The 230,686-nt window shown below is 40.6% G+C and carries 174 protein-coding genes, 4 tRNA genes and 1 riboswitch (1 of these 179 only partly in view); of the genes, 75 read left to right on the top strand and 103 right to left on the bottom strand.

Annotated features, from left to right (window positions below):
• Positions 1–470, top strand: the 3' end of a protein-coding gene (locus tag ABFX33_RS21700) for a glycine--tRNA ligase (protein WP_346088206.1). The gene continues 1,000 nt to the left of window position 1, outside the view; only the last 470 of its 1,470 coding nucleotides appear in the window; the start codon falls outside the window, past its left edge; the stop codon is at positions 468–470.
• A 145-nt stretch (positions 471–615) separates the two neighbouring features.
• Here the strand turns inward: ABFX33_RS21700 and ABFX33_RS21705 are convergent, their stop codons facing one another.
• The 6 genes from ABFX33_RS21705 to ABFX33_RS21730 form a co-directional block, all read right to left on the bottom strand.
• The gene (locus tag ABFX33_RS21705; protein WP_257087076.1) at positions 616–2,058 is read right to left on the bottom strand and encodes a hypothetical protein; all 1,443 of its coding nucleotides are present in this window, start codon (positions 2,056–2,058) and stop codon (positions 616–618) included.
• A 76-nt stretch (positions 2,059–2,134) separates the two neighbouring features.
• Positions 2,135–3,853 (bottom strand): M64 family metallopeptidase, encoded by a 1,719-nt coding sequence (locus ABFX33_RS21710; RefSeq protein WP_346088208.1) that lies wholly within the window; start codon positions 3,851–3,853, stop codon positions 2,135–2,137.
• Between the two features lie 158 nt (positions 3,854–4,011).
• Positions 4,012–4,872 carry a helix-turn-helix domain-containing protein gene (locus ABFX33_RS21715; protein ID WP_120260239.1) on the bottom strand — a complete coding sequence of 287 codons (861 nt, stop codon included), beginning with the start codon at positions 4,870–4,872 and terminating at the stop codon, positions 4,012–4,014.
• A 65-nt stretch (positions 4,873–4,937) separates the two neighbouring features.
• Positions 4,938–6,044 carry a hypothetical protein gene (locus tag ABFX33_RS21720; RefSeq protein ID WP_346088210.1) on the bottom strand — a complete coding sequence of 369 codons (1,107 nt, stop codon included), beginning with the start codon at positions 6,042–6,044 and terminating at the stop codon, positions 4,938–4,940.
• 79 nt (positions 6,045–6,123) lie between these two features.
• Positions 6,124–8,463, bottom strand: coding sequence for a glycoside hydrolase family 95 protein (locus tag ABFX33_RS21725; RefSeq protein ID WP_346088212.1), 2,340 nt, complete (start codon positions 8,461–8,463; stop codon positions 6,124–6,126).
• A complete protein-coding gene (locus ABFX33_RS21730; RefSeq protein WP_346088214.1) occupies positions 8,453–10,336 on the bottom strand; it encodes an alpha-L-fucosidase in 1,884 nt (627 codons plus the stop codon). Before ABFX33_RS21730 ends, ABFX33_RS21725 begins: the two co-directional genes overlap by 11 nt.
• Before the next feature lie 417 nt (positions 10,337–10,753).
• Between ABFX33_RS21730 and ABFX33_RS21735 the strand changes: the two genes are divergently transcribed.
• On the top strand, positions 10,754–11,242 hold the full coding sequence (locus ABFX33_RS21735; RefSeq protein WP_120260243.1) for an META domain-containing protein: 489 nt from the start codon (positions 10,754–10,756) through the stop codon (positions 11,240–11,242).
• Positions 11,243–11,397: 155 nt separating this feature from the next.
• Here ABFX33_RS21735 and ABFX33_RS21740 read toward each other — a convergent pair whose 3' ends face one another.
• The gene (locus ABFX33_RS21740; protein ID WP_346088215.1) at positions 11,398–12,141 is read right to left on the bottom strand and encodes a hypothetical protein; all 744 of its coding nucleotides are present in this window, start codon (positions 12,139–12,141) and stop codon (positions 11,398–11,400) included.
• Between the two features lie 64 nt (positions 12,142–12,205).
• Here ABFX33_RS21740 and ABFX33_RS21745 point away from each other — a divergent pair, with 64 nt between their 5' ends.
• Positions 12,206–13,378: a trans-sulfuration enzyme family protein gene (locus ABFX33_RS21745; protein ID WP_120260245.1), complete on the top strand. Its 1,173-nt coding sequence runs from the start codon at positions 12,206–12,208 to the stop codon at positions 13,376–13,378.
• Between the two features lie 119 nt (positions 13,379–13,497).
• On the opposite strand, the gene tpx is transcribed toward ABFX33_RS21745, so the two are convergent.
• Complete coding sequence (gene tpx, locus ABFX33_RS21750) at positions 13,498–13,998, bottom strand: thiol peroxidase (RefSeq protein WP_257087056.1); 501 nt, start codon at positions 13,996–13,998, stop codon at positions 13,498–13,500.
• 147 nt (positions 13,999–14,145) lie between these two features.
• Here tpx and ABFX33_RS21755 point away from each other — a divergent pair, with 147 nt between their 5' ends.
• The 3 genes from ABFX33_RS21755 to ABFX33_RS21765 all read left to right on the top strand — a co-directional run bounded on the left by ABFX33_RS21755 (position 14,146) and on the right by ABFX33_RS21765 (position 17,372).
• The gene (locus ABFX33_RS21755; protein ID WP_346088218.1) at positions 14,146–15,366 is read left to right on the top strand and encodes an OmpP1/FadL family transporter; all 1,221 of its coding nucleotides are present in this window, start codon (positions 14,146–14,148) and stop codon (positions 15,364–15,366) included.
• Positions 15,367–15,372: 6 nt separating this feature from the next.
• Positions 15,373–16,731 carry an SGNH/GDSL hydrolase family protein gene (locus ABFX33_RS21760; protein WP_257087052.1) on the top strand — a complete coding sequence of 453 codons (1,359 nt, stop codon included), beginning with the start codon at positions 15,373–15,375 and terminating at the stop codon, positions 16,729–16,731.
• A gap of 224 nt (positions 16,732–16,955) precedes the next feature.
• A complete protein-coding gene (locus ABFX33_RS21765; RefSeq protein ID WP_257087051.1) occupies positions 16,956–17,372 on the top strand; it encodes an OsmC family protein in 417 nt (138 codons plus the stop codon).
• A gap of 78 nt (positions 17,373–17,450) precedes the next feature.
• On the opposite strand, the gene ABFX33_RS21770 is transcribed toward ABFX33_RS21765, so the two are convergent.
• Positions 17,451–19,823, bottom strand: coding sequence for an outer membrane beta-barrel family protein (locus ABFX33_RS21770; protein WP_346088221.1), 2,373 nt, complete (start codon positions 19,821–19,823; stop codon positions 17,451–17,453).
• Between the two features lie 113 nt (positions 19,824–19,936).
• Here ABFX33_RS21770 and ABFX33_RS21775 point away from each other — a divergent pair, with 113 nt between their 5' ends.
• Complete coding sequence (locus ABFX33_RS21775; protein WP_346088222.1) at positions 19,937–21,256, top strand: sensor histidine kinase; 1,320 nt, start codon at positions 19,937–19,939, stop codon at positions 21,254–21,256.
• A 131-nt stretch (positions 21,257–21,387) separates the two neighbouring features.
• Positions 21,388–22,065, top strand: a complete 678-nt coding sequence (locus tag ABFX33_RS21780; RefSeq protein WP_346088224.1) for a response regulator transcription factor — start codon at positions 21,388–21,390, stop codon at positions 22,063–22,065.
• 56 nt (positions 22,066–22,121) lie between these two features.
• Here ABFX33_RS21780 and ABFX33_RS21785 read toward each other — a convergent pair whose 3' ends face one another.
• Entirely contained in the window at positions 22,122–23,177 is a 1,056-nt protein-coding gene (locus ABFX33_RS21785; protein ID WP_346088225.1) for a DUF2157 domain-containing protein, read from the bottom strand.
• Positions 23,178–23,513: 336 nt separating this feature from the next.
• Between ABFX33_RS21785 and uvrA the strand changes: the two genes are divergently transcribed.
• The 5 genes from uvrA (at position 23,514) to ABFX33_RS21810 (ending at position 31,131) form a co-directional block, all read left to right on the top strand.
• Entirely contained in the window at positions 23,514–26,354 is a 2,841-nt protein-coding gene (gene uvrA / locus ABFX33_RS21790; RefSeq protein WP_120260253.1) for an excinuclease ABC subunit UvrA, read from the top strand.
• A 207-nt stretch (positions 26,355–26,561) separates the two neighbouring features.
• Positions 26,562–28,442: a DNA mismatch repair endonuclease MutL gene (mutL, locus tag ABFX33_RS21795; protein ID WP_223581717.1), complete on the top strand. Its 1,881-nt coding sequence runs from the start codon at positions 26,562–26,564 to the stop codon at positions 28,440–28,442.
• Positions 28,443–28,455: 13 nt separating this feature from the next.
• A complete protein-coding gene (locus tag ABFX33_RS21800) occupies positions 28,456–29,133 on the top strand; it encodes a rhomboid family intramembrane serine protease (RefSeq protein ID WP_346088228.1) in 678 nt (225 codons plus the stop codon).
• Between the two features lie 11 nt (positions 29,134–29,144).
• On the top strand, positions 29,145–30,023 hold the full coding sequence (locus tag ABFX33_RS21805; RefSeq protein WP_346088229.1) for a rhomboid family intramembrane serine protease: 879 nt from the start codon (positions 29,145–29,147) through the stop codon (positions 30,021–30,023).
• Entirely contained in the window at positions 29,968–31,131 is a 1,164-nt protein-coding gene (locus ABFX33_RS21810) for an endonuclease/exonuclease/phosphatase family protein (RefSeq protein WP_346088231.1), read from the top strand. The genes ABFX33_RS21805 and ABFX33_RS21810 overlap by 56 nt, the downstream gene beginning before the upstream one ends.
• Here the strand turns inward: ABFX33_RS21810 and ABFX33_RS21815 are convergent.
• Positions 31,121–32,731: a S41 family peptidase gene (locus ABFX33_RS21815; RefSeq protein ID WP_346088232.1), complete on the bottom strand. Its 1,611-nt coding sequence runs from the start codon at positions 32,729–32,731 to the stop codon at positions 31,121–31,123. The two genes, ABFX33_RS21810 and ABFX33_RS21815, sit on opposite strands and share 11 nt — an antisense overlap.
• Before the next feature lie 256 nt (positions 32,732–32,987).
• Here ABFX33_RS21815 and ABFX33_RS21820 point away from each other — a divergent pair, with 256 nt between their 5' ends.
• The 5 genes from ABFX33_RS21820 (at position 32,988) to ABFX33_RS21840 (ending at position 38,174) form a co-directional block, all read left to right on the top strand.
• Positions 32,988–33,557 carry a hypothetical protein gene (locus ABFX33_RS21820; RefSeq protein WP_120260259.1) on the top strand — a complete coding sequence of 190 codons (570 nt, stop codon included), beginning with the start codon at positions 32,988–32,990 and terminating at the stop codon, positions 33,555–33,557.
• A gap of 293 nt (positions 33,558–33,850) precedes the next feature.
• The gene (gene fumC / locus ABFX33_RS21825; protein ID WP_257087032.1) at positions 33,851–35,248 is read left to right on the top strand and encodes a class II fumarate hydratase; all 1,398 of its coding nucleotides are present in this window, start codon (positions 33,851–33,853) and stop codon (positions 35,246–35,248) included.
• A gap of 105 nt (positions 35,249–35,353) precedes the next feature.
• The gene (locus tag ABFX33_RS21830) at positions 35,354–35,782 is read left to right on the top strand and encodes a fumarate hydratase (RefSeq protein ID WP_257087031.1); all 429 of its coding nucleotides are present in this window, start codon (positions 35,354–35,356) and stop codon (positions 35,780–35,782) included.
• 216 nt (positions 35,783–35,998) lie between these two features.
• Positions 35,999–37,150, top strand: coding sequence for an MFS transporter (locus tag ABFX33_RS21835; RefSeq protein WP_257087030.1), 1,152 nt, complete (start codon positions 35,999–36,001; stop codon positions 37,148–37,150).
• A gap of 22 nt (positions 37,151–37,172) precedes the next feature.
• A complete protein-coding gene (locus ABFX33_RS21840; RefSeq protein WP_259179938.1) occupies positions 37,173–38,174 on the top strand; it encodes an acyltransferase in 1,002 nt (333 codons plus the stop codon).
• Positions 38,175–38,192: 18 nt separating this feature from the next.
• On the opposite strand, the gene ABFX33_RS21845 is transcribed toward ABFX33_RS21840, so the two are convergent.
• Together ABFX33_RS21845 and ABFX33_RS21850 are read right to left on the bottom strand one after the other, a co-directional pair.
• A complete protein-coding gene (locus ABFX33_RS21845) occupies positions 38,193–38,657 on the bottom strand; it encodes a copper resistance protein NlpE (RefSeq protein WP_120260263.1) in 465 nt (154 codons plus the stop codon).
• A gap of 291 nt (positions 38,658–38,948) precedes the next feature.
• Complete coding sequence (locus ABFX33_RS21850) at positions 38,949–39,323, bottom strand: DUF3127 domain-containing protein (protein WP_120260264.1); 375 nt, start codon at positions 39,321–39,323, stop codon at positions 38,949–38,951.
• Between the two features lie 77 nt (positions 39,324–39,400).
• On the opposite strand from ABFX33_RS21850, the gene ABFX33_RS21855 reads away from it, so the two are divergent.
• The 7 genes from ABFX33_RS21855 (at position 39,401) to ABFX33_RS21885 (ending at position 46,067) form a co-directional block, all read left to right on the top strand.
• Positions 39,401–40,579, top strand: a complete 1,179-nt coding sequence (locus ABFX33_RS21855; RefSeq protein ID WP_120260544.1) for a THUMP domain-containing class I SAM-dependent RNA methyltransferase — start codon at positions 39,401–39,403, stop codon at positions 40,577–40,579.
• Positions 40,572–41,219, top strand: a complete 648-nt coding sequence (locus ABFX33_RS21860; protein WP_346088235.1) for an HD domain-containing protein — start codon at positions 40,572–40,574, stop codon at positions 41,217–41,219. Before ABFX33_RS21855 ends, ABFX33_RS21860 begins: the two co-directional genes overlap by 8 nt.
• A 110-nt stretch (positions 41,220–41,329) precedes the next feature.
• Entirely contained in the window at positions 41,330–42,097 is a 768-nt protein-coding gene (locus tag ABFX33_RS21865; RefSeq protein ID WP_346088237.1) for a glycerophosphodiester phosphodiesterase, read from the top strand.
• A gap of 49 nt (positions 42,098–42,146) precedes the next feature.
• Positions 42,147–42,983 (top strand): endonuclease/exonuclease/phosphatase family protein, encoded by an 837-nt coding sequence (locus ABFX33_RS21870; protein ID WP_346088239.1) that lies wholly within the window; start codon positions 42,147–42,149, stop codon positions 42,981–42,983.
• A gap of 244 nt (positions 42,984–43,227) precedes the next feature.
• The gene (locus ABFX33_RS21875; protein WP_346088241.1) at positions 43,228–44,052 is read left to right on the top strand and encodes a DUF4197 domain-containing protein; all 825 of its coding nucleotides are present in this window, start codon (positions 43,228–43,230) and stop codon (positions 44,050–44,052) included.
• Positions 44,053–44,213: 161 nt separating this feature from the next.
• Positions 44,214–45,476 (top strand): peptidase T, encoded by a 1,263-nt coding sequence (gene pepT / locus ABFX33_RS21880; protein WP_346088243.1) that lies wholly within the window; start codon positions 44,214–44,216, stop codon positions 45,474–45,476.
• A 27-nt stretch (positions 45,477–45,503) separates the two neighbouring features.
• On the top strand, positions 45,504–46,067 hold the full coding sequence (locus ABFX33_RS21885; protein WP_257087019.1) for a nitroreductase family protein: 564 nt from the start codon (positions 45,504–45,506) through the stop codon (positions 46,065–46,067).
• 58 nt (positions 46,068–46,125) lie between these two features.
• Here the strand turns inward: ABFX33_RS21885 and ABFX33_RS21890 are convergent, their stop codons facing one another.
• The 9 genes from ABFX33_RS21890 to ABFX33_RS21930 all read right to left on the bottom strand — a co-directional run bounded on the left by ABFX33_RS21890 (position 46,126) and on the right by ABFX33_RS21930 (position 58,690).
• Positions 46,126–46,833, bottom strand: coding sequence for an energy transducer TonB (locus tag ABFX33_RS21890; protein ID WP_346088244.1), 708 nt, complete (start codon positions 46,831–46,833; stop codon positions 46,126–46,128).
• Entirely contained in the window at positions 46,823–47,371 is a 549-nt protein-coding gene (locus ABFX33_RS21895) for an RNA polymerase sigma factor (protein WP_346088246.1), read from the bottom strand. Before ABFX33_RS21895 ends, ABFX33_RS21890 begins: the two co-directional genes overlap by 11 nt.
• A 179-nt stretch (positions 47,372–47,550) precedes the next feature.
• Complete coding sequence (locus tag ABFX33_RS21900) at positions 47,551–50,148, bottom strand: TonB-dependent receptor (RefSeq protein ID WP_346088247.1); 2,598 nt, start codon at positions 50,146–50,148, stop codon at positions 47,551–47,553.
• Positions 50,149–50,859: 711 nt separating this feature from the next.
• Positions 50,860–52,116 (bottom strand): YeiH family protein, encoded by a 1,257-nt coding sequence (locus ABFX33_RS21905; protein WP_120260273.1) that lies wholly within the window; start codon positions 52,114–52,116, stop codon positions 50,860–50,862.
• A gap of 121 nt (positions 52,117–52,237) precedes the next feature.
• Positions 52,238–54,019 (bottom strand): acyl-CoA dehydrogenase family protein, encoded by a 1,782-nt coding sequence (locus ABFX33_RS21910; RefSeq protein WP_346088249.1) that lies wholly within the window; start codon positions 54,017–54,019, stop codon positions 52,238–52,240.
• Positions 54,020–54,151: 132 nt separating this feature from the next.
• Positions 54,152–55,327: an acetyl-CoA C-acyltransferase gene (locus ABFX33_RS21915; RefSeq protein ID WP_120260275.1), complete on the bottom strand. Its 1,176-nt coding sequence runs from the start codon at positions 55,325–55,327 to the stop codon at positions 54,152–54,154.
• Between the two features lie 54 nt (positions 55,328–55,381).
• A complete protein-coding gene (locus ABFX33_RS21920) occupies positions 55,382–55,741 on the bottom strand; it encodes a four helix bundle protein (protein ID WP_346088251.1) in 360 nt (119 codons plus the stop codon).
• Positions 55,742–55,779: 38 nt separating this feature from the next.
• Positions 55,780–58,209 carry a 3-hydroxyacyl-CoA dehydrogenase/enoyl-CoA hydratase family protein gene (locus tag ABFX33_RS21925; RefSeq protein WP_346088252.1) on the bottom strand — a complete coding sequence of 810 codons (2,430 nt, stop codon included), beginning with the start codon at positions 58,207–58,209 and terminating at the stop codon, positions 55,780–55,782.
• A 40-nt stretch (positions 58,210–58,249) separates the two neighbouring features.
• Complete coding sequence (locus tag ABFX33_RS21930) at positions 58,250–58,690, bottom strand: MarR family winged helix-turn-helix transcriptional regulator (RefSeq protein WP_120260278.1); 441 nt, start codon at positions 58,688–58,690, stop codon at positions 58,250–58,252.
• A gap of 278 nt (positions 58,691–58,968) precedes the next feature.
• Between ABFX33_RS21930 and ABFX33_RS21935 the strand changes: the two genes are divergently transcribed.
• A complete protein-coding gene (locus tag ABFX33_RS21935; RefSeq protein WP_120260279.1) occupies positions 58,969–59,931 on the top strand; it encodes an isopenicillin N synthase family dioxygenase in 963 nt (320 codons plus the stop codon).
• Positions 59,932–60,010: 79 nt separating this feature from the next.
• Here ABFX33_RS21935 and ABFX33_RS21940 read toward each other — a convergent pair whose 3' ends face one another.
• From ABFX33_RS21940 to ABFX33_RS21950, 3 genes are all read right to left on the bottom strand, one after another.
• On the bottom strand, positions 60,011–60,736 hold the full coding sequence (locus tag ABFX33_RS21940) for a porin family protein (RefSeq protein WP_346088254.1): 726 nt from the start codon (positions 60,734–60,736) through the stop codon (positions 60,011–60,013).
• Between the two features lie 35 nt (positions 60,737–60,771).
• Positions 60,772–61,968 (bottom strand): PCMD domain-containing protein, encoded by a 1,197-nt coding sequence (locus ABFX33_RS21945; protein ID WP_346088256.1) that lies wholly within the window; start codon positions 61,966–61,968, stop codon positions 60,772–60,774.
• Positions 61,969–62,114: 146 nt separating this feature from the next.
• Positions 62,115–62,477: an MmcQ/YjbR family DNA-binding protein gene (locus tag ABFX33_RS21950; RefSeq protein ID WP_346088257.1), complete on the bottom strand. Its 363-nt coding sequence runs from the start codon at positions 62,475–62,477 to the stop codon at positions 62,115–62,117.
• A gap of 253 nt (positions 62,478–62,730) precedes the next feature.
• Here ABFX33_RS21950 and ABFX33_RS21955 point away from each other — a divergent pair, with 253 nt between their 5' ends.
• A complete protein-coding gene (locus tag ABFX33_RS21955; protein ID WP_346088258.1) occupies positions 62,731–63,357 on the top strand; it encodes an ankyrin repeat domain-containing protein in 627 nt (208 codons plus the stop codon).
• 36 nt (positions 63,358–63,393) lie between these two features.
• Here the strand turns inward: ABFX33_RS21955 and ABFX33_RS21960 are convergent, their stop codons facing one another.
• Positions 63,394–63,948, bottom strand: coding sequence for a thioredoxin family protein (locus ABFX33_RS21960; protein ID WP_257087006.1), 555 nt, complete (start codon positions 63,946–63,948; stop codon positions 63,394–63,396).
• A 138-nt stretch (positions 63,949–64,086) separates the two neighbouring features.
• On the opposite strand from ABFX33_RS21960, the gene ABFX33_RS21965 reads away from it, so the two are divergent.
• The 3 genes from ABFX33_RS21965 (at position 64,087) to dnaK (ending at position 69,680) form a co-directional block, all read left to right on the top strand.
• Positions 64,087–66,771, top strand: coding sequence for an outer membrane beta-barrel protein (locus ABFX33_RS21965; protein WP_346088259.1), 2,685 nt, complete (start codon positions 64,087–64,089; stop codon positions 66,769–66,771).
• Positions 66,764–67,642: a GLPGLI family protein gene (locus tag ABFX33_RS21970; RefSeq protein ID WP_346088261.1), complete on the top strand. Its 879-nt coding sequence runs from the start codon at positions 66,764–66,766 to the stop codon at positions 67,640–67,642. Before ABFX33_RS21965 ends, ABFX33_RS21970 begins: the two co-directional genes overlap by 8 nt.
• 133 nt (positions 67,643–67,775) lie before the next feature.
• Positions 67,776–69,680, top strand: coding sequence for a molecular chaperone DnaK (gene dnaK / locus ABFX33_RS21975; RefSeq protein WP_257086999.1), 1,905 nt, complete (start codon positions 67,776–67,778; stop codon positions 69,678–69,680).
• A gap of 133 nt (positions 69,681–69,813) precedes the next feature.
• Here the strand turns inward: dnaK and ABFX33_RS21980 are convergent, their stop codons facing one another.
• The 3 genes from ABFX33_RS21980 to ABFX33_RS21990 all read right to left on the bottom strand — a co-directional run bounded on the left by ABFX33_RS21980 (position 69,814) and on the right by ABFX33_RS21990 (position 73,253).
• Entirely contained in the window at positions 69,814–70,491 is a 678-nt protein-coding gene (locus tag ABFX33_RS21980) for a TIGR02117 family protein (RefSeq protein ID WP_346088262.1), read from the bottom strand.
• A 174-nt stretch (positions 70,492–70,665) separates the two neighbouring features.
• The gene (locus ABFX33_RS21985; protein WP_257086996.1) at positions 70,666–71,577 is read right to left on the bottom strand and encodes a sugar phosphate nucleotidyltransferase; all 912 of its coding nucleotides are present in this window, start codon (positions 71,575–71,577) and stop codon (positions 70,666–70,668) included.
• Between the two features lie 134 nt (positions 71,578–71,711).
• Positions 71,712–73,253: a helicase HerA-like domain-containing protein gene (locus ABFX33_RS21990; protein ID WP_346088263.1), complete on the bottom strand. Its 1,542-nt coding sequence runs from the start codon at positions 73,251–73,253 to the stop codon at positions 71,712–71,714.
• Between the two features lie 170 nt (positions 73,254–73,423).
• Here ABFX33_RS21990 and ABFX33_RS21995 point away from each other — a divergent pair, with 170 nt between their 5' ends.
• From ABFX33_RS21995 to ABFX33_RS22010, 4 genes are all read left to right on the top strand, one after another.
• The gene (locus tag ABFX33_RS21995; RefSeq protein WP_223581658.1) at positions 73,424–73,759 is read left to right on the top strand and encodes a hypothetical protein; all 336 of its coding nucleotides are present in this window, start codon (positions 73,424–73,426) and stop codon (positions 73,757–73,759) included.
• A gap of 181 nt (positions 73,760–73,940) precedes the next feature.
• Complete coding sequence (locus ABFX33_RS22000; protein WP_346088264.1) at positions 73,941–75,476, top strand: SulP family inorganic anion transporter; 1,536 nt, start codon at positions 73,941–73,943, stop codon at positions 75,474–75,476.
• A gap of 87 nt (positions 75,477–75,563) precedes the next feature.
• A complete protein-coding gene (locus ABFX33_RS22005; RefSeq protein ID WP_120260292.1) occupies positions 75,564–76,211 on the top strand; it encodes a carbonic anhydrase in 648 nt (215 codons plus the stop codon).
• Positions 76,212–76,382: 171 nt separating this feature from the next.
• Positions 76,383–78,053 carry a glutamine--tRNA ligase/YqeY domain fusion protein gene (locus ABFX33_RS22010; RefSeq protein ID WP_346088265.1) on the top strand — a complete coding sequence of 557 codons (1,671 nt, stop codon included), beginning with the start codon at positions 76,383–76,385 and terminating at the stop codon, positions 78,051–78,053.
• A gap of 50 nt (positions 78,054–78,103) precedes the next feature.
• Here the strand turns inward: ABFX33_RS22010 and ABFX33_RS22015 are convergent, their stop codons facing one another.
• The 6 genes from ABFX33_RS22015 to ABFX33_RS22040 form a co-directional block, all read right to left on the bottom strand.
• Positions 78,104–81,133 (bottom strand): glycosyltransferase family 117 protein, encoded by a 3,030-nt coding sequence (locus ABFX33_RS22015; RefSeq protein WP_346088266.1) that lies wholly within the window; start codon positions 81,131–81,133, stop codon positions 78,104–78,106.
• Positions 81,134–81,437: 304 nt separating this feature from the next.
• Positions 81,438–82,394, bottom strand: a complete 957-nt coding sequence (locus tag ABFX33_RS22020) for a methylenetetrahydrofolate reductase (RefSeq protein ID WP_346088268.1) — start codon at positions 82,392–82,394, stop codon at positions 81,438–81,440.
• A 71-nt stretch (positions 82,395–82,465) separates the two neighbouring features.
• Positions 82,466–82,568: riboswitch (SAM riboswitch) on the bottom strand.
• Positions 82,569–82,670: 102 nt separating this feature from the next.
• Positions 82,671–83,522, bottom strand: coding sequence for a hypothetical protein (locus ABFX33_RS22025; protein ID WP_346088270.1), 852 nt, complete (start codon positions 83,520–83,522; stop codon positions 82,671–82,673).
• 272 nt (positions 83,523–83,794) lie between these two features.
• Positions 83,795–84,319: a ribosome maturation factor RimM gene (gene rimM / locus ABFX33_RS22030; RefSeq protein ID WP_120260297.1), complete on the bottom strand. Its 525-nt coding sequence runs from the start codon at positions 84,317–84,319 to the stop codon at positions 83,795–83,797.
• A gap of 229 nt (positions 84,320–84,548) precedes the next feature.
• Complete coding sequence (locus ABFX33_RS22035; RefSeq protein WP_108634790.1) at positions 84,549–85,070, bottom strand: 30S ribosomal protein S16; 522 nt, start codon at positions 85,068–85,070, stop codon at positions 84,549–84,551.
• Between the two features lie 77 nt (positions 85,071–85,147).
• The gene (locus ABFX33_RS22040; protein WP_346088272.1) at positions 85,148–86,074 is read right to left on the bottom strand and encodes a hypothetical protein; all 927 of its coding nucleotides are present in this window, start codon (positions 86,072–86,074) and stop codon (positions 85,148–85,150) included.
• A 109-nt stretch (positions 86,075–86,183) separates the two neighbouring features.
• On the opposite strand from ABFX33_RS22040, the gene ABFX33_RS22045 reads away from it, so the two are divergent.
• Positions 86,184–89,534, top strand: coding sequence for a UvrD-helicase domain-containing protein (locus tag ABFX33_RS22045; RefSeq protein WP_346088273.1), 3,351 nt, complete (start codon positions 86,184–86,186; stop codon positions 89,532–89,534).
• Between the two features lie 9 nt (positions 89,535–89,543).
• Positions 89,544–92,429 (top strand): PD-(D/E)XK nuclease family protein, encoded by a 2,886-nt coding sequence (locus ABFX33_RS22050; protein ID WP_346088275.1) that lies wholly within the window; start codon positions 89,544–89,546, stop codon positions 92,427–92,429.
• 78 nt (positions 92,430–92,507) lie between these two features.
• Here the strand turns inward: ABFX33_RS22050 and ABFX33_RS22055 are convergent, their stop codons facing one another.
• The 3 genes from ABFX33_RS22055 to ABFX33_RS22065 form a co-directional block, all read right to left on the bottom strand.
• Positions 92,508–93,377, bottom strand: a complete 870-nt coding sequence (locus tag ABFX33_RS22055) for a cupin-like domain-containing protein (RefSeq protein WP_346088277.1) — start codon at positions 93,375–93,377, stop codon at positions 92,508–92,510.
• 443 nt (positions 93,378–93,820) lie between these two features.
• Positions 93,821–94,591, bottom strand: coding sequence for a uroporphyrinogen-III synthase (locus tag ABFX33_RS22060; RefSeq protein ID WP_077437140.1), 771 nt, complete (start codon positions 94,589–94,591; stop codon positions 93,821–93,823).
• A gap of 11 nt (positions 94,592–94,602) precedes the next feature.
• Positions 94,603–95,574 (bottom strand): DUF4271 domain-containing protein, encoded by a 972-nt coding sequence (locus tag ABFX33_RS22065; RefSeq protein ID WP_346088279.1) that lies wholly within the window; start codon positions 95,572–95,574, stop codon positions 94,603–94,605.
• 120 nt (positions 95,575–95,694) lie between these two features.
• On the opposite strand from ABFX33_RS22065, the gene ABFX33_RS22070 reads away from it, so the two are divergent.
• Positions 95,695–96,261: a DNA-3-methyladenine glycosylase I gene (locus ABFX33_RS22070; protein ID WP_120260303.1), complete on the top strand. Its 567-nt coding sequence runs from the start codon at positions 95,695–95,697 to the stop codon at positions 96,259–96,261.
• Positions 96,262–96,395: 134 nt separating this feature from the next.
• Here ABFX33_RS22070 and ABFX33_RS22075 read toward each other — a convergent pair whose 3' ends face one another.
• Positions 96,396–96,935: a phosphoribosyltransferase gene (locus ABFX33_RS22075; protein WP_121120772.1), complete on the bottom strand. Its 540-nt coding sequence runs from the start codon at positions 96,933–96,935 to the stop codon at positions 96,396–96,398.
• A gap of 152 nt (positions 96,936–97,087) precedes the next feature.
• The gene (locus ABFX33_RS22080; protein WP_346088282.1) at positions 97,088–99,292 is read right to left on the bottom strand and encodes a transglycosylase domain-containing protein; all 2,205 of its coding nucleotides are present in this window, start codon (positions 99,290–99,292) and stop codon (positions 97,088–97,090) included.
• 367 nt (positions 99,293–99,659) lie between these two features.
• Here ABFX33_RS22080 and ABFX33_RS22085 point away from each other — a divergent pair, with 367 nt between their 5' ends.
• Positions 99,660–100,721, top strand: coding sequence for an Mrp/NBP35 family ATP-binding protein (locus tag ABFX33_RS22085; RefSeq protein WP_346088285.1), 1,062 nt, complete (start codon positions 99,660–99,662; stop codon positions 100,719–100,721).
• Between the two features lie 227 nt (positions 100,722–100,948).
• Here ABFX33_RS22085 and ABFX33_RS22090 read toward each other — a convergent pair whose 3' ends face one another.
• The 5 genes from ABFX33_RS22090 to ABFX33_RS22110 form a co-directional block, all read right to left on the bottom strand.
• On the bottom strand, positions 100,949–101,716 hold the full coding sequence (locus ABFX33_RS22090) for an exodeoxyribonuclease III (protein WP_346088287.1): 768 nt from the start codon (positions 101,714–101,716) through the stop codon (positions 100,949–100,951).
• 48 nt (positions 101,717–101,764) lie between these two features.
• On the bottom strand, positions 101,765–102,472 hold the full coding sequence (locus tag ABFX33_RS22095) for a peptidylprolyl isomerase (RefSeq protein WP_346088289.1): 708 nt from the start codon (positions 102,470–102,472) through the stop codon (positions 101,765–101,767).
• A gap of 54 nt (positions 102,473–102,526) precedes the next feature.
• Positions 102,527–102,874 carry a hypothetical protein gene (locus ABFX33_RS22100; RefSeq protein ID WP_120260307.1) on the bottom strand — a complete coding sequence of 116 codons (348 nt, stop codon included), beginning with the start codon at positions 102,872–102,874 and terminating at the stop codon, positions 102,527–102,529.
• 164 nt (positions 102,875–103,038) lie between these two features.
• Positions 103,039–103,482, bottom strand: a complete 444-nt coding sequence (locus tag ABFX33_RS22105; RefSeq protein WP_257086971.1) for a low molecular weight protein-tyrosine-phosphatase — start codon at positions 103,480–103,482, stop codon at positions 103,039–103,041.
• A 567-nt stretch (positions 103,483–104,049) separates the two neighbouring features.
• Entirely contained in the window at positions 104,050–105,612 is a 1,563-nt protein-coding gene (locus ABFX33_RS22110; protein WP_346088291.1) for a Do family serine endopeptidase, read from the bottom strand.
• Positions 105,613–105,842: 230 nt separating this feature from the next.
• Here ABFX33_RS22110 and dapF point away from each other — a divergent pair, with 230 nt between their 5' ends.
• Both dapF and ABFX33_RS22120 read left to right on the top strand, forming a co-directional pair.
• A complete protein-coding gene (dapF, locus tag ABFX33_RS22115) occupies positions 105,843–106,622 on the top strand; it encodes a diaminopimelate epimerase (protein ID WP_346088293.1) in 780 nt (259 codons plus the stop codon).
• Between the two features lie 185 nt (positions 106,623–106,807).
• Positions 106,808–109,693, top strand: a complete 2,886-nt coding sequence (locus ABFX33_RS22120; RefSeq protein WP_346088294.1) for a DEAD/DEAH box helicase — start codon at positions 106,808–106,810, stop codon at positions 109,691–109,693.
• Positions 109,694–109,703: 10 nt separating this feature from the next.
• Here the strand turns inward: ABFX33_RS22120 and ABFX33_RS22125 are convergent, their stop codons facing one another.
• On the bottom strand, positions 109,704–110,513 hold the full coding sequence (locus tag ABFX33_RS22125) for a helix-turn-helix transcriptional regulator (protein WP_257086970.1): 810 nt from the start codon (positions 110,511–110,513) through the stop codon (positions 109,704–109,706).
• A 272-nt stretch (positions 110,514–110,785) separates the two neighbouring features.
• Here ABFX33_RS22125 and ABFX33_RS22130 point away from each other — a divergent pair, with 272 nt between their 5' ends.
• Both ABFX33_RS22130 and ABFX33_RS22135 read left to right on the top strand, forming a co-directional pair.
• A complete protein-coding gene (locus ABFX33_RS22130; RefSeq protein ID WP_257086969.1) occupies positions 110,786–111,835 on the top strand; it encodes an HlyD family secretion protein in 1,050 nt (349 codons plus the stop codon).
• 6 nt (positions 111,836–111,841) lie between these two features.
• A complete protein-coding gene (locus ABFX33_RS22135; protein ID WP_346088296.1) occupies positions 111,842–113,419 on the top strand; it encodes an MFS transporter in 1,578 nt (525 codons plus the stop codon).
• Positions 113,420–113,474: 55 nt separating this feature from the next.
• On the opposite strand, the gene gltX is transcribed toward ABFX33_RS22135, so the two are convergent.
• Entirely contained in the window at positions 113,475–114,995 is a 1,521-nt protein-coding gene (gene gltX, locus ABFX33_RS22140) for a glutamate--tRNA ligase (protein ID WP_346088298.1), read from the bottom strand.
• 121 nt (positions 114,996–115,116) lie between these two features.
• Between gltX and ABFX33_RS22145 the strand changes: the two genes are divergently transcribed.
• The 5 genes from ABFX33_RS22145 (at position 115,117) to ABFX33_RS22165 (ending at position 119,918) form a co-directional block, all read left to right on the top strand.
• Entirely contained in the window at positions 115,117–116,346 is a 1,230-nt protein-coding gene (locus tag ABFX33_RS22145; protein ID WP_346088300.1) for a sensor histidine kinase, read from the top strand.
• Entirely contained in the window at positions 116,327–116,875 is a 549-nt protein-coding gene (locus ABFX33_RS22150; RefSeq protein WP_346088302.1) for a DinB family protein, read from the top strand. Before ABFX33_RS22145 ends, ABFX33_RS22150 begins: the two co-directional genes overlap by 20 nt.
• Positions 116,841–117,266, top strand: a complete 426-nt coding sequence (locus tag ABFX33_RS22155) for a hotdog fold thioesterase (protein WP_346088304.1) — start codon at positions 116,841–116,843, stop codon at positions 117,264–117,266. The genes ABFX33_RS22150 and ABFX33_RS22155 overlap by 35 nt, the downstream gene beginning before the upstream one ends.
• Before the next feature lie 280 nt (positions 117,267–117,546).
• Entirely contained in the window at positions 117,547–118,839 is a 1,293-nt protein-coding gene (gluP, locus tag ABFX33_RS22160; RefSeq protein ID WP_346088305.1) for a glucose/galactose MFS transporter, read from the top strand.
• Positions 118,840–119,072: 233 nt separating this feature from the next.
• Positions 119,073–119,918 (top strand): DUF2911 domain-containing protein, encoded by an 846-nt coding sequence (locus ABFX33_RS22165; RefSeq protein ID WP_346088307.1) that lies wholly within the window; start codon positions 119,073–119,075, stop codon positions 119,916–119,918.
• A 144-nt stretch (positions 119,919–120,062) separates the two neighbouring features.
• On the opposite strand, the gene cdaA is transcribed toward ABFX33_RS22165, so the two are convergent.
• On the bottom strand, positions 120,063–120,857 hold the full coding sequence (gene cdaA / locus ABFX33_RS22170; protein WP_208642578.1) for a diadenylate cyclase CdaA: 795 nt from the start codon (positions 120,855–120,857) through the stop codon (positions 120,063–120,065).
• Between the two features lie 60 nt (positions 120,858–120,917).
• On the opposite strand from cdaA, the gene ABFX33_RS22175 reads away from it, so the two are divergent.
• A complete protein-coding gene (locus tag ABFX33_RS22175; RefSeq protein WP_346088309.1) occupies positions 120,918–121,634 on the top strand; it encodes a pyridoxine 5'-phosphate synthase in 717 nt (238 codons plus the stop codon).
• 132 nt (positions 121,635–121,766) lie between these two features.
• Here the strand turns inward: ABFX33_RS22175 and lepB are convergent, their stop codons facing one another.
• The 5 genes from lepB to ABFX33_RS22200 all read right to left on the bottom strand — a co-directional run bounded on the left by lepB (position 121,767) and on the right by ABFX33_RS22200 (position 126,726).
• Positions 121,767–123,335 (bottom strand): signal peptidase I, encoded by a 1,569-nt coding sequence (gene lepB / locus ABFX33_RS22180; protein WP_346088311.1) that lies wholly within the window; start codon positions 123,333–123,335, stop codon positions 121,767–121,769.
• 16 nt (positions 123,336–123,351) lie between these two features.
• Positions 123,352–124,095 carry a 4-hydroxy-tetrahydrodipicolinate reductase gene (gene dapB, locus ABFX33_RS22185; protein ID WP_120260322.1) on the bottom strand — a complete coding sequence of 248 codons (744 nt, stop codon included), beginning with the start codon at positions 124,093–124,095 and terminating at the stop codon, positions 123,352–123,354.
• Between the two features lie 172 nt (positions 124,096–124,267).
• The gene (locus ABFX33_RS22190) at positions 124,268–124,990 is read right to left on the bottom strand and encodes a DUF5683 domain-containing protein (RefSeq protein ID WP_257086961.1); all 723 of its coding nucleotides are present in this window, start codon (positions 124,988–124,990) and stop codon (positions 124,268–124,270) included.
• Between the two features lies 1 nt (position 124,991).
• On the bottom strand, positions 124,992–125,927 hold the full coding sequence (locus ABFX33_RS22195; protein WP_346088314.1) for a ParB/RepB/Spo0J family partition protein: 936 nt from the start codon (positions 125,925–125,927) through the stop codon (positions 124,992–124,994).
• Between the two features lies 1 nt (position 125,928).
• Positions 125,929–126,726, bottom strand: a complete 798-nt coding sequence (locus tag ABFX33_RS22200) for a ParA family protein (RefSeq protein WP_120260325.1) — start codon at positions 126,724–126,726, stop codon at positions 125,929–125,931.
• 227 nt (positions 126,727–126,953) lie between these two features.
• Here ABFX33_RS22200 and ABFX33_RS22205 point away from each other — a divergent pair, with 227 nt between their 5' ends.
• A complete protein-coding gene (locus ABFX33_RS22205) occupies positions 126,954–127,475 on the top strand; it encodes an NADPH-dependent FMN reductase (RefSeq protein ID WP_120260326.1) in 522 nt (173 codons plus the stop codon).
• 331 nt (positions 127,476–127,806) lie between these two features.
• Here the strand turns inward: ABFX33_RS22205 and ABFX33_RS22210 are convergent, their stop codons facing one another.
• Together ABFX33_RS22210 and ABFX33_RS22215 are read right to left on the bottom strand one after the other, a co-directional pair.
• The gene (locus tag ABFX33_RS22210; protein WP_346088317.1) at positions 127,807–130,752 is read right to left on the bottom strand and encodes a M16 family metallopeptidase; all 2,946 of its coding nucleotides are present in this window, start codon (positions 130,750–130,752) and stop codon (positions 127,807–127,809) included.
• Between the two features lie 26 nt (positions 130,753–130,778).
• The gene (locus tag ABFX33_RS22215; RefSeq protein ID WP_257086955.1) at positions 130,779–130,904 is read right to left on the bottom strand and encodes a hypothetical protein; all 126 of its coding nucleotides are present in this window, start codon (positions 130,902–130,904) and stop codon (positions 130,779–130,781) included.
• A gap of 78 nt (positions 130,905–130,982) precedes the next feature.
• Between ABFX33_RS22215 and ABFX33_RS22220 the strand changes: the two genes are divergently transcribed.
• On the top strand, positions 130,983–132,179 hold the full coding sequence (locus ABFX33_RS22220; RefSeq protein WP_346088319.1) for an acyloxyacyl hydrolase: 1,197 nt from the start codon (positions 130,983–130,985) through the stop codon (positions 132,177–132,179).
• A gap of 104 nt (positions 132,180–132,283) precedes the next feature.
• Here the strand turns inward: ABFX33_RS22220 and ABFX33_RS22225 are convergent.
• The 21 genes from ABFX33_RS22225 to ABFX33_RS22325 all read right to left on the bottom strand — a co-directional run bounded on the left by ABFX33_RS22225 (position 132,284) and on the right by ABFX33_RS22325 (position 161,856).
• Positions 132,284–132,358: transfer RNA gene (locus tag ABFX33_RS22225), tRNA-Val, on the bottom strand.
• 34 nt (positions 132,359–132,392) lie between these two features.
• Positions 132,393–132,467, bottom strand: a tRNA-Val gene (locus ABFX33_RS22230).
• Positions 132,468–132,476: 9 nt separating this feature from the next.
• Positions 132,477–132,554, bottom strand: a tRNA-Val gene (locus tag ABFX33_RS22235).
• Positions 132,555–132,563: 9 nt separating this feature from the next.
• Positions 132,564–132,641, bottom strand: a tRNA-Val gene (locus ABFX33_RS22240).
• 139 nt (positions 132,642–132,780) lie between these two features.
• The gene (locus ABFX33_RS22245) at positions 132,781–134,850 is read right to left on the bottom strand and encodes a putative porin (protein ID WP_346088320.1); all 2,070 of its coding nucleotides are present in this window, start codon (positions 134,848–134,850) and stop codon (positions 132,781–132,783) included.
• A 23-nt stretch (positions 134,851–134,873) separates the two neighbouring features.
• Entirely contained in the window at positions 134,874–135,689 is an 816-nt protein-coding gene (locus ABFX33_RS22250) for a purine-nucleoside phosphorylase (protein WP_257086950.1), read from the bottom strand.
• 69 nt (positions 135,690–135,758) lie between these two features.
• Positions 135,759–137,249 carry a sodium:solute symporter gene (locus ABFX33_RS22255; protein ID WP_120260331.1) on the bottom strand — a complete coding sequence of 497 codons (1,491 nt, stop codon included), beginning with the start codon at positions 137,247–137,249 and terminating at the stop codon, positions 135,759–135,761.
• A 37-nt stretch (positions 137,250–137,286) separates the two neighbouring features.
• A complete protein-coding gene (gene murQ, locus ABFX33_RS22260; RefSeq protein ID WP_120260332.1) occupies positions 137,287–138,099 on the bottom strand; it encodes an N-acetylmuramic acid 6-phosphate etherase in 813 nt (270 codons plus the stop codon).
• 21 nt (positions 138,100–138,120) lie between these two features.
• The gene (locus ABFX33_RS22265; protein WP_346088324.1) at positions 138,121–138,738 is read right to left on the bottom strand and encodes a polysaccharide deacetylase family protein; all 618 of its coding nucleotides are present in this window, start codon (positions 138,736–138,738) and stop codon (positions 138,121–138,123) included.
• Between the two features lie 77 nt (positions 138,739–138,815).
• Positions 138,816–140,642 carry a glycoside hydrolase family 9 protein gene (locus tag ABFX33_RS22270; RefSeq protein WP_346088326.1) on the bottom strand — a complete coding sequence of 609 codons (1,827 nt, stop codon included), beginning with the start codon at positions 140,640–140,642 and terminating at the stop codon, positions 138,816–138,818.
• Positions 140,643–140,684: 42 nt separating this feature from the next.
• On the bottom strand, positions 140,685–142,541 hold the full coding sequence (locus tag ABFX33_RS22275; protein ID WP_346088328.1) for an outer membrane protein assembly factor BamB family protein: 1,857 nt from the start codon (positions 142,539–142,541) through the stop codon (positions 140,685–140,687).
• A 171-nt stretch (positions 142,542–142,712) separates the two neighbouring features.
• Positions 142,713–144,557, bottom strand: coding sequence for a RagB/SusD family nutrient uptake outer membrane protein (locus tag ABFX33_RS22280; protein WP_346088330.1), 1,845 nt, complete (start codon positions 144,555–144,557; stop codon positions 142,713–142,715).
• Positions 144,558–144,568: 11 nt separating this feature from the next.
• Positions 144,569–148,024, bottom strand: coding sequence for a SusC/RagA family TonB-linked outer membrane protein (locus tag ABFX33_RS22285; protein ID WP_346088332.1), 3,456 nt, complete (start codon positions 148,022–148,024; stop codon positions 144,569–144,571).
• A 70-nt stretch (positions 148,025–148,094) separates the two neighbouring features.
• Positions 148,095–149,339 carry an exo-beta-N-acetylmuramidase NamZ family protein gene (locus ABFX33_RS22290; protein WP_346088334.1) on the bottom strand — a complete coding sequence of 415 codons (1,245 nt, stop codon included), beginning with the start codon at positions 149,337–149,339 and terminating at the stop codon, positions 148,095–148,097.
• Between the two features lie 379 nt (positions 149,340–149,718).
• Entirely contained in the window at positions 149,719–150,711 is a 993-nt protein-coding gene (locus ABFX33_RS22295) for a phosphodiester glycosidase family protein (RefSeq protein ID WP_346088336.1), read from the bottom strand.
• 2 nt (positions 150,712–150,713) lie between these two features.
• On the bottom strand, positions 150,714–151,517 hold the full coding sequence (locus tag ABFX33_RS22300) for a DUF4397 domain-containing protein (protein ID WP_346088338.1): 804 nt from the start codon (positions 151,515–151,517) through the stop codon (positions 150,714–150,716).
• Positions 151,518–151,536: 19 nt separating this feature from the next.
• The gene (locus ABFX33_RS22305) at positions 151,537–153,105 is read right to left on the bottom strand and encodes a SusD/RagB family nutrient-binding outer membrane lipoprotein (RefSeq protein WP_346088340.1); all 1,569 of its coding nucleotides are present in this window, start codon (positions 153,103–153,105) and stop codon (positions 151,537–151,539) included.
• Between the two features lie 12 nt (positions 153,106–153,117).
• Positions 153,118–156,201 (bottom strand): SusC/RagA family TonB-linked outer membrane protein, encoded by a 3,084-nt coding sequence (locus ABFX33_RS22310; RefSeq protein WP_346088342.1) that lies wholly within the window; start codon positions 156,199–156,201, stop codon positions 153,118–153,120.
• Positions 156,202–156,461: 260 nt separating this feature from the next.
• Positions 156,462–157,112, bottom strand: a complete 651-nt coding sequence (locus tag ABFX33_RS22315) for an N-acetylmuramoyl-L-alanine amidase (protein ID WP_346088344.1) — start codon at positions 157,110–157,112, stop codon at positions 156,462–156,464.
• A 96-nt stretch (positions 157,113–157,208) separates the two neighbouring features.
• The gene (locus tag ABFX33_RS22320) at positions 157,209–158,768 is read right to left on the bottom strand and encodes a SusD/RagB family nutrient-binding outer membrane lipoprotein (RefSeq protein ID WP_346088346.1); all 1,560 of its coding nucleotides are present in this window, start codon (positions 158,766–158,768) and stop codon (positions 157,209–157,211) included.
• A gap of 4 nt (positions 158,769–158,772) precedes the next feature.
• Complete coding sequence (locus tag ABFX33_RS22325) at positions 158,773–161,856, bottom strand: SusC/RagA family TonB-linked outer membrane protein (RefSeq protein ID WP_346088348.1); 3,084 nt, start codon at positions 161,854–161,856, stop codon at positions 158,773–158,775.
• Between the two features lie 313 nt (positions 161,857–162,169).
• Between ABFX33_RS22325 and ABFX33_RS22330 the strand changes: the two genes are divergently transcribed.
• Together ABFX33_RS22330 and ABFX33_RS22335 are read left to right on the top strand one after the other, a co-directional pair.
• Positions 162,170–165,178 (top strand): SusC/RagA family TonB-linked outer membrane protein, encoded by a 3,009-nt coding sequence (locus tag ABFX33_RS22330; RefSeq protein WP_346088350.1) that lies wholly within the window; start codon positions 162,170–162,172, stop codon positions 165,176–165,178.
• Between the two features lie 98 nt (positions 165,179–165,276).
• The gene (locus tag ABFX33_RS22335) at positions 165,277–166,572 is read left to right on the top strand and encodes a RagB/SusD family nutrient uptake outer membrane protein (RefSeq protein ID WP_346088352.1); all 1,296 of its coding nucleotides are present in this window, start codon (positions 165,277–165,279) and stop codon (positions 166,570–166,572) included.
• A gap of 33 nt (positions 166,573–166,605) precedes the next feature.
• Here the strand turns inward: ABFX33_RS22335 and ABFX33_RS22340 are convergent, their stop codons facing one another.
• Positions 166,606–167,160 carry an acyl-CoA thioesterase gene (locus ABFX33_RS22340; RefSeq protein WP_346088354.1) on the bottom strand — a complete coding sequence of 185 codons (555 nt, stop codon included), beginning with the start codon at positions 167,158–167,160 and terminating at the stop codon, positions 166,606–166,608.
• A 47-nt stretch (positions 167,161–167,207) separates the two neighbouring features.
• Between ABFX33_RS22340 and ABFX33_RS22345 the strand changes: the two genes are divergently transcribed.
• Entirely contained in the window at positions 167,208–167,360 is a 153-nt protein-coding gene (locus ABFX33_RS22345; RefSeq protein ID WP_346088356.1) for a hypothetical protein, read from the top strand.
• A gap of 17 nt (positions 167,361–167,377) precedes the next feature.
• Here the strand turns inward: ABFX33_RS22345 and ABFX33_RS22350 are convergent, their stop codons facing one another.
• Together ABFX33_RS22350 and nagA are read right to left on the bottom strand one after the other, a co-directional pair.
• Positions 167,378–169,009 carry a glycoside hydrolase family 10-like protein gene (locus ABFX33_RS22350; RefSeq protein ID WP_346088358.1) on the bottom strand — a complete coding sequence of 544 codons (1,632 nt, stop codon included), beginning with the start codon at positions 169,007–169,009 and terminating at the stop codon, positions 167,378–167,380.
• A gap of 173 nt (positions 169,010–169,182) precedes the next feature.
• On the bottom strand, positions 169,183–170,343 hold the full coding sequence (nagA, locus tag ABFX33_RS22355; RefSeq protein ID WP_346088360.1) for an N-acetylglucosamine-6-phosphate deacetylase: 1,161 nt from the start codon (positions 170,341–170,343) through the stop codon (positions 169,183–169,185).
• A gap of 231 nt (positions 170,344–170,574) precedes the next feature.
• Here nagA and ABFX33_RS22360 point away from each other — a divergent pair, with 231 nt between their 5' ends.
• The 10 genes from ABFX33_RS22360 to lipB all read left to right on the top strand — a co-directional run bounded on the left by ABFX33_RS22360 (position 170,575) and on the right by lipB (position 183,497).
• Positions 170,575–170,706, top strand: coding sequence for a DUF6728 family protein (locus ABFX33_RS22360; protein ID WP_306429691.1), 132 nt, complete (start codon positions 170,575–170,577; stop codon positions 170,704–170,706).
• A 10-nt stretch (positions 170,707–170,716) separates the two neighbouring features.
• Entirely contained in the window at positions 170,717–171,103 is a 387-nt protein-coding gene (locus ABFX33_RS22365; RefSeq protein WP_346088363.1) for a RidA family protein, read from the top strand.
• A 3-nt stretch (positions 171,104–171,106) separates the two neighbouring features.
• On the top strand, positions 171,107–172,018 hold the full coding sequence (locus ABFX33_RS22370; RefSeq protein ID WP_346088365.1) for an EamA family transporter: 912 nt from the start codon (positions 171,107–171,109) through the stop codon (positions 172,016–172,018).
• Positions 172,019–172,089: 71 nt separating this feature from the next.
• Positions 172,090–172,809 carry a hypothetical protein gene (locus ABFX33_RS22375; RefSeq protein WP_346088367.1) on the top strand — a complete coding sequence of 240 codons (720 nt, stop codon included), beginning with the start codon at positions 172,090–172,092 and terminating at the stop codon, positions 172,807–172,809.
• 523 nt (positions 172,810–173,332) lie between these two features.
• Positions 173,333–176,392: a SusC/RagA family TonB-linked outer membrane protein gene (locus tag ABFX33_RS22380; RefSeq protein WP_346088369.1), complete on the top strand. Its 3,060-nt coding sequence runs from the start codon at positions 173,333–173,335 to the stop codon at positions 176,390–176,392.
• Between the two features lie 10 nt (positions 176,393–176,402).
• Positions 176,403–178,073, top strand: coding sequence for a RagB/SusD family nutrient uptake outer membrane protein (locus ABFX33_RS22385; RefSeq protein ID WP_346088371.1), 1,671 nt, complete (start codon positions 176,403–176,405; stop codon positions 178,071–178,073).
• Between the two features lie 212 nt (positions 178,074–178,285).
• A complete protein-coding gene (locus ABFX33_RS22390; protein WP_346088373.1) occupies positions 178,286–178,696 on the top strand; it encodes a hypothetical protein in 411 nt (136 codons plus the stop codon).
• A gap of 176 nt (positions 178,697–178,872) precedes the next feature.
• The gene (gene recG, locus ABFX33_RS22395; RefSeq protein ID WP_120260350.1) at positions 178,873–180,978 is read left to right on the top strand and encodes an ATP-dependent DNA helicase RecG; all 2,106 of its coding nucleotides are present in this window, start codon (positions 178,873–178,875) and stop codon (positions 180,976–180,978) included.
• A 574-nt stretch (positions 180,979–181,552) separates the two neighbouring features.
• On the top strand, positions 181,553–182,743 hold the full coding sequence (gene hflX, locus ABFX33_RS22400; protein ID WP_257096638.1) for a GTPase HflX: 1,191 nt from the start codon (positions 181,553–181,555) through the stop codon (positions 182,741–182,743).
• A gap of 58 nt (positions 182,744–182,801) precedes the next feature.
• Positions 182,802–183,497 (top strand): lipoyl(octanoyl) transferase LipB, encoded by a 696-nt coding sequence (gene lipB / locus ABFX33_RS22405; RefSeq protein ID WP_346088376.1) that lies wholly within the window; start codon positions 182,802–182,804, stop codon positions 183,495–183,497.
• Positions 183,498–183,619: 122 nt separating this feature from the next.
• Here the strand turns inward: lipB and ABFX33_RS22410 are convergent, their stop codons facing one another.
• The 3 genes from ABFX33_RS22410 to ABFX33_RS22420 all read right to left on the bottom strand — a co-directional run bounded on the left by ABFX33_RS22410 (position 183,620) and on the right by ABFX33_RS22420 (position 186,027).
• A complete protein-coding gene (locus ABFX33_RS22410; RefSeq protein WP_346088378.1) occupies positions 183,620–184,840 on the bottom strand; it encodes an SH3 domain-containing protein in 1,221 nt (406 codons plus the stop codon).
• Positions 184,841–185,039: 199 nt separating this feature from the next.
• On the bottom strand, positions 185,040–185,411 hold the full coding sequence (locus ABFX33_RS22415) for a hypothetical protein (protein ID WP_346088380.1): 372 nt from the start codon (positions 185,409–185,411) through the stop codon (positions 185,040–185,042).
• Between the two features lie 202 nt (positions 185,412–185,613).
• On the bottom strand, positions 185,614–186,027 hold the full coding sequence (locus tag ABFX33_RS22420; protein ID WP_346088382.1) for a hypothetical protein: 414 nt from the start codon (positions 186,025–186,027) through the stop codon (positions 185,614–185,616).
• A 108-nt stretch (positions 186,028–186,135) separates the two neighbouring features.
• Between ABFX33_RS22420 and ABFX33_RS22425 the strand changes: the two genes are divergently transcribed.
• From ABFX33_RS22425 to ABFX33_RS22435, 3 genes are all read left to right on the top strand, one after another.
• Positions 186,136–186,906, top strand: coding sequence for a hypothetical protein (locus tag ABFX33_RS22425; protein WP_346088384.1), 771 nt, complete (start codon positions 186,136–186,138; stop codon positions 186,904–186,906).
• Between the two features lie 709 nt (positions 186,907–187,615).
• Complete coding sequence (locus ABFX33_RS22430) at positions 187,616–189,304, top strand: HEPN domain-containing protein (RefSeq protein ID WP_346088386.1); 1,689 nt, start codon at positions 187,616–187,618, stop codon at positions 189,302–189,304.
• Positions 189,305–189,726: 422 nt separating this feature from the next.
• Complete coding sequence (locus ABFX33_RS22435; RefSeq protein WP_346088388.1) at positions 189,727–190,275, top strand: YcxB family protein; 549 nt, start codon at positions 189,727–189,729, stop codon at positions 190,273–190,275.
• Positions 190,276–190,305: 30 nt separating this feature from the next.
• Here the strand turns inward: ABFX33_RS22435 and ABFX33_RS22440 are convergent, their stop codons facing one another.
• Both ABFX33_RS22440 and ABFX33_RS22445 read right to left on the bottom strand, forming a co-directional pair.
• Positions 190,306–190,944, bottom strand: coding sequence for an NAD-dependent epimerase/dehydratase family protein (locus ABFX33_RS22440; RefSeq protein WP_257096621.1), 639 nt, complete (start codon positions 190,942–190,944; stop codon positions 190,306–190,308).
• Positions 190,945–191,020: 76 nt separating this feature from the next.
• Complete coding sequence (locus ABFX33_RS22445) at positions 191,021–192,601, bottom strand: Na+/H+ antiporter (protein WP_346088390.1); 1,581 nt, start codon at positions 192,599–192,601, stop codon at positions 191,021–191,023.
• Positions 192,602–192,786: 185 nt separating this feature from the next.
• On the opposite strand from ABFX33_RS22445, the gene ABFX33_RS22450 reads away from it, so the two are divergent.
• Complete coding sequence (locus ABFX33_RS22450) at positions 192,787–193,155, top strand: hypothetical protein (protein WP_346088392.1); 369 nt, start codon at positions 192,787–192,789, stop codon at positions 193,153–193,155.
• Between the two features lie 2 nt (positions 193,156–193,157).
• Positions 193,158–194,570: an aminotransferase-like domain-containing protein gene (locus ABFX33_RS22455; RefSeq protein WP_346088394.1), complete on the top strand. Its 1,413-nt coding sequence runs from the start codon at positions 193,158–193,160 to the stop codon at positions 194,568–194,570.
• A gap of 4 nt (positions 194,571–194,574) precedes the next feature.
• Here ABFX33_RS22455 and ABFX33_RS22460 read toward each other — a convergent pair whose 3' ends face one another.
• The 8 genes from ABFX33_RS22460 to ABFX33_RS22495 form a co-directional block, all read right to left on the bottom strand.
• Positions 194,575–195,357: a hypothetical protein gene (locus ABFX33_RS22460; protein WP_346088396.1), complete on the bottom strand. Its 783-nt coding sequence runs from the start codon at positions 195,355–195,357 to the stop codon at positions 194,575–194,577.
• Positions 195,358–196,038: 681 nt separating this feature from the next.
• The gene (locus ABFX33_RS22465; RefSeq protein ID WP_346088398.1) at positions 196,039–197,685 is read right to left on the bottom strand and encodes a PepSY-associated TM helix domain-containing protein; all 1,647 of its coding nucleotides are present in this window, start codon (positions 197,683–197,685) and stop codon (positions 196,039–196,041) included.
• A 6-nt stretch (positions 197,686–197,691) separates the two neighbouring features.
• Entirely contained in the window at positions 197,692–197,970 is a 279-nt protein-coding gene (locus ABFX33_RS22470; RefSeq protein WP_257096602.1) for a hypothetical protein, read from the bottom strand.
• A 10-nt stretch (positions 197,971–197,980) separates the two neighbouring features.
• Entirely contained in the window at positions 197,981–198,313 is a 333-nt protein-coding gene (locus ABFX33_RS22475; protein ID WP_346088400.1) for a hypothetical protein, read from the bottom strand.
• Positions 198,314–198,343: 30 nt separating this feature from the next.
• Entirely contained in the window at positions 198,344–200,755 is a 2,412-nt protein-coding gene (locus ABFX33_RS22480) for a TonB-dependent siderophore receptor (protein ID WP_346088402.1), read from the bottom strand.
• Between the two features lie 91 nt (positions 200,756–200,846).
• Entirely contained in the window at positions 200,847–201,563 is a 717-nt protein-coding gene (locus ABFX33_RS22485; protein WP_346088404.1) for a DUF4198 domain-containing protein, read from the bottom strand.
• A gap of 581 nt (positions 201,564–202,144) precedes the next feature.
• On the bottom strand, positions 202,145–202,951 hold the full coding sequence (locus ABFX33_RS22490; protein ID WP_257096589.1) for an MBL fold metallo-hydrolase: 807 nt from the start codon (positions 202,949–202,951) through the stop codon (positions 202,145–202,147).
• 74 nt (positions 202,952–203,025) lie between these two features.
• On the bottom strand, positions 203,026–204,453 hold the full coding sequence (locus ABFX33_RS22495; RefSeq protein ID WP_346088407.1) for an L-serine ammonia-lyase: 1,428 nt from the start codon (positions 204,451–204,453) through the stop codon (positions 203,026–203,028).
• A gap of 215 nt (positions 204,454–204,668) precedes the next feature.
• On the opposite strand from ABFX33_RS22495, the gene ABFX33_RS22500 reads away from it, so the two are divergent.
• Positions 204,669–206,216, top strand: coding sequence for a glycoside hydrolase family 10-like protein (locus ABFX33_RS22500; protein WP_346088409.1), 1,548 nt, complete (start codon positions 204,669–204,671; stop codon positions 206,214–206,216).
• A gap of 118 nt (positions 206,217–206,334) precedes the next feature.
• On the opposite strand, the gene ABFX33_RS22505 is transcribed toward ABFX33_RS22500, so the two are convergent.
• Both ABFX33_RS22505 and ABFX33_RS22510 read right to left on the bottom strand, forming a co-directional pair.
• Positions 206,335–208,041, bottom strand: coding sequence for a glycoside hydrolase family 3 protein (locus ABFX33_RS22505; RefSeq protein ID WP_346088411.1), 1,707 nt, complete (start codon positions 208,039–208,041; stop codon positions 206,335–206,337).
• Positions 208,042–208,411: 370 nt separating this feature from the next.
• Complete coding sequence (locus ABFX33_RS22510) at positions 208,412–208,954, bottom strand: TetR/AcrR family transcriptional regulator (RefSeq protein WP_223581494.1); 543 nt, start codon at positions 208,952–208,954, stop codon at positions 208,412–208,414.
• A gap of 176 nt (positions 208,955–209,130) precedes the next feature.
• Here ABFX33_RS22510 and ABFX33_RS22515 point away from each other — a divergent pair, with 176 nt between their 5' ends.
• Positions 209,131–211,872 (top strand): TonB-dependent receptor, encoded by a 2,742-nt coding sequence (locus tag ABFX33_RS22515; protein ID WP_346088413.1) that lies wholly within the window; start codon positions 209,131–209,133, stop codon positions 211,870–211,872.
• Positions 211,873–211,897: 25 nt separating this feature from the next.
• Here ABFX33_RS22515 and ABFX33_RS22520 read toward each other — a convergent pair whose 3' ends face one another.
• Together ABFX33_RS22520 and ABFX33_RS22525 are read right to left on the bottom strand one after the other, a co-directional pair.
• Positions 211,898–212,572 (bottom strand): response regulator transcription factor, encoded by a 675-nt coding sequence (locus ABFX33_RS22520; protein WP_346088415.1) that lies wholly within the window; start codon positions 212,570–212,572, stop codon positions 211,898–211,900.
• 67 nt (positions 212,573–212,639) lie between these two features.
• Positions 212,640–214,073: a sensor histidine kinase gene (locus ABFX33_RS22525; protein WP_346088416.1), complete on the bottom strand. Its 1,434-nt coding sequence runs from the start codon at positions 214,071–214,073 to the stop codon at positions 212,640–212,642.
• Between the two features lie 119 nt (positions 214,074–214,192).
• Here ABFX33_RS22525 and ABFX33_RS22530 point away from each other — a divergent pair, with 119 nt between their 5' ends.
• Entirely contained in the window at positions 214,193–215,602 is a 1,410-nt protein-coding gene (locus tag ABFX33_RS22530; RefSeq protein WP_346088418.1) for a DUF4270 family protein, read from the top strand.
• A gap of 3 nt (positions 215,603–215,605) precedes the next feature.
• Positions 215,606–216,643: a Kelch repeat-containing protein gene (locus ABFX33_RS22535; protein ID WP_346088420.1), complete on the top strand. Its 1,038-nt coding sequence runs from the start codon at positions 215,606–215,608 to the stop codon at positions 216,641–216,643.
• 580 nt (positions 216,644–217,223) lie between these two features.
• On the opposite strand, the gene ABFX33_RS22540 is transcribed toward ABFX33_RS22535, so the two are convergent.
• From ABFX33_RS22540 to dnaG, 3 genes are all read right to left on the bottom strand, one after another.
• Positions 217,224–218,252: a glutaminyl-peptide cyclotransferase gene (locus ABFX33_RS22540; RefSeq protein WP_120260380.1), complete on the bottom strand. Its 1,029-nt coding sequence runs from the start codon at positions 218,250–218,252 to the stop codon at positions 217,224–217,226.
• 183 nt (positions 218,253–218,435) lie between these two features.
• Positions 218,436–218,792 (bottom strand): YraN family protein, encoded by a 357-nt coding sequence (locus ABFX33_RS22545; RefSeq protein WP_257096547.1) that lies wholly within the window; start codon positions 218,790–218,792, stop codon positions 218,436–218,438.
• A gap of 10 nt (positions 218,793–218,802) precedes the next feature.
• Positions 218,803–220,806, bottom strand: a complete 2,004-nt coding sequence (dnaG, locus tag ABFX33_RS22550) for a DNA primase (protein ID WP_346088423.1) — start codon at positions 220,804–220,806, stop codon at positions 218,803–218,805.
• A gap of 308 nt (positions 220,807–221,114) precedes the next feature.
• Here dnaG and ABFX33_RS22555 point away from each other — a divergent pair, with 308 nt between their 5' ends.
• On the top strand, positions 221,115–222,500 hold the full coding sequence (locus ABFX33_RS22555) for a nucleotide sugar dehydrogenase (protein ID WP_346088425.1): 1,386 nt from the start codon (positions 221,115–221,117) through the stop codon (positions 222,498–222,500).
• 139 nt (positions 222,501–222,639) lie between these two features.
• Here ABFX33_RS22555 and ABFX33_RS22560 read toward each other — a convergent pair whose 3' ends face one another.
• Entirely contained in the window at positions 222,640–222,960 is a 321-nt protein-coding gene (locus ABFX33_RS22560; RefSeq protein WP_257096544.1) for a hypothetical protein, read from the bottom strand.
• 129 nt (positions 222,961–223,089) lie between these two features.
• On the bottom strand, positions 223,090–225,201 hold the full coding sequence (locus tag ABFX33_RS22565; RefSeq protein WP_346088427.1) for a M3 family metallopeptidase: 2,112 nt from the start codon (positions 225,199–225,201) through the stop codon (positions 223,090–223,092).
• A 170-nt stretch (positions 225,202–225,371) separates the two neighbouring features.
• Here ABFX33_RS22565 and ABFX33_RS22570 point away from each other — a divergent pair, with 170 nt between their 5' ends.
• Positions 225,372–226,448 carry a DUF4407 domain-containing protein gene (locus ABFX33_RS22570; RefSeq protein WP_223581472.1) on the top strand — a complete coding sequence of 359 codons (1,077 nt, stop codon included), beginning with the start codon at positions 225,372–225,374 and terminating at the stop codon, positions 226,446–226,448.
• 333 nt (positions 226,449–226,781) lie between these two features.
• Here ABFX33_RS22570 and ABFX33_RS22575 read toward each other — a convergent pair whose 3' ends face one another.
• Together ABFX33_RS22575 and ABFX33_RS22580 are read right to left on the bottom strand one after the other, a co-directional pair.
• On the bottom strand, positions 226,782–228,104 hold the full coding sequence (locus ABFX33_RS22575) for a DNA recombination protein RmuC (protein WP_346088429.1): 1,323 nt from the start codon (positions 228,102–228,104) through the stop codon (positions 226,782–226,784).
• A gap of 240 nt (positions 228,105–228,344) precedes the next feature.
• Entirely contained in the window at positions 228,345–229,532 is a 1,188-nt protein-coding gene (locus ABFX33_RS22580) for a formimidoylglutamase (protein WP_257096537.1), read from the bottom strand.
• A 108-nt stretch (positions 229,533–229,640) separates the two neighbouring features.
• Between ABFX33_RS22580 and ABFX33_RS22585 the strand changes: the two genes are divergently transcribed.
• On the top strand, positions 229,641–230,612 hold the full coding sequence (locus tag ABFX33_RS22585; RefSeq protein WP_346088431.1) for an NAD-dependent epimerase/dehydratase family protein: 972 nt from the start codon (positions 229,641–229,643) through the stop codon (positions 230,610–230,612).
• Positions 230,613–230,686 lie beyond the last annotated feature (74 nt).

Here is a 230,686-nt window from a genome sequence, read left to right on the forward strand (position 1 = left end):
TCAATCAAAATTACATTCCTTATGTCATCGAGACTTCCATCGGATTGGATCGTTTGTTCTTAACTGTTCTATGTAATTCTTTGGTAACAGAAGATCTTTCTACAGCGGACAAACAAGATTCTCGTGTTGTATTGAAATTCCCTGCAGCATTGGCACCAGTGAAAGCTGCTATTTTGCCTTTGACGAAGAAAGACGGTTTACCAGAAAAAGCACGTGAGATCCTGAATACATTAAAATTGGATTACAATGTCCAATATGATGAAAAAGATGCGATCGGAAAACGTTACCGTCGCCAGGATGCAATCGGTACGCCAATCTGTATTACTGTTGACTACGATTCTTTGGAAGATAATACCGTAACAATCCGTCACCGTGATACCATGGAACAAGAGCGCGTAGCGATCGCTGATCTTGAACGAATCTTAAATGATTTAGCAGGTTGGAATACTTTGCTAAAAAAATTGTTATAACAAATAAGCAAAAGCCCCTTACGAAGAATAGCCTATCAAAAAGACGCTAAGGGGATACTAATAAAATTAAATAAAATAGGGTTGTCCGAACGGGATAACCCTATTTTATTTAATTCAAATTGGCGCGTTGGATTGACTTTTTTAATCAGTATTCTATGACTACATTATCGCGCCATTTTTCATTTTTCATTACCTGAAAGCCTTGACTTCCATTTGCTCCATCGAGCAGTTTTCCCTTAAATAGAAGCTGTACATTATTTCGAATTTCACTGCCCAGGTCAAATGTGCGCATAAGTTCCCCCTTTCTGAAAATGTGCAACTCGTATTTGACTATCTTATTTTCTGGGAGATCACCCATAAACTGATTAAACACAAAACTTTTCGAGCTGCTGCTGAAATTGGGAATAATACGTAAGAGAGTCTTATCCACTTGTTCATCTGCCCCAGTTGCAAAAGGATAATATCGGAAGGGTTTATGCAGCTGTTTGATCTGAATGCTGTCGACAAGATCCAGCCCCTCGACATCCGTGCATTCAAATTTAACCTCGCTATAAATACGACTCATCGTCAATACTCTTTCCATGGATTCTTTCACATCAAAAGTATCGCGTACCGCAAATATCGCAGCAGACTGCTCACTGAAAGCATTAGATACTGATAGACTCCTAAGATCCGTCACTGATGCCGGAATCATTAAGGGCAGACCTGAATTTTTGGATAGTAGGCTCAGGTAGTACGTTCCCATCGGTAAAGCGATATTAAACTTTTCTTTTGCATTGAGTGTACCCGCCTTCACCAGCAGCTTGCTATTGGCATCGAAGATATGGTAATACAATTTATCGGGCAGAACCGATTGATCTGTCGTCCCCATAATCTTGACATTGTCCATTTTAAATGTTCCTGTACTCTCGTTATAGTTACTTCCGCCTTCCCTATTGCCCGAAAATAAGGCGATTTTTAACCAACACTCCCGAGCGGCTACCAGATTAATCGACCGAAGCGACTGTTCCACGACAAATTTGGCGGAGGTAGTGAGATTTGGCGGATAATGTAGGGTATCCGTGAGGTTTTTGAATGTTGCCCCTTGATCTGTTGAATAACTCAACAGTAAAGCACGAGGCCCAGTGCCGGAGCTATTGGCGTCAAAAGACAGACTTGCTAACGTAGCGATACCCGAACCAGGTATCTTGATCAAAACCTCTTTGGCCCCTTTGAAACTAATGCCTTTTCCGGACGTTGGCCAACCGGCGACATAGCTATAGTCGGTTTTACCATTGTTGTAATCAATGACAGCGGCATCCTCAAGCGCCAGGGTCGGGTCCGCGTTACCGTTATCAAAATTCCAATGGTAGAGGAGTTGATTTTCGGTGGTGCTTCCGGTGGTCGAAGCACTTTTAAACCTAGGCGATTGTGCTTTCAAGGGTGTGACAATCGTTTCAAAATCCTTGATTTTGAAGGTTACTGCATGTGTTTTCTCATTGCTTTCATCAGGAAGTTTTGTATTTTTCTTACAGGATGGTGCTACGGCTAAAATCACGATGAATAGGCACGAAAAAATTCCCCAAGTAGACTGGGTTTTCGTTTTCATAATTATGAATGATTTATAAGTTAACTAACCGGCAGATTAAAATTAACTTATAAATCACTAGGTACCAACAGTGTAACTAAAAAATTACTTCCGTGCGATCACTTTTACAGGTTGTTTCTTTGTCTACCTTTTGGACGTAAACTTTTCGGCCAGTAGCAGTCCGTTCCAAGACGAGCATATTATTTGCACCCGTCGGACGTACATATTCTCCATTGAATTCGTCCCATTCATAGATTGGTTTACCGGCGGCATCTGACCAGATGTAATTGTAACGTGCATCCACTTTATCTTGTATGATCAACTGTACCTTATTTTTCTTTTTGTTAATCTTGACACGGATATCTCTGGGTTTCTCCACTTTGGGCAGTGTTTTCAATAAGACTTCCGATTGCACTGAATGCTTGTCTTTCCAATGTGCAATGACATGATATTTTTTGGAGGCGGAGACCTTTTGGATCACCACATTGTTTCCTGTTCCGATAGGTACAGCAGTCAGGGTCTCAAACCAATGGTAGACAAGTCCAGCGATAGGCTTTTTAACCGTAATCACCTGATCTCCACCAAAACAGGTTTCGAGTGTATCTCCCCAGGTATTGATAGGTTTCGCAAGCTCATAGGATTTAAGCTGATTAAATTTCCATACAATGGAATCCCTATGGTTTACATACTTCGGATCACGGAGCAGATCTGTTGTATCTTGAATAATCACTTTCAATTCGTTCGCTCCAATGTTCAGCATTCCCGGATCCAAATAGATCGAATCGATATCATGGGCGATAGCTTCATTATTTAAGGACCATACCAGCTTAAATGTATTCGGCGACGGTTTTGCTAACTGTAATGTAAATTTCTGAACGCTATCTAAGGTCAATACATTATTCAACACCGGTTTTACCGCAATAAAAGGGCTAGATTTTTGCTTGATTGACGCCACAAATTGCTCTTGGCAGACGGGGCAAAAAGGGGCAACAAGATATTGCATTTTACAATACTCATGTGGCCTGAACCAGTTGGACGGAGATCCCTTCCCGCCATAGGAATAGATCCCTACACCATCTTTTCCAAGCCAATGTTTCCAGGGAACAGCATTTGCAGCGGCCGTTTGAGAGCGGTTGACAGATTCAATAGCATATTGATTTCCTGCCCAATATTCATCAGCCAGCTGAGCAAAGGAATGCCCGATCTCATGGACAGCGATGTCATTGCTTTTAAAGTTGACCGTCGAGGTGGCCCACTTTCCACCCGATCCACCATAAAATGGTGAATTGACCAATATCACCACTTGTGTATAGTTGGGGATATGTGTTTTTAGCACTTCTTCAATACGCTCGTTTTTTTGAGGCACTACAAGGCGGTGTAGTCCACCATTGTCAAAGCTGCTTCCAAAAATAGTATTGGGATGCGTGACTGGCACAGCATGATCTCTGGTGAATTTATTGTAGCGTCTTGGATATTTGCTGAGATCGGTGTCACCGTGTACACAATCGCTTGCTTTACAATCATGCGTAGCACCGGATTCTTCAGATATCGTCCGAATCGCAAATACATTAAAGAAACTGCTGTATTGTTTAAAAGGTTCTATTGAAAAAAAATAATTTGTGAACTGCTTGGAATCTTCTGCGTAATCGTCTAGTTGATCTTTTGTATAACCATCGCCCAAAATGACCAGGTTCACTATATTTTTGGCTGTCCCTTGGTATTGCAAGGTGTCAATCTTGAAATTTTGAGATTGCGCTGTTGCAGGCATCAGATAGCTCAATAACGCAAACAGGACAAAAATTAAATTTTTATTCATCGGAGTAACAATCGTTAGACTCCAAATTTAAGGTTTTCGTATCCCTAATCGTTACATTTTATTGCCGAGTGCTTCTCCGATATTGTCCACTGACGGGATCTGTAAGGTCATACTAAGCACCTCTTTTCGAACAATATTTTCAGTGTACCAACGATGGCTTAATCCCGCATCCGATGCTCCTGTACATATTCACTTGGGGAATGCTTTGTGATCTTCTTAAATACCCTATTAAAATTGACCACATTGTTAAACCCTGTTTTAAATGCAATATTGGAAACGCTTTCGGAGGACTCGTCAATCAACATCTTGCAGGCCCGTTCAATTCGGATTTCATTCAGGAAGGTCACATAAGTCTTGCGGGTGTGCTTTTTAAAATACTTACAAAATGCGTGCGGAGTCATGTGAGCTACTGCTGCGATATCTTCAAGCGAGATTTTATCACCAAAATGCTGAAAGGTATATTGAAATATTTCGTTGATACGCAAGCCTTCCGCGTCCGAAAATTTCTTCTGGGGAATTCCCGTATATAGGGAGGTCCATTGATCGACCTTTTTACTCAAAAAATTGATCAGTTTTACAAAGGATAATAAGCGATCTATTCCGGCGCTTGTATTGATCTGTACAAATTTATCCTTGAGGGCAATAGCATGTTCGGCATCCAGTTTCTTACTGACATTGATGTGTTCCAAAAAATATTTGACATCGTCAAATTCAGGGAAATCCAGAAAAGATTTAAAATGCTCGTAGTCGAAGAAAATATGAATCGCATGAATGCCGTCCTTAATATCCTCTCCTGTTTTAAACATATGTGGTTCATCTGCATCAACGATATAGATTTCATCCTCTTCAAAACTATGGGTAAAGTTGCCGATCATAAAGGTCCCACGCCCTTTTAAGATATAGGTCAATTGGATCTCTTTATGCCGATGGTAATTGCTATAGAAGGAGGGCAAGATATCCTCTTGCACGCAAATAGATCCTTGATAAACCACCGGAACCGTAAATTGAACAACTTTCATCGTCTATTGAAATAACAAATATTAAACCGTTAATTCAAATATACCATTTTTTAAGACAATAATCGTTAATTTTTAACCAAAAACTCCTTAACCTTACCAATGAACTTCGGTAAAGTCGGATCTTCACCAGTGAGTGACAAGATTTTGAAGGTCTGTGGATTGATCCATAAATAACTTGGCGAACGGTCTATACCAAAGTCATTTTCCATTGTTGCCCGATCATTTGTATTCAAATAATAACTATGAGACCCCAGAACGAGGGAGTTGCTGGTTTTAATCCAGGCATCTTGGTCAGCATCTAACGAAAAGTAAATAACCCGCACTCCCATTGCCTTTAACTGCGCCTCTTTTTTGCGTAGTTCAGTAACATCAGAAACACTGTATTTACTAGCGGCTTTCCAGAATGCCGCGATCAACATTTTGGCATTTGAAAATTCACTGATTTTTAGCGAGTCCCGTTGGACATTCATTGGCGTGATGGGTGGAAAGACAGGCATATTCTCGTAAAAATCTTTCACCCGGTCTACTTTCTCACGCGCAAATTTATAATAAGGGTGTTTTTGCAGGGTTGCATCGAACCGCTGTAGTGCAGTATCAAATTTTTTGAAGTTATCCGCATCGACGGAGACATATTTGAAAAAGTAAGGGAGAACTAAAGACGATTGATGTGTGCTATCAAGAATAAAATCAGCATATAAATTGCGAAGATTATAAGGTTTACCAGCCGACAATCGTTGTATTTCATCAATAGTTTTCTCGTAAGATCCATCGTTGCGTAGGGCCATCGCTGAGAGCTGCCCATTTAGTCCACCGATTCTGGCGGTCTTATTTTCTTCATTCAATTTTTCTTCTTTTTCACGTTGGCGATAGCGTTGCGTAAACTGAACAAATTCCGTTGCATTACTGGAGGTTGTAGTCAGGGTAAAGCCGCCTTTATTTTCTTTCAGCTCATAGTCACTTCCCCCTTCTAAAAACAGGATGTAAGGCTCTCCGCCACTAATCTGAATTGCATAAAAACCAGTCATTGCCAATTCACCTTCCAAGACAAATTGCCCGTTTGTCACACTTGTTTTTGTAAACTGTTGCATTTTGTTTTCTGGATCGATGAGGGTCACTGAGCTCCCCTCCGCAGCACTTGTCTGCCCCGTAATTTTATAAGCGAACGTTTTCAAAAGTTCTTCTTTTTTGGCTTTGTCTGTTTTCTGGGAACAACTGCTTGTTCCCAGAAAAATAAATAGAAAGCAAAAATAGCTAAAGGACTTTATAGTTCTTATAGGTTCCATTTTCAAATATGCGAACATTTCCTTTTTTTCCCTTTATGTTAAGCTTGACAATTTTCCCATTTTCCCAGCTCATATCCACGGTGTAATTTCCTCTGGCTTTTAGCCCTTTGACCTGTCCTTTAGACCAAGCTCTAGGCAGGGCTGGTAGCAGATGGATATATCCATTATGGCTTTGAATCAACATCTCTGCGATACCAGCAGCGCCGCCAAAGTTGCCATCAATCTGAAACGGTGGATGGGCACAGAATAAGTTGGGATAGGTGCCGGCGCCTACACCCTGATACGTTGTTTCACTGGCAAAAGCCGGTTTCAGCAACTGACGAAGGATTTCCAAGGCATGATCGCCATCCTGCAATCTTGCCCAAAACAATATTTTCCAGGCTCTTGACCAGCCTGTTCCTTCATCTCCCCTGACAGCAAGCGTTTTTCGTGCAGCTTCGGCCCAAGTCGGAGTCGTTTGGGGAGAAATAAATGCTGCAGGATATAGACCATAAAGATGGGATACATGACGGTGTTTGGGTTCAACCTCCTGATAATCTTCAAGCCATTCCATCACACGTCCAGATTTACTAACCACTACTGCTGGAGGAATCTCTTTTAATTTTCCCTTCAAGCTAGCTACAAAACTATCCTTGACAGCCAAAATAGAATCTGCCTGAATAACGGCTTGATACAGCTCGCGTACAATCTGATTGTCGATTGTGGGGCCCATCACCACTGCTGCGACTTTTCCATTGGGCATCCGAAACGCATTTTCGGGTGATACCGATGGTGAAGTTACCCACCAGCCCGTTTTTGGATCTTGCACCAATGTATGGTTGTAGAATTCTGCCGCACCTTTGAGTATCGGATAGATTTCTTTCAGATACCCTTGGTCTCCTGTAAAAAGATAATGCTCCCACAAGTGGTTACACAGCCAACCGGAGGCTGTACTTGCCCCCCAAGAAGCCTGTTCTCCTGGCGCTGAATATCCCCAGATATTGGTCATCATATAAACAACCCATCCAGGTGCGTTATAATAGGCTTTTGCAGTTTGCTCTCCTGTTTTTGCGATCCGTTTTATCAGCTCGATAAAAGGTTGATGATATTCACTTAGATTGTTTACTTCTACCCCCCAGTGATTCATCTGCGCATTGATATTTAGATGATAATCACCATTCCAAGGCGTTTGGATCTGATTGGCCCATAAGCCCTGTAAGTTTGGCGGAAGTGCATTTGTATTTTTCGGCGCTGAGCTTGAAATATTCAAATAACGACCATACTGATAATAAATCGTTGCCAAATCCGGATCCTGTGCTGGGGCCTTATAAAAATTTGCAATCCGTTCATTGGTCGGAATATTCGTATGTGCTTTATTCCCAAAAAGGTTAAGCTCCACGCGGTTAAAAATCCGTTGATAGGAATTCACATGATTGCGGTACATTTTAGCTGCATCGGATTGCTGTACCGCAGCAATAGTCGCCTTTGCTGTAGCTAGCGGATCCTGTCCATAATAGGATGTACTTGCCGTGAGATAGATTGAGAGATTTCCTGCTGCTGAAACTTCCAGCACCTGATCTTTTCTGTTGACCTGAAGATGTTTACCTTGTACTTTCAACAAGCCGACAAATTTTAGGTTCTTGCCCCCTTTACCATCCGGTAGCGACCCTTCGACCAAAATACCATCATCCAACAGGGTGTAGCGGTCTATATTCTCCTTCCGCTCAAAAGAAATACTAACGGTCTGTCTGGCGTCGCTGTTCTGATTCAATTGAATAACACCAACATTCTTGTCAAAGGAGGTGTAGTAGGTACGTTGAATTTTTGTGTTTCCGGCACGAAAAGAAGTCTGTGCTGTCGCCGTGGCCAGATCCAGTGATCTTGTATAGTCTTCAATAGGCGAAGATGGCAGTTGATAGTGCAAAAGTAGGTCTCCGAGTAACTGATAACAGCCATAAGGAACATTAGCGCCATCGCCAAAGCCGGAACCTTTGCCACTGGTGACAAAAGTTTCATTGACCAATTTTTCGGCTTCATCATTTTTACCGGCTTTCAGTAAAGCCTGAATGGCGTTGACATTTTTGTGCGCGTCATAGTTATTGGGATCCTCCGGGCTTCCGGACCACATACTGATCTCATTCAGTACAATTTTTTCCTGCGTTGGATTTCCATCAGGCATCATACCAATTAGCCCATTACCCAACGGCAGGGTTTCTTCCCAGATTTTGGCAGGCTTATTATACCAAAGACGAAGTGGATTTTGTTGTGCAAACAAAAGCGTGGTCTGACAGATGCAGACCACGAAAAGTGTTAAAATTCTATTTCCCATAAAGTTCAAGCTCGGCAATTGTCAGCTCATTCCCTTCAATAAATTGCGTTGGTTCAAATTTGATAAACTTGGTATTATTGCTTGTTTCAAAAAATACCTGCTGCAAAATTGGATTTGCTTTGATATTGGAGAATTCACCTTCTTTCACGCTTGTCCATTTTTTACCGTCTACACTGGTTGAGATCCTGTATTTTGTCGGGATACCGCTTGTCTTTTTATCCTGACGTGGTAAGAAACCAATACCCGAGGTTGCGCCATTTGTTTCAATGACCAAGACTCCCTGATCACCCACAGTTGCAAAGGTATTTGCATTACCATCTGTTATATAGGCCTTGTCGGTCGTACCTGTTGTCTGTAATTTAAAGCCCGTTTGTTTTTTAAGCTCTTTTGTATCGAAGGCAAAAGATTCATTATACTCCTTGAATAGACCAAAATCACTTAAAGTAATTGCTACCGGCGCATAAATATGTAACCGTAAGCGTGTCGTTGTCGTTGGTTGTTCAAGCTTTATCAAGCGATTCGCACCAATACTGGTTGCTCTGGCCAATGGCTTCCAGGTGTTGTCAGCCCATTGTTCCACAACAACGCTGTCAATCCGTTGTCCCAATTTGATGTTTTCGCGCAATTGAATAAGATCGAACGTCGCCGCTGACTTTAGCTTAATTTCAAGTGTAGCTGAAGTTTTTGTATCATCGGTCGCCCAATAGCTATAACGGTCATTATCCGTAATCAGCGATGTGGCATATGTTTTAGTGTCGGCATTACGTGTATTTGAGGCCGTTATGGTGGCGCCTTTTGCTAGATTGGCACGGAAAGTTTCTTTGATCTTTTTACCAAAAGCCTTTAGGGATTTCACATCATTTTCATGGAGTGTACCTGAAGGCATAGGAGCCAGACCAAGATTCATACTGGCACCTCGACCCACCGATTTCAGATAGATTTCAAACAGTTGATTGGGTGTTTTCACCCGGCCATTCTGTTCCTCATGATAAAACCATCCTGGACGTTGAGGAACATCACATTCCGCCGGAATCCAATATTTTCCATTCCGGTCACCCGATTCGGCATTATGCGATTCGGTCGCTCCGGGTACCGCTACTTTTCCATTGAGCCCTATTGGTGTAAATGTCGCCCAAGAGGTTTCGGCAGCAAAACCATGTTCATTACCTACCCAGCGCATATCTGGTCCAATATCCGAGAAAATCACCGCATTAGGTTGAAGTTTACGCACAATTGGCCAAGTTTTCTCATGCCACTCATAATAGGTTGTCCGGTCTATAATCCGTTTCCCCTCATGTCCACCATAGTAACCATCACCACCGTTTGCACCGTCATGCCAAGAAGTAAACAAGGGACCATAATTGCTCATCAATTCGGTCAGTTGCTGTCTGTAGGCATCGGCATAAGCTGGTGTACCATAATGTTCATCGTGACGGTCCCATGCGGATAGATATACACCGAACTTCATTCCATTACGGTGTGTCGCTTCCATAAATTCCTTCACCATATCGCCTTTTCCATTTTTCCATGGAGAGGAGGCAATACTGTAGGAGGTTGTTTTGGTAGGCCATAAACAAAATCCATCATGATGTTTGGCAACACTGATCAGGCCTCTGAAACCTCCATCCGCTGCTGCTTTGGCAATCTGATTTGCATTAAATGCCGAAGGATTAAACAAAGCAGGCTGTGCATCACCATAACCCCATTCTTTATTTTGAAAAGTTGTGGGCGTATAATGGATCAAGCAGTAAGTTTCCATCTCCTGCCATTTTAATTGGCGTTCGGTTGGTAAAGCTCCATAAGGTTTTAACGTATCTGGTTTAGCTACCGTACCGCTGGAAAGTAAGATGGAGGATAACAAAATTGTGAACATATTCTTTATTATAAGTACTAGAAAATTAGGTTGTAAAGCCCTAATATAAGAAGTTTTATAAAATTATCTATGTAACATTTGCGTACGGAAATAGGCTGGAAAAATCTAAAAAGGTATTCTAGTCGTCGATAATTAGCCTTATTCAATCAAATCAATCGATTGATCTAAAACATCTCACTGAAACAGTAAAATAGTTTATTGGGGCTTTGCCGCTGTTCTTTTTTTAGTATGATCCGACCAAAATGAACTTATTTACCTATTGGAGTGCAAACAAAAAACCCACATTTGTTATTAATAGAGGATAAAGAAGTTAGCTGTACTATAATAGGTGATTGGATGCTATTGGGACAAGATTGGCATGATAATTATAAGTTGTAGTGCAGAAAAAGGAATGTTTATATATTATTAGAAATTATTATGAAAGTAAATTTAATGATTTTAGCAGTTGCATTGGCATTTTCAACTGTCGCATGCAACACAACAGGGAAAAAATCTGAAGCAACAGGAGCTGGCGATACCGCAACTACAGTCCAAAAACCAAGTGTAGTGGATAACGCATCTTTGGAAGGAACATGGGAGCTTAAGTCTATTACCACACCAGAGACAGCAGGAAAAGCACTGAAGGAATTGTATAAGGACAAAATCCCAACATTAACTTTCACAAGCAAAGACCACAAAGTAGAAGGTAACAACGGTTGTAATGGTATCGGTGGTACTTACGAAAGTGAAAAAGGCAATTCCATTAAAATCGGTGATAAATTGGTATCTACCATGATGCACTGCGAAAATGCGGCTTACAATGAATTTATGAATGGCTTAAAATCTACGACAAACTTTGACGTTAGAGATAATGAGTTAACATTTATTTCTGGCGATATTGTCGTGATGCAATTTGTAAAAAAATAAGGAAATACTCAATTGAATGAATAGGTCCCCAATACTAGGGCCTATTTTTTTGATTTTGCTTTTAGCCTTTGCAAGCTCTTTTAGCTATTAATTCTTGATTGCTTCGATAAGGTTTGTTCTATAACCTTCTTATTTTAAGAAAACTCCCCTTTAATTTAAAAAAGTTGCGCTCCCCATGTTCGCTCCCCTCCGAATGTTCGCTCGCCAGATTCGGATATGCTTATGATTGTTTTTTTTAAATAATTATTTCGGGACAATGCTCTTGGTAACAGCTCTTCCAATACCATGATTCCTTTTATTTTATTAGGTTTTTTATCATAGTCAGTAAATATCTCAACGGACTTGTGGGTGTAAGTGTTATGACTTACGACGAGACTATCCAGATTTCCTACAGCATTATAATAAAATGTTCTTCTGGATAAGAACTGACCGTCCTTATAAAGTTGCTCTTCTTTCAATAAGTCGCCATTATATTCATACGTATAGATAATGGGCGTATTCGTCTTTTCGAAAATTTTCCGTTCGACGATTTTGTTTCCCTGATAACGGAGTTCATGTTTATCTGAAAATGTGACCGACTTATCAACGCTCTTTTTTTCTAATGTTACCTGATTGCCGTTTACAGCCACATTCCAATAAACCTGATCCGTGAAAAGCATGCGGAATCCGTCCACCATAGGCATAAAAGTAAATCCACCAGTAATACGAGTCAGCTGCCCCCCATCATAACTCAGCTTAATTTTATCTACAGTAGGGACAAACGATGCGTTTGTCGGTGACTCCAGGTAAAAAATCGGAATTTCTTTCAATCCCTGACCTAAATTAATTTCTCCATCTTTCGAACATGAAAAACAGGTCAATAACGACAACGTACAGACAGATAGCCAGATTTTTTTCATAAAATGGGTCATTTCATTGGCAATTATACGAATATAAAAATTTCATCTCGTAACTTTACACATCATGAAAAAAGATCAATCTAAAATCATACGTGAACAGGTCGATCGTTCAGCACTTCGCGAACATTCGACTCCTTTATACCTCACATCAAGTTTTATCTTCGACAGCGCTGAACAAGGTCGGGCGGTCTTTGCTGGAGAAGAGGATGCAATGATTTATTCCCGCTATGCAAACCCGAATACTTCCGAGTTCATCAACAAGGTCTGTATAATGGAAGGTGCTGAATCGGGCTTATCTTTCGCATCTGGTATGGCTGCCGTATTTGCATCCTTTGCTGCAATTATCGAAAGTGGAGACCATATCGTTTCTTCACGTGCGATATTTGGTTCTACCCATCAGTTATTTACGGAACTTTTTCCGCGTTGGGGTGTTACCACAACTTATGTAGACGCAGCTAATCCTGAGGAATGGGAAAAGGCTATACAGCCAAATACGAAAATTATATTTTTGGAATCACCATCCAATCCCGGATTGGAATTGGTTGATTTAGAATGGTTGGGCAAGTTCAAAGAAAAATATCCGAATATCATTCTTTCAATCGACAACTGTTTTGCGACACCATATCTTCAGAAACCAATTCAATATGGATTTGACTTGGTCATCCATTCGGCGACTAAATACATGGATGGACAGGGACGTGTTTTGGGTGGTATTGTCGTTGGAAAACAGGAATTGATAGACAAATTGATGTTCTTTATCCGTCACACAGGCCCTGCATTGTCACCATTCAATGCTTGGATTATTTCCAAAAGTCTAGACACCCTAGGTATCCGTATGGATCGCCATTGTTCCAATGCACTCGCACTGGCACAAGCGTTAGAAAATCATCCGGAGATTGAAGATGTAAAATACCCTTTTCTACCAAGCCATCCACAATATGAGCTAGCTAAGAAGCAGATGAAAGCAGGCGGTGGTATTGTTACACTGGTTGTCAAGGGTGGTTTTGAACGTGCAAAAGCTTTTGTTGACCAATTGGAAATGATTTTATACACATCCAACTTAGGTGATTCCAGATCAATCGCTACGCATCCAGCATCCACGACACACTCCAAGCTGTCTGAAGACGAACGACTGAACTTAGGTATACAACCGGGCAGTATTCGATTGTCGGTTGGATTAGAAGATCAGGAAGATATTATCAACGATATCTTACAAGCCCTAGAGAAGACGAAATAAATACTAAAAAAGCGTGCTAAGCACGCTTTTTTAGTATTTAGTATTAAGATATGAGATGCTGGTTGTATAAGTCTTTCGGCTAATAGTTCTGCCTTCTTTATCCTCGTACTACTCATTTCCTAGTTTAACGAAGCAATCGCTGCGGCATAGTTTGGTTCGTCAGCAATTTCGGCAACTTGCTCTTCGTACAAGACTTTACCATTCTCGTCCAAAGTAATCACAACGCGGCTCAATAGACCTGCTAATGGTCCCTCGGCGATTGCCAATTGATAAGCATCAGAGAAATTTGAATCTTTATATTCTGATAATGTCACCACATTGCTCAAGCCTTCGGCTGCGCAAAAACGACCTTGTGCAAATGGCAAGTCTTTTGATATACATAATACAACCGTATTGTCCAATTGAGATGCTTCTTTGTTAAACGCACGTACAGATGCTGCACAAGTTCCCGTATCCACACTAGGAAAAATATTTAACACAATTTTTTTTCCTTTGAAGTCTGCGAGTGACTTATCTGAAAGATCTCCTGCAGTTAATTTAAAATCAGGCGCTTGTTCACCAACTTGTGGTAAATTGCCTTTAGTGTTCACAGGATTGCCCTTAAAAGTGATTGTAGCCATAAAATATGATCGTTTAATTTTTAGTTTCCTTGCTCTTAAAGGTACGAGCAAAAAAAATATTACACAACATTTATTAATATTAGCCAAACATTTATTATGTTAGCATTGTATTTTAAAGAGGAATGTTAACCAACAATAAACACTAGTATGAAGAAATTATTATTCTCAATACTTTGTGCATCACCATCACTGCTCTTTGCACAAGGGTCTCAAGTGAACACGCAGGGCGTACGAGCATTAGGTATGGCTGGTGCTGGATCTGCACTATTCACAGACGAAACAAGTATATTCTACAATCCGGGAGGTTTAGCAAAAATGGACCACAATGCGGTATCTGCAGGGATATCTACGGTAATGTATCGATCAGCCTTCAAAGAATCAGGAAGCAATCAAGTCTACAACACTCGTTCGCAAGTTACCCCACCATTTTCTGTCTTTGCTACATTTGGCCCTGACAATGCGCGTTGGAAAGCGGGTCTAGGTGTTTACACACCTTACGGTGGAGCAGTGGATTGGGGAGACAGTTGGCCTGGAAAATACGAGCTCAACCACCTCAAGTTGCGCGCGATTTACATACAGCCTACCATTAGTTATAAACTTACCGACAACTTAAGTGTGGGTGCCGGATTCGTGTACAACATCGGTATGGTCGATCTAGCGCGGTCATTACCTTTGTTTTTAGCTGACGGATCTTCTGCAAGCGCTAAATTAACCGGTACCGGTACTGGTATAGGTTACAACGTTGGTGCACATTACAATTTTGACAACAACGTCGCGATCTCCCTATCTTACCGATCGAAAGTCGTTACCAAACTGAAAAAAGGGGATGCTGATTTTACGGTACCTGATGCTGTTGCAGCCTCGTTTCCTGACACTAAATTCAGTGCAGAGCTTCCTTTACCGGCATCACTCAACCTAGGCATTTCGGTCCCGGTTAGTGACAAAGTGGATGTTGTTGCCGATGGAACTTTTATCCAATATAATATTTATAAAAAGTTAGTATTTGATTATGCAGACAATACACCGCTGCTACAAGATACTGAGCAGATAAAAAATTATAAGAATGCATTTTCAGGGAAAATTGGGGTGAATTATAAAGCCTGCGAGCATTTGGCTGTACGTGCCGGAGTAGGTTATGTAAAAACACCGGTTGACAAAGACCATGTTTATGCGGAGACTCCGGACAACGACCGTATCATGGGGGCACTGGGATTGTCTTATGCAATTAACGACAAATTCAGCCTGCATGCAGCTTATGTTTTACAGAAATTGAAAGAGCGTACTGTCGTAAGCCCAGTTACACAAATTGAGGGTGCTTACAAAACTAACATTCATGCTCCTTCAATTTCATTCACCTATAAATGGTAATAGATTATGAAAAGATTTCAAAAAAATATTAAGCTTTATATTGGTTTTGCGGCGATAGCATTGGCTGCGTCCTGTAAACCGTCTATCGACCTTGACACCAAAGGTGGAAATCCCGAAAATGTAGATTTCAGCAAATATATAGCTGTTGGTAACTCACTAACTTCTGGCTACGCCAATAGTGGACTCAGTCTCAAGGGTCAGGAACAATCTTTCCCGAATATGCTTGCTCAAGAAATGAAAAAAGTAGGCGGAGGAGAGTTTTTGCAACCTTATTTTCCTGCGGAAAACTATAATGGTAGTGGGTTCTTATATTTAAAGGCTCTGGTGAACGGTCAACCGCAATTGGGTACAGTTACTGACCACCTGGCCATCCGTGGACAAACGGAAGACAAAAAGCCGCTTTACATCAAATACACTGGTCCCATCAATAATCTGGGCGTACCGGGAATGCGTTTGGATATGGCATTTGCGCCAGGAATAGGTACCACAAAAGGGAATCCTTATTTTGAGCGATTGCTACCCGACAATGCGCCAGTTACCACAACTTATGTAGATTATGCAACGACCAAAGACCATACCTTCTTTTCCTTCTCATTAGGAAATAATGATGTATTGGGCTATGCAACAAATGGTGCCGTGACTACTGATGCCACAAACACCTTGATTTCTGAACAGGACTTTGCGAGGTTTTATACCGGCTTTATCACCAAATTGACCAGCAAAGAACAAAAAGGAGTTGTTGCGACGATTCCTGATGTAACGGCGGTTCCTTACTTCACAACAGTAACACGTCAGGCATTATTGGCTGCAGCGAATGCGGCATTAAAAGCGCAAGATCCCAATGCCGCACCACTCACGGATATCTACATTAAAACAAAGACAGTCCCTTTTCGTCCAGCAACGGATAAAGACATGTTTATTCTGCCATTTTCTTCGGCTGGCTTATTGGGCAGACGAGATCTCAAAGATCCTGTAACTGGCGTTGTCAATCCGGCTCCTTACGGTCTACATCCGGCAAATCCTGTTGGCGACAATTTTGTATTGGATGAGGCTGAGGCAAAAATGGTCCAAGATCGTATCGTCGCGCTAAACACAACGATCAAACAGATTGCGGACAGCAAAAAACTTGCAGTAGCGGATATCTACAGCTTCTTGAACAAAGTAAAATCGGGCTATCAGATTAACGGTATCGCCATCAGTAACAAATATATCACTGGTAATATATTTTCGTTGGATGGAGTTCACTTAACACCTATGGGCTATGCCATTATGGCCAATGTTTTTGTTGATGCGATCAATGCAAAATATAGCACCAAATTAGGGAAAGTAAATGTCAGCCAGTATGGTGGAGTTGCCTTACCTTAATGCTATAAATTAGTCAAAAGGATAACAAAAAAGGTCATTTGAATTGAACATTCAGATGACCTTTTTTTGTTAGACAATGTTTATTTTTGTTTAACATTCATCCGCTTCAAAAGCTACACCTAACAAATCTGCATAGGATAAGATTGGTACAGTGGAAGTCATTATAGTGGCCGCGTGGATGTGTTAACAGAGAAATACAATACGCGTAGTAAATAATTATTCTTATGAAAATCAAATTAAACCGTGTCAACCAAGCTGTGCATTTCGAAGCCAGCAGTGAATTATCTTCCGTCAAAGTCAACATCGATGGTTCCGAAGCGATTGGTGGTGAAGGAAAAGGTGTTCGCCCCATGGAATTGGTATTGATGGCATTGGGTTCTTGTAGCGTTTTTGACCTACATAGTATCCTGGTAAAACAACGTCAGCAAGTTGATGATGTCCAGGTGGAAGTAGAAGGAAAGCGTCGCGAAGAAGTGCCCCAAGTGTTTACGGATATTCATATCAACTTTTTCCTCAAAGGGGAAATTGATGAAGTGAAGGCGGCGAAAGCAGCCGAGCTAGCTGTGAAAAAATATTGTTCAGTACATGATATGCTTGCGGCGGGTGGTATCAACATCACTTATTCGCTAAAAATAAACTAAGATTTCAGTATGTCTGTCCTTCATATTTCAAACGAATCTGACATATGAAGGATAGACAGTTATTTAAAGAATAGCGGACTAAAGTCTTGTTTGCTCTTCGGTCTTATTTGGTTGGTTGCCGCTCTTGACCTTTTGGTTCCCAAAGTGATACCGCAATGTCACATTTACCTTTCTTGTATCCCGATAATCATCAAAATAATTGTTTTGATCGGCATATTTTGACGATATTCTCATTTTCTCTGTCCTAAAAATATCCATAAACGCAAGGTTGACCTCTAATCGCTTATTAAAAAACTTTCGATTGCTCATCACATAGGTACTGGAGTAGCCTGTAATCCGAAATGGTCCCTGAATAGTAGGTGAGGTAAACGTATTGCCGAGTTCCAGATTCCAACCCGCATTTTTGTCCAGGACATAGTTTGAACTGATGTTACCATTGCCGATATAAACATCGTTCTTATGCAGCACTGCATCGGCCCCCATAAAATAATTCTCATTGTACATTCCTTCCAGTTGAAGATTTAATCCCCAACGGGATGTCAATTGAAAGCTCTTCCCCAGATCTATCCCTGCCCCTTGCCCTTTCTTAATATTGGTATATTGAAAGACCAATTGGTGGTTGACATTATCCTGCAAAGCAATTTCCATATTAGGCCATTTTTCAAAGCGATAAAATAGATCCACATTCCAATTATCCTTTGTCCAGGTCAGGTTGAGATTATGCACAATCGTGGCCCTCAAGCGGGGATCTCCCTGGAAATATGAAAACAGGTTATAATAGGATTTCGCAGGATTAAGCCATGAATAAGCGGGGCGGCTGATGCGTTTACCATAGGAAAATCCGAATTGCTGCTGATCCGAGAGCGCATATTGCATATAGAAAGTAGGAAATAACACAAAATAATCCTTTTTATTCATGTCCTCAGGTTCTGAAACCCGTCCTTCTAGATCGGTATACTCCCCTCTTAACCCCGCTTTCCAGCTCCATTTCTTCCAGCTATAGTTAATCGATGTATATAAGGCGCCATTACGCTCCTTATAATCAAACAGGCTGCTCTTGTCGGGCCGGTATTGAAGGGTACCTGATTCATCGTCCGAAAATATTAAGTCACTTGTTGTTTTGACAGCGCTAAACTTTCCACCAAACTCAACATCTAGTCCTTTAATCTTTCCCGTAATATCTATTTGTGTGGAAAAAAGCCGGTTTTCACTATCGTTATTGCTGATAAAACGCGTACTCGATGGTTTTTCCCCCTTAAAATTCAATGCTGTCAAAACATCTTGATCGTTGGTCGCATTGCTGGACGTGAAATAAGAAGACCAATTAATATTCCATTTGGAACTGAGCTTCTTGGCCACCTGGAGATATAGATTGTTGTTTTTATTGGACCGTTCATGATCATTTGTTGTAAAATAGCTAGATTCCTGCACATGGTCTTTGTTATAGATTACTGTAGGTACCTCATAGATGCCGTAGGACCTCGGCCCATAATAACCTGTTAAGCCCATATTGATTGACCATGTTGTGTCTGGTGTATATTCCATTGAAAGCACATAACTATTTTGGCTATTATTGGTATCGAAACGATCCATCGTGCCTTCCCATGAAGTCTGTTCCTTCGGGTAATACACGTAGTTTGTTTCATAACGGGCATAGGTACCGCGTCCAAAATTGTATGTTGCCCGTAGATTGAATTTTTCATTCTTGTAATACTGTGTCAGTCCAAACAACTGTTTCCAGGTCGTGCTTTTCTCCGCCAACCCCACTAACGTACCCCGATAGCCATATAAGGTAGATTTGGAAAGCTTGATGTTAATGATTGTACTTCCCTCAGCTTCATATTTTGCAGGGGGATTTGTAATCACCTCGATGGACTGGACATCGGTGCCAGCTGTATTCTCCAGATAGGTTTTCAGTTCCTCACCACTGAGCAGAATCTTGCGGTCATTGATCAGCACCATAATCTTTTTACTTCCGCGCACCATTAAGTCCGAGCCACTCGCCATCACCAAAGGTGTACGTTTAAGGATGTCCCAGGTATTGAGCGCAGAGAGGTTACTATGCTGTACGTTAAATTCTAGGCGATCCAACTTGCGGATCAATCGGGGTTGCCGGCCTACAACATTCACTTCCTCAAGCTCTTTCGCCTTGGGAAGAAGGGTCACGATCAACGGGCTTTTTATGGTATCGCTGTAAAAAAATAATTCTTTGGTACCAAAATTCAAATGTGATGCTTTGAGATAGTATTTCGTATGCTGTGCTAATGCTAATTCAAACTTCCCGGAAAGATCAGTCTTCATTTCGCGAATCTGTTGATAAGTGCTATCCAATAACACAATAGATACATCAGCCAGTCCCTCGCTATTTCCATTTTGAATTTGTCCCCCTACTTGCCTAGTCTGTGCTGTAGAAAGCAAAGGAGCTAAGAGCAAAAATAATAATCCTTTCATATTTTGGTATTTAATACCCCAAAATTGTCCATTACCCCCGCTAAATATGGTTAATGAAGAGTTAATGCTGTGTTAAGGTGTCTGATGTTGCTTGCAAGCAATTATATTTGTATATGGAATTGAAACCTAAAAACTATATTATTCTTTTCATCTTATTTTTTGCTGTTCTTATCGGCATCCAAGGTTATCAATTATACAACACCTACCAACTCAAACAACGTGAGATGCTCGCGATGGTCAAAAAGAATCTGGACAACTTAGACGACTCAAATCTTATTTTTGACCACAACTTATTAAGTAAGGATATCGCCAGAGATTACTACATCAAACTGGTCAAGAAAGAAATCACGGAAGAAGGCCTAAAAAAACAGTATCAAACCTACGCACAGAAAACTTCCAAGGAGCTTACCAAATATGTCGACAGTATATTCCAGCCCTTAGGAATGCATGTCATCCTTAAGCAGGAAATATTAGGTATTTATTATAAAGATGCTGTAAAACCATTGGTCAGTGGACCGATCATCGTCTATACAACAAATGGTACCTTTCACAATCCAACGGAATTATCCACAAGCAAATGGGTTACGGAAAAAACAGAAACAAATAAGATAGCGGATCGTATCGAGAGCAAAGAAATATTATATGTTTTTTCAGTTCCGCGAAAGACTTCCTTTGAAGTGGTCAATTTGGGCTGGATTTTATTTAAGGAGCTGGCTTCCCTCCTGTTGAGCACCTTATTGATTCTAGCAGCATTTATCTGGCTATTTTATCGAACTATCACGAATCTCCGAAAACAAGACAAACAGATTGCGGTATTACATGATGTCGTAGACAATATTTCGCATGAACTAAAGACACCGGTTGCGACCCTAAAAATTGCGGCTAAAACACTCCGAAAGTCTCCCGATGACAACATCATCACGGTGATTGAACGCCAAGTAAGCCGCTTAGAGCAAACCCTAGATCCATTAAGTGAGCATCAAAGCGCAACAAGCCTATCCCCAATAACGGCGGATGAGTTACAGGCCATTTTTAGCGATTTTCAGTTATGCAATCCAACTGTCAAGCTTATTGTGGAACTAGGCTCTAACCTACAAATTTGCCTTAACCCCACTGATGCTACGACATTCTTTTACAACTTGATGAATAATGCGGTTAAATACGGTGCCACAGCGTTGGGCATTCGTTTTGAAGAACAGAAAAACTATCTATCCATTCAGTTCAGGGACAATGGCCAAGGTATGGATGAAAGCGAATTGCCTTATATTTTTGAAAAGTTTTATCGTATCCAAAAAGACAATATCCATGACACAAAGGGATTAGGGATCGGTCTGTTCCTTGTTAAGAATATCATCAAGAAATATGGTGGAGAGATCAAGGTCATCAGTAAATTGCAACAGGGGACAACTTTTACAGTGCTCTTACCACGCTAATTTATCGGGTTATAAAGTTCATCTTAAACATGGGGGATAAAGGGTGTTAAATTTGGATGGGGCAGAGACAAGGAGATCATAATAAGGATGAGAAACAAAGGGGCCAAACATCCGTTAGACAAAACGAAGAAATGAAGAATAAACTATTACTGGTAGAGGATGATCCGGATTTTGGGTTTATGTTGAAGCAATACCTAGAACTTTCGGATTTTAAGGTGGATTGGATTGCACAACCGAAGGATCTTACAGCCGATTTTCAAAGGCTGACGGGATATGATTTAATTATTTTGGATGTTATGCTTCCACAGGTAAGCGGTTTCACTTTAGCAAAAGAGATCAACACGCTTTTTCCTTTACTTCCATTTATTTTTTTAACGGCCAAGGAGCAAAAGATCGATAAACTAACGGGCTTGAAAATCGGTGCAGATGATTACATCACCAAACCCTGTGATCCCGAAGAGTTATTACTTCGCATACAAAATATATTAAAGCGTAATCAAAAACATGTTTCTTCAGGGTCCATTTCAATTGGTTCATATCTATTTTCACCGGACCAACTGCTGTTAAGTCACGCTCTTGAACACTATAAACTCACAGAACGCGAAGCACAGTTGCTGTTATTCCTCTGTCAACACAATGGTCAACTCGTGACACGGGAAGATATCCTCGAAAAAGTATGGGGAACTGCTGATTTTTTTACGGGTAGAAGCATGGACGTCTTTATCACACGTATTCGAAAATACCTGAGCCATGACCCCACTCTTAGCATTACTTCGAATCGTGGTATAGGGTTTACCGTTCATTTCTGAAAAGTACACCAGATGTTGTTTTTAACAATACCATCCATCTGAGGATTCAATTGTTATTAGCTTCCAAGCTCCTCTTTTCGTCTATTCCATAATTTCTCTGCCCAGCGTCCGACAAACCAAAAGGAAACTGCCAGGATCAAGAAAAATACAGCTCTATTGATGTTATCCCATAGGTACTCGACGTAGCGTGTATAGATATTCAGTACCAAAAACACAAACCCCACCTCACGGGTGACATTATCTTTTGCTTTTAGCCCATAAATAACCAGAAAAGCGGACACGGCAGTAGATAAAATACCCCAATAAAACATATGGTATTGACGGACGGTGGTCCATTCATAAAAATCCGAATAGTTACCAAAAATGGATAGTGCCCATAAAGAGACCATGAGGTAAATCAATCCGATGATATAACTGATCGGCTGAAAGATCTGCAAGCGTTCGAAACGCGGTTGTAACCAAACCGCTGCTGCTGTGATGATTGCACCGAAAATAGTAAAGCGCAACGGATAATTCATTCCCCAGAATTTAAATCCCCAATTGCTATGATAAGCTGTTTCGGTAGCGAACCAAACCCCAAGGGCCAAAAGCATAAAAGTCCAGATCAGCTTGCTATCGAGCTTTACTGCAAGAATACCATAGATCGCAACAGACAATAAAAATAAAAGTGAATAATGCATGGTATCCTTATCCAATACCTTGCCCATAAATCCGATGCAGGCGGCGGTTCCGAACACTCCGATCAACATCATTGTCTCTGTGGAAAGATTCTTGTAGGGATAACGCTTTTTATAACGAAACCCAAGCGTGTAGAACAGTACAGCGACCGCAGCAAAAAAGAAGCAGAATAAAATATTGGGTGCTTCATAAAGGGTATCCACAAAAGCTAGGAAAGAAGCATCTGTAAATAGCGAAAAAACAGCGAATACCAAAGAAGCCAAGGCGATCCAGAAAGCATAACGCGCCAGTTGTCCCCAGTCAAAACTTTTAACATCGAGGCTATCCATCAGTTCACTGGCCTTTTGTTCATCCAATAGATTCTCCTTTTTCCAAAATTGGACAATATCTTCGATGGATTGTTTCTCCTGTTTGCTGACGTCGTATTTTCGCATTATTGTTGTATTGAGTATAGAGCATGGAGACCTTAGTTGAAACATAACGCTGGTTTACAAACTCATTGAATTGGTTTTTTAATTTTAACGTTTTATTTTCGAGACACTTCCTGTATATACTTACAACATACAAGGTTGTCATAACGATCTAAATCGATCACAAGATAACAATAACCTTCGTAACTTTCCTAAATCATTACAGCATCACAAGAGCTCCGCATCACCTGTATATCACATTTTATTCCAAAAGTCAGATAGGCTCGCATAATTCCTTTAAAATCTGTAATTTTGCATGTTTTGCATTTTATCCCTTTTCAAGGGTTTTAAGGAGTTTTCATGGCAGTAAAAAGAAGCCCAGATTTGGGCGAACAGAGTGAAGTTCAAGTATTTGGTGCGCGTGCGCACAATCTAAAAAATATAGATGTATCTTTTCCGAGAAATGAATTGGTTGTCATCACCGGTTTAAGCGGCAGTGGAAAGTCTTCCTTGGCTTTTGACACCATTTATGCAGAGGGACAGCGTCGGTATATGGAAACTTTTAGTGCCTATAGCCGTCAGTTTTTGGGGGGTATGGAGCGTCCGGATGTGGACAAGATATCGGGTTTGAGCCCTGTGATTTCCATTGAACAGAAAACAACGAGCAAAAATCCAAGGTCAACCGTAGGAACCATCACTGAAGTATATGATTTTATGCGTCTTTTGTTTGCCCGCGCAGGTGAAGCATTCTCCTATGTCACTGGCAAAAAAATGGAACGCATGTCTGACGATCAGGTGATCGACCGTATTTTGGACGAGTTTGAAGGGCAAGCGTTAAATATCCTCGCTCCTGTTGTAAAAGGACGTAAAGGACATTATCGGGAGCTTTTTGAACAAATTCGTAAACAGGGTTATGTCAAAGTACGTGTAGACGGTGAAATACTGGACCTTGTTCCAAAAATGCAAGTAGACCGCTATAAGATTCACGATATTGAGATTGTCGTTGACCGTTTGAAAATAGAACGTGATGACAAAAAGCGGCTACAGACTTCGGTTATGCAAGCCATGAAAACGGCAAAAGGCATTATCAAAGTGTCTACAAAAGACAATCAGGAGCAATTTTATAGCCGCTATCTGATGGATGCTGAATCCGGCATCTCTTATGATGAACCACAGCCAAACACCTTCTCATTCAACTCACCTTATGGTGCCTGTCCGACATGTGATGGATTAGGTTATATCTTTGAGATTGATAAAAATGCCGTCATTCCTGACAAGAAACTCAGTATTCAAAAAGGAGGGCTGGCACCATTGGGGCCAACCCGGGAGAACTGGACTTTTGAGGTGCTTAAAGCCGTCGCCAAAAAATTGGATTTTGCGGTAACAACACCATTGGAAAAATTGAGCGATGAGCAGATTGATCAGCTTTTGTTTGGCAATAAAGAAGAACCTATCGTCGTCACCGTATCCTATGGAAGTTATGGTACCCGTGAATATCGTGTGGAATTTGAAGGGATCTTCAAAATGCTTGAGGAATTTTCCGGAAAATCTTCTGATGAAGCCCCTTCACTGGATGATTTCAGAACCAAAGTTACCTGTCCTACTTGCGAAGGAGCACGGTTGAAGAAAGAATCGCTGCACTTTATGATCGCAGACAAGAATATCCATGAACTATCGACATTAGATATTTCTGCGTTAAAAGAATGGTTCGATCAGGTAGAGGGCAAACTGGATGAACGCCAATTGGTCATTGCTACAGAAATACTTAAAGAAATAAGGGCCCGTTTGGGCTTTCTACTGGATGTAGGCTTGAATTACCTGACATTGGATCGTACGGCAAAAACCTTATCTGGAGGGGAAGCGCAACGGATCCGTTTAGCCACCCAGATTGGTTCACAATTGGTCAACGTCCTTTATATTCTGGATGAACCAAGCATTGGATTACATCAACGCGACAACGAACGTCTCATTAAGGCGCTCAAAAACTTACGTGATATTGGCAATTCGGTCTTGGTTGTTGAACATGATAAGGATATGATCCTACATGCGGATTATGTGATTGATATGGGCCCGGCGGCGGGTGTCCATGGTGGTACAGTCGTTGCTGAAGGACAACCCGATGAGATCTTAAAATCCGATTCCTTGACCGCGGCTTATCTTAATGGGAAAAAAGCGGTTAAGATCCCAGAAAAACGTCGTGAAGGCAATAGCAAAACGCTGACCATTCATGGCGCTACAGGGCATAATCTCAAAAACCTGACCGTAACCTTTCCGCTCGGTAAATTGATCGTCGTATCGGGTGTTTCAGGCTCTGGTAAATCGAGTTTAATTACTGGTACATTGTACCCGATCTTAAACAAACATTTCTTCCGGGCAAAAGCGACTCCACTTCCATTCAAAAAGATTGAGGGCTTGGAGCATATTGATAAAGTCATTGAAATCGATCAAAGTCCTATTGGCCGTACGCCACGCTCCAATCCTTCAACATATACAGGCGTATTCTCCGATATACGCACGCTCTTTGTTCAGCTTCCCGAAGCAAAAATCAGAGGGTATAAACCCGGTCGTTTTTCATTCAATGTCAAAGGCGGACGCTGTGAAACTTGTCAGGGTGCAGGCTTGAAAGTAATTGAAATGAATTTCCTTCCTGATGTACAGGTTCCTTGTGAAACATGTCACGGAAAGCGTTATAACCGAGAAACTTTGGAAGTACGCTACAAGGGTAAATCTATTTCAGATGTACTTGACATGAGCATCAATGATGCTGTTGATTTCTTTGAAAATGTACCGAGCATTTACAGAAAAATCAAAACCTTACAGGATGTAGGTTTAGGTTATATTACCTTGGGTCAATCGTCTACGACCTTATCTGGAGGAGAGGCACAGCGGGTGAAACTTGCCACAGAACTTTCCAAGAAAGATACCGGAAACACATTTTACATCCTCGACGAACCGACAACAGGACTTCATTTTGAAGACGTCAATGTGCTCATGGGTGTAATCAACCGACTGGTGGACCGTGGAAATACGGTATTGATTATCGAACACAACCTTGATGTTGTCAAATCCGCGGACTGGGTGGTTGATATCGGTCCTGAAGGTGGGAAAGAGGGTGGTCAAGTATTATTTGAGGGAACCCCAGAAAATTTAATTAAAAACAAGAAAAGCGAAACCGCACGTTTCCTAAAACTGGAGATGTAACCAGATCAGACTATTATGGGGTATGCCTGATGTTTGACAGTTCCGGTTGGAAACATCGGCTTATACTTACTATTTGTTTGTTCATCACATTATGTTTAAAAGCATGTATATCGTCATAGACGGTTTTAGAAGCCATCTGGAATATCCAGTTGATTTTCATTTGTGTTTGTGCTTTCTAAATATGGATATTTCGTAACTTTGTATTATATGTCGGATATTATTCAATTACTTCCAGATAATGTTGCTAATCAGATTGCGGCGGGAGAAGTGGTGCAGCGACCAGCGTCTGCCATTAAAGAATTGATTGAGAATGCCATTGATGCTGGAGCTGACAAAATAAAACTTATTGTTAAAGACGCGGGCAAATCGTTGATCCAAGTCATTGACAATGGCTGTGGCATGAGCGTAACAGATGCTCGCCTTTGCTTTGAACGTCATGCGACGTCAAAGATCCGGAAAGCTGAAGATTTATTTGCTATTCGCACCATGGGTTTCCGTGGAGAAGCGATGGCGTCCATCGCTGCGATAGCACAAGTAGAACTAAAAACACGCCGTATCGAAGATGAACTTGGTACTGTGGTCGAAATAGAAGGATCAAAAGTTGTCAATCAATATCCAGAAGCTGTTGCTGCTGGAACAAATATTTTAGTCAAAAACCTTTTTTACAATATCCCTGCTCGCAGGAATTTCTTAAAGAGCAATTCTGTTGAAATGCGCCATATCATTGACGAATTTCAGCGTATTGCCTTATCCAATCCACAGATTTTCCTTTCCCTGCATAGTGATGGAAATGAAATATACCATCTCCCTGCTGAAACATTGAAACAACGGATTGTCCATATCTTCGGGAACAACTACAACCAACGACTGGTCCCTGTGGAAGAGGATACATCCATTATTAAAGTGGAAGGTTTTGTCGGAAAGCCTGAATTTGCAAAGAAAACACGTGGCGAACAGTTTTTCTTTGTCAACAGACGATTTGTCCGTGACCCTTATCTGCACCATGCGGTTATGAATGCGTACGAGGATATTATGCAAGCGGAAACTTTTCCGTTTTATGTTCTATTTATCGACATAGATCCTGCTCGTATTGATATCAATGTACACCCAACAAAGACCGAAATCAAATATGAGGATGACAAGGCAATTTATGCTATCATCCGTTCAGCGGTGAAAAGGTCATTGGGACGCTATAATATCATGCCTTCTTTGGATTTTGAACAGGAGACAAGCTTCACCAATCTGATCACAAAGAAATCATTGGATGAGATTATTGCGCCGACAGTCACCTTCAATCCAGACTTCAACCCCTTTGACACAGACAAGTCCAAATCATCCTATTCCAGATCGGATAGTTACGCGGAAGGCTTTGCAAAAAAAACAGGGGGAATACCAAGCAATTGGGATTCATTGTACGAAATCGTCGAAAAGGAGGAGTCTGTACAGCTTCCTTTGCATACAGGTTCAGAATTGGAGACGGATCGTCCACAGGCCATCCAAGTGGAAGATAAAACTTCATCTAAATTATTTTTTCAGCTGCACAACAAGTATATTGTTTCACAGATCCATTCTGGTTTTATCCTTATTGACCAACAAGCTGCCCACGAACGTATTTTATTTGAACAGTTTCTGGAACAGCTCGATCAGCATAAAGGTTTAAGTCAACAAAGCTTATTCCCGCAGACCATAGATCTCAACCCTGCTGATAATGAGTTGATGAAAGACTTATTGGATGACATCAACGGTCTAGGTTTTCAGATTCGTGAATTTGGAAAAAATTCCTATATTATTGACGGAATTCCAGCAGACTTGGGAACAGGCTTTGATGAGATCAAAATGATTGAAAAAATATTGGAAGATTATAAAAATAATCAATCCGAATACAAGCTAGCTAAACGCGAGAATCTCGCAAAAAGCCTTGCTCGTAATGCTGCGATCAAACCAGGCACACAGCTTGACAACACTGCTATGGCAGAATTGGTCGACAAGCTTTTTGCCTGTCAATCACCGAATATCTCCATCTATGGCAACCCTGTTATCGTAACATTTACATTGCAGGAATTAGCAGAAAAATTTGGTAAAAACTAGAAGATAGAACTATATGTTTCAACAATTGACACCCGTTATCAAGAATTTACTGATCGTAAATATTGTATTCTTTTTAGGATCACAATTTGTGCCCATTGCCTATAATTATCTTCCGGTTTTCTACCCGGATTCCCCATATTTTAAAATATGGCAGGTAATCACGCATATGTTTATGCATGCTGACCTCGGTCATATCTTCTTCAATATGTTTTCTTTGGTCATCTTTGGCCCCATGATCGAGCAAGTACTTGGTCCAAAACGTTTTTTGAATTTCTACCTGATTTCGGGTATCGGTGCATGGCTATTGCAAATGGGGGTTCAGGGTTTTGAAATATATAATGCAACCGGAAGCTTCTTCCCGTTGCACCAAAGTTTGGACATGTCTACGCTAAACACAGCTAACCCAGGTTTGGTACAAGAGATCTATACTTCACGTATGCTGGGTGCTTCTGGCGCTGTATACGGTGTATTGCTTGCTTTTGCTTACCTTTTTCCAAACATACCGCTTCAATTTTTGTTTATTCCTGTACCAGTCAAAGCCAAATATATGATCGGAGGCTTTATTTTGATCGAGATCTATATGAGCTTATCTAGGCCCGGAGATTCTGTAGCCCATCTAGCGCACGTTGGTGGCGCACTGTTTGGTTACTTGCTGCTCAAATTTTGGAGGATTAGAAAGGGAATTTATTAATAGCGCGCGTCATGAATAGCATTGGTTTAAAAGATTTTTGGAGACAAACATATAAAACAGGTTCGCCGATTCCGGTTGTGATCAGTATTCAGGTATGTTTATTTGTTCTCATTTATTTTTTGGACCTGCTCTTTGAGCTGAAATTCATCTCTCAAAGTTTCCTACAGCCTATCGTTAAGCATTTGAGCTTACCAAGCAATTTTTCGGTTTTCTTAGCACAACCTTGGTCTCTGATTTCGTCCAATTTTGTCTATGTTCAGCTTTTAAATTTAATTTTTGACAGCCTATGGCTGTATTGGGTAGGCCAGATATTCTTCACATTCCTAAACAAGAGGCAGTTTTTCTTTGTCTACATTGCCTCATGGCTCCTAAGTAGCACGCTCTATGTGGGTTTTGGCACACTTATTCCTCCGCCTACAGATCTGCATTTAATGGGGGGAGCTCATCCATTGGCAGCGATACTCGCAGCAATTGTCACTTTAATTCCAAACTATGAATTGCGACTATTACTTTTTGGTACTGTTAAATTAAAAATAGTAGCCATCGTCTATTTTGCATTGGAATTTCTATTTTTCGCTATTGGCAACAGACCTGCTGCAGTCTCTTATTTTGCCGTCGTTCTCTTTGGGATGGCTTTTACCTATGCTCTAAGATCTGGCATGGACTGGTCAACACTTTTTCAGAAAAAACAAAAAAAGCCCGCAAAAATGAAAGTTGTTGTGGGCAATCATATACCGACAAATCGGAAACATCGTTATGACTTACCTAACCAGGATGAAATTGATACTATCCTAGACAAGATTTCAGTATCTGGTTATGAAAGTCTGACACACCATGAAAAAGAAACGCTCTTTAGGGCAAGCAATAGTGGCGACAAGGTTGATGGATAGAAGGACATTTTTAAGAAGAAAACTGGGATTTATAAGCAAAACAATGTTCCTGGCAAATATGCTTGCGATCATTGCATTGCTCATGAGTTACGCTGCAACCTTCATCAATCCGAAATCTTTTTGGCCCATTGCATTTATGGGACTGGGCTATCTCCCTATTCTGATCGTCAATATTGGTTTTATCTGCTACTGGTTACTGCGTAAACGAAAGGTTGCCCTCTACTCTCTGGCAGCAATCTTATTGGGTTGGCCCTTTTTAACCAAACATTGGAATATCCGCAAAGAAAACCCGCCTGTGCCATCTGAAACACGTACATTACGTATCATGACTTTCAATGCCCATTTGTTCAAAAAGGTTAATGAAGAAAAAAAGAACTTTAAAGCCGACGTTGTCCGTATCATTGATAGCATCTCACCTGATGTCATTTGCTTTCAGGAATATATCAGTAAAATCAAAGGGAAACATGTTTTCTCCGAAGAGTTTAAGGATAAATTGGGTTACGATTATTTCTTCTTTGAACCGAGTTCCAAAAATGACTACGAAGCCTATGGCATGGCTGTTTTATCTCGTTTTCCCATCTACGATTCGGGCACTATTCGTGACAACGACTATGGCATCAACAGAATATGTTATGTGGACATCAAAAAGCAGGACACCTTGGTACGCATCTATAATATCCACCTGCGATCCTTCGCGCTACAGAATGAAGACAAGGAGTTTATTCAAAATCTGTCTAACAAGACTGAAACCGACAATACGGCTACTCGCCGGTTGAGCAGAAAGCTAAAAAATGCATTTGAACTCCGCAGTGAACAGGCGCATTCGCTGAAAAAACATATGAATGACTGTCAGTACCCTTATATTGCCGTTGGTGATTTTAACGATACGCCCATGAGTTATTCGGTGAATCTCATTGGAGATGGCATGTATAATGCCTTTAAGGAAAAAGGAAATGGATGGGGGGTGACCCACCACGCACTTTTGCCAATTTTTCAGATTGACTATATCTTTGCCAGTCCAAAATTTCAGGTTATGAATTATCAGGTTGTCAAACAAAAGCTATCCGACCACTATCCAGTGTGGTCAGATCTACGGCTTAAACCTTAGGCATCTGATAGCCTAAAGATTTGAGACCTATTTCGATAAATTTATCCCTTCTATTTTTTATTTTGTAATAAGCTTCACGGCCAAAATAGTATCTTCCGACCAAGGCTTCAATATCTGACTGAATCAGATCATGCAGATTTTTTGCTTCATTTGCGTTCACCGGAATCCGCTTTTGCGTATTCAGAAATGAAATAAAAAGATCAAACTCTGCCGCGGGTAAATGATAACCACTGATAAAGTTTTCAATGGAATATGCTGGTAGATGTTTGGTGAACCGGTCATACACAAATTCCTCGATTGAATTGGAATGGTAGATCTCCCGATACTTCGCACTTGTTTCATTAGTGTCAATTGGGATATTCACATCCGGCAAAATTCCGCCGCCACCAAAAACCAGTTTGCCCTTGCTTGTTGTGAACATTTCCTTTTGACGAAATTCAGTATCGAGCGTCCAAAGATCAAAACCCGTCATATATTTTGCGGCATCAAAATTTGCCCGGCTATATTTGCGTTGAATACACCTTCCTAATGGCGTATAATAACGCGCGACAGTCAAATTTACGGCGGATCCATCCGAGAAGTCAAACTGTTCCTGAACTAAACCCTTTCCATACGAGCGTCTTCCTACGACAGTGGCCCGATCTAAATCCTGTAAAGCACCACTCAGAATCTCACTCGCTGATGCCGTACTTTCGTTGATCAATATGACCACACGACCATCCCCAAACTCGCCCGTTTTCTCCGAATAATAATCTTGACGTTGTTCATTAGCTCCTTCGGTATACATCAACAGTCTCTTTTCTTTAAAAAACTGTCCCGCCAGATCTATCGCAGTATGCACAAATCCACCACCATTATTACGTAGATCCAAGATAAGATCCTGTGCACCACTTTTCCGGAGATCAATCAGTGACTGTTTAAATTCATCCGCAGTCTTATGTCCAAAGCGGCGTATCTTGATGTAAGCCGTCTTGGGAGCGATCATATAGGAGGCATCCAAGCTGGTTACGTTTACCTGGTCACGAATGACTTTCAACGGATTAACGAGCGTTTGTCCATTCCGTTGGATCGAAATAAGTACCGCTGTTCCTTTCTTTCCACGGATCAATTTTTCAATTTCTGCCTCGGGCACCTTTTTCCCCGCAAGATCTTTGTTTCCGATTTTTAGAATACGATCACCGATCCGCATACCACTTTTCTCCGCTGGACCAGCGGATACCATTCCTACAACAAGCAGTGTATCCTTCAAACGAAAATATTCTACCCCTATTCCATCGAAGGAACCTTCCAGCGTTTCCTGCTTGGCGAGCACCTGATTAGGTCGTAAAAATGTGGAGAAAGGATCAAGGCGAGAAACAACGTGTTCAATGGCTTCATCTTGCACAGTGTCGACACTAATATTGTCAACGTAATTTTCAGAGATCAGCTGGACCAGGTATTGCAATTTGTCCGAATTTCCATTGGAGCCTAGACTTGAAAAGGTTGTTTTCTGATTGCTCCCCTGTTCTTCGGCATAATTCTGTCCCAACAGCAAGCCAAGAAGCAATACTGCAGCATATGTAGCGGCTACAAAAATATTTCGCTTAATACTCTTTTGCATTGGAAAAACCCAGTGTTTATAAAAAGATAAACCGAGCCTGTGCGCTCATGAAATTACGTCTCAAAAGTAACAAGTTTATTCGGTTTAATCTGTAAACAGCCGTATAATTTTACATTAAAAACAAAAAATTGTCGCTGACTGTTTACGTCTAGAAGTTCCGCACACTTACTTTGACAGAAAACACGAAATAGCAGCAATGAAACTTGCAAATAAGCGCAAATTTATCTTAGTTTGAACTTGGAAAGGAATTTAATATATGCACGAAATCGAACCTTATTACAATTGGCGCGACTATTATATCGCTGCCGAAGACGAACAATCACCATTTTATGGTACGGTCTACAGCGAATTCGATTTCGACAAGCAGATCTATAACTTTTTGCTGCATCCACAATGGGATGAATTCGGTTCGCTCACGCTGTATCTAAAGGTATTATTTGTCGATTATGAAAAACAATACTGTATTATCGAGTTGATCGGCGAATGGAACGATGCCATATACAATGATATCATGTTACTGAAAAGAGAACTTATCGATGTCATGATCAGTCAGGGTATAAAATATTTCATCCTCATTGGGGAGAATGTATTGAATTTCCATGCTTCAGATGACTCCTATTATGAGGAATGGTTTCAGGATATCGACGATGGCTGGATTGCGGGCGTAGGCTTCCGTGACCATGTAATCGAAGAGTTTCAACAACAAAATATTGATTATTACATCAATTTTGGCGGTGCACTCAATGAACTATCTTGGCGTGCCTTAAAACCAAAGCAGGTATTTCATCATGTGAATGAATTCCTGACCAAGCGTCTTGGTTTGTGAGTATTGAGTAATGAGTATTGAGTATTGAGTAATGGGTATATAGATTTTGGTTATACAAGCTTATGGCTTACTAACTGTTTCCAGCTTTTGATGATTAGCTTTTAATTTTTATTTCTCAGCGTGAGAAGCAAAATCTTGGTTCTACAAGTCGATGGCTTACTAATTGTTTCAATTTTTGATTTTTACCTTTTAATTTTTACTTTTTACTATATTATCCGTTAACTTTGTGATCGATGTGTTTAGTGCTTTGCACGAATACAGATAATTTTTACGTTTTATTTATACAAAACAATATGTCATTCAGAATTGAAAAAGATACGATGGGTGAAGTTCAAGTACCTGCAGATAAATACTGGGGTGCACAAACAGAACGTTCACGCAACAACTTCAAAATCGGACCGGCAGCTTCTATGCCACATGAGATCGTTGCAGGTTTTGCTTACTTGAAAAAAGCAGCAGCCTATGCAAACCACGAATTGGGTGTTTTACCTATTGAAAAACGTGATGCTATTGCAGCTGTATGTGATGAGATCCTAGCAGGTAAACTTGATGATCAGTTTCCATTGGTGATCTGGCAAACTGGTTCGGGAACACAATCCAACATGAATGTGAATGAAGTTGTGGCAAACCGTGCCCAAGTATTGGCTGGACATAAGATTGGTGAAGGAGAACCTGTATTAAAAGCGAATGATGATGTAAACAAATCACAGTCATCAAATGATACGTTCCCTACCGGAATGCATATTGCGGCTTATAAAGCTGTTGCCGAAGTAACTATCCCCGGTGTTGAAAAACTACGTGATACGTTGGCTAAAAAAGCTGAAGAGTTCAAGAATGTTGTTAAAATCGGTCGTACACACTTAATGGATGCGACACCTTTGACATTAGGTCAAGAGATTTCTGGCTATGTGGCACAATTAAACCATGGCCTAAAAGCACTAAGAAATACACTTTCACATCTATCTGAGGTAGCATTAGGCGGTACGGCTGTAGGAACTGGTTTAAATACACCTACTGGTTATGATGTTGTTGTTGCAAAATACATCGCTGAATTTACAGGTCTTCCTTTTGTTACTGCGGAGAACAAATTTGAAGCTTTGGCAGCACACGATGCCATCGTAGAGACGCATGGCGCTTTGAAACAATTGGCTGTAGCATTGAATAAAATTGCCAACGACATCCGTATGTTGGCTTCTGGTCCTCGTTCAGGTATCGGTGAAATCCTTATTCCAGAAAATGAACCGGGATCATCTATTATGCCAGGTAAAGTGAATCCTACACAATGTGAAGCGTTAACAATGGTCGCTGCCCAAGTTATGGGGAACGATGTTGCGATCACCATTGGTGGTACGCAAGGACATTATGAGTTGAATGTATTCAAACCATTGATGGCAGCGAACTTCTTGCAGTCTGCACGTTTATTGGGCGACGCTTGTATTTCTTTTGAAGAGCACTGTGCTGCCGGTATCGAGCCTAACTACAAACGCATCAAAGAATTGGTTGACAACTCATTGATGTTGGTCACTGCGCTAAACACGAAAATTGGTTATTACAAAGCTGCTGAAATTGCTCAAACGGCACATAAAAACGGTACTACACTTAAAGAAGAAGCAGTACGTTTGGGTTATGTGACTCCGGAAGATTTTGATGCTTGGGTAAAACCTGAGGAAATGGTTGGAAGTTTAAAATAAGCTGTGGCAATAATTTCAATAAAAAATATATCATCAAAAACATACCTACTGGCTCTTGCCATAGGTATGTTTTTCTTTTTTACCGCCTGCAAATTTAATTCAGATATGCAGGGTGAAGGAGCTTCGTTTTTACAGGGCGAGTGGGTACAGGACAGTATTCCGGGACAGCAGCAGATGATGCAGTATACCTTGACTGAATTTAAGTTTACCTGTGATTCGGTTTATGCGACAATGCATGTGAACAACAAAGTACAGACTATCCCTGATAGTTGTTATAAAAACGGTTCCTGGACAGAACATGCCAAAGGTATTTATGTGCTACGTGGTGATTCCGTTATCGTAGACGGAATATACACCAAAGAAAATGGCAAGCAGAAGATCTCAGGTTGTTATCTTTCGGGGCAATATATCCCACGTTTTAAGGTTGTCTATCATTCTGCGGACTCCGTCGTACTGGAAAGTCGGTTTGATCAACGCCCTATTGTCCTTAGAAAGACCAAAGATATTACCTGCGTACCTAAAAAGAGATATTAGTATTTAGACTTTACTTGTTCAAGCCAGCGGCTTACGAGCACTGTCTTTAATCCTTGCTCCTTAATCTTTGTTCTCTATGCAAGCCTTTGGTGGTCTACTTCAACCTGATCTTGATCGATTGGCTCGCTGCAAGGGATTATTACATCGATAGATAAATCAACATGTAATAACCCGTTTTTTATTTTTACTTTTGACTATCAACTTCCAACCATCCATATGAACAAAGGAATTATTGCCTTAGCTTTTGGGGGACTTGCCATCGGGATGACTGAATTTACGATGATGGGTATTCTACCTGATATTGCGAAGGATCTGCATATCGAAATCCCTACTGCGGCTCACCTTATTGCCCTGTATGCGCTCGGTGTAGTTGTAGGTGCTCCTACATTAGTCTTATTCACGGGTAAATATCCTCCAAAGAAGGTTTTGCTCTTTTTGATGTTACTATTTTTTATTTTCAACGGTTTATTCAGTATTGCACCGGGACAGTTTCTGATCAGTCTTTCGCGTTTTATGGCTGGACTTCCACACGGAGCATTCTTTGGCGTAGGATCTGTTGTTGCAGCTAAGCTTGCTCCGAAAGGAAAAGAGGCTCAGGCCATCTCGATCATGTTTACGGGCATGACTATAGCCAACCTTGCCGGAGTTCCGTTAGGAACCTATCTCGGTCATCATTATTCCTGGCGTCTGACTTACGGCATTATCAGTATACTGGGACTAGTTACCTTTGCCGCAATATATGCCTGGATGCCGAAAATTGAGGCTTCTAAAGGAAATAATATATTCAATCAGCTTAGTTTTTTCAACAAAAAGATTGCTTGGTTATTAATGGCGATTATTGCTATCGGCACAGGTGGATTATTTGCCTGGATCAGTTATATTGCTCCCTTGGCAACTAAAGTTTCTGGCGTTCCAGCTGACCGGGTACCACTGATTATGATCTTGATAGGTGTTGGTATGTTTTTCGGAAATCTGATCGGCGGGAAATTGGCAGACAGCATTTCACCCACTAAAGCAGCTATCGCGAGTTTTTCGGCTATGGCACTCTGTTTGGTCATGGTCTATTTTGTTTCGCCTCTGGGCTGGACAGCCTATCCTTTGGCCTTTATTACAGGTTTGGTATCCTTCACCATCGGTTCACCAACACAACTGATGTTAATTCGGGCTTCGAAAGATTCCGCAACATTAGCCGCAGCAGGCGGACAGGCAGCATTTAATCTTGGCAATACTCTTGGTGCATTTCTAGGTGGCATTCCCATCACCATGGGATTAGCATACAATACCCCCTCCCTGGTAGGTGTAGGTATGGCAAGTATCGGCGCTTTGTTGACCTTGTTGTATCTCAAGGTCTATGACAATAAACGTTAACACATAAAAAAAAACGATTCTAATGGCCCGAAGTAGTTATATCAGTGTATTGCGTATCATAGCAATCTTTTTGATTATTCTAATCCACTCTTCTTCGGGCTATTTAAATAGTAACGACTTTGATTCTTTTGATTGGGATTATGCCAATTGGATCAACAGCTTTTCGCGCTTTGCAGTCCCTCTTTTTGTCATCATCTCCGGTGCATTGCTTTTGCAAAGGGATGAAGATACAGGCACATTCTACAAAAAACGGCTGTTTAAAATTATTCCGCCATTTGTTTTTTGGACCATTGTATACCTGATCTATTATTTTATCCGTTATATTGATTTTGAGTATGTTGGTTTTCCACAAGTTATTAACATTGTGTTAATTCGCTTAAAGTCAGGAAGCAACGCACACCTATGGTACCTCTACATGCTTATCGGACTCTATCTAGCGATACCCTTTTTGCGAAAAATGATCCGGAACTGTTCAAAAAGAGAAATTGAGATTTTCTTATGCCTATGGTTTGCTTCACTGTTTTTCAGCAACAAATGGTTTAATGCATACCTTCCAAATTTTGACCTAACTTTCTTTACAGGCTACATGGGTTATCTCGTCTTGGGTTACTATCTCTACAATCATCCACTCCCCCAGTTAAGATGGTCTAGCCTCCCCTTCTTTATAGGTTGTTGTCTGATTACAGGTTGGGGAACTTATTATCTCAGTGTGGAAAAAGGCGAATTTGACCCTACATTGTATAATTATCTTTCACCCAATATTGCATTAAGTGCTGGCTTATTGTTTGTATTTATTCAATGTCTAAAACTCCCAGAACGGTTGAGTGCATTCTGGGAATTCATCGACATCCATAGTTTTGGCATCTATTTAAGCCATATCTTGTTTTTGAACTATATTCATCCACTGCTACCATTAGCGACGCTGTGGAAAATACCGGCAGCAGCGATTCTCACTTTACTCGCCAGTGCTTTGCTGACGTATTGCCTGCGAAAGATCCCGTTTGGGAAATATGTGAGTGGTTAATTCGATTTGATCCAGCTATTATTTTTCGCCTTCGACCTTATTGTAAATATAGCGATCCGCATTAGGTCCACCGATCTCTTTACCTTCCTGATCCAGTCCGATCAGTCTATTTTCACCGACCTTTAATTTCATATTGGTTTCTTTGCCCGTCAGGTGCACAACAGAACCATTGTCATGCCACATGACTTTACCTGAATCTTCAACTTTGGTGTTCTTATTGATATATTCACTTACAATCGAGAAAGTATTGTCATTTTTTAAGGTAATATTTGTTTTGATACCTTCACAATCCGCACAGGGAATGGTTGCTTCATATTTACCGGGCCAGTCCAACGAATTTTGAGATGTATGGACGGTATCTGCTGTCATCGTTGTATGATCGGACGAATCTGCTGCTACCACTTGTTGATTTTCCTTTTTTGTTTGATTACATGCACTTAAAGAAAGTGCTGCCAGGCAAATAAATAATACTGATGATTTCATAATGTGCTGTTTTGATTTAAATATACCCCATATCAAGCAATTTCGGCGCCAAGAAAATAATTTATGTGATTCAAAAAATTGCATGCCATAAAATAACGAGTGGTAACAAAAGCGTACAGCGAAGCAGCTGAGTTTCGAATAAGGCTTAGAAACCGAGGTGGAATGTTTACAAAATAAAAAGGACTGTCCAAACTGGGCAGTCCAATCTATATGATATACTGTACGGCAAAATACGATACATACAATGCATGTATCGGCAATGCTGACAGGATTTGAATGTCTTATTTCAGACTAGAATGGTAAATCATCATCATCTGATGAACCAGACAAATCTACAGGAGCAGGCATATCCGCATAACCTGGAGTAGATGGTGCTGGAGCAGCATTTCCTAGTTTTGTTACACGCCATGCAACCAATGAATTGAAATATGTCGTTACGCCATCTTTATTTGTCCAAGGACGACCACGAAGATTAAAAGATACCTCTACCTCTTCGCCAATAGCTAGGTTATCAAAAATTGAAGTTCTGTCTTGTGTTGATTCAAAACGGATATATTCAACAAATTGTGGGTTTTCGGCATAAGCTACAATCATATCACGTTTTTTGAATGATTCTGTCACTTGTTGTGTCGCTCCTATCTCGTGTACTTTTCCTCTAATTTCCATAATCAAAAAAATAAATATTAAAGCGTAAAATTAAGCAATTTTTGAGGAAGAGTTTAATTAACTTTGTACAAAATATGATGGAAGTTTTCAACACCCCCAATAAAGTTATCATTACGTGCAATAAACGCTTATCGCCGTATTTGCAACAGGAAGTTAAAGAGTTAGGTTTTGACATCGTCAGAGCATTTCCTACCGGAGTCGAATTGAAAGTCAGCGTAAATGATACGATCAAGCTCAATCTGAACTTGCGTACCGCCTCGCAGATTCTATATTCGTTAAAGGAATTTTCAGCGAACAATCCTACTGAGCTCTACGAAGAGCTGAGCACGATTGCTTGGGAAGAGCTCATTCAATTCGATGGTTATTTCTCTGTGAGTTCCAATGTGGACAATGAAACAATTAGCACGCCTTTATTTGCGAATGTCAAAGTGAAAGATGCGATTGTAGATCGTATTAAAGATAAAAAAGGTATGCGCCCGAATTCTGGTCCGGAAAACAACAAAGCTGTCGTTCACCTCTACTGGAAGGATGACCGTGCTGAAATTTTCATTGATACCTCTGGAGAAACACTGGCCAAGCATGGTTACCGTAAGATTCCGGGCAAGGCGCCCATGCTGGAGGCCTTAGCAGCCTCAACAATTATTGCTTCAAAATGGGATGGCGAATCCGCTTTTGTCAATCCGATGTGCGGATCAGGAACATTGGCCATTGAAGCGGCATTGATTGCAACCAATAGAAAACCGGGACTACTGCGTATGAATTATTCATTCATGCATTTCATCGGTTATGATGAAACTGTCTTCTTCCAGGAACGTCGCCTATTAAAAGATCAGATTAATAAAAAAGCAGCTCCTCAAATTATTGCTACGGATATCTCCGAAGAAGCGATCAACGTTTCCAAGATGAACGCCCGCACTGCAGGGGTAGAACAATTAATTTCATTTGAAGTATGCGATTTTGCCGAAACGCACGTTCCTAAAGAAGGAGGTGTCATCTTATTCAATCCAGAATACGGTGAACGTTTAGGTACGCATACCAAGTTGGAGATTACCTACAAACGTATGGGTGATTTTATGAAACAGGAGTGCAAAGGTTATAGAGGCTATATATTTACCGGTAATCCGGATCTTGCAAAGAAAATTGGACTCCGTGCGTCCAGACGTATAGAATTTTATAACGGTAAATTAGATTGTAGATTATTAGAATACGAATTATACGAGGGTACTCGCGAAAAAACAAAAGTATTGTATGAATAACATTATTGAACGCACAGTCGCATTTGTGCAAGATCGTTTGAAATTTGCAGAAGCAGGCCATGATTGGTCGCATATTCAACGCGTATGGAACAATACGAAGTTAATTTTAGAAGATGAAGAAGCTGATGTCATGGTCTGCGAATTGGCAGCGCTCCTGCATGACATTGCGGACAGCAAATTCCATGACGGTGACGAAACAATTGGCCCTCGCGTTGCTGGAGAGTTTTTGGCAAGTCTAGAAATTTCTCCTGAAATCATTGACCATGTCAAAAAAATCATCTTTAACATGTCTTTCAAAGCAAGTTTGGGTGAAGTTTCTTTTCATTCCAAAGAGATGGAAATTGTACAGGATGCCGATCGTTTGGACGCCATCGGTGCAATAGGTATTGCGCGTGCATTTAGTTTCGGCGGGAATAAAGGCCGGGAAATGTACAACCCCAACATTCCGGTACAGGAGTATAAAGACAAAGAAGCTTACAAACATTCTGAAGCTCCGACAATTAATCACTTCTATGAGAAGCTGCTTTTGTTGAAAGATAAAATGAATACACAGGCCGCAAAAAGAATTGCGGAACACCGTCACCAATATATGCTTGGATTCTTGGAAGAGTTCATGGCAGAATGGAATGGTAAAAAATAAATTACAGTTAACAATAACTACATATAAAAGTGGTACTTTAGATCTTGTGAATCAGGATAAAAAGTACCACTTTTTTTATGCTGTAAAAATCAGCTTTCAAACTAACACATATGAAAAAACACATTTTTAGCTGTCTGACGTTGGCTATGGTCATTTCATCGGCAACACTATTTGCACAGACCAAAGCAATTGCACATCGTGGCGTATGGAAAAACAGTCACCTCCCTCAAAATTCCATAGCCTCTTTAAAAGCCGCACATGAGCTTAAACTCTTTGGATCTGAGTTTGATGTACACCTCACCAAAGACAATATTCTTGTCGTCAACCACGACAATGATTTCTATGGGATTGACATCGCAACCGCGACATACGCAGAACTCTTAGCAAAAAAACATCCGAATGGGGAATCTATCCCAACATTGGAAGAGTATATCAAAGCAGGGAAAAAATTAAAGGGCCTACGTCTGATCTTGGAGTTAAAAACCAACAAATTGGGTGTAGAACGGACGCTAGAGGCAGCAACAAAGTCTGTTGAAATGGTAAAAAATCTGAAAGCAGAGAAAATAACAGATTATATTGCATTCAGTTTTGAGGCTTGCCAAAAGATTCATGAGCTTGCTCCAAAAGCGAATATCCAATACCTAAATGGGGATAAATCGCCTGCTGATGTGAATGCCGCAGGAATTAATGGCCTAGACTACCATTTTTCGGTCTTCAAAAAGAATGCAAACTGGCTGCAGGAAGCCCATCAATTGGGTATGAAAGTGAATGCCTGGACAGTCAATACGGAAGAAGAAATGAGCAATCTAATTGGACAAAAGATCGACTTCATCACAACAGATGAACCTGAATTGCTGCTTCAGGTATTGAAAAAATAAAGGTTATCCCTGAGATCAACAAAACAAACTGAAGAACAAATTAACATAGATGAAAAAATACTTTATTCTCACAGCAGCATTATGCATATCGTATATCTCCTATGCGCAAGACTTTATTGCAGCTACATACAATATTAGACAAAGAAATACGGTAGACACCGGTAATATGTGGGTTGACCGCAAAGTTCCTTTGACCAACCTGATTAAATATCATGGTTTTGATATATTCGGTGTTCAGGAAGCTTTTCATGATCAGGTTCAGGATCTAAAAACGCTACTTCCGGGATTCGATTATGTCGGTGTGGGGCGTGATGACGGCGCACAGGAGGGTGAGCACTCGGCAATTTATTACAACACCAATCGGTTCAAAGCCATAAAAAGTGGCACATTCTGGCTTTCTGCAACAGATACCGAACATCCGAACAAAGGTTGGGACGCGGCCTTACCACGTATCTGTACCTGGGGAATTTTTGAAGACAAAGCCAATAAAAAGCGTTTTATCTTTATGAATACCCATTTTGACCATATCGGACATACAGCCCGCACGGAAAGTGCAAAATTGATCCTGGCCAAAGCAAAAGAATTTGCGAAGGATCTTCCGCTGATCTTAACAGGTGATTTCAATGTAGACGAAAAAGATGAAGCCTATTTTACACTTGCCAAAAGCAATGTAGTCACAGATGTACATGAAGTATCTCCGCTTAAATATGAACCCAACTCTTCTTTCAATGGTTGGGGGAAAAGCCTAAGAGCTTCTGGTCGTATCGACCATATCTTTATCACCAAGCCTTTCCAGGCAAAAAAATATGGCATTTTGACAGACACTTACCTGAGTAAGTTTCCTTCTGACCACTTCCCTGTTGTGACAACGCTTTCGTGGAAATAACCCGTATAGGATTAAAAAAAAATTATTATATAACGGATAAAGCGCTCCTTTTTGGGGCGTTTTATTGTTAGACCTTTTCCCTTCCGACATAGACTGCTGTGACAATGCGCAGCTTTCTTTACTTTAAGATTGTGGCGTATCTGCTACGGATACGGACAATGTAATGGAAAGAACAGCCGACAATTTAAACTTTTACAAAAATTAACGGTCGATATCCTTAATTTTGACAGCAAAACATATCATGATGAAATTTCCATTACTATATTGTACCCTATTTGTTTCGGGGCTTTTATTTTCCAACAACAGTGAAGCGCAAATCTTTAAAAAGATCAACGATGCGTTGAATAAAGCAAATCAGAGTCAAACTGATAGCACCAAAAAGACGAATTCGTCAACCGCGAGCTCTTCAACAACTAGTTCGAACAAGTCGAACCCCTTGGCTTCATTATCAAATAAAGATGCTTCATTGGGTATCAAACAAGCTTTAAGCAATGGTCTTAACCTGAGTATTGAGTCTTTGGCAAAAAAAGATGGCTTCTTAGGTGATGCAGCGGTAAAGATTTTAATGCCTGCGGAGGCCCAAAAAGTAGAAAAAACACTTCGTGCAGTCGGCATGGGCAAGCTTTGTGATCAATTTATTCAAAGCATGAACAGAGCCGCTGAGGGTGCAGTAAAAGAAGCCGCTCCGGTATTCGTAAATGCATTGTCTAAAATGACTATCACTGATGCAACCAATATTCTATTGGGTAGCAAGCAAGATGCCGCAACAACATTTTTCAAAACAAATACATCAACCGAATTAACGAACAAGTTTAGTCCGGTCATTCAATCGGCTATGGGTGTAAATAATGTTGACCAATATTGGACACAGCTGACCAGTGCCTATAATAACTTGCCGCTAGGCAATAAGGTGGAAACAAATCTGACGGCTTATGTTACACAAAAGGCCATAGATGGTTTGTTTATCAAAGTAGCTGATCAGGAATCAAAAATCAGAAACAATATCGGCGGAAGCAGAAATACAAATATCCTTCAGAAAGTATTTGGCTACGCCGACGACAAAAAATAAGCTAAACCCAGGATTAACCCCAAAAAAGATAAAAGAGGTTAGCGGAATATCACCTCTAGTAAACAAGACTTGTCAGTTTATTGACAAGTCTTGTTTGTTTTTGGCCGAAGCCCGTTAGAATTTGTAAATTTGGTCACCCTTATCACATTAAGGCGATTAGCATGAGCACATTTGAGATTAATAACATAAGTGACTTTTCAGTTTCGGAAAGATTTCAACGCTACGTACAGATTGACACACAATCTGATGTAAATTCACCAACATGTCCATCTACCGAAAAACAGAAAAATCTGGGTAAATTATTGGTAACAGAACTCTTATCATTGGGCATTTCGGATGCCGCTATGGATGAAAATGGTTACATCTATGCGACCATCCCTTCCAATACGTCCAAGAAAGTTCCAGTTATCTGTTTCTGCTCGCATATGGACACTTCTCCGGATTCTTCGGGCAAAGATGTAAAACCATTGGTACACCGTAATTACCAAGGACAAGATTTGGTACTTCCGGATGATAATAGCATTGTGATCAAATATGCAGAACATCCCGATTTAGCCAATCAAATCGGAAACGATGTAATCACGGCAAGCGGAACAACGCTATTAGGAGCAGACGATAAGGCTGGTATCGCTGAGATCATGGATGCTGCACGCCTATTGATGAAACACCCGGAGATTAAACATGGTGATATCAAGATTTTATTCACGCCAGACGAAGAAATCGGCCGTGGGGTTGATAAAGCAGACTTAAAGCGTCTGGCAGCAGACTTTGCCTACACCATGGACGGCGAAAAAGCCGGTACAATCGAGGATGAGACATTCTCGGCAGATGGAGCAACTTTAACAATCCATGGCGTATCTGTGCACCCTGGTTTTGCAAAAGGAAAAATGCAGAGTGCAATTAAAATCGCAAGTGCCGTCATTGATGCATTACCGAAAGACAGACTTTCCCCAGAAAGCACTAATAAAAAAGACGGTTTTGTGCACCCCGTGAATATCAGTGGGTCGGTTGAAAAAGCTGAGATTCAATTTATCATCCGTGATCATGCAACAGCTAATCTAAAAAAACACGAAGATGAACTGGAAGCAATAGCAAAATCTATTGTTGAGCGCTATCCAAATTGCACCTATACATTCACTGTAAAAGAGCAATACCGCAACATGAAAGAAGTCCTTGATCAGTATCCAGAAATTATGGAAATTGGCATGGAAGCTATTACAAGAGCAGGTATGGTCGCGGAAAGAAGAAGTATCCGTGGTGGTACCGATGGATCACGCCTATCATTTATGGGGCTTCCATGTCCTAATATCTTTGCGGGTGGACATGCATTTCATGGAAAGCAGGAATGGGTATCAGCACAAGATATGGAAAAAGCGGTCAAAACAATTTTGCATATTGTATCTTTATGGGAAGAAAAAGCATAAGTACATTCTAAAATCAACATATTTTTAATGAAAAACGACGTTTTAAAAGCAATACACTACAGAAGATCGGTATTTCAAGCTTCTTTTACCGAAGAAGAAGTAAGCAAAGAGGATATCCTTAGCATTTTAGAAGCAGCTAATGCTGCTCCAACACATAAACGGACACAACCTTGGCGTTTTGTGATCTTTCGTAAAGAAGGACTTCAACGCTTGGGTACTGAATTATCGCGCATCTATAAATCGGTTACACCGGCGGAGAAATATACGGAAGCGACAGAGATCACCATGGGCAAGAAAGCAACACAATCAAATGTTGCCATTGCACTTATCGTCAATTATACGGGTGAAGTTCCTGAATGGGAAGAATTGGCGTGTACTGCTGCTGCTGTAGAAAATATGTGGCTCGCTGCACATTCGTTGAATATTGGCGGTTACTGGGCAACACCAGGCTTAATCAATCATTTGAGTGGTTTTCTTAATCTAGAAGAGAACCAAAAATGCATCGGCCTATTTTACCTAGGACATCATGAATCAGATGCGCGCGAACCTGTACGCACACCTATCGAAGAAAAAATTCGCTGGGAAGAATAAGGTACTGTAACATACGATAAAAACTAACAAGGGCTCGAATCATTCGGGCCCTTACTAGTTATTTCTTTTCTATCCCAAAACAATGTGGTGGTTTGATGATATTCGACTGGGCAGAATTCTTCATCTCTTTCAGCGGAAAAGTGATTTTCAAGCGGCCTTTCGTTCCCTGCCATTTACCCCCCGACTGAAGAAGCCGTATAGCCTCGTCGACAAGCGCTTGCTCGGGTGTTCCTTCTGCGTGGATCTGGTTAGGCAATCCATCCTTTCCGATTGTGAAATTAACAATAATCTCCCCCCCTTTTCCACCATCTCTCACCTGATTGTTTAAATATTGTTCAAAGGCTTTCCATCCACCGACCGGAGCAGCATCACCACCATCCAACAGAGGCTCGATCGCTACAAGATTTTCTGGTTCACTCAGCGTGACATCTGTCGTCCGTTCAGCTTTACCATTGAAATGTTTAAAATATAGAAGCGCTAATAAAACAACAAACAAAACCCCTGCCGCTGCGCCAATGGCTAAACGTTGCCAAGTAAAATATTGTGCATGTCTTGTCGCTATGGTATTTTCAATCCGACGGCTAAGTCGCTGCTGTAGCAAACTTAATTGCTTTGCATCAACGCCATTCTGCAATCGATATCCATCTATGGCATCCTGTAAAAAGGGATCTTCCAATGCTTCTTTTTCCAGTTGAAACATTTCCTCCCTGCTCATTAGGCCATGGATGTAATTATGAATTCGCGATAATTGATAATTATTTTCCATTTTCTTTCCTTTCCATACAGATTTTCAGATTGCGTTTTCCATTCTGGATCGCACTCTTGACTTTATTCAAATCATATCCTGTTAAATCTGCGATATCTTTATAGCACTTTTGTTCCAGATAAAACAAACGTACACATTCTTTTTGCTCTTCATTTAAAGTCTGCATACAACCTTCTAATTTTTCAAAATCCCGCTCTTCCCATTTTGCCTCTTCACTGGTATTGAGTTTTTGTTCGCTTTCAAACAAATTATCTTCAATATCCACCTGTGTCATCCGTTTATCTTTCCGTAATTGCATTAAACAATAGTTCTTACTGTATACGTGCAACCAGCTTTTAAAATTATCAACCTCGTAATGACGCAGTTTCGGAATCAGTTCTTCAAAGATTTGCATAACTGCATCCTGGCTACGATCGGGATCTTGCAAATACTTGAAGCACACACCATAAAGCAAGGACATATAAGGCGAATATAATTTCCCCAGCGCAGACAGGTCTCCTGTTGTTTTATAATGTTGTAATAGTTCTTTTTCGTTCATGCGCAAATCTTTCACCTTAATGATGAATTAAGATACGGTTTTCCATAAATAAAGCAAGTAGAGCTTGCAAATTATCATCGATAAAATTTCTATCAACACAATCTCTCTTTTCGGACACAAAAAAACCGTCTCTAAATAAATCAGAGACGGCTAATGAAAATATGTTATGAATTACGGTCCTAATTTCCCTGTTTCCAATTGTACCGGAGCGTTACGCCGTAGGTTCTCGGATCAGCTACGACTCCAGCATATTGGCCATAACTGCCCGGAGCTGCAAGCAATTGCTCATAGTAATCTTTATTTGTCAAATTTCTGCTCCACACAAAAACTGAAACGCCATTCGACCCCCTAAAGCCCAAACGTGCATTCAGCAAAGTATAAGCATCTATATTCAAATATTGTGATGGAGATGAGCTTGAAGAAAATTTGGAGCGATGGAAAAGATCTGCTCCCAAGAAGTAGGAGCCATTGATACCGATCAGTTTGCCGCTCTGATTAACTTCTCCACCCAAAGACCAAGACCATTTGGATACACCTGGAAGCACTCCACCCGAAATATCTTTGAAAGCCTGCGGCCCACCAACTTCTTCCAGCGGAACTGGTGCATTTGTAAATTTCACGTATTTTGCATCTGTATAGGCCAGGGCACCATTCAGCCGCAGAAAGTGACCAATATTAATATTACCGTCGAGTTCCACCCCTTTGACACGTACTTTCTCAGCATTGGCCAAGTAACCCCGATTTACTCCGGGTTCAGGCGTTTGTACCTGGGTTTGATAATCTTTGATATCAGTTTGGTAAACGGATAAGTTAAGGATCGAATTGCGTGTTGGGTTTGTTTTCACGCCCAACTCTTTGTGGCGAACCGCTTCTGGTTTTACTTCAGCTAGATCTAGCAGCACAGCACCATTTGCTGTTGGCAATCCGCCAACATTGATTCCAATTGGCTTATAGCTGATGGAATAAGTAGCATACGCATTGATCTTGGGGTTGAAACGGTATTTCGCAGAAAGTTGTCCCGAGAAATTATCCGCATCCGCATTTATATCAAAAGTTTGGTTGGTATAGACCCCATTTTTGAGTGCCAACAGCGCCGGATCGGATGTCTGTAGCCCACCATAGGTCTGTCTATCATAGTTTGCTTTCTTTTTGTCGTAGTTATAGCGCAGCCCTGGTAAGATATGAAGTTTGGAGGTCACCTCCCAGTCAATCTGTGTATAAGCGGCTAAACTTGTGCTTTTGATTCCATAGACAGTCTTAATCCCGAAATTGTCAAATAGCCCTGGAGTCTCCCATAAAGCGCTCGTCGAACTTTTCTGAAAACGCCAGAATGCGGATCCCGTCTCCTCTGTATGCACAGGATCGGTACCAAGATCCTGCCAAAGGCCAAATAAGCCGACTACACCACTTACTTTCTCACTGATTTTGCCCGAATACCTAAATTCTTGCGACCATTGATTATGCACTGAATTGCCTGCGGAAACCGTATAGACAGGAAGGCCTAGATAATCCCGGTCATTGAGTGGCACCCAAGTCCATTTTCGCCAAGCGGAAGTAGACGTCAATGTTCCCTCTCCAATTTTGATGTCCGCATTCAGCGCTACACCGCCCAATTTATTATCAGCTTTAGATTGTGTATCGAGATCAATCTTACGTTCAAATGCACTTTTGTAAGGTAACTCATAACCTAGATCTTTGATAATAGCATCAAATTGTCGGTAATCAGCACGTTGGGTTTTGACCACACCTGCGACTGCCCAACCATATCCATCGGGCTTTTGAGAAGAGACATCTCCTGAGAGTACCAATTTGATATTCTCAGTTGGTGTAAACAGCAATTGTCCTCTAAATCCGAGGTTATTGATATCATTGATTTTTCGATTGGTATGAACATTAAACAGATTACCATCCCGTTGTGTGCCCGAAAAGGAAGCCCGAGCAGCTAGATTCTTAGCCAGCGGTCCGGAGATGGATGTCTTTGCCTGAATAAATCCCTGATTGCCATAACTAACTTCAACATTAGCCTCAGGTGTAAATTGGGGTAGCCGTGAAGTAATATTAAAGGCGCCAGCGGTGGTATTTTTACCAAAGAGTGTACCCTGTGGCCCCCGTAATACTTCGATCTGATCAATATCAATAAAATCCAACCAAGTTGCTGCTGGCCTCGCGATGTAAACACCGTCCAGATAGAATCCGACACCTGGGTCGATACCGTCATTGGTAAGGCCGTAAGTTGAACCAAGTCCACGGATATTTAGTGTCGTGTTACGTGCATTTGAAGAATACAGTTGTACCGTCGGGACAAGTTCTTTCAGCCGGTTGACGTTAAAGGCTCCAGCATCTTCCAATGCCGCTCCACGGATAATAGAAACGGGAATCGGTACATCCTGCAATTGCTCCTTGCGTCTACGGGCAGTCACAACTACTTGGTCTAAGGCTTCCAACCGGGGTGTCAGTTCGATCACAGTAGGCGATTGGTCCACGATAATCCGTCGTGTTTGATACCCTACAATGGATACAATAAGTGAAAAAGGCAGTTTTTGTCCGGTAACAAATTGAAATACGCCTTTACTATCGGTCTTCACCTGGTGAGTAACTGCTTCAATTTGAACAGTTACACCTTGCAGAGGCTCTTTTGAAACCGCATCAACCACAGTACCTGTTAATGAAGCATTTATAATGGGTTTAGGATTTTCTACCTGCGCATAAGTCTGATAAGAACCAGCCAAAAGCAAGCTAAAAATGACGCTAATTCGAAAAATAGCATTTTTTTTCATAAATTTATTCAGTTTAATAGTGAAAATAAACAAGTGCCAACGCCAATAGAACTTGTTTCATTGTTAAAACTTTGTTTAAAAAGGGAAGCCTCGGCTTCCCTTTTCTAATATAAGAGAGTGTAAGAGAGAAATTTTAACAACACATTCGTTTTTCACTATTTCTTAGGGTAGTAAAAACCACTTCCAATGAAGTAATCTGTAAGCTTGTTTTTAAAAAGTATTCTTTTTTCATTCTTTCCATAATTAAGTATGCTCATTTTTTTTTGCCAGCCCTCATGACTCACTGTAAATCAGGACGACAGTACAAATATAGAAATATTTTTTAAAAGACTACTAATTTGATAGATTTTATAAATATTTTTTCACAAAACATCATTAACCACTAACTAACAGACACTTACAACATAAAAAATAGATTTTATACATTATATTTTTTGTATAAACCATTCAGATCTATTCCTGTACATGAGATTTCCCCTTAGGTTTAGCTTTGCTTTTTCATGTGCGACCAACATTGTCTTATCCGACAACCTAAACACTTTAGTAAGAAAAAATTGCATCTTCTATTTTCTTGGAAGCCATTTGGCGTGACTATTACTAGATCTAGAAAATGAAAAAGGCTAGAATAAAAAAGTCCGCCAAGGATGGCAGACTTTTTTTAAAAATGTTATTTAGCTCCGAAAGTATTCGGCCCATATACTTACCAATAAGCTATCGGAACAGCACCAATGCGATCAACAAAGTCACTACGACATTAAAGGTCTGCGCAATCAAAAATGCATAAAGGGGTTTCTTATTATCTTGTACAAAAAGGTCTTTGAAATTTGTTTCCAGACCGATCGAAGTAAATGCCAAGGTAAACCAGAGTCCCTGCAGGTTTTTCAGACTACCTTTGACGACATCAATTTTTTCAGGAGAAATTACAAAGGAAAATAATAGCGATGCAAATACAAACCCAAGCACAAATTTAGGAAAGCGTTCCCAGATAATCTTTAACGTCGGTTTATCCCGCTTTGTTTCGTCATCCACAGATTTTGCATAGGTCCAATAAATACTGATCGCAAATGCTGCTAGTCCCAACAATACGTTTTGCGAGAATTTGACAATTGTACTGATCTTTAAAGCCTCCTCTCCAACAAGGGATCCTGAAGCAACAACAGCTCCTGTTGTATCGATACTACCCCCTAGCCACGCGCCGGTCACTTCCTGTGACAAGCCCATCCATTCAGCCATATAGGGCATAAAAATCATCATTGGAATTGCGGTGATCAGCACCAAAGAAATCACATAAGAGAGTTTTTTACTATCACCTTTAATGGCTCCGGAAGTAGCAATAGCCGCTGAAACACCACAAATAGAAACTGCACTGGACAACATCAGAGACATCTCCTTGTCTATTTTCAATTTTTTGCAGAGCCAAAAAGCGAAATACCACACTGACAACACAACTGCCAAAGCTTGGATAAGCCCTAAAGAGCCCGCTTTAAGGATATCCCCAAAGATGACGGTGGTACCCAATAGGATCAATCCGATCTTGACATATAGTTCTGTACTTAAGGCTTCTTTAAACCAAGCAGGTAGCTTAAAACAATTGCTAATGACCAAACCTATAATCAAACTAAAAATAACAGCCTCGAGATTATATTCTTTCACTGTCGAATTGCCCGCTAATATCAGCGCGAATACAGTCAAAATAAACACTACAGGAAATACGACCAGTAGATATTTAACAGATTTACCGAGCAAAAATGCCCCCAAAATACCTGTCACAAAGACAAAGATAAACTGCTGGAAAATCTTGTTGAGGTTGGCCGAATCAAAAATTGTGGAGGTCAATTCGGAAGAGTTACTCCAGGAAAAATTAGGTACAGGTGCAAAAATACCTGAAAGTGCTAAAAAAATGGTAGCAAGTCCCAAAACGACGACTACCCAGTCTTCTGTAAGTGCAAATGATCTTGACGATGCCATATAACGGTTAGTATTAAAAGGCTAAATTTAATATAATTGCTGCTACTTTTCGGTATTGTAACACAAAAATGGCCGAAGATTTCTCTCCGGCCACACAACCAAAACCAATAATCATTATCAATCAAAAACAATATTTATTTTCTTCTATTAATTTTTTGGCAATCCGCTGACGTGCATCTTTGATATTAAATGGCTGCGCTTTGGTGAACCTACGTAATCCAACGAGCATCATATTCAACTCATCGCCCTCACCAAAAGAATACAGAGCTTCTTTACCCGCTGCGTTTATTTTATCGATCGCACCATAGAGATAGATCTTCGCCATATCTGTCGCGTACTCGGCCTTTTCAGAACCAGTATGGACAAGCTTTTCCGCACGTAACAGTACAGATTCCGCAATGTATACGTAACCGATAATATCTGCGATATTCATCAGGATCTCTTCTTCTTTTGAAAGCGACATCATCAGCTTTTGAACGGCGGCTCCAGCAATGAGTAAGCCTGCTTTTTTGAGGTTAGCGACAATTTTCTTCTCTGCTGCGAATGGTGCATCATCTTCTTCTCCGAAGTCAGGAATAGCCAACAGTTCACTTGCCACTGCCTGCGCTGGCCCCATCAGATCCAGCTCACCTTTCATTGCCCGTTTTAACAACATATCTACAACAAGCAGTCTATTCACCTCATTGGTTCCCTCGAAGATCCGGTTGATACGTGAATCGCGATAAGCACGCTCCATCGGCGCATCAGCTGAATAACCCATTCCACCATAGATCTGCACACCTTCATCCACCACATAATCTAACATCTCGGAACACCATACTTTGATAATGGCGCACTCGATCGCAAATTGTTCAACGGATTTCAACTTGGCCTTTGCTTCGTCCATACCACCCGCAATCAATGCATCATAGGCATCATCAATATTTTGACCCGCACGATAGGATGCTGATTCCACAGCAAATAAACGTGTCGCCATCTCTGCCAGTTTGTATCGAATAGCACCAAACTTAGAAATCGGCAAGTTAAACTGCACACGTTCATTGGCATATTGGACCGCATGATTGATCACCATACGAGCTGAACCATTTGTCGCAGCCCCCAACTTGATCCGTCCAATATTCAGGATATTTACGGCAATCTTAAATCCATTTTCCCGCTCGGATAGCATGTTTTCAACCGGGACAGCGCAATCATTAAAGAAAATTTGGCGTGTAGAGGATCCCTTGATGCCCAATTTATGTTCTTCGGGGTTCATGGTGATCCCACCAAAATCTTTTTCGACAATAAATGCTGTCAGGTTTTTATCATCATCGATTTTTGCAAACACAATAAAGATATCTGCAAATCCACCATTGGTAATCCACATTTTCTGACCGTTGATCAGATAATGGGTTCCTTCAGCATTTAGTTTTGCGGAAGTGCGGCCAGAATTGGCATCCGATCCCGCATTTGGTTCTGTCAGACAATAGGAAGCCTTCCATTCGCCTGTGGCGAGCTTGGGAATATATTTCGCTTTCTGCTCCGCATTACCATAATAAAGGATAGGCAAAGTACCAATACCCGTATGTGCAGACAAAGCGACGGCAAAAGAAAAACCTCCGCCCACGGCCTCTGCTACGAGCATCGAGGTATTGAAGTTCTTGCCAAACCCACCATACTCTTCTGGGATCGACACCCCAAGCATTCCCAGTTCACCCGCTTTATCCATCAAGCTAGGCATCAAGCCCTCTTCCTGTGCGTCAATACGATCAAGTTTATTTAGCACTTCGGTATCTAAGAAATCCAAACAGGTCTGACGAATCATTTTCGCTTCTTCATCAAACTCCTCTGGAATAAAAATAGCTGTATAGGGAGTCTCTCTAATAACGAACTCACCGCCTTTGATTGCTTTATTTTCGCTCATTGTTTTTTAGATTTGAGGTGCAAGCCCTGAGTGGCTTTTGGCCACCCAGGTTTACACAATATTTTGAATATTTTTACCCGCTATGAGACTAGCAAATAAAATGGTTTATACTGTTATTTTTAGTGTTCGAACTTAGTCCAGTAGTTCAAAGATACCGGCCGCTCCTTGACCAGTTCCAACACACATGGTCACCATACCATATTTTTTGCCACGACGTTTCAATTCATGCAAAACCTGCACGGTCAACTTCGCTCCTGTACAGCCTAGTGGATGCCCCAAGGCTATCGCCCCGCCATTGACATTGACTTTTTCCTCATCAAGTCCCAACTCACGAATAACAGCCAAAGACTGAGAAGCGAAAGCTTCATTCAATTCAAATAAATCAATATCTTCTTTTTTAAGACCCGCCCGCTCCAAAGCTTTTGGTATCGCATAGATTGGTCCGATTCCCATGATCCGTGGCGGCACCCCTGCAACAGCAAAACTGACCAACTTGGCAATGGGTTTAACCCCTAGCTCTTTCACTTTTGCCTCCGACATGACCAACACAAATGCCGCTCCATCCGAGGTCTGCGATGAATTTCCTGCTGTCACTGAACCATTGGCTGCGAAGACAGGCCTCAACTTACCCAGAGCTTCCAAGGATGTGTCTGCACGAGGCCCCTCATCGGTATCTACAACATATTCACGTGTCGTGATCTTCCCGTCTTTCAGATAGTTTTCTTTGACAGTGATCGGCACAATACCATCTTTAAGGTGACCATTTTGAATAGCTGCTATTGCTTTTTGATTGGATTTAAGAGCAAAGGCATCTTGATCTTCACGGGAAACATTGTAGTCTTTCGCTACAGCCTCCGCAGTCAGCCCCATACCCCAATACCAATCGGGATGCTCTTTGGCCACCTCAGGATTGGGAACAATCTTCCAGCCCCCGAAAGGCATTCCGGACATCACTTCAACACCTCCTGCGATAATGACATCAGCCATCCCCGTTTTGATCTTTGCAACCGCCGTAGCGATAGTCTCCAATCCAGAGGCACAATATCGATTGACAGTGACACCAGGCACCTTATCTGTATCTAACCCCATCAGGGAAATAAAACGTGCCATGTTCAGTCCCTGTTCTGCCTCAGGCATTGCATTACCCACAATGACATCATCTATATCTTCTTTATTTAAGTTCGGCACAGTGGACACAAGATGTTTAATTACATCTGATGCTAAATCATCAGCCCGCATAAAGCGAAATCCTCCTCGAGGCGCTTTACCTACTGCTGTACGAAATCCTGCTACTATGTATGCTTCCATTATTTGAGTATTAAGATGTGAGATTGGAGATATGAGATTTGAGATATTCCAATGTCACATATTAGTTTTTAAATTTTTAAGAAATCCAAAAATCATCTTTTGAATCTCATCTATATGAGAACACAATTGTTCTACTTTCTCCTTACTTATTAAACCCAGGTTATGAGCTATAATTAGCTGAGTCTGCAACTCGAAAGAAGATCCATTTGCAATACCGAGAAAATGAACAAATTCATTTTTCGAATTTCTTCCTGCTCCTTCAGCAATATTAGATGCAATAGACACAACCGAACGTTTAATTTGAGATGTAAGCCCATATTTTTCATCCATTGGAAAATCTACCACAGCTTTATATACCGCTGTGGATAATTCTATTGCTCTTTGCCAAACTTTCAATTCTTTCAATGCATGCATGATCTCTTATCTCAAATCTAATAGCTCACATCTACAATCTAATTCCTTAAAGGCTTTCCTTTCGTCAACATGTACTGGATTCTTTCAAGTGTTTTACGCTCAGCACAGAGTTCGAGGAAGGTTTTGCGTTCAAGATCCAACAAGTACTGCTCGGAGACTTCTGTTGGCGATGACAGATTGCCACCACACATCACCCAACCTAGTTTTTCCGATATTTTGCGATCGTAATCAGAGATATAATTTCCTTCACGCATGGATGATGCACCCACATATACAATCCCTAAACCTTGATTACCCAACACTTTGATATCGTTTCGTGGTGCAGGCTGAACATAACCGTCATCCGCCAACTCCAATGCCTTTGCCTTTGCATCGGCAAGTAGGCGCGCACGGTTCATCGTGATCGCAAACTTATCTTTTTGTAGATACCCCAGTTCGTAGGCCTCGTAAGCAGAAGTCGAGACTTTCGCCTGGCCAATGGTCAGGAATTTGTCCTTTAAGGTATTTTGAACGATTTGGTCATCTTTAAATTCTTCGGAAGCACGCAATGCAAATTCCTTAGTTCCGCCGCCACCTGGGATAACACCTACCCCCAGTTCCACTAAGCCCATATAGGTTTCGGCGTGAGCCTGCACAAAATCGGCATGCATCGAAAATTCACATCCACCACCCAAGGTCATCTGAAATGGTGCTACGACAACCGGAATGGATGAATAACGCAAGCGCATTGAAGTATTTTGAAAGGCTCGAACAGCCATATTTAACTCATCAAAATCCTGTTCCACAGCCATCATAAAAATCATCCCGATATTTGCTCCAGCAGAGAAATTTTTCCCGTCATTGGAAACCACTAGTCCACGATATTCCTTTTCCGCAAGATCTATTGCCTTATTCAATCCCTGGATCACATCACCACCGATGGTATTCATTTTGGTATGGAACTCACAATTGATGATTCCATCACCGAGATCAATAATTGAAACACCTGTATTTTTCCAGATTGTTTTGCTTTCACGGATATGATCTAACACAATCAAATCCTCTGTTCCAGGAATAGCTTTATAGGATTTGGATGCAATATCATAATAATGGCGAACGCCATTTTCTATCTTATAGAAAGATTCATGTCCCGCATCCAACATTTCATGCACCCAGGATGCTACCTCACCATCCTGGCCCGGCAACCGTTTCTCTTCAGCCTTAATCTTAGCCAAGGTCTCACGCACACCTAAAGCATCCCATACTTCAAATGGCCCGAGTTCCCAGCCAAAGCCAGCACGCATCGCATCATCAATACGGAAGAAATCATCTGTAATCTCAGGAACACGGCGTGAAACGTATTCAAACAATGGATAGTGCATGGCACGGAAAAGCTCCGCCGCCTTGTCTGTCCCTTGTTCATAGACTTTCATCCGCTTACGAATATCTTCAACTGGCTTAGTAGCCTCTAAAGTTGTTGACTTAACTTTTTGTTGTGAGCCAAATGTTAATGTTTTAAGATTTAGGGAAAGAATTTCAGAATTACCATCAGCGGCTTTTACCTTTTCGTAAAATCCTTTTTTTGTTTTTTCACCCAGCCACTTATTTTCAACCATCTTACTGATAAAGGCAGGAAGCTGGAAGACACCTTTGGCTTCATCTTCAGGCGCATTCTGTGCCAGCCCATTGGCTACATTCACCAAGGTATCAAGACCTACAACATCCGCAGTACGGAAAGTTGCTGATTTAGGATGTCCCATCGCGGGGCCAGTATATTTATCCACTTCCTCCACTGTCAAACCCAAAGGTTCGACCAGATGAGTCACTGCCAACATCGAATAAACGCCTATCCGGTTACCGATAAATGCGGGGGTATCTTTACATAGAACGACTGTCTTCCCTAACATCTTATCGCCAAAATGAAGAACGAAATCGACAACCTCTGGCTTGGTATGCGGCGTCGGAATTACCTCCAATAAAGGTAGATAACGCGGCGGGTTGAAGAAGTGTGTCCCACAAAAATGATCTTTAAAATCTTCACTACGTCCCTCTGTCATGAGATGAATAGGAATACCAGAAGTATTGGAAGTAATCAATGTACCCGGTTTACGGAACTGTTCTACTCGATCAAAAACAGATTTTTTAATATCCAAGCGCTCCACAACCACTTCAATGATCCAGTCCACTTGCGCGATATCTTGGAGGTTATCATCAAAATTTCCTGTTTTGATACGTTTTACAAATGATTTGCTGTAAATTGGTGAAGGATTTGTCTTTAATGCAGTCTCTAACGAACTGTTAACAATCCGATCCCGAACGGCCTTACTCTCTAACGTTAGACCCTTAGCTTGTTCTGCTGGCAGCAGTTCGCGGGGAACAATATCCAACAGCAAAACCTCGACACCAATGTTAGCAAAATGACAAGCAATTCGCGAGCCCATAACACCCGAACCGAGAACTGCCACTTTTCTAATATTTCTGTTCATCATAACATATTTATCATGCACATCTGTACATTTGGTTTAACTTCTATACGATTACTTCTTCCTTATAACTAGTCGCCAGTTCATTGAGCTTAGCCAAAGAAGCAATCAATTGATCACGTTCATTTTCCGAAAAATTATCAGCGAGGTACTGATTAAAGTTGCGCACCACATCCTTGGCTATCCTTCTTTTCTCCCGACCCAGATCTGTCAGATACACCTTTACAGAGCGTTTATCCGTTTCGCTGGTCTCCCTGTAAATGAATCCTAAGGATTCTAAGTTATTTAACACCCGGGACAAACTCGTTGTTTTGACCCCCGTCAAATTCGCAATCTGAGAAACAGGAGTACCCTCTTTATGGATATTGATTAAAATATAACCAGCAGCTTGGGTAAAGCCATATTGCGAGGCAATTTGATTATATTTATTGGCAATCGTTTGCCAACCTGTTTTTAAAAAATAGTCGATTGTCTGATTTTGGTCCATAGCGTAATCACAAGCGATTTATTATTATGCTTGCATAACAAATATAATAGTTAAGAATTAGAATAACAAGCTAGAAAATGTAATTTTTATGAATTATAGCCTAGTACCTTCCAAGGAGTGTATTTCTTGCATTTTTATGACCAAAACCCAATTGTGGAAAACTTTTAACAACTGAAACACAGATAAATAAAGTAAAACGTAAAACTTTTATTAACAATCGATGTGTAATATTCAAAATTAATTGCGTTAAATTTGTCCTAAACAAACATCAACTTCGTATGGCTTTAGTAAACATACCTCGCTTGGACTTGTTGCATTACACACAAGGAACCCAAGAACAACGAAATCAATTCATTCAGGATATTGGCAAGGCTTTTAATGAGACAGGCTTTGTAACGATTGCAAACCATGGTTTATCAAAAGAATTAATTGAAGAATTATATCAGGTCGTTCCAGAATTCTTTGGTTTGCCAACTGAAACAAAAGAAAAGTATGAATTTCCTGAACTTGCGGGTCAACGTGGATATACTGCTAAGGGAAGAGAAAAAGCGAAAGATGCTAAAACACCAGATTTAAAAGAATTCTGGCAACGTGGTCAAACTATCGTTGGTGAAGAATATTCAAAAGCTGACTTTCCAGACAATCCTCAAGTGGAAGAAATTCCGCGTTTTAATGGCGTAACGGCTGAAGTTTATAAAAAACTAGAAGACACAGGTCGCGAACTACTAAAAGCTATTGCCACTTATTTAGATCTTGAAGAAAGTTATTTTGAGAAATTTGTGATCAATGGTAACTCAATTTTGCGTGCAATCCATTATTTTCCAATTGCAGATCCAGACGCATTAGCTCCTGATGCAGTACGTGCAGGTGCTCATGAAGACATCAATTTGATTACACTATTAATTGGTGCTAGCGCCGATGGACTAGAAGTCTTAACAAAAGATGGTGAATGGTTCCCGATCAAAGCGAAGGGCGAAGATATTGTCATCAACGTGGGAGATATGTTGCAGCGTTTGACCAACAACAAACTGAAGTCAACAACTCACCGTGTAGTCAATCCTCCGCGTGAAAAAATGGGTACTTCCCGCTTTTCGATTCCTTTCTTTTTACATCCAAAATCTTCTATGAGCTTAGCTTCGTTGGACTCTTGTATTGACGCAGCTCATCCAAAGGCCTATGAAGACTATACCGCAGGTGAATATCTGGATGAAAGATTGAGAGAGATCGGTTTAAAAATGTAAAACAAAATTCATCTTTACTGAATGTTATCATAAAAAAAGCCGATCGGATGATCGGCTTTTTTTATGATAACATTCTAAATTATTTCAGTTTGTAACCAACTCCTACATTCATAAAGATATTATGCAGCCCGAAACTGATACTTTCAAAACCATTCTTCATAATATTATTGAAACCATAATCAAGTTGAGCCAATGCAAAAAATTTACGATTGACCGCATATTGAGTACCCAGACTTAGTCCAACATCAATATTCCGTACGCTTTCTTTAAAATCATAATCTGCATTATCTACAATAATCTTGTCACCAGTAGGCTGCTCATGCCGTAGATATCCGTTATAAGCTTCTCCATAAAACTCTTTTTTTACTGCAAAAGAAATATATGGACCAGCTTGAACATTCCAATGGTTAGAGAGTTGGTAGGTCGCCTGAATGGGCACAGAAAGATAAAGATTATGTACTTTTGTAGTAATATCTCCTGTATAGTATCCTCTTAGCTCATCTTTTGAATCATTGACAGCGTTAAACGTTGTTTTATATCCTTTTACTGTTGCTTTGGTATCCATCCCCTTACCTTCAAAGGTGAGCCCCAAAGACAGTCCCCATTTGGAATCAATGTGATAATTCGCTTTTGCGCCCACAAAAAAAGGCACATTCGGGCTGTAACTTTTAATCTTCCGAATTTCTCTCGGTAAAGACAATGGAGCCGCTCCCCCTATCTTGGTCCCCAACATGACCTGAACATCTAATCTATCATCCTTACTATCTATTTGCTGAGCATTTACAAGCGTTGAAATAGAAGCCATTACGGCTAATAAAACTATATATATATAAATTTTCATTATTTCTGGGTTACAATTTTGAGATCATCTACGATCAACTTACTACCAACAGCTCCGATAAAATTATCACCGTATTTACTTGAAGACATGACAATAGCGATGCTGTAATCTAAATTCGTGACATCCGATCCCGTCACCTTCGCCGAATATTTAAATGGTAAAACAAACTTTACAAAGTTATTACCAGCTGTGGCTCCGCCATTTTCTAGCCGGGCAATAGCAACAATACTCGGATCTGTCAAAATATTATGTCCTGTTAAATATGACACCCTATTTTCAGGTTTAGGCTCCGAAGCCATCAACTTTTTCCGATTGTAGAATACAGCATATATATCACATGAATCCTTCATATTTACAGGCTTTAAATTTTCATCCGTTACATTCGCTCCTGCAGTATACTTATAATACCCCTCTAAAGCTAAAGGAATCTGATTAAAGGGGAGACCAAATTGCGTTGCAGACAAAGGATCCGTCAATACGGGACCTGTATCAAATGATCCTATAAATAGATTACCTGCTGCAATAGGTTTTTTAAACATTGCCCCAAAAGATCCCGTGAGTTTTGTCTCCAATAAAGCTGCCTTAGTTCCAGAATGAGCATCTGTTGTGGTTTTCGTTGGATAGGATTCTGGCTCCTTTACGCCTCCACCGAAACTCAAAGTAAGTGAAAAACTTGGGTTTCCCGAGCCCCAGTTGTAAAAATCCTCGCCATCTATTTTATTAAAGAAAACAGTATATTTCTCATCTTTATCAATTGAAATATCTTCAAATCCATATTCTGTAGGGACAAAACCGCCATCTGTTTTAACTAACTTAATGAGGTAATTCTTTTCAAACTGTTTATCTTGTGAAATAACTTTGTAATATACTCCGTTCTTCAATAATTGATCTATTATGACTTTATTAACATCCTGTTCACCAGCCGGCATTTTCAAAGAATCTTGTAACAGTTCAATAGAAGCACCTGGAGTTAAATCAAACTTCATATTCAACTTTTTCAAATCATGGATACTCGGTTGAAGATAAACGGTGACCTGGTTATTCGTAATCACTGGGTTCAGAAGAAAAATATCTTCCTCTGCTTGAATCCCGACTATATCAGCCTCCATATTTAATGCTTCTTCTTTTATGCAACTCCCCAGACTAAAAAGTAGCATAAAACAAATTACCCAAAGGTAAATTCGTCTTTGTTTCATAAAAAATAGTATTAGTATAAATATATTCCCAATGCGTTCGATTACGCATTGAGATGACGGCAAAGCTACCATTATAGCCCCCAAGAAAAGTCATTTCTATCACCTTTTCCTTCAAAGCAACTAATTCTTTACACTCCAGAAGGCTACTAACCCGCCTGAATTTCCTGTTTAACTTTAGTCGGCAAACTTTCAAAAATCAGACTATAACTGTGCAAAACAAGTTCTTCCAGTGCCCGATCATTCAGTTCACGATTCGCAACGACGGTATTCCAGTGCTTTTTGTTCATATGATACCCCGGAAATACAGTCTGATCATATCTTTCCCTGAGTTCCACCGCTTTCTCTGGATCGCATTTTACATTAAATCGCAGCATATCGACCTGATCTAACCCAACCAATAAAAATATCTTACCCCCAACCTTAAACACCAGCGTATCTGGCCCGAAAGGTGTCTCCTCTGTAACTGGCCCAATGGACAAACAATAATCTCTTAGATCTTCAATATTCATATCTCCTTAATTTAAGTTCACTCATTTTCAATCACTAACAAATAGATTTATATATAAATTTGACAATATTCAATATAAATCTAACAAAACAACAGCGTAGTTTGTGCCTAAATTTGTAGTATATCAAAAAGCGAATACAAAGAAACTAAAATGAATAAGAAAGATTATTAACCCATTTCTCAAAATGAAAAATTTATACATTAAAATAGTGTTACTCGCTATCATATCAACACTTTCAGTACAGTGCAAAAGTATGGACACAACAAATCAAGACAATATCGCCCCGAACGACATCATTGAAGCCGTTTCCAAGGGCCAAATCAGCACCGTAAAAACACTATTGGACAATGGAGCGAATGCAAACCAAAAAGGTAAGGATTCAAAACCGCTGTTGTTGATCGCCACAGAAAAGAAAGACCTCGCTATGGCGAAATTACTTATACAATATGGTGCGAATGTGAATCAGCAGGACAATATCTTAGATAGCCCCTTTTTATATGCTGGCGCTTCGGGCTATACTGAACTGGTTAAACTTTACCTCGATCACGGTGCGGATTTCAAGATTTTCAATCGGTACAATGGGACAGCACTTATTCCGGCCTGTGAACGCGGTCATGTGGAGACTGTAAGACTATTGGCTAATACAACAGGGTTCCCTATTGACCATATCAATAGACTGGGCTGGACCGCGCTATTAGAGGCAATTATACTTGGAGATGGCAGTCAAAAATATGTGGATATTGTCCAGATACTACTGGACGCCAACAGCGATAAAAATATCGCCGACAATGAAGGTGTAACACCGCTTCAGCACGCGAGAAAAAAAGGGTTTAATAAAATTGTAACACTACTAGAGGCAAAGAGCAGTATAAAGCAATAGCTGGGTTTCCGAAAATAAACCTTTATCACCCCTCTTCTATTTCTGCAAAAGAGCCTGAATCTCTTTTTGGATCTCCGTTCCCTTATCCGTGTTATACCATTTTTGGATCTCTTCTTTAATATCAGAGAAATCTTTCCCTTGTTCCTTCAGGCTCAAGAATAGGTCTTGACAGCCCTTTGGTCGTGGTCCCCAGACAGCTAAATCTGCACCATCCTGATTTCGGATTACTAGAATCGGAATTGATTTTCCGCCATTTGTTAAATACGAATCTATTAAAAAGGGAGCGCTATCACGCAATTGGATATCGACAGTAATATTGGGTTTTTGGGCCGCCATCTTAGCAAGCATTGGGACAGCGTGTGCCGCATCGCCACACCAAGGCTCCGTAATAATGATCCATTGTTGTCGTTCCGAAATCGTGTCAATAAACTGTTGAAAAGCCTCATTTGGTTCAAAACGTTTTAACCAACGGCCCATCCTTGTCCAGTTCATTTTAGTGTATTGATAGTACTCGTCATCCTGGTAGGTGGGGTGATTTTCAGGATGATTCAATATATCTTCGAAGTGTTGCAAATAATTTTCAAACGTCATAACATCAATTTTGTGCAAAGGTAATTTTTAGTTCCTAATTTGTCAAAAATCTCTATACCAAAGATTTTACACTCCTTGACAATAATTTCACATTTATTAACAATTAACTAAATTATCTTTGGCACATACAACCAGTAAATGAAAAGATTAATTCAATTATTCCTATTATTTTTTGTTATCAGCACAGCTTATTCCCAGACAAGCATAAAGGGGAAAATTTTAGATAAAGCTGACAATAAGCCATTGACCAATGCATCAATCATCCTATTGAATAAGGACTCTGTACTGCGTTATTTTAACAGAGCCAATGAAGAAGGGAAATTTCTGATCAAAAATATCAAACCCGGAAGCTATATACTTTTAGCCACCTACCCAAAGTTTGAACTTTATAGCGATACCATCGACATCAAGGATAAGGAAATCGACCTCAGTGATATTAAGATCAATTCGCAAAAAAATGTCCTTGAAGAAGTTATCATTACACGTAGACTGCCCATCACACTCAAAGGAGACACGATAGAATATGATGCCGCGAGTTTTGCAACCGAGAAAAACGCAAAACTCGAAGATCTTTTTCGACGATTGCCAGGTTTCACAGTGTCTGGAGATGGAAATATCACCGCTCAGGGTAAAGCAGTACAGAAAGTCTTTATTGATGGCGAAGAATTTTTTGGTTATGACCCTAAAATTGCCATACGCAACGTCCGGGCTGATGCAGTAGACAAAGTACAATTGTATGAGAAAAAATCAGAAGAGGCCGAACTTTCGGGTATAGATGACGGTGTACGTATTCAGACCGTCAATGTGGTTTTAAAAGAAAAGGCCAGAAAGGGTATCTTCGGAAACGCAGAACTATTAGGCGGTACCAAGGAGCTCTACGCTGGAAATTTGTTTGCAGCCAAATTCAATCAGACGGAACGGATTGGCATCACCGCCAATCACAATAATATGGGGAGCTCTAATAGTCGTGAAGGCTCTTTGCGGATGAACAACCAGATTACAGGGCAACCACTAAATACATCCCTCGGCGCTAACTACGAAAACCAGTTTCTCAAAAAGGCTTTAAAGGTAAACGCCAATTATAATTACAATAACAGCAGCAACAAAAATCAGTCGGAAAATTACAACAAAAACATCCTCCCCGATAACTCGATCTTAGAACGAAATAGCAAAAATTACAACGAAAATAGTGCAAGAAGCAATGGTGTCAGATCCAATCTCTCCATGCGACTGGATTCAACCCAAAATATAGAACTACAGACCAACGGAAATTGGTCCAATAATTTCAGTTTAAGTCAGTCGGAAAGTGCCACCAATGATGGCGCCGGTGCCGCTGTTAGCTCCTTTAATGAAAAAAATGAATCAAATACTTCAAGCCAAAGCAATAATTTTCGTCTTAATTATAGAAAAAGACTCAAAGCCGGCAGTTCATTAAATTTAATGGTCGGCAACAACTATAATGAATCAACTTCGGACAGCAAGGTTAACTCAGAAACAATTATCCATCAGAGCAATGACACCACGCGTATTAACCAAAATAGATGGGGCAATAACAAAGGCAACAACTTTTCTACTTCATTGAATTTCAATAACAGGCTCAATGATGCCATGAATTTAGCATTAGGCTACAGCTTCAATCAGTCAAACAACAGGAACGAACAGGTATCAACAGACATAGAAACTAAAGAGAAAGATCCCTTATACTCTAAAAATCAGATCGACAATAATACCAACCAGGGAGTTAATGTCCATTTGTCTTATCGGAAGGATAAATTTGAGGTCAATCTCTCCAACCGAACATTCTACAAAAATCAAAAGTTAAGCGATAGTGACCGGGATATAAACCTTTCAAGGAATTTTTGGGACAACAATCTAAACTTTGATGCCAATTACCGGATTTCAAACAGTAAAAATATCCGATTGGCTTACCAGAGTTCGAATATCATTCCTTCATTTGATCAGTTACAACCGCTACAACCTCAAACGAATCCATTGTTCCAACAGATCGGTAATCCAGACCTCAAACGGGCTGTCAACAACAACATCTCTGCAAATTATAATGCGTTCAGTTTGCTGAAGGGAACCAATATTAATATTAACGGAAATTTCTCTTTCGTCAATAACCCAATTGTCAATAAGACAACAGTCATGGAGAATTCGGCCCAGATTAGTAGCTATGAAAATTTATCGGGTAAATCAAACTGGAACGGTGGATTAAACATCAATCATATGCAACCCCTGGCCAATCGTCGCATTAACTTCAATAAAAGTGCAAATATCCGGTACAACAACAGTTACAGCTACACAAAGTTTGAAAGTGGTCAATCTCAAGGTGAGTTTCTCTTGAACAATTCAAAAAACACCTCCTTCGGCCTAGGCTCAAGTTTAAATGAACAAGATTCAGAAGGATTTGATTTTGACATATCTTTGAATGCTGGCCTTAATGCCCAGCAAAATTCGATCAACACACAATATAACGCAATAAACTTTGAAGGTGGGGCTTCGGGATATATCAAATATTTTCTACCGAAGAAATTCAACATCATGACCAATGTTTACTATAGTTACACCGGACCTACCAAGCTCTACAAGAAATCAATTAATCAATTTTATACCAATTTGGAGCTGGAAAAAAAGGTATTGAAAGATGAAAGTCTGACAGTCAGCCTTAAGGCCTTTGACCTCTTTAACACATTTAATAATACACGTCGGAATGGCAGTGATACCAATTATTCAGAATCCACCCAACAGGTATTGACGCAGTATTTTTTAGTTGGAGTCAAATGGGATTTCAATAAGTATTTAGGAAAAAGCAATGATTAGAACATATTTAACCATTATTATATTTTGTCTAAGCGGATTATCTCTGCAGGCACAATACGCCTATTTTGGTAATAGGGGTACCATTAGTTTTGACAAGGTGACGTATACAAAAGCCCGCATGCGACAAATGTCCAATGACATGAACTCAAAAATGATGGGTCGGGGAATAGACTTCATGGAGCACCTAGATAAAATGCCGGACTCGCATACAGATCGACTGAACTTCTACTTTGATGAGAACGCGACCGTTCTTATGCCCGAAGAAAGCACAAGTACCGAAAAGCCGAATGGAGAAGGCAAAATGCGTGCGCCAAGTATCACTGCAAGTGGGCGCGGTGGTAGAAATCAGGGTGGTTCGCGAGGTGGAGGAAACCAGCGTGTGATGCTCAGAGGTGGAGCCAGCAAAAATGGAAAAGTGCTCTACCAAGATTTAAAAGCTGGAAAGGCCGATATCCAGCTCGATATCGATGAGAAATATTTGCTTTCTGAAACCTTGGATAGTATCACTTGGCGCTTTACGGAGGAATTTCGCAATATCGCCGGCATCAACTGTCGAAGGGTGAATGGAGCGACCAAGGACTCTCTCTACCTGATTGCTTATTATGCCGAAGAAATACCCGTGTCAGCAGGACCGGCTTTGAGCCATGGTCTGCCGGGCATGATATTGGGGCTGGTCATCCCCGAGATGCATATCCAATACTGGGCAACAAATATCGCCTATACCAATAATCTCGTCCCCACAGATTGGCGGGACAAAAAATCAAAACAGATGAAACTGGAAGAATTTACAGCGCTCTTTGGCAGATATATGCCACGCAATCGTCAAAATGAGTCAGCAAAAAAACGAATCTTGGAGCAACTTGTCTATTGAAAATGTCAGTTTGGCAGTACCTAACGACAAATTGATGACAAATAGTGATTTTTTTACAAAACTTTCGGATTGGCATAAGGGTTGATAATAGAGTGATAGAATTTATTTAAGTAAAAAAATTAAAATACAAGATATGTCTAAAATTATAGGAATTGACTTAGGTACTACAAACTCATGTGTTGCCGTAATGGAAGGTAACGAGCCTGTAGTAATTACGAACAACGAAGGTAAACGTACTACTCCTTCCATTGTAGCTTTCGTAGAAGGTGGTGAGCGTAAAGTGGGTGACCCAGCTAAACGTCAAGCAATTACTAATCCACATAAAACTATTTATTCTATTAAACGTTTTATGGGACTTTCATATGATGAGGCAATAAAAGAAGCTGAACACGTACCTTATAACATCGTTAAAGGTGATAACAATACACCACGCGTAGAAATCGACGACCGTAAATATACTCCACAAGAAATCTCTGCAATGATTCTTCAAAAAATGAAGAAAACTGCTGAAGACTTCTTAGGTCAAGAAGTAACTGAAGCTGTTATTACAGTACCTGCATACTTTAATGACGCACAACGTCAAGCAACAAAAGAAGCTGGTGAAATCGCTGGTTTATCTGTTAAACGTATCATCAACGAACCTACTGCTGCTGCTTTAGCTTACGGTTTGGACAAAGCCCACAAAGATATGAAAATCGTTGTGTTTGACTGTGGTGGTGGTACACATGACGTTTCCGTATTGGAATTAGGTGATGGTGTATTTGAAGTAAAATCTACTGACGGTGATACTCACTTAGGTGGTGATGACTTCGATAACGTAATCATCAACTGGTTGAATGAAGAATTTAAAAATGAAAACAATGGTTTTGATCTGAAAAAAGATCCAATGGCATTGCAACGTTTGAAAGAAGCTGCTGAAAAAGCTAAAATTGAATTATCAAGTGCAACTTCTACTGAAATCAACTTACCATATATCACAGCAGATGCTACTGGTCCAAAACACTTAGTTCGCTCATTATCACGTGCTAAATTTGAAGCTTTGGCAGCTGACTTGATCAAAAGAACAATTGCTCCTTGTGAGTCTGCATTGAAAAACGCTGGTTTCAGCAAATCAGATATCGACGAAATTATCTTAGTGGGTGGTTCTACACGTATCCCTGCAATCGTTGATGCCGTAAAAGCGTTCTTCGGAAAAGAGCCTTCTAAAGGTGTAAACCCTGACGAAGTTGTTGCTTTAGGTGCTGCAATTCAAGGTGGTGTATTAACTGGTGAAGTAAAAGACGTTTTATTATTGGATGTAACTCCACTTTCATTGGGTATCGAAACAATGGGTGGTGTAATGACTAAATTGATTGAAGCAAATACAACTATCCCGACTAAAAAATCGGAAACATTCTCAACAGCTTCAGACAATCAACCATCTGTGGAAATCCACATCTTACAAGGTGAGCGTCCAATGGCAAGCCAAAACCGTACAATCGGTCGCTTCCATTTGAACGATATTCCACCAGCACCTCGTGGTGTGCCTCAAATTGAAGTTACTTTTGATATTGATGCCAATGGTATCATCAAAGTATCTGCAAAAGATAAAGCAACTGGTAAAGAGCAAAACATCCGTATTGAAGCATCTTCAGGTTTATCTGATGACGAAATCAAACGTATGAGAGAAGAAGCTGAAGCAAATGCTGATGCTGATAAAAAAATGAAAGAAGAAGCTGACAAAGTCAATGCAGCTGATGCCTTAATCTTCTCAACTGAAAAACAATTGAAAGAATATGGCGACAAAATTTCCGCAGATAAGAAAGCTCCTATTGAAGCTGGCTTAACGAAATTAAAAGCTGCCTACGAAGCGAAAAACTTCGCAGATATTGATGCTGCTTCCGAAGAATTACAAAATGCTTGGAATGCTGCTTCTGAAGAAATGTACGCTGCTTCTCAAGGTGGTGCACAACAACCTCAAGGAGATGCTGGTCAAGCACAAGGTGGAAACCAAGGTGGTGATGACGTAACTGACGTAGATTACGAAGAAGTGAAATAATCACTCCTGCTGATAAATAAAAAGCTCCGGGTAGATAACCCGGAGCTTTTTTGTTTATAAGAAACATCTCCACTAGGAACGCAAAAGAACTGCTTAGCTATGGCAATTGCCCAAAGGAATCTAATAAGCCCAGCTATTTCCGATAATGGCTCAATATTCCTTTATCCAATGTCGCCCAAACTCCGGCTGGCATATCTGCCTTCTTTAAAGCATTGTTTGTCCATGTATTACAGGAATAGAACATGCTATATGCTCCTTTGGCTTCATAAAAGGCATCCGCATCATCGTACTGTGCATCCGTCTCAACCAATATAGGTTTACCTTCATGCAAATCCAAAGAATCATAGATATACTTTACGAGTGCGCGATACTGTTCCGCATTTATTTTATACCCAAAACATAGCTCATTCTCCCGAATGGAATTATAGTAGGTCACATGTATTGCAGACTGCCCCAATCCAAAGGCCGCCACAAAAGCCGTTGATGCCTTGAGATCTTTCCATTCCGGTGTATCCAAATAAAATCCTTTGTCGCCCCAGCCTATACCCATATATTGATAACCGGCTTTTTTTCCCACCGTGTTGGCATAAGGAAATATGTTGGACCAATCCATCTCTTGCACGATGACCGGCAAAACAATATCAGTATGCACACCGTTGGATTTGACAAATACCTGAATCGTCTGATCCTTCGAGGCCTCTTTGGATGATGCCGGGAGTCGTGACAGACAGTACTCAGCAACAATATATAAAACACAAAACCCAATAATTCCTAAAATAATATACCCTAACACCTTAAGTATTTTTTTCATTTAAAATAATTCGCTTTTCTATCATAATCTAATGTATCGGTTTAATTTTAGCTGCACCCAATACCTCGTCTCCTGAAACAACACGCCCCCATCCACAGCACCTGCACCGTTAAGCACAAAAAAACCTGTATTGTTTGACAATACAGGTTCAATATAAGCTATTTCTCTTAGCTCTTAAAATAACTTTTCAGGATATACACCATCGGCAACCAATTTTGAAATTGATTCTTGAACGATAGGTTTATCTTCTTTATAGGTTACACCAAACCATTTCGATGATGTCGGGATTACTTTGAAATCCGCCAGTTTATGTTTCACCATGTAATCTGGAACTGAAGGAATAAAGAATTCCGCTTTCAAGTTCTCTTTGTTTTCTTCAACGAAAGCTGGAAACATCGCCTGTGCTACTTCAAAGATTTTTGGCGTAAAGCCCCAAAAATTCATCGATACACGCGTTTCAGGATCTAAATCGTTTTCAACGCCGTTTTCCTCATAAACGATTTTGCGATCGTCACCCTCACCTTTGTAATAGATGTTTGTACGCTCTGTGACGCTGTCCATATGTCCTGTTGGACTAACTTCACAGACACCACGTGATACATAGCCGTAATCAGACATTGTATTACCGACCTGAAAGCCCATCAATGACATTTGTTGATCTGAGACTTCGGTGGTCAAAAACTTCGCCATTTTGTCAAAAGAATCTGAACCATAGAAATCGTCTGCATTGATTACACAGAATGGTTCATTTACTTTATCCTTAGCGCTCATGACAGCATGTGCTGTACCCCAAGGTTTCGTTCTTTCAATGACGTGATTCACGCCAAATTTCGTTAAATCAAAATCTTGAAAAGCGTAATCAACTTCTATTTTACCTTCCAATTTTTTATCAAAAACTTCTTTCATTTTCTCCAGGAATTCTTCCCGAATAATGAATACAACTTTTCCAAATCCTGCACGAATGGCATCATAGATTGAATAGTCAATAATTGTCTCGCCGTGTGGGCCAAAACCATCTACTTGTTTTAAAGAACCATACCGGCTAGCCATTCCTGCTGCCAAAATCAAAAGGGTTGGTTTACTCATATTTAAATTGCGTTAATAGAACTTTCGTTTCGTCCGCAAACTTAGCTAAATTTGCCCTTAAAAGCAAATTTAGCTAAGTGCTGATCACTGTCTAAAAATAGTGTATCGGGACGAAAATTATCAATAAATTTGTGTTATTTCTTTTTTAAGAATGCATTCAATAGACCGGTTGCTAATTTCCCTAAAAGCTTGACACCTTCTCTTGCGAGCGTCGTTGTCGCAGTACGCTGCGCAGCTTCTAATGGCGTCTGCCTTCTTGATGTCGGTCGATCAGCTTTGGCGGTCTCTTTTTCCGCTGCTGCACGCTGTTCTTCCTGCTGTACCACCTGCATTTTCTCATCGATCATCTCAGCCGCAGAACGATTTTCCTGTCTTTCCTGATATTTTGTCTTTAAGTCCGACTGATTAATAATCTGATTGATTGTCGCATCATCTGCAGGGCCCATTACAGCACGGGCTGGTACTAGATGAGTTGCTACGACTTCCGTAGGAATACCTTTATCATTCAAAACCGTAATCAAGGCCTGACCTGTACCCAAAGAGGTCAAAATCTGATCAATCTCATAGAAATCCGATTTGGGGTAGGTTTTCACTGTTTTTTTTAGGTTTTCGGCATCGTTAGGTGTAAAGGCCCGCAAAGCGTGCTGCACCCTATTTCCCAATTGGGCCAATACCGATTCCGGAACATCTGTCGGAGATTGTGTACAGAAAAACACACCGATTCCTTTGGAGCGGATAAGACGGATAATCTGATCCACCTGAGTTAAAAAGGCCTTGGAAGCTCCGTTAAAAAGAAGATGCGCCTCGTCAAAGAAAAACACCAATTTTGGCTGATCCAAATCCCCTACTTCAGGCATATTCTTAAACAGTTGAGCGAGCAGGCTCAACAAAAATGTAGAATAGAGTACCGGCTGATCCTGTACATCGGAAATGTTCAGTAAACTGATTATACCCTTCCCGTCAACTTTCTGAAATAAGTCATTGATGTCAAATTCCTTCTCTCCAAAGATATGTGCTAGCCCTTGTTGCTCTAAGGCCACGATCTTACGCAAAATCGTTCCCGAACTTGCGGAACTGATCTTACCATAGTCATTTTTGATTTCCTCGCTTCCTGGGCCGTCAGAAAGATAGGTTAACAGCTTTTTGGTATCTGTAAAGTCTATTAATGGCATCTGATGGTCCTGCGCATATTTAAACATCGCAGCCAAAACCCCAGTCTGTGTGTCATTCAATTCCAGGATTCTCCCCAACAAGACAGGCCCAAAATCATCGATCGTAATGCGCATCGGAATTCCTTTGTTTCCTGACAGGGAATAGAGCTCTACAGGAAAGCTCGCTGGTTCGAAGGGCACTCCTACCGCATTTCCACGATCCAACAGCGCTTGATTGGTCACTCCCGGGACAGCAAGACCAGATAGATCACCTTTTACATCCAGCATAAATACCGGTACAGATGCATCTGATAATTGCTCAGCTATCAATTGTAGCGTCCTAGTTTTACCTGTCCCTGTCGCACCGGCAATCAGCCCGTGGCGATTCATCATTTTCAGTGCCAGATTGACCTTTGCATCCGCTAAAATCTCACCATTCAAAATACCCGCTCCCAAATATATAAAAGCCCCCTTGGGGTTATAAGAAGCTTGAACCTTCTCGATAAATTGTTCTTTATTTGCCATAGAAAAGGCTTAATATTTATAGTTCATAAATGATATTGAAAACTCTACAAAAAATAATCTTTTCGTCACAATTTCGTGCCAAAATTGATTTTTTATGCACTTTTAATTTGAAATTAACATAGAATTGCTATTTTTACCATGTAAAACAACACCATTAAAGGTACTAAAAAATGTTAAATAAGAGATTTAGATTTGTGGCAGCATTCTTATGTGCGATCATCTTTTTCACAAAGATGGCCATCTCTATATCGCCTATTTTTTCCAATAGCTTAGACCAGAATACCATTTTACAAATTGTTTTACAAATAGAAATCGAGAACAATAATGGCGCAAGCACTGATACGCTTGAAACTGCCTCAAAATTTTTCAATACAAAAACAGACGAACCCATTGTATTCGAGACCATCATTGTTGAGAACCAAGGAAAACAAAAGAATTACCTTAAAAACGAGAAAAGCATTTTAGCTTTCCATCCTACGGTTCCAACGCCGCCTCCTAACTGTTAATAAAGGCATCCCTATGGGATGTTTTCCAATTGTCCCCATGCTGAATCCCAGTATGCGGCTTCTTATTGATTTTTTCTGGAAGCACAGCGCCCATTGGCATCAAAGACCTTTCAATTGGTATCTATTGCTATGGTGGCAGGTGGCGTCAGGAAGATTTATTATACAGATAAACACAAATTTTATGTTTGGAACTCGTACGTCGGCTTTTCTGAAACTTTCGAAAAGAGACTTAAAATATGATTTCCCTGCTAGTGTTGTGGTGTTTTTGGTGGCACTTCCATTATGTTTGGGAATTGCAATGGCCTCAGGTGCGCCATTGTTTGCAGGATTATTGACTGGTGTAATTGGTGGAATCGTTGTTGCTTCAATCAGTAAATCACCACTCAGTGTCAGTGGGCCAGCTGCTGGTCTCACAGTTATTGTTCTAGGGGCTATCCAGAGTTTAGGCGCCTATGAAACCTTTCTCCTTGCGGTCGTCATCGCAGGTGTTGTACAAGTGGTTCTCGGAATTCTAAAAGCGGGGATGATCGGGAATTATTTCCCATCCGCAGTTATCGTCGGCATGTTGGCTGCGATCGGTATTACCATTATCATGAAACAAATCCCTTTGGCTTTGGGATTGATCGAAACACACGCTTTTGAACTGGACAATGGGCACGGTATAGGTGCATATTTTGATACCGTTGCCTCAGCCATCAATTTTGGTGCATTGATTATCTGTGCTCTATCATTAGGGATTCTGATCTTTTGGCCAGCAATTCCTAAATTGAATAAAGTGCCCGCTCCGTTGGTAGTCGTTATTGTCGGTGTCACTCTGGCTTATCTTTTTAATGGTTCCTTTTTTCAATTACACGATAAACAATTTGTACTCGTGCCAATTGTAGGGTCATTTGCAGAGTTTACAGGTTTATTCACATTACCTGACTTCACCCAAATCGTCAATAAAGATGTTTGGATAGCCGCATTTACCATTGCCATTATTGCTAGCTTGGAAACCCTATTGAGTATTGAAGCAGTAGACAAGATTGATCCTTATAAACGCAATACACCGACCAACCGCGAATTAGTCGCTCAGGGGATCGGTAATATGACAAGTGGACTCTTGGGCGGGCTGCCATTAACCTCTGTTATTGTACGATCATCAGCCAATGTCAATGCTGGTGGAAAGACAAGACAGTCCGCAATCCTACACGGTATCTGGCTGCTCGTTGCCATGTTGGCTATTCCAACAATGTTAAATATGATTCCGCTAGCATGTCTTGCCGCAATACTATTACATACTGGGTATAAATTGGCTAAACCAAGCTTATTTACCTCAATGTATCGAAAAGGTCTGGATCAATTCATTCCATTTTTCGTAACTATTGTTGCTATCGTATTTACCGACCTATTAATGGGTGTTGGAATTGGAATCGTTGTGGCAACATTCTATATTCTAAGAGCAAATATGAAAAATGCTTTTAAATATAATATCGAAAAGGATAACGAAGAGGATAAGGCTGTCATCACATTAGCAGAGGAAGTTTCATTTTTGAACAAAGTTCCTATCCAGCAAAAGCTATATAGTTTACCAAAATCAGTCAGTAAGATCCGTATCGATGGGACATTCAGTAAATTTATCGACAAGGATGTTATCGAAGTCATTAAAGACTTTGAACAGAATGCAAAAAGTAAAGGCAAGGAGATCGAACTTTTACAGGTTGTTTATAAAAAATAAAGTTGTTTCAAGTAAACAATAAACTAAGAAATTTGTATTATTTTATCGAAAAAGAGCTCTAGAGCAAAGTGATATTAAAAAAGGAATATGGAAAATAAAGATTTAAAAACAGGATTTGACAATATTATTAAGGGAAATCAAGAATGGATGGATTTTGTAAAAAATGATACCACAGGACGTTTCCAACAACTTGCAAAAGGTCAAAATCCTGAAATTCTTTGGATCGGCTGTGCAGACAGTCGTGTACCAGCCAACGAGTTGACCGGTACAAAGCCAGGTGAGGTTTTCGTACACCGTAATATCGCCAATATGGTTATCCACTCAGACATGAGTTTATTAAGTGTTCTAGATTATGCCGTCAATGTATTAAAAGTACAACAGGTCATCGTTGCTGGACACTATGGTTGCGGTGGGGTTGCGGCATCTTTAAGTCGCAATCAATATGGTATTATTGATAACTGGCTGGGTCACATCAAAGATGTATACCGTTTGCATAGCGAAGAGATTGATGGCATCGAAGATAACGAAAAGAAAGTAGACCGCTTAGTTGAACTCAATGTCAAAGAACAGGTTTTTAATCTTTGTTCTACTTCCATCATTCAAAATGCATGGAAAAATGGCCAGGCACTGGCTGTGCATGGTATGGTAATCAATATCGGAACAGGTCAATTGATTGATCAAAGCTGTACATTTACAAGCAATGAATCCCTCGGAAAGGTGTTCGCTTTCAAATAGTAACAAATCGGTAAAAAGGGACGGATCTTCGTCCCTTTTTTATTTCAAGTAATCGCTGTGCCAGCAGTCGCAACTATAGTAGGTGTTTGTCGGTTGATTACCTGTTCAAACTAAGCTGAATATCTATCATCTCCTAGCTAATATCTCGCTTCTAATAATTAACTTTGTATTATGAGTGAAGAAAAATCATTAAATTTTATCGAGGAAATTGTCGAAGAAGATCTTCGTACAGGAAAACATGGCGGACGTGTATTGACACGTTTTCCTCCTGAACCAAATGGTTACCTCCACATTGGTCACGCCAAATCCATCTGCTTAAATTTTGGATTAGCACAGCAGTATAACGGCAAGACTAATCTACGTTTTGATGACACTAACCCTGTGACTGAGGATACCGAGTATGTTGAAAGTATCAAGAAAGATATTCAATGGCTAGCATTCCAGTGGGCAGAAGAACTATATACTTCGGATTATTTTGAAACACTTTACAGCTACGCTGTTGAACTCATAAAAAAGGGTTTAGCATACGTGGACGATAGTACAGCGGAAGAAATTGCAGCAGCAAAAGGTACGCCTACAGAACCAGGTGTTCCGACACCTTACCGCGCCCGATCTATAGACGAAAATCTGACCCTATTCGCAGATATGAGAGCTGGGAAATATAAGGATGGCGAGAAAGTGCTCCGTGCAAAAATAGATTTGGCTAGTCCAAATATGCACCTGCGTGATCCTTTGTTATACCGCATCAAGCATGCCCACCATCACCGGACAGGCAATCAATGGTGCATCTACCCAATGTATGATTTTGCACACGGACAATCGGATTCAATTGAGAAAATCACCCATTCGATCTGTACCCTTGAATTTATCCCACACCGTCCTCTTTATGACTGGTGTATCGATAAACTGGAAATTTTCCCATCCAAGCAATATGAATTTGCACGCTTAAACATGACATATACGGTCATGAGCAAGCGTAAATTATTGCAATTGGTCAATGATAAATTTGTTGAAAGCTGGGATGACCCTCGTATGCCAACGATCTCCGGCTTGAGGAGAAGAGGATATACACCGGCAAGTATTCGCAACTTCTGTGAAAAGATCGGAGTTCAAAAACGCGAAAATATGATCGACGTCAGTCTACTGGAGTTTTGCATCCGGGAGGATCTCAACAAAACTGCCTGGCGTAGAATGGCTGTCCTTGATCCGATCAAATTAGTGATCACAAACTATCCGGATGGTCAAGTGGAAGATTTAGTCGGCGAGAATAACCCTGAAGTTGAAGGGGGTGAAGGTGCTCGGATCATACCTTTTTCCAAAGAACTTTGGATAGAACGTGAAGATTTTATGGAAGATGCTCCAAAAAAATTCTTCCGTCTCGGCCCAGGACTTTCCGTTCGTCTAAAACACGCTTATATCGTTATCTGCAACGATTTCGTCAAAGATGAAAATGGAAAGGTAACAGAAGTACATTGTACCTACGTGCCTAATTCCAAATCAGGTGAAGATACTTCCGGATTAAAAGTAAAAGGAACAATCCATTGGATTTCTGTTCCTCATGCTAAGGAAGCTGAAGTAAGATTATACGACAGGTTGTTCAATGATGAAAACCCTGCGGCAGCTGAAAACTTTAAAGATTCCATCAATCCTGAAAGTTTGCATGTGATTGAACGTGCCTATATCGAGCCCGATCTGGCTACTGCTACTCCTGGAAAAGGGTATCAATTCATCCGTTTAGGGTATTTTACATTAGACACACATTCTACTCCAGAACACCTGGTCTTTAACCGTACAGTTACGTTGAAAGATTCTTGGGGAAAAGAAGTGAAGAAAAATGGATAAGTAAACGATTACATAAAAAAAAGGTCGGAAACAATTCCGACCTTTTTTTTTTATTCTATACCATACCATTGCTGATACTGTTTTCTAAGTCCCTCGACACGTGCCAACCGCTTAGTATCATTTGCCTCCAATAGGATATCTCGATAACGATCGACCGAGTCAAGTGCTAGCTGCATATCGTTCCATTCAAAACCTAAATTTTTCTTATCCAATACCAGCTGATGTAGATATTCCATATTTTGTGAAACATAGTCCAAATTTCGATCGACTACATTTCCAGCCAGGTATCCCTGTCCGGAACGATATAGGCTATCAATGATATCTACATAATTAATCGCATCCGACATCGCATATACACGATCAGGCAATTGGTCGTATGCTTTCTTGGCCACTTCTCCAGCTTGTTTAAGCTGTCCTTTTTCCAATAGCAACCGTGCTGTCTTTCCAAAAATATCCCGTGCATACATACTTGAGAAGCGAAAGGAATCGGTATCTAAATATTTTGCATTCTTGGTATTCCCCCAATTGTATTTATGCATGATATTATCATATAAGGCTTCCACATTGACCAAAGCTGCCATCTCGCCAGCAGGCGCCTGCTGTTCACTGGTCGCAGCAACGGGCATCAACCTTGAAGCGAAGCCCTCGTTGACAAGGTATTTGTCCAAGCCCAACTTAATATCACTAGGGAGCATATTCGAAAAATAGATCGGTCGATCCCAATGATTATTTTCAAGGAGGGACAACAAAGTCAGATCCGATCGGGATAAGTGGTCAGCGGGGATTTCCCATTCCATTGTTGAAACGACGGCATTCTGGAAATAAGCGGGCACAGCATTCTTTTTCAAAATCTCGGCTTTGTTAATGGCCAATTTGACCTTCTTAGTCGGAAAATAATTCTCCAGATTTCCCGAATTCAACTGTACTTTATAATCAGGGTCATCAGAAGTAACAAACTGCAATAACTGCTGGATATCCACGGCTTCATTCAACTGTCTATCCACAAAAGGGATATAATCACGAATACCCTTTTTTGTTTTTTCCGCAGGAATCGCAATCGGAAGTCCTGCAGCTTTATAAGTTGCTTTCTTGGCCTGCTGCATATACCAATCTCCCGTTAAATAACTCAGCACAACAATCCGTACATCTGGACGAACTCCTTCTACTTCCTGCAGATACCATAATGGAAAAGTATCGTGATCACCATAGGTAAACAAGATTGCATTTGGTGCACAGGTTTCTAGGTAATTACGGGCCACATCCCGAGCCAAGGATTTCTCAGAACGATTATGATCATCCCAATTCTGATGCGCCAGAATAATTGGCCCACCCAACAGCGCAAAAGATAACCCCGTAGCCATGGCATAGCGATTACTGAGAAACCGTTTAAAAAAGCGCATGAGTGCAATTGTACCCAGTCCGATCCAGATCGCAAAAGCATAAAAAGATCCGGCATAAGCATAATCACGTTCACGGGGTTGCAGTGGTGTCTGATTGAGATATACAACAATCGCTATACCCGTAAAAACAAACAGCAAGGTCAATACCAAAGTATAGGGTTTATTGTTTTTGTACATCCAGATCGCTCCAGCTATCCCTAATAACAAAGGCAAGAAAAAATACGTGTTTCGGCTTGGATCATGTTGCTGTGACTCCGAAAGATGATGTTGCCCACCAAGGCGCCAATTATCCAGCGTTTTCACTCCAGAGAGCCAATTCCCCTCCGTATAGGATCCATAGCCTTGCTTGTCATTCTGCCTGCCAACAAAATTCCATAAGAAGTAACGTGCATACATTTCCCCCAATTGAAAATTAAAGAAAAACTTAAAGTTATCGGAGAACTGTGGTCTTTCGCCCTCTTTTAACTTGAGATAACTTCTATAGTAGGCTTGATGATTTTCATCCTGGCTATAGATACGTGGAAAAAATGTTTCACGATCAAATGCATACTTATCAACCTGTGTAAATGCTGTATAATTGGATTCATCTTTCCGATAACTGGTTTTGCTTTGAACATCCACAGCCTTTGAATCATAGTATGGTCCTTTAACCAGAGGTTCCCGCGTATACTGTTCTCGCCCTAAGTAACCTAAAAACGAAAAGACATTATCTGGCGCATTGTTATTTAAGGATGGATTTGCCTTTCCACGGATCAGCACCATGGTATAGGAACTATAACCAAACAGAATAAAGCAAAACACCAATAAAGCTGTATTTAATGTATACTTGCGTTTTCTATGGGAATAAAAAAGACCATATACAATTGTGACACCAAAAAGCAAGCATAGGAAAAGAATTCCTGTACCAAATCCCAGTCCAAAAGAATTCACAAACAATAGATCTATTTTGGAAGCAAAACCGATCAGCCACTGAATAACACCCCAAAGGATTGCTGCAAGAACTAATATTCCTAATAGAAATGCCTTTATAATGCCTTTAAAATTAATTTCTGAAGTCCTTTTAAAATACACCACCATGGCTATAGCCGGAATAGCCAAAAGATTTAATAGGTGGACTCCAATTGAAAGCCCCATGACAAAAGCGATAAAAATCAGCCAGCGATCACTTCCGTCCTGGTCCGCACGCGCCTCCCATTTAAAAATCGCCCAGAAAACCACCGCAGTACAAAGTGAGGACATCGCATACACTTCGGATTCTACGGCCGAATACCAGAAGGTATCACTGAAACTAAAGGCCATAGCCCCCACTGCACCCGCTCCAAAGATCTGTAAATAGTAAGAAAAAGCAGATTGCTGTGGCTTCTTTAAAATCTTCCGGGCAATCGCTGTAATTGTCCAAAACAAAAATGTCACCGTCAGACCACTACAGACTGCCGAACCAATATTCATCCAGTAAGCGACTTGCCCTGTATTACCGAAAGCCAGATTGGAAAAAACATTCTGAATAAGTAGAAATAGCGGGGCACCAGGTTGATGTGCCACCTCAAGTTTGTACGCGCAGGCGATAAATTCACCACAATCCCACCAGCTCACGGTCTTTTCAACAGTAGCAATGTAGACAACAGTAGCAATGAGGCCACAGGCCAAACCAAATAGCGAGTTTAATTTATTATACGTCATAAGGACAATTGGTCTATATCTTAGTTCCTTTTAGTACCTCAAATTAAATAGTTATCTCGATTTAAAAATGTTAATTAACACTATTTAACACTACTGTTTAACAAAAAATATTTTTTGAAAGAGAGCACTTCTATAGTGAAAAGAGAAATGCTGGTTTTGAAAGCAGGGGTAATGGCAAACTTCATCTCAAAAGCTGCATATGGCCATGGAATAAAAGAGGATTCAATTCACAAGTACAAAGCAGTATACCGTCGATAGAAGTAATAAAAAAGCGAGGGGTTTTCCCTCGCTCCTCTTGTATTTTTTAGGCTAACTTCTCGACAATCTTTTTCGTTGGCCCAGGATTACTCATGGTATAAAAGTGCAATACTGGAGCACCAAATTTTATCAGCTCCTGACATTGTTGCACAAGCCATTCTTCACCTACTTGCCTTACATCAGCATTGGTTTTACATGCTGCGACAGCATCACTCAATTCCTCAGGAATATCCAGGTGGAAAATTCTTGGCAAAGTAACCAGTTGCTTTTTGGTCGTCAATGGTTTGAGTCCCGGAATGATAGGCACATGGATTCCATTGTCCCGGCATTTGGTCACAAATTCCTTATATTTCTCCACGTTAAAGAACATCTGAGTTACAATAAACTCAGCACCCATATCCACTTTTTGCTTCAGATATTTAAAATCAGTATTGAAATTAGGAGATTCAAAATGCTTCTCCGGATATCCTGCGACACCGATACAAAAATCGGTTTTTTCAGATGTGATAATATCTTCGTGAAGATACTTTCCTTTATTCATATCCGTTACCTGTTGCAATAGATCCGTTGCAAAAGCATGTCCGCCTTCACTTGGAATAAAATCAGCATCTCCTTTGCGTGCATCACCTCGTAATACCAATACGTTATCGATACCCAAGAAATTTAAGTCGATCAAGGCATTTTCAGTTTCCTCTTTGGTAAAGCCACCACATATCAGATGGGGCACTGCGTCCACTTTATACTTATTCATGATCGCAGCACAGATCGCCACCGTTCCTGGTCGCTTACGATAAGATACACGTTCCAACAGCCCGCTTGCATGTTCCTTATAGATATAATCTTCCCGATGATAGGTTACATCAATAAAGGGCGGTTTAAATTCCATCAGTTCATCCATTGTCTTAAAAATACTTTGGATGCCCTGTCCCTTTGCAGGAGGCAATAGCTCAAAAGAAAACAATGTTTTTCCTTTAGCATTCTGGATATGGTCGATAATCTTCATTAAAAAACTGTTTTAAGTTTGGGTTGGCTTACATCGAAACGCACAAGTCGAGGATATGTCTATCTGCATGTAACTTATCTTTCCCACATGGAGCAGGGTAGAATTTAGCACCTTGAACAATACAGGTTGCTAAGGCTTCACTGGGTCTAGTCCCTCGGCCTTTCTCTATAAGCGTTGCTAATATCGTCTTAAAAAATCAAACAACAAAAACATTTTTTCGAAAAGCTATAAATTATAGTAACAAAGCTGTCTTTTTTCCAGATCTTCCCATACAAATTATTTCAAAGTTGAAAGAGAATTACGTAGATTCTTTAAATAGAATGTGATCAGCAGTAAGCCAGAGACACTATATTTCTCCTTCTCTCCATAATTAAACCCATCCATTAAATATTTATAGGCAACCAATGCATTCTCCTCATTGTAAAACAGCTCTTTCCATGAGACAGGAACATCTTCCCATTGTTTTAATACAATGCCATTTTGCGCATAAGTAATTGGAGATTCAACCCCATCTATCTTATAATCACTATGGACGCCAGAATTTGAGATGTGCTGAAAGTATGCTATAGAATAATCTAAAAAGTTTAATGCGCGGGCCTTTACCTCTTGATCATTTTCAGCACTTGTCGGAATATTACGCCAAAGATTGACTACACTATCAAATTTACTAGGCTGCTCGCGAAGTGGTGTTTTGTCTAATTCGAAATTGAGAAACAACCGTTCCGTATTTGGCAAATGGGCTGAATTGAATTGGGAGAAATCACCTTTCAATTGTATGAAATTCTTTTTTACTTGAATTATATCCAAAGAGATGGTTCCCTTTTTATCATCCACCAATTCAATTTTATTCCCTTCAAATCTATATCTGCCATAGAGCAAGATATCACCTATCGCAAGGACAAATTGTCCCTTATCCCGAAGGGAGAGAAAAGAACGATAATGAAGCGGATGATCGCAATATGCATCAGGTTCAATATTTAGCGGATCCTTAGCTTTGGCCTCTAGGTAGCCGTCATTGGTATAACCGCAAATAACTTGATAATTTCCGATCGGAAATTCTTTGTTCTTCCCAAAGAAAGCACAAGAGGATAAGAATATCGTTGAAATAATTAGCAGTAATAGTTTCAAGACAGATCGTTTATAGTGGTCAATATATTGATTATTCAGTACCAATTTAAACAAAATCCATCAGAGTAAGAGATCCCTGACTGTCCCAAAACAAAAATTTTGTCAGATGAAGCGAAATATGATTTAAAACCTCAACTTATTGAATCGAAAAAGGTCTAAATTCCTTTACGAACTTAGACCTTTTTCATTCAAATTTATGGGAATTAAGAACGATGCTCTAAAGTAAATCCCGATTTGCAATCAGGGATAATTTACGAGAGGTCCGTCCACTTTTATTCTTTATAAAGATCGACTAGTCCTTCAGGCAATTCTACTTCAATAATCTCCTCTTCACCATCTATGCCAACGATTAAATCATCGGATAGGGGGAACATCAATTCTTTACCATTCATATCAACTGTCGCGACGAATTGCTGTGGAAATTCCTGTACATCCGTAATTTCCCCCAGTTCACCATGGGTTTCATCGATCACCAAAAATCCGATTAAATCCGTATATCTAAAATCATCGGGATCCCGTTCTGGCATTTTATCATTGGGTAGATAAACCTTTTTGTGAACAAGCACCTGTGCCTTGTCGATATGATCAACATCTTCAAATGTCACGTAGGCGGTACTATTTTTCTGCAGTTTTATAGCATCGATAAAATAAGGTACAAGTTTTTTGTTGACCTCCAAAAAGACGACATCTATATCCAAACTCTCATAGTCTTCAAATTCGAAAAACAATTGCATCTCGCCTTTTAGACCTCGCGTTTTGCTGATATAGCCTATATAAAAACTTTGATCGATAGTCATTTTGTAATATTGCGTATTAGGATATTAGTATTGAGATGCTTTTCCTTTCGGCTTCCACTATATATACAGCATCTGTTTTATTTTCACTTTTTTGTATAGCGATAGGATAATATGCTCGGCCTTCTATTTTAAATTAGAGCAATCAGCATCACATTTTAACACATAAACTATTTTATTAAAAAAGCCGGCTCAAGATTGAGTCGGCTTTCTCGAATACTTTATGAAAGAATTAACCTTCAGTTTCTTCTGATGCAGGAGCTTCAGTCTCTTCTGCGGCAGGTTCTTCTGCTACAGGAGCATTTTTAGCAGCTACAGCAGCAGCTTTTTCTTCTTTTTTCTTCGCTTCAGCAGCTAAAGCAGCTTTCTTAGCATCAGCTTTAGATTGAGCTAAACCATCTTTTTTACCAGAGATTCTAGCTTCGTTAGCTTCAGTCCAAGCAGTGAATTTAGCTTCAGCAGCAGTTTCATCAAAAGCACCTTTTTTCACACCACCTTGTAAGTGTTTTTTGTAAAGAACACCTTTGTAAGAAAGGATAGCACGAGCTGTGTCAGTAGGTTGAGCACCTTTATTCATCCAATCCAAAGCTTTTTCAAAATCCAAAACAATAGTTGCAGGATTTGTGTTTGGGTTGTAAGAACCGATACGTTCGATGAATTTACCATCACGTGGAGCGCGAGAATCCGCTACGACTACGTGGTAAAAAGGACGTCCTTTTTTACCATGTCTTTGCAATCTGATTTTAGTTGCCATTTCTTAATTTTATTTTATGTATTCAACATATCCCCCGAGCTTCATACTAGAGGGGATGCAAAGATAGTTATTTTTTTTTATTCATAGACATAATTTAATAAAACTTCGCTGAAAATGACATCTTTAACTCCTTCAAAATCCCCTTTAACAACATAATTCATTGCTGTAGGTTTGCCACTAGCGTCCAAGGTAATTTTTACAGCTGTTTTCTTTGTCCAATCCGGCTGCATTTCCTGATTGGTCCTTCCCTGAATTAGGGCAGAGAAAAAAGCGTTTTCTAAATTTTTGGATACCACCTGATTAATATCAATCGGATTAAACCCCATTTGTTTATAAATAGGATAAAGAGGGTTTAGCGTCGTAGAATATTGAAAAAAAGAGAATAACGTGAATTCAAGTTTAGGGTCTCCGGGATTATTGAAAAGCGGTGAGAAATATAGAAAGCTTTTCAGTTTTTGGATATTATCGCCATTATAGGCAAAAGTCAACTCCTGCTCATCTCCAATTTGTTCATAGAATTTTTCCAGTTTCCGATAGACAATTTTGGAGGGTACAGACATGTTCGAAGTATAAGAATAGCTTGTCAATAATTTATCTTTAATGAGCGATTCAGCGCCTACAGTGTTTATTCCATCTTTAATCGGTGCGCTCTTATTATACAAACTATCAACAAATACACTCTTCAGACGATTCTGTTCGTCCCAATGATAGCTTAAACGCACGATCTTCACCCGTTCAATTCCGCCCGTTTTATCCTGAAGCGCAATACGCGAATAATCCACTCGCCCATTTGCCCCATAATGGAACTGCTGTTCATTTACTTTTGTTACCCACCCTTGGTCATCATATTCAAGTAGATAACTAGTTTCGGCGCCATTTGAAGCGGATAAGGTTGTATTTTTAAATTCGATAAGCCTACTATTATCCTTTTCAGATCCATCTTTTTTACAAGAATAATTAAAGGTAATACATAATAATACAAGGATACCCACTGTATATTTCATAAAACAATAATTTGGTCAATAAATTAGAAGCAAATTAAGTATATTTTTCTCAATTAAAATAATCTTCGGCATTTTTGCCAATTTACATTTTACTTTCTACCTTCATTCCATGAAATCTGTTGCGCCATTAAAAATACTCAAAGCTTCGGCCGGTTCTGGAAAAACCTTTAGTCTGACACTACATTATCTAACATTATTGCTGTCCAATGAAAACAGCTATAAGGAGATATTGGCGGTAACGTTTACCAACAAGGCCACCGCAGAAATGAAAGAGCGCATACTCTCTGTGCTCCACGGCCTAGCTATTGGCGATCCCAGTCCCAAAATCGAAGATTTCAGAAAATTATTGCTGCAGCAACAACCCGATTGGACAAGCTATTTGATCCAGGAGAAATCCTACCGTGTCTACCGTCGGATCTTACACGACTACAGTCATTTTACCATCAGTACGATTGATGGTTTTTCTCAAAAAGTTATCCGTGCTTTCACATACGAACTCAACCTCGATGCGGCCTACAAGATAGAAATGAATGTCAATAAAGTCAAAAATGAATTGACAGTCATGCTCAATCAGTTGTTGGATGAACGCCCCGATCTCCTTGATTGGATCATCGCCTATGCGGAGAAAAAAATAGCCAAAAATGAAAACTGGAACTATCGACAACAATTGATGGGCCTAGCCAATCTTATTTTCTCTGAAAATTTCCAGGAATTTGACAGCTATATTAATTCAGCAAACCCAAGAGAAGTTTTCAACCTCCTGAATCAAGAAATCGAACAAAAAATAAATGCCTTTACCGAAGCACTTTCGCTGACCATCGAAACTTTCAATGATACGTTCAAAAGATTCAACATCAGTGAAAATGAGCTCAAGGGAAAATCACGCAATAAGATTATCTCAGCTAGCAAGACCAGTAAAAAGACAGACAAGTTAAGTTCTTCAGAAATTGCCAAAATATTGGACAAATATGTACAATTGATAGATAATGAGGACGCATTTACAGATAGCGACAAAAATATACGCTACGACCTCCAATTAGCGCTTGCTCCCATCTTACAGTCTTTTCAGGCACTACAGGAGAATCTAGCAGCTTACATTGCTTATCAGGCGGTACAAAACAATCTCTATTACCTACGTTTGCTCAAAGAAATGAGCGACTTACTGACCCAATGGCGTAAGGAAAACGGCGCTCAATTAATCTCCGATTCACAGATCCTGTTAAATAAACTTGGGATCGATGAGAACAACGATCCGACATTCATCTGGGAAAAGATCGGCAATCGCTTCAATTATTTTTTATTCGACGAATTTCAGGATACCTCGCGCATCCAATGGAAAAACTACAGCCCCCTATTGATCAATGCACTTGCAGATGCCAATGGTACACTAAGTGAGCATCTCATTGTTGGAGATGTCAAACAGAGTATATACCGTTGGCGGAACGGAGATTGGCGCATATTACTCCAACAGGTCGAACAGCAAATTGGTCATGCCTTCCACTTGGATGAGAGCAGCAAAATCAGTTTTATAGAAAATGGTAGTCTTGAGACCAATTTTAGAAGTCTCCCAAATATTATCCAGCTAAACAACTATCTTTTTAACAGTATCCCTCAGCATCTACAGCGTGTTCTCAATGAAAAAGTAGACGAAAACTTAGACGAAGAGGGGAAACATTGGTGGGCAGCCTCAGGCAATGATAATATGCTTGTTAAAGCTTATGAAAATAGTCAACAGGAAATCCCTGCACACAAAAAAGGGAATCTCGATAAGTTGGGATCCATCGAGATTTCGTATATCCCTGTGTCTGACGGTCGCTACAGGAGAAATCAGGTCATCGAGGAGTCTCTTCATCTTTTATGTAAGAAGATAGGTGAATGGTTTCATACTGGCCGATATCAAGCCAAACAAATAGGGATCCTTGTACGTAGTAATGCACAAGCGAAATTAGTTATCCAGAAATTGATGGATTTCAAAAAAGAGGAGAATCTTAGCTTTGAGGTCATCTCCGGAGATGCGCTATCCTTGGCCAGCAACGACGCTGTACTCCTCCTGATTGAAACATTAAAAGCGCTCGTATACAATTCGGACAAACATAGTATACATAAAGCAAAAATCGTCTATCTCTATCAGACCATCCAGAAAAATACGGTCAATCAAACCGCTTGGCTAACCTTCGCTTCAAACGACATCCGTGCGTTGAAAGATTTTCTTCCCCACGCATTGATCGACTCCTGGGAAATTTGGCAAAAACAGCCTTTGGTTCATTTGATAGAAAAACTCATCGAAATCTATGGCTTCACGACTGAACAGAACATTCACCTTCCCTACCTATTGGCATTCAAGGATATGATTTCGGCTTTCTCGACCAATGGTGAGCGTGGAATTATTCAGTTTCTAGAATTCTGGGAAGAAGATGGCAATCGCGCAGTACTACCTTCTAATGGTGATATAAACGCTATTGAAGTAACAACAATCCATAAATCAAAAGGTCTTGCCTATGATGTTGTCATGCTCCCGTTCTGTTCCTGGGATCTGGACGGGATGATCAATGGAGATTTCTGGATCGACACTTACGATACGCCATTTGCCCAGTTAGGAAAAATTCCCATAAAATATACCACGACAGTTGGAAAGTCTGTGTTCTTCAAACAATATTTTGAGGAAATGCTATTCAATTATATGGATGCGCTAAATACGTTCTATGTAGCGACAACACGTGCCGTTGAACACCTCTATATTACTGCTCCATCATTTAAAGAGTCCGTGGACAAAAAGACCGGCGAAATTACAGGATATGATATCAAAGATGAATATATCAGCGATATCCTCTATCAAGTATTGGATTCCTCTATTGCTCCATTTACTTTAGAAGATGCCCAAATAAAGGTTGATCAGACTATCGAACGAGTCACCCCTAAAAGTCAAGAAGACAATATCATTGCACTCAGCCACTACCCTATTTCCAAAGAGCTGGAGATGGCCTTAGAGAAATCCAGCACACGTACAATCAACGATATTATGATGCTGGAAAAAGCAGCACAATATGGGATACTGGCCCATGAAATCATGTCTCAGATCGCTAAAGAAAAAGATATTTCCAGATTAGTCCGTCAGCTGATTCAGGAAGGTATACTCTCAAAAGAGGATGAACCCTACCTTATGCAAGAAATCAACCTGATCTGGAACCATCCCATCATCAATCAGTGGCTTACCGGAAAATATAAAATCTGGAATGAAGCCAGTATCATTACCGCTAAAGGAGAAACCATCCGCCCTGATAAAGTCTTCACATCAGAGGAAGAGACAATTGTCCTCGACTTTAAATTTACACAAACGGATTACATCGGACATAAATATCAGGTTGACAACTATAAGAAAAACTTGGAGAACCTAGGCTACAACAATGTCAAAGCCTACCTCTACTATGCTAAATCAAATCAATTAATTGAAGTAAAATAAACGATCACGATGCAAACAGCCTTTTTAAAATTAGTAGCAGCGGATATTCAACAACGTTTTGGAAACGATTTGAGTGAGATTGCCATCGTGTTTAACAATAAACGTCCGATTACATATCTCAAAAAACATCTTGCCGAGGTCTATGGACAGGCCATCTGGTCTCCACAGTTTTTTACTATACAGGAATTCTTCAAATTATCGACCAATGATGCCGAGGCTAGCCCCTTGGGACAGTTCTTTCAGCTGTTTAAAATCCATAACGAACTTTTGGCCGCTGAGGGTAAAGAACCGGAAACATTAGAAGAATTTTATCCTATTGCAGAGATTATATTGAGTGACTTTGGACAACTGGATTATGATCTGGTCCCCATCGATCAGCTCTATATGGAGCTTTATGATAACACCAAAATTGATATTGCCTTCCAACACCTTACACAAGAACAGCAAGGGTTTATCCGTCAGTTTTGGCAATCCTTTTCCATTGCTGGCCATAGCGGTGTACAAGAGCGGTTTCTACAATTATGGAAAAGACTGCCAATATTATACACAAAGTTTAAAGAAACGCTTAAAGCAGCCGGTCAAACTAATTATCCGACGATTTATCGAGATCTAGTCGAGAGCAAAGCTACCCTTCAGGATTTTACATCATCCTTTAAACAGATTCTTTTTGTTGGATTCAATGCACTGAATAGGGCCGAAGCTAAATTATTCCGTCAATGGCAAGAAGAAGGAAAGGCACTATTTTACTTCGATGCAGACTCCTATTACCTGGACGACAATATGCAAGAAGCAGGTTTGTTCATTCGGCGAAATATCTTTCAGACCGGACTTGTCAACGCGCTCGGCAGTAGCCCCAATATAATAGGCAACAGAACCTCAACGGTAAACTTGTATGCAAGCACAGGAAAAATAAGTCAGACAAAACTACTTTATGACATTCTTGAAAAACAAAATAACAAAGAGCAAACTTCGGCTATTTTATTAGCCGATGAGAACCTATTGGTTCCTTTATTGCAAAGTCTTCCTGATGTTAACCCCAATATTACTACCGGTTATCCCTTAACCCAATCCCCTATTTATGGTATATTGGATTTATGGATGGAAGTGCATTTAGAAATTTCGCAGTTAAAGAGGAACAAGATCTCTTATCAGACCATTGAGACATTCATCAATCATCCCTTGACACAGGTTTCTTTGGAAGACAAGCTGCAAATTCAGAAAGAAATCGCCGATAAGCAATTATTTGAAATCGCATTGGAAGAACTCCATTTCAAAAGCGCACTACCTCAATTTTTCGTTCCGATTGTACACGCGGCGCAATTGATTCCTTCACTCATTACAATTGTTGACGATCTGCTGCATAGTATTTCCGCACATGAACGCATCCGTCAGATTGACAACAATTTACTAATAGAAACCAAAAAGACACTCAACCAATTACTTTTGGGATTTGAGACAGTGGCACCTTTAAGTATCAGCTTCCAGATTGGCCTGATCAAGAAAGCCATATCGCCGATAAATTCTGCGATAGAAGGAAATCCACTGGAGGGTATCCAGATTATGGGACTTCTGGAAAGCCGTTGTTTAAATTTTGACAATGTATATATTTTAGGTGCAAATGAGGGTATCCTACCCAAAACATCCAATTCCCCAACCTTTATCCCCAACAGCCTGCGAAGAGCCTATGGGTTACCAATATTGGAAAATCAAGATGCACTGTCAGCCTATTTGTTTTATAGGCACTTTCAATATAGCGAGGGGATCCATATTTTTTACAATGGGCTTGTAGACGAAAGTTCAACAGGAGAGGAAAGTAGATTTATCAAACAACTTGAGTTCGAGAGCAAGTTTAATTTTGAACGCAAAATTCAACAACAAACGATCCAGTTCGCCGACAAAACAACAGAGATTATCATCGAAAAACAGGGCGAAGTATGGGAAAAGATGTATCAGGACTTTATTGTCGACCAGAAGAGAATATCAGCAACGGCACTCACAACCTATCTACAATCGCCATTGCAATTTTTCCTCAAGCATATCGCGAATATCAAAGAGCCACCTTCCATTTCACAGGAATTTGAGATGAACAAGTTGGGAACTGTTATCCACAATGTTATGGAGAAAATATTCCTGCCGTTCAAAGATGAAAAAGACTTTACACCTACGAATATCCTGCAACAGCACTTTAATCAGATCGAATCTTTTGTTGTTCGGGAAATAGGCTTTCAATATCAGGTTGAATTAAATTCCACAAGCGATTTAAATAGTCTACAGCGCATCATGTTAAAGATCGCTTGTGAATATATCAAAATGTATCTTGAATATGATATCGCCAATTATAAGGCCTTCCGCATTATAGAACTCGAGAACGACACAGATTACACGCTTCCATTCCCTATTTCTATAAATGGTAAAGAAGAACAGGTTACTTTATACGGTATCATCGACCGTGTCGACGAAGTCCTCACCCATGATGATCGGATCATCAGTCGGATTGTCGATTACAAAACAGGAGGTGATTCAGTTATATTTAGAGAGATCGATCAAGTGTTTGCACCTAATACCGAAAATAAAGCGCTGATACAAACACTTTTCTATGCCTATGTATTTGAGCAAAAGACAGGTCGGAAGCAACTGGAGCCACATCTATATGTTGCCCGAAAAATGCGTGAGGAAGGAACTCTGTTTAATGGCAAAGAAGGTGTATTAACCGCCGACTTTCTCGCCTTTCAGAAAGAGAACTTTGTCGGATTCCTAAGCAATATACTCAGTGAGATTTTTAATCCTGAAATTCCATTTAGACATAATCCGGATGCGACCATCTATCCCAGTGATCCTTATACACTGTTCTATAGAGAAGCGAGCAAATGGGCAGAAAATGAAGAATCGGTCTAGGAAAGATCGTTATCCTGTAGATCAAACAGCTGTAAACGATAAAAATAAAGGGGATATCAATTGATATCCCCTTTATTTTTATCGTTTACTTCTCTTAATGGCATTATTTGCGCGGCGCTTGGCTGTATTTATTTTGTAATGAAACCAATGATCCTTAAAGATCTTCCGCATCGTATTATCAAAATGTCTTGTTATAAAAAGATTTCGTGCCCCTTGCAATTTCTCGCTGATCGAATTAGCCAGCGCCCTTACTGAAATCGAATATCCTTCGGTCTCATATTGTATATAGTGCCACCATCCTGCAGGCATGTACAATGTTTCTCCGGGATGGATTACAGCTTCATATCCGTCCAGATATTCTATTCCCGGAAATTCCTCCACATTACTATACTTCGGATTAGCAATACTATGAAAGTTGTACGGTAACTTATACATCAGATCCGATTGATCATTCGGAAAAAGCCAGATCCGTTTTAGTCCCTGAAATTGTGAAATGAACACATGAGACATATCAATATCAAAGTGATTTCGGGTACTAGACCCTTCTCCTCCGAAAAACATAAATGGTAGCCATTGCAACACTTTTCCTCCGGTCACATCATTATAAATAACATCCTGCTTTAATTCAGGACGTATTTTAAGCAGATTGAACAGAAACAATCGCAATTCGGTAGGTTCCTTGGTAATCAGATCCAAATATTCCGCAAATGTCATTTGCCCCACAGGAGCACTGGCAGCACGGTCCATTGAATCTTCTTCTTTTCCATAGACATCAATCTTAATATCCCCGGCTATTTCCTTAAAGTAATCATAACTCCATTTCTTCAATGCTGGACTATCAGCACTAATAAAATCTGTGATGACCACCGGAAACCCTGGTTTCAGATAGTTTTTTAAAAAGTCCTCTGATCGAATGCCCGAAATTTTATCAACTTGCTTTAACTTCACGACTGACTAATTTTGCTTAATTACAAACATAAAAAAAATATCTCTACCAAATTTTAAAAATAACGTCTACACCTTATTTTTAATTGGAACAAATAACCCCATTACAATTTAATAGAAATATAATTAAAATCTCAATGACATCTGTCACTTTTATTACATTTCATCCTACAACAACCCGGATCTACTTTATAGAACCTTATTTTAACAAACCAAATGAATCATCTGTTATAGCAACTCAATTATCTACAAACTGTATGCCTCGATCGAGTTCATAACAGGTTTCTTTATCAACCGCATGAAAACTAAGCGACTATTTTTTATTGTGATTGTATTACATAGGCAAACTCAATGCAATCATAATCCTTTGAATCCCAAAGAATAACCAAATCCAACAAAAAAAGGGTTTAAAAAAACCCTTTATATCATCAACCTAAGATAGGTTATTATTTATTTACTTTTTTAATGTATTCTTCTACAGCCATCGTCATACTAGGTGCTTTTGGTGTAGGAGCAGGAATATCCAATATCAATCCATGTTCTAAGAGAGCCTGTTGCGTCGAAGCTCCAAACGCAGCGATACGGGTATTGTTTTGCTTAAAGTCCGGGAAGTTGTCATATAGCGACTGAACACTAGAAGGACTGAAGAATACAATTACATCATAAAATACATCTTTAAGATCACTCAGATCACTTACTACAGTTCTAAAAAGAACTGCCGGAGTAAACTTATAGCCATTTTGCTGTAACCAATTACTTGTTTCTTCATTAGCAACATCCGAGCAAGGAAACAGGAAGTTTTCAGCCTTATGTTTTTTCAAAACCTCTTCCAGATCTTTAGCCGTTTGTTTACCAAAGAAAATTTTGCGCTTTCTATATTGAATATATTTTTGAAGATAGAGGGCAATCGTCTCTGAAATGCAGAAATATTTCATTTCTGCCGACACTTCAAACCGCATTTCTTCACATATCCTAAAATAATGATCTACAGCATTTCTACTTGTAAATATTACCGCAGTGTGATCTGCTAAATTAACTTTATCCCTACGCACATCTTTGGCAGGAACCCCTTCTACGTGTATAAAACCTCGAAAGTCTAATTTTAACCCGTATTTCTTTGCTAAATCATAATAAGGGGACTTATCGTTTTCAGGTTTTGGTAAAGTCACCAGTACACTTTTTACCTTCTTTGCTCTTTCTACGTCTGAAGTTTGCATATTAACCAGTTTTAGCTCAATAATCTTAACAGTATTAATATTGGTGCTATTTCTAGGCAACAAAGGTACAAAATTAAATAGGAAATTGAAAATTTATACATCGACATAATATGCGCCGCTGTCTTGAGAAATCTATATAAGAATAACAGGATTGCTCCAATAATAGCCAAATGTAAAACGACACCAACAGCGCTTAAAGGGACAAGACTCAATATTAATAACACAGGAAGCATCAAAAAGAGCGTGTTAAAATAAATCAGATACAACACTGTCACATATTCTTTTACTAGCTTCCTTATTTCAAAAACAAAGGATAAAAATCGGATAAAGCCAATTTTTAAGGCAAATAGCGCTCCGACCATACCTACGGTTTTAATATAATTGGGAAAGGTAATAAAATCAAAGCGGTTCAATTCATAAGCATAAAACAAACTAACAAAGAGTGCCATTGCCCCCGAAAATAATACAAACAGGAAAATGAACGGCCAAGAGGTTAGGATCGTATCTTCTTTACTAACCGACAACAACACCCGGTCATCGAAATAACCTTGAAAGACCAATTTTAAATCGGAAGGAAAAAATATGCGAATTAAACCAACTCCAAATATCAAAAAGAGCACAGTAAATAATATCCAGTTCTCCCGATGCGGCTTAGGAGTTCCATATTGTCGTGTCAAAGCATTATTACTCGGTTCACCTTTAAAATACTGTTTCACATCATAGTCATAGATATTGTGAACAACCAGCCCCTCCGCTTCTACAGTGACAATCCGATATTGCTTTTGCAGGGCCGGATTTAAAGATGCCAGCACCTCCTGATTAGGCGATAGAATAGAATCTCTTAAAATACCTGTACTATCGGGTATGGATACGCTATCTTGGGCAACATGTCGCAATGCCCGTCGTTGTGCACTCAACTGTACAGCCGAAAACACAAAGAGGATTACAAAGACAATAAAATATTTAAAGATGTTAACTTTCATTGAAATAAACTGCTCCTTATCGGCGATGAAGAAATCACAGACCGTTTAAATTCGAAACTTTTTTATGGTCGTAAAGTTAGGATAAAAAGTTATATTGCATTCAAAAAATCTTTATAGAACATGCCAAAAGAAATTATACGCTGCCAGTGGTGCGGATCTGATGAACAGTATGTCAACTATCACGATAAAGAATGGGGACGACAAGTCAAGGATGATAAAACCTTATTTGAATTTTTAGTACTGGAGTCAGCTCAGGCTGGTTTGAGCTGGATTACGATCCTCCGCCGAAGATCGGCTTATCAGGAAGCATTTGCCAATTTTGATGTCAGTAAAGTCGCTATTTATACAGCAGATCATGTCGAAGCACTCCTGAAAGATTCCGGTATTATCAAACATCGAAATAAGATAGAATCGACCATTACAAATGCACGGCTATTTAAAAAAATTCAACTGGAATATGGCAGCTTTTACAATTACCTGTATTCATTTTTACCAGAACAGCAACCGTTGACCAACCATTGGCCTAGTTTGCAACATGTACCTGCAACGACCGAAATTTCCGATAAAATAGCAAAAGACATGAAGAAAAGAGGTTTCAAGTTTTTTGGTTCCACGATTTGTTATGCATACATGCAAGCAGTGGGTATGGTCAATGATCATATTGAAACTTGTTCTTTTAAATACTAAGCTACATTGTTATAGGATTAAGGAACAAAGATAAAAAACGGGCTACCTCGCTAAAGGATGTTTTACCCTTTGTTCCTTGATCTATTTCTAATAGCAAAACAGATCTTACGAGACCAAAATTTCAATATTAAAATCTAAACAGGAACATTCTTATAAATATCTGGCAAGTTGCGGCACAGACCGTTAAAATCCATCCCGTAACCCACGACAAACTCCTTGCTAATCTCAAAACCAACATAGGTCAACTCTTCAAAATGATATTGCAGTGCTTCAGGCTTAACCAAAAGTGCACATGCAATGACGCTGGCTGGATTTAATCTTTTCACGGCATCCAATGTATGTTTCAGCGAATGTCCGGAGTCTACAATATCTTCCACGATAATCACATCACGTCCCTCTAGATCAATACCTAAACCCAAAAGCTCATTCAATTCAGATTGACCGGTACCGATATAGGAGGCCAATTTAATAAAAGACATCTCACAGGGAACTTCTATTTGTTTAAGCAAATCCGCCATAAACATAAAACAACCATTCAAAACTCCTATAAAAACAGGTTGCTTATGCTCATATCGCAGACTAATGTCTATCCCCATCAAACGAACTCTTTTCTGAATCTGTTCTTCTTCAAAAAGGGGTTCAAAAAGCAATCCGTCAATTTCTATTTTTTTCATTCCACTATATTATTTTTATCGGTATCATTTCTTTTCTCCAGACAGATTTTCCAAGGTATTGAGCAAGCTAATTTTTTGATTCTACATCCCATATAACAAATCAAAAGCTTTATCAATATGAAAGCAATCAACCATGAACCTATTTTATCAGGTTATTTCTGTTCCTTTTTCGGGTTCTTTGTCGTTTCGTCTTCCGTTTTTCCCTTATCTTCCTTATTCCGACCTAGGATCTTATCGAAAATAGATCGCTTATGTTTTTCCGGTTCGGCCGTTTCCTCGTCCTGTTTTTCAGGATGAGACATCTTTTTTATGGTTTTAGGAAGAGAAACACCTTCCAGATTATCAGCGGCACCTCCGTTCCCCAGATCATCGAATAACAATGGATCATCCCCCATATCCAATGTGTCTATAGAATCTACAACTGCAGGTCTGGCAGCACGCAGATGCGGCTGCAATAGGACCTCATAGAAACCATAGGCTGATGTGGTCGAATCAACACCTATCTGTCCCGTTTTAGTCATGATATGGCCATAGATATTAAAATAGCGCAGCATATTTCCCTTAAGATGCCCAGTCCAATCAAAAAAGTTAAGTCCTTTCTTCGGACGTGGCACAATACTGGACAAAAAGATACTTTCTCCAAGTCCGAGTTGAGCTGGAGTTTTTCCAAAATAATAGCGGGCCGCTTCGGTGATTCCATAGACATTATTACCCCACTCGATAACATTGAGATAAACCTCATACATCCGTTTTTTACTGACCTGCTGCGAACGTTCCATCAGCCAAACCAATAGGATCTCCTCGAGTTTCCGGACGACGGTCTTATTACGGTTCAGAAACACATTTTTCACCAATTGCATTGATATCGTACTTGCCCCCCGCTTAAAGCCTTTTTCTTTGATATTTGTGACAATAGAGAGTTTGAAAGCCTTTTCTTCAAAGCCCTTATGTTTAAAGAAAAAGGGATCTTCGGTATTGATCAGACTAATCTGCATATAACGGGAGATCTGATCCAAAGGTGTAAAATTCGGGTTTTGCGGTCCGACCACAATCTCACGCATCGGTTTACCATCTTCATAAGCTGTATAGGTAAAAGGTGTATTTAACATCCCAATATTAGCCTCGCCCCATTTCACGACTTGCAGATCTTTATCATCCACTTTGGACGAAAAAAGAAGTTTGTCAGGTTTTTTTAATTCCAAAGCAAAATTTAGATCGTATTGAATATGCCCCTCAACCTGTATGCCATCCAACCCCGGAAACAACCCAACCGGCATTGCATCAAAAAAGTCCTGTGCCTTGATTTTATCTGTGTGAATAGCCAAAAAAACTTCCTTCTCTGGCTTATGTACATATTTTAAATAAGGAGAAAAAACAAAATCTTTGACTTGTACCGTACTCTCCTTGCTGACTTCAATAGAAGAAGCGCCAATATTGAGCGCCCCCTGCATGGTCGCTTCAGGGAAAATAACGTCTTTGCTGGAGATACGCCAATGATTTATCTTCAGGTTTTTAAAGCCCCATTGCCCATGTAATTCCAGCAACTCCTTATTGCGCCGATTGGCCTTGTCCAATCGAAAGGATATCTCATCAAAACTAACGGCCAGACCAAACTTGCGCTGCAATAGTGGAAGATTCACCTCCTTCTTATCTGAAAAAAGCCGTAGATCACATTCCTGATTATCCGAATCTATTGTTCCTGTTAGGTTCCAGGCAGCCTCATGATCATTTAGCAAAAACTTAGATTCCATATCACCGCCATCAATGACAGCAGAGGGTATAACAATACGTTGTGAAGTACTGTCATCCTTATAAGAAAGCTCAAGATTTTTAAGATCTAGATCATTCGGGATTTTAAAGAATACGTTCTTTAGTAGACGGTCCGCCAATGCCGCCAAATTCTGTTTCGGATTATCATTCTCGACTGTGTCCTTCTTTTGTTTCTTAAACAGGAAATCGTAGTTGCTAATGGTGTCTTTCTTGACCAAAGACACTGTTGCATTGTCCAGAATAACTTCCCCTAGCTTTACATCACCAAATAAAAGGGGCCATAGTTTAACAGATACCGTCAGATCATTAATCTGTGCCAGTGGCTCCCTATTTTTAGGTAACAACTGTATATTTTTAAACTGCACCGCATTAATTCCCTGAAAAGCATAATATTGAATTTTCAAATCCATATCATACTTTTCCAGCAGCTTAGCTTTTGCTTTATTGATGGCCCCCATGAGCATCCCGTCTCTCTTTTGGTAAGCATAAGTGCCTACCGCGATTACTAAAATCAAGAAAACAGCCAAAGTAATGTAAAGCCATCGCCACTTGCGGGACTTCAGAGATGTTATAAATCGATCGGACATAATTACAATTTCATGCAAATCCATGCATATCAATAGTCAAACTTAGATAAATTTGCCTTCATATACAATTATAATTACACGGAAACCAGACAAAGTACAACTCTTCCACAACAGCATTTAAAAGGTATATAATATGGCCTATCTAATTCCCGAATACACAAAAAATACCACTCCTCCCATTACCGAATTAGAGACACGCAATACAGCGAAGTAGGCTCCTCGTTAATTTTCTCTGAGGTTGTAGGAAAACCTTATTCATCAATAATGCATAGATATATGGATCTTAATTCCATTAAAAACAAACAAATGACATGAAATTGGTCAGCAATGAGTAGTTTTGTATTCCATGATTTCAAATGAATAATAGATGGTTACCAAAGAACAAATATTAAATGCATTATCCTATGTTGAAGAGCCTGATCTAAAAAAGGATCTTGTAACATTGAATATGATTCAAAATATTCAGATCGAAGACCAAAAAATTGCCTTCGATGTTATATTGACTACTCCCGCCTGCCCATTAAAAGATCATATAGAGCATGCCTGCCGCAACGCCATAGCACATTTTATTGATAAAAATCTTGAAGTCCAGATCAACATGACTTCCAATGTGGTCGGCAAACAGGGTGCTCAGGTTTCAGGGATTAAAAACATCATTCTGGTTTCATCGGGTAAGGGCGGTGTCGGAAAATCAACGGTCGCTGCCAATTTGGCCCTTGCACTTCATGCAAAGGGTGCAAAAACAGGTCTATTGGATGCCGATATCTATGGTCCATCACTACCGATGATGTTCGGATTGGAAGGAGCCAAACCCGGATCTGTGGAGATGCCTGACGGCCATGTTAAAATTGAACCACTTGAAAAATTTGGCATAAAACTACTTTCAATCGGTTTCTTTACGGATCCCAATCAACCTATTCCATGGCGTGGTCCCATGACCACTTCGGCAATCAAACAACTTTTCAATGATGCCAATTGGGGTGAACTGGATTATCTAGTTGTCGATATGCCACCGGGAACCGGTGACATTCATATCACGGTATCACAGACTTTCCCAATCGCTGGAGCAGTTATTGTCACCACACCCCAGCAGGTAGCGCTAGCCGATGCTGTCAAAGGAATCGGCATGTTTTTAATGGACAGTATCAATATCCCACTCTTGGGAGTTGTTGAAAATATGGCTTATTTTACACCGGCAGAACTACCAGATAACAAATACTATATCTTTGGTAAAGACGGCGGTAAACGTTTAGCCGAAGAATATAAAGTACCATTCCTTGGTGAAATACCTTTGCTTAAAGGGATTTCTGATGCCGGAGACAACGGCTTCCCTGTCGCAATAGATCAAGAAGATCCTGTAACAAAATCGTTCCTGACGATTGCGGAGAAGGTTGCTCAACAACTCTCCATCATCCATAGTCAGGTTTAAATATGACAGCTATTGAGGCATCGGCTTAACAAAACAGTCGAACTCCATCTAAATGGATTGATCAACATGCCACTTTTATAAAAAACAGGGTTATCCAAAAAAGTTCGGATAACCCTGTTTTTCTTTAATTTTATTTGTATCTCCACAGCAACTTTCCAAATATTCAATGCATAGAAGTTTCTCTGTTACTTTTTAGACCGCATATTTTTTATTAGGATCACTCTTATCTACACATCCAGTTCCAGCAAAACCGGACAGTGATCGGAATGAACTGCGTTTGCTAAAATCTGCGAAGATGTGATCTGCGCCCCTAGCGGCTTTGACACCATATTATAATCGATGCGCCAGCCCAGATTTCGGGCACGTGCACCTGCACGATAACTCCACCAAGTGTAGTTATGTGGTTCTGGATTCAAATGACGGAACGAGTCGATATATCCCGAATTGATAAAGTTTTCCATCCATTCACGTTCTTCAGGCAAAAATCCCGAAGAGTTTGCATTCGATTTAGGATTATGGATATCAATAGCACGATGACAGATATTATAGTCTCCACATACAACTAAATTAGGCTTTTCAACCAACAACTTATTGCTATATAACTGGAAATCATCCAAAAAACGATATTTAAAATCCTGTCGGACATCTCCTGTTGTTCCAGAAGGAAAATAAGTACTCATCACTGACACTTTATCAAAATCAGCACGAATGATACGCCCTTCAAAATCATAGTCTTCATGACCACAACCATATTCGACATGTGTAGGAGTAATTTTGCTAAAGATGGCCACGCCACTATATCCCTTTTTCTGCGCCGGATACCAGTAATGCTCATACCCCATTTCTTCCAGCAAAGCAACTTCCGGGATTTGATCAGGAGTGGCTTTAATTTCTTGAAGACATATGACATCTGCATCCACATTTTTCAACCAGCCTAACCAATCTTTCTTTAAAGCTGCCCGCAAACCGTTCACATTATAGGTTACTATTTTCATTTGTTTAGATATGAGTATTGAGATATTAGATTTGAAACTTTATACTTTTTAATAATCTTTAGATGAGAAAAGATCACCTATCTTGGTAAAGAAACCTGTTTGAGGCTTCAGACCTTTCAGTTCGCGTTCCAGGTTAAGCGCTTCACGTCTGGTCAACACATGCATGCTCATTTTTTGGTCTACCTCCGGTCGATCATGTTTGTCGGTCTTCACAGCCGCAATCTGGTCGATCATTTCTATCCCTTTAACCAATTCACCAAATACCGTATAGTTCCAGTCCAGATGTGGGGCTCCACCTACGGTTGTATACGCTTGACGTTGCCCTTCAGAAAATTTCTTTCCATTCATCCGGGTCTGCTCTAAGCGGCTGAGATCCTCAGGGGTAAATACTTTGCCCTGAACAAGGTAGAATTGAGAACCAGAAGATGCTTTCGCGGGATTATTGTCCCGGGCGGCACCTATTGTTCCTTTCTTGTGGAATAGTCCATCCTGGATTTCCGACGGAATAGTATAACCGGGACCTCCATTGCCTAGCTGAGCTCCGCCGACCGCATTTCTTGAATCTGGGTCACCACCCTGTATCATAAAATTCTGAATAACCCGATGGAACAAAGTACCATCATAATATTTGCTTTTTGCTAATTTCACAAAGTTGTCCCGATGTTTTGGTGTTGCGTTATACAAACGCAAGACACAGGTTCCTTTATCCGTAACGATCTGCACATATTTATACTCCGGTTTAGCTGCAAATGCCATGATTTGCAAAAAACAAAATACTGTTACTAAACAAACTTTCAAAAATCTCATACCCTAGATGACGTTTAACTCTTCAAAATAATCAATAATCAGGGACTTCATAATAAGTTCCTGCTCCAATAAGGTGTAGTTAGGAATAGGTTTCACCAACTCCCAGTGTGGCCATCCTTCTTCATCCAGTCCCTTTAGGGTATAGAACCCCATTGCGCTGAACAAACGACAGGTTGCGATATGCATCAACTCCTCTTTTTGTCGCTTTGAGAAAGTCTGTGGACCTTTTCCCAATTCCTGCACACCAATAAGGAATAAACATACCTTGATGTCAGGCTTTTCCATATCAAATAAAGAAGCGATTTCACCCTGCAAGGTGCTCCACTTCTTGTTTACTTCTGCTGCTTTCATTTTATTTCTTTAAACAAAAAAGACAAATTCACCTGTAAAGGCTTGTCATATTACCCTTTATAAAACATATTCCCCGATCTCTCCAAAAGTTTTCCGCTCCTTGGAATTTTTGACCACCGAAAATTAGGAATTAATTCACGATATTCAGATAATATCAATGTCATTTACGAGGAGGGGGATACCTTTGCGATCACCTCTGTACAACGCTTGTCAATCATCTGAAAAACGGGGTCAAACAAATTATCATCAAAATACGGATCAGGAACGATATCATTATCTAAAAACAATTGCACCTTCTCCAAATCATCTTTGTTTTCCGCCTGTGCACAGACATCCGCAAAATTCTGACGATCCATGACAAAAATAAGATCATATTCATTAAAAAATGCAGGTTGGAAATGTCTTGCCCGTTGTCCGGAGATATCGACCCCATATTTTTTTGCAATTGCAATTGCCCTTCGATCGGGCGCCTCACCAATATGCCAGTCACCTGTACCAGCAGATTCCACAATCCAGTTTAATTGTTTATCTTTTACTTTTTGCTTCAATATCCCATGTGCCAATGGCGAACGACAGATATTTCCCAAACAGACCATTAAAATTTTCATCGAAATACTTTTTTAAAACCATGCAACCTAAAGAGCAATACGATAAGTCGACTATCCCCATTGCTATCAACATTCGGACAGATCGTTTGTTATTGACTTCCTAATAGCCCTCTAAACTTTCATGGGTATAATTATACAACAATAACCCTAAACTTGTTCCAGCTCATTTTTCAAACGGGACCAGTTTCTCTCAACATTCTTGCACAAAATAACTAAACTTAAACTATTAAAGAAACAAGCCTGATGAAATCGTACTTTCCAGTTACAATTGAAACATCATATGAGCCCTAATATCCACGCATGTCCAATTAAATTTTCATGCATTCAACCATCCACACAAAGGTTTATGACGGAGTGCACAATAGACGATGATATTTATGTACCATAATCTTCATCTCCGGATGCTAGGAAAGGATATTATTCCATAATAAATGCACCAAAATCCGTAAAGATCCTGCTGCCTCCAAGGACAAAAACGACACCCTTGAATATGAATAAAAAAGGTGGCCTAACCTTACGGTTAGAACCACCTAAACTATATTAATCAACCAATTCTTAATTCATTTTTTAATATTCCACTGGGAAGCTGAGTTGAACGGCTCCACCTTGCGGAGATACACCTTTTAAGCGTACAATATTACGCTGAGTGGCACCCAATGCAGATTCTACATCATCAACACTATTGACAGCTTTTCCATTGATCTCCGTAATGACCAAGCCTCTTTCGACACCGAAGTAATCAAATATACCACCACGGTTTACTTGTGTCACCACAACACCGGAGTTTACACCCAATTCTTTCTTCTTCGCTGCAGAAGCAGGAATAAAGCTTGCACCTAATTTGTTGTAGATTTCAGTTGCGCTTTTCGAAGCTTTTCCGCTCGCGCCAGAAGCTGATTTCAGCGACTCCTCACCTTTCAATGTCAAAGAAACCTGTTTTTCCTTACCCTCACGTTTGTAGGTAATATTCACTTTATCACCCGGACGTAAGCGGCCGATAGTTTCACTTAATACAGGGGAACCTGTAATCACCTTACCATTGACCTTCGTTAAGATGTCTCCCTTTTTAATACCAGCAGCTTCAGCAGCTCCACCAGCGACTGCCTCATCCACATATAATCCATTAATCTCTGTAATACCTTTTTCTTTGGCCAATTCCGAGGTTATAGGCACATAACTAACACCAATATAACCACGTTTTACATTACCAAATTCAACAAAATCATCCGCAATTTTTTTCACCAGATTAACTGGGATCGCGAATCCATAACCGGCATATACCCCTGTTGGTGACGCAATAGCCGAGTTGATACCTATTAATTCACCAGAAGCATTTGTTAATGCCCCACCACTATTCCCTTTGTTGATTACAGCATCTGTCTGTATAAAAGACTCGATAGCCGAGCTCGCAAGTGGTTGTTCAGGATTCCCTCCAAAAGGATTACCGCGTTGCTGTTGTCCCTCTCTTAATATACCGATATCGCGGCCTGTAGCACTGACGATACCCGCAGTCACCGTAGACTGTAAACCAAGCGGATAACCAAAGGCCAGTACCCATTCACCCACATTGACGTTATCCGAATTACCCATCTTAACTACTGGAAGACCTTTACCTGCAACTTTCAATAGTGCAATATCAGTATTGGGATCACGTCCAATCAATTTTGCTTCAAATGTACGTTTGTCTGTCAGTACAACCTCGATCTTATCCGCATCCTCTACCACATGGTTATTGGTAACGATATAACCGTCATCCGAAATAATAACACCTGATCCGGATGCCTGTACTGGCTGTGCCTGCATCTGGCGGCGTCCACCACCCTGTGGCATTCCGAAAAATTCTTCAAACATATCAAAAGGAGAGCCCTGCGATTGTTGGGAACCTTTTCTACTATATGTTGTCTTAATATGCACTACACCTGGGGATACTGCAGCCGAAGCCTGGGTAAAATCAGGATTGCCTGTCGAAGACATTACCCCTGTACCTGTAGGGTTATTGGCAAAATAAACTTTCTGTTTGTCTTCGAAAGACATACCATCGAGTTTTTTATTCTCAATAAGCTTGTAACCACCTAATGCTACTGCTCCACCGAAAACAGCTGTTAATAGCGTTAAACCGACCTTATTCATAAACTTATCTATATTTTAAATTGTCTTAATATAAGCTGATAATTTTTGCTCTTAAAATTACCGATTTTATTCGGATATGTTCAAATGTAATACCATTTCAAGGCCTTCGGAAAATCCGACACGTTAAAAAATGTTAATTGCTAGACAAATGCAATAATTTTAACAAATCTTAACTTTCCGCCGATTTTTTGTAACAAAAAAACGTATTTTTGTTACTACAAATCAACATAATGGCATCGAAAGTAAGATTTTCAAAATATCAAGGAGCGGGAAATGATTTCATTTTAGTGGACAATCGCAACAATTCCTTTAACCGGGCAGATGAAGCACTGGTCAAAAACCTTTGTGACCGCAGATTTGGCATTGGTGCAGATGGTCTTATGCTGCTCCAAAACAAAGAAAATTACGACTTTGAGATGATCTATTATAATGCAGATGGACGTGAAGGCAGCATGTGCGGCAATGGCGGACGTTGTATTGTAGCGTTTGCTCATGACCTAGGCATTATTACTGACAATACTGCCTTTTTGGCAGTAGATGGTATACATCACGCTTCCTTATCATCCGATCTTGTCAACCTACAAATGATTGATGTCACCGAATTTGATCGCGACGGCGACGCCTACATCTTGCAGACCGGCTCACCCCACTATGTCTCCTTCGTTACAAACCTGAAAGAGAAAAATGTTTTTCAAGACGGTTTTTCGATCCGCAACAACACGACCTATGCCAAAGAAGGTATTAACGTCAACTTTATAGAAAAAGAAGAAGATGGTTATTTCCTCCGTACATTTGAGCGCGGTGTAGAAGACGAAACTTATGCCTGTGGCACCGGTGCTACTGCAGCAGCAATGGCGGTAGCGCTGCAAGCAGATCTTCAAGGCGATATCAATATCCCAATTCGTGTATTGGGCGGCCAACTGTATGTTTCCTTCCATAAAGACGGACACCATTTTACAGAGGTTTTCCTCAAAGGACCAGCCCAATTTGTTTTTGAAGGCATTTTTTAGTCGTTAGATAGAAATTTACCCAATTGATACATTCAAGCCTATGAATAGGCTATCTATATATTTACTTGAGCTTTTATCCACATCTTCCGCTAGCTATATTTTTTAATTTTCGTTCGGCAAATTGTGATTAATGGTATATTTTATTGTATATTAGATACCTTTATTTACAAGGTCCGCTATTTTTAATGCAACAGTCAAAGTCATTTCCAGTATATAAAATCGTTTATTCTATCTGTGAGCATCCCTATCTTGGCTATCTCATTGAGCCACACATGGTCAAACTAAATCCCAATGGGACTTACTCACTACGATATCAACGTATATTTAGCAATACTGTAGATGCTTATGCCGCAGAATTGGATGAGGTAGACTACAAACTCATCCGACTGCTCGATGATATCGAACAGACAAACCTCATCAAAAAGTACTATAAAAAAGCAATCAGACCCGTAGACTTCTTCTCTAAAGTTTTTGACAAAAAACTCTATGACCTGTTGCGCCCAAAGATTGATGAAAAGATGATTCAATTCTTTGAGTCTATCGGAGATAAGCCTCTTTTCATGATGAGTAAAGATGGTTATCCAGCAGATCAGGAAATTAAACGCGCAACATCAGCGGCCTCTATCTTATTTCACTTTCGGCGAACCGAAGAAGAAACACGTTACTTCCCAACCATAAAGTACGAAAACCAGCGCTTGGAGTTTATGTTTAAAAATGCTATTGTATTAACCAATGCACAGGCATGGCTAATTTTAAACAATACACTATACTATTTTGATCAGGCCCTGGAAGGGAAAAAATTAAGCCCTTTTCTCAATAAACGATACATTTCTGTTGGAAGAAGTACTGAAAAAAAATATTTTGAAACTTTTGTCTGTGGCTTGATCGAACGTTACCATGTTTATGCGGAAGGTTTTGAAATACAGACCCATCAGCATCAGGCTATCCCTCTACTGCATTTAATCTACGTGGAGGAAGGTGCTTCACAATTACAATTGCAATTCAAATATGGCCCCCATACCTTTACCGCAGGTGCTGAAAATAAGGTGACCGTCCGAATGGAGTATAATGAGGAGAAAGACCAGTATATCTTTCATCGGGTCAAACGATCTTTACAATGGGAGGAACAACAGCAGGAGAATCTTAAATCCTTGGGCTTAGAGGACCTTGACCGCCAACTTGGATTGCTTGCACCATCTATCCAATCCGGAAAACGCATTTCAATATTTGATTGGATAAATAATCATCAGGAACAAATAAAGGCCCTGGGATTTCAAATTATACAAAACAGTGAACAAAAACGCTTTTTCATCGGACATACCTCATTGGACATCGCTATTGATGAGGATAATGACTGGTTTGACATCAGCGCTATCGCTAAATTCGGCCCCTATGAAATCCCCTTTATTCAGTTAAGAAATCATATTCTAAACAATATTAAAGAATTCATCCTGCCAAATGGTGAAATCGCCATGATTCCTGAAGAATGGTTTGCACAATACAACCATCTCTTTCAGTTTTCTGCCGACAGACATGAGCTTAAATTAAACAAAGTCCATATCGGACTGCTCTTTGAAATCAGCGAACATACCAAATTGGTTTTCAATCGTAAATTGCAAAATCTCGCCACTTTCGAAGAAATTGCGGATATTCCTGAGCCAAAGCACTTCAAAGGTAATCTCCGGCCTTATCAGAAAGCAGGATATAACTGGTTCAACTTTCTGAAACAATATAAATTTGGGGGCTGTCTTGCGGATGACATGGGATTGGGTAAAACCATACAAACCTTAGCCTTATTGCAACAACAGAAAGAACAGATTGTCGATCAGCAGGAAATACATACATCACTCCTGGTACTACCGACCTCACTTGTTTACAACTGGCAGAAAGAAGCACATCAATTTGCTCCCCAGCTCAAAATCCATTTGCATACGGGAAACAATCGTATCAAAGATGCCGCATTGTTCTCCAAATACGATCTAATTATCACAACCTACGGCATTGCACGTATTGATGAAGATATATTGAGTAGCTTCTATTTTAATTATATCATCTTGGATGAAAGCCAGAATATTAAAAATCCGACATCAAAATCTTTTAAGGCCATAAAAAGTCTGAAGAGCAAAAATAAACTGGCTTTAAGCGGAACACCTGTTGAAAACTCTGTTTCTGATCTTTGGGCCCAAATGCACTTTACAAATCCCGGTTTATTGGGAAGTTACACCTACTTTCAAAAAGAGTTTGTACAACCTATTGAAAAGAGAAAGGATGAAGAAAAAGCGCAACGCCTTCAGGCGATTGTCAAACCTTTCATCCTAAGACGTACAAAAGATCAGGTCGCAAAAGAACTACCGCCCAAAACAGAACAAGTACTCTATTGTGAAATGACCGATAAACAATCGGAACTTTATGAAAAGGTCAAATCTGAGTATCGCAATGCCATTCTTGATGGACAATTGGACAACAAACCAAAATCAACGCAGATTGCACTATTACAGGGACTGACTAAACTTCGTCAGCTCGCCAATCACCCTAGAATGGTCGACGAGGACTTCTTGGGTGATTCGGGAAAATTTGACGCCGTCATTGAGACCCTTGAAATGGTGATGCAACGAGGGAATAAGGTCCTTATTTTCTCCCAGTTTGTCAAACAGCTCAATATCTTTAGGCAATATTTTGATAAGAAGGGGACAAACTATGCCTACCTGGATGGAGGCACCAAAAACCGCGATGAAGCGGTGAGCCAATTCCGCAAAAATAACAACACCAAATTGTTCTTAATATCGATCAAAGCTGGTGGTGTAGGACTCAACCTGATTGAAGCGGATTATGTTTTTATACTAGATCCATGGTGGAATCCTGCGGTAGAACAACAAGCCGTAGACCGTTCACATCGTATTGGACAGACACGGAATGTATTCATCTATAAATTTATCAGTAAGGATACGGTAGAAGAGAAAATATTGGCGCTACAGAACCGGAAGAAATCCATTGCACAAAGCCTCATTACGACAGAAGAGAGTTTTATAAAATCACTTTCTCAGGAAGATTTACACGAGCTTTTGGCATAATCTAAAGCGATCAATTTTTATATTCATTAATTTTCGACATATAAACCGAAGGACGAATACCCGTTACACGCGTAAAGATGTTACTGAAAGATGATAATTCGCTGTAGCCAATCCGCATAGCAATTTCTAGAATAGAATAGGTATTTTCAGCCATTAGCTCCAAGGCTTTTGCAATACGTATAGCTCTTAAAAACCGAATATAGCTGATACCCATGTCTTCCTTAAAAAGTCGGGAAAGGGATCTACTGCTCATTCCAAACTGCGCCGCCACTTGTTCGATAGTAAAGGCTTGATCAATATACATGTTTAAATATCGGGCAATACGCCGAAGCTTTTCGCTTTTAGGATAAGGATGTTGCATAGGAAATGCATCTATCGGCGGACTCATCTCAGGAATAATAGCCATCATCGCCCGTAGTAAACAATACCTTGAATAGCTGGTCTTTCTACTGATTCCCCCTTTCCAATCTCTCGCAAACAAGAACATCTCTCGCATCAGGTCGTTGCTTAAAAATATATTGGGATCTAAAAGAACCGGATGAACTCCCTCCTGCTCTTTAAAGTAAAAGCTATACAAGTGAATATGAGAACTAGAACTTTCCAGATGATAAGCAGTATTGGCGGGAATCCACATGTAAAACCGCCCCGGCAAATACCAATGTTTCGTGGCAGTAAAAACATGTATAATACCACCGTCCGCATAAAGTAATCGTGCTTTCTGATGTATATATTCACGGGAATCAATCCGATCTACATGTGTATGACACACATAAAAGTCGTATTCATTGTCATCAATAGCCCCTAATTGTTCCTGTTCCATGATTTAAAATTACATTTTTTTGTCATGTGGCGCAAATGAACAAATATCCGTCCGACTATACAAAACTAAACTCCAATCGACAGCAGTATCTTTGTACACCGTTTCACTCCTTGCTTACAGTTGTATTCTATACAGCGCATCCAGGCAATCTCGATTCATGAACAATTTGTCATCCTATTTTGGAAATTGCTGGTTGAAACATGGGATACAAATCACCCATACCTTACCAGGAGAGTGGATGAAAAAGCATTTAAATATTCATAAAAACAATAATGGGTAAAGAAAAGAATAAAGATAAGACAAAGGGATTTAATAAAGTTTTAGTTGTATTTGCCGTGACCTTACTGCTCGTAGGGATCGGCATTTTGGGTAGACATCTGCTATTTACTAGTCAGCACGTAACGACAAACGATGCTCAGATAGATCAGTACGTTACACCAGTTGCAAGTCGAATAGCAGGCTTTGTGAAAGAAGTCAGATTTGAAGAAAATCAATATGTACATCGTGGCGACACCTTATTACTCATCGATGCCAGCGAGTATCAGACCAAAGTAGATATGGCGAATGCCGAACTTCGAAGTAGTCAGCGGAATGCCGAAGTGATTGTCAAAAGCACAAATGTTACCGCCAATAGCATTTCTGTCCAAAAAGCAAAATTAGAAGCTGCCAAAGTGAGTGTATGGCAAACGGAACAAGATTATAGACGATTTAAAAATTTGTTTGAAGCAGATGCTGTAGCCAAACAACAATACGATAATGCCAAGGCAGCATATGAAATTTCTTTGGCGCAACTCAATGCCATACAGGAAGAATACAACGCTGCACAATTAAATACAAGCAAAGAAAAAGCCAACGAGCTACCTGCCAGAGCAAATATCGATATTAAAAAAGCTGCAAAAAACAATGCGGAGGTCTTCCTTTCCTATACCATAGTGACTGCACCTTACAATGGTTTTGTTGGGAGAAGAACAATCCAACCTGGACAATTTGTTAAAGAAGGACAAACTTTAGTCAATGTTGTCAGTGAAGAAAAATGGATAAATGCGAATTTTAGAGAGACCCAACTAGCGAATCTCACCGAGGGTACCGAGGTAAATATACAAGTAGATGCCTTCCCAAATTTACATCTCAAAGGAATCATTCACTCTTTTTCTCCAGCCTCGGGGTCTAGATTTTCGGTCATACCTCAGGATAACGCAACCGGAAACTTCGTTAAAATTGAACAGCGCATACCGATCAAAATTATCTTTTCACCAAGACAGGACCTGACAAAACTACGTGCTGGAATGAACGTCGTAGTTCATGCCGCTCACCAATCTTAATCATTCATGAGTTCAAATACATCTTTATATTATAAGTGGGTACCCGAATGGATTAAACTTCCCATGATGATTTTGGCCATGTTTCCACATCTCATGTTAATGTCCCTTTTTCATTCCAATACAGCGTTTACAGCTTCCACATTAGCGATCGAAATGGAGGATATACAGTATTTTCTTTCATTGATGTATGGTGCTATTGTTGTAGCACTATTGATATTTCACCGACTATTTGCATTCTTTCGGGTAAGGACATATATACTTCTGACCTGCACGGTATCCATCCTCATTCTATTTGCCATCTCCCTGACCAGAGATCCATTTGTCATTGCTGTGCTCAGAGTGCTTGAAGGCATTTTCTGTGTACTTGAAGGGGCCTGTTTTCTTCCCTTGCTAATGATGCAAATCCGGCATTCCAAAAGTCGAACCATTGCCTATTTCTTCTTGTACACTTTTATGCTGACAGGTGGTACCATAACAACATCCCTTCTAAAAGAAAGTATTATGGATTATGGCTGGGAAGATATGATTCATGTTGTACTCTATTGGCATTTGATGGTCATCGCCATTGCTTTACTACTCTTGAATAACAACAGATTAAGCCGAAAATTCCCACTTCATCAATTGGATCTGGTCAGCTGTCTCTTCCTGTTACTTTCGTTAAGTTGTGGTGGATATGTGTTAATTTATGGCCGAAAATATTATTGGTTCGAAAATGAGACAATCTCGATTAACCTCGCACTTTTCCTTATTTTTGGTGCACTTTTTATCATCAAACAACATCTCGTAAAACGACCCCTATTTCATTTTGAAATTTTGAGCTATAAGAACATTATTTTTGGTGTTATCCTATTTTTCTTATTTTATTTAATCCGAAGCAGTCTCAACAATGTCTACACCGTCATGGCCAATGTATGGAAATGGCCCTGGCATTACATCGTCGATATCCAATACATTAATGTACTGGGGACCATAGTGGGGGTAGGTAGCTCAGGCATACTCTTACTGCGTGATGTATCACCGAAATACATTTTCGGTCTGGGGTTCCTGCTGTTGACCACATCCTGCTTTTTGTTTGTTCCCACGTTCTACCCCGATACTACAGTTTGGGTTATAGGATTGCCACTATTTATTCAGGGAACCGGACAGGGCTGGCTCTTTACACCACTTGTGATCTATATTATAACAGGGGTTGCTCCACATCATACGGGCAATGCAGGTTTAATGGGTACAACCGTTAGATTCTGGAGTACCAATATTGGTTTTGCGCTGATTCAGAACATCAGTTACACCTTAAATCAAAAACATTTCATCCAGATCGAACAACACTTAAATATGAGCAATCCGATCACGGTCGCCTATTGGAGCGCTTTGGTCGAAAAATACCTGGGAACATCCAGCGATCAATGGGCAACTAATCTCGCCAGCAAAAGTCTACAGGCAACACTTAGTCAACAGGCATCTCTGATCAGTAATATGGAGATATTTACTTATCTCGGGATATTGGGAGCATTTATCACGCTGATCATTTTTCTATTTACCCCAGCGAAAGCAATGTTCATGCGGTTGCGAATTCCATACCTATAAAAAAAGCTGTTGCAATAAGTCGCAACAGCTTTTTTTACTATATATATTTTAGTGTTTAAGCGTCAAATTCTTGAAGTGCTTTCTTGATACGTTCAATGACTTCGCCTTGGCCAAGTAACTCAACGATTTGGAATACATCAGGGCCAAATTTACCACCTACCAGCATAATCCGGAATGGCATCATCAATTCCCCCATCTTCATTCCTGAGTTTTGAATTGCTTCTTTAAAGAATGACTCGAGCTCTGCTGCTTTCCATTCCGTAAATCCTTCAAATGATGTCATCATATTTTCAAAGAATACTGTCTTCTCAGCAGACCACTTTGGTTTTACCGCATTTAGATCATATTCAACGGGCTGCACAAAAAAGAAAGAAGCCTGGGTCCAGAAATCCTCAACAAAGGTTAAACGCTCTTTGACGGCTGCCAAAACACGATTTACATAACCTTCTTCAGCGACTACCTGATGGTGAGCCAATACTTCCTTGATCTGTGGCAATAAAGAATCGCTTGAAGAACGTTTAATCCATTCGTGATTGAACCATTTTGCCTTCTCAAAATCAAATTTTGCTCCGGCTTTGCTGATGCGATCAACACTGAATTTTTGGATTAACTCCTCCAAAGAGAATAGTTCCTGTTCTGTACCATCATTCCAACCCAATACACCAAGCATATTGACAAAAGCTTCTGGCAAGAATCCCATCTCACGGAATCCTTTGGTTGTATCGCCAGATTTGGCATCTGTCCAGTTCATAGCATACACAGGAAATCCTAAACGGTCTCCATCACGTTTACTTAATTTACCATTACCATCAGGCTTCAGGATTAACGGGAGATGTGCCCATTGTGGCATGCTGTCCCCCCATCCCAGGTATTCCCACAATAGGACATGAATCGGCGCAGAAGGCAACCATTCTTCACCCCGGAAAACATGCGAGATCTCCATCGCCTTATCATCCACGACTACGGCTAAGTGATACGTTGGCATTCCATCTGCTTTAAGCAAAACCTTATCATCGACAAGATTGGTATCAAAAGCAACTTTCCCACGGATCATATCTGTGAAAGACAACGTTTCATCCGTTGGAATCTTTATTCGGATTGTATGCGGTGTTCCCGCCTCTAATAATTGTTGAGTTTCGGTCTCACTAAGGCTCAAAGAATTACGCAATTGCAACCTATTTTCATGGCTATAGCGGAAGTTAGGTTGCAGCTTACGCTGCTCTTCCAACTCCTCAGCGGTATCGAATGCGTAATAAGCATATCCATTCTTAATTAGCTGTTCAGCATATTTGCGGTAAGTCGGTTTTCGTTCACTTTGACGGTAAGGGCCATATTGACCACCTTTCAACGGACTTTCATCCGGAGTCAGGCCACACCAAGCCAAACATTCGTTGATGTACTCCTCGGCTCCTGGGACAAAACGAGTTTGATCCGTATCTTCGACACGTAAAATAAAATCTCCTTGATGCTGACGTGCATAGAGAAAATTAAACAAAGCTGTACGTACGCCTCCAAGGTGCAGACCACCAGTAGGACTCGGTGCAAATCGCACTCTTACTCTTCTTTCTGAACTCATGCCGCAAAATTACCACAAAATTTTTGATTTGGATAACAGGATGACTTCTAAGGTGAAATAAAAGTGCAGAAAACAGACATTTATTCATTAATTTGCAATAGAAGTACACTAATAAGGAATCATGAAACCCTCTCAGATAAGCCAACAACGCTGGAAATTTATTTTGCTCATCTTTGCAGCAATCATTGCCATAGCATCATTGGTTTACACCAATTACCTTGTCCGGAATCTTGCCCACGCCGAACGTTCAAAAGCCGAAGTATGGGCCATGAGCACCAAAAATATTATGACCATGCCCGATGTCGATGATGAATTCATTACATTCATCTACGCAGTCAGGGATAGCCTAAATTTGCCGGCAATTATCACAGACGATAAAAACGATATTATTTTCTGGCGCAATCTAGATTCCACCAAGACTAATATCAAGCCGATCCATGGCGACAGTGTTACAAATGACCTTGATTATGATCCCGTTTATTTCCAGAAACAGCTTGCCTTTATGAAGAAGAGCCATCCCCCCATTACCTTAGAATTGGGAAATGGTCAAAAATGGCATGTTTACTACAAAGATTCCTGGTTTTTGCAACAATTGCGGGTATTCCCTTATGTTCAATTATCGCTGATTGCCCTCTTTCTTATTATTGCCTATACTGTTTTCAATTCCATTCGAAAATCTGAGCAGAATCTAGTCTGGGTGGGACTGACAAAAGAAGCCGCCCATCAGCTGGGTACTCCAATATCTTCATTAATGGGCTGGCTGGAGCTTATTCGGATCAAATTTGACGCCGAAGAAGACGATACGCTCAATGAAATGGAAAACGATATTAAAAGATTAGAAATCGTGGCCGATCGTTTTTCAAAAATAGGATCAACCCCCGTGTTGACCAATCACAACCTCTATAAGGTCATCAAAAATTACATGGATTATTTCCGAATACGGACCAGTAACAAGATTACTTTCGAATTACTTGGAGACACACATGTGGAGGCCAAACTCAATATTCCACTCTTCGATTGGATCATTGAAAATTTATTGAAAAACGGGGTAAATGCTATTGGTACAGAGGGAAAGATAACTGTTAATATTTCAGAAAATATTGCGAAAGAAGAAATTTTTATAGACATTAGTGATACGGGCAAAGGAATTCCAAGGTTAAATTTTGAATCTGTCTTCCAGCCAGGTTTTACAACACGCAAAAGAGGTTGGGGACTTGGCCTTAGCTTAACCAAACGAATGGTACGATATCATCAAGGACAAATCTTTGTTAAAGAATCTGAAATAGGTAAAGGAACAACATTTCGAATAATCTTAAAAAGCAACTTAAAATATGAAGCCACTCAAATCTGACGAATATCCGGCAGTCTACGCTACCTATATTGAGACTGTAGTCGATAACGTATTAGATGCATTGGAAGAACAGACGCTCTCCTTTCCTGCATTTCTGGATGCTATTCCAGAAGAAAGAGGCAATTTCAAATATGCCGAAGATAAATGGACAATCAAAGAGGTCGTCGGGCATGTCATCGACAATGAGCGTATCATGGCCTACCGTGCATTACGTTTTTCGCGCAACGATCTGAAAGAGCTTGCCGGGTATGACCAGGACTACCTTATTCAATATTCCCGTTACAATGACCGTACGTTGGAAAGTCTAAGTAAGGAATTTACTTACCTACGCAAAGCCAACCTCATGTTGTTCAACAGCTTTAACGATGCTGAATTAGAACGCAAGGGCATGGCCTCAGAGCGCCTCACGAGTGTCAAAGCATTATTGTATGTGATTGCTGGGCACCTCAATCATCACCGTATTATCATTCAAGAACGTTATTTAAATTCAGACGATGTCAAAAATTTGGTTTCAGCCTTACAACATTGAGGAAATAAATGTCTTTTTCAATAAATACCTCTCGGGACTATTGGAAATCAAGGCAACCGAAATAGATGATAACAGTATTACAGCAACCATGCCGGTCACAGATAATGTGAAACAACCCCATGGCATTCTGCATGGTGGCGCTTCAGTAGTACTTGCAGAATCTTTAGGGAGTATTGCTTCTAATTTGGTGGTTGACCCCGACAAATACCGGGGGGTAGGACTCGAAGTCAATGCTAATCACATCCGCCCAGTAAGTAGTGGAATTATCACAGCAAAATGCAGCCCAATACATATTGGTCGGTCAACCCATATCTGGGAGATAAAAATGTACGATCGATTCGATAAATTGAATTGTATCTCAAGACTTACAGTAGCTATCGTACCAAAGTAAGCTGAAGTCTGCTAACTCGATTTATCAATCCCATGTAATTCGAAATCAACAATATTTGCAACTAAAGAAGGATAATATTCACAATTTATTCTTCTTTTTTTTGCCAAATAATTATCAAAATACCCCTTTATTTATTTCCGATATTCAAGAAAATTAAGTAGTCTTGTAAGATGGATATTTTAAAAAACAACAAAAATAGCATGCAATCGTTTGTCTAAAGCTGTTTTTTTGACTGATTTCCAATCATTGAACGATAACTTAACTAAATATAATTAAAAAAATGACCACTAATCCTAATTCGGGTAAAACAGCGATAGTTCCTATGCTTATTTGCTGTGCATTATTTTTTATTCTGGGGTATATCACCTGGGCCAATGGGGCCTTGATCCCATTTGTGCGATTGGCATTTAATTTGGAGACAGATACGCAAGCGTTTTTAATCCTTTTTGCATCGTATATCGCTTATTTTTTCCTGGCATTACCGAGTTCATGGATTTTAGGTAAAATAGGTTTTAAAAATGGCCTTGTTGCTAGTTTGGTCTTAATTATTATTGGTGCAATTATCATTATTCCAGCCGCATCAAACCTAAGCTATCAGCTCTTCCTTGTTGCGATCTTTGTCCAAGCTTCAGGTATGGCGCTATTGCAGACTGCGATCAACCCATACCTCAGTATCATCGGGCCAATAGAAAGTGCGGCCCAACGGATCTCTATTGTAGGGATTTTCAATAAAACAGCCGGTATGATCGTACCCGTGGTTTTAGGAAGCATTTTATTAAAAGATTACGACAGTATTTCCAGCAAAATCAAAGAACTGAAAGCTGGTGCAGAGCATGATGCTTTACTAGCTGAATTATCGGAAAGACTTCACGGTCCTTATATTGGCGTAGCCATTGGTGTTGCGATTCTAGCTATTGTCGTATTCGCCGTAAAAATGCCAGAAGTTGATGTTAATAAAGAAGAGGAAACAACAGATGAAGCTGCTGTAACAAGCACAAAAAAGACAAGTATATTCCAATTCCCACATCTATTTTTAGGATTTCTCGCTATTTTCTTCTGTGTAGCAGTGGAAGTGATGGCTGGTGATATCATCGGAACTTATGGAAGATTATTGTCTCTACCCCCGTTTTTTGTTAAATATGGTACAACTTTCACGCTTGTCTGCATGCTTGTTGGTTATTTTATTGGTATTATCTCCATTCCAAAATTTGTATCGCAACAGACAGCTTTGCGTATCTGTACAATTGTCGGAATTACCTTCACCGCAATTTCTGCGTTTTCTACAGGTCTGACGTCCTATATCTTTGTTGCCCTATTAGGTATCGCAAATGCATTGATGTGGCCTGCTATTTTCCCACTTGGAATCAAAGGACTGGGACGATTTACAAAAACAGGATCTGGTATTATGATTATGGGTATTGCCGGAGGAGCAATCTGGCCTTTGATTTATGGATATCTGAAAGACACTTTACATGTTGATTTTCAACATGCATTTCTCTTTGCAATGGTTCCAGCATACTTATATATCTTGTTTTTTGCCACAAAAGGGCACAAAATCGGAAAAGAAAATTAATATCAAAACAAAATATTGGTATAACAAAAGGGCATCTAAAAATAGATGCCCTTTTTTGTGAAATTCTTCCTATTTTTAAGTGATGAATCTTCGTTCGATCGCAACAGAGATCATTCCACATGCCATGATGTAGAGTGCCTCATCCGAAATAAATGAGCCTCAACCATTAATTCGCAAAATTCTATATTCATAAATAATCGAGCAAACAAGCTCACAATGTAATTATCGAACAAATGAAAAAGAAATTCTTTGCCATTGCTTTTGCAGCAGCCCTGATGTTTACTGCAAATGAATCCTTTGCCCAGTTAAAACTCCCTGCAGCAAGTAGTGCTCAAACAATCACACAGGGATTAGGGATTGAAAATGTAACGCTAAACTATAGTCGTCCAAGCATGAACGGCCGTAAGATTTTTGGTGAACTCGTGCCTTATAATGAAGTATGGCGTACAGGTGCCAATACCAACACTACCTTAACATTTGAAGGTGATGTTAGCCTAAATGGACACAAACTCACTGCGGGAACCTATGCATTATTTACCATTCCTAATAAGAACGAATGGACTGTTATTATTAGCAAGAATACCAAGCAATGGGGGGCCTACACTTACAATCAATCTGAAGATGCATTTCGTTTCAATGTAAAACCACAAAACTTGAGCGCTCCGGTCGAAACATTTACGATCTCTTTTGACAATGTTACACCGACAGATGCAGTACTAACTATTGCTTGGGAGAAAACAGCAATAAAAGTTGACCTTAAAGTCAATCAACAGGCAAAAATTATCGCTTCCATTGATGAAGCCATGAAAGGTGAGAAAAAACCTTATTTCGCTGCTGCCCAATATTATTTCAACAATAATCTGGATCAAAATAAAGCATTAACCTGGTTTGATGAAGCCGCCAAAGCACAGCCTAAAGCTGCCCACGTACTATACTGGAAAGCAAAAGCACAATTAAAAGCCGGCGATAAAAAAGGCGCTATAGAAACCGCTACCAAAGGAGTTGAAGTCGCTACTGAAGGTAAGAATAGCGAATACATCAAATTGAATACACAAATAATCAATGCGGCAAAAAAATAACGCATAGGAAACTGTATAGCGAAAATGGGAGTATCCGAGAAAGTCGGTACCCCCATTTTTTGTTCAGTTCTTTTGTATGTCTCTCCCCACTCTTATTGAATATTCCATGCACAGCCGCTCCCGTTACTTTTGACCGACGTCATTTTATAACTCATCTTTCAGCAATTGTTCCAGTTCTTCGGGAGAAACATTCATATTCACATTACCATCCTTTGCGAAAGAGATTTCCCCAGTTTCCTCAGAGACAATGACCGCTATGGCATCGGAGATTTCCGTCACCCCAATTGCCGCACGATGCCGCAAACCAAATTGCAGCGGTAAATCCTCACTATCTGACAATGGCAGTACACAAGAGGCTGTCATAATCTTGAAATCAACAATCACGAGTGCCCCATCATGCAACGGGCTGTTTTTATGAAATATACTCTCAATTAGACGTTTTGAAATATGTGCATCGATATATTCACCACTGCTCTGATAATATTCCTCATCAAAATATTTTGAAAAAACCAGGAGTGCTCCGGTTCGTGTACGCGACATACTTCTGCAAGCTTCCACAATCGGCCTTAAATCCTCCGTCAGGTCCTTCTGTATCGCTTTCTTATTTCCTAAAAAGGACCAGAAAACCTTTTTTCGCTTCATCGATATATTCTTGCCCACATGGAGCAAAAAGCGTCTTATTTCCTGCTGGAATACCACAATAAGCGCAATGGAGCCTACAGATATAAATCCACCAAATATTTCGGTCAATAGACGCATGTGCATCTGTTTGACAACAATATAGACCCCATAAAACAGGGCAACCCCGATCAAGATATTCACGGCAATGGTACCCCGGATCAGACTATAGATATAGTAGATAATAATCGCCACCAATATAATATCGATAACATCCAATAGGCGAAAGCCACTAAACAAGCTATAATCGATTCCATCCATATATGCAAGTTAAAAAAAAATAGATATTATTTGTATTTTTACCGTATAACATACAGGAAAATGACTAGACTTTCAGTAAATATCAATAAAATTGCAACGCTCAGAAATTCCAGAGGAGGTAATAATCCTAATCTCGTAGCTGCTGCATTAGCCTGTGAACGTTTTGGTGCACAAGGCATCACTGTCCACCCAAGACCGGACGAAAGGCATATCCGCTATCAGGATGTATTTGACTTAAAAGCCGAAATTCAGACCGAACTCAATATCGAGGGCAATTGCCAGGAACAGAAATTTATCGATCTTGTCCTGGCCAACAAACCTGCTCAGGTAACCTTGGTTCCTGATGCCGAAGGCCAGCTGACTTCCAATCACGGCTGGGATACGATCAAAAACAAAGCCTATCTTAAGGATATGTGCCAATTGTTCAAAGATGCTGGCATCCGTGTATCAATCTTTGTAGATCCTGTAGAGGAGATGGTCGAAGCGGCAGCAGAAACAGGCACAGACCGCATAGAGTTATATACCGAAGGTTTTGCCAATGAATATGGTTTTGATAAAGAAGCCGCTATCAAACCCTACTTCAAAGCTGCGTTAAAAGCGCGCGAGGTTGGCTTAGGTTTAAATGCAGGCCATGACCTAGATTTAAACAATCTCCAGTATTTCAATCAACATATACCCGAATTACTGGAAGTAAGCATTGGACATGCCTTGATTTCAGATGCCTTATACCTTGGACTGGAGGAAACAATCAAACGTTATCTGACCTGTCTAAAATAAATGATACGATGAAGGCTGGATGCCTTAACCAATAGTTACTACAAATAGAAAAGGCTTTCCTGTAGGAAAGCCTTTTCTATTTTGATTCAAGTCCACTATCAAAAGAAAATGGATTCTTCCTAATAGCTACTATTAATGAATTCCTTTAAATATACGGTTCCAACGGATTTTAGAAAGACCTGTACCTATTTCGTCCCAACTCATCCAGGTAAATAATGCCTTACCCACGATATGGTCTTCAGGCACAAATCCCCACCCTCTGGAATCCAGGGAATTATGACGGTTATCTCCCATCATCCAGAAATAGTCCATTTTAAAGGTATAGTTATCCGCTTTAACATCATTGATGTAGATACCATCAGCACGTTTCTCCAATTTGTTATTTTCATAAACACGAATAGCACGCTCATAGATGGGTAAGGTCTGTGCATTCAAAGCAACAGTCCAGCCCTTTTTCGGAATCAAGATTGGTCCAAAGTTATCAAAATCCCATTTATACTGAGGATCGTACGGATAAGCACCTTCACCAGCTGGACTTCTTCTGATTTCCTTTACATTTGACCATGATTTCACAAGCGCGACCTCATCATCTGTCATATACAATTCATATACACCAGGTTGCTGATCAGATCCACCACCTTCAATACGTAGTTCACGTAGACGCTCCATATCCAATGGAGTACCATCTGTCAACACATAATAATTCAACTGGCTTTCAGGTGGATCAAATCCAGGTTGATCATTGATAAAAAGCTTGGCATCCTTCATTGAGATCTTATCCCCCGGTAATCCTACACAACGCTTGATATAATTTTCACGTTTGTCTATTGGTCGGGCCTGAATGGTAAACTGTGAATTAACAGTCTGCCAGCCGTAGGCTCTGACAAGGTCATAATAACTCGCATTCTGATTTTCTAGGGCTACAGTATCACCTGCCGGGAAGTTAAAGACAACAACATCATTGCGCTCTATCTTTTGAAATCCTGGCAATCGTTTGTAAGGCAGCTCAATCAACTCAGAGTAAGCTTTTCCACCTGTTATTGGCATCGTATGATGTGCAAAAGGAAACGCAATCGGCGTATTAGGCACACGAGGGCCATAATTCAATTTACTCACAAATAAGAAATCCCCAATCAATAAGGTACGTTCCATTGATCCTGTCGGAATCATATACGCTTCAATTAAAAATCCGCGAATAAGCGAGGCTGCAACAGTTGCAAATACGATTGCATCAGCCCATTCACGCACCATAGATTTCTTGTACGGATATTTGATTTTATACTCTTTGTAGGAAGCTTGTTCAATTTCCGCAAGCTTCTCTTCGGTCAATTCCACACCTTCCTGTGCAGCGGTCTTCAGGTTTTTAGCATACAAACCATTCAAGAAACGCACATTGGTATCTTTTGCCCACATGGGTAACACAATAAATGGCACCAAAACAGCCGCAGCATTTTCCCAAAAACGGCGCTTGCCAAAACAATGGATAAAGTCGAGGTAAAGGTTATAGAAAACAAAAATATTGACAATAGGAATCAACAATAAGATCACCCACCATGTTGGTCTTCCTGTTAATTTAGCCTGTATATATTGACTATAAAAAGGTACGATTGCTTCCCAGCCTTTTCTGCCAGCTTTAACAAACAATTGCCACAATCCATATCCCGCTATTGCTGTTAAAACCGCAAAGATAATTAACCACATAATCTATTAATTAGTACTATTTATTAAAATCGAAAATTTCAGTTACTTGATAGAATCCTTTCTTACCATTCAACCATTCGGCGGCAACGACAGCGCCCAAGGCAAAGCCATCCCGACTATGCGCAGTATGTTTAAATTCTATCTGATCCACTTCAGAACTGTACAGCACGGTATGTGTACCCGGAACTTCCTCAATCCGATGGCTCTCTATGAGAAGTTCCTGTGGCTTAGGAATAATTTCGTCTTGCTCACCCACAACAGTATTGACCCAGTTTGTTTTCACATCACTGTGATCCAGGATACCCTCTGCAATGGTAATCGCTGTACCACTAGGCGCATCCAATTTGTGGATATGGTGGATTTCTTCCACCTGAACATCATATTGTTTATAAGGTTGTAAGGCTTGCGCCAACATTCGGTTGATATGGAAAAACACATTCACACCAATCGAATAATTTGAACCATATAAAATAGTTCCATCTGAGTCCAGACATTTTTCTCTGACACTTTCCAATTGATCATACCAGCCCGTTGTCCCAACTACAATTGGCACACCCGCTTCCAAACAAAGGTTCATATTATCCAAAGCAGCAGATGGTACACTAAAATCAATAGCTACATCAGCTCCCTTGATATCATCAACTGTCAGACCGGGACGATTATTTTCATCCACTATTAAAAAAATCTGATGGCCTCTTTTCAGTGCATACCTTTCGATAATCTGCCCCATTTTGCCATATCCCAAGAGAATGATGTTCATATATCTAGAAAATAAAGTATAGTTTATTTTTAAAATTAAAAAATTCCATTGAAAAACAGACACAAAACCGTGATTAACAACGATTTTTTATTACAAGCGTCCGTATTCAAAGATCAATGAGAACCCGAAATCGTCAGCCATCACACATGTTACAGGCTGCGACACAAGGTTTTTAATTGAATTTCATGGACAATTTTAATCCGACTGTAGGTTTAAAAGTAAACGATCCCGATGCGAGACTTGCATCCATTAATGTAGGTCCGATAGAAAAAGCTGTCTTTTTGGGCTTATCATCACCGATACTCCAGCGATATTTTAGCATAGAATCAATATAGGCTTCGGCAACGTTCAATCCATAGACCCCAAGCGTAAGCAGCACCATCAGATCCCGGTTTCGCCTTGCATTATCCTTTGCCCGTATAATTGACTGATCAGGGATTCTCTCATAAAAAGGATCCACCGGTCGACCTTCTGCCCTATCCTGCAATACACCCAAAAGTTCTTTGTAATATTTATTATTGAAATCAAAAACGAGCACCGTCGTTGCCAATCCACCATAGATCACAGGTACTTTAATCCACCACACACCACCATTGGTATACTGACCCCAGCCCGGCAATACCAGGGAACGCTTCCAGGCCTGTTTATTTTTTGCTTCAATAGCCAATCGGGTAGAATCTTTAAACACGACCTTCTCCTTTGCCTTGGCTTCTTCTTTTTCTCGCTTCTTACGTTCTTTGCGGGATTCCTTTTTAACAGTATCCTGTGCTGCTTTAGGCTTCAAGCTATCTGTTTTGACAGTTTGAACCTGTTTTTTGGGAATTGTATCGACAGTCTGGGCCTGTACCATCAGTACAGCAAATACGGCAAAAAGCAGACTCATTAATTTGGTCATATTACCAATCTAAAAGTTCAAGAATACGGCTCAGATCATCCTCTGATTCAAAAGGAATCTCGATAGCTCCCTTACCTTTGGTACTCTTCAAATTCAATTTGACTCTCGACGAAAATTTCGATGCCAGATCATCTTCAATTTTTTGCAACTGAAATGACATCGCAGTTTTCTCCTTGCCAGCTTTTTTCTTCCCTCCTTTTTGAAGTTCACGAACAAGCTCTTCGGCTTTTCTAACAGATAACCCCTGATCAATGATCAATTTAAAGATATATAACTGCTTATCTACTTCTGGAATATTGATCAGTGCACGAGCGTGTCCCATGGTCAATGCGCCATCCCGTATCGCCGCCTGAATGACAGGTGGGAGTTTCAATAAACGGAGGTAGTTTGTCACTGTAGAACGGTTTTTACTGACACGTTCTCCCAGTTCCTCCTGCTTTAAATTACATTCCTCGATCATGCGCTGGAAGCTCAAAGCTACCTCAATGGCGTTTAAGTTTTCGCGTTGGATATTTTCGATCAATGCCATTTCCAGCATCTGCTGATCATTGGCAGTGCGGATATAGGCTGGAATTTCAGTAATACCGGCCAATCTCGAAGCACGGAGACGCCGCTCCCCTGAGATCAACTGATAGTTGCCATCCGAAATCTTACGTACTGTAATCGGTTGGATTAAACCCTGTAAAATAATGGATTCGGACAATTCCTGTAAGGCAACCGGATCAAATTCGGTACGGGGTTGAAATGGATTCACTGCTATTTCTTCTACCCGGACATGGCTGATACTGCCATTTTCTTTGCTTGTATGTACTGTAGAAGAAGTCACAAGCGGTGACTCCTCAACTTGCTGATTACTTTTAGCAGGAGCTTCTACACTATCGTTTAATAGCGCACCTAAACCTCTTCCCAGTCCTGTTTTACGCTGATGTGCTGCCATATTATGCGGTTACTGTTGTATTCATTTCATTAAGATGCCCGTTTTTCTGCAATATCTCACGCGCCAAATTCAAATAGTTGATCGCTCCTTTACAGGAAGCGTCGTGCATGATAACAGAGATACCAAAGCTAGGAGCTTCACTTAAACGGGTATTACGTTGAATGATGGTATCAAAAACTAAATCCGTAAAATGCGTTTTCACCTCTTCTACAACCTGATTGGAGAGTCTTAAACGAACATCATACATCGTCAATAAAATACCCTCGATCTCCAAGCTAGTATTTAAACGGTTTTGAACGATTTTAATTGTGTTCAGTAATTTACCAAGTCCCTCTAATGCAAAATATTCACACTGAACGGGTATGATAACCGAATCAGATGCAGACAGGGCATTAATGGTGATCAAACCCAAGGAAGGAGAACAGTCAATGATAATAAAATCATAATCATCTTTGACCTGATCCAAGATCTTTTTCATCTTGTACTCCCTTTCGTGCATATTGATCATCTCAATCTCCGCACCCACCAGGTCGATATGAGCAGGTAAAAGATCAAGATTTGGCGTTTCAGTTGACTGAATCGCGTCTCTCGGGTTTAAATCATTGACCAAACATTCGTATATACTTTCATTGATCGTACGAGGGTCAAAACCAATCCCAGAAGTAGAGTTTGCTTGTGGATCTGCATCCACCAACAATGTTTTATATTCTAAAACCGCCAAACTAGCCGCCAAGTTAATTGACGTTGTGGTTTTTCCTACCCCACCCTTTTGGTTTGCGATTGCGATTATTTTTCCCATCTTGAATGAAAACCTTTCTTAATTAAAATGTCATTTTACACTACATTTCACTTTCCCGAAGATCAATTTGTCCAAATATTTACGCTAAATTTAAATTAGCCTAACAAATTCAGCATATTTCGTACTTTTGATTGATCAAAGGCACATATCCTCAGGATGCTAAGATACAAAAAATCAAGATATGTATCCACTTTGAAATAGTGCTTTTTATAAGTATCAACAACACAATGATTTTAATAATATCCGGAACAAACCGTCCCAATAGTAAGACGTTAAAAATAGCAAAATGCTACCAACAGCTTCTTAATCGTAAATCCATTGAGAGTGAGATTTTTTCGCTATCAGATCTTCCTCCAAATATCTTAGAGACAGATCTTTATGGAAAAAGAAGCTCCGCTTTTGAACCGATTCAACAAAAGGTTAGTCAGGCCGATATGTTTATTTTCGTAGCGCCCGAATACAATGGAAGCATCCCTGGCGCGCTCAAACTTTTTATTGACTGCTGCACCTTTCCGATTAGTTTTTACCACAAAAAAGTTGCATTGGTCGGATTGTCTTCCGGGAGATATGGCAACCTACGCGGGATAGATCATCTCACCGGAATATGCCACTACCTCAGAATGCATGTCCTCCCCCTCAAGATATTTCTTCCCAATGTACAACAGGAATTGAACGAAAATGGTGAGTTATTTAAAGAGGATACTTTACAGTTTATCAACGAACAGATTGAGGAAATCATCCGATTTTAAGCGCTCATGACCAAGACCAAACATAATTAAGTAGATCAGAAAAAGTTGATCATATACTTTTGATTAGCGCAAGGCTAGCTTATCGATAGGATAAGAATACAGACAGCAATTAGACAAACAACGGGAAAACCCACCCCAAAAATAAAACACCCACGAAGCATTACATAGCTAAAAAATGATTATCAGGGGTAGAAAATAAAAACGGGGCTGTCATATTAGACAGTCCCGTTTCATGTTAAAGTAAGATCAGAAACGAGAACAATAATTTATCAGCCAAAGGCCTAAAAAACTATTATCTCAAATACCATATCTAGATCTAATATGTAAAAATTTAATAACCAAATATCTCTTTTAAGTCCAGTTTTTTCACCTCGCCCAATCTGGCAAGATCTTCTGGTTTGAGACTATCTTCCTTCGCTACGATACAGTATACATAAGGCTTCTGGCTCATCTCTTTCTTATGGAACATATTCAAGTCAGCATAAGTCAGCTTAGGAGCCTGCTCATAAACAACTTTACGAATATCAGTTGTATTCCCCAAACGTTGCGCACTTAAATAGCTACCTAAAATAGAGGCATTTAGCACACGTTCACTCGCAATAGATTTTTGCAAACTCACCTTCGCAATGTCCAAACCTTTCGAACTTTCAGGTAGCACATCCAACAACTCATTCATACCTTTGATAGCCTCATTGAATTTATCAGCTTGTGTACCGACATAAGCACCCACTGTATAATGATTTTCTTTTTTATAAGGCTGACCGTAGAATGCATAAGTAGAATAAGCCAGTGCTTTCGACTCACGAATAGTCTGGAACACAATACTTCCCATACCACCACCAAAATAATTATTGAACAATGACACGGTTGGTGTAAGCGGATTGGAGTAAGCGTCTGATGTTCTGTACCAGAATACTTCCGCTTGTTTCATATCAAAATCAGCAAACAACACTTGATTTTTATTGGTTGGCTGCTCCGCAAATACCAAGCTTTTTGTACCTTGTACATAGTCCCCCGAACCTTGTTTTAATGGTTTTGCCTTCGCCACAAATTCACTCGCGCTCAATGGTCCAAAATAAAGCAACGTATGTTTCATATTGGCCAGATCATGTAATGCTTTTACAAGATCTTCAGCTTTCAGTGCATCCAGTTCCGCATCTGTAAAAACATTATTGAATGGGTTCTTAGCACCGTATTTTGCATAAGATTTCAATCCCTCCATAATTGCACCTTTGTTTTCCTTTGCATTCGCTCTGGACTTCTTAAGGCGTGCAATATACATTTTGAATGCCTCTTGGTCAGTCACACAATTGCGCAATAGATCCTGAATTAAAGATTGCGTGGATATAAAATTCGAATTCAAACCCGAAATTGAAACCAATGTTTCTTCATTTCCCGCCGAGACCGAGAAATCAGATGCCAATTGATAAAAGTCTTTGCTGAATTGCTCGCTGGACTTATCTTTAGTACCCAAAAATTCCAGATAACCGGCTGCCAACGACAACAATTTATTGCTCCATTTCCCCACATCAAAACGATAAGACAGGGAGAATAACTCATTATCACTATTCTTCACAGCAAGCACTGGCAAACCATTTGCAGTAGCTTTCTGAACATCTTTATTGTAGTCTACCCAAACCGGTAGGATCTTATCCTCTGGCATTGCCTCTACTTTTTTCAAGAAATCAGATTGATCGTCACGGTTTACAGTGACAGGTGTAATTTCCGGTTTCACTACTTTGACAACATTATTGTCTACCCCTTTTCGCTTATAAACCACGACGTAGTTATTATCATTCAAATATTTATTGGCAAAATTGACAATATCTTGTTTTGTAATCTTATTCAAACCATCCGAATAACTAACCACCGACGACCAGTCCTGTCCCGATGTAAAAGCATCCATTAATGCTTCTGCACGGTCACCATAACTTTCATTCTGTTTGATCTCTTCTTTTTTCGCGTTATTGACAATTGCTCCGATCAAATCATCAGAAAATTCACCTTTACGCAATTTATCCAGTTCTTTTAACAGCAACTGTTGCACCTCCTCCAAGCGCTGTCCCTGTCCCGGATTTCCTTGTAGAATCAATAGCGAATAATCTTTCAACACATACGGGAAGGCTCCAGCACCTAATAGCTTCTGGTTTTTCACCAAATCCAGATCAATCAGACCTGCCGAACCGTTCGTCAAAATCTGGCTCATCAGATTTAATAGCTGCGCATCCTTGGTTGCTGCACCCGGAAAACGGAATCCCATAAACATAAATTCAGCATCCGGTCCTTTTACCTCCCGAACAATTGGACTTAAAATAGGCTTCTCTGGATCAAAAGTATATGGCGGTATCTCTTTGGGCTGCATGAAAGCAAAACTCTTATCCACCTTTTTCACAACTTCTGTAGGATCAAAATCACCGGACATGATCACACCCATATTGTTAGGCACATAATAGGTATTAAAATATTCTCGGATCGCTTTTAACGATGGATTTTTTAGATGTTCTACCGTACCGATAGTGGTCTGCTTACCATAGTTGTTATTTGGAAAAGCTGCTTCAAACATTGCTTCAATAGCCCTACGGCTATCTTTATCCAATCCGATATTTTTCTCCTCATAGACGGCTTCCAGTTCCGTATGGAACAGGCGGAGTATCGGATTTCTAAAACGCTCGGCCTGTACTGCAAGATACTTATCCATCACATTGCTCGGAATCTGCTCCTGGTAAACCGTTTGTTCAAACGACGTAAAGGCATTTGTGCCTTCCGCACCCATGGATGCCATCAGTTTATCGTATTCATTGGCGATAGCATACTTAGCGGCTTCGCCAGAAACACGGTCAATTTCCTTGTATATCGCTTTCCGTTGTACTTCATCGGTCGTACCGTTATACTTTTCATAAAGTGCATCAATTTGATCCAACAAAGGTTTTTCCTTCGCCCAATCTTTGGAGCCAAATTTATCTGTCCCCTTAAAGAGCATATGTTCCAGATAGTGAGCCAAACCTGTATGATCTTTTGGATCGGTTTTACTTCCGGCTTTTGTCGCGATGTAAGTTTGGATACGCGGTTCTTTTTTGGTTGGACTTAGGATAACGGTTAGACCATTTTTGAGTTTGTAAAACCTCGAATGGGTAGGGTCATTGGTCACATACTTGTAGGTATACCCGCCTTCAGAAGATTCTTTCCAGTCAAATTTGGCGTTCTGGGCAAACAAAGTACCCCCTGCTGTTGTTAGAGCAAACGTAACAGCAGTAATTTTAAATAGATTTTTAATCATATTTCCTTTTTCTTTTCAGCTCAAACTTAGATAAATTGCTGTGGATATGCAATATAATTACGTAGATATAAAAACAATTTATTGCCGCCCGTCACTATTGCACTTTCTTCTTTGTAGCTGAAATACGGCAATTTGTCATCTGTATTTCCCATATGCTTAATGAATATTGTTACAATGGTTTATCATTCTTATTTTTGCAAAAATTTTAAAAAACGCTAACGTTTTATTTCATGAGATCAAGCATACTTGTTTTTGTGATCTTCGCACTTCTTTCCTTTCATACACATGCGCAGGTCACTCCCAGAATAGAAAATCAGAAAGACACATCAAACAACCGTACTCCCGCAAAAACAAGGTTAATATTTCAACTTGAGCATGAAAGTGGGGGCGAGCTCAAATTTAACGAACGTTCGAAGCAAACCCTGGAAGACTCCTATTACAGTGGCCTTAATTTTCGCGTTGGCTTCCAAACACAATTTCAGGATTCGTTAAAAAGCATTTATAACGAAATATATAACTATCCTATTTATGGTGTCGGCATCTATAGCAGCACTTTTGGCCAGGAGCACCTAGGCCAACCTTTTGCTCTCTATGGCTTTGTTGCAATTCCCATAAAACCGAAAGTCAACAGCCGATGGAATTTCAATTACCGGATTGCATTGGGACTTTCCGGCAGGTTCAACCCTTACAACGAAGAGGACAACCCTTTCAATCTACTTATTGGAAGCAAAAACAATGTATTTATTGACCTTGGACTTCAGGCAAACTACCGATTAAGCCAAAAATTTCAGATCGGTGCCGGCGTGGCGTTCCACCATTTCAGCAATGGCGCATTGGCTTTGCCAAACACCGGAATAAACCTCCTGCCATTGAGTTTATCCGTCTCCTATACGCCAACGAGCAAACCATTTGATTTCAGAAAACGCACGGTTCCAAAAATGGAAGAAACGGAGGAACTACATTTCAACTATGCTTTTGGATTTAAACAGATCGATCGGGAGCACGATGGCCAGTATTTCAAATCGACCCTAGGGGCCTATTATAGCAAGCATTTTGGATACAAATGGCGTCTTGGTGCCGGAATGGATGCATTCTATTCAGCAAGTGGTAACGACGAAAATATCGCTGGGGATAAAGCAGGTAAATTCTCCGCATTATTTTCCTATGGGCCCGCTTTCTATATTGACCACGTGTTAAATTCCAGACTATATATCAATGGAAATGTCGGCGTATACTTACACCGTAATAAATTCAATGGTGAAAGCACACCCGTATACCTAAGAGCAGGTGTACGCTATAAAGTGTATAAAGATTTCTTTGCTGGAGTTTCCATTAAAGCACATGGTGGTAAAGCAGACTTTATCGAATGGACAACAGGCTATGGCTTTAAGTTAGGTAAAAAACGGGGGACTCCAACCAGCAACTAACACATGCGCTCTATGGCTCCGATAACAGAGGCAAATACATTGGCACTATAGAAAGCCATATTAACAGCATAAAAAAAGCGTTCATAAGAACGCTTTTTTTATTGTGGGGATTACTGGGTTCGAACCAGTGACCCCTACCTTGTCGAGGTAGTGCTCTAAACCAGCTGAGCTAAACCCCCTAACGAAAAAAAAGCACCATTTTATGATGCTTTGTGGAGGCTACAGGATTCGAACCTGTGACCCTCTGCTTGTAAGGCAGATGCTCTGAACCAGCTGAGCTAAGCCTCCGTTTTGGATTGGTGGAGAATACTGGATTCGAACCAGTGACCCTCTGCTTGTAAGGCAGATGCTCTGAACCAGCTGAGCTAATTCTCCGACTTTGTATGGTGGAGGCTACAGGATTCGAACCTGTGACCCTCTGCTTGTAAGGCAGATGCTCTGAACCAGCTGAGCTAAGCCTCCATACTTTTTTAAAGAACGCCGTTCCCTAATTGCGTGTGCAAATATAGCTTAAAAATTCTATTCTCAAAATTATTTTCAAAGATTTTCTACATTTAAAACCGCAACAAGCTAAAAAACACCCACATAATTTTCATAGCTATTAATCGTAGAACTTCCACGAAATACCAAATCTAAAATTAGCTGTATTCATTGGATAACGTCGTACAGTATAATAACCATTCGGGTAGAAATTCTGATTTAGGAAATTATAACTTAAAAACATATTGACCCGCTGTATATTGGCCGTGATCCATAAATCCATAATCGGATAAGTAGAAAATTCTATCTGCTGATAAGCGTTATAAAACTGTCCTGTTCCTATTGAGTAATTTGGATTGGCATAAGGTGTATTAAATTTGGCATCAATACCTATACTATAATCAATGACTTTATAAAAGAGATTGCTATAATAAAGACTATGCCAAGTATAAACCTCAGGAATAGCCAATACGCTCTGTTGATCAGTTTTTTGATAAACCACCAAGTTATCAAATGTAAAATGATTGAGTTTAAATTTCTGTCCCACACTCACTTTCAATAAATTGGCGTTATCCAGTTGCGCTGGATTAATCCATTTATCCTTCTTACGGTCGTTTTGCGGATTCGGCAGCTCTTCAAAATAGGTATAGTTATTCATCAAAAAATACTCAACTTTCCCGTTGAACCCCAATGTAGGATTACGGTATTGAAACGCCACATTTTGAATTTTGGTCTTTTTCAATCCCAGATCATTCCAGTTACCATAAGTATAGTTCAGGTTCTCAAAAATCATTTCAGGAGATTTGTTCTGCGAATAGGCCGAAAGAGTCACCTTTCCGATTTTATCCCCCATGGAAATATCCGCCTTTGCTTCATAGAGGAAATCCCCTATATTATGACCAAAAACAATCTGGTTGGCTTTTAAGCTAAAATCTAACCGGTCTGAAAATTTGTAACCCAACTCTCCCTTGACAATTCCATTTTGATAGAAACGATCAAATGTTGTGCTATCTGGCAATTTCTTAAGCGGTTCAGGATACGCGGTCTGATTACTATAGTAACGCATTGAGTCTACCTGGCTCTGCTCCACCCAGTTCATATCATGTTGAAAAGCGAGGTTCAGCTTAGCTTCATTTTTAAAGATTGATTTACCGCGCAGAAAGAAATTATACTCAAACTCATTGGAAACATTAGTGATCGCTGTTTTATCATTATTCAGCGCAAGTGCTTTATTATTGTAAGGCATTGCAGCAGCCCGGTCGTTCATGTTCTTGAAGAAGTTATAGGTCTGCCTTCTTACCCGCGTGTTATGCGCCATACTGTTTGTCGGATAGATCTGCATAGTCGGCTTACCCTTATCTACGGTATCAATCCGACCTACATAGAGTGACTGACGTAGGAACAGCGAGTTGTCCCACCACTTTGATCTTGGCACAGTAGCATTACTAGCATCCTGAAATTTGACAGGAAACCGATCCGGGGACTGTTTGTTTTCGGGAGCAAATGGACGATCTTCAATAGTAGAGCCATTTTCCATCGCATCTAAGCGGTTAAAAACCGCGTTGATCAATAAGTTATAACGATTATTTTTAGACTCGTACCACGATGCAATGGATGCCTTCAGGTCCGAATAATTCTGATTAAGATAAAATCCATCTGTTTTCGTCGAATGGAAATCAACATTCATGTTCCATTGCGAATTTATATTCTGTGCTACCCGGGCCCTAAAAACCTGATCATTGAAAAAGAATCCCACCGCTGACAGTTCGGAATAACGTGCCCGAGCCCTAAAATATTGAACAGAGTCAGGATTTAACAAATAACGTTCTAAGGCAGTGAATCCAGACTGAAATCCAATTGTCTTTTTGGGCTGGAATAATAAGTCACGTGTGGCAAGACCATATGATCCTAGATTCACACTGGGATTCCAGGGTAGATTTTGGGGATTGTAATATTGATAATTACGATGTGATGTATCTATTTGCCTTGTGTAGGTTCCTTTTTTAAGCATATCCAATGTCGCATAACGGATATACTTCGCAGAAAGGATAACCGAATCTTTTTTCCCATCTTCTTTGGCTCTCGCCGAATCCAATGCGCTGCTCCACTCTTCTTTGCTTTGCGCAATAACATCCATGGAACAAACAAGTAAGACACACAGTGCGGCTAATACGCGTACGATCAACTTCATCTAAAATTGTATATAGTCTAAATTTACTGCAAAGCTATCAATTCTTTCAAAATTAATGTCATCTTAGGTTCCGCTTTCTCAGCGACAGCGACGATTTCCTGCAACGACACAGGTTTTAACACATCGTGAAAGCCCTCATCCGTAACAACAGAGATCGCGAACACCGGAAGAGCCATATGATTGGCAACAATCACCTCTGGTACCGTACTCATGCCGACTACATCCCCACCAATAATTCGCATAAAGCGGTATTCAGCCTTTGTTTCCAGGTTTGGTCCCTGCGAGGAGACATACACAACCTTTCGTGCCGAAATCCCATGCTTTGACGCAATTTCCAGCGCCTGTTCAATCATCGCACGGTTATAAGGTTCACTCATATCCGGAAAACGAGGCCCAAATTCAGTCAGGTTTTGCCCACGCAATGGATTGTCGGGCAAGAGATTGATATGATCTTCAATGATTCCCAGATCTCCATTTCTGACCTCCGGATTCAGCGATCCCGCGGCATTTGACACAAAGAGTTTTTTGACGCCCAGTACTTTCATGATCCGAATAGGAAAAGTAATCTGCTGCATATCATAACCCTCATAATAATGAAGTCGTCCCTGCATGGCAACCACATTCTTACCATTCAACTTTCCAAAAATCAATTTACCGGAATGGAATTCTACTGTAGAGATCGGGAAATTAGGAATATTGGAATACATCAGCTGATATTCGATCTCTATCTCATCAACCAATTTACCTAAGCCAGTACCCAGGATGATACCGAATTCTGGAGTAAAATCTCCAATTTTTCTACGGATAAACTCCGTAGTCTCATTTATGCTATGATACATACGTACAAAAAAACTAAGTATCTCAAACTTAACTTAATTTTTTTGTACGTACAAATCAAATATCGCAGCTTAGTTATGCGAAAGCGCCTTTTCACTCGCCTTGCCCGGAGAACTGACCAAAAGCATCAGAAAAGTGATAAAACCATTGATGATAATCAGATCCAGTCCGATCACATATGGCGTATACACCTCAATCACATAAGTTTTCAGTAAATACAATATAGTTGGTGAAAGCACACAGATATAAGGCACCGCTTTGTCCCGAACAGCAGATTTTGTGAAGATTCCAAAAACAAACAATCCCAGCAATGGACCATAGGTGTAACTCGCTGCGGTAAATATCGCATTCACCACCGAGTCATCATTGATCAACTTAAATACGAGTATCACCAATAGCATCACAATCGAAAAGCCAAAGTGTACATAATTACGCTTTTTGACAAGAGCTGGATCATTTGGATTTTCCTTTTTATTGAAGTTCAGGAAATCCACACAGAACGAAGTTGTCAATGCTGTAAGTGCACTATCGGTTGTTGCAAATGTAGCCGCTGTCAGCCCCATCATAAAGATGATTGCTGGAACGATAGCCAGGTGATTCAATGCAATCTCTGGGTAGAGGTAGTCGCGTGTCGCCAGTTGTGAAACATCAATACCGTTTTTGGCTGCATAGATATATAATAGGGCGCCCACTGCCAAAAAGAAAATATTGATCACCACAAATACACTTGTGAATGTAATCATATTTTTTTGCGCTTCTTTGATCGTTCCCATTGACAGGTTCTTTTGCATCAGGTCCTGATCAAGTCCCGTCATGGCAATCGTTACAAAAATTCCACCCAAGAATTGTTTCCAAAAATTTGCTTTACTACCAACAAAGTCATCCCAAAAGAAGATTTTGGAATAGCTGCTTTCTTTGACTGCCTCAAAGGTATCTACTATTCCAAAATCCAAGCCCTTAGCCATAAAATAGATCGAAAGGATAACGGCTGTCACTAAAAAGGTAGTCTGTAGGGTATCTGTTACAATGATGGTTTTTAATCCTCCTTTATTGGTATATAGCCAGATAAGCACCAGGCAGATCACTACCGTGATCGCGAAAGGCACATTCCAGGCATCAAAAATAAAATGCTGTAGGACAATTGCAACCAGGTATAAACGAAAGGCTGAACCAATGGTACGGGAAATCAGAAAAATAGCAGCTCCGGTTTTATAGGTTGTGTGCCCAAAACGTTCTTCCAGATAGGTGTAGATGGAGGTCAGGTTCATCCGGTAGTAAAGCGGAAGCAATACATAAGCGATGATAATGAAGCCAACAGCATTCCCTAACACAAATTGAAAATAGCTAAATTCCGAAGCGCCAACAGCACCGGGAACAGAAATAAAAGTTACACCGGAAAGCGCCGTACCGATCATCCCGAAAGCGACCATATACCATTTCGAATTTCGGTTAGCGACAAAGAAGGTAGAGTTGTCGGAAGATCCTTTTGAAGTGAAGTGCGCTACAGCGAGTAAGACCGCAAAATAGATCACAATAAAGGATAATAATATAACTGGTGACATAGTTTGTTTTTAATAGGTGATTGTGATGCTGATAGTTTTAATGTGTTGCCTGGTAGGCTTCGATTGCTTGCCTTACATTGCCAAATTGTTCCAACAAAGCTGCGGCATCCTCTTCAGTTGCCCCAGTCTGATCCATAATAATGCGCACACCCCGGCCGACCAATTTGTGATTCGACAATTGCATGTCAACCATTTTATTCCCCTTAACGCGGCCCAGCTGAATCATTACTGCGGTACTGAACATATTTAATACAAGCTTTTGTGCTGTACCAGACTTCATACGGGTAGACCCGGTCACAAATTCTGGCCCTACAATGACCTCAACAGGATATTGTGCAATTTCAGCAATCGGAGAACCGCCATTACAAACGATACAACCTGTTATCAGCCCTTTTTCATTTGCAGTCTTCAAGCCTCCAATGACGTAAGGCGTAGTACCCGAAGCGGCAATACCGATCACGACATCATTCTCATCAATATCATAAGCTTCCATATCCTTCCAGGCCTGCTCCAGATCATCTTCAGCAAATTCCACAGCTTTACGGATCGCTGTATCCCCACCAGCAATCAACCCAATGATCCACTCAAATGGCACACCATAAGTCGGAGGCAATTCAGATGCATCTAAAACCCCCAGTCGACCACTTGTACCAGCTCCGATATAAAATGTCCGACCGCCTGCCTTCATTTTCTCTACCGTAACCTTAACCAATGCTTCGATCTGAGGAATAGACCTTTCAACAGCTAGTGGCACAGATTTATCCTCGTTATTGATATTAGTCAATAACTCATGTACAGACATCTTGTCCAAATCCTGATAATTCGAATCTTTCTCCGTTGTATTAACCATTCTTAATATATATTGTATTTCTTAATTCAATAAACTAGGGATATCCACGATTTGATAACCCTTCTTTTTTAATATCTTAATTATATCGTCCAAATGGCGATATAGCTTATCTTTCCGTCTGTCATCCGTCCCCATATGGATTAGTACCATAAAACCATTCAGGCCAGATTTCACTTCATGAGACCAAAGGCCTTCCAAAATTGCGGCAGAAGACAGATAACGTTTCCCCATTTCGGGATACGTATAATCTGCAGCGGTCCGTATTCCGGGTGTATAATTGATTGAAGACAACCCTACTTCTTCTGCCCACGCTACCGTCTGGCTATTATACCATTCATAAGAAGGAATATAATAGTGTAGCTTGCTTGTATCCGCCCCCGAAAGCGCCAATTCAATCAAATTAGCTTTCAAATCCCGCAGGAACGAATCCCGGCTGATCAGCAATTTATCCCGGCTCTCCCAATCACTGACCAGGAGATGCTTATCTGAATGTCCCGATACCAAATGTCCGTCTTTCAACATCTGCCGGATATAAGGCTTGAAACTTGCATTCCGTAGATAATCTCCTGTTAAGAAAAAATTCCCCTTCACATGATGATGCTTCAAACTTTTCAAAACCACCGCTGTTCCTTCTGACAAATCATGTCCTGTAAAAAGCAAGGCAACTTTTTTTGTTGTCGAATCGCCACGGACAACAGCACCAAAGACATCCCTGATTACTTTTTTCCAACAGGCTCCTCCAATGCCTTTCCTTCTTTAGCCGCTAGCAAGTAGATCAATGAAGCTGTTCCATCCATGGTGGGTTCATTGGTACTGTAGTCGCCATAATCATCATGGTAGACAGCCAGGTCACTCTGAAAATCCGCATAGCTATCAGGGTTGTTTAGTTTAATACCGATCAAATTACGGTAAGTAGAGGCCATTATTGGGCCATCTACCAAGCCACCATCAATCGGATGTTTACCCAAATAGGTAAAAGCAGAATGGGGATCAACTGGTGTATCGCCCCAAGATGGAAGACCATAGACCATACTTGTTCCCCATGGATTGGCACCAAAGAGCCAATCGAAATTTGCCTGCTCCAGTTCATCAAACCGATTATCCCCTGTCAGCTCTTTATACCAAAGGCATTGCATTGCGAAAGAAGCCGTTAGATTGTTACTGCACCAGATAAAAGGAACCCCTCTTAAAAATGCATTTTGCTCAGCACGTTTATTGACCTCTTCGATACCTTGTCTATAATATGAAACAATCTCCTCGCGATCCTGTCCTTTCAATTTTTTTGCCAATTCATAATGTCCCAAGTTGATAAAAGGATACCACTGATAATGTGCAGCAGTATCTGTTATCATCCAGGGTGTTACTTTTTCTTGTCTGGCATACTGCATAGCTTCTTCGGCAAACTTGTTTTTCTTTGTTACCGAAAGTCCCATTGCCGCTGCCAGCTGCATATCATCCACCCAATTGTCTTCGGCATAGATATAAGGTGATTTGATCGAAACCGTCTGTGTCACCCCGGGTTTTATATTTGCATACGCATAAGCTGTCTCCGCTTTCTGTGACAGCAATTTTGCATATTTTTTATCCTCTTTCCCAAAAAGCACAGATCCCAAACGGAAAGCACTGCTAAATTTCCCCGCTGTAGAACTTGTTCCGGTGGTGTTATTCATAAACTTGCCCCTTTGTTGCGGCTCGCCATCTATGAAATACACTGGGCGTTCAAATCCACGACCATAATAAGGATCCTCCTTGGGCATGCGCATACTGGCATGATCCCGGTCATCCGCAATCTGATTATACATCTGATTTGCTTTGGGATGCATCTTCAACAACCAGTCCAGTCCCCATTTAGCTTCATCCAATATATCAGCACGGCCGTTCTTCCCATCCAGACCATTTGCCTGCTTTTGATCTGCAAACACCTTGGGAAAGTCCCGATAAGCCGCCAGCAGATGAAATGTTGCATTTGCCGAAGTCGTCGCGTATTGCAAATAATCAGAAGCATCATGCCAACCTCCACCAGCATCTATATGCGAGCTATCCGCTACACCCACTTTACCTGCATACAATGTAAAACCATCGTGCGTATGACAACTGTCTTTTAAAAAGGGATTGAACAATGTTCGTTGTTGACGCATATACCGCAACACAAAGTCCGCTGCACCCTTATAGACATCGCGGGCTATCCTAAAATGAGGAGATTTGATTTCTCCCACCTGGATAAAAAACCTTCCTGTATCCTGTAATGCCGAGAAATCGAATCGAAAACTCTGCACAAAAGGGCCGTAAGCACCATAATCTTTCCCTACGGGATGAACATACACTGTCTTACCTGTCTTTGCATCTTTAACCTCAAAAGAACGAAGCTGCCTGATTGATTTCCCGCCCCATACCGCGACCTTTTTACCTGCCGGTGTATAACCTAATTGGTTTATTCGAATCCAAGCATTTTGCTGTGCTTCCGCAAAGTTACAAACAAAACATGCAAAAACAAGCAAAAAAGCTTGACGTAAATTTAAGAAGTTTAGACATTCTTTTATCATAATAAGGCATTTATTTTTAATAAAATCAACTCAAACGGTTGTTTAAAACCTCAAAGAAACTATTTTACCGTCCATCGTGCTTGCAACAACCTCATTACTACCGTTTACAGCAACAGGATTGACCATTCCATTGGAAATTTTATATTGCCACATTATATCGCCTGTTTTTGCATCAACAGCCGAAAGCAAACCCGAATGACTCGGCACAAACACCAATTTGCGATTTGTTTTTATCGCTGATGGAGTCAATTCATAAGGCAATTTTAGTTTTGCTTTCCAAATTACATCCATTTTCTCATCTGAAGAAGAGATCCCAAGCAAATCGCCATCCATTGTCTTCACGTAAACCTGTTTTTTATTTACGGCCAGTCCCATAGACTCACGCACACGTATGCTGTCCTTCTTTTCTCGCCAGACCACAGTCCCATTCTTTGCATCCAATGCCGTCATAAATCGATCCGGCGCAACAACAAATACACGATTATTTACCCCAACGGGATTGCAGGCAGCAGCCGAAAACATCCGGTTGGCATGACCATTGTTCCATTCCCAGGATAGTTTTCCAGTTTTGGCATCCAATGCATAAAATCCATTTCCCCAAGAACCGAAGATGATATTACCCAAATAATACGTTGGCAAGGTAGACACAAACCCTTTGACCTGATCAAAACTCCATCTTAATTTACCAGTCTTTATATCCAAGGCCCTAAATTTACCATCCGAACCACCAATAAAAGCAACCCCATCATGCAGCAGTGGCGAACCCAATACTGCCTTATCTGTCTGCACCTTCCAGAGAAGTTTTCCATTTTCCGCATTGACAGCATATACAAAGTGATCCGAAGAACCGGCGACAACCATACCCTTCCAAACCGCTGGCGTGGAGTACACTTTCCCTCCCGTCCGGTAAGCCCAAAGTTTTTTACCGGATTTAAGATCCAGCGCAAAGATATCCCCCGCAGTATTGGAGGTAACAACCTTGTTTTTATAGATTGTCAGCCCTGCACCAATGTCGCTCGCATCTTCAAAAGTCCAATTCACATGAACAGCACTTGCATACTTTTCATTGACCGCATAACTCGGACGTGGATAAGTCGCAGTTTCGCGGTCATAGTGATGATCAAACAAAGGCACTTCTAACCAAGGTTTTTCTTGTGTACCAATTCCTGGATTACGCTCTTGATAAGTCGCTTTTCCATCAGCGATGGTTACAATATTATAGCCCCCGATAGGTTTATTTGCACGTAGATTGGATCGGCCCATCACACCCGGAATTCCCTCCCAGTCGTAAGCCTTGTTCGCATGTCCATGTCCGCAGAAGGCCAATTGCACATTGCGTGTTTTAACGCGCTTCAACGCATCAAACCAATTGTTCAGGGAGGAGTCTTGTGGATAATGGTTAATATAAATTAGCGGTGTTTGCCTGTCAGGATTCGCAGCAAAGATGGAATCCATCCACACCAGATTTTCACGTGGTATCTGCCCCGGACTCATGCGCATATTCGGCCCAGAGTTTGTTCCGATAAATTCATACCCCTTATGTTTAAAGAAAAAAGTCTCCCCACCAAAGACGGTACGAAAGGTATTGGCTCCATTTTCAGACCAATTCCCATCGTGGTTACCCGGAATAACGTACCAGGGCAGCTGCAGGCTATCCAAAATCCGCTTTGCCAATTTCAGTTCCTGATCAGCTCCAAATTCAGTGATATCTCCCGAGAGTATAACAAAATCGATGTCTTTCAATGTATTAAGATCCTTTACTGTAAGTCGCAGATCTTCCTCCCCTGTTGCACCACCAACATGTGTATCCGTGACATGGGCAAATTTAAATGACTGCGCAAAGGAAATATTGATAATGCACAATAATGCACTAATTAAGGCTATAAGCTTCGGTTTCATGGATAAAGTTTTCTTAAAAATAGCGTTTTTATGCGTAAACATAAAACATAAATGCGTTTTTATGCATGATATTTTTGATACAACAAACATATTGCCTATTTCTTTTCCAATAGATTTACAAAAAAGCCTTGTCTAATTCTTAGACAAGGCTTAATAGTATTAAGAATCGAATTACCAGCCCTTTGTTTGGGTCAGTTTATAACCGCGCTGCTCATATTCGACCATTTGCGCCTGACCAACAGGAGCCAGATAATTCTTATCCATTATCGCATTTCTGTTTGAAGCATTTTGTACGACAATAAAGCCAACCATTTCAGCAGCATTTGATCCATTGTAAGTCACAATAGTACCATCTGCCTTTCTAACTTTGGTAACATTAATATAATTTGCTTTCAAAAAATCTGGAGCTTGTTTTGCCACATCAACCCAGATACCCGTAAAGTAATCAGTATTTTTGGAAAAATCCATATAATTCAGTTTCTTCCATCTTCTAAGATCCATTAAACGTGAATACTCAAAAACAAACTCCATGCGACGTTCACGACGGATCTCCCACATCAAGGGCGATACATCTCCATCACGCAAAGGATCATTCGCGATAGCCCCTAATTGAAGCGCGGCCGTTTTCTTCACCCCTCTTGCTACCGCTATTTCATCCAAAGGCCTGCTACGAATCGCATTAATTGACTTATCTATATCCGACTGGCCAACAGCAGCTCCCCCAAAGAATTCTGCCAGAATCTGCTTTGCTTCCAACCAGTTTAACACGACTTCCGCATAGCGGATAACAGGAGCATCAGAAGTATTTGTATTGGAATTCCATTTTGAATAATCCGGGTTTGCACTTGGAATTTTATACCCATTTCGTGCAACATACTTGGTTCCATAAACAAAAGTGGAAGCCTTAGAGTTTAGATCAGTATCAAATGAAGCCTCAAACCGCGGATCGCGCGTTTTTGCTAAATTTGCCAGGGAAAAATCCGAGGCATTTTCTACAGTAGATGAAGCAAATGGCTTACCATCAACACAAATAAACTCCTTGATCAGCTTCAAGTTTGGAGCTGCCGCCTGTGCCTCTATACCATTTTGATAAGAACCGATAGCATGAAACACATTGACAGAAGCGTCATACTTACGATAAAGGATAACCTCCTTGTTGCTATTCAAATCTTGCGAAGAAAACAAGCTTTTAAAATCCGAACCAAAGGAAAATTTACCAGAATTCATCACAATCTCAGCAGCACTTTGCGCCAATTCCAAATATTTTTTTGCTTTAGCCTGATCCAAACCGTGGTATTTTTGCCAAGATCCTTCAAATAGCATCAAACGCGAAATAAAAGAAGCCGCCACGTATTTATTCAGGACATTTACCCCGTCATCATTACGCATATTTTGCAGCACAAATACAAAGTCATCATACACGTGATCCATTACTTCGCCACGATTCGTACGATCTTTATACTGAGTATCAAAATCAGCTGCAGGTATTTCTTTCTCAAAATAAGGCACATCACCAAACACAGAAACCAAGCGTGCATATTCAAATCCTTTGAAAAAACGAGCCACGGCAGTCCAATGATTATACTGTTCTGGTGTTAAATTAGGCTTAGCCATATTCTCTAGACGGTCTAAGAAAATATTAGACTTACGTACCCAGGAAAAATTCCAGGTTGGTCCTGCATAACCGCTCAACCAATCACCAGCTTCAGCAACAGAATATCTCGAATCTGGAATAGAGTTTTCAAAACTAGTCTGTTGACCACTAAAAGTCAAATCATCAGAAAGGGTATACCCCCTAACAGGTGTATAATCCGTTGTATAGGAACTATTATAACCATTGAAATACTGCGTATAAAATCCATTCGCAAACAGCCTGAGATCATTTTCATCCCGCCAGTAAAGACCTTGTCCGTCTGTAATTTTATCCAGAGCTGGGCGATCCAACAAACTGTTACAGCTTGTCAGCCCCATTGAAACCCCTAATAATATATATATAAATTTTGCTTTTATTTTCATGATAATTTCAATTAGAATGTCAATTGAACCCCCACAGATGCCGATTTAAAAGTTGGCGTCCCAACTCCAGTACGACCACTGTTGTAATTATTTTTCGCCGCATCAACAAACATATTCACACCGTCCACAGCCTCCGGATCGATTGGCAGTCCCTTCAACTTATCCCAGGTAAAGAAATTTTCCAACGCAGTGTAAACTCTCAGGTTACTGATACCGATTCGTTTTAAGGTACCTGCCGGAACCGTATAACCGAGCGTCAGATTCTTCACCCGCAGATAAGACATATCTAGCAAATAACGGCTTTGAATCTGCATATTATTGATATCATTCGTTCCACCATTATTAAAAGGAGCCGGATAAAACGCACCTGTACGATCTTTAGTCCAGTAGTTTGAAGACATTACCGCTGGCATAGCACCATCTGAAGAATTAAAGCCTGCCTGCGCTAAGAAACCTGTCCCCCATACCTGTCTACTACCTACACCCTGAAAGAATGCCGAAACATCAAATCCTTTAAAATCAGCGCCCAATCTAAAGCCATACTCATATCGCGGGGTCGAATTACCAATAACTTTCAAATCACCATGATCCGCCAATGTCTTCTTACCATTATCGATCTTACCATCTCCGTTCAGGTCCTTGAATTTAACATCACCTGGGCCAAATCGGAATGTAGCGGAATTTTGCACCCAGCTTTGGTAAGCTCCATTTGGATCCGACAACTTATTCATTGTCTTACCATCTATAATGGTAGTAACTAAATCATTTCCATTATAGACGAAATCGCTGTTTTGATATAAACGATCTGTTTCATATCCCCAAATTTCGCCATACGTCTTACCACTATAGTTTTCAGTAACAATCGTTGTTGTTCCATATTCCGTGATAACAGACTTCGCATCAGAAATATTAGCACGCAAGTTGATACCCAGGCCATTTTCAAATCGATGATTAAAATCGACAGCAAATTCCCATCCACGAGTGCGCAATGCGCCAAAATTACCCATCGGAGCTTTAGATCCAAATGTCGGCGCAACGCCCTCCATTGGCACAATCATATTCTTTGTATCCCGTTGATACCAATCAAATACAAAACCCAGTTTATTTTTAAAGAAACGTGCATCAAAACCAACATCTAATGTTGCGATATCTTGCCAGCCGATAGCAGATAAAACCGCCGCCGGCGTTCCGACAAACCAATTCCTATCACCGGCATTGCCTATCCATGTAGATTGCGAGTTTTCCATAAAACTTGTGTATAACGCATTGGAAACAGATTGATCTCCAATACTACCCCAAGATCCCCGGATTTTAAATTGATTCATAAAATCACTAGACCAATCCATAAAAGACTCTTGCGACACTACCCATCCCGCGGACACCGATGGATACCACTTCCATCTTAAGTTTGTCGGGAATTTTGAAGATCCATCTCTACGCAAATTAGCTTCAAAAAGATATTTATCTTTATACGCATAATTCACACGACCAAAGAAGCCGATTTGTGATTCCCAAAATTTCGCACCCGATCCAGTCACAGTCCCTGAACCAAATGTCAATTGCGGATTCTTAATATCTAGCAATTTAGTAACTTGAGTCCAAGAACTTTCTGTTTTCTCCGCGATACGGTTTAGACCTAACATAAATTTAAAATCATGACCACCATCAAGATTTAAATTATACGTCGTAAAAGCGTTGATCGTGTGACGTAGAATATTTGAATTATCTCTGCGGTAATGATCCGGATTAGCTCCGGATGCTGTATATGTAAAATAGTCTAAATCATAAGCAGGCACAGCACCTGTAGCTGAAGCATCCACATAGTTACCCGACCCATCCACATATCTCTGATTGCCAGCAGCATCTAATTTTTTCACTGGTGCACCCCATGAATTACCAGCAGTAAAACGAGTTCCCGGCTGGTTCCAGAGCATTTCCTGATTTGACAAGGTATAATCAAAATCAAGCTTCCAGTTTTTCATAAAGTTTACAGTAGCACCTGCATTAAAATTCATGTAATTCTTCACTTGACTGGCAACATTTGCCGCCCCAGTCTCATAGGCCGGACTACGGATCGGATCGCCGTCACCATCATTTCCGTACGGATACAATGAACTCCATCGATACATATAAAGCCACGGATCAGCCGTGGTTGAATTTGTTGCATAAGGATACTGTTTATTCGTTCGAGAATAGATCGCACCTGCACGCGCTGTAATATACTTGTTCAATTCACTTGTAACTCTTACTGACGCATTGTAACGCGAGAATTGATCTGTATTTGTTTTTAACATACCGGACTGATCGAGCATCCCCAACCCAACATTATAACCCGTTTTACCAGTCTTCCCTGACAGTGACAGATTATGCTGCTGTGTTGGAGCCCATTCACGAATCATATAATCAAATGGATCGTAAGTCCTGACACCATATTTATATCCTGTAGCGGGATCAAAATACCAGTCACGCTCATATAAGGTTGGATCGTCTTTACCAATAGAACCGCCATACTTTTCCTGCCATTCGACAGCTCTCTTGTAGCTCTCTTCGTTGATTTTATAGAAAGCCCCAACAAAATTGTTTCCTTCTCGTTTTCCAGCATCCAACGAATACCTCAAGGCATCCACTGTCCCCATTTCATATTTCTTGAATGGATTCTGAAAAGAGAAATTATTGGAATAACTGATTGTATTGCTTTCCGTTTTTGCCCCCTGCTTAGTCGTTATCAAAACAACACCAAATGCCGCCTTAGCACCATAAATAGAAGAAGCAGCAGCATCTTTTAAAACAGTAATTGACTCAATATCATCAGGATTGACAACATTAATGCTTGGGATTTCAACATTATCCAATAAGATCAATGGATTGCTAGATCCATTAATAGATCCTATTTGTCCCCGGATCTTAATTGTCGGATCAGATCCAACCTCGCCATTAGGGATAGTAACACTCAAACCTGGCGTACTCCCTTGCATTGCCCGACCAGCGTCGGCAATTGGCCGTCCCTGCATCGTCTCTTTGATATTAATAGAAGCAACTGCTCCTGTCAAATTACCTTTCTTTTGTGTACCATAACCGACAACAACAACCTCTTCCAAAGATTGATTATCATCCACCAAAGTCACATTAACTGTATTTGACGTAACAGTAACATCTTGCGCAACATACCCAATGGATGAAAAACGCAGCTTACTTCCCACAGCGGCTGTAATCTTGAAATGCCCCTGTGCATCGGTTTTAGTAGACGCGGTCCCGCCAATGACAGAAACGCTTACTTCTGAGACTGGGCCTTTTCCATCCGTTACAGTACCTTGCACCGTATTTTGAACCGAAGTCTTCGATGAAGAGCGAAGAAGAGCACTTGTCAAGTTAGCATTGCTCAAAGCGCCCTCTTTCTTTACGAAAGAATAGGATTCAGAAGGAAAACTCAATCCAAGAGCAACAGAAAATAGTACAAATTTTCTCATTGATTATAGAGTTTTAAAAATAAATGATTCTAGTTAGTATTGTTTATTCGTTAGTATTGTTCGCAATAGGTTATTCAAAATCGCTATACAACAGGTACTTTTTGCGCATTTGCTTGTAAACCTTCAAATCTGCAGCCCAAGAAGCGCGAATCTGTCCCTCGGACTCTCCTGCTATAATTTGTTTGCGCAATAGATCTGTCCCGGCCAGCTTATCAAAAAATTCCGGTCGAGCAAAAAACGTCGTCTTATCCGGTGTCTTATTATAAAAATCCAGCAAGTATTTTAGTGTAAATTTTTGTTTATCAGGATTCAGGCTACGTAGGTCGATACCATAATTCATAGCACCCTTTCCCTCTACATGCTTTGACATACCATGACGTTCACCCGGAGTAAACGTAAAAGATCCATAAACAGGATTTGTATATCCCAACACCTGAAAGGGCCAGTCGGTACCGCGACCTACCGAAATATCTGTACCCTCAAACAAACAGAGGGAGAGATATAAACGTACCGAAAGCTGATTGGGCAAGCTTGGGGATGGAATAACAGGCAGATCATACATCTTAGCATGATCCCAGTTCTGCACCTTTACAACCTGCACATCAGCCTGACGACCATTCTCCAGCCATTTCTCGCCATTAATCATCTGCGCGAGTTCGCCAATGGTCAATCCATGAATCATGGCAATTTTATGCCAGGAAACATCTGACTTAAATTTATCATCATGACGCACAGGCCCATCTACCTGATCTCCGTTTGGATTAGGGCGATCCAAAACAATAAGTTTCTTATTGTGCTTCGCACATAATTCCATGACACGGTGTAAAGAAGTAATGTACGTATAGAATCGTGCTCCCACATCCTGTAAGTCAAAAATCATCACATCGATGGAATTGACAATCGAATCTTGTTTTTTATTACCGCCGTAAAGAGTAAATAAAGGTAATCCAGTTTTTTGATCAATATCGTTTCCAAATTTCTCTCCACGCTCGACATTCCCACGAAAACCATGTTCCGGAGCGAAAGCAAACTTCAGATCTACTTTATTTTCAAGCAAAACATCCACTAAATGCTTTTTATCATCCCCTACAATGGAAGTTTGATTCCCCATAATACCAACTTTTTTGCCTTTTAGTTGCGGCAAATACAGCGACAATTGATCCGCCCCAGGAATAATAGTAGCACCGACACTCCCTTTCACATCATCCATAGCATTCGTTTCGTTCAGGACAGCGGTTCTTCGCGCATTACCACAAGAAGCCAGGGAGAGAAGAGAGACCACGAAGGTTAATCTTAGTAAGGTATGTTTCATCATAAATAGACCATTAGACCATGCATAAAATGCAGTTTTATGCATGAATAATTGAAAATCAGGATAAAAGTAAGTAGATTTTTTCGTTTTATAAACGAAACAAATTAAAAAACGCAAAATAAAGTAAGTGTTCACTAAGTATTCTACCCAAGCCTCCAAGATCAAAAACCCTTATATTCGACTAAAAAAATAAGAAAAAAGACATTTTCATAAACAAAAAACACCTCAAATATATTTTTTAAAAAAACATACGCATTAAACAGGCCATAAAAAAACACTCACAATAAAGCATAATAACGCACTCCTTTATCCTGACCGCAGCCCAATAAAAAAGTCGGAAGGTTTTCTTCCGACTTTTTTACGCAATATATTTTAATTGATATTACTTCATTTTCACAAAACCAACTCCATTTAAACTACCAATCATACTCACAGGCGGCCTATTCACAACGTTCCACGACGCCAGCCCGACCGAACCTGCAGAAAGCTGCCGCTGAGCCATCACACTAGCAGCACCGCTATTAACCACAAAAGCATCATAAGAGCCGATTGCCTTCATTATCCGAGCCAAATCATTAAAAGTGACACCCACTGAAAAACTACTATTTGCCCCATCTACAACAACGGCATATAAAGTAGATCTATCAGAAGATAAGCCAAGAGCTGTATTTGCCTGCACCACTGCCGAAGTAGACACAATAACTCCTCCTCTATACTGCAGCCAGCCTGTCCCAGAAATCAAACCCTTAAATTTATTTATATCATAAGGCTCAAAATTAAACTGCAAAGTATCAAAACAATTTCCAATATACGCAGCCCCGTCAGATTGAACAGCAAAGAACGGCCTGGTCTTTTCCTTTCCTGAAGTAGTAGAAATATTGATCTTACGTCCATTTTTTATATAGGAATAAGTAGCAGTAGTAGCCCCATTAATCGCAGCCAGGATCTCCCCGCCAGATGAAATCTCATTATATTTAGCCATATCCGAAACCGGCTGCGCGACATAAAGATGATCATCGAACGAACTCATCACATAAGGAACAATCTTCTTCTTGAGATCTATTTCTAAGATTTGAATGCTCGTCGGTTGATTTAATTTATTGAGAAACCGAATATGCGTCCTTTCTAATCCATCAGCCAGGCTAACTGTAGAATCCATCTGAAAAACCCCAACCACATCAGCCTGATCCATAATTTTCTGGGTAATTTTTTCGATTTTATCGTCTGGAGGAATAACATCTTCTGGCACAAGCCCTTCTTTTTTGTCATCAAATTTAGGATAATCATCCCTTTTCTTACAGGAAACAAAGGAGATCAAAAACAAGACACACATCAAGCTGATCTTAATTGGGCAATATAATATATTCTTTTTCATAACTATCGGACTAAGAAAAATGAAAGATAAGGCTTCATAATCGCCGTCGTAAATCCATTATACCCCAACGCATACACAGTATAGGACCTTCTATCAAGAACAGCACCCGCATTCGAATAAAATGCAATAACCGAAGCATTTGTAACTGGAGCACCGGCAGGCCGGATCTTCCAGGTCCTCGTCGCAATACGATTCAATTCAAAATAAGGGCTACTCTCAAGGTATTGGATATTTTTTGCGACCAAAGAATCTTGGGTCGGCTCTGCGGCAGTTGCCGCCGCTCCATAGTACAAGTCTATCGCAGGAACATTAGGCATCAGATTCGTGAATCGATAACGAGCCTGCGTAGAGTCTGGCCGTGACAAATCTTCTTCATTCAAAATCATCTTGGTATTATTAGCTGTATCGGTCACATGTAATGTATACCTTTTCCCTGCTTCGAAATTCACCTGCGTTTCATACAAAACTATTGAGTCCCTACCATCATCTATACGATAAGGAAGCCCCACCTGAACCTTAATATTACCAGCCTTATATTTCAAAAAATCAGGCCGAGAATCCCCTCTTGTATTATAACCACCACCCGGAAATGGCTCTCGACCCCTGATTAGCGAAGTAACCCGTTGCCCATCAAATTTAACATACATATAGCGATCATCAGGATAAATAGAAGCCATATTTATTTTAACAATAACATCACTACTACCCAAGAACTCCACTTGACCGAAGTCTTGAATAGATTTTTTACAAGCGACCATTCCGAATGCCGCTAGTCCAAAAAATATAGTTTTATATAAAAATTTCATAATGTTCAATCTATTTTCATCAATTCTCAGTAGTAACAAACCAGGTTGGTTTAGTAATATATTCAGGTTCCAATGCACCCCAACGATCCAATTCTTTTTCATTCCAGACATATTCTGAATTATAACGCGGCCGCACCCTGTAACAATAATCATTATAAGTAAGCTGACTGCCACTTAATGGAATATACTGTCTAAAGATCTCTGGACTGTAACGATATTTTCGAAGATCACACCATTGTTCCAGACCACCCCATCCCCATTGCACAATATATTTCTGCCCCATAATATCAGCCAAAGTCAAGTCCGCAGCAGATTTTGCAACTTCCCCTCCTTCCAGATAAGCCTTCATATCATTCAGCGAAATCGCAACTTCTTTGTTATCTATATATTTATTCACAAAGTTCATATGTGCCACAATTCCTTTTTGATAAGCATCATAAGCTCCAGATTTGTCTCCTTTAACAAACAGCGCTTCGGCTTTCACCAACTGCAATTGCGCATGTGTCATTAAGGGAAAATCGACCGCATTTCTAAAGATGAATTTCCCCTGATAGGTATTGTTCACAAATTCTCCAAGAATATTTGGCACGGTACTATTTGTAACATTTGGCTCCCCGCCGATATAAATACTATCCCTCACATTATTTATCATCAGCATGCGGGACAAACGAGGATCAGTAGATGATTTTGGATTCTCAATTGGCGTACCACGAAGTCCCCCCGTAAGGTAACTGACAATAGGCTTCCCTGCACGGTTATAATAGGAAGTTGTATAGATCCCAAACAAAGCACTTACCACATTCGCATTCGCAGACTTATCTCCAGTAAACTTGACTCCTGCATCGTCTGCGATAGATTGAAAGGACAGATCAACAAATTTTGCCACAGAATCGGCATATTTACTTTTAAAATCCTGCTTATTGACCAAATGAATATATTGTATCGCTTTCAAACCATACACAAAACGCCGCCACTGCTCCATATTACCCCGATATAAATTATCTCCTTTTATAGAATTCAATGAAGCACTATAATCTATCGGACTTTTTTTATCGAGGTATAACAATGCCGAATCACACCATTGCCTTACTTTTGCATAGACCTCCGGCTGGTCATTGTATTTGAACGAAAGTTGGTTTGAGCGAAATGCCTCATCTAGGATAACCGGCCCATGATAGTCCGTCAGAGATTGGTACCCCCAAGCTTTTATCGCATAACCAATCGCCGCATACTCATATTTTTCATTCTCCAACGCATCTTTTATCATTCGCTCCAGATTCAATCCCAGATCAAAATATACCATACGCCACATGACACCCCCAACATCACTTCTTTCCGGGAAACCGTGTTTTTCCCAAATTTTGGAAGAAACATCACTACTCCCACCAAGAATTGTCTGATTAAATTTATTCATCTGACGCTGATCCTGCGAATATCCACTTGCCATTTGCGCTATAATAGGCGCCAACAACAATTCCGCTTTCACCAACTGTGGATTAGACGGATTTTCATTTATATCCAGGTATTTTTTGCAACCACTCATCAGCATGAGTACAGCAACAACGATTAAATAGAAACGTTTACGCATCTCTTTTTCCTCCTATAATTTTAAAGTAAGACCAAAGTTAAAACCCCTAGGTTTCGCCATGTTTCCAAAGTCGATACCATAACCACCAATACCACCTAAGCCAGGGGTATTCATATTACTTTCAGGATCTAATCCCGTATAATTTGTAAACAAAAAAACATCAGTAGCTGTAACAAATACGCTCAGACCAGCTTGTGCTCCAATTTTTCGTGTCAGATGCTTCGGCAGGTTATACCTCAACGTAACATCACGTAAACGCACCGTATAGATATCCTTTTCTATAAACATCTGCGGCTCTGTATTGACCGTATAATACCCAGAAGAAGAATAAGGAGTCACAGCAATCCGATTAATTGTTGGATTTTCGCTATTCTGCAAACCATCCTCCAGCACCCCTGCAATCACCCGGGGCTCCTCTCTATTCAGCGTTTTAGAGGACATACCATTGATATACAACCTATAATCCAAACCATTCAATACATCTCCACCTTTCCGCCAGTCCCACAAAAATGTAAGGTAAAAATCTTTATAGGTTAATTTATTGACTATTCCAAGCGTAAAATCAGGGATTCGATCTCCAATAGGATAATAACGATCCGTACCCGCTATTGGCAAGCCTGTTTGCGCATTGATCAAAACATCTCCACGATCATTTCTTTTGAATCGAGTGCCCGTCAAAGTACCGATACTATATCCAGGAACCACGCCAGAGCGAACACCACCCAATACCTGCGTATCCGATTCATAAAGCTCCGGAAGGTCCTCCGCCAGCGACAGCACCTTACCTTTATACTGTGTAAAGTTGAACGTTAGATCCCATTTTAGATTATCCCTACGGATCGGGTTAATCGTTGTCTGCAATTCCGTACCATAAGTTTTCACCTCGCCTCCGTTCATCATGCGCAGTACAAATCCGGAACCATAGCTCAATCTAGGCATAATAATCTGGCCGGTACTTAACCGATTAAAATAACTAAAATCAAAGGTCAACCTACGATCCAACAACGCCAGTTCTAAACCTGTTTCAAAATCCCTCGTTTTTTCCGCCTTCAGATTAGGATTCCCGCCATTGACACCATAAGCAAACCCGCCCCCTGTCGTATTCTTTGGTTCAAAATTTGAGAGCGTATAGTAACTCTTATACGGCGCTTTTCCTGTAGTACCTACTGAAATCCGATACTTTCCATTGGTCATCCAAGAAACCTTGTCCTTGAAAAAATCCAGATCAGTAAAATTAAAAGCCAATGAAGCAGAAGGATAGGCAAAATATGGATTATTAGGCATCATACGCGAGGCCGCATCCAAACGCCCTGTCAAATTCAGGTAAACCATATCGTTTAAATATCCAAATCCGGTCTGCGCCATAAATCCTACTGTTCGAAAATTTGCAGCAGCACTCCTTACAAGTCTTGAACTTGGAAATGTATTATTAATACTATAAAAATCCGGATCATAGAAATCCTCACCATATTGTGAATTTGTCAAAAAGTCATAGTCTTTAAATTCAGCACCTAGATTTGCACGAAAAGAAAAATCCTTTGATAAATTCTTTTTCACATTTGCCATGAACGAGCCCGAAAGAATACGTCCATTTACAGTGTATTCATTAATTGAACCATTCCTCATAGCCGTACTGGAACCAGAACCCGAAAATGACTGTGGATGATACACACTCTGCCCTAATGTATTCGAAAAATCGATACCGATAATCCCATTCAAGCTCAACCAGCTGTTTGCACGATAGGAGATATTGGAGGTCGCAAGCACACGATTAACCACGTCATACGCTGTATTCCGATAAACATCCCAAAAAGGATTATCTCTTTCATTAAAAATATCGGAATTATGAAGCACCCGATTACCTTTATCATCTATCCAATCACGTACATCAAAAATCGGATTGAAACTCATTAATGTCATCAGATAGCCAGAAGCCCCCCGTCTAACCTTATCATTTTTTGAATAAATATAATTCAATGAGGTATTGAACTCTAATTTATCACCAAACTTAGCCGTGCTGTTTAACCGTGTTGAAAAACGTTTATACAAGGTATTGGGTACTACACCGGTATTGTTATTATATTCATTTGACCAGCGATAAGTCACTTTTTCGGTTCCCCCTTCAAAAGCCAAACTATGTTTTTGGTTATAGCCTGTAGTGAAGAAATTTTTTACATTATCTTCATAGATATGAACACCTTCGGGATAGCGCGGGCCAAGCGCAGTCGACGCTGTTCCATCATAGGAGCCATTCAACCCCTGCGCATACACATACTGTCTTTCAGGAAATTTATTAACGCTTTCAACACGTCCCGAGAAGGTATAATTCGCAGTAAACTTGCCAGCTTTTCCTTTTTTTGTAGTAATTAAAATTGCGCCACCAGCACCTTGACTACCAAACTGAGCTGTAGCTTCAGGCCCCTTCAAAACTGTATAGGTCTCGATATCATCTGGATTGATATCCATAGCTCTATTGGAATAATCCAAACTCTGGTTAGCCCCATTACTTGCAAGATCATTCTCATTGATGGTAGAATTATTGATCGGTATCCCATCTACAACAATAAGCGCATTATTATCTCCTGATATGGATGCAAACCCTCTAAGTACAATTTGCGCGGAAGCACCGGGCAAACCACTTGTACTATTAATAGATAAACCTGGGACACGACCTTGGAGGCCTTGAAAAAAGGATTCCCGTTGGGTATCTGAGACATCCTCACCTGAAACAATTGGCGTTGAATACCCTAAGGACTTCCTATCCCTCTTGATACCATAGGCCGTCACGATGACCTCGTCTATTGCGGCACTGTTATCAGAGAGCACAACATTAATTACCGATCGACCCTGAATATTCTCTTCGGTAGACGTATAGCCTACAGATCGAAAAATCAATGTCGCACCGTCACTTACTGTAATTTTGTAAGCACCGATAGAACTGGTAGCAGTTTGCGTGTTCTTTCCTTTTTCTTGAACAGTAACGCCTTTTAACGCTTCACCTTTTGTATCAGTCACTTTACCTGTAATGACTTTTTGGGAAAAAGCAGTACAGTACATACATAGTAAGCTCATTAGCAAGAGCAGACTTCTTTTCATACTTAAACAATTTAATTCGTTAACTAGGTTTTATAACTTTAAAACTCCCCTTCCCAGCAAGTAGCTTAGATTGGGAAATTTCTCAAATCCTCAATTATTTACAAAATGAATCTCAGGCAAAATATTGGTTTATATATTTCTTTAATCAAATATAGCATAAAAACGCATATATTAAAACAAAAAATAGTTTTAAAACGCGCAATAACGAAAAAAGCCGAATAAACAGGATTTATTCGGCTTAATAATGTAAAAAAAATAACCTACGGCATTTTATTTAATTGCAGATCAACTAAACGTCCCCTCAGCGCATGCATAAATTTATCCCCGGGATCATCTTTACCAGTGATATATTTAGGATCAGTTTCCTTCCACCAGGAAGTTTTTTTAAAGCGTTGATATTCATGGTGCCCGATCACATATTCAATAGCGTGTTTTTTACGAAGGTAGCGGATCAGTTCTTCATTTGCTTTCAATTGCGCATCCGTCAAAGGATTCTGGCGGCTGCCTATATTTTCGATACCAATTGCACAATAATTGAGACCAATGGTATGTCGGGCAAAGATAGTATCGGGCAGAAATTGATAGATTGTTCCATCACGGTCGATTACAAATTGAGAAGATACATTCAAGGGGCTCGCCTTTGTCAGTTCAGGTCTGCCCGGCAGTTTCACAGGATTGAAGGTGTTGAATGTTGCTTTTACACTGTTGTTAGCCGTCCAATGCACAACAACCATCTTAGGCTGTATCGTTGGTGCAGCTTGACTTAGCCCATGTCTATTTTTCAGATAATCCAGAGACAGCTGTATGCGCTCTTGATTCCAGGTGATAGGCTTTTGAACAATCTTGGGCGATTGAGCAAATAAAACTGTCACAAACAGACAGTGAACAAATAACAAAAAAGATCTCATCATACAAATCTAACAATTTTAACATTTAGACCAATAAACACGACAGCAGTAAAAAGGCTTGAAGGAAAACTTCAAGCCTTTAAAAAGATAAATTCAATATTATTTCTTATCCCAAAACACTGGTTTAGCCGTATAGGTTACATTCTGCACATCTGGATCTGCAGCAATCACTTGAGCGTAATTATATTGAATCCCATATGTGGGCACATTAAATCGTCTTGGCCATAAATCTTGAGTAGGAAACGCAACTGTATACGCAAAACCAGGACGAATAAAACCTTTATAAATACCTTGAGTTTCGTTATAGGCACCGGATGCATCCGTACAATAATCCAAACGTCGTACATCATTGAACATTTCAGGCGAATAGGATAAAGCAATGTATTTTTGAATCATTATATGACTCAATGTCAATACATTTACATCTTGAACAACAGATGAGCTCGCTAAAAATGCGACAGAATTAACACCAAGCAAGTCACAATGTGCTTTGATGCCATCTTTATATGCTTGAAGCGCTTGAACTTTATTTCCCTGTCTAAAATAAACCTCCGATTTGACAAAGAACATTTCAGCATTCGTCAACAAAAGACCTTTTGCGCTTTTAGTTGTATACCAAGTTCCGGTACTTGTAGCAGAAGATCTTAAAGCGCCATATTTAGGTTCAGAAGAAGGAAAACCATTAGCAGATAAAGTCGACAGATCTACCCCCACTGTACGAGACTGAGCACCATTTGTGATAATATTAGGTATCAATAAGGAAGCCCGGGGATCCTCTACACTATTATTTCCTTTCGGTGCACCAGTATAGTTATTCAAGATATAATTGAGATACAACTGGCTTAAACGATTTGTATTATTATTCGCATATTGCAATGAATTTGTTGCGGCATTCCCTGAAACAGCTTCATCCTGATATTGGTATATAGCAGATTCGGCCGTCGTTTTAGGCGCTTTTTCAATATTTGCCAATATTGCAGTCGGATCGTATTTATTAGTTTTAGACAAATGATTTAACATTCTTACCTTTAAACCATAAGCCAACTTAATCCACTTTTGAACATCCCCTCCATACAGATAATCTCCCTTTGCAAGCTCCGGAGCTCCTTCATTTTGACTTTTTTGCAAATATTCGATCCCTAGATCCAATTCCTTCAACGCTTTTTCATAGATATATTCACCTTGATCATATTTAGGCGTCATATTCCCCCCAACAAATGCCTCATCATAGGGAACCATTCCATACATATCCGCAAGGTTAGCAAAACCCCAAGCCCACATGACTTTTCCCACGCCATAATAGTGATTCGCTCCAGCTTTCTCCGCTGCTTTTAACATATCAGGGATATTTACCGCGCAATAGACATACCACGATTGATAAGGCCAGTTAATGGATGCACTGGTAATATTCCACTGCGTCAAATTCCAGTTATTAGCTGAATTATTGGCCGAAACAAGTTGCTGCGATAAAATTGCTCCTCGAGTTCCTGCACTCTCATAACCGTCTACAAACTGAGCTAAAATTGGAGGAAGCCTAAGATCGGCAGTGGGAACAGAAGTATTTGGATTATTCGGATTATCATTTACATCCATCCAGTCTTTACATGAAGTAATCAAAGCCCCGCCAATCGCTATACATAACAATATTTTACTTTTCATTCGATTAGAATTTTAAATTAACACCAAACGTCACACTCTTCGTATTAGGCACCCCAGCATAATCCACCCCAACAGAACCGGAGCCCCTTACACCAGCGCCAGCAGCGCTGACCTCTGGATCCATACCTGAATAATTTGTAAACAACAATAAATTAGTCGCATTCAGTGTAAAGTTCGCCCCCTTGATCCACTTCACGCTCTGGAAGACAGAACTTGGCAAATCATAAGACAAGTTAACAGAACGTAAACGCAACCAATTCACTGTTTCGACAAAATTCGCGGTTTGTTGTGCATAGATATTTTGATAATAATATTGGTCCAAAGTAATCTCCCGCGTAACTTGCTCGAGTTGTTTTGTTGCCGGATTAGTAGCAACCCCAGTTAGCAACATTTTATCACCTCTATTTTCAGTATTTTTACTCAGACCGTAGTACGCTAGCTGATATTCTGTTCCATTCAATATATCTCCCCCTTTTCTAAAATCAAATAAAAACGAAAGGTTCCAATTTTTATATGTGAAACTATTATTCAATCCGCCCAAGAATTTAGGTTCACGATTTCCAACCTGATAAGTTGCATTCCCATCCGATGACGGATATCCTGTAGTCCAATCTAACAATAATTCACCATTTTCATTTGTTCTCCATTTTTTACCACTTATCCCCATGAAGTCACCATCATTAAAGGAAGCTGCTTTACCATCCGCAACCTGAACATCTGTTACATATAATATCGCTAACCCCCCAGGTAAAGCATTTACTTTGCCTTTATTATGAGACATATTCAATGCTAGATCCCACGAAAAATTTTCTCTTTTTATTGGTGTAGCATTGATTGTCAGCTCTAAACCTTTATTCTGCAAATTACCTGCATTTACATATTGAAAGATACCCCCAGTAGCATTATCAACTCTTGGAGACAGGATCTGATCTACGGACTTATTATTGTAATAAGTAAATTCAACACCCAAGCGATTGCGCAAAAATTTCAAATCCGTACCGATCTCAAAAGATTGTGTTTTTTCAGGCTTAAGATTCGAATTCCCTAAAGTCCATGAGTTACGGAAACCTCCTCCTATAGTATTCTGTGGAATCTCAAGATAAGAGTTTGTTTGATAAGCTGGCGCATCCTTACCTACTTCTGCCCAAGAAGCCCTTAACTTACCATATGTAAAAACATCATTTTTTGGCAGTAATTCAGAAAAGATCAAACTTCCACTAAAAGAAGGATACATAAATGACCGATTCTGTATTGGCAAGGTTGAGGACCAGTCATTCCTCAGCGTCGCACCTAAGTACGCAAAATTTTTATAGCCAACCTTAAAATCTCCGAATACCCCTAATCGGCGAATTTGGGTCAGGTTATCATAAACAAATTTGTCTTTATCGGCCGCATTATTAAACGCATAAAAGTTCGGCAAAATAAACCGTTGCGCTTTAGTCGCATTAGTTTTAGTATTTAAGTCTTCTGTAGCAACCCCCAGTAATAAACTCAAATCCCAATTTTGGGCCACTACTTTATGCGCATTCAGCAAGAAGTTATGGTTTGTAAACGTATACTGGGTAACATTTTGTGACAACATCCCTTTTTGATATTGTTCCACAACAGATGATCCCGCTGAAATTTTTGAAGTATAGGTTGAGGTATAATTATCCAATCCTAACCGATAGGTAAAATCTAACCAATCGGTGAATTTAGCATTCGTATAGAAAGTTCCCAGAAACCTGTTTGTTTTATCCGTTTGCGGATTCATATTAACAGTCCAATACGGATTATCAATATTTGCTTCCAGGGAAATCGCCGGAAGCAATAAATTTTGACTACCGTCAGCGTTCTGCCAGTTCTTCATATTAGCATTACGTGGATAAGCAATAATAGATTCCAAATAACCATTACCTCCTGTTCCCCACAGCCCCGTCCCAGTCAAAGTTTTAGTTGTTTTACTCTGTGAGAAAGCCGCATTACCTCCAAAAGTCATTATCCCTAAACGCTGTTCTCCGTTTAAACGAAAGTTTGTTCGATCATAATCTGTTGTCGGAATAATTCCCGTCTGTTTGAGATTACCTCCTGACAAATAAAAGTTACCATTTTTATTACCACCGGTTACATTAAAATTGTTGTCATAGGTATAACCAGTCTTAAAGAAGTCACGCAAATTATCATAAACTGTCTCACCATCAGCAAATTTATTCCCCCAAGAAAAGTTACTATTTGGATCGACAGTTCCGGACAAACTAGTCCCCTGTTTGTAAATTCCTTGTTGTTTCGGTAATTTATTTACCCAATTTGCACTTACACGCGAGTTTACCCCTATTGAAACGGCACCATCTTTACCTTTTTTCGTCGTAATCACTATCGCTCCGGCCGCTGCTCGAATACCGTACAAAGCCGCCGCAGTCGGCCCTTTGAGAACAGAGATAGATTCAATATCTTCTGGATTTATATCCATCGCCCTATTTCCTGAGGTTGTCGAAATATTCGTTGAACCATCAAATGCAGACATATCTCCGACACCTGTCGAATTGTCTATCGGCATACCATCAATGACAAATAAAGGTTGATTATCTCGCTCTAGGGAAGTTCCCCCACGGATAATAATAGAAGCTGAAGCTCCCGGGGCGCCCCCAGAATTCGTAATATTTAAACCAGCAATCTTTCCATTCAATGAATTGATTACATTCGGATTCTTATTCTTCATCAATTCATCAGCCTTGATATCTTGAACAGCATAACCTAAAGCTTTCTTCTCCTTCTTAATCCCCATTGCCGTGACAACAACCTCCTCTAAAGCTTCTTCACTGCCTGACAAAGCAATATTGACGGTAGCATCCGTACCAACAGCTTGTTGTTGTTCTTTAGAACCCACAGCCCTAAAGATCAAAATATCCCCGGGCTCGGCTTTAATCGTAAAACTTCCATCTGGATTAGTTTGTGTGCTGACAGGTTTACCTTTGATGCTGACAGTAACATTTGCCATAGACCCACCATCTGAGGCATTCGTCACCTTACCTGTAATCGTTTTGGTCTGTGCCCATAAACTGGTAGATAGCATCACTCCTGAACAGAATAAGAGTAATTTTTTATTCATGGTATTTAGTTAGTTGTTAATAACTGATCATAACGGGAGGTTCCAGCCCGAGGTTTACACCAATTATAATACAATACTATAAAAAGCAGTTTAGTTATGCAAGTTTATGCATAAGTATTTGAAAAAGAATTAAAAATAATCGAACTACCGCATCCCCAAACAGCAAAACACCCCAGAAATACACTTAAAAAACACATAAAAACGCAAAATATAGCAAGAAAATTACAAAACAGCATAGACAAGCTATTTAAAATCCTATATTTATATCAAATAAGACCACAATAGGCATTCTATTGGCTTAAAATCTGAATTTATGATAAAACACTTACTAACCAGCAAAGCACCTTATCGCTATTATGCGCTTTTAATGCTGCTCGGAGCAAGCTCCGCCGCATTAGCACAGCAAAAAAATTACACGATCAAAGGTAAAGTGACAGATTCCCGCACCGGACAATCTGTCCCCGGAACAACCATTAAACTCAAAGGAACTAACCAGTCCGTTAGCACCAATGCCAATGGAGAGTTTACATTAACCACATCCATCAATCCTGGAAAGTACGATCTTGTATTATCCAATGTAGGCTATGCTCCGACTACGACCAGCATCGAACTGGGAAACCAGACAACCCTTACCCTCACTCCAAGTCTCCAGGAGGATTTAGTACGGATGAATGAGGTAATTGTTATCGGTAACGCTGTTGGAACAAGCCGTAAGGTCTTAGGCAATGCCGTATCGACCGTCAACGCCAAGGATATTGCCAATAGTAATGCAACCTCCATTGACCAGGCCTTAACCGGAAAAGTCGCCGGCGCACTAATCTCCCAAAACTCCGGGAACCCTGCCGGCGGTATCAGCGTGCAATTACGCGGCCCTAGTTCCATCGTTGGGAGTGGCAGTCCACTGTATATTGTGGATGGTGTTATTGTCAACAACTCTTCTGCGGAGCTATTGGACCTAGGTGGCTATAGTCAAAACAGATTGGTCGACATCAATCCCGCTGACATTGAAAACTTTGAGATTATCAAAGGTGCCGCAGCGGCCGCCATCTATGGTTCCCGGGCCAGCAATGGTGTCGTGCTGATTACAACAAAAAAGGGAAAAGAAGGAAAACCTACTTTTACCTTTAGCTCAAGCCTGAAAACCTCTTCTTTACGAAAAAAACTTCCGTACAACACCTACAACAAAACATTTGTCAATACAACCGCTACCGATCTGACGCAAACTGATGTCACAAGATACGATTACCAGGACAAAATCTTTCAGACCGGTATTGGTACGGATAACAACATGTCTATTTCAGGTGGAACCGCCGGTACAAAATACTATATCAGTGGCACGTACCTCAATAATCAGGGGATTATCAAGAATACCGATTTTACCCGTGCTGGACTCCGCGCTCGTTTGGACCAAGATCTCAACTCCTGGCTGAAACTTGGTGCGGGGATGAATTATGTGTATAGCCATTCCAACGAAATACCTAATGGCGGTATGACCGAGGCTTATGGTGCATTAACAGGGTTTATTTTCAGCAATAATTTTATTAATCCCGAAAAAGACCAAAATGGGAAATACCCTTCCACAACACCTGTCGCTGTTGTAAAACGTACCAACCCATTAGAGGCGATTAACAACTTCAAGTTTGCACAACGCACAAGTCGCTTTATTGGAAATCTATCCTTACAGGCGAAACCTACTGAAGGGTTAACATTAAATTATGTGCTTGGTTTTGACAACACCAATTCTCTCGGGACAGCCTACATCCCACCAGGGAACACAACACCATCCTACGAGCAGGGCTACGCACAACGCGCAGACATCAGCACCTTTATGCTAAACAACGATTTTAATGCCTCTTACCAGACAAAGATTGGAGACTGGCTGGAGTCGACTTCCGGTGCGGGTCTAACTTTTCAAACTGAAAAAAACATGTCGACCAACATGAAGGCCACACAAATGGGATATGGCGGTGAAACAGTCAATAATGGCGTCGTTGTACCAACGGAACTCCGCTCTGATATGAATATTTTCGGTGCCTTCTTCCAACAAACATTCGGGATCAAAGAGAAACTGTACCTAACAGGTGCTATTCGCTATGATATGTCCTCTGTTTTTGGAAGCGAGAATCGTAGCCAATTCTATCCAAAGGTAAGCGGAAGCTATGTCTTATCCAATGAACAATTCTGGCAGAATTCGGCCATCAACAATGTTTTCTCAAGTTTTAAGATTCGGGCCTCTTATGGTCAATCGGGAAACCTTACCGCATTGAGCCCCTTCAGTAGATACACCAATTATTCGCCGCTGAACACTGGCGGCATTAATGGAATTATTCCCACGGACCTCATGGGCAATGAAGGCGTAAAACCCGAACGTCAGGAAGAGTTCGAAGTAGGGACAGACCTCAGCATGTTCCATGATCGTTTAGGGCTAGAGTTTTCCTATTATCGAAAAAATGTCAAAGATCTCCTTATGAACATCAACTTGACACCTTCCACAGGTTATATGTCTCAATACGCAAACATTGGAACAATGACCAATCGGGGAATGGAGCTCTTATTACGAGGTGTCCCTATCCTAAAAGAAAACTTCAAATGGAATATTACGGCTGTTTACTCCCATAACAAAAACGTCGTCAATAATGTCCCAGGAGGAATATTAATGTACGCTGCCGGATTCGGGCAAGTTGCAGCAGTCAACGGATCCCCCTTAGGCGCCTTCTACGCGACTTACTTTGCTCGAAATGAGGATGGATCCATTTATCACAATGCGGCTGGTCTTCCGACAACAGCCAAAGTCGGAAAAGACAACAATGGTGTCCCTACAGGTGCCACACTTAAAAAAGTCATTGGCGACCCTAATCCAGACTGGACTGGATCCTTGATCAACGAAATCAATGTCGGATCAAAATGGACTTTTAGAGCTCAATTGGATGCCGTCGTCGGACAGGATGTCTTTAATTTCACCAGACGTGTCGGTGACCGTGACTTATATGGTGGTCTTGCAGGCTATGAACCAGAGCTACGTGGCGAAGTCCCCAAAGGCACCTCCGCAGCATTATTCTCCATTATGGAAAACTGGATTGAACAAGGATCCTTTGTCAAAGTAAGAGAAGTGTCCGCATCTTACAATTGGGCACGTCCAAACTCAAAGATTAAAAATATCCGTTTTTCTCTAGCTGGCCGCAATTTATTCTCTTTCGACAATTATAGCGGCTGGGATCCTGAAGTTAATGCTGCAGGCCAGAGCAATGCTGTCCGTGGATTCGATTTCGTTGAAGTTCCACTGCCAAGACAGGTTATTGCAGGAGTTAATCTAACATTTTAACTTAACAATATAGGATAACCATGATGTTTAGAGACCCTCGGATCGTTGAATGAATAAAACCATTCGCAGGTATTATATCATCCTTAAAAAATATTTCAATGAAAAAGATTTTCAACTATAAACTGTTCCTATTTGCAGCACTGGCCATGAGCCTCAATAGCTGTAAAATGGATGTCCCAAATATAAATCAACCAAGTGGAAGTGCTGTTCCAACAACTCGGGAAGGGATTATTGCCATTAGCGCGGGTTTACAGATGTACTATTCGACAAATGGGATAGCCGCAACTTATTTTTACCCCGCAGTCACAGCGCGTGAACTCAAAGGCGTTGCCACATTTACCAACACGTTAGAACTCGAAGCAGGAGGCACCGAATTACCCACTGCAAATGGAAATATTCTGACATTATGGTCCAGTATGCAAAAACTCCTTGGTATGAGTGAAAGTGTGCTGAACAACGCTTCATCTATCAGCACCTTAACGGGCGGAACACTATCCGGCACATTGGCAAATGCTCATTTATACAGAGCAATAGCACTTGGCGCACTGGCAACAAGTTTTGAAAAAGCGAATACACAGACTCAAAAGGATGGCAAAGTAGCTTTCGTTGATAGACAAGCTGTTCTTGCGGAAGCAATCAAATCCTTGAACACGGCAATTGCCCTGGTACAACAAACCCCCATATCATCGGAATTTACATCGACGGTAACGGGCTCAACCATTAACTTGCTGAATTGCCTACACGCTTTCAATGCTCGCTTCAACCTCATGGCCGGAAATTTCCAGCAGGCCTATAGCGAAGCTAACCTTGTTGATTTAACGAAGAAAAGTACGTTCACCTATACAGCAATAAGCGTTAACCCCCTTTGGAATCAGACCAGTATTTTGAAATATTACGTTGTTAGGGAAAACTTAGGCCTCCCGACAGGTCTATTTGAAACTGGTGATAAACGTCTTGACTTCTACACTAAACTTAATGGCACAACACTCCAGCTTAAAGGCTTTTCGGAGACACAGAATGGAGAAGTTCCCGTTTACTTACCCGACGAAATGAAACTGATCAAAGCCGAAGCCTTATTACGCAACAACGGTTCATTGACCGAGGCACGCGATCTGATCAATGAAGTTCGCACCCAAACGGCCGGCGATCTATTCAATGTCAACGCCGGGTTGCCCGCATATGCTGGAGCCATCAACAAAAATGATCTACTGCTCGAAGTCTATAAACAACGCTGTGCAGAATTGTTTATGTCAGGCTTACGACTGGAAGATAGCAGGCGATTTGGTCGTCCTGCCCCACCACAAAATACAGCCGAACGCAACCGGAATTTCTATCCTTACCCGGATCAGGAAAGAATCGGTAATCCGAATACACCTGCAGATCCAGAAATCTAAAAAAATAGCGGGCTATCACAACAAGATAACCCGCTATTTTTTTAATGCAATCCTGACATCATAATGCGCCCTGATATAAGCCTGTTGCTCTAAGGAGTCCCGCTCCAGATCATGAATCGCACGATCACGTTCTTTATCCACTTCCATCTTTACCACACAGCGATAAAAACGAAACACGTCTTTCTCATTCTCTAGAATCAACCGAGGCACCCGCGCAGGTTTACCCGTTTCATCTTTAGCGACCATGGTAAAATAAGAGGAGTTGCAATGTTTTGTTTCACCTGTTTGGATGTTCATTGCCTCCACCCGAATCCCCACCTCCATAGACGAATTGCCTACGTAATTAACCGAAGCGATCAAGGTCACCAGCTCGCCTACCTCAATCGGCTTCAAAAAATCAACCTTACCAACAGAAGCCGTCACACAATAATGTGCCGAAAACTTAGAGGCCACCGCAAAGGCTATTTGATCCATCAAGGACAAAATATAGCCTCCATGGATCTTTCCGCCAAAATTAGCATTGGATGGTAACATCAACTGTGAAATTCGGATCACCGAATCACTAACGGTTTTATATATCTCTTCCATATCCCTAAATTTACCCCAGACAGATTGAAATTCAAAACAAAATCACTGTGTTTCAGCAAATCCCACTATTTCTGATCAAAAAAAATACAAATCATCCCGATCAACCGAAATCTACCGGAATGATATCCGAAGATGAGGATTTAACCATCCGTAAAAAGAAACGAGGGCTATCCGAACAGATTCAGATAGCCCTCGTTTAAATCATATAAAAATGTCGCTATTTTACCTTTTCAGCAATATAAGGACTTTCATTGCTCAAACGATCGATCGCTTTAACCGCAACATATTGCAGTTTTTTATTATTCAATGTCGTCGGTACATCTTTCGTTGTTACGCCTGGTTCCAAGATCTCATACGTCCATTGACCACCATAGTTCAGGTATAACACCCATTTTGCCACCTGGTCCACTTGTTGATGCTGCCATTTCAAGAAAATATTATTCCCCTGTGGCGTCAGCAATAAGCTCGGTTTCAACAACGGGTTCGCATTGAGCCATGGTGTTGTTGGTACCAAGGCTTTAGTTTGATAAGGTCCATCCACAAGCGCCTGCGTCATTGCCGGATTTTTTGTTAGACCAGCCAAACTCCAGTGAATAACACCTTCACGATTATTCGGTAAAAGATCCCTTGCCGCAGCAACCTGATTGACAATCTCCTGTACATATTCCGGGCCACGTCTCCCAACGGTATTGATCCCCGGCCAAAGGTGACGACCCATTGTATTTTCACTTTCCCACCATTTCAACAAAGCCGTATAACTTTGCTTTGCCGGTTGGATAGGCCAATAAAGCTGTGGTGCAAAATAATCGATCCAGCCTTTGTTCAACCAAAGTTTAGCATCAGCATATAACATATCGTATTGACTTGATCCTTGTATTCCCGCAGGATAACCCGGTTTCCAGATCCCAAAAGGACTGATCCCAAATTTCACAAAGTTCTTTTCTTTTTTGATATCCTTGTAGATACGTTCGATAAAGGTATTCACGCTGTTTCTTCTAAAATCACCACGCGACAGGCTGCCACCATTACGTTTAAACTCATTATAGCTATCCGAATCCGGAAAGTCCTGGCCACCATTGTATTCAGCATAAGGATAGAAATAGTCATCAAAATGCACCCCATCAATATCATAGCGCTTAACAATATCCATGACCACACGGGCAGCATGATCCTGTGTCGACTGTTTTGATGGGTCAAACCAATAGTAGCCCTGTTTTAATTTCACAACAGATTCCGGCATCTTGCGTGCCATTGATGCCGAAGTCACCGCACCACCGGCGGTATGGTGCGCACGATAAGGGTTTAACCAAACATGAAGTTCGATCCCCCGTTTGTGTGCCTGTTCAACCCAAAATTCAAGTGGATCATAATAGGGTGATGGCGCCTGACCTTCAGTTCCTGTCAAAAAATAAGACCAAGGTTCAAGATCACTTTTATAAAAAGCATCCGCTGAAGGACGTACCTGGAAGACAACCGCATTAAAATTATTGTTCTTTAAAAAATCCAAAATACCGATCGCTTCCTGCTGCTGCTCAGCAGTACTAAGGTAATTTTTGCTCGGCCAGTTGATATTCGCAACGGAAGCAACCCAGGCAGCACGAAACTCGCGTGGCACAGCTGGAAGTTCAACAACGATATCCTTCTTCTTTTCAACAGCAGGCTGTTCTTTAGTCTCTTTAGTTTCGATTGTATTTTTCATCCGCTCTCTTTTTGGAATCGAAGGTGGATCTTTTTTTACAATTTCAACATTGGTCTTTGTATTAACAGGTTCTTCCTTCTTATTTTTCTTGGATGAACAAGAAGACAAAAGAAAGACTGCCGTAGCTAAAAATAATAAGGAACGTTTCATTAAGCGATAAAGTATAGTGTTTTTTTTCAAAATAACCCCCAAAACTAAGCTAAATTTCAATAGAAAAGAAATTTAGCTTTCTTTCATCCTTCTTAAAATATATTTCTATCAGATGAAAATCACAGCATATAAGTCAATTGCAGATTACAACGTAATCTACCCCAACAGGCTCATCAATAGCGCAGTTCCCCTTTGAAGATAACATGCTCCAACTTGAAGTCATCCGTAAACACGATGACATTGGCCATACTTCCTGTATTCAGGTTTCCGATATCGCTTCTTCCTAGTAGATTCGCCGGATAGGTTGTCGACATCCGGATCGCTTCGTCCAACGGAATCCCGACCTGCTGTACACAGTTTCTGATTCCTTCAAATAGGGAAATTGCTGCCCCCGAAATCGTGCCATCCGGCAAGGCGTAATAACCATCATTCAACACATGCTGATAGATCCCTTTATTGCATGCCGCGACAGCGTCAGTGATCATAAATAGACGGTCGCCCATTTGCTTTTTAGCAATTTTCACAGCTTCAAAGCTGACGTGATGTCCATCGACAATAATACTCGAACAGGCTCTGTGATGGTTAAAAACAGCTCCGACCAAACCCACCTCGCGATGATGCAATGGGGACATGGCGTTAAACAGATGTGTACTTGTCGGAATTCCCGCATCATAGCCATGAGTCCCTTCGGCAAAAGTAGCATTACTATGCCCTGCACTCAGCAACAACTGATACGTTTGTAAATACCTCAGCACCTCATCCGAAATACATTCGGGAGCAATCGTCATCATCTTGACAACCTGACTTCCCTCGAGCAGATCTTCGATCCGTTCTTTCGTCGGTGTTATAATCAGTTCTTCAGGATGAGCACCACGTTTTTTTGCATTCAAAAATGGACCTTCCAGATGCAGTCCCAAAAATGCATCATGATGATAATCTTCAGCAACGCGAATGGCTTCTTTAAATACTGGAATAGTATTCGTCGCCAAAGTCATCATATAGGAAGTCGTCCCCTTATCAATCAATCCATTGGAGATCCGTTCCAATGACGCGAGGCTAAGTTCAGCAGAATAAAGATCCGAACCATCGCCATATAGCTGCAGATCAACCAATCCGGCACAGATATTGGCACCTTTGACGTCAAGAGACTGATATCCCACTGGGATATCCTTATCATCGACGGTCCCGACTATTACCCCACCATCCAAAAGCAAAGCCTTCTTCTCTATAATTTCATTCCCGGTATAGATCTTACCACCTATTAATGCTGTTTTCTTCATCAAAATAATTTTTACATTTTTCCTTTTCAACGCTTCAAATGGGATACTTTTCATGCTGAATATATTGACTTACAATCCTCTCGAAAAGCTTCCGACATGAAATTCGCTGTAACAATCCGCATTGTAACATGTGTAGGCCTTTTCAGTATTTCCTTTCCTCGTAGGCTCAACAGCAAATTTTACACAGCATGCTTCTATTACTAAAGTTAGGATTTGTCTTCACGCTATCCCAAAGTTTTTACTTTTTAATTTTAACTTTTTAATTTACTGTCGTAACTTAGTTCCATGTACTTTTTCAGAAAGCGCAACGCTGACCGACCCACCAGTGGCAGTATCAAAGCCATGCATATCATTAATGCAACGGCTATTATTGTCTTTTTATTGGGGTTGATCTATAAAATATTTTTTTCATCCTAAACAAGCGACCATGTCAAAAAAAGAGATCTTAAATACAGACAAAGCTCCAGCAGCGATCGGCCCCTATAACCAAGCAATCAAAGCGGGAAATACCCTCTATGTATCCGGACAGATACCACTTGTTCCAGAGACCATGGAACTGATATCTTCAGGTGTAAAAGATGAAGCACATCAGGTTTTGAAAAATGTGGAAGCCATCTTAACAAATGCTGGATATACATTTCAGGATGTTGTCAAGGCCTCAATTTTTTTAAGTGATATGGGTAATTTTGCTCTCGTAAATGATGTTTATGCGGAATATTTCAAGGATGCACAACCGGCACGTGAGTGTGTAGCGGTGAAGACATTGCCAAAGAATGTCAATGTCGAAATTTCGGTCATTGCCTGGAAAGATTAGTCCGTGGAAAATAATAACGAAACTGTAAGCCGCGGAAAATATCTTTTCGCGGCTTTTTTGGCGCCCTTTATTTGGGGCTTCATGTCCATTCCTGTTCGGTGGATACGAGAATATCCTGCCGAAGATATTCTATATTTTAGGATCGTAACAGCCCTTGGAGTGCTGTGGCTCTATCTCCTATTATTTCAAAGAAAGACGCTGCGTGCAGATATTCAAAAGTTCAAAAACCTCCCACGGAACCGCAAAATTCAACAGACCGGTCTCACTATTCTCGCGTCCCTATTGATCTTCGGGAATTGGTTTACCTATATCTATGCCGTCAATCACATCAGCATCCAATCCGCGGCATTGGCCTATCTCACCTGCCCCTTGATCACCGCTGCAGCAGCCTATTTTATCTTAAAAGAAGAACTGCGCCCCTTGCAAAAGCTGGCCTTGCTCATTGCCTTTGGCAGTGTTTGTCTACTGGCCAAGGGCTCATTGAATGATGTTTTATGGGCCGCAACCATCGCGACCTGCTATGCCTTCTACCTTATTGTGCAGCGTATATCGACAGGTTTCAACAAACTTAACCAATTGGTCCTCCAATTGAGTATATGTGCGCTATTTGTTGTCCCGAAGCTGATCTATAATCACCACGACATCCCCACAGACCCTATTTTTTGGGGTACTATTTTACTGATCGCTGTTGTCTTCACCATTATCCCGCTTTTCCTGAGCATGTATGCATTGATCGGTATTTCCTCAACAACAACAGGTGTCCTATTATACATCAATCCAATCATTGCTTTCACGCTGGCCGCGACGTATTTTCAGGAACCGGTCCCTTTTGTCAAGTATGTCGCTTATGGCATTATATTGATGGCAATTGTTCTTTTCAACAGCAGTAATTTCCAACAGGTCAGGAAAAATTAGGCTAGGATGTAGCAAAGCGGATAGTATTTACGTATTTATTGCGTAAATAACCAATAAATTAAATACTGACCATGAAACATCACAAGTTATTGTACGTTGCATTATTTTTGTTTATCGCTTTAATTTCCTGTAAAAAAGAGAATCTTTCATCGGGATATTGGGAAGAATTGGCCATTAAAAAACGGAAGGAAATTGAACAGTTAATCACCTCAAAAAAAGCCACAGATAAGGAAGAATGGTATGTAAAAAAAGCACAAAATTACTGGTGCGGCGAGAGCTATTTTGCCATGCACAAGTCACTTGAAAAGGATTTCGACAGACTGTGGCAGGACTATCGGGATCTTGTAAAAAAGGGATTCGATGCTGGGATCAAAGAAGGCATTATTTATGAACCTTGTGACGATTACTATTGGTATGAATATTCACCATTGGAATTGGTTGTTGAGAATCAAAAAGCCAAATTAATTTTTGCACAAGATCTCTCTGCCGAAAAATGCCGGGAACTCCTCCCCGATCTTAAGAAAAAGATGGATGATTATCAAAATCAGCTTAACTGTACCGGTATTGACAAATGGGATGTTACCCCCATTCTAGGATGTTATAATACCTATTTACCCTTTTCTCGAGCTAATGACTACAGCGAAATAAAGAGAATAGTAAGCCTTTACAATGCGCTTTACCTAAGGCTATCCTCCTTAGAGCGTCCAGTTTGTACACAAGGCCCTACACCAAAGTTTAAATCGCTGACCTGTGAAAACGGAAAACCAAAGGTCAACTACACTTGGAATTAGACACTTACTCACGAAAAAATTTGACACGTCATCTGGTCTATCGTCGTGCGAGCTTGCTATAGCACAGCGATGATAAATCAGATGATGCATTTTGCTTCCCAAAATCATGCTTCAACTATTACTGAAAGGCTTCAACTATAAAATTTTGAGGCCTTTTGGTGTTTAATATATCCCCCAAAAGATACATTTTTGGCAGAGCACAAAAAATTACAAAACGATACATAACTAAAAATCAACTAATTAACATAAAAACCCCTAGTTTTGTATCAATTTTGTTTCTTAAAATTTTTGATTTTTAATCAACAGTAGTAAATTAGTATTAATTAAAGGAAATCACACTTTCCCTCACTCCTATCAATTGGGGTATTGAATAACATACAATAATCATTTATTTCGCTCTCCAGCTCTATTCAATATCGTTTTCCCTAACCGACATGCTAAATGGAATTAGCCCATTACCGTGGAAAATAACTTCTGTTGTGAAAATATGTATATAAAAAACTGAATATAACACATATACTACATGAATAACAAATTATACACTACACTGAGGATGTTGAGTATTGTTCCGACAATGCTTTTTTCAGCATCTTTACTACATGCGCAAAGCAGCCAAGTGAAAGGAACGGTTGTTGACGCAAAATCAAAAACTCCACTCGTGGGCGCTACCATTAAGGTATTGGGAACGTCCACAGCAAGTTCCACAGACAGTAAGGGAACATTTCAGATCAATGTAGACGATAAAAATCGTGTCCTGAACATCAGCACGATTGGCTACGAAAATAAGACAGTTACACTTGGACCGGGAGAAACAACGGTTACAATAAGCCTAGATGAGCAGACGCAACAGCTTGAAAGCGTTGTCGTCACGGCGCTGGGTATCAGCCGCGCACAGAAATCACTGACCTACTCTACACAACAGGTTAGTGGAGATGAACTGAACAAGGTTAAAAGTACCAACTTGGCCAACAACCTAAATGGTAAAGTAGCAGGGGTTAATATCGCTTCCAGCTCCTCAGGGCCAGGCGGCTCCGCAAAAGTCGTTTTACGTGGTAACAAATCTGCCTCCGGTAATAACCAAGTACTTTATGTTGTCGATGGTGTACCGATCAATAACCAAACTTTAGCCGGCCAACCAGATAATGTTTTCGGTGGTCAGCGCGATGGTGGCGACCCAATAGCTATGATTAACCCTGAAGATGTGGAAAATATCTCCGTATTAAAAGGAGCTTCAGCGGCAGCATTATATGGTAGCCAAGCCGCCAATGGTGTGATTTTGATTACAACCAAATCTGGAAAGCAAGGCCGCACAACAATTAACTTTTCATCAAGCGCCCAAATCGAACAAGCTGTATCAACACCAAAGTTTCAGAGCCAATATGGCCAAGGCTCTAAAGGCAAAAACAGTAATACAAGTGTATTTAGTTGGGGTGATAAAACGAATGGCGCTAACTATGATAATGTAGGTGAATTCTTCCGTACAGGAAGTAATTTCACAAATTCACTAACGCTATCTGGTGGTAATGAGAAAAATCAAACCTACTTTTCTTATGCCAATACCCTTGCAAAGGGAATACTACCAGAAAATGACCTGATGCGTCACAACTTCAATCTCAAAGAGAGTGCAACATTCTTTGATGATAAATTGACGGTTGAAGCAAGTGCAAACTACATTACACAAAAATTGGATAATGCACCTACTTCGGGCTTTTACTACAGTCCCTTAGTCGGCCTTTATCTTTTACCTCGAAGTTTGAATATTGCGGATTATAAAACTTACGAAAAATTTAATCCAAGTCGTAGTCTCAATGAGCAGAATTGGTTTACACTTTCGGATGATGAAACCACACAACAAAATCCCTGGTGGATTGCAAACCGGAATTCGACAAGATCGACCAGAAATCGCTTATTGTTGAACGGAAGTGCAAAATATAAAATCGCACCATGGATCAGCGTGCAGGCACGTGGTAGTGTAGACCGGACGAGTGAAGTTTGGGATAGAAAGGCATATGCCGGTACACAGAAAATTCTTGCCCGCGAAAATGGTGCATATAGCTACACAAATACCACCATTACACAACAGTATGGTGATGTCGTTGCTAATATGAACTTTAATGTTAGCGACAAACTGCAGATCACAGGATTGGTCGGTACAAGTATCACCGATTGGAAAACAGAAGGAACGGATTTCACGACAGGAAAAGATGGCTTGAAGGTTCCTAATCAATTCTTTATCCAAAATACAACCACACCTGTCACCTCCACATTATCTGCCAACCGCAGACAATTACAATCCGTATTTGCCTCCGCCAATTTAGCCTATGATAATTGGATCTATTTGGATCTGACGGCTCGTAATGACTGGTCAAGTACACTTGCTTTTACTGGCACAAAGTCGTTCTTCTATCCTTCAGCAGGTTTAGGAATTGTCTTGAATGACAAGCTAAACCTCCCTGAATTTGTCAATATGGCCAAGATTCGCGGTTCTTATGCAGTCGTAGGTAACGACCTTCCGCCTTATACAAGTTTATTAACAAACACAGTGAATCCTTATGCGGTATTAACCGTTAATGATATCGCCTTTTTGAAAACTTTAAAACCGGAAAAGACGAAGTCATTGGAAATCGGTACAGAATGGCGTATGTGGAATAATCGTCTGAATGTGGACCTGACCTACTACAAAACCAACACAACAAATCAGTTCTTTAAGGTAGCAGCAAGTCACGCTTCACTGAACAAACAATATGCGATCAATGCTGGAAATATCCAAAACCAGGGTATCGAAGCGTTGGTTTCATTGGATGCTATCAAGAATGATAATTTTACTTGGAACACAAGTGTAAACTTCACCTACAACAAAAACAAGATTATCGAACTTGCAGATGCTGTACCTGAATTTAATCTGACTGGAGAAGGTAGAAATAACTTTGCTTCCAAATTGGAAGTTGGAGGATCTTTCGGTGATATCTACGGACAGGATTTTGTACGCGATAACCAAGGCCGCATTATTATTTCTGCGGACGGAATTCCACAAAAAAACAACGTCTATACCAAACTTGGAAATTCCAATCCAATTTGGCAAATGGGCTGGAACAACAGCTTTAACTACAAGAACTTCAATTTAAGTTTCCTCATCGATGGCAAGTTCAACTATGACGTCATGTCGGTGACACAATCTTTACTTGACGGTTATGGTGTATCGAAAGTAACTGGTGATGCACGGGCGAATGGTGGTGTGATCGTCAATGGTGTAACACCAGATGGTAAAGCAGTCACAAAAGTGGATGCAGAGCAATGGTACACATCAACTGCTGGTATGGGGCCTGTGAGTAGCCAATATATCTATGACGGAACTGTAGTGAGATTGCGTGAGCTAACCTTTGGCTATGATTTTAACATTAAAGATAGCTTCTTCAAAAAACTTCGTGTCAATGCTGTCGGAAGAAACCTATTCTATATCTCGAAAAAGGCACCTTTCGATCCTGAAGTGACCATGTCTACGGGCAACGCACTAAGTGGTGTCGATATCTTTATGATGCCAGCAACACGTAACTATGGTCTAACATTAAACGCAACGTTCTAATAGAAATACAATGAAATTTACAATAAAAAATATATCAAAGTTCTCTCTTGCTCTATTAATTTTAGGAGGCGCTATGACGAGCTGCACCAAAAATTTTGAAGACTACAACAAAAACAATATTGGCGTTACAGATGAGGACTTAAAAGGAGACGGACAAGATCTTGTCATTTTCCTACGGAACGCTCAAATGTCTATTTATAATTTTTCAGGTGCTGGCGATCCAAACTCATATCAGGTACAACAGAATCTGAATGCAGATGTTTATTCAGGCTTCTTTATGTCGCCGACACCGTTCAATAGTGGACAGAACAACCTCAATTATGCTATGGTAAATGGCTGGAATGGCGAACCCTTCCAAGTATTATACCTCAATGTCATCAAGGCGATCGATAAACTGAAAAAGAATGGTCTTGCAGAAACATATCCAGCATTATGGGGTTCAGCCCTGGTCATCAAAGTAGAAGCGGCAAGCCGCGTTACGGATATCTATGGCCCCATTCCCTACAGCCAGGTAGGTACATCCAATACTATTCCGTACGACAAACAGTCCGATGTGTACAACAGCTTCTTTAAAGAACTTGATGAAGCGGTAACAGTATTGAAGGCCTATAAAGCAGATAGTCCAATGGCGGCAAAAATCGACCAGATTGATTTGGTTTTTCCAAATACCGATAATCAGGTAAGATTTAAAAATTGGTTGAAAATTGCCAACTCCCTGCGCTTACGCCTTGCGATGCGTCTGGTTAAAGTTGACCCACAGCTAGCAAAAACACAGGCAGAAAAAGCTTTGGATCCTGCAAATGGTGGTGTTTTGGAAAGCAATTCCGATAATTTCAAGGTTACCGTACCAACAGACGGAACCTATAGCAATCCACTTTGGTTTATCGCCAAAAACTGGGCCGATACGCGTATCAATGCTACGCTTTCGTCCTACATGGTCGGACTGAAAGATCCCCGGACCTCAAAATACATGTCTCCCGTTTCAAACGACCCTACACTGACATCAGTGGCAGGCCAATACATTGGTATTCGTACAGGTGCAGAGGGTATTGAAAAAGACAAATATCAAAAACTTTCAGCACTGAATACGGAAGGTACCACACCAACCTTCACCGCAAGTACAGCACCGATTCTAATGACGGCTGCAGAAGTTTACTTTTTACGTGCCGAAGCAGCTTTAAGAGGCTGGGGAAATACAGGCGGAACAGCACAGTCACTTTATGAGAAGGGCGTGGAGACTTCATTCGCACAGTGGGGTGTTTCATCAGCTCTAAGAACTTATTTGGATGATAACACAAGTACAGCTGCCGACTATAACGACCCATTCAATGCGGACAATAATGCAAAATCACCAAGTTCATTAACCATCAAGTGGAACGATGGCGCCACGAATGAGGAAAAACTGGAACGCATCATTACCCAAAAATGGTTGGCAATCTTCCCAGAAGGACAAGAGGCATGGAGCGAATTCCGTCGTACCGGATATCCACGTTTATTTCCTGTGGTTGTCAATAACAGCGGTGGGCTGATCGACACTAAAATACAGATCCGTCGTTTGCCGTTCCCTCAGAACGAATACAACACCAACAGAGCTGAAGTACAAAACGCAATATCACTTTTAGGTGGTCCTGACAATGGCGGTACCCGCCTTTGGTGGGATGTTGCGAAAGGAAATTTCTAAAAAGAATTCCCTGCAATACCGAAGCGGCTTAACCATATGGTTAAGCCGCTTTTTTTATCGTTCTGATCCTCTTTATCTCCGAATTCGTCGCTCGCCCTACGCTCTGGCACAAATCACCGCTTCTAAAAAATCACAGTCATGAGAAATTTTTAATCCTCTCTGTAGCACCAGCACAAAATTCTTCGTTCAGTCAGAAAACCAAATACGCTATTATGAAAAATCTGTCCGTCCTAGGCATTACCTCCCTGCTCGCATGTACGATGCTATTTGTTGTTTGTAAATCCGAATCCCATCTTGAAAACCCCTATAAAGAAAAAACCGAAAAGGAATTGGAAACACTTTCAAATGAAAAATACAGCAAAATTATAGCGCTGGCCAGCCCAAAAGAATGTTCCAATGCCGATGACTGGAAAATCATAGATATCCAGACCGTATGTGGTACCAGTCATATCGCCTACCACCACTCCGTTGATAAGACCATCTTACAGAACATGATCAATGACTATAATAGGCTCATGGAAATATACCAGCCCATGATGGCGCCAAGAATCAATTGCATTCCCTATCGAAAACCGCTAGATGTCATTTGCAAGGAAGGAAAGGCAACGATTAAATACGAATAAACCGATTCAAAACAGAAAACTTTACAAGCCTAAATTTATTGATCCTAAAAAAAACAGCATGTCAGATCGGTCGCCCAAATAGAAAAAAATCAGTTCAATGCAAGGATGGAAAGCCATTTGTGGAAGTATATAAATCGTAAAAATTAAATTTTTCGTATTTTAGCCACTCGAGAAGAATGGCTGAATTAAGTTTAATTACCCCGATAGAATACCTCAAAGGTGTAGGCCCCCAAAAGGCAGATGTGCTCAAGAAAGAGTTACAGGTATTTACCATTGGTGACCTCTTGACCCAATACCCTTTCCGTTATATCGACCGCACAGAATTCCACAAGATACGGAAGCTGCACCCCGATATGATGGCCGCACAGGTTTTGGGACGGCTGGTTTCACTACAGCTCGTGGGTGAGAAAAGAACCAAGCGTCTCGTGGGCTCATTCAAGGACGAAACCGGCTCCATGGAGCTCGTCTGGTTCCAGTCTATTCCCTGGCTCCAAAAGTCCCTGAAAGTAGGTTCGGCCTATATCATTTATGGCAAGCCCAGTGAATTTAATGGGCAGCTATCCATCACCCATCCTGAAATGGACCTGTACAATCCGCAGGTCAAACAGGCGGGCAACATGAGCTTACAGCCCGTCTATTCCTCCACGGAGAAACTCAAAAAATTCAATTTGGATACCAAAGGCATCCAACGCTTGCAGCAGACCGCATTGGAGACCGTATTTCGGAGTATCGGAGAAACGATACCCCAGGAAATAATGGCAAAACACCAGCTGGTTTCCCACCAGCAAGCCCTCGCGTCCATTCACTTTCCGAGCAACCAAAAGGAATTGAACCAGGCCATCAAGCGGATCAAATTTGAAGAACTATTTTTCATCCAGCTAAAACTGCTGAACAACAAACAACTGAACACGCAGAAATTCAGGGGTCAGCGTTTCAATAAAGTAGGCGAAAAGTTCAACACTTTTTTCAATGAGCGTCTTCCATTCCCGTTGACAGGTGCACAGAAACGCGTTGTTAAAGAAATCCGTATCGATACCAATACCGGCGCGCAGATGAACCGTCTGGTGCAGGGCGATGTGGGCTCCGGCAAAACGGTGGTTGCCCTGATGAGCATGCTGCTCGCCGTTGACAACGGCTTTCAGGCCTGTATGATGGCACCGACCGAGATCTTGGCCACACAGCATTACCATGGACTCAAACAGCTCGTCGGTGATGATCTTGTCAGTATCAAGCTGCTCACGGGATCAACCGGCACCAAAGAGCGGCGGCTGATCCATCAGGCCCTCGAAGAGGGCACGCTCGACATCTTGATTGGCACCCATGCGCTGATTGAAGATAAGGTGCAATTCAAGAATCTCGGCTTCGTCGTTATCGATGAACAACACCGTTTTGGTGTAGAGCAGCGCGCCAAGCTCTGGCGCAAGAATGTTATCCCACCGCATATGCTGGTCATGACAGCTACGCCCATTCCACGGACGCTAGCGATGACGATGTATGGGGATCTCGATATTTCGGTGATCGACGAACTCCCTGCCGGACGTAAACCGATTAAAACCGTGCATTTCTTTGAAAGCTCCCGTCTGCGGATGTTTGGCTTTATGCGGGAAGAAATCGCCAAGGGCAGACAGGTCTATCTGGTCTATCCCCTGATCAAAGAAAGTGAAAAACTGGATTTGATCTATCTAGAAGCGGGGCTAGAAAATTTGCAACGTGAATTTCCTCTCCCACAATATAAAATCAGTATTGTTCACGGCAAGATGCCCGTGAAGGATAAGGATTTTGAGATGCAACGTTTTGTAAAACACGAGACACAGATCATGGTGGCAACAACCGTAATTGAAGTCGGTGTCAATGTGCCTAACGCCTCGGTCATGGTCATTGAAAACTCCGAACGATTTGGTCTATCCCAGCTCCATCAATTACGGGGACGTGTGGGGCGTGGAGCCGAGCAGTCCTTTTGTATCCTAATGTCGGGCAATAAGCTCAGCAAAGAAGGACGCCTCCGACTGGATACCATGGTACGCACCAATGATGGCTTTGAAATTGCCGAAGTTGACCTGGAATTACGCGGCCCTGGGGATATCTCCGGCACACAGCAATCCGGTGTCCTCGACCTTAAGATGGCCAATCTGGCAACAGACCAGGCCTTATTGACCGAATGTAGAAACACTGTGATCGCCATATTCAAAGAAGACCCCACGCTTCAGAGCGAAAAAAACTACCTGCTCAGAAGCTTTTTGGCCCGAAAATCAGATGGCATTGCCTGGGACAAAATATCCTGATCATCAGCCACTCAGCAGTGCCGCGTTCAAATTCAAAACAAGAAGTGCCATATATTCGGCACAAACCAAATGATGGCACCTCCAGTGCTCATGAAAATGCTACATAAGCTGGGCATTCAGTTAACTATTTTCGCAATCCGAATCCCGATATCCTTCAAGGGGGACGATCAACAAGGGTCAGCGGTACTACCGCATATCGCATGCAAGCTTTTAAATGCTATTTCACTTCCCCTGAGACCAGATGATCAAAAATAAAGTAAACAGATCGTCATAAATAACTTATGGGCGAACAGCACTCAATTCATTTGTATATAAAATCAAAATTATTTATTTTTGCATCATTATGAACATGATATAGAAAATACCCCCTTCTTTTACTAGGCAAAAGATGGCGACTGACCGCTTACTTATTTTGAGTTGCCCTGGTAAGCAAATCACAAAAAACTTATTGGTTTTTCTTAAATTCACCTTTTTCAAAACAAAAATTAAAAGTGGAAGTATGATAAGAGGCAGACGATCGCTATGAACATAGCTGAACGCGCTCCATACACTACAATATACTTAATAGTACAAAATGGCCAGAATTAAAATACACGATACAGCAATAAAACCCGAAACAGCCGTCTTGGTCAGTGTGATCACCCAAGGCGTGACTGAGGCAAAAGCAAGGGAATATCTGGAAGAACTTGAATTTCTCGTACAGACAGCCGGTGGAGAGACCAAAGGCATGTTTACACAGAAATTAGCTTTTCCGGATAGAGCGACATTTGTCGGTAGCGGAAAACTTGAGGAGATCAAAGCCTATGTCGAAGCCGAAGAGATCGACATTGTTGTCTTTGACGATGAGTTATCCCCATCCCAATTACGTAACATCGAGAAAGAGCTCCAACGCAAAGTCTTAGACCGTTCCAATCTGATCCTGGATATCTTTGCCCGACATGCGAAAACTGCACAGGCAAAAACCCAGGTGGAACTGGCCCAATTGCAATACCTATTACCACGATTGACCCGCTTGTGGACCCACTTGGAGCGTCAACGCGGGGGTATCGGTATGCGTGGTCCCGGTGAATCGCAGATCGAAACCGATAGACGGATTATCTTGGACAAAATTTCGTTGTTCAAGGAGAGACTGAGAACGATCGACAAGCAGAATGAAACCCAGCGCAAAAACCGTGGCGAGATGATCCGCGTAGCTCTGGTAGGTTATACGAACGTTGGTAAATCAACGATCATGAATATGATCTCCAAATCTGACGTATTGATCGAGAACAAACTTTTTGCAACGCTGGACACTACGGTACGTAAGGTCGTTATCGACAATCTTCCGTTCCTGTTGTCCGATACGGTAGGTTTTATCCGCAAATTACCGCATCACCTGGTGGAATGTTTCAAATCTACATTGGATGAAGTCAGAGAAGCAGATGTGCTGATCCACGTGGTGGATATCTCACACCCTAACTTTGAAGACCATATTCAGGCGGTGAATGAGACATTGAAAGATCTGAAAGCTTTAGATAAGCCCGTTATTACAGTCTTCAACAAAATTGACTTGTACAAACCGGCTGTTGAAGAGGGACACGATGGTGAAGAGGTAGAGATTACATTGGACGATTTCCGCAATTCATGGATGGCGAAAAACTCCGATCCGGCGATCTTCCTATCTGCGACAAACAAGACAAATATCGAAGAGTTCAAACAGACACTTTACGATATCATCGTGAAGATGCACAATGAACGTTATCCATACAACAACCTGTTGTATTAATTTGACAAACATGAGGGCGGATCGTTACTGACGATCCGTCTTCTTAAAAAAATAAGCAATGAATAAAGTGGTGCAGTTCCAAGATTGGGGACTTGTAGACTATCAGGAAGCCTGGGACAGACAAGAGTCCATCTTCAAGGAGGTATTAGACGTCAAACACGACAATCGGGTCAATGCGACAACAACAGACACGCCAAACTACCTGATTTTCACAGCCCACCCCCATGTCTATACCTTAGGAAAAAGCGGACACGAAGAATACCTGCTCCTGGATGAGAAAGGCCTGGAAGAAAAAGAAGCGAAGTTCTATAAGATCAACCGTGGCGGTGATATCACCTACCATGGACCGGGTCAGATTGTGGGATATCCGATTCTGGATCTCGACAACTTTTTTACCGATATCCACCTTTATTTAAGGACATTGGAAGAAGCGATCATCTTGACCTGCGCCGATTATGGTGTTCCGGCGGGGAGATACCCCGGATTTACGGGAGTCTGGATCGAACCGGACAAGCCCACGGCCCGCAAGATCTGCGCGATGGGCGTGCGCGCCTCACGCTGGGTCACCATGCATGGCTTCGCCTTTAACGTCAATACAGACCTGGATTATTTCAGCAATATCATCCCATGTGGTATCGACGACAAAGACGTGACCTCATTGAAACGGGAACTTGGTCAAGAAGTCGATATGGATGAAGTGAAGGAAAAACTTCGCGGACACATTGCCAGACTTTTTGAAATGTCAATTATATAGATCAGAAACAACAATAAACGCGCAAGGACCTGCTCAATACAGGTCCTTGTTTGTTTATGCTATCCTTAAAAATAGGAAATCCTTTAGTAATCCATTTATTTCTTTAGTCCCCTATGCTGCGATTAACAATAGTACATACAGTCGTAGCTAAACAATTTACCATCTTTAAAGGTAATGATCAGTTGACCTGCATCGCCATTTTGAAGACGGTACACATGCGGCTCCTCGATCATATTTGCGGAGAGCATATCGCCAAAATGATTGATAAAATCCCTTTCAGCGTAATTGGCATCCATATGTTCATTGCCCATCACCAAGATCTCACCATCCGAAAAGTATAACTTATAGACCGTTCCGAAGACCTTCTTTTTGTCATTTTCTTCGAATGCCACGATCATATTCGGAGTTTTATAAAAGTAACGCGGTTCCCAGCCACATTCGGGCATATCCGGTATCTCGGCAACACGTTGCATCTTTAATTGATTCATCTGAGCATCCTTGATATCTCCGTCCACGAGCGACACCCCTTTCCAGATAAAATGTAAGTTCAGCGCCGTCATTTTCTTTTCATACGCTTCAAAATCCGGCTTTTTATCCAGTTTACTGGCCAGTAGCAATTCAAAATCAATATCGACTTTCGGATTTCCCACCCCATAGGCGGCATAAGATTCCTTCCAATATGACAGGGCCGGCTTCAGATTTTTCGACTCCCGCCAAGCTAACTCCCGCAATCTCCCCACCTGAACCAGTTCTTTTTCTTGATCCTTACCTTTTACCGCCAAATAATCTTTCAGTACTTTATCATAGGTCAGTTCGGAACCCAAAAACTTCAATTGCACATATTCAGGCTGTTCATGAAAATGATCACCGATATACACCCAACCGTCGGTATATAAAGGGACATAATCAATGCATAGCAATTCATTGAGTGGTGCGCGGCGCACAGCGGTGCTTGTCGTTGTAGGCGCTTTACGGACACGCAGTTCGGACACCTGCACATAATAGTGCGGGCACTGATACCCTTCGACGCCCCGATAAAAATATTTAGCGGGCTCACCGGCAGATTTTTTTCCGTCCATGAAATTCTTCAGCGGTTGCCGGTCGATAAATCCGATATCGCCGTTGCTGACCTGCACCTTATACTGCCTATTGGTCGAGTCGAGCAGATAAATCGGCGCTTCAGTGGCAAATACCCCCAAAGGATCATTGTTATTTCCAGCCTCCCGATAGAGATAGCCCCACTTGGATGTATACACAGGCCGTTCACCCGCTGGCTGCGCCATGCTTCGGTTCACAAAACAACTGTATAGGATACAGCACAGGAGTAATACTTTTCTAAACATATAGCTTGATTTCTTTAAATAGCGATGCAGATAACCATCAAAGTCGGCTAAATCCGTTGAAAACTATCCCTAAGGGCAACTCAACATTTTTAACATAACAATAGCCCGCTGATACTTAACAAAAATAGGCAAAAAGGAGGCCAAGGAAATCGCTATAATCAGCTATTTAGCGAACGAAGGGTTGATCTTATTTTGGATTTTATTTCCGATTCAGCAGTATCACCTGTCCCTCCAAAGCGGAAATTGTTTTTTCCTGCGCTTTGATCGTCTGTTCAAGCGCGGCGACCAATTGTTTGGAAACTGACGAACCTTCGGAACTGCTCGCAGCCATCTGCGGTTCGGGGCTAACGGCTCCCGCAGTACGCATCATTTTGCCTTCGCCCAACAATAACCAAGCAGGGCTAATATCCGGATGGCGGGTCAATATCGCAATCATTGCATCCGAACTCAGCGCTGTATTTTTCTGACCGCCCTTAAAATTGGCATAGGAGAGCCCCACATCTTTAAAAAATTCAGTTTTACTGATGCCCTTTTTTTCAGCGATCAGCAATACGCGTTCTTTTACGTTCACAATTATTCTACTTTTAAGACGCTATTATTTTAAACCAAACCACAAACCAAATCTCCCGTTTGTGCAGGAGTTTATCTTTGCAAAAAAGCGAGACCCGCTAATTCCTGTTGATTCCACAACGATTGAACAACTTATTCCCATGCAAATAATGACCAATTAGCTTCCCGTCTCGGAGAAGAAAACAAAAATTTATGGTTAGAATCTATTTATTCCGCAGCCATTCAATCTCTTGCTCAAATGAAGACAATAATCTCTCTAAAGACATAATTGTCTTCTCTTGAGATTTAATAGTCATATTTTGAGAAGCGATCAGTTGTTTTAACGTATTAATCTCCCCATTCGTGATTCCCTCCAACTCAGATGTTAGATACGTTTCTTCACTATCCTTGGCCAAAACAGGCTTAAGCATATCCCCCTCACCTCTCAATAACCATTCTGAGGAATATTTGGGATATTTTTCAGCAAGATTGACCAACCACTTAGCTTGAACATCAGTATTATTCGCCAATGCACGTGTAAAAACACCCTTACTAGCCCCAATTGATGCTTCTAAAGCGGACACACTTATCCCCTCTTTTTCTGAAACAATCTTAATTCTCTTCAATATAGAACTCATTTACGAAAATTTTAATATTTTAAATTTGTTTTGATGAAATATAGTTCTTAAATTAGCTTTACAGAAGATAATTATAAACACACTATTTAACCAAAAAACATTCCTAGCATGAAAAATACGCAAAAGAAACTAAAAGCGAAACATTTTCGCTATTTAAGCAAGGATGTAGTCAAAAATCCAATGATCTATATCAGGGATTTCTATCGCTATGAAACAAATATTATTTACTGGATGAATCATATTCAGCTTTTTGTCAACGCAGCAACTGTCCCCGAAATGACAGATCGCAACTTTGCTGAAAACGGATATCATTGCAAACAGATGATCAAACAGATTGAAGCAGCTTATGTATTTTTTTACCAATGTCAACTTCCAATACAAGAAGCCCCATTAGATTTCTTTTCCACAAAAGAAGACTACCACAACTACCTGTTTAAACTGGAATTTACCACCAACGGACATATAGCTCCTGCGGATACCATCAGTAAGTTTTTCTCCTACCAATCTCTTCAAAAATGGTATGAGACCATGGATGATATCATGCACTATCTAACGGTACCCGATTCGGGGAACTACGAATACTTTGGTGATCAAATTATTGCCATACGCGAATTGCTGATTCGCCTCGCTTTCGCTCTACACTATATTTATGAAGATGAAGGAATTTCCTTGAATGTTCCTTCCTATGTAAAAGCTATAAATGATGAGCCTCATCAGTCTACCGAAAAGAAGACCAAATTACGACAGTTCATTGAACAAAGTATTGATAAAAAATATGCTCAAAAAGAAGCACAGGAAAATAGCAATGAAATAGATGAAAACCAAAGTTTGGAGACATCAGAAGTTTCTGCAAGCGAAAACAGCGACTTAAAACGATAAAATCTGATCCTCTCACTTCCGCTGGAGCCACCGAAAACAGCATAAACCGAGTGAAACGAGCTCATGAATACATGTGAAAATAAATACTTATGAATAATACCTCAATCAAAAAATAGTTGATAAACAGATAACCTAAAGAGATGAAAAAGAAAAGTAGAAAAATAACGTGGAGAGAATTTAGATATCTTCATAAACATCAGTTCAATGACCACTTGTCGACGCTCAAAAAATTTTCAGAGGATAAAAGAAACTGTAGTAAAAATTTCTTGCATTTTATCAACATGTGTTTATGCAAAGAGATCCGCTGTAAGGATTTTAACTCGACGCATACTTATCTAGAACTCGGTAAAGCTATCGATCTTGCTTGGCTGATATTTAACAAATCCGGATTAAGAAGAAAGAATATAAAAGATATTCTTCCAAACCATAGCGACGAGATTGATTGCTCCTGTAATTATCTCGAAGGGGTATATCCTCCTGATTTTTTGACGAAAATGTTTAGTTATCAAAGTCACAAAGACTGGCATACTGCTATAGACGAACTCCTCTTTTCCTACTTAGACCCAAGTTTTAGTTGCACTTTTTTAAGTTATTCAGAAGATCTCATACCCCTTCAAGAGATACTCTCCGATCTCCCAATTGCTTTGAGAACCATACATTTAAATGAAGGAAAAATAGATAAATAACCACAACACCAAACCAATCAATTATGGACACCGAACTTACTCCAATCATCGAAGCTATTCTTCGCGCTATTGCCGTCGATGAAATCTACCAATGGACTTACACCAATGATGGTAAGAAATATCAAATACTGCATATTAACCGCTTATCAAATACAGCAATTCGATGCATAGATCCCCTTGCCGCGATTAATAAGATTATCAAGAATCACCCAGACTTATACGTCAAAATACACTTCACCCATGAGATACAAAAAAAACTCGACCAAGGATTGGGACGTACCTCTCTTATTTATCAATCAGAAAATCGCATTTACCAAAATCCAGCGCAGGAAATTCCACTTGTATTACCCCAATATACTCCAGCTGAGGTTATCGAAAGAACCAGATCATATATCGACCAAGAGAAAAGTAAAATCAGATCGTTTATAGATGGACACTTTTTCTATCTGGATAGTAACAACCATGCACACGCAGCCTTTATGCTCCATCAGGCCATCGAACTCTCTCTAAGAACCGCAGAAAAACTTCTCTTAAACGATGAAAGGAAATCACATTCACTTAGAGGTACCATAGCCCATCTCAAAACTTTTGACGCTAAATTGGCCAAATTGATAGACAGCGAAGAGGAAAAAAAAGCACTTGAAAAGATTGATGAGGCCTATGTTGGTTATCGTTACAATCAAGATTATACGATCGACAAAAGTCTATTAGAAACAGCTTACCAAATCGCAATAAATGCGTTAAACTGGATCTACGATTATTCCAACCTTTTATTCGAAGAAATCAGAGAAAAACTTAGCACCAAAGAACCGCAGCACGGGGAGACTGAAAAATCCAAAAATAACACTGTTATTTACAACACAAATCAATGTAACAGCAACTACCGCGATCTAATCTTAAATGTTCTGGAGTTACACTGCACCCCTTCCTTAGCCGCCTGCTTCGGTTATCATTCCGATCAACATAAGCACAATAGTCCGCTCCAAAACAATAAAGAAAACCAGATAACGTATGCTTACTACCTCTTTATCGCGTATGATAGCCTAAATACTGACCTCGCTAACCTACAACAAAAGACCATGGATCTGCTGCCGAAAAATGTGTCGCTGACCTTCGTCACTGAAGAGACAACGCACTTTATCAAAAAACTTTCCAAAGGCCATCCTTTCTTTCTATCGCTAATGAAAGTCGGTGATATCTGGTTTCAAAATGCAGTAATTGAAAATACCAACCCTGACAGCATCGTTGCACCTCAACTTGACCTGGATTATGCACGTCAGCAATGGCGCAATCGCTATAATAATGCCCGCTGCATATACAATGCTTTTGAAGACAATTGGCTTTTTTGCATCGAAGGTGGATATCATGCCTTATCACAAGTTTTAGAACAAATCTGTCTCGGTGTTATCAGTACTGTTCTACAATACAAACCTCAAACTGTTGGGCTCCACTTTTTAATGAATCTCTGCCGATTAATTGTTCCCGAAGCACATGCGACCTTTTGCCTGAACAATAGCGACCATGTTAAACTGTTTAAAGAAATTATCAAAGCCCAACAGGAATTTAGATATAATGCCAATTATAAAGGAGATCCATTCGCTATTATTAGATTACAGCAACTTACAAAGCTGTTTATCGAAAGATGTAACAAAGAGATGGAAGATTACTTTGGGAAAATAGCAAGTGCTATTCAGGTCGAGAAAATAGAATAAATACCTGTGTACGTCAGGCTACATTTAATCAATATCGGAATCCAAATCCTACCACTCCATTCACTAAAAGTAATGCTTTTTAGTGAATGAACTCACCAAAAAGCATTACTTTTGGTGAATAGCATAATTCTTACTGCGTTTAGTCAAGCTCTGGAAGCTTGCTCGTGACTAATCCCAACCTTATATTATCGGCTCTCTACTGGTATGAAATATAGAAACAACATAAATTATTTTCATACCTTCAAAGGAGGTCGATCCGCCATTATAAGATTACGGAACTTACAAAGTTATTTATCGAAAAATACAACGAAGAGATAGAAGATTACTTTGGAAAAATAGTAAGTTGTTAAAAAGACATGTCAAATTATTTGCAGATAATCGGAAATATTCCGATTATCTCACCAATTTAATACATTTACCTTATGAAAGAACTTCAACTAACCCTTTCCGAGCAAGATCAACTGGATGCATTACTGTTCAGCATGTCCAAATCACCCCAAATAATTAAAGCTTGCAAAAAATCACGATTCATGTTTATGCTACTTATGCTGATACTTGCCATCCCGTTTTTCTATTATGAACGTCAACTGGCCATTCTGATTATCGTAGTCAGCGTAATCGCCTTTCTGTTCTTTCCAAAATATCTCGGGATATACTACAAGCGCTATTTCACTAAATATGTCAAAAGCCCTGAATTCCAAAATCGGATCGGCATTCTACACACAATCAGCTTTGAAGATAATTATCTCCAGATCAAAAGCACACAAATGGAGTCCAAATATCAATATGATCAGTTTGAATATATCACCGAAACGGCTTTCGCATTTTTTATCAAACTAAAAATGGCCGATCAACTGTTTTTTCCAAAACAGCAGATCGAAGATACCGCCGAATTTAAAGCTTTCCTGACAGCGCTCAGCCAACGCCTTCATATCGCCTATCAGGAGGAACTGGACTGGAAGTGGAAATAACAGTCGAAAGACCTTATGTCCATCCATACACTAAGCCAATGCCCTGATATCCTTGATTTCCAATATATTTTTTACATCGTCCCGCTCCACAGCATGAATCATCGCCCGCCCTACCTCATGTAGCGACAACACCGCCGAAGGGGCAAAGAATTTTATAATCTTGGCAACAAATGAAAATGGATTGGCATGTTTCTGTCCTGCAACGGTGGTCATTCCGCCCGGCCGGAAATTGTATTCCTTCTTAAACGGCAATTTCGCCAGATCATTCTCCGTCTTGCCCTTCACTCTTGCCCACATCACCTTCCCTTGCTCGGTACTATCCGTACTCCCACCCGACACGTAGATAAAGCTGATTTCGGGATTGATCTTCAACAGCGATTTTGCAAATGCCAATGTCGTATCATAGGTGATATAGCGGTATTTGTCCTCCTTCATGCCAACCGAACTGACACCTGCGCAATAAAAACAGGCATCATAGCCCCGAATCTCCGTCTCAACTTCGGAAAGATCCGTGAAATCCTTAACCAAAAGTTCTTTTAACTTTGGATGCTGTATATCAGCAGTACGACGTGAAATGCTCAATACCGCCTCTACTTTATTATTTTGAAGACATTCCAATAAAACACCTTCTCCGACCATTCCTGTGGCCCCTGTTATTATAACTTTCATCGCAATTCAACTTATGTACCAAGCCCAAAGGGCTACAATTATTATTATTTATTCAGATCAATAGGATAGCACGGCATTATATCATGCGCAAGCGCTCTTCCTCCAGATCAATCTGATAGAGCTGTGAACGGATGAGATCTTCATCAATCTCCGACCCGCTGTTCAATTTTTCCAGATATTCACGCTGCACATCCAGCAATTCAATGAAAATCACTTTCGTGCGCTCATTCATCCACGAATCATCTGCAGCATTGACTTTTTCCTCCCAATGTCGCAAAATCCTCTCCATTGCCTCCCGATTATGCTCTTCTTTCTCATATTTATCTTTGAGAAACTGATAGACATGCTGTTTTAAGCCTTGCTTCATCTGCTGTTTGGCAACTTCTTCAGGCGCATCTGCAAGCACGGCATCAAAGAGCTTCGTTCGCTTGATCAGATAGGGTAAAGTGAGTCCCTGAACCAAAAGGGTTGAGAGAATGACGACAAAGGTGATAAATAGAATCAGATGCCGCTGCGGAATCACAGTACCATTCATGACCAAAGGAATGGAAAGCGCCGCTGCCAGGGAAACCACTCCCCGCATCCCCGTCCAACCCAGTAATAGCGGCATAAAGAAACGTTGCTTTGAAGACCGCGCCCTAGGTGCCACACTTGGACGAAAGATAAGCGTCGCAATCATCGCGGCATAGGCACTGATCACACGGGCAAGGATAAGGACTGCCGTCACCAAGAGACCGTAACCGATCGCCTCCCGTAGCGAAGTACCATTTGCACGCAAGCCGGCAACAATCTCGGGGAGATCAAGACCGATAATAAAAAATACAATCCCATTCAGGATAAACACAAAACTCTCCCAGACACTCAGCCCCCGCACCCGACTGGTACTGTTCAGAAATTTAAGCCGCTGGTTGGACATCAACAGACTTCCCGCAACCACAGCCAGCACCCCCGAACTGTGAAACTGCTCGGCAATCCAGTACATAAAATAGGGTTCGATCAAGGTCAGTGCAATATCCGAAGGTGCATCCGTCGGTAGGCGTTTATGTGCCTGAATAAAAAACCAACCCAACAGAACACCGATACCTACTCCACCGACCAACATCCAGATAAACGATACCGCTGCCTCCTGCCATACAAACTGCCCCATACCCACGGCTATCAGTGCAAAACGGACAATAATTAAAGAGGAAGCATCATTCAGCAAACTCTCCCCTTCCAGGATTGCAGAAGTAGATTTTGGAACTTTCACAAACTTCATGATGGCCCCGGTACTGACGGCATCTGGCGGGGAAACAATACCCCCCAACAGAAATCCCATTGCGAGCGTGAAACCCGGAATATAATGATTGGCAACCACCGCAACAGATAACGCTGTGAAGAAAACGACCAAAAAGGCAAAACTTCCAATTATACGCCACCATTTCTTCATCTCCTTATACGAAATCGACCAGGCAGCCTCACATAGCAAGGGTGGAAGGAAAATCAGAAAAATAACATCCGGATCGATCGTAACAACGGGCAATGTTGGAATAAAGCTGACAATCAAGCCCGCCAAAACCAATAAAATGGGATAGGCTACCCGAAGTTTCGTAGCCAGCATTTCGAGCAATACGATTGCCGTAATCATGGCAATAAATAACGGGAACAAGTTATGCATAGGCTGTCATAATTTATTGGTCTTGAGACATATCATTAACTATTGTAAATATCTTAAATGGAAATTAAAAACCATCAACTCCCGATCATATTTTTTACTTTTTCATCTGTACCCTAGTTTTACCCCAATTCTGTACCTCAAATTCGGCCTGTACCCTTCTTAAATTAGCAAAAAGATTTATTGCCATGTCGACTTCAACACATCAATCGTATTCCATCAGACAGGTTGATCTCTCTGATCTCTCCCTACTAAAAAAGGTTCAGTCCGAAGTGAGCAACAAAAACTTGCTACACATGCCTTTTCTTTTGCTTGCGCAAAACGAAGAAATAGCAGCTGTTTCTTCTGCTACGGTCTCCGAAAACAACAGCCTTACTGTTGAAATTTCTTATCGAACTGAAGTTTCCGAAAACTTATCAACGGTATTTAAGCGCAAAGCGCTGGCTTATTACGAACAACAACTTTTAAATATGTTTGGCAGCGAAGAAGCACTAAAAAGGGGAATCCGTCATTTCCATGATTGGGTAAATCCAACCGGAAACAGTAAATTAGTATAAGTATGGAGCAACAATTGTATAAAAAAATTGCAAACATCGTTGAGAACCAGATCAAAAATGGCTCTTTGACCTACGGTGATCGTCTACCTTCAGTCCGTAGTGCGCAAAAATTGTATAATGTGAGCTTAAATACGGCAAAGAGCGCCTACATGGAGCTCGAGAGCAGATCCCTGATTGAGTCTCGCCCCAAATCTGGCTTTTTTGTCAGCCTGGCCGGCCAGCGCCGGATGTCCATCCCTTCCATCTCAACATTTAAGATTGATGAAAAGAAGCAAGATCCCGCGGCATTGATTGATAAAGTTTTTCACTCGTTGGAGGATAAGGAAATTACGCGATTCTCTTTGGGACTGCCCAGCCCTTCTTTGCTCCCCATTCAGAAGCTCAATAAATGTATCCTGGAGACAGTACACGAACTGCACGATTACGGCGATCAGTACGGACAGGTGCAGGGTAGTCCGACTTTACGTAAAGAGATTGCCAAATGGTCGCTCGTACTCGAAGGAAAAATAAGCGACGAAGATCTGATTATCACCTCGGGTGCCATGAATGCCATTTATAGCTGTCTCCGCGCGGTTACAAAACCCGGTGATACCATTGCCGTGGAAAGTCCGCTCTATTTTGGTTTTATTCAGGCGTTTCAGGTATTGGGATTGAAGACCATTGAGATACCGACACATCCCATTACAGGTATTGAACTGGATGCCCTGAAAAAAGTAATCCATAAAATCGATGTATGCTGCTTTGTCTCCAATTTCAGCAACCCTTTGGGTGCACTTATGCCCGATGAACATAAAAAAGAACTTGTCAAGCTCCTCGCTTTCCATCATATCCCTTTGATCGAAGACGACCTCTATGGAAATATTTATTTCGGAAGTTCAAGACCCAAGCCCTGTAAATACTTTGATGAGGAAGGTTTGGTCATGTGGTGCGGATCTGTCACCAAAGTATTGGCGCCAAGTTTTCGGATCGGTTGGGTCGAACCAGGACAGTACAAAGACAAGATCCTTAAACAAAGGCTGATCCAGACCATCTCGCAGCCGGCTATTTATCAGGAAGCAGTGGCCAAGTTCCTTCAAATCGGAAGGTATGACCATCATCTCAACACCTTTAGAAAGAAGTTGTACAGCAATTATATCAATTTTAGAAACAGTATTGAGGCCCATTTTCCCGAGAACACCAAAATGTCACAGCCCGAAGGTGGTTTTGTGCTCTGGTTGGAAATGGATCCAAAAATTGATTCTACGGTACTATACGATTATGCGCTAAAACAAAAATTGAGCTTTGCTCCAGGCCGAATGTTTACTCAACATGATCAATTCAAAAATTGTATCCGACTGAACTATGCCGTCGATTGGAACGAAAAGACAGCAAACGACCTAATGCGATTGGGCCGCTTTTTTAAAGCCGTCATCTAATCGGTTAATCCCAGTCAACCTCATCATCGTGACTTGGTAAGATAGGCGGTGGCAGTTTATCTGATTTTTCTTCGGGGAATATCGTATGCTTACCGCCACGGATCAGGAGCGCATCGAAAATTTCACCAGTCATCAAGGTCCCACCGTTGGACATAAATTCTTCACGCCCATTAGGGGTCGTCAACCAACACCTAACTGTCGCTAGGCATAAAATAACAGCATCTTTGCAGTCCTCCATTGCAAAAGTAATTCCACGATTCACTTTGTGATCTTCTTTTCTTAGCTCCAAGGTTTTACTGCTATGGTAAAATATAGTATTGCGATCATCTAGTTTAATCACCACACAATATATTTTTATGTCTATTTTAACTAGTCTTTCATGAATTAATTCAAATTTACGGAGGCCTGCCAAATGGAGCTGGACCTGAACTTGCTGCTGGGCTTCATCAAAATGTACCATTGGATGATTCATAAAGAAATTGCTCCAGCTGACCCGTTTGGAGTACCGGAAACCTTTCAAAGGGAGTACTGATCCATACCCGAGCCGTAAGCTCCCGAGATCGTGCTCCCGATCATTACGTACGGCCTCATATAGTACATTTTGTAACCGTAAATAGGTACTACGCTCACAGGCGACTCGTAAAATCGATTTTAAAATCTGATACAATCGGCTCGCCAAATTACAGTTGTACGTAAAATCAAGTCCTGTTAACTTGCTATTTTCACTCAGCTCATAGGCGTCCCCTCGTTTGCGTTCTTTTTTACTCTTGCCGGAAGATTTCCTCATCCCATTAAGTTAAATTGGTATACTTTAAAAATACAATAATCGTATGAATTAAACAATACCCCCTTTAACAACACATACGACCAAGATAGCTAAGATCCATAAAGTCCCTTCAACTCCCTTAAAGTCCCCTCAAGTCCGTTCAAGTGCCAACAACATTCGAGTACGCTCCGTACATGCTTCGCCCCAACCTTGGGATTGCCTTGGTAATGGTTCGACATTTGGTCGATTCAGCTTCGGTCAATCATCGACAACAGGGCAAACAACAGCCAAAGAACAGTCAAACCAAACCCGACGTTGTCCCAACGCAGTCCCGAAGCAGTAGCAACGCACACCCGAAGGATCTCCGAACAACTATCGAACAAGGGGCAACAGATCAGCGGAAACGCGCTACCCGTCCAGTACCGTACCTCCGCCCAAATTGTATAAGACCAAAAGTACTTTATAGGCGCTTTAGCTGTATCTTATATATGCAAGGGGCTGCCTTATTCAAGCAACCCCTTTGCATATTTTTTATAATACGTAATGTATAGGTACCCAACGAGATGCAATATATGACTTGGAATTATATGTTTGCCCTAAGAATTTCTACATTAAGGAGCGAAATCTTAGGGTAAAAAGCATCAAAAGGAGCTTTGAGAAAGCCTCCAAATAATAAAGGCGTCTTAAAAGGACGCCTTCTAATTACTGAATTTTTTGAAAGAATTTTTTTGTCTTATAGAAGGCCAATAATCCGATGATACCAATCATCAACCAAAGAAAATCGACAACAAATAAATCACGTTGACCGTCAACAAATGTTTTCCAAAGCCAATTATGTGTCACCAGGCCATTGGCTATCGGGACGACAAATGCAAGGATGCTTCCAACCAATAGCGTTTCGCGATTTGTCCTTCTTATACTGCGACGAATGATATAGTAAAGTGACAGCAGCAACCATGCGTAAAAATAGACCCGATAAATAAAGTCCTGATCAACTTTAGGACTGACTTTGATCGCAACAAATGTAATCGCTGTAACCGGGAGCATCGTCAAACATATCGCCGTAAAAACATTAGCAGCCCAAAAGTTGAATTTGCGTTTTCTTGGAATGACATTGTTTTTATCCCGCGCAACCAACCAGATCAGAATTCCTGAAATAATAACCAGACAGCCCATTACTCCCAAGATAAAATAGACCATTTTGAGCGGATATCCACCATAGTCGCCATAATGCAAACGGTAGATAATACTGCGGACATAGTCCCCATAGCTCGCCCCTGTTAAGGGTGATTTCTCTTCTACAATTTTATTATCGGCCACCTTCATGGTCAATATTCCAGATCCGGCAAAGCTGCTGTTAAAATGCGGTTCAAGCTCCATGATAACATGCATATTTGAGTCCGCATAGTTTTTTACGACAATACGATGAAACTCGCTTTCCGGCCACTTTGTCTTTGCCATGTCCAAGAAAGGAGCGATTTTCACATCCTTATTCAAGGATTTATAGCTATACGCATAGTCCTCCTTAGCGGATACACCAATATCCTGATACATTTTCTGCTGATCGCCATCGTACAGCAATTTGCTGAAAGGCAATGCCAAAACTGAATTAACAATCAGAAATGTACCTGTAACGGCAAAAATAAACTGAAAAGGGAACCCAATCACCCCTAGGGCGGTGTGCATATCTGTCCAGACAGTCTTCCATTTGCTGAATGGCCTAAACACGAAAAAGTTCGACACTAATTTGTCCCAATGCAATAATAGCCCTGTGATCAGTGCAAATAAAAAGATAAAGGCTGTAATTCCGGCAACGAGGTATCCGAACGGCGCTATTCCTATGCTAATGGGTACTTGATTGAGTTGGGCCAGAAAATGTAAGCGGAATAAAAACTCGCCCATATCATAGTTCTGCGCATAGTCTCCTACTTTTTGATTGACAAAATTATAGGTGAAATTTTTCGAATCATCATCTCCACCTCTCCTTCTCCGGCCTTTCTTTTTTTCCGCTTTCTGTTCAGGCGTAATCTTGGATAGGTTTTCCTTATTGAGTATCGTGTCGTTTGACGCGGTGTACCCCACATAAGCAGAAGTCCCCTCCCGGTGCATATAGAAGTTGATATCACGCCCATGGAGGTTGGCTTCACCCTTTAGAGAATCCAGAAGCTTGTCGAAGCTCTGATGGTTTTCCTTGTATGTTTTGTACGACGCATTATTTTGCCAGGCTGCAATCTCATTTCTAAAAAAGGCAAAGGAACCTGCAAAAAATATCACGTACAGGAGCGCACAGATGATAATGCCACTGATGGTATGGGTATTAAAATAGATATTGTAATTTCTGTTGTTCATGATTGATTACATCTTTAACAAATATGGCAACGAAAAAACCACCGCCAAGAGTAAATAAATTCCCCATATTTTCCATCCGCTTTTGGAAAGAAAAGCCAGGAGCATCAGAACCGCCCAAAGTAGATAACCTGTAAATCCGGCAGTCATCACAACATCTTTTTTCTCAAAAAGGTTAGTCAACAATACATGAAAAGAGAGCATAACAACATAACCGCCGATAAATCCGGCCGTAATCTTCAGGAATCGTTGCAAGGGCGAACTCAGGTATTTTTTATTTGCTGGCATAAGAAATCAATTAGGATATCAAAAATTCAACACAGAGACTGACGGCATACAATCCGAGAACTTGGTACCCTGTTAAATAACGGTAAGGGTTCAATAAAACGACAAGACTCATCATGCACATGACATAGGCAAAAAAAGCAAAGAATCCAGCACCAAAACCCTGTACATAAAGGATTACCGCAAATGGTAAAAGTAGCAGACCAATACTCAAGATACGCACAGACTGAGTCTGCGCGCAAAGCTTTTTCAACCACTCGGGTCTATGCTGGAACTTCACTTTTTTACTGCTGTTGTAAAAGAGGTAAGCGCCAATAAGTATAATTATTAAAAGTGTGCTATACATCGTATAAATGATTTATATAGAATCGCTTAATTAAAACTTGTAGGTTACACCTAGACGGAAGTTGCGTCTTGCCTCAACGATATAAGTATAGTACATAACACTGTTCTCAATTTTAGCATTTTTCGCAGTTGTTGATCCGGCAGTCATCAGCTTACGGTTGTCTAGTAAGTTATTGACCATCAAAGAAATATTATATCGGTTTCGTTGGTAGCTAATACCACCATCTGTACGTAAGTAATTCTTAAAATTAGATTCCTTTGTTGTACCAATAGCACGATCAAACATCCCCTGAACACTTCCAATAAAACCAACACCTTTTAATGGACCTTGTTGCAAACGATAGGTTACCCAAGCATTCGCGGTATGCTTTGCCGTATTAGGGGTTATATTTCCTATGTTTTCCACTTTAGTATCTTTTGAGATTTTAGAGTCCGTCAATGCATAATTCGCATTGACATTTAATCCCTTAACAATTTCACCCGTGATATCAAACTCAATTCCTTTGGTCGTTGTCTCACCCAACTGCATCATGAAATAACCGTTGCCATTGGGAAGTGGATGGTCAAAGTCTGTAGCCGTTGCATTCTTGCGTTTGATCTGATAAGCACTCAATGTAGAAATCCATTTTCCGCCAGCCCATTCCTTCTTCACACCGGCTTCCATGCTATTGCCGCGTATTGGCTTGAAAGCATTGCCTTCCCAGTCAGCTCCCGGTACAGGTACAAAGGACTGGTCAAACAGGGCATAAACACTTGTTGAAGGCGTGACCAAATAGTTTAATCCTACCCGTGGGCTCCACACCTTGTCCTTTACCGGATCTGCACCTGTTTTTGAAACTACACTGGATGTGGTAAAACGCAGTCCCAAAGATAATTTAAGACGATCCTCGAGGAATGCCATCTCGTCATGAACATAGAAGGAAGTATATGAGGAGCTTGTAATATACATTTGGCTCTTTGCCCGTTCCTTAATGCTCAAGGTACGGTCAACCTTTGGAAAGACGGACTCAGGAATACCATAAACAGGATTATAAACATTGAGTGGAACTGAAGGGATCGAATCCAATATGGGACTAAAATCGCCCCAGAATTTTTTATTACCATAATCCACACCTGCCAAGATCCGATGTCTAATACTACCTGTTCGCTCCTCACCATTAAGGGAGAGCTGTCCAAATTTATTTTCACCATGCTCATCTGCTGTACTATAGTATCGCGGCATATTTCCTTCCGCTGTCATATAGTTCAACCAGGTACTGGTTGCTTTCATGTCGAAATTAAAATAAGCGGCTTGCGCATGGAATTTCCACTTTTGGCTAAGTTTTCGATCAAAATAAAGATAGGCGCTATGATCTCTCAGTTTACCGGGTTCCATCCCCGGATCACCATAGAAAAAGTCGTTGGCAATACCTGGGTCAGCAAAACCCTTTGGTGAAAAGGTATAATTTCCATTACTTAAGTAAGAAGATCCCTGAAAGGTATATTCTGCCGTAATAGCGGTCAATGAGTCGATATTATACGTCAATACCGGAGCGATGACAAGACGATCACTATTATTGTATTTGGTAAAGAACTTTTTTTTCTGACCTGCAACGTTCAGGCGGTAAATTAATTTATTGCTTTTGGTAATCTTTCCATCCAAATCGACAGCGCCGCGGTATAGATCAAAACTTCCGGTATTGAGTGTCACGGATCCTTTGGTATGACCTGTCGGTTTTTTGGTGACGACATTGTAGAAACCTCCCGGCTCACCACTAGCAAGCATAAAACCCGCTGGACCTTTGACAAACTCGATACGTTCGATCATGGATACATCCTCCGCGGTAGGCCCCCATGAAGCCTCGATATTCATACCATTACGGAAAGCAGGGATCTTGGATCCGCGCATGCGGATATTGGCGTATTGATTGTCCCAGTGTCCCTGACGTGTTGCACCGCTGATATTACGTGTGATGCCATCAACAATGTCGAAAACCTGTTGATCGGCCATCAGATCTGAAGAAACTACCTGGATATTTTGTGGCAGCTCCAAAATTGGTGTCTTTAAACGTAGTGATCCGGATATGCTGTCGAATTTATAGTTCTGATAATATTTTCCATAAACGGCAACCTCATCGATAGACTCAGACTGGTTGCTGAGCTTAATCTGCCCCAGACGACTATCTTCTCCATTAAGGACTGCTGTCATCGTATGTTTGCTGTAACCAAATGCTTTGATCTCGATCGTATACGTATTCGGAGCAAGTTTATAAAAAGTGAAGTGTCCATCACTATCGGTACTGGTCGTTACACCTGTATTCGATAGTTTAATTGTTGCACCCGAAATAGGTTCGGATTTTTCATTGACAAGGATACCGTCAATCTTCAATTTGCTCTGCGCCTGCGCCACAGAAAAAATTGAGCTGATCATCGGAATAGCTAGAAAGGATAAAGTTTTATTCATGCGTATTTCACTGGTAGATATGTAATAAAGAATGGATTCATTTTGAATGTGAGATTTAAAATGAATCCATCTACGTTGTAGGTATCAATTTTTATTTTACTGCAAAAAAGGTTGTACTTCCCTGCCAAGACGATGCATAGGGTTTTCCCTCATGCTCACCTGCTTTTTCGACAAATGTACTTGCTTCGAGTACATAAGCTCCAGCCCAAAGGGCATCGAAGGTAACAACACCATTGGCATCAGCTACAAATTCTTTTCCCCAGCCTGTGGACGAGAAAACAGATACTTTCGCATTTGGAACTACTTTTCCTTCGCTGGTTATCTTAGCCTGTAAGCTAGCGCCTTTTTTTGCATTTGCTGAATTGAGCAACTCAACCTGTAATGGATTTTTTAATGCACTGTAGTCCAATTTGCTTGATTTGCCAATGACAACGGGCATTAGTGAAGAAAACTCATATTTTGTCTGGCCACCCAGATCTTTAGGTGCCTTTACGATCGATAAAAAGTAAGTTCCTTGCTCAGTCGGTTGGAATGAACCGCTGAAATGATCTCCTTTATTGGTCAATTGTACTTTAACAGGGGCTTTTCCCGGAACATACAATAACAAGGTGAAATCCTTCACATCAGAATACCATTTTTCAATCTGATCTCTTTCATTGGTAACATATTCACCATAATAGACTTTTACATCATGCGACTGATTGACTGTACCATGAGGAGCGGATTCTATCCAAAGTGCGTGAGCGGAACTGCTGTTACAGTAAAACAATACTGTAAGGAATGCAAAGAGTGATGTCAAAATTTTCATAATATGTTGATTGATGCGTATAGTTTTTCAACTTATTATGGAGGAGCTCGCAGGTTAAAAAAACAAACCGGTTAACAAATAAAACCGCAAATTTCGTTATCTTGCAAGTTCTTCCATATCCTATATCGGAAGCAACTGGAGCAGCGAGCTGCTTCAGTCAACTAGAGACAGTTGCCGCTGTCTGTAGCTTTTCGCCATGTGATAGATTGCCGTCTATCGCATGGTGTTTTTGTCTTTAATTAGACCAGCAAATTCTTGTTAAATAATTTAGACTGATTAAAAACAAAGCAAATATAAAAGGAATTATTTGGATATCAACTAAATTTTAATTTTTTCGCTTCTGGAGTTTTCTATGATTTTTTTACGAAATCCAATTGTAAAATAAGAACTTACAAGATCTTGATTAATTAAATCAGCCGGACGGTTTCTTTAGTTGATTCCATGAGGGCGCCCCATAGCGGATCGATATCAGCAAAAAAGGTAGAGTGATCGTTGATTTTATCAGGAGTCGTGGTGAGTTTATTCGGACTGGTGATCGACTATATGAGGAGCGGTTGCTTTACTAGAAGCAGCCTTCTTAATTATCCCAAACAGGCCGTCGGTGATGAGACCGTTTGTTTATTTAAGATCTGGGTAATATCAAACAATTCCGTTTCTTGATAACGTGTAGCCACATGAAGTTTGATACGCTCACAATGGGGCTCAAATGTCGCATGAACAAGATCAACCGTATTATTTTCACCAGAAAGGTGTGTTAAGATCAGATGTTTGAGACGATCGGTTTTATATTGATTGAATAATTCAACCGCAACACGATTGGAAAGATGCCCCCATCCGCTGCTGATCCTATTCTTCAAAAAATAGGAATATCTTCCCGTATGCAACATATCCTCATCGTAATTGGATTCCAGCAAGAGAATATCCGAATGTTGGATCACATGTTGCACATTTTCACAGGGCCGCCCAATATCGGTCAGCACACCGATATTATGAACGCCATCGGAGACAAGGAAACTACAGGGTTCTTTTGCATCATGATATTTGGGGATGCCATAAATTTTAAGTCCTCCTATTTCGACCTCCTCATTGGGCGCAATGATATTGACCAGGTGGGATGGTAGATGTAGTCTGGATCCTTCATAACTTCCCTTCGTGATATATACGGGCAGATTGTATTTTTTTGCAAAAACAGACAATCCGCGGATATGATCGGAGTGTTCGTGCGTAATGAAAATTGCTTTAATCTGGGTCGGAATAATCCCGAGATTATACATCCGGAGATGAATATGTTTACTGTTGATACCAGCATCAATTAAGATCGCCGAATCATCTTTGGCGATATAATAACAGTTTCCATTACTTCCGGAGGCGATTGCACAATATTTCATTCGCGTATACTAATTATGAGTATATATATTCTACTGCAGCAAAGATACAAAAAACAAGAAGACTCAGTTGAACCTTAACATTCCGGCAAACTCAATGGAATATTGACTGCCAAGCCGCCATCTGCAGTTTCTTTATATTTGGCATTCATATCCAAAGCGGTCTCCCACATGGTTTTGACCACGGTATCCAAGCTTACTTTGGCTTTGTCAGGATTTGACTGTAAAGCCAGCTGCGCTGCTGTAATCGCTTTTATCGCCCCCATAGTATTGCGTTCGATACAAGGGATCTGTACCAGTCCTCCGATCGGATCGCAGGTCAATCCGAGATGGTGTTCCATGGCGATCTCCGCTGCCATCAGCACCTGCCGTTGTGATCCGCCCAGCACTTCTGTCAGCGCACCGGCAGCCATTGCTGAGGATACCCCAATTTCGGCCTGACAGCCACCCATGGCAGCTGAAATAGTCGCATTCTTTTTAAAGATGGATCCGATCTCCGAAGCTGTTAGGATAAACTGCACAATTCTATTTTCCCGCATACCGTCATGGAAAGTAATATAATACTGCAAAACGGCTGGTATAACCCCCGAAGCGCCATTGGTAGGAGCGGTAACAACACGTCCAAAAGAAGCATTTTCTTCATTGACAGCAAGCGCAAAGCAGCTTACCCAGTCCAGGATATATTGAAAATTCTGTCCACCTTCACGAATTGCCGTTATCCATGATTCATAATCTTGGTAGCTACGCCCCTGCATCAATTTTTTATTTAATTTCGCAGCCCTGCGTTCCACATTCAAGCCTCCGGGCAGTGTACCACCCGTGTGACAGCCACGATAGATACACTCATAGATCGTCTTATAGATATTCAGGACTCCGGCAACAGTTTCACTTTCCTCCCGCCATGCACACTCATTTTCAAGCACAAGCTCTGATATCTTCAAGCCTGTTTTCATCGTCCAGTGTAGCAGCTCCTGTGCGGTATCCACCGGAAAAGGAAGATCCACTTCAGATAATACACTCTCGGTATCATTTTCCTGAACGACAAATCCACCACCGATTGAATAATAGGTTTCCGTAATGGCTTTACCACTTGACAGGAAAGCCTGAAAAGTAACGGCATTTGGATGGAAGGGTAAACTCTCCGTGTACAAAAACAGGAGGTCTTCCTGATAGGAGAATGGGATCGTGCGCTCACCTGCAACCTCCAGTTCGCCTACCGCTTTGATATGCGCTACTTTTGGTGTCACCTGATCTACATCGAAGGTAACTGGATCATCGCCACTCAGTCCAAGCAGAACAGCGATATCTGTACCGTGTCCAGCACCGGTCTTGGCTAAAGATCCATAAAGCAAAATCTTGACCTGCTCGACCTCATTCAATACACCTTTTATCTTGAGGACATGGGTAAATTGCTGGGCTGCACGCCAAGGACCTAAGGTATGCGAACTGGATGGTCCGATACCAATCTTAAACATATCAAAAACGGATATTTGTTCTTTGCTCATAATCTTTATTGTTGCGGTTAGCTCGCTTTTCATAGCTTTTGTGAAAACCGCATCTAAATTAGCACAAATAAGTGTACAATGTTACCTGTATTTGCATTATTATCAATTTGAAAACCAAGCTGACATTCTTTTAACAAGTATCCAACAAACATCTTACATTTTTTAGGGAAAAAGTAAGAAATGCTTCCCTATCTTTGTTGGCTACAATTTATAGAATGACGGGAAAAACATATTTATATTCTTTTTTTGCCTTTTTTATCTGTTTATTTTCGATCAGAACATATTCCCAACAAATACCTAAGCGAGAGTTTCGTGGTGTATGGGTTGCAACCATAGGTAATATAGATTGGCCTTCGGTCAGAGCGGGCAATAATGTTGCCCAGCAAAAGCAGGAATTTATAGACCTCCTGGACCAGCACCGTAGTGCGGGTCTAAATGCAATCATCCTACAGGTGCGGCCTGCAGCAGATGCTTTTTATGGCAAAGGTCGTGAGCCCTGGAGCAGATACCTGACAGGAAAGCAAGGGTTAGCCCCGTCGCCATTTTATGATCCTTTAGAATTTGCCATTGAGGAAGCACATAAAAGAGGCATGGAACTTCATGCCTGGTTCAATCCCTATCGGGCCTCAACCACCTTGAATCCCGCACATTTCTCAGAGGACCATATTACCAAACGTCACCCGGAATGGTTCTTTACATACGCAGGAAAAAAGCTTTTCAACCCAGGGCTACCCGATGTCCGTAAATATATCATCGATGTCATTATGGATGTTGTCAAGAATTACGATGTGGATGGTATCCATTTTGACGATTATTTTTACCCTTATCCCGATAGCCGGAGTACATCCGTCCCGGATCAGCTGACTTTTGCCCAGTATAATAATGGCATTGAAAATATTGAAGACTGGCGACGCAATAATGTGAACATGCTCGTGCGTGACCTCGGCATTGCGATCAAAAGGATAAAACCTTATGTCAAATATGGAATCAGTCCATGCGGTGTATGGGATAATAAGGAAAACAATAGTATTGGCTCGGAAACACGTGGGCTAAGTGCCTATCGTGAGCTCTATGCAGATGGTGTAAAATGGATGCAGGAAGGCTGGATCGACTATATCAATCCACAGATTTACTTTCCATTTAAAAACCGCGCAGCGGCATATGAGGTTCTGGTATCCTGGTGGCAACGCCATACCTATGGTCGGCATTTTTATGTGGGACATGGAGCTTACCGTGTAACAGAAAATAAAACCGGATGGACCGACAAAAGTCAGATCCCTCGACAGGTACGCCACCTACGCGAAGAACATGATGTAGAAGGAAGTATTTATTTCAGTTCCAAATCGCTCATGGACAATTTGGCCGGATTACAGGACTCCATGCGAAATGACCTGTATCGTAGCCCTGCTTTACCCCCGACAATGCCTTGGCTGGACAGCATTCCACCAAACGCTCCTTTCGGCTTGCTGGTAAAATCATCCGCCAACGGAAAAATGAATACACTTTTTTGGCAGAAACCGGATGTAGCCAGTGACGGTCAATCGGCCTATGGTTATGTCGTCTATCGATTTGTCGTAGGTGAGCACGTCAATATCAAAGATCCAAGCAAAATTATCTTTATCACATACGATGCCGATAAACTCCAATATACAGATGATGACATCAAACAGAATCAACGTTATAAATATGTCGTCACTGCAATAGACCGGCTGAAAAATGAGAGTCGTCCTTCTGACAGTCGGGAGGAAGATGAGGAGAGCTAATCTTCGTCTGCAAGATTGGCATTGATAAAAAAATAAGAAGAGCCCTCCCGGATCGCTGTGCTGATGGCAGCAGCGCGATCCAGGAGGGCTCTTTTATTGGTGTGATTTTATAGCGACCTTATTTGCCCTGTCCGTACTTGAATTTTTTATTGATGGTAACAGGCAACTTTCCTTTAGGAACATTTTGTCCCAATATTGTTTTGGCAGCAGCTAGCTGCATAAAAGCATCATTTTGATAAGCGAGCAAAATTGTCTTCGCTTTCTTGGATGCTTCTACGCCATCTAATGCATATACATTTGTAAATAGGGTCAAGATGGATTTCTTTGCAAACTTCTTCATCAGGTCCTGTACATTTTCATTCAATTGCATTGTAGGGCGTGGGCGTAACCGCGTATCGTGTACAGCGATGATGTATTGCTTGTTTTTCTTGATTTCTTTCACAAGACGTTTCATATCATCTTTGCTCAAGCTGTCTGGCACAAAATATTGTGTTTCGTTGGTCAATCCCGACGCCAGTTCGTTCTGGAATGTTTGATTGGCAGCAACACCGACATTGATAATCGCTGTAGGTAGATCCTTTTTAAAGGATTTTAATTTTTCGGTGCTGTTGAGGGCTGTAATAGCAGCATTGGACAATTCATCAATCAGCTGAACTGCAGACGCTCTATGTAAATCGGCATACAGATTCTGCTGCGGGGTTGCCTGGTATTTGTCTAGGCCCAACCAGAGTTTAGCAGCCAATACTCTTTTCACGCGTGCATCAATATCTGCCTGTGAGATCCGACCCGATTCAATAGCTTTCAGAATAAGGTCAATGGCGCGTTTACTATTTTCGGATACCTCAAGGAGATCGTGTCCGGCAATGATTGCCTGAACATCGGCCTCACCATTCGGGAAGAATTTTTTGACGCCTTTCATGTCCATTGCGTCAGTCACTGTTAAGCCCTTAAAGCCAAGTTCATTCCGTAAGAGATCTGTAACAACCTTTTTAGAAATAGAGGATGGCATATTCGGGGTATCATCCAAGACAGGGATATTCATATGCGCAACCATAACCGCTGGCGCACCGGCTTTAATAAGTTCTTTGAAAGGGTACAGTTCCAGCGTATCCAATCTGGTTTTATCAAAAGGAAGCTTAGGCAGGTCATGGTGTGAATCTACATCGGTGTCACCGTGTCCCGGGAAGTGCTTAATGGAAGCCAAGATACCGCCATCCACCATACCGTCCATATAGGCTTTTGCTTTTTTGGTGACATTATATTTATTGTCGCCAAAAGAACGAATACCTATGACCGGATTTTTTGGGTTGTTATTGATGTCCACATCTGGTGCAAAATTGAAATGCATACCGATACGATGAAAATCCAGCGCAACCTCACGTCCCATGCGGTAGATCAATTGATTGTCCTGCACAGCACCGAGCGTCATCTGATAAGGGAATGACAACGTAGAATCCGGCATACGCATACCAAGCCCCCATTCTCCATCAAAAGTGATCATTAAGGGCACTTTAGATAAAGACTGATAACGATTGAACATGTCCGCATGGCGCACGGGACCGCCCTGAAAAACCACAAGACCACCCAGATGTTCATCCTGAACAACCTGTGCAACGGAATCAATATATTTCTGACCTAGATTAGTATGTGCCCTTACGAGGAACAACTGGGCCACTTTTTCTTTTGGCGTCAAGGTATTAAACACAGCATCTACCCAATCATGCTGGGAATTGATGTATTTTACAAAATCTTTCTTGTCCTGTGCCTTCGCAAATGATAGCGCACTGGCCAACGCCAATAGGCCCAGACTGAATTTTTTGAACATAAATTAGTTTGTATAATGTCTTAAATAGAATACTAATAACGTTATTATTTTGGATAATATGAAATTGTTTTTGCAACAATTTTATTAAAACATGCAACAAGACGCATTTCAAGCGCAACAAAGGGGAATATAAGGATACAATACCTGAGAAGTACTGCCGAATGTACCTATTGTCTATCGTTGATTTTGCCGGGAACCGATTTCGGGATGAATCTGGTGATGGATTTGATTAGCTAATGAACGTCAGTTATGGCTAAGTCTCTGCAATAAGCTTAAGCAAGCCCAAAATACCCAAGAGTAAAAACAAACGAAGTATCAGCTGTAAGCTTAAACAACGAGAATCTAAATACTAGATACTCAATACTATAATCTAAATCAAATTATACTTTTTCTCCAGAAACAGCGTCAATTCCATAACATGCTCCAATTCGCCAATAGCTTCCTTTTTCCAAAATGAATCAATGATCAAGAGGAGGAATTGCGTTTCCAATTCAGGATTTTCATAGCCCAGTTCTTCAAAAGCACGATGGATAATCGGCTGCACTGGTTTCATGAACTGCTCATGTTGTTGTTTGGAGAACGGGTGGTGGGACAGGCGCTCCTGTAATTTCCAGAATATGGGTTCAGCACTGACCAACTTATTGGGAAGGTTGATCATGGTACGTAAAAAGTCTTTGGGTTCACGATAGGTCATCATCCCACGGTGATGGGTCAGGACCTTGCGATATCCGGATTTGATCAAATAGACCAAGAGTGCGTCTTTGTTACCAAAATGTTTGAATATCAAAGCCTCAGAAACGCCAGCGTTCTGCGCTATTGTTTTGGTAGACGTATTGGTATAGCCCTGGTCTGAAAAAAGCAGCAATGCTTCTTTCATAATACGCTCTTTTCTACTCAAAACACTTTCTTTCATATACTATGCCGTTCAGTTGATTTCTAATTCTACTGCAAATATATCTAATCTTTCCATTCAGTTAGGATTATTGTAACTAAAATGATAGTAATTCGTATCAAATAGTCGCATAAATTTGACAAATAAAAAAATAGAACCAACACCCGCGCCTAAAACCACGCAGACAACATCAACCAATGAAAATCAAAACCTGGACAACTGTTATCCTCTCGCTTAGTTTAATGCTGTTAAAAATGAATGCTTTTGCCCAGCAGTATATCTCGGGGAAGCTCATGGATAGCAACGGTTCAAAACCTATTTCAGGTGCCAGTGTTACGATCATTGCCTTAAAAGACTCCAGTAAGCTGCAAACACCAACGGATATCCTGGGCAAGTTTACCAGTGTCGCACTTCCCAATGGTGATTATCTGATTTCGGTACAGCCAATGGGCTATACGGCAGATATTCGGAAGATCAAATTAGCTGGTAAAACTGTGGAGGTAAACTTTAAGCTCAACAGCTCGGAGATCGTGCTGGACGAAATCAGCATCTCACCGACGAGTGTACAGGTGCGGGGCGATACCTTAGAATTTGATGCAAAAAAATATGTTACACCTGATTTTGCAGATGCCGACGAACTGGTCAAACAGATCCCGGGTGTAGAAATTGACGAAGATGGTAATGTAAAGGCGCAGGGGGAAGCCGTAAGTAAGATTATTATTGATGGTCGCGAATTTTTCAGCACCGATCCAAAAGTAGCCCTTAAAAACTTACCCGCGGATGTCATTGCCAAAGTTCAGCTTATTGATGACAAAACCGAACAAGCGAAATTCAGTGGATTTGATGATGGAAAACGCCTAAAAGTGATCAATATTGTCACCAAACCGGATAAAAGAAAATCTTACTTTGGCAAAATCAGTGGTGGAGCTGGTCCGGATGAGAAGTATGCGATCAATACGCAGGTCACCAAAATGAACCCAAAGCGCCAATATTCCATAGATATCAATACCAATAACGTCAATCAGCCCAATGGTTTTGCGCCACGAGGCAACACGCGCGGACGCACAGGACAGGGCGTCACAACACGATTCAATGCTGGATTCAACTATCTCGACCGTTTTTTTGCGGACCGGATGGATTTCAACGCCAATTATACCTACAACTATACCGACAATAATACCATCAGCCAAAACAAAACGGAATATACGGCAGGCAATAGGGCCAACCAGATCAACAATCAACAGCAATCTGGCAGCACCTACACAAACAATCACGCCTTCTCCCTGCGGGCGAACTGGAAAATAGATTCTATTCAAAAGCTGGACATACAACCCAATTTTTCCTACCAGAGCAACAATAGGCATAGCAGCTCGCTGGGCAGTACCTTATTAAACCTGAGCGAAATGCTCAACCAATCCAACAGGAACAACAGCAGTTTTGGCGAAAATTTCAACTGGGGTGGCGATCTGACTTATATGCGTAGGCTAAACAAACCGGGACGAACTATTAGTGTCAATTTTAATGGTTCTTTCAGCACAAACAAGGGGAATGCTGCAAACTATGCCTTGAATACCTATTATAGGAACGGGGAGTTTAGTCGAATTGACACCACAAACAATCGTAATTACTCAAATGGCGACAACAATGGCTTTCGCTCAAAAATCGCCTATACCGAGATGCTGGATAAATATTCCCGTTTGCAGGGTAATTACACCTTCCGAAATACGGCTCGTTATTCTGACCGTAAAACGTATGAATTCCTAGCGGAAACAGAACAATTGGGCGAGTTGAAAAACCGTCTTTCGAATGAATTTCGCAATGACTTTGTTTACCATAGTGCTGGGGTATCCTATTTATTCAATAAAAAAGATAGTATACGATTTCAAATCGGATTGGATTATCAGACCGCCAATCAGTTAAATGACAAACTATTTCCAAACAAATTAAAAACAAGGAGTCATTTCAACAGTCTGCTGCCAAACTTGAATTTCCAATATAACTTCAACAAGGAAACACGTATTGAATTGCGCTATAATGCCAAAACGAATACGCCTGCCATTGAGCAGTTACAGGATTTTATCGATAATCAGAACCCACTACGTATTACTTCGGGCAACCCAAACCTAAAACAGGAATATGACCACAACCTGGTTATGCAGTTTAGGTCTATCAATAAGGCTTCTGGTCGAAGCTTTACATCAGATTTTACGGCAGATTTTATTCAGGATAAGATTTCAAATACCATCTTTACAACCGATTCAGCATTTACCATTGAGAACGATGTCGTACTGGGGCCGGGAGGGCAATATATCAAACCCGAGAATTTTGATGGTGTCTACAACCTAAAGTGGCACAATAGCCTTGGTTATCGTATAGAACCCTTAAAGCTCAATATCAACCTAAATAATAATCTATATTTCAATCAAAACTACACCTTGTTGAATCTGGAAAAAGTAGATGCAAAAACATATGGTATGAGTCAACGCGTTGGCGTGAACACAGCGTTCAGTAAGGAACTGATCATCGGATTGGATTATAATGGAAATTTATCCTATTCAAAAAATTCGGCAACTGAAAAATCCAATTATTCTGTTTATAAACATACCATCAGCAATTCCATTGCGTTGACATTATTGCAAAGCTGGACCCTAAATTCGACGTTCAATTACTTATATAACGGAAGTATCCTCAACGCACCCAGTACAACGAGTTTATTGTGGAATGTTTCCGTCGGCAAGAAGCTGTTCAAAAAGAGAAATGCAGAGATCAACCTAACGGTTTTTGATATTTTTAATGACAATAAAAACGTCAATCAACAGGTCAACGACCTTTGGGTACGTGTATCCCAATCCAATGCAATTACCCGATATGCCATCTTGAGTTTTACCTATCATATACGGGGTATGGGCGGGAAGGCTAATCGAATGCGAAAAGAATAAAAAATCTCCACGTGGAACACCGTCATCAATCCACTGTAAGCATATAGCCGACCCCGCGTATATTGGTAATTTTGATCCTTGGGTCCTGGCTTAAATACTTCCGTATACGGCTAATAAATACATCCAGGCTTCGTCCTGTAAAGTACTTATCATGGCTCCAATAAGCACGCATGATCTCTTCTCTAGCGATTACCTTATCTTTCTGTTCGTAGAGCTTACGGAGGAGTTCACTTTCACGAAAAGACAACTTGAGCATTTCCTCCTGATAAATCAGCTGGTGCTTTAAACTGTCCAGTGTATAATCACCGATCATCAGCTTCTGTCCAAAGAGCATTTTGGGGCTATTCTTTAACAGGGACTCGATCCGTACGACCAATTCTTCGATTTTAAACGGTTTTTTGACATAGTCATCTCCCCCGAGACGAAATCCCCGGACCACATCTTCTGTCTGCACTTTCGCTGTTAAGAAGATAATGGGAAGCAAGGAGTCCATCTCGCGGATTTTTGCCGCCAAGGTGAACCCATCCATGACAGGCATCATCACATCTACGACCATTATATCCGGTTTCGCTATGCTAAAAGAGTCCAAGGCCTCCTGCCCATTGTTGCAGTGTACGACATGAAAACCATTAGCCTCCAGACTATCTGCAACAATCATCGCCAGACTCGGTTCGTCCTCTACGTATAAAATATTAATCATAATTCCTGTAGTTCAATAATAATGCTTTTTCTATACTAATGTTATGTTGAAGATAGCTTTCTTTAGGTTAATATGGTAACCTGATCATAAAAGTACTCCCTTTTTCCAGCTCACTCGCTACACTGATCTTGCCCTCATGGCGTTTGACAACCTGCTTGACATAAGCAAGCCCCAGTCCAAAACCTTTCACATCATGTAAGTTGCCCGAAGGTACCCTAAAAAACATATCGAAGATCTGCTGATGGTATTCGGCTGCAATACCTTTGCCATTATCCGTAATATGGATCTGGACATGCTCCTTAGCCCCTATTATTTCGACTTTAATCTTAACATGTGGTCCGGCATATTTAATGGCATTCTCCAATAGATTATTGATGACATTTTTCAGATGGGACTCATCTCCTTTGATCAGGATCGATCCAGGATCAGCAAAGAGCTCCACCTCTACTGTTTTTGTTTTATTAAGCTGAGCCACTTCAATCGCACTTGCCACCATCGCGATAATATCAAAATCCGATCGTTGCAATACTATTCCCCGAGAGGCGTCAATATCCATCTGCAAGACCTTTTCAATCATGCCGGAGAGGTGCTCAAGTTCCTTTTTAGAAATATCAAGGTAACGGTCCATCTTTACCTTATCTTCCCGCACTCCGTATAATTGTATGGCTTCAATCGCCGCCATTACGGTGGATACTGGAGTTTTCAATTCATGGGTCATATTGTCAACAAAGTTCTTTCGGAGCTCCGCCATTTTATTTTGTTTAAAAATGGTTTTCATCAGGTAAAAGAAGGTTCCTAACAAAAGACCTATCAACAGCAGCGAAATCAGTAACTGCCAGCTCAAGCTATACAGCAGGTATTTCCAATCCTCCTGAAATTTAACAACGAGGAATTCATTCTTTAGGGGGTTGACCATCATCGGTCTGGTCCAGGCCAGGTTCTTTTCCCGATATTCGCGACGCACGTCTTTTACCTGTTCACGTGGAATCGTCACGATACTCAGCTCATAGGGTACCGAAATGCTTTTATTGCTCAGTGATTCTTTGAATTTATTGTCGATCTGGTCTAGATTCGTTTTATTCATTTCAAAATCACGGAACAAAAAGGGCGGAATAATAGCATTCTGATGATCACGATCTTTGGAATACATTTTACCTTTTCGATCGGGATCACCTCGAAAAGCGTGTTCTTTGTGTGGCTGGCGGGCACGTACCCTTTGCAAGGCCTCATCAAGCACCGTCTCCGGTACCGCAGGTAGAAGTTCTTTTTTCACATCGTTGAGCAGTTGATCTCTTTCGGTCTCAGGCCCATCCAATCGTTGATCACCATTTTCCGCCTGGTATACCTCCTGTACCGCATTAAAGAGCGACCGCTCAGCTGTGGAAAGAAAAAGATCTCGCCGATTGGTATAACTTCCGTAAAGCCAGATCCCCAGCACAACGGTGATTCCTGTGCCTATTAAAACGATCAAGCTGATCAGCAATTTAAATCTTCTACCCATAATGAAAACAAATTTAAATTACTAGATTTGCAATCGCTGTGGTAATTAACCATATTTAACAAAATATAACACTGATTAACAGTAAGCATTGATTACTTTTGCACTATTCAAAAATTAATATGATCAAAAACTTTAAGAGACGTAGTATACAATTTTTACTTCCACTTTTTACGTTGGCAGCTTTTGTCGGTTGTAATAAAGACATTTCACTTTCTTTGGATAACTCAAGAGATGAAACGATTGGCGTAGTACCAATTGATACTGTTTCCGTGAAAGTTTCCACTTACCAATTGGATCCTCTTCCAACTTCAAATACGGGTACGATTCTGGTAGGAAAAAATAGCAATGCTGTCACTGGTACTGTCAAGTCAACTTCTTATATGCGTTTGGGAATTGGTACAATAAACAGTACCGCCATTCCAGATGATGCGGTATTGGATTCTGTGTCTTTGGTTCTAAGTCCGAACAAATACTATTCTGGTGATACAACCAAAATGCAAAAAATCGCTGTTCATCGTGTTACGGATGATATCACCCTGACACCAATTGATCCGACACAGCCAACGACTGCACGACCATTTTATGTGACTGCAGCCAGTATATTCAGCAATAAGAAATTTGCTTATGAAAACACACCATTAGCAGAGCTGTCCTTTAACCCTCGTGTCAAAGCAACGGATTCATTGTTCTTTAAATTCAATAGTACCATTAGCAATGAACTTTTCAGATTGATCAAAGATGGTGATAACAAGATTCAAAATAACACGAGTTTTCAAGAATATTTCAAAGGGTTAGCGCTTGTTCCAGATAATAACAATACAGCGATTATCGGCTTTAAAGACACTGTTTTCCTACAGGTGCACTATTCTTTTGAAAACAATGAGGGAAACAAGACAAGAGGCAAGCAGTATTTTGCTATTGACAGCAAAACATACCAATATAACCAAATTGAGACAGATCGTTCGGCGACAAAGTTTGCATCGATGACGCTATCAAATCCGCAGATTGATGTTGAAAAAACCAACGGAAATACATTCTTAGAAGGTTCAAGTGGTGTTGTAGCGAAAATTGAGTTCCCTACGTTATTATCATTGGTCAATGATCCAACAATTTCAATCAATAAGGTGGAACTTGTCATTGAAGCAGAAAATAACCCGCTGGAAGGCTATGAGCAACCAAGTAATTTGGTCCTTATGGTCGCAAATAGCGAAGGGACGCCTATTAGTGCCTTAGCATCATTAGAGACTGCAAACGCGATGCAAGTGGCCCGATTGATTAAAATTGGAGACGCAAATGGTAAATACACCTTTAATTTGATTGATTATTTAAATAAAATTAAAACAACAGCATATAAAAACACTTCATTATATCTATCTTTACCCCCATTGCCAGTACCAGTTGGAACTGTAGGTGGGACTTCAGTAGCAATACCTCCACAGCTATCAAGTACAGCGAATCGGTTGATATTGGCAAAAGATGGTAATGATCCAAGAATTAAATTAAACATCCTTTATACTAAATTTCAATAATTTATGAACAAGAAAAATTGGCTACTCGTATTGTCAGCTTTTGTAGTTACAGTTACATCATTCTCTTCTTGTAAAAAAAGCAACGACAACACTGAAGATAAATCTACTGAGTGGTTTCAAAAAGCAGCTTACAAAGGTCCACAAACTTCCTCTGCAGCAAGTTTTGTAATAAAAAACATCGCTTATGTAACTACAGGTCAATCAAACAATGCAGGTAGCAAGCCTGTTAATCTAAAAAACACCTATGCTTATGATCCAGCATCCAACACGTGGAGCGAAAAAGATCCATTAGCGGATAATAACGCAGAAAGCAGTGGTCGTCGTGGTGCAATTGCTTTTGCTATCGGAGATTTTGGTTATGTAGGTGGCGGTAATGATGGCGCAAACTTCTTGAAAGATTTCTATAAATTTGACCCTTCAGCAGAAAAAGGAAAACAATGGACTAAAGTTGCTGATTTACCTATCGTATTAGCAAATGCTGTAGCATTTACTATCGGAGGAAAAGCCTATGTGGGTACAGGAGAGACAACGATTGCAAATGGTACTTCCTTTACCAATCAGTTTTTCAAATATGACCCAGATTTAAATAAATGGGAAGCCATTCCTGATGCTCCATTTACAGCTAAGAGAAAAGGTGCTTTTGTATTTGTATCGGGTAATGCCGCATATGTTGGCGGCGGAGTTTCCAATGGTGGTTACCCCGCAGATTTTTACAAATTTGATGGTAGCAAATGGACACAATTAGCAGATCTAAACAGAAACGATGGCACATATAGTTATGATATGACTCGTTCTAATGCTGCTGCTTTCGTTATCGGCAATAGTGGTTTCTTAGCTGGTGGATTAAAAGGGACTGCAATAAGTTCAGTTGTGAAATATAATATCAGCGGCGACTATTGGACAAGTGACAATACAGCCCTTGGTGGTGGTGCAAGACAAGATGCTGTTGCTTACACAATCGGATCAACTGGTTATGTTGCTACAGGCCTAAATGGTACAACTCGTTTTGATGATAACTGGAGCTTTGTTCCTGTTTATTAATAACAAAATATAAATCAATAGAAAAGGGATGGAACATATGTTTCATCCCTTTTTTATAGTGTCTGTTTTTTTCTAAAAATGTCTGTTTTCTATTGGTCAGAAAGAACCTTCAGTTGATTTCATGGCTATTGATGCTTATAAGAGCATCAAGGTTTTATTGATTCTCGTTTTTTCATCAAGGTATCAATAAACTCACAGCCCTAGGTTTATTGGCCAAAAAGAACTTCAAGTTGATTTCCATTGTCGTTTGCGCTTGTGAAAGCAGGCAGGTTTTACGACAAGATCTGTCTTTGTTGGTTTCTGTCTGATCGCATTAGTTATAGAGGCCAAGATGTAAAGTAGTCCCTGCGATATAGCGTGGCGGCTACTTTTTAATGTTTGAAGGATCCATGCATCAATATCCTGCGTGCGACGAATTTATACGAGTTTGTGTTTCTCAGGAGGTCTATCCTGGACCAAGTCGCCTCGCATGAACGATCAATACCCTTTACATGATATTGGCGCTGTTAGACTCACAGTAAAAAGAAAAGCGATACCCAGGGACATCGCTTTTCTTTTTATGCATTTCGCTTAATACGCGCTATTTTTCTATTGCTTTGATTTCATACAGTGTATTCCACAACTTACCAGTTACGAACAAGCGTTTATTGGCCTGATCATAGGCAATTCCATTCAGCTCATTATCATAAGCTGAAGTATGTTCATAGATTCCGACCAGATTAATCCTACTCTCTACAGCACCTGTCTCTGGATTGATAATTGCGAGAACATCCTTTTGATAGACATTCGCGTAAACTTTTCCATCAATATACTCCAATTCATTCAATTGATCTACGGGACCATTCTCATCATATACACCAATTGAGCCCAACTCTTTACCAGTAACGGCATCCAGGAAAAACAATTTATTGGAGCCATCTGACTTGATCAAACGCTTTCCATCATAGGTAATCCCCCAGCCCTCTTTACTATTTTCGTATTTAAATGAGCTCTCTTTTGTAAATGAATTTTTATCAAAGACGTATCCCTCACCTTGCTGCCAGGTTAGCATAAACAATTTATTACCCACTAAAGTCATCCCTTCAGCGAAAGTTTTCTCATCGAATTTGATTTCCTTCAAGACCTTTCCAGTCGTCAGGTCTACTTTTCTAAGGTTAGACTCACCATATCGTCCATTTGACTCATACAATACACCATCGGCAAACTGAAGTCCTTGGGTAAATGCTGTGGTATCATGCGGGTATTTGTTGACAACCTGGAATCCATAGTTCTTTGCACTTGCAGGAACTACATAGAACGTGCTGGATACGGAATCGGACTTTCCGCCACTGTAGACTGTTGCGGAAATATTGCGTGTGCCATAGGCCATATCTTTGGTCTCTACAGTGATCGCTACAGTATCTGTAGAGGAACCCACATGTTTGTCGTCCACAAAGTAAGCGACAGAATCCATGGTAATTGCGTCAAATTTCAATTTTAATTGCACTTGACTGCCCTTTAAAACGGCTTGGTTTGCACCAGGTGACGCAAATTCCAAAGCAGATTTTTTCGATTTACAGGAAGCAAAAGCAAGTGTTGCAATCGCAATAAAATACGTGATTTTTTTCATCTATATAATCTATTTTTAAAGCTGATGAAACGATCGCATTTTTATAAAACAGTATGTTTGAATAAACCATGATCGTTTCATTTTTATAATACAAAAAGTCTGATTCAAAACCAGAAATTTGGTAATCTGATGACTTACACAGCCAAGATATTTCATTTCAGATCGAATAGCGCAATACTATTCTCAACTATCCCAAAATGCATCTTTAATATAAGTAAGTTTTGAATGCGTGTTATTCGTTACAGCTATCACATCAAATCTCACTTCACCACTATATGCATATTTTAATATATAGGCTTGCGCCGCCCGAATCAGTCGCCGTTGCTTGCGCACATCCACAAATTCATAAGGCTCACCAAAATCTGTCGTCGACCGTGTTTTCACCTCCACGAATACCAGGGTATCTCCATCCATGACGATCAAATCTACTTCTAAATTCTTAAATCGCCAATTTCTTAACATTATTTTATAGCCCATCTCGATCAGGTATTCCATGGCCAACTGTTCGCCCTGTATTCCTATTTCAAGATGCTTCGCCATATCATCTGGATCACTTTACAATTGTATTTCCCAAAAATCCCCCTAGAAGACGCTCCGCTTCTTTGAGTTTTTGATACTTAAAGATAAGCACTTCCAGATTAGCAACATCCTGTTCTTGCTTCATTTCCTCACGAATATGATGCATTTCCGCGCCTATCTTCTGCTTTTTTATCCGATAGATAGCCTCTACAACCAATTGTTTGAGATGCTCATACTCCTGAGTTACATAGATCTTGCGTTTGTCGTCATTCCAGTTTTCACTGAGTGAATATTTCGTCGCCACGCAATTGATCGCCAGTTCGGAAACTGCAGCATCCGCATGGGAATAAAACAATTTTGCATCGGGGATTTCATAATTTTCAGCAGCATCCCGATAAGCTTTCAGAATAAATGCAGCACCCTTATCTTTAAATTCGATATCGCTGATATTACCCAGCAAGACACCTGCAACTGGAATATCGCCATCCCCTTCCCAGGTCGCCAGGTAATCGCCGTAGTTGATCAGGATACGGACGATCTCACGCTCCTGCAGGATCTCAGCGGTCAGCTGTGTCGGTTGCTCTGTTGCTTCCATCGCTGGCAGGCCTCCACGCTCATCATCTGTCATAAAGAAATCAGGCGGTGGGCCATCCATTCCAAAAGGTGGCATCCCCGTATTTGCAGGGGTATTTTGAGCCTTGCGAGAGGCATCCTTATCAGCCTTTTTTGCCTTATTCAGCCTTATCTTGTTGAGCTCAGCAAGCAAAATACGTTCCTCAATATCCAATAAACTGCTACATTCCCGAATAAAAACAGAAACTTTAATCTCATCGGGAATCAAAGCAATACTCTCAACAACATCCCGTATTACTTCGGCCCTTTTGATCGGATCGTTGTTGGCATCGCGAAGTAAAATATTGGTCTTATAGAAAATAAAATCCTGCTGATGAGATTTCACGTAGTCCTTAAAGGCTGTGGCTCCATAGGTTTGCACATAGGAATCGGGATCATTCCCATCCGGGAAGAGCAATACCTTTACATTTAACCCTTCCTCCAGCAACATATCGGTACCACGTAATGAGGCTTTTATACCGGCTTCATCCCCATCATAGAGTATGGTTACATTTTTGGTAAATCTGGAAATCAATTTAATCTGACCTGTGGTCAGGGAAGTTCCCGAGGAAGAAACCACATTTTCAACACCGGCCTGATGTACAGATAGAACGTCCGCATAGCCCTCGACGAGATAGCAGTTGTCCTCTTCCATGATTGCCTTTTTGGCAAAATTCAACCCATAGAGTACATCTGACTTATGATAGATCTCACTTTCGGGCGAGTTCACATATTTGGCGACCTTCTTATCCGTTTTTAGCGTACGTCCACCAAACCCGATAATACGTCCGGTTAAATTATGGATCGGGAACATGACACGCCCCCTAAAGCGATCGTAGAGCGATTTATCGTCACGTTCAATAGCCAGTCCACTTGCAGCCAGGTAATCCGGATGGAAGCCCGCTTCCTGCGCCTTATCCACCAGTGCCGTCCACTCTTCGGGCGAATAACCCAGTTCGAATTTCTTGATGATATCTTCACGGTATCCCCGCTCTTTGAAATAGTTGAGTCCGATGACTTGCCCCATTTCACTTTTCCAGAGCTGTTCTACGAAAAATTTACCTGCCCAGGCACTCAAGACATACAGACTTTCTCTTTTATCCTGCGCAGCAAGCTGTGCTGGAGACCGCTCAACTTCTTCAATCTCAATGGAATATTTATCAGCCAGGTAACGAATCGCTTCGGGATAGGAGAACTTTTCCAGTTCCATCACAAATTTGAGGGAATCCCCCCCAACACCACAGCCAAAACATTTGTAGATACCTTTTGAGACAGAAACGTGGAATGAAGGTGTTTTTTCGTGGTGAAATGGACAGTTTCCGATCAACGAAGTACCACGCTTCTTTAAATCAACGAAGTCTCCCACCACTTCCTCTATGCGTGCCGTTTCCAGTACTTTGTCAATAACTTCTTGCTTTATCAAAATCGTGCTCCTATTTTTAATGTAAAATTAGTATAAATCTGATAGATTTTAGTCCCGATCCAATTATTTATACAGCCCCTTTGTTGTCTAAACAAACTGCTCAAAAAGAGATTTAACCCCAGCTAATCCGCCCACGTTAGTTCTTATACCTTTAGATTGAGCCAGACAAAGGCTTCGATGGAACCACTATGCTACAATAACGTCCTATTTTTATACTTTCGAAATGAAATATTGACTTTTATCGACAAAAAACAATTTCGAATTCTTTACATTTGTTGTTCAATTTATAGCTGATTAAGATAATCAAAATGAGTAAAACTATCAAGAAAATATGCTGTATAGGAGCTGGTTACGTGGGCGGTCCGACCATGTCGGTTGTTGCGAAACAATGTCCTCATATTGAGATCACCATTGTTGATATGAATGCCGAGCGTATTGCAGCCTGGAATGATGAAAACCTGGAAAACCTTCCTGTTTATGAACCAGGGCTCCAAGAAATCGTTGCTGAAGCGAGGGGACGCAATTTGTTTTTCTCAACCGATATCAACAAGGCTATTGATGAGGCCGATATGATTTTTATCTCGGTCAATACCCCAACCAAGAATTACGGAAAAGGAAAGGGGATGGCTGCGGATTTAAAATATATTGAGCTTTGTGCTCGTCAGATCGCGGCAGTCGCCAAAGACGATAAGATTGTTGTCGAAAAATCCACTCTTCCGGTACGTACAGCAGCGGCATTGAAAAGTATCCTTGATAATACCGGCAACGGTGTGAATTTTCATATTTTATCCAATCCGGAATTCCTCGCCGAAGGAACGGCAATACAGGATTTGATCAATCCGGACCGTGTACTTATCGGCGGTGAAAATGAAGAAGCAATTGCAGCATTAGTAGATATCTATGCACATTGGGTAGATCAAAGCAAAATCTTGACGACAAATCTATGGTCTTCCGAGCTTTCTAAATTGACCGCCAACGCTTTTCTGGCGCAACGGGTCTCTTCTATTAATTCGATCTCTGCTCTTTGTGAGAAAACGGGAGCCAATGTTGATGAGGTGTCCAAAGCTATTGGTATGGATACACGTATAGGCGCTAAATTTTTAAAGGCATCGGTTGGCTTCGGCGGGTCATGTTTTCAGAAAGACATCCTCAACCTCGTCTATATCGCACGCAGTTATGGGCTTACGGAAGTCGCTGAATACTGGGATCAGGTTATTTTAATGAATGATTATCAAAAGCAACGTTTTGCTGACAATATCATCCAGACATTGTACAATACCGTATCGGGAAAAAAGATTGCCTTTTTGGGCTGGGCATTTAAAAAAGATACCAATGATACCCGTGAATCCGCAGCGATCTACGTTGCCGATTATCTATTAAATGAGCAGGCAGAAATTACGGTGTACGATCCAAAAGTATCTGCGGAACGTATTTACGCTGACTTGGATTATCTGAACACGCGTTCATCGGAAGAAAATAGGCTCTTGGTCAAAGTTGTCAATACGCCTTATGAAGCCTGCGACGACGCACACGCTGTTGCCATATTAACAGAATGGGATGAATTCAAAAGCTATGACTGGAAGAAGATCAAAGATCAGATGAAGAAACCTGCCTTTGTATTTGATGGCCGGAAACTATTGAATCGAAAACAGCTTGAAGATCTCGATTTTAAATATTATGCGATAGGCGAATAACCGCATCACGAGATAAAGAAGAACCCTCAGTAGCTATCTGTATGTTCATACGGATATCACTGAGGGTTTTGTTTGTGCCTGTTGGCAACGCATAAGGAAAGAGAGATGAAACACAAGCGAAGCAACAGGACTTTTTATCTTAATTGTTTAACATGCCATAAAATTCATTCATGTAATACGATTCTTGTAAGGCATCCCTAAAGTTTTGCCATTGCTCTTCGTCAAACGAGAAAACAATATCAGGATAGGGCGTCTTCATAATCAAGCGAAATTCACCATCCGGGAATGAACTGAAGAAAAGTTCGTCGCCATTACTCTTAATGATGTTCAGAAAATCGAAAAACTTATTCTGTGTAAATGTCAGTACAAAATTTTGCTGCCAGATATAATATGTTCTGCACTTGTGGCAAACACTAATGTGGGTATCTCCGCGTTGACTTAGAATCTTGGTATCACACATACTATATACATTTATTTAGACTCATTATAAATAATATTCAAATGTAAGCATTGTTTTTAGAATAACAAGTATGAAAACAAAAAAAGGAGATATATTTTTATATATCTCCTTTTTTTGTTTTGTAGTGGATTAATTCAATCCTCTTTTTTTCAATAAATATTTCGGATCTGGGTCTGCACCTCTAAAGGTCCGGTACATTTTTGCCGGATCATCTGTTCCTCCTTTTTCGAGAACATTCTTACGGAATGAATCCGCTGTTGCTTTATCGTACAAAGATTTCTCTTTGAAGGCTGCAAAAGCATCTGAATCCAATACTTCCGACCAGATATAAGCATAGTATCCAGCTGAATAACCTCCAGCGAAGACATGCTGAAAATAAGTACTTCTATAACGCGGGATAATTGCGTCAATAATACCTATTTTCTTCATGGCTGCTTTTTCAAATCCATTGACATCTTTCGAAATTTCCTTGGTTGCCGCATGGTAATCCATATCCAACAATGCTGCTGAAAGATATTCCACCGTTGCAAAGCCTTGGTCAAAAGTACCTGCTTTTTCCATTTTTTGGATCAATGAATCTGGCATGGCCTCTTTGGTCTTAAAATGTTTTGCATAGGTCTTTAATACCTCTGGATCTGCTGCCCAATTTTCCATGATCTGCGATGGCAATTCGACAAAGTCACGTGGTACGGAAGTACCGGCCATTGATCTGTATCTGACATTGGAAAGTAATCCATGTAAAGCATGTCCAAATTCATGAAATAGCGTAGTCGCCTCATCAAATGTCAGCAATGCAGGGTTTTTACCCACAGGTTTTGTGAAATTACATACAATAGAAATTACCGGAGCAACGCGTTTGCCATCTTTTGTAGATTGATTGCGGTAAGATGTCATCCAAGCGCCGCCACGTTTAGACTCACGTGGAAAGAAGTCTGCATACAAAAGTCCCAGATGTGAGCCATCTTTGTCTTTCACTTCGTACACTTCTACTTCTTTATGATAGGTTGGCACATTGTTAAGGGCAACAAATGTCAAACCATATAGTTTGTTTGCTACTGCAAAAGCGCCTTCACGTACTGTTGGTAAGCTCAAATAAGGTTTGATTTCATCTTCATCCAGTGCAAAGCGTTTTTTACGGATAATCTCTGTATAATATCTCCAATCGTAAGGTGCAACTGCAAAAGTACCACCTTCGCCTTTAATCTCTTTTGCGATATCCGCCTCTTCGCCTTTTGCTTTCGCCAAAGCCGGTGTCCATAACTTATTCAATAAAGCATATACATTTTCAGGTGTCTTAGCCATGGATTCCTCCAAGACATAGGCCGCATGCGATTTATAGCCCAATAGCTTCGCTTTTTGAAGACGAAGGTTGACGATTTTCTGAATGATTTCTTTGTTATCATTTGTGTTATCGTGGTTTCCGCGCATTTGATATGCTTCCCAGATCTGTTTTCTCAGTTCCCGGTTTTTGGCATATTGCAGGAAAGGCATGATCGAAGGATTCTGTAAGGTAAATACCCATTTATCCTTTTTACCTTTGGCAACAGCTTCTTCGGCAGCCGCAGTTTTTAATGATTCCGGCAGGCCTTCCAATTGACTTGCCGAATCAACCACCAGTTGATAGGCATTGGTTTCAGCTAATAGGTTCTGTCCGAACTGTGTTGTCAATGTCGAAAGTTCGGCATTGATCTTTTTCATTTTTTCTTTATCCGCATCTTTTAGATTTGCGCCAGAACGCACGAAGCTTTTATAAGTCTCTTCTAGGAGTTTGTCGTCTTGGGCGTCCAGACCAAGTGTATTGCGGCTATTCCAAACTTCCTTGATTTTATCAAATAATTTGGAGTTCATCGAAATTTCATCCGAATGGCTAGACAATATTGGGGCTAGATCTTTTGCGATCGCCTGAATGCTATCGTTAGTATTTGCACTATTGAGGTTATGAAATACAGTAGATACATTATTTAGCAAGCTTCCAGCATTTTCAAGGGCTACTATCGTATTTTGGAAAGTCGCTTTATCGGAGTTATCGACTATAGAGTCAATTTCCAAATTATGTACTTTTATTGCCTCTTCAAAGGCAGGCCTGAAATGTTCGGTTTTGATCTTGTCAAATGGTGGAACATTAAAGGGTGTTTCATAGGCCAACAAAAGAGGATTATCTGTCATCATTTTTTTTTCCTCACAACCAACAATCGCAGTTGCCACTATCATTAAAAATGGCAAAAGTTGTCTTTTCTTCATATCGTCTGATTATTCCTGATTTTTTTTCCAAAGATAATAAAATTAGGCAAATAAGGGAGTCCCGGTTCTTTGCATCGCAAGCGACTGAAAAAACGTCATCCTATTGTAAAACAAAAACTTATTCGTAACCTTGTTAAAAATAATCTGTCAATTTGGGTAAAAATATTTAAATGAGCGCTATTAACCGTTTCTTTTGGAGATGTGCAGGTGCACATCAAGAAACTCTTGAAAAGTATCCGGAGGAGCATAGTAAGTACACAGCCATAGGTGCTACTATTTTTTTTACCGGTTTGTTCGCCAGTCTCTCTGGCGGCTATGCGATGTATTTTGTGTTTAGTGGGGGAACACTGGACTGGTTCTTGGCAATCGTATTCGGAATCATTTGGGGTCTGGCGATTTTCAACATGGACCGTTATATCGTACTGAGTATCAATAAATCAAAAAGTGGCTGGATGCAGCTCTTGCAGGCGCTACCGCGTATTCTGTTGGCTATATTAATTGGTTTAGTTATTTCTCGGCCTTTGGAACTGAAAATTTTTGACAAGGAGATCCGTGAGAATTTACGCGTACGTTTCCTCGCTGACCAACGCGCAAAAATTGATACCCTGAACAGTACTTTCAATAAAAAATACAGCAACGAGGTCAATCAACTAAAAGCGATAAGTGTAGAACGTGATTCACTGGAATCAGGTATCAAGACCGATCGCACCAAATTGAATTATGAAATCTATGGAAATAAAACCACAGAGACATCGGGTGTGATGGGTTATGGTCCTTATGCTAAAATGAAGGAAGAAGAACTCAAAAAGAAAGAAGCTTATCTGGACACGCTACGGAATAAGATAGCAGCACAACAAAATGCTATCCGTCAAAAGCAAAAATTTGAAGGAATACTGGATCAAAAGGTTTTGTCAAATGCCTCACTGGACAGTGCTGTCAACGTCGCAGGTTTTGCTGATCGCAATTCGGCGCTAGGTAATCTACGCTATGATGCCAATGGAAAGGTCAATGAATCCAATGCGAATGCGGTATTCTTTATCGCGCTACTCTTTGTGTTTTTAGAATGTCTTCCTGTCATTGTCAAACTGTTGGCCGGACGTGATCCTTATGACAATGAAATCCAAAATCTAAGAACCTTACATGATTACGAATCAGACACCAATCTCGTTGTCGAGAAAGAGGCTGTTGATCGCTTAAAGGATACTTATGTAGATGTTTCGATCAATAAACGCATGAAAGAGCTGTAGGGAGGTATTAGTATTGAGTAGTTAGTAGTGCGTATTGAGACTTTGGTGGGGCAAGCCTTCGGCTTACGGCCTTAGCTTGAGGATTGAAGAGCTTGTTTGCAAGAAGCCTAGTGCTTTTATGACCAGCGCTTCAATCTTTGTTCTTATGCCTGCACAACCTGTCGAACCGGAAGGTTTGACTACTCCGTCTCTCTTTTTCGAAACAATCGCTTTAACTTAGGAGTAAACGGACTTCATCAACCACCTTAAACAGGACAATCCACACTTTCATATCTTAAAATATATCAGGTTACTAACCGGAAAGTCGTCGTATTTACTAAGTCCTGGCCCTCATTATTCGTCTTCGTCCAGAAATTTAGCGTCGATCTGTTTATTTGCTTTTGCTCCCAATCGTTTCAGCTTCTCCACTTTCCCGATGACATTTCCGGCCCCTGTCGACAGTTTTTTGGTCGCATCCTCATGGCTTTTCAACGCGCGTTCCAGCTGATTTTGAACCTGCTCCATATCCGTCAGGAAGCTCACAAATTTATCGTACAAACTTCCTGCTTCTTTGGCGATTTCAATCACATTGCGTGTCTGACGCTCTTGCTTCCAGATACTAGCGATGGTACGCAATGTCGCCAACAGTGTCGAAGGGCTAACGATAACGACCTTGCGATCCCAAGCATCGCTGAATAGGTCTGGTTTTTCTGCGACAGACATACTCAATGCAGATTCGATCGGCATAAACAATAAGACAAATTCGGGCGATTCTATCCCATACAACTCATGATAGTTTTTGGCGGAGAGCTCCTTCACGTGATTTTCGACAGACTGTACATGTTGTTTTGCAAAAATCGCTCGGTCTTCATCAGTCTCCGCATTTACCCAACGCTCATAAGCGATCAAGGAGACCTTAGAATCGACAATAAGATGTTTATCTTCGGGAAGGTCTATAATCGCATCGGGCTGCATTCTCCGCCCATCAGCATCCATTAAGGAAACCTGTAACCTAAACTCACGGTCTTTCATCAATCCCGAACGTTCCAAGACTCTTTCCAAAATCACTTCACCCCAATTACCCTGCTTTTTCGTATCTCCTTTTAATGCCTTGGTAAGGCTATTGGCTTCATCTTTAATCTTGAGACTTTGTTCGACCAACTGCAACACGACGCCTTTCAGGGAATTTCGTTCCGCCGCTTCCTGATTATAATTTTTATCTACCTTCTCTTCAAACAGCTTGATTTTCTCCTTGAGCGGATCTAGGATCAGTCCGAGTGAGCGGTGGTTTGTTTCGGTAAATTTCTGCGTTTTCTCTTCCAATATTTTATTGGCGATAACCTGAAATTCATTGTTAAACTGTCTTTTTATTTCGGCAATTTCATTTTTTTGCTCCTGAAATTTATCCATTTGAGCCTCATAGAATGAACGCGTGCTTTCCAGCGAACGCTCAGCAACCAATACACTCTCACGTTCTTTGTCCAATTCATCTCTTAGCATTAAACGTTCTTCCAGCAAACTTTGCTCTCGTTGTTGTGAACGGGCCAGTTCTATTTTCAATGCCTCTACTTCTTTATTCTGGCCCACATCCACAGTAGGAGCGCTATTTCTTTTCAACACCAATATGATCAAAATGACCAACAACAAGACAATTCCTGCAAAGAAAAATATTTCCATGATTTATATTTTACGAGAATAGCAGCTTCTTACCTGTCGTGACAGAACATCTGCTATCAAATTTGATTAATGTTAAGTTTGCGTATCAACAGTAGTATACAATAGTCTTTATTGACTGATCATACTACTACTGACTGATGAATTTATGCCGCTGCAATTGGGTAATGCTATCATCAATCCAATATCCCTTTAATTTAGACAGGGCATTAAGGTACAAGCAAGATATTGCTTTATCCTGATTTACTGCAATTTCTGATGGGTTTTCCACCATAGATCGGGCATTTCCCCAGATACAGCCATTTGGTAATCTTCATAACGGCATGGCACAAGGTAGTACCTTTCGTTGACAGATTTTGACCCAAAATAAGGCACTTGTATCCACCAACGGTCTGATTTTTTGCTTTTCACAAAAACCAATTCATGTTCTTCATTTTCAAGTGTGGTACGGTAGATGATATAGGACGATTTGGGGTATAAAGGTGTATCCTGCTTGCGATTATAATAACCGTCGATAAAACACCAGATCATTTGAGAAACCAACATTGCGGTCTGTTCCATGGGATCAAATGTAGGGTTCAATTCGTAGAAACCAATAGAAGTACATTTGTCCGACATACCTGCATAACGCGCAAGCTGACAAGCTTCGTCTCCGTACAAGCCATTTGGAATCGCATTGGCATTGCCCGGTGCCTCTGAAGCCCGTATAGCGCCAATATCGAAACTGATCAGGTCAGCAGCCCGGATAAGTGGTTCAGACTGATCCATTTTACCTGCGATCATCCCTACTCGGGTTGCATTGAAAAACAATTTGTCGTACATATTGATGGACTCTTTGCTGACAAGATAGGTCTGATAAGCAATGGAATTCAGGTTAAACAGATAATCGGGCTGATGCAAAATAATGTGATTGACATAAGATCGAGAATTGAGGCTGACATTTTCAGCTTCCTCCTGATTGAGGTCGAAACGCGAATCCACAATAGCCAATTCGATCTTCCGTTCCAAATTCTGGTAGCCTAGGTATTGTGCATAGGTCAGATCCTGTCCACCACCGATAATAATCGGGAGAACATTCGTCTTTACTAATTCTTCTACCACAGATTTCAAGGCCACGTAGGTATCCTGAATGGTATTACCAGCTTTTATATTCCCCAGATCGACAATATTCATCTTATAATCTCCTTGATACAAGGTATAAAGATGTTTGCGTACCGCATCCGGAGCTTTATCCGTTCCGTTGTTATTGACCGATGCCCGATCCTCCTGTACACCGATAATAGCCAATTGAGGTTGTTCATTTTCCTCCCAAGTAGGAAAATCTGTTTCATAAGCCTGAATCACATTCCCTAATTGGGAATTTAAGAAACCATGCTCTGGAGAGATACTTGCAATTGAAATCGGGCTAAAGAATACGGACAATGATGACATAAGCTATAATTTGTTTAAAACATCTTATTTTTTCGGGATGCAACTCACACAAATATCCATTTATTAACTAACTTTTGAAAACATTATTTTTAACAGTATCTTTATCAAGTGATATTAATAACAGGAGGAACAGGTTTTTTAGGATCTACATTGATCAAACAACTGATAGATCAAGGAATTGACGTCATTGCGACCAAGAGAGCTCAATCTATTATTCCAACCAGCCTGTTATCTTCTTCGTTGATTCAGTGGGTTGATGCAGACATCAACGATTATTTTGAACTGGAAGACGCGCTGGAAGGCGTAACGAAAGTGTATCACTGCGCGGCATTGGTCTCCTATCAGAAGAAAGATGCTAAATCACTCTTTAAGGTCAATGTAGAAGGAACAGCAAATATTGTCAACCTTTGCCTGGAGAAAAACATCCGTCTACTTCATGTTAGTTCGATCGCCGCATTGGGCACCAACAAAGACAACTTACCGGTATCTGAAAAAGACCATTGGGAGCATAGCCCCACAACCTCCAACTATTCGCTGTCTAAATATCAGGCGGAAATGGAGGTTTGGCGCGGTATTACGGAAGGGCTGAATGCTGTTATCGTAAACCCTTCGGTGATATTGGGGGCGGCAGCCAAAGACAAAGGATCTGGAGCTATATTCTCCATGATCAATAAGGGATTGAGGTTTTATCCGAAAGGGAGTGTCGGCATCGTCGATGTGGAAGATGTCGCATCAATTATGATCCAATTGATGGAAAAGGGCGAGATTACCGCTGAACGCTATATTATCAATCACCTCAACATTCCCAATAAAGATCTGCTCAGTGTGGCCAGCGTCCTGATGAACAAGCCCGAACCTACGATTGAGGTCTCCGAGACTCTTCTTCAGATCGCATCCACTGTTTCCAGCATGCTCGCTGTCTTCAAGAAATCGGACTCTTCGCTGACCAAAGAAACGGCAGCAGCATCGAGTGCCAAATTACAGTACTCCAATGCGAAGGTACAGTCACTCTTGAACCACAGTTACCGCCCATTGGAACAGACATTAAAAGAAATCGCAAATTTGTACAGCAAACAGTAAAAACTTTATAAAATATTAATCAACCGAACCCTGAACCCATCATGAGCTTACCAAACTATCCGATTCAAAATCAA

Origin of the sequence: Sphingobacterium ginsenosidimutans (assembly GCF_039536865.1) — a bacterium.
Classification (GTDB): domain Bacteria; phylum Bacteroidota; class Bacteroidia; order Sphingobacteriales; family Sphingobacteriaceae; genus Sphingobacterium; species Sphingobacterium detergens.

Excerpts from the sequence above, each read along its gene's own strand:
- recG (WP_120260350.1), top strand. The coding sequence starts at position 178,873 with ATGGCTGAATTAAGTTTAATTACCCCGATAGAATACCTCAAAGGTGTA.
- ABFX33_RS22310 (WP_346088342.1), bottom strand. The coding sequence starts at position 156,201 with ATGAAAAGAAGTCTGCTCTTGCTAATGAGCTTACTATGTATGTACTGT.
- ABFX33_RS21830 (WP_257087031.1), top strand. The coding sequence starts at position 35,354 with ATGCAGGGTGAAGGAGCTTCGTTTTTACAGGGCGAGTGGGTACAGGAC.
- ABFX33_RS21800 (WP_346088228.1), top strand. The coding sequence starts at position 28,456 with ATGTTTCAACAATTGACACCCGTTATCAAGAATTTACTGATCGTAAAT.
- ABFX33_RS22320 (WP_346088346.1), bottom strand. The coding sequence starts at position 158,768 with ATGAAAAGTAAAATATTGTTATGTATAGCGATTGGCGGGGCTTTGATT.
- ABFX33_RS22005 (WP_120260292.1), top strand. The coding sequence starts at position 75,564 with ATGGAAAATAAAGATTTAAAAACAGGATTTGACAATATTATTAAGGGA.
- ABFX33_RS21705 (WP_257087076.1), bottom strand. The coding sequence starts at position 2,058 with ATGAAAACGAAAACCCAGTCTACTTGGGGAATTTTTTCGTGCCTATTC.
- ABFX33_RS21715 (WP_120260239.1), bottom strand. The coding sequence starts at position 4,872 with ATGAAAGTTGTTCAATTTACGGTTCCGGTGGTTTATCAAGGATCTATT.
- ABFX33_RS22135 (WP_346088296.1), top strand. The coding sequence starts at position 111,842 with ATGAGTTCAAATACATCTTTATATTATAAGTGGGTACCCGAATGGATT.
- ABFX33_RS22540 (WP_120260380.1), bottom strand. The coding sequence starts at position 218,252 with ATGAAAAAAATCACGTATTTTATTGCGATTGCAACACTTGCTTTTGCT.
- ABFX33_RS22485 (WP_346088404.1), bottom strand. The coding sequence starts at position 201,563 with ATGAAAATTTTGACATCACTCTTTGCATTCCTTACAGTATTGTTTTAC.
- ABFX33_RS22010 (WP_346088265.1), top strand. The coding sequence starts at position 76,383 with ATGAGTGAAGAAAAATCATTAAATTTTATCGAGGAAATTGTCGAAGAA.
- ABFX33_RS22435 (WP_346088388.1), top strand. The coding sequence starts at position 189,727 with ATGAAAGAACTTCAACTAACCCTTTCCGAGCAAGATCAACTGGATGCA.
- cdaA (WP_208642578.1), bottom strand. The coding sequence starts at position 120,857 with ATGGATGGAATCGATTATAGCTTGTTTAGTGGCTTTCGCCTATTGGAT.
- ABFX33_RS22495 (WP_346088407.1), bottom strand. The coding sequence starts at position 204,453 with ATGAGCAAAGAACAAATATCCGTTTTTGATATGTTTAAGATTGGTATC.
- dnaK (WP_257086999.1), top strand. The coding sequence starts at position 67,776 with ATGTCTAAAATTATAGGAATTGACTTAGGTACTACAAACTCATGTGTT.
- ABFX33_RS22535 (WP_346088420.1), top strand. The coding sequence starts at position 215,606 with ATGAACAAGAAAAATTGGCTACTCGTATTGTCAGCTTTTGTAGTTACA.
- ABFX33_RS21810 (WP_346088231.1), top strand. The coding sequence starts at position 29,968 with ATGAAAAAGAAACGCTCTTTAGGGCAAGCAATAGTGGCGACAAGGTTG.
- ABFX33_RS21930 (WP_120260278.1), bottom strand. The coding sequence starts at position 58,690 with ATGGACCAAAATCAGACAATCGACTATTTTTTAAAAACAGGTTGGCAA.
- ABFX33_RS22290 (WP_346088334.1), bottom strand. The coding sequence starts at position 149,339 with ATGATGAAACATACCTTACTAAGATTAACCTTCGTGGTCTCTCTTCTC.
- ABFX33_RS21990 (WP_346088263.1), bottom strand. The coding sequence starts at position 73,253 with ATGGCAAATAAAGAACAATTTATCGAGAAGGTTCAAGCTTCTTATAAC.
- ABFX33_RS22085 (WP_346088285.1), top strand. The coding sequence starts at position 99,660 with ATGGTTACCAAAGAACAAATATTAAATGCATTATCCTATGTTGAAGAG.
- ABFX33_RS21995 (WP_223581658.1), top strand. The coding sequence starts at position 73,424 with ATGTTAAATAAGAGATTTAGATTTGTGGCAGCATTCTTATGTGCGATC.
- ABFX33_RS22335 (WP_346088352.1), top strand. The coding sequence starts at position 165,277 with ATGAAAAAGATTTTCAACTATAAACTGTTCCTATTTGCAGCACTGGCC.
- ABFX33_RS21970 (WP_346088261.1), top strand. The coding sequence starts at position 66,764 with ATGATTAGAACATATTTAACCATTATTATATTTTGTCTAAGCGGATTA.
- ABFX33_RS21855 (WP_120260544.1), top strand. The coding sequence starts at position 39,401 with ATGGAAGTTTTCAACACCCCCAATAAAGTTATCATTACGTGCAATAAA.
- ABFX33_RS21965 (WP_346088259.1), top strand. The coding sequence starts at position 64,087 with ATGAAAAGATTAATTCAATTATTCCTATTATTTTTTGTTATCAGCACA.
- ABFX33_RS22040 (WP_346088272.1), bottom strand. The coding sequence starts at position 86,074 with ATGAAATATACAGTGGGTATCCTTGTATTATTATGTATTACCTTTAAT.
- ABFX33_RS22580 (WP_257096537.1), bottom strand. The coding sequence starts at position 229,532 with ATGTCATCATTGTCCGTATTCTTTAGCCCGATTTCAATTGCAAGTATC.
- ABFX33_RS22575 (WP_346088429.1), bottom strand. The coding sequence starts at position 228,104 with ATGGAAATATTTTTCTTTGCAGGAATTGTCTTGTTGTTGGTCATTTTG.
- ABFX33_RS22145 (WP_346088300.1), top strand. The coding sequence starts at position 115,117 with ATGAAACCCTCTCAGATAAGCCAACAACGCTGGAAATTTATTTTGCTC.
- ABFX33_RS21910 (WP_346088249.1), bottom strand. The coding sequence starts at position 54,019 with ATGAGCGAAAATAAAGCAATCAAAGGCGGTGAGTTCGTTATTAGAGAG.
- ABFX33_RS22080 (WP_346088282.1), bottom strand. The coding sequence starts at position 99,292 with ATGTCCGATCGATTTATAACATCTCTGAAGTCCCGCAAGTGGCGATGG.
- ABFX33_RS22155 (WP_346088304.1), top strand. The coding sequence starts at position 116,841 with ATGTCAAAAATTTGGTTTCAGCCTTACAACATTGAGGAAATAAATGTC.
- fumC (WP_257087032.1), top strand. The coding sequence starts at position 33,851 with ATGTCATTCAGAATTGAAAAAGATACGATGGGTGAAGTTCAAGTACCT.
- ABFX33_RS22520 (WP_346088415.1), bottom strand. The coding sequence starts at position 212,572 with ATGATTAATATTTTATACGTAGAGGACGAACCGAGTCTGGCGATGATT.
- ABFX33_RS21735 (WP_120260243.1), top strand. The coding sequence starts at position 10,754 with ATGAAAGTAAATTTAATGATTTTAGCAGTTGCATTGGCATTTTCAACT.
- ABFX33_RS22285 (WP_346088332.1), bottom strand. The coding sequence starts at position 148,024 with ATGAGAAAATTTGTACTATTTTCTGTTGCTCTTGGATTGAGTTTTCCT.
- ABFX33_RS21755 (WP_346088218.1), top strand. The coding sequence starts at position 14,146 with ATGAAGAAATTATTATTCTCAATACTTTGTGCATCACCATCACTGCTC.
- ABFX33_RS22375 (WP_346088367.1), top strand. The coding sequence starts at position 172,090 with ATGAAACATCACAAGTTATTGTACGTTGCATTATTTTTGTTTATCGCT.
- murQ (WP_120260332.1), bottom strand. The coding sequence starts at position 138,099 with ATGGTTAATACAACGGAGAAAGATTCGAATTATCAGGATTTGGACAAG.
- ABFX33_RS21765 (WP_257087051.1), top strand. The coding sequence starts at position 16,956 with ATGAAAATCAAATTAAACCGTGTCAACCAAGCTGTGCATTTCGAAGCC.
- ABFX33_RS21935 (WP_120260279.1), top strand. The coding sequence starts at position 58,969 with ATGGCTTTAGTAAACATACCTCGCTTGGACTTGTTGCATTACACACAA.
- ABFX33_RS22075 (WP_121120772.1), bottom strand. The coding sequence starts at position 96,935 with ATGAAAAAAATAGAAATTGACGGATTGCTTTTTGAACCCCTTTTTGAA.
- ABFX33_RS22275 (WP_346088328.1), bottom strand. The coding sequence starts at position 142,541 with ATGAAACCGAAGCTTATAGCCTTAATTAGTGCATTATTGTGCATTATC.
- ABFX33_RS22390 (WP_346088373.1), top strand. The coding sequence starts at position 178,286 with ATGAAAAATCTGTCCGTCCTAGGCATTACCTCCCTGCTCGCATGTACG.
- ABFX33_RS22325 (WP_346088348.1), bottom strand. The coding sequence starts at position 161,856 with ATGAATAAAAAATTACTCTTATTCTGTTCAGGAGTGATGCTATCTACC.
- ABFX33_RS22330 (WP_346088350.1), top strand. The coding sequence starts at position 162,170 with ATGATAAAACACTTACTAACCAGCAAAGCACCTTATCGCTATTATGCG.
- ABFX33_RS21870 (WP_346088239.1), top strand. The coding sequence starts at position 42,147 with ATGAAAAAATACTTTATTCTCACAGCAGCATTATGCATATCGTATATC.
- ABFX33_RS22210 (WP_346088317.1), bottom strand. The coding sequence starts at position 130,752 with ATGATTAAAAATCTATTTAAAATTACTGCTGTTACGTTTGCTCTAACA.
- ABFX33_RS22020 (WP_346088268.1), bottom strand. The coding sequence starts at position 82,394 with ATGAAGATTATCGACCATATCCAGAATGCTAAAGGAAAAACATTGTTT.
- ABFX33_RS22425 (WP_346088384.1), top strand. The coding sequence starts at position 186,136 with ATGAAAAATACGCAAAAGAAACTAAAAGCGAAACATTTTCGCTATTTA.
- nagA (WP_346088360.1), bottom strand. The coding sequence starts at position 170,343 with ATGAAAAGTATCCCATTTGAAGCGTTGAAAAGGAAAAATGTAAAAATT.
- ABFX33_RS22380 (WP_346088369.1), top strand. The coding sequence starts at position 173,333 with ATGAATAACAAATTATACACTACACTGAGGATGTTGAGTATTGTTCCG.
- ABFX33_RS22300 (WP_346088338.1), bottom strand. The coding sequence starts at position 151,517 with ATGAAATTTTTATATAAAACTATATTTTTTGGACTAGCGGCATTCGGA.
- ABFX33_RS21950 (WP_346088257.1), bottom strand. The coding sequence starts at position 62,477 with ATGAATATTGAAGATCTAAGAGATTATTGTTTGTCCATTGGGCCAGTT.
- ABFX33_RS22505 (WP_346088411.1), bottom strand. The coding sequence starts at position 208,041 with ATGTTCAAAAAATTCAGTCTGGGCCTATTGGCGTTGGCCAGTGCGCTA.
- ABFX33_RS22565 (WP_346088427.1), bottom strand. The coding sequence starts at position 225,201 with ATGAAGAAAAGACAACTTTTGCCATTTTTAATGATAGTGGCAACTGCG.
- ABFX33_RS22450 (WP_346088392.1), top strand. The coding sequence starts at position 192,787 with ATGTCGACTTCAACACATCAATCGTATTCCATCAGACAGGTTGATCTC.
- ABFX33_RS21775 (WP_346088222.1), top strand. The coding sequence starts at position 19,937 with ATGGAATTGAAACCTAAAAACTATATTATTCTTTTCATCTTATTTTTT.
- ABFX33_RS22460 (WP_346088396.1), bottom strand. The coding sequence starts at position 195,357 with ATGAGGAAATCTTCCGGCAAGAGTAAAAAAGAACGCAAACGAGGGGAC.
- ABFX33_RS22035 (WP_108634790.1), bottom strand. The coding sequence starts at position 85,070 with ATGGCAACTAAAATCAGATTGCAAAGACATGGTAAAAAAGGACGTCCT.
- ABFX33_RS22255 (WP_120260331.1), bottom strand. The coding sequence starts at position 137,249 with ATGTCACCAGTTATATTATTATCCTTTATTGTGATCTATTTTGCGGTC.
- ABFX33_RS22050 (WP_346088275.1), top strand. The coding sequence starts at position 89,544 with ATGCAAACAGCCTTTTTAAAATTAGTAGCAGCGGATATTCAACAACGT.
- ABFX33_RS21725 (WP_346088212.1), bottom strand. The coding sequence starts at position 8,463 with ATGGGAAATAGAATTTTAACACTTTTCGTGGTCTGCATCTGTCAGACC.
- ABFX33_RS21835 (WP_257087030.1), top strand. The coding sequence starts at position 35,999 with ATGAACAAAGGAATTATTGCCTTAGCTTTTGGGGGACTTGCCATCGGG.
- lipB (WP_346088376.1), top strand. The coding sequence starts at position 182,802 with ATGAATAAAGTGGTGCAGTTCCAAGATTGGGGACTTGTAGACTATCAG.
- ABFX33_RS22000 (WP_346088264.1), top strand. The coding sequence starts at position 73,941 with ATGTTTGGAACTCGTACGTCGGCTTTTCTGAAACTTTCGAAAAGAGAC.
- ABFX33_RS21710 (WP_346088208.1), bottom strand. The coding sequence starts at position 3,853 with ATGAATAAAAATTTAATTTTTGTCCTGTTTGCGTTATTGAGCTATCTG.
- ABFX33_RS22570 (WP_223581472.1), top strand. The coding sequence starts at position 225,372 with ATGAGCGCTATTAACCGTTTCTTTTGGAGATGTGCAGGTGCACATCAA.
- ABFX33_RS22200 (WP_120260325.1), bottom strand. The coding sequence starts at position 126,726 with ATGGGAAAAATAATCGCAATCGCAAACCAAAAGGGTGGGGTAGGAAAA.
- ABFX33_RS21860 (WP_346088235.1), top strand. The coding sequence starts at position 40,572 with ATGAATAACATTATTGAACGCACAGTCGCATTTGTGCAAGATCGTTTG.
- ABFX33_RS22280 (WP_346088330.1), bottom strand. The coding sequence starts at position 144,557 with ATGAAAATAAAAGCAAAATTTATATATATATTATTAGGGGTTTCAATG.
- ABFX33_RS21940 (WP_346088254.1), bottom strand. The coding sequence starts at position 60,736 with ATGGCTTCTATTTCAACGCTTGTAAATGCTCAGCAAATAGATAGTAAG.
- ABFX33_RS21955 (WP_346088258.1), top strand. The coding sequence starts at position 62,731 with ATGGACACAACAAATCAAGACAATATCGCCCCGAACGACATCATTGAA.
- lepB (WP_346088311.1), bottom strand. The coding sequence starts at position 123,335 with ATGTGGTTAATTATCTTTGCGGTTTTAACAGCAATAGCGGGATATGGA.
- ABFX33_RS22295 (WP_346088336.1), bottom strand. The coding sequence starts at position 150,711 with ATGAAAAAGAATATATTATATTGCCCAATTAAGATCAGCTTGATGTGT.
- ABFX33_RS22125 (WP_257086970.1), bottom strand. The coding sequence starts at position 110,513 with ATGGAACAGGAACAATTAGGGGCTATTGATGACAATGAATACGACTTT.
- dapB (WP_120260322.1), bottom strand. The coding sequence starts at position 124,095 with ATGAACATCATTCTCTTGGGATATGGCAAAATGGGGCAGATTATCGAA.
- gluP (WP_346088305.1), top strand. The coding sequence starts at position 117,547 with ATGACCACTAATCCTAATTCGGGTAAAACAGCGATAGTTCCTATGCTT.
- ABFX33_RS22105 (WP_257086971.1), bottom strand. The coding sequence starts at position 103,482 with ATGAAAATTTTAATGGTCTGTTTGGGAAATATCTGTCGTTCGCCATTG.
- pepT (WP_346088243.1), top strand. The coding sequence starts at position 44,214 with ATGAGCACATTTGAGATTAATAACATAAGTGACTTTTCAGTTTCGGAA.
- ABFX33_RS22175 (WP_346088309.1), top strand. The coding sequence starts at position 120,918 with ATGACTAGACTTTCAGTAAATATCAATAAAATTGCAACGCTCAGAAAT.
- ABFX33_RS22430 (WP_346088386.1), top strand. The coding sequence starts at position 187,616 with ATGGACACCGAACTTACTCCAATCATCGAAGCTATTCTTCGCGCTATT.
- ABFX33_RS21760 (WP_257087052.1), top strand. The coding sequence starts at position 15,373 with ATGAAAAGATTTCAAAAAAATATTAAGCTTTATATTGGTTTTGCGGCG.
- ABFX33_RS22420 (WP_346088382.1), bottom strand. The coding sequence starts at position 186,027 with ATGAGTTCTATATTGAAGAGAATTAAGATTGTTTCAGAAAAAGAGGGG.
- ABFX33_RS22525 (WP_346088416.1), bottom strand. The coding sequence starts at position 214,073 with ATGGGTAGAAGATTTAAATTGCTGATCAGCTTGATCGTTTTAATAGGC.
- ABFX33_RS22060 (WP_077437140.1), bottom strand. The coding sequence starts at position 94,591 with ATGCAAACTTCAGACGTAGAAAGAGCAAAGAAGGTAAAAAGTGTACTG.
- ABFX33_RS21815 (WP_346088232.1), bottom strand. The coding sequence starts at position 32,731 with ATGCAAAAGAGTATTAAGCGAAATATTTTTGTAGCCGCTACATATGCT.
- ABFX33_RS22165 (WP_346088307.1), top strand. The coding sequence starts at position 119,073 with ATGAAAAAGAAATTCTTTGCCATTGCTTTTGCAGCAGCCCTGATGTTT.
- ABFX33_RS22500 (WP_346088409.1), top strand. The coding sequence starts at position 204,669 with ATGACGGGAAAAACATATTTATATTCTTTTTTTGCCTTTTTTATCTGT.
- ABFX33_RS21960 (WP_257087006.1), bottom strand. The coding sequence starts at position 63,948 with ATGACGTTTGAAAATTATTTGCAACACTTCGAAGATATATTGAATCAT.
- ABFX33_RS22015 (WP_346088266.1), bottom strand. The coding sequence starts at position 81,133 with ATGACGTATAATAAATTAAACTCGCTATTTGGTTTGGCCTGTGGCCTC.
- ABFX33_RS21850 (WP_120260264.1), bottom strand. The coding sequence starts at position 39,323 with ATGGAAATTAGAGGAAAAGTACACGAGATAGGAGCGACACAACAAGTG.
- ABFX33_RS22510 (WP_223581494.1), bottom strand. The coding sequence starts at position 208,954 with ATGAAAGAAAGTGTTTTGAGTAGAAAAGAGCGTATTATGAAAGAAGCA.
- ABFX33_RS22245 (WP_346088320.1), bottom strand. The coding sequence starts at position 134,850 with ATGAAGTTGATCGTACGCGTATTAGCCGCACTGTGTGTCTTACTTGTT.
- ABFX33_RS22190 (WP_257086961.1), bottom strand. The coding sequence starts at position 124,990 with ATGACCAAATTAATGAGTCTGCTTTTTGCCGTATTTGCTGTACTGATG.
- ABFX33_RS22045 (WP_346088273.1), top strand. The coding sequence starts at position 86,184 with ATGAAATCTGTTGCGCCATTAAAAATACTCAAAGCTTCGGCCGGTTCT.
- ABFX33_RS22445 (WP_346088390.1), bottom strand. The coding sequence starts at position 192,601 with ATGCATAACTTGTTCCCGTTATTTATTGCCATGATTACGGCAATCGTA.
- ABFX33_RS22095 (WP_346088289.1), bottom strand. The coding sequence starts at position 102,472 with ATGGCATTTGCAGCTAAACCGGAGTATAAATATGTGCAGATCGTTACG.
- ABFX33_RS22410 (WP_346088378.1), bottom strand. The coding sequence starts at position 184,840 with ATGTTTAGAAAAGTATTACTCCTGTGCTGTATCCTATACAGTTGTTTT.
- gltX (WP_346088298.1), bottom strand. The coding sequence starts at position 114,995 with ATGAGTTCAGAAAGAAGAGTAAGAGTGCGATTTGCACCGAGTCCTACT.
- mutL (WP_223581717.1), top strand. The coding sequence starts at position 26,562 with ATGTCGGATATTATTCAATTACTTCCAGATAATGTTGCTAATCAGATT.
- ABFX33_RS22515 (WP_346088413.1), top strand. The coding sequence starts at position 209,131 with ATGAAAATCAAAACCTGGACAACTGTTATCCTCTCGCTTAGTTTAATG.
- ABFX33_RS22100 (WP_120260307.1), bottom strand. The coding sequence starts at position 102,874 with ATGAAAGCAGCAGAAGTAAACAAGAAGTGGAGCACCTTGCAGGGTGAA.
- ABFX33_RS22360 (WP_306429691.1), top strand. The coding sequence starts at position 170,575 with ATGTACTTTTTCAGAAAGCGCAACGCTGACCGACCCACCAGTGGCAGT.
- ABFX33_RS21740 (WP_346088215.1), bottom strand. The coding sequence starts at position 12,141 with ATGAAAAAAATCTGGCTATCTGTCTGTACGTTGTCGTTATTGACCTGT.
- ABFX33_RS22350 (WP_346088358.1), bottom strand. The coding sequence starts at position 169,009 with ATGAAACGTTCCTTATTATTTTTAGCTACGGCAGTCTTTCTTTTGTCT.
- ABFX33_RS22530 (WP_346088418.1), top strand. The coding sequence starts at position 214,193 with ATGATCAAAAACTTTAAGAGACGTAGTATACAATTTTTACTTCCACTT.
- ABFX33_RS21925 (WP_346088252.1), bottom strand. The coding sequence starts at position 58,209 with ATGATGAACAGAAATATTAGAAAAGTGGCAGTTCTCGGTTCGGGTGTT.
- ABFX33_RS21780 (WP_346088224.1), top strand. The coding sequence starts at position 21,388 with ATGAAGAATAAACTATTACTGGTAGAGGATGATCCGGATTTTGGGTTT.
- ABFX33_RS21770 (WP_346088221.1), bottom strand. The coding sequence starts at position 19,823 with ATGAAAGGATTATTATTTTTGCTCTTAGCTCCTTTGCTTTCTACAGCA.
- ABFX33_RS22465 (WP_346088398.1), bottom strand. The coding sequence starts at position 197,685 with ATGAACAACAGAAATTACAATATCTATTTTAATACCCATACCATCAGT.
- ABFX33_RS21985 (WP_257086996.1), bottom strand. The coding sequence starts at position 71,577 with ATGAGTAAACCAACCCTTTTGATTTTGGCAGCAGGAATGGCTAGCCGG.
- ABFX33_RS22150 (WP_346088302.1), top strand. The coding sequence starts at position 116,327 with ATGAAGCCACTCAAATCTGACGAATATCCGGCAGTCTACGCTACCTAT.
- ABFX33_RS21900 (WP_346088247.1), bottom strand. The coding sequence starts at position 50,148 with ATGAAAAAAAATGCTATTTTTCGAATTAGCGTCATTTTTAGCTTGCTT.
- ABFX33_RS21840 (WP_259179938.1), top strand. The coding sequence starts at position 37,173 with ATGGCCCGAAGTAGTTATATCAGTGTATTGCGTATCATAGCAATCTTT.
- ABFX33_RS22250 (WP_257086950.1), bottom strand. The coding sequence starts at position 135,689 with ATGTATCATAGCATAAATGAGACTACGGAGTTTATCCGTAGAAAAATT.
- ABFX33_RS21730 (WP_346088214.1), bottom strand. The coding sequence starts at position 10,336 with ATGTTCACAATTTTGTTATCCTCCATCTTACTTTCCAGCGGTACGGTA.
- ABFX33_RS22130 (WP_257086969.1), top strand. The coding sequence starts at position 110,786 with ATGGGTAAAGAAAAGAATAAAGATAAGACAAAGGGATTTAATAAAGTT.
- ABFX33_RS21745 (WP_120260245.1), top strand. The coding sequence starts at position 12,206 with ATGAAAAAAGATCAATCTAAAATCATACGTGAACAGGTCGATCGTTCA.
- ABFX33_RS21845 (WP_120260263.1), bottom strand. The coding sequence starts at position 38,657 with ATGAAATCATCAGTATTATTTATTTGCCTGGCAGCACTTTCTTTAAGT.
- ABFX33_RS21920 (WP_346088251.1), bottom strand. The coding sequence starts at position 55,741 with ATGCATGCATTGAAAGAATTGAAAGTTTGGCAAAGAGCAATAGAATTA.
- ABFX33_RS22340 (WP_346088354.1), bottom strand. The coding sequence starts at position 167,160 with ATGGAAGAGATATATAAAACCGTTAGTGATTCGGTGATCCGAATTTCA.
- ABFX33_RS22385 (WP_346088371.1), top strand. The coding sequence starts at position 176,403 with ATGAAATTTACAATAAAAAATATATCAAAGTTCTCTCTTGCTCTATTA.
- ABFX33_RS22490 (WP_257096589.1), bottom strand. The coding sequence starts at position 202,951 with ATGAAATATTGTGCAATCGCCTCCGGAAGTAATGGAAACTGTTATTAT.
- ABFX33_RS22480 (WP_346088402.1), bottom strand. The coding sequence starts at position 200,755 with ATGAATAAAACTTTATCCTTTCTAGCTATTCCGATGATCAGCTCAATT.
- ABFX33_RS22270 (WP_346088326.1), bottom strand. The coding sequence starts at position 140,642 with ATGATAAAAGAATGTCTAAACTTCTTAAATTTACGTCAAGCTTTTTTG.
- ABFX33_RS22065 (WP_346088279.1), bottom strand. The coding sequence starts at position 95,574 with ATGAAAGTTAACATCTTTAAATATTTTATTGTCTTTGTAATCCTCTTT.
- ABFX33_RS22195 (WP_346088314.1), bottom strand. The coding sequence starts at position 125,927 with ATGGCAGCACATCAGCGTAAAACAGGACTGGGAAGAGGTTTAGGTGCG.
- ABFX33_RS22205 (WP_120260326.1), top strand. The coding sequence starts at position 126,954 with ATGATTTTAATAATATCCGGAACAAACCGTCCCAATAGTAAGACGTTA.
- tpx (WP_257087056.1), bottom strand. The coding sequence starts at position 13,998 with ATGGCTACAATCACTTTTAAGGGCAATCCTGTGAACACTAAAGGCAAT.
- ABFX33_RS22555 (WP_346088425.1), top strand. The coding sequence starts at position 221,115 with ATGAGTAAAACTATCAAGAAAATATGCTGTATAGGAGCTGGTTACGTG.
- ABFX33_RS22545 (WP_257096547.1), bottom strand. The coding sequence starts at position 218,792 with ATGGCGAAGCATCTTGAAATAGGAATACAGGGCGAACAGTTGGCCATG.
- ABFX33_RS21865 (WP_346088237.1), top strand. The coding sequence starts at position 41,330 with ATGAAAAAACACATTTTTAGCTGTCTGACGTTGGCTATGGTCATTTCA.
- ABFX33_RS22120 (WP_346088294.1), top strand. The coding sequence starts at position 106,808 with ATGCAACAGTCAAAGTCATTTCCAGTATATAAAATCGTTTATTCTATC.
- ABFX33_RS21805 (WP_346088229.1), top strand. The coding sequence starts at position 29,145 with ATGAATAGCATTGGTTTAAAAGATTTTTGGAGACAAACATATAAAACA.
- ABFX33_RS22070 (WP_120260303.1), top strand. The coding sequence starts at position 95,695 with ATGCCAAAAGAAATTATACGCTGCCAGTGGTGCGGATCTGATGAACAG.
- ABFX33_RS21890 (WP_346088244.1), bottom strand. The coding sequence starts at position 46,833 with ATGGAAAATAATTATCAATTATCGCGAATTCATAATTACATCCATGGC.
- ABFX33_RS21820 (WP_120260259.1), top strand. The coding sequence starts at position 32,988 with ATGCACGAAATCGAACCTTATTACAATTGGCGCGACTATTATATCGCT.
- uvrA (WP_120260253.1), top strand. The coding sequence starts at position 23,514 with ATGGCAGTAAAAAGAAGCCCAGATTTGGGCGAACAGAGTGAAGTTCAA.
- ABFX33_RS22305 (WP_346088340.1), bottom strand. The coding sequence starts at position 153,105 with ATGCGTAAACGTTTCTATTTAATCGTTGTTGCTGTACTCATGCTGATG.
- ABFX33_RS21915 (WP_120260275.1), bottom strand. The coding sequence starts at position 55,327 with ATGGAAGCATACATAGTAGCAGGATTTCGTACAGCAGTAGGTAAAGCG.
- ABFX33_RS21905 (WP_120260273.1), bottom strand. The coding sequence starts at position 52,116 with ATGGCATCGTCAAGATCATTTGCACTTACAGAAGACTGGGTAGTCGTC.
- ABFX33_RS22475 (WP_346088400.1), bottom strand. The coding sequence starts at position 198,313 with ATGTATAGCACACTTTTAATAATTATACTTATTGGCGCTTACCTCTTT.
- ABFX33_RS22215 (WP_257086955.1), bottom strand. The coding sequence starts at position 130,904 with ATGGGAAATACAGATGACAAATTGCCGTATTTCAGCTACAAAGAAGAA.
- ABFX33_RS22365 (WP_346088363.1), top strand. The coding sequence starts at position 170,717 with ATGTCAAAAAAAGAGATCTTAAATACAGACAAAGCTCCAGCAGCGATC.
- ABFX33_RS22455 (WP_346088394.1), top strand. The coding sequence starts at position 193,158 with ATGGAGCAACAATTGTATAAAAAAATTGCAAACATCGTTGAGAACCAG.
- ABFX33_RS22110 (WP_346088291.1), bottom strand. The coding sequence starts at position 105,612 with ATGAATAAGGTCGGTTTAACGCTATTAACAGCTGTTTTCGGTGGAGCA.
- ABFX33_RS21895 (WP_346088246.1), bottom strand. The coding sequence starts at position 47,371 with ATGAACGAAAAAGAACTATTACAACATTATAAAACAACAGGAGACCTG.
- ABFX33_RS22315 (WP_346088344.1), bottom strand. The coding sequence starts at position 157,112 with ATGATGAGATCTTTTTTGTTATTTGTTCACTGTCTGTTTGTGACAGTT.
- ABFX33_RS22560 (WP_257096544.1), bottom strand. The coding sequence starts at position 222,960 with ATGTGTGATACCAAGATTCTAAGTCAACGCGGAGATACCCACATTAGT.
- dapF (WP_346088293.1), top strand. The coding sequence starts at position 105,843 with ATGGCATCGAAAGTAAGATTTTCAAAATATCAAGGAGCGGGAAATGAT.
- ABFX33_RS22220 (WP_346088319.1), top strand. The coding sequence starts at position 130,983 with ATGAGATCAAGCATACTTGTTTTTGTGATCTTCGCACTTCTTTCCTTT.
- ABFX33_RS22090 (WP_346088287.1), bottom strand. The coding sequence starts at position 101,716 with ATGAAAATAGTAACCTATAATGTGAACGGTTTGCGGGCAGCTTTAAAG.
- hflX (WP_257096638.1), top strand. The coding sequence starts at position 181,553 with ATGGCCAGAATTAAAATACACGATACAGCAATAAAACCCGAAACAGCC.
- ABFX33_RS21885 (WP_257087019.1), top strand. The coding sequence starts at position 45,504 with ATGAAAAACGACGTTTTAAAAGCAATACACTACAGAAGATCGGTATTT.
- ABFX33_RS21980 (WP_346088262.1), bottom strand. The coding sequence starts at position 70,491 with ATGAAAAAAATACTTAAGGTGTTAGGGTATATTATTTTAGGAATTATT.
- ABFX33_RS21945 (WP_346088256.1), bottom strand. The coding sequence starts at position 61,968 with ATGAAACAAAGACGAATTTACCTTTGGGTAATTTGTTTTATGCTACTT.
- ABFX33_RS22440 (WP_257096621.1), bottom strand. The coding sequence starts at position 190,944 with ATGAAAGTTATAATAACAGGGGCCACAGGAATGGTCGGAGAAGGTGTT.
- ABFX33_RS22470 (WP_257096602.1), bottom strand. The coding sequence starts at position 197,970 with ATGCCAGCAAATAAAAAATACCTGAGTTCGCCCTTGCAACGATTCCTG.
- rimM (WP_120260297.1), bottom strand. The coding sequence starts at position 84,319 with ATGACTATCGATCAAAGTTTTTATATAGGCTATATCAGCAAAACGCGA.
- ABFX33_RS21785 (WP_346088225.1), bottom strand. The coding sequence starts at position 23,177 with ATGCGAAAATACGACGTCAGCAAACAGGAGAAACAATCCATCGAAGAT.
- ABFX33_RS21875 (WP_346088241.1), top strand. The coding sequence starts at position 43,228 with ATGAAATTTCCATTACTATATTGTACCCTATTTGTTTCGGGGCTTTTA.